Here is a 230,686-nt window from a genome sequence, read left to right as displayed (position 1 = left end):
CCAGCACGCGCTCGGGCGCGACGCCCGCCGTGGCCGCCAGCTCCTCGGCCGCCGCCGTCACCGCCTCCGCCTTGCGCGACGTGATGGTCACCGACGCGCCGCGCGTCAGCAGCTCCAGCGCGATGCCGTGCCCGATGCCCCGACTGGCGCCCGTGACCAGGGCCGCCCTGCCCGTGAAGTCCGAAGTCATACCGCGCAATGTATGCCGGTGGACACACAGTGCTAATCCCGTGGCGCGCACCCCGTAGACTGGGCACGTGGTCATCCTCATCGAGTAGGTCCCGCGCCAGCCGCGCCGTTGACCTCGCATGACCACACACCGGAGTAAAAGTTGATCACCGCAACCGATCTCGAGTTGCGCGCGGGTTCGCGCATCCTGCTGTCCGACGCCACCCTCCGCGTCCAGCCCGGCGACCGCATCGGCCTCGTCGGCCGCAACGGCGCCGGCAAGACCACGTCCCTGCGCGTCCTCGCGGGCGAGGGCCAGCCGTACGCGGGCGACGTCCGCCGCACCGGCGAGCTCGGCTACCTGCCCCAGGACCCGCGCGAGGGCGACCTGTCCGTGATCGCCAAGGACCGCGTGCTGTCCGCGCGAGGTCTGGACCAGCTGCTCCGCGACATGGAGAAGATGCAGTCCACGATGGCCGAGCTGGTCGACGACGCCGAGCTCCAGGCCGCCGTGCGCAAGTACGGCCGCCTCGAAGAGCGGTTCGCCGCCCTCGGCGGGTACGCGGCCGAGAGCGAAGCCGCCCGCATCTGCGCCAACCTCGGCTTGGCCGACCGCGTGCTCGCCCAGCCGCTGCGCACCCTGTCCGGTGGTCAGCGCCGCCGCGTCGAGCTGGCCCGCATCCTGTTCGCCGCCTCCGAGGGCGGCGTCGGCGCGAAGTCCAGCACGATCCTGCTGATCGACGAGCCGACGAACCACCTCGACGCCGACTCGATCGCGTGGCTGCGCGGGTTCCTCAAGTCCCACGAGGGCGGCCTGGTCGTGATCAGCCACGACGTCGAGCTGCTCGACGACGTCGTCAACAAGGTGTGGTTCCTCGACGCGACGCGCGGCGAGGTCGACATCTACAACATGGGCTGGAAGAAGTACCTCGAAGCGCGGGCCGCCGATGAGAAGCGCCGCCGCCGCGAGCGCGCCAACGCGGAGAAGAAGGCCGGCGCGCTCATGGCGCAGGCGGACAAGATGCGCGCGAAGGCCACCAAGGCGGTCGCCGCGCAGAACATGGCCCGCCGCGCCGAGAAGCTGCTGTCCGGCCTGGAGGAGACCCGCCAGGCGGACAAGGTCGCCAAGATCCGCTTCCCGCAGCCCGCGCCGTGCGGCAAGACCCCGCTGACCGCGGAGGGCCTGAGCAAGTCGTACGGCTCGCTGGAGGTCTTCACCGGCGTCGACCTGGCCATCGACCGCGGGTCGCGCGTGGTCATCCTCGGGCTGAACGGCGCCGGCAAGACCACGTTGCTGCGGCTCATCGGCTCGATGGAGCGCCCGGACAGCGGCGAGGTCATCGCAGGTCACGGCCTCAAGCTCGGGTACTTCGCCCAGGAGCACGAGACGCTCGACCACGAGGCCACCGTGTGGGAGAACACCCGCCACGCCGCGCCCGACGTGCCCGAGCAGCAGCTGCGGTCCCTGCTGGGCACGTTCCTGTTCAGCGGCGAGCAGCTCGACCAGCCCGCCGGCACCCTGTCCGGCGGTGAGAAGACCCGGTTGGCGCTGGCCGGCCTGGTGTCCAGCGCGGCGAACGTGCTGCTGCTCGACGAGCCGACCAACAACCTCGACCCGGCCAGCCGCGAGCAGGTGCTCGACGCGCTGCGCCGCTACGAGGGCGCCGTCGTCCTGGTCACGCACGACCCCGGTGCGGTGGAAGCGCTTGAGCCCGAGCGGGTGATCCTGCTGCCCGACGGGACGGAAGATCACTGGTCGCAGGAGTACCTGGAACTCGTGCAGTTGGCCTGAGGCAACGGTTTCCGGCCCTTCTCACCCGAACGTGAGCACTGATCGACTCTGCGTGATCAAACGACCGCTCGCAGATCATTTCGCTTGATCACCTGGCGTTCTTGGTCTCCGTGTTCGATCATTGCGACGACAGGGGCTTTCGAAGGCCCGACCTGCTGTCTACGGAAGGCGGGACAAGGTGGCTGACCTGAAGAAGGGCGCCCGGATCACCGGCGCCACGCGGGACAAGCTGGCCGCTGACCTGAAGAAGAAGTACGAAAAGGGCGCGAGCATCCGGGCGTTGGCCGAGTCCACCGGACGCTCCTACGGCTTCGTGCACCGGGTGCTCAGCGAGTCCGGTGTGCAGCTGCGCGGTCGCGGTGGCGCCACCCGCACGAAGAAGAAGTAAGCTACCCTCCGGTAACCACAGGGCGTCGAGGAGAGACGACGCCTGACGAAACCCGGAGGTTCACGCATGTCGGCACCGACCACCATCGACGCCGACCTGCTGGAACGCGGAGGCGTGCGGCTCGTCGTCGACGGGGCGCGCGCGACTGTCACGCTCGACCGTCCCGACGTGCTCAACGCACAGACGCCGTCGACCTGGGTGGCGTTGCGGACGATCGGTGAGCAGCTGGGCCCGGACGTCCGCGTCGTGGTCGTCCGGGGTTCCGGTCGCGCCTTCTCCGCAGGGCTCGACCGGCGCATGTTCACGGGCGCCCCGGTGGAGGGCGAACCGGGTCTGCCGGAGATCACGCGACGGGGACCCGAAGCAGGCGCCGCGCTGATCGCGGAGTTCCAAGAGGGCTTCCGCTGGCTGCGCGACCCGGCTCGGGTGACGATCGCCGCAGTGCGCGGGCACGCGATCGGCGCGGGCTTCCAACTCGCCCTCGCGTGCGACTTCCGCGTGGCCGCCGACGACGTCAAGTTCTGCATGGCCGAGACCTCGCTCGGCCTGGTGCCCGACCTGGGCGGCACGTTGCCCCTGGTGCGCCTGGTCGGGTACTCGCGCGCGGCCGAGATCTGCGTGACGGGGCGGCGGGTCGGCGCGGAGGAGGCGCTGCGGATCGGCCTGGCGAACTCCGTCGTGCCCGCGGACGAGCTGGACTCGGCGGTCGACGCCCTGGTCGCCCAGGTGCTCCAGCCGTTGCCGGGCGCGGTGCGGGAAACGCTGGCGCTGCTCGCTTCGGCGGCGGACGGCGCTTCGGAGGAGGCGCAGCTGCGTGCCGAACGCGAAGCCCAACTCCGCCGCCTGGCAGAGCTGAACGCCCTGGTCAACGGCCAGTCCTGATCTCGGTGCCGAACACGATCGGGTGATTATGGCCCGACAATGTACGGAAACACTGTTACCGCCCCTCGGTTGAACAGGACCGAGCGCCGAAACCACCCCACCTGCCCAGCCGCCCCCACCCGCACCAGTTAGCCCGCCAACCCCGAACTCCGGCCGGCCCACGAACCCCGCCCGGCACGCGCGTCCCGACTGGCCCGCCCGCCCTCCTGGCCCACCCGCCCCGGGTGGTGGCGGCTCCGGTGGCGTGGAATCCCGCGGGAGCGTGTGGGGAACGTGCGCGATCGGGAACGTCGGGGGAGCCGCCGGCGTTACCGTCTGTCGTGGACGGTTCCTGGGGATTGATGCGCAGCGCGATGCGGGCGTCGGGCGCACCTGCGGCGGTGCGGCGGGGCACGTTCCGCCGCGTGCTGGGGTTCGCCGGCCCGCACCGGGCGAAGCTGGTCGTGTTCCTGCTGCTCACCGTGGTGTCCGCGGTGCTCGCGGTCAGCACGCCGGTGCTCGCGGGGCGGGTGGTGGATGCGATCGTCGGCGGGCGGGACGTGTCCGTCGTCGTGTGGCTGGCCGTCGTGATCGCGGGGATCGCGGTGGTGGACGCCGGGCTCGGGTTGGTCGAGCGGTGGCAGTCGGCGCGGATCGGGGAGGGGCTGATCCACGACCTGCGGGTGGCGGTGTACGGGCACGTGCAGCGCATGCCGATCGCGTTCTTCACCCGGACGCGGACGGGTGCACTGGTCAGCCGGTTGAACAACGACGTGATCGGCGCGCAGCGGGCGTTCACGTCGACGCTGTCCGGGGTCGTCACGAACGTCATCCAGTTGGGGCTCTCGCTCGGCGTGATGTTCACCCTTTCGTGGCAGGTGACGGCGTTGGCGCTCGTGCTGCTGCCCGCGTTCGTCATCCCGGCGCGGCGCATGGGCAGTCGGATGGCGGATTTGCAGCGCGAGGCGTCCACGCTGAACGCGGGCATGACCACCCAGATGACCGAGCGGTTCTCCGCGCCCGGCGCGACGCTGGTGAAGCTGTTCGGCCGACCCGACGCGGAGACCGCCGAGTTCGGCGAACGGGCCGCGCGCGTCCGCGACATCGGCGTCCGCACGGCGATGGCCACCCGCTGGTTCATGACCGGCCTGACCCTGGTCTCCGCCCTGGCGCAAGCCCTGGTCTACGGTCTGGGTGGCTACCTCGCGCTGACCGGCCACCTCGCCGCGGGCACCGTCGTCTCGCTCGCCCTCCTGCTGACCCGCCTCTACTCGCCGCTCACCGCCCTGGCCAACGCGCGGGTCGACGTGATGACCGCCCTCGTCTCGTTCGAACGCGTGTTCGAAGTGCTCGACCTGAAGCCGATGATCGCCGAACCGGACGCCGCGCGCCGCGTCCCCGACGGGCCGGTGTCGGTCGAGTTCGACGACGTCCGGTTCGCCTACCCCGCGGCCGACAAGGTCTCACTGGCCTCACTGGAATCAGTGGCCACATTGGACACGCGCGGCGGCGAGGAGGTGTTGCACGGCATCAGGTTCCGCGCCGAACCCGGTCAGCTCGTGGCGCTCGTCGGGTCGTCCGGCGCGGGCAAGTCGACCATCGCCACGCTCGTGCCGCGGCTCTACGACGTCGACTCCGGCGCGGTGCGGCTGTCCGGTGTGGACGTCCGCGAGCTGGCGTTCGACTCGCTGCGCCACACCGTCGGCGTCGTCACCCAGGACGGTCACCTGTTCCACGACACGATCCGCGCGAACCTGAGCTACCCCCGACCCGACGCGACCGACGACGAGCTGTGGGACGCGCTGCGCCGCGCCCGCCTGGACCACCTCGTCGCGTCATTGCCCGACGGCCTCGACACGGTGGTGGGGGAGCGCGGCTACCGGCTCTCCGGCGGCGAGCGCCAGCGGCTCACCATCGCCCGCCTGCTGCTGGCCCGGCCGCGCGTGGTCATCCTGGACGAGGCGACCGCGCACCTGGACTCCGAGTCGGAGGCGGCGGTGCAGGTCGCGCTGACCGAGGCGCTGCGCGGCCGGACCGCGCTGGTGATCGCGCACCGGCTGTCCACGATCCGCGCCGCCGACCAGATCCTGGTCGTGGAGGACGGGCGCGTCGTCGAACGCGGCACGCACACCGAACTGCTGGCCGCCGACGGGCGCTACGCCGAGCTGTACCGCACGCAGTTCGACGACGCGCCCGCCGAGGCGGACCCCGACTACAGCGCGCCGAGGAACGTGCCGGTGGCCGCCACCGCGACCTTGGACGAGCCGCCGTTCACCACCAGCACGGAGAACGCCAGGTCGCCCCGGTAGCCGACGAACCAGCCGTGCGACCGCGTGCCGTCACCGAACTGGGCGGTGCCGGTCTTGCCGCGCACCGCGCCGTACCGGGCCAGCTCCCGCGCCGTGCCGCCGGTGACGACCTCGCCCATCATCGACCGCAACGCCCCCGCGACCCCGCCGGGCAGCGGCGCCGGCGGCGCGCCCTCGGTCGGCAGCTCGCGGATCAGCCGCGGCACCGGCGTGCGGCCGTTCGCGACCGTGGCCGCGACCAGCGCCATGCCGAACGGCGTCGCCTGCATCTGCCCCTGCCCGATGCCCGCCTCGACCCGCGCGGGCACGGAGTCGGCGGGCGGGATCTTGCCGGTGTTCGTGGTGATGCCCGCGACGGTGAAGTCCGACGCCAGCCCGAAGTAGGCGGCGGCCTCCGGCAGCGCCGTCGGGGACATGGTCGCCGCCAACTGGCTGAAGCTCGTGTTGCACGACGCCGCGAACGCCCGGTGCAGCGGCACGGTGCCCAGCTCGAACGAGTCGTCGTTGGTGATCTGCCGGGTGCCGATGGTCGCCTTGCCGGGGCACGGCACCGGCGTGTCGGCCGTGGCCAGGCCGCCGGTCAGCGCGGCGGTCGCGGTGACGATCTTGAACGTGGACCCCGGCTCGTAGCGGCCGTAGAGCGCGAGCGGGTCGTGGCCCGCGGTCGCGTTCTGCGCCACCGCCAGGATCTCGCCGGTCGACGGCTGGATCGCGACCAGCATCGCCGCCTCCCCGGCCACCTGGTCGACCGCGGCCTGGGCGGCGGCCTGCGTCTTCGGGTCCAGCGTGACCGTCATCGACTGCACGGCCTGCGCCTTCTGCTCCTGCAGCACGGTGACCGGCGCGCCGGCCTGGTCGACGATCGCGACCTGCCAGCCGGGCGTGCCGTTCAACGAACCGACGGCCTGTCGCACCGAACCCATCACCACGGGGGCGAAGTCGGGCGGCACGGGTCGGCCCGTGCGGTCGAACAGCGCACCTTCGGCGGACGTCGTGGTGTAGGCCAGGCTCTGGCCCTCGCCGAGCTGCGGGTGCAGCAGAGCGGGTGACCAGTGCACGCGCCACTGGTCGTCCACGAGCCTCAGCTCGACCTTGGTGGCGTACTTGAGCGGCACGCCGCCCGGCAACGTCCACGTGACGTCGGCGTCGACCCCGGCGGTCGTGACACCCTCGGTGACCTGTGGCAACCGGCCGAGCTGCGCGTGGAACGACGCGCCGGGCATGCCCTGCCGGGTCCGGGCGAGCACCGCGCCCGCCACGCCCGACGCGTCGGTGACCGCGGCCGCCTGTCCCGCCTGGCCGGACATCACCGCGGTGAAGAACTGCTGGGCGACGACGCCGGGAGCCACCCGTTCGGGTTTCTTCTCGGCTTCCGACCCGCCGCCCGACCACAGCACCACCGCGCCCGCGACGATCACCGCCGTCGCCGTGATTCCCCCTGCGGCCAGCACTCGGCGCTTCGCTCTCTTGTTCACGAAAAACCCCCTCGTCGCCCGACATTAACGCGGACGTGTGGAGGATTCGTGAACGTTGCTCAGCCCAGCTGGGGCACCCGCGTCTGGTACTTGCGCAGCAGGTCGGCGTTCGCCGCGTCGCCGCCCTCGACGTTCGCGCTGCGCCACAGCGGCAGCGCCACGCCGGCTTCGGCGGCCTTGTCGAACAGGCGCACCATGAGCAGGTTCCACAGGAACGCGGTCGCGATCGTGGACACGGCGGCGGTGACCGGCTCGGCGAGCGGGTAGGTCGCGTCACCGGGCGGGACCAGGTTGTCCAGCACGACGGTGGCGTTCTCGGCGAGGGTCGTGCCCGCTCGGCGCGGTGCGAGCGCGCTCGCCGCGACCGACGTCACCGCGACCACGGGGCAGCCGGCGTCCGCAGCGAGCATGGCCAGTTCGACCGGGTAGGGGTTCACGCCCGAGGTGGAGAAGACGAACAGCACGTCGTGCGCGGCCAGGCCCGCTTCGTTCAGGACTTCGGCGGCGAGGCCGGAGCGGCGTTCGGCGGACGTGCTGCTGACCGCGCCGTGCATGGGCAGCAGTTCAGGGTGATAGATGGGGCGGACGCAGGCCAGGCCGCCGGCGCGGTAGAACGTCTCGGCGACCGCGGCCAGGGAATGGCCCGCGCCCGCGGTGAGCACCATGCCGTCCGCGCGGACGCTCGCGAGCACCAGCTCGGCCACGTCGTCCAGCGCGGCCGCGTTCTGCTGCTCCACCCTGGTCAGGTGGTTGCGCACGACGTCGCCGTAGTCGGTGTCGGTCACGGGCTCGGTCGTCATGCGGTCCTCCGGTGGTCTATACCATACGGTGCAGGTGCCCAAGTCCTACCGGATCGTCCCATCACCCGCCAGAGTGTTGACGAGTGAACATGATCGGTGTTCAGATGAACGCCATGGATGTGTCGTGGCGTCACGAGAAGATCCTCCACCGCCTGCGGGGTGGCGAGCGGGTGTCCGTCGGCAGCCTGGCGGAGCTGGTGGGTGCTTCGGAGATGACGGTGCGGCGCGACCTGGACGCGTTGGAGCGCGAAGGGCTGCTGCGGCGCGTGCGCGGTGCGGCGGTGAGCATGTTGACGGGGGAGGAGACGCCTTACGCGGCGCGGGCGCGGCAGCGGCTGGAGGCGAAGCGGCGGATCGGGGCCGCTGTCGCTTCGCTGCTCGACGACGGTGAGACGGTCGTGCTCGACGGCGGCAGCACCACGGTCGAGGTGGCGCGGCGGCTGACCGATCGGCGGCTGACCGTGCTGCCGTTGTCGTTGCACTCGGCGGACGCGCTGCGGGGGGCCGAGCAGGTGCGGATGGTGCTGCCGGGCGGCGACATCCGGCCCGGTGAGCTGGCGTTCGTGGGGCCGCTGACCGAGCACGCGTTCCGCGTGATGCGGTTCGACACGATGGTGCTCGGCAGCTGCGGGTTGAGCGCGCGCAACGGGGTGTCCGCGCACGACCTGGCCGAGGGGGCGGTGAAGAAGGCGGCCGTGGAGGCGTCGGCGCGGGTGATCGCGGCGATCGACAGCTCGAAGTTCGGGCGGACGGCGTTCGGCCGGGTGTGCCCGGTGGACGAGATCGACGTGCTGGTCACCGATTCCGACGCGCCGGAGGAGGAGTTGAGCCGGATCCGCGAGGCGGGGGTGGAGGTCCGGCTGGTCTGACACCGGGGGCGCGCGGTCGCCGGCGGTGGGCCGCTACGGCTGCCGAGGGTCGGCCGGGGGGCGCCTGGCTTGCGCGGGGCGGCTGGGGTCGCGTGGCTGCTGTGTTAGTTGCGCTGGTTCCGTTGAGCGGTTCTGCGGACGCGGTGCGTGATCCGGCGTCGCTGGCCGGCAACGCCGGATCACCGTCGACGGAGTGACCAGCTCGAGGAAGCCCTGCGACACGGCCCAGGCCCGCTCCACCTCGCAGCGGTCTTCGGACTCTCCCACGCCACGGCCGTCCGCTACGCCGAGGCAGCCCGCCGGACCCTCGCCGGCGAGGAGGCTCAAGATGCCGCCCACGACGACAGGGAACGGTCGTCACCGCAGCGGCAGACCAGCAACGAGCACGTCAGCGGCGAAGGCGCTGTTCCTCGCCGGCAGTCAGAGTGACCCTCCAACCGTCGTACTCAGCACCCGCGTCCTCGGCGATCCGTTCCGTCCGACGCTCGACACCGCCGGCCTCGGTCGCCGTCAACGGGCACGTGGTGAACGCCGCGACATGCCAGTACCCGTCGCCGGTCACCTCCTCGTCCACGACGACATCGGTGATCCCCAGGTCGTTCAGGGCGCGCACGACGGCCTCTGGATGACGTCCCGGAGACGAGAAGAAATGCGTCACGGAGACCGGCATCGACAGGTCCCGACCAGCTTGTTCGGCCCGTGCCCGCTCTCGGGACAAGTGGTCGGCCCCTCGCTCTGCACCCACGAGCAGAGCCTAGCCAAAGCCTCAGGAGTTCATCATCACCACGATGAGCCCTCAGAAGCGCTGGACTTCCGGCAGTCGGGGAGGCAGGTGGGGTGGTTTCGGCGCTCGGTCCTGTTTCAACCGAGGGACGGTAACAGTGTTTCCGTACATCTTCGGGTCATGATCACCCGATAGTGTCAGGAGTTCACTGCATCACCGCAGGTCAGCGGCCGAGGTAGCGGGGATCGACTGGGGGTAGTGGCTTCTCCGGGAGGTTGGCGTGGGCCTTCATCATGAAGTCGAACCAGGTGCGCGCGGGCAGGGTACCGCCGTAGATGTCACCTTCACCGCACAAGCGGGGTGGGCCGGCGTTGACGCAGATCCCGCTGGGTGACGTGCTGTCGTTGAACACCTGCACGGCACCGGCGTAGTCCGCGGTCGCGCCGATGAACGCGGCGGACTTGTACTCCTCCGTCGTCCCCGTCTTCCCCAGCGCCGGCCGGGTCCAGCCGAACTGCTTGGCAGCCGCCGCGGCCGTTCCCCGTTCCTGGTCGTCCTCGCTCATCCCCACCGCCAGGGCGTTCGCCAGCGGCTCCTCGACGACCTGCTCGCACGGCGCGTCGCGGTAGCCCACGTCCTTGCCGTGCCGGTCGGTGACCTTCACGATCGGCGACGGCGGGCACCACACGCCGCCCGACATCAGCGTCGCGGCGACGTTCGCCAGCTCCAGCGTGCTGGTCGGGGCGGGCCCCAGGGTGAACGACGCGTTGCCCGACCCCTTGTAGAACTCCGACTGCGTCACCCGCAGTTCCTTCTGCTTGGACTTCGGGTCCGGCGGCACGCCCGCGATGTTGGTCGTCATCGTCTCCCGCATCCCCAGCCGGTGCGCCATGTCGACCACGGCGTCCAAGCCCACCCGCTCCTCCAGGATGACGAACGCGGTGTTCGGCGAGGTCGCCAACGCCTGCTTCAACGTCATCCGCGGCGGGTAGCTGCCGTCGTGGTTGCGCAGGCAGTACCAGTAGGTGAACGGCTCGCCGGTGCCCGGGCACCCCGGCGCGCCACCGCGGAACACCCGCGACGAGTACGACCCGGGCGACTCGATCACGCTCTCGATCCCCAGCCCGCCCTTCTCCAACGCCGCCGCGGCCGTGAACACCTTGTAGACCGACCCCGCGCCGAACTTGTTCTCCACCGCGCTCGGCAGGTCGAACTGGGTCTGGAACTCCTCCTTCTTGAGCCCGTAGTCCCGGTTGGCCACCAGCGCCACGACCTCGTGCCGCTCCTTGCCCGGCCGCACGACCGCCGCCGTGTTCGCGATGCCCGGCGTCGTCTTCGGCACCTGCGCCTCGGCCGCCTGCTTGGCGTGCTGCGTGAGCGTGCGGTCCAAAGTGGTCTGTATGGTGTAGCCGCCGATCTTCAGCTCGTTCAGCGAGTAGCCGTTGCGGGTCAGGTGGTTGATCACGAACGAGCAGTAGAACCCGAACTCCACACCGGACCCGACGCAGCCGGTCGACAGTGGACGGACGGGCGTGGCCAGCCCCAGCGGCGCGCGCTTGTGCACCTCGGCCTGCTCGCGGGACAGCTTGGCGTTCTCGGTCATCAGGTCGATGACCATGTTCCGCCGCTCGATCGCCTTGTCCGGCCGGGCCTCCGGGTCCAGGAACGTCGGGCTGTTGACCATCCCGGCGAGCATCGCGGCCTGCGGCACGGTCAACTTGTCCGGCGTGGTGTTGAAGTACGCCTGGGACGCCGCCGCGATGCCGTAGATCGTGCCGCCGAACGGCACCACGTCCAGGTACCGCGACAGGATCTCGTCCTTGCTGAGCTGCGTCTCCACGTGCATCGCGATGCGCGCCTCGCGCAGCTTGCGGGCGATCGTCTGCTCCTGCGCCTCCTTCTGCCCGCCGACGTCCTCCCGCTCCAGCACGTGCACCAGGTGGTTCTTCACGTACTGCTGCGTGATCGTGGACGCGCCCTGCGTGGTGCCGCCCTCCGACTGGTTGCGCAGCGCGGCCCGCAGCGTGGCCAGCCAGTCGACGCCCTTGTGCTCGTAGAACCGCCGGTCCTCGGTGGACACCAGCGCGTCCTTCATGACCTGCGCGACCTTGTCCGGCGGCGTGAGCACGCGGTACTGGTCGTAGACGTAGGCGAACGGGACGCCGTCCTTGTCGGTGATCGTCGTCATCAGCGGCGGCGGCGTCTCCAGCATGCTGACGGTGGTGGCGGCGACCTGGTCGCTCATCCGGTTGGACACGAGGCCGGCCGCGCCGACGACGGGGACGACCATCCCGGCGAGCAGCAACCCGGCCACCATGCAGAGGCCGATCAGTTTCGCGAGGGCGGCGGTGCGCATGACTCAGGAGTTGCGCTCGGACGGGCGGCGGAAACACCGATCACCGGGGTTCACTGCAAGGTACGGACAATGGCGCCCCGATGTTTACCCCGGCATTGTTCACCCGTTCGTGGACAATTCTACGCAGCGTCGGAGCGGTTGAAGGCGGCGCTCGCGAGATCCGCCGCGTGCCGCATCGCGGCGGCGTGCAGCGCGGTCAACGACAGCGCGTCGGCCTGCGCCGCCGGATCGCCCTCCGCGGCGGCCTCCAGCCGCGACTCGGCGGTCACGTAGACGACGCACTCGGCGGCCACGCTCAACCGCCGCGCGAGGAACGCCACGGCCCTCATCAGCCGCTCCGCCTCGGCCTCGGTGATCGGCACGACCCGCGGCGGGTCGGCGTCGACCTCCTCGTCGACGTCCTGCCGGCTGGCCCGGCACGCCAGCCCGCGGTCCCAGAGGCCGGCTGCCTCGTGCAGTGACTCGATGAACGGCTCCCAGTCCACTGGGGGCGAGGTCATGGTCATGGTTCTCACCTTCCGTGCGTCGTGCTCATCGGGTGAGTGCCCCGTAAGTGTCGCTTCATGCCGGCATTTCTTAGGGCCCGAGGAAATGATCGTCACCCACGCGCACCGGCTGGTCACGTGGGGTGCCGCGAAAGACGGCTTTTGTCATTCGTTCAGGTGGAAACGGCTTCTTCAGGTTGTCCGGGCACGAGCGGTGGTAGCCGTTCGGCAGAAGTCACGGCTGCGAGTCGGTGCGAGCCGCCGCGGGTCGTCGAGCCCAGCACGGCTCCGCCCAGGCGGGGAAGGGGAGGAAGTCCAATGCCGGCGCGATCCCACAGGTGGTTGTCCCGCGCGGCGGCGTCGGCGGTGGTGCTCGCCTGCCTCGCCGCCCCGCACGTGCCGGCGACCGCGACCCAGATGGCGCCGGCCGGGCCGGCTCCCGAGGCGCAGGCCGACCACGCGGCCGGCTCGCAGATCGCCAAGCACGAGGGCGCGCACCCGGTCGCCGCCTCCGAGCTGGTGCTGACCGGCCCGACCGTCCCCGGCATGGACGTGAGCAGCCACCAGGGCGACGTCGACTGGCCGCACTGGTGGAACCAGGGCATGCGGTTCGCCTACGTGAAGGCCACCGAGGGCACCGGGTACGTCAACCCCAAGTACAACCAGCAGTACGACGGCTCGTACCAGGTGGGCATGGTCCGGGGCGCCTACCACTTCGCGCTGCCCGACCGGTCCGACGGCGCGACGCAGGCCAACTACTTCGTGGACCGCGGCGGCGCCTGGAGCGCGGACGGCCGCACGCTGCCCGGCGCGCTGGACGTCGAGTACAACCCGTACGGCGACGACAAGTGCTACGGCCTGACGCCCGAGGCGATGGTGGCCTGGGTGCGCCAGTTCGCCGAGACCTACCAGGCCCGCACCGGGCGCTGGCCGATGATCTACACGTCCACCTCGTGGTGGGACATGTGCACGGGCCGACTCGGTGACTTCACCGCGACGAACCCGCTGTGGGTGGCCCGCTACGCCGAGAGCGTCGGCCCGCTGCCGCACCGCTGGTCGGCGCACTCGATCTGGCAGCACACGTCGACCCCGATCGACCAGAACCTCTTCAACGGCACCATGGACGACCTCGTGGCGCTGGCCCGGGGCTGAGTCGTCCGGAACGGCGGCAGCCATGCACAACGACAAGTCCCACGGCAGGCCCTTCCCCGTGCGGTTGCGCGGCTACGACCGGCGCGAGGTGGACGAGGAACTGGCCCGCACGCGGTGGGAGCTGGCCCGCCTGCGGGAGGAGCTGGAGGTGCTGCGCACGGACCGGGACGGCGCCGCGGCCACCGCCGACGACCTGATGCGCGAGCTGGAGGATGCGCGCAGCGAGCTGGCCGAGTACCGGGTGCTGCACGCGGGCTACTCGAAGGACAACGCGGTGTCCGGCTGCATCCGCTACCTGATGCACGTGGCCAGGCAGAAGGCGGACGCGTTCGAGACCGACGCCCGGGAGCGCAGCGAGCAGATGCTCAAGCGGGCCGAGGAGGTGGCGCGGCAGCAGGCCGTGCTGCTCGACGAGACCGAGCAGGAGACGCAGCGGCGGCTCGCGGAGGCCGAGCAGCGGGCCCGCCGGATCGTGGCGCAGGCGACGGCGGAGGCGAGCGCGCTGCTGGGCGGCCAGGTGGACGGCCAGGACCGCTGGACCCCGGACACCGAGCCGCCGTCGCCGGCCGTGCCGATGCCGCGGATCATCTCCGGACCGCTGCCGGTGGTGCAGCCGGACGCCGAGGAGCAGCGGCCCACGTCGGCTTGAAGGGGGCAGTACGCCACCTCGGCGCACGACCCGTCACGCGTGGCGCCGTCCACGTCGATCACCACCCGGCCCGGCCGGACGTGCCCCGTCACGCACGCCCGGCAGGGCCGCGGCGCACCCCGCCGGCGCCGCGACCACCGCCACCCCGGGCAAGAGCCTCATGCCGCCCGACAGCGCGCGCGTCACGTGGGCAGGTCTCGCGGATGATCCACGTCGTCGCCGTCCGCCACGTCGCCGCACGGCACGTCGAGCGTGCTGTGCCGGCGCAGGTAGTCGCGCGCACCGGCGTCGCCCACCGCCGACTCGACCACGCCCGACCAGTGCTCCGCGCCGATCAGCACGGGGTGGCCGGGCGCGCCGTCGTACGAGGCGCGGGCCAGCGCCGTCGGTGACGCCAGCGCCCGCAGGCGCTCGACCGCCGCCACCGTCACGCCCGGCGTGTCCACCGGCAGCACGACGACCGCGCCGACGTCCGCGCCGACCTCCGCGCCGGTCAGCGCGGCCAGGCCCGCGCGCAGCGACGAGCCCATGCCGGTGGCCCAGTCGGGGTTCTCCACCACGACGCAGCCCTCCAGCACCGCCCGCGCGCGCACCGACGACGCCGCGGCGCCGAGCACCACGACGACCGGCGCGCACCCCCCGTCGCGCAGCACCGCCGCGGCCCGGTCGACCCACAGCCCGCCACCGCGCGACACCAGCGCCTTGGGCCCGCCGAAGCGCCGCCCGGCGCCCGCGGCCAGCAGCAACCCCGCGACCCGCATGGGGTCACACTAGGGCCCGGTGCCCCTTCAACTCCTCCCGGTTCGCCACCGCCAGCTTGCGGTAGACCCTGGTCAGGTGCTGTTCCACCGTGCTCACGGTGATGTGCAGCCGCATCGCGATCGCCCGGTTGCTGTGGCCACACGCGGCGAGGGTCGCGACCCTGCGCTCCGAGTAGGTCAACTCCGTCATACGCGAGAACACGTGCGCCGGCGCGGTAGCGGTTCAATCAGGACGACAGGTGCTCCAGGATCAGCGCCGTCAATGCCTCCGGCGCCTCCTCCGGCACCCAGTGCGACACGTCCTCCAGCATCTCGAACCGGTACGGGCCGGTGACCCAGTCGCCGGTGCTCAACGCCGCCGTCGACCCGAACGCCACGTCCTCGGTGCTCCACACGTACAGCGTCGGCACGGACACCTTCCCGGCCCTGCCGCCCGGACGCCCGGCGCGGTACCAGTTCAGGGCCGCGGTCAGCGCGCCCGGCTCGGACAGCCGCCGCACGTACTCGTCCACCCGGCTCGGCGGTACCCGCCACTCGAACATCTGCCGCAGCGCCGCGCCGCCGTCGTCCAGCATCCGCTTCTCGGTGTTGCTGTTGCGCCACTCGGTCATGTAGCCCGACCGCAGGTGCTGGTCCTCGTCGGTGCGCAGGGCCTCGGCCAACGCCCCGGGGTGCGGCGTGGACACCACCACGAGCTTGCGCAGCCGGTCGGGGTGCTCGGCCGCGGTCCACCAGGCCACCGCGCCGCCCCAGTCGTGGCCGACCAGGTCGAACCGCGACCAGCCGAACGAGTCCGCGACCGCCAGCACGTCACCGACCAGCGCCTCGACGCCGTAGTCGGCGGCGCGCTCCGGTCGCGCGCCCGGCGAGTAGCCGCGCTGGTCGAACGCCACCGCCCGGAACCCCTCGCGGCCCAGCACCGCCACCTGGTGCTCCCACTCGACGGCGGCCTCGGGGAAGCCGTGCAGCAGCAGCACCGGCCTGCCGTCCTCGGGGCCCGCCGCGATCGCGTCGAAGTCGCCCTCGTCGGTCCGCACGCTCAGCTGTTCGATCACGGCGATCTTCAGTCCCCTCACTCGACCGGTCCAGGCGTTGCGGTGGGCATTCTCGCGCGCCGGCACGGGCCGGAACCGCGCCGGGGGAGGTGCCGCGGCCCGGCTCGGCTCGGGGGACCCGTCCCGGGCGGTTCTCCGCGGCTTACTCCGAAGCGGGCTCCCGGGTGGGCTGTTCGGGTGGCCATCAGTGCACCGAGGCGAGGTAGTGGACGGCCCTCGCTGGGCCGATCGGCTCATCCGCCATCACCTCCGAGTGCCGTTGCGACCACGCTGCGTCGGATCGTGGTCAGCTTTGGCTTGTCCCGTATCAGGAGCACCGCTGCGCGCTCCTCATCAATGAGCCGGGATGGGCCGGAGGATTGACGAGCGTGAGGAGGTCGCCGGATGGTGCAGCACGCATCCGTGCGAGCTGACGTCGAGGTGGGGGTCGGCGCGGTTCGCGACGGCGCCGACGTGCCCGGTCGTCCCGAGGTGAGGCTGGTCGTGGGCGGGGGCCCGCGCCCGGTGACCGCCCAGTGGCTGGCCGAGGCCGAGCTGACCGAACTGGTCGACGAGGCGCTGCTGGGCGACCCGCGCGCGACCGGTCAGCTCCTGGCGCGCATCCAACCGCTGGTGCTGCGGTACTGCCGCGCGCGGGTCGGGTCGAGGGAGCGCACCCTCGTCTCGGCCGAGGACATCGCCCAGGAGGTGTGCCTGGCCGTGGTGTCGGCCCTGGGCACCTACCACTACGAGCCCGGCTCGTTCCTGGCGTTCGTGTACGGCATCGCCGCGCACAAGGTCGCCGACGCGCGAAGACGCGCGGTGCGCAGCCGGTCCGAGGTCGTGCCCGAACTGCCCGACACGCCGACCCTGGAGGCCGGGCCCGAGCAGCGGGCCATGACCGGGGAGATGATCGGCCACGTGACGCAGCTGCTCCAGAAGCTGCCGGAGCGGCAGCGCGAGATCCTGGTGCTCAGGGTCGCGGTGGGGCTGTCGGCGGAGGAGACGGCGGCGGCCGTCGGCTCGACCGCGGGCGCGGTGCGGGTCGCGCAGCACCGTGCGCTCGCCCGAATGCGCGAGCTCTTCGCGGCTGTCGACGGCTGACCCGGCCTGGCATCGTGGGGACATGGCCGCCACGCCTCCGCTCGTGCCACCGCCCGTGCCGTCGGACCCGGCGCAGCCCGCCGCACCGGTGTTCGACGTGCTGCTGTCGGGGACCGTGTTCCTGGACATCATCTTCACCGGCCTGCCCCGGCCGCCCGCCCCGGGCACCGAGGTGTGGGCCGAGGGCCTCGGCTCGTGCCCCGGCGGGATCGCGAACCTCGCCGTGGCGCTGAGCAGGCTGCAACTGCGGACCGCGCTGTCGGCCGCGTTCGGCGAGGACGTCTACGGCGACTTCTGCTGGGAGGTGCTGGCCGAGCAGGAGGGCGTCGACCTCAGCTACTGCCGCCGGTTCTACGGCTGGCACTCCCCGGTGACCGTGTCCATGGCGATGGACCGCGACCGGTCGATGGTGACGCACGGCCACCGGCCGCCGGTGTCGGCCGACGAGATCCTGAACCCGCCGCCGCGCACGCGGGCGTGCTTCGTGCACGTGGGCCCGGAGGACGAGCGGTGGGTGGCGCAGGCGAAGGACGAGGGCGCGCTGCTGTTCGCCGACATCGGGTGGGACCGCACCGAGCTGTGGGCGCCCGAACTGCTGAGGCGGCTGGAGCAGTTCGACGTGTTCCTGCCCAACGACGCCGAGGCGCAGCGGTACACCCGGTCCGACACGCCCGAGCGCGCTGCGGTGGCGTTGGCCGAGCACGTGCCCGTGGTGGTGGTGACGCGTGGTGGTGGTGGCGCGGTGGCGGTCGACTCGGCCACCGGCGAGATGGTGGACGTGCCGGGGCTGAACGTCGCGCCGCTGGACTCGACCGGCGCGGGTGACGTGTTCGGCGCGGGTTTCGTGCTGGGGACGTTGTCGGGGTGGCCCCTGGCGCACCGGGTGCGGTTCGCGAACCTGTGCGCCGCGCTGTCGGTCCAGCACTTCGGCGGGTCGCTGTCGGCGCCGGGGTGGGTGGACATCGCTACGTGGTGGCGGACGGTGTCACGGCGGCCGGACGACGACCTGAAGGGGTACGCGTTCCTGGAGGACGTGCTGCCGGAGCGCACGGGGGCGGAGGTCCGGCGGGCCAGCGCGACGATCCGGTTGCGCGCCTCCCGCTGACCCCGCGATCCGCCGGGCGTCGGCCGTGATCACCCGATCGTGATCTTGCCGGCGGCGAACACCTGTTCGATCATGGATGGGTCGCGGGTCGACCGTCCAGGTGGCCGGCGCCGCCGCCGGCCGGGCGTGAGGCTGATCACCCCGGCGTGCCTGGCGGGCTGCGCCGTCCGGCCGAACGGGGTTTGACCACGCTCTCGATCGGGCAGGAGTAACTTCGACAACCGTCGTCGGAGATCGCGCCGAAAACTTCTGCTCGCCGGGGAGCAACCCGCGACGGTCTTCGTGCGACTTAGTCAGTGGGGGTTCCCGCGGGTTTCGGAAGGGGTTGCTGGTTCAGTGTTCGCCGCGCGCGCGACAGGTCTGGTCAAGTTGGTGGGGTTGTGCCTGATGGCGGGCGTGCTCGTCGCGGCGGTGCTGTTCCCGGTGGTCGGCGGCCTCGGCCTGGCGTCCAACCGGGCCGCGGACACCGTGGACCAGACCTCCGGTGAGTTGACCAAGGCCGAGCTGCCGCTCGTGACGACGGTGCTGGACATGCACGGCCAGCCGATCGCCTACCTCTACGACCAGTACCGGGTGCCGGTGCCGTCGGAGGGCATCGCGGACACCATGAAGGCCGCGATCATCGCGATCGAGGACAAGCGGTTCTTCGAGCACAAGGGCGTGGACTGGCAGGGCATCGCCCGTGCCGCGGCCAAGGCGGGCGTCGACGGCGAGACCTCCCAGGGCGCCTCGACGCTGACCCAGCAGTACGTGAAGAACTACCTCGCGTTCGTGGTCGGCAAGGGCTCCGAGGAGGCTTACGAGAAGGCCACCGAGGTGACGCTCGGCCGCAAGATCAGCGAGGCGCGGATCGCCACCCAGCTCGAGCAGAAGATGAGCAAGGACGAGATCCTCACCGCCTACCTCAACGTCGTCCCCTTCGGCAACGGCGCGTTCGGCGTCGGCGCGGCGGCCCGCACCTACTTCGACACCACGCCCGACAAGCTGACCGTGCCGCAGGCCGCGATGCTGGCCGGCCTGGTCAACGAGCCGAGCAGGCTGAACCCGGGCTCCGACGTCGACGCCGCGATCAAGCGCCGCAACACCGTGATCGACCGGATGCGCGACAACGGCGCGTTCGGCCCCGACCCGAAGGTCGCCGAGGAGAAGGCCGCCGAGTACAAGGCCACCGACATCGGCGTCGTGCCCGACCTGAAGCTGCTGCCCAACGGCTGCGTCGGCGCGGGCGACGGCCCGGTCTACGGCTTCTTCTGCCGCTACCTGGTCGACTACCTGGAGAAGGCGGGCCTGCCGACCGAGGAGCTGCTGCGCGGCGGGTACACGATCACCACCACGATGGACCCGGTCGCCACCCGCGCGGCCAAGGAAGCCGCGATGCAGCAAGTGCCCAAGACCCAGCCGGGCGTCGCCAACGCGATGGCCGTGGTGCAGCCGGGCTCGGACAAGCACCGGGTGCGCGCGCTGGCCGCCAACCGCGACTTCGGCAACAACGCCGACGCCGGGCAGAGCGCCTACTCGATCCCCGCCGAGGTGACCAAGTTCGGCGCGGGCTCGATCTACAAGGTGTTCACCGCCGCGTCGGCGCTGGAGCGCGGCGTCACCGGCATCGACAAGCAGATCGACGTGCCGAAGACCTACACCTCGAAGGTCTACAAGGACGGCAGCAAGCCCTACACGGTCCGCAACGCGGCCGACTACAAGGAGAAGATGACGCTGACCGAGGCGATGGCCCAGTCGCCGAACACCGCGTTCATCATCCTGGAGGAGAAGGCCGGGCTGAACAACGTGGTCGACATGGCCTACCGGCTCGGGCTGCGCGAGTCGATGCAGGGCGTCGACTGGAAGGGCGACCCGCTCAAGGCCGACGGCTCCAACGGCCCGTCGCAGGGCGACGTCTACAAGCGGGACAACAGCGGCTCGTTCACCCTCGGCGCGGGCCCGACCAGCGTGCTGGAGCTGGCCAACGTCGCGGCGACCATCGTCAGCGGCGGCAAGTGGTGCCCGCCGACGCCGGTGGAGAAGATCGTGGACCGCAACGGCCAGCCCGTGCAGCTGAAGGAAGCGCCGTGCGACCAGGCCGTCGCGCCCGAGGTGGCGAACGCGCTGGCCACCTCGATGAGCGCGGACACCAAGCCCGGCGGCACGGCGGCGCAGGCGGCGTCGAACGCGGGGTGGAACCGGCCGATGGTCGGCAAGACCGGCACCACCGAGAACCACTGGTCGGTGGCGTTCCTGGGGGCCACTCCGCTGTTCGCCGGGGCGGTCATGACGTTCACCGATGGGGTGGCACCCCAGGTGATCTGCAACAGCACCCCGCCGAGGCTGTGCGGCACGAACGACGCCGGCGGCGTTTTCGGTGGTCAGGTGGCTGCGCCGACGTGGTTCAACGCCATGAAGGTGATCCACGAGGGCCAGCCGCCAGCCGACCTGCCGCCGGTCGAGCCGCGCTACCGGTAGTCGACCTTCGTCACGGGTTACGTCACGCCTCAAGATGCCCCTGACCTGGGCTTTTATAACGGTCACAAGCGGAACTGAGAAGTACTTGAACACGTAGTGTGACGATCAGTGGGTTATCTCACCAAAAAGCACCAGTGCCGGTGCTAAGGCTTGCCTCCTGTTGTTACATCGGGTTACGGTCCCCGCCGCATGTCACGGTTCGGTCACCATAGGGACACGGCGTCGCTCCCCGAAAGCGCCGCCAGCCTGGATCCCCCGCCAGGTGTCCCTGTGGCCGGGCCGTGCTCCCCGATGCAGGAAGGCACTACCTTGGCACGGCACACGAAGGCCGACGGGCGACGCGCGTTCATCGCGCCCCGCACCCCGTTCCGCAACCGCTCCCATCGCGCGGAGTGCGACCGCAAGCCCGTCAGCGGCCGCGTCGCCGCCGCGGTGGTCGCGGCCGGCGCCCTCGCCACCGGCGTGGGCGCCGCCGGCGGGTTCGACGCCGGCGACACGACGTTCCTCCCCGTGGGCGCCGGCTCCGACCTGGCGGCCGCGCTCGTCCACAGCTCCGCGCCCCGCGCGACCGAGGTCCGCACGGTGCACGCCGTCGAGCCCGCGTTCGAGGCCGCGAAGCTGATGCGCTCCGAAGGGCTGCTCGTCCGGCAGCACGTGGACCAGGCGATCCGCCACGCGTCCGAGGGCTACACCGCCCGGCAGGCCGAGCTGAAGCGGCAGGCCGACGCCGCGGCGGCCGAGCAGGCCCGCGTCGACGCCGAGAACGCGCGCATCGCCGCCGAGCAGGCCCGGATCGCCGAGCAGAAGGCCGCCGAGGAGGCCGCGCGGCGCCCGAAGGCCGTCAAGCCCGCCGAGGGCCAGTTCACCTCCGGCTTCGGCGCCCGGTGGGGCACCACCCACTACGGCGTCGACATCGCCAATGCCATCGGCACCCCGATCCTGTCCGCGATGGACGGCGTCGTGGTCGAGGCGGGCCCGGCGTCCGGCTTCGGCCTGTGGGTCCGGGTGCAGCACAACGACGGCACGATCACGATCTACGGCCACGTCAACGAGACGCTCGTGTCGGCGGGTCAGCAGGTCCACGCGGGCCAGCAGATCGCCACCATGGGCAACCGCGGCCAGTCGACTGGGCCGCACCTGCACTTCGAGGTGTGGCTCAACGGCTCGCAGAAGATCGACCCCATCGGCTGGCTGGGCGAGCGGGGCATCTCCCTCTGACCTGACCGCCGATTCCCCCGTTCTGCCCCGCCGGGCGCACTCCGGCGGGGCAGAACGGCATTTCGGAGGGGGTCGCACACCCCGGTTACCCCGGTCGCGAGCGGTTCACACGTGCCGGTCGGGTTTTCGCAGCGGGCATACCGACTGGTCGGTACCTGAGGTACGGTGGCCGCGGACACCTTCAGGGAGGCGATCGTGGCTCGTTGGGGAATCACCCTGCCGCTGACCGGCGTGCCGGTGCTCGACCACCGCGCGCTGGTGGCCGAACTGGCCGACCTGGGCTACACCGACGTGTGGTCCGCCGAGACCGCGGGCACCGACGCCTTCACGCCGCTGGCGCTGGCCGCCCAGTGGTCCGACCGCGTCCGCCTGGGCACCGCCATCACCCCCGTCTACACCCGCGGCCCCGCGACGCTGGCCATGACCGCGGCCACGCTGGCCGAGGTGTCGGGTGGGCGGTTCGTGCTGGGCATCGGGTCGTCCTCGCCCGTGATCGTCGAGCGGTGGAACGGCGTGCCGTTCCACGAGCCGTTCAAGCGCACCCGCGACACGCTGCGGTTCCTCAAGGCCGCGCTGGCGGGCGAGAAGGTGTCCGAGGAGTACGAGACGTTCACCGTGCGCGGCTTCAAGCTGGAACGCGCGCCCGAGCACCGCGTGCCGATCATGCTCGCCGCGCTGCGCCCCGGCATGCTGCGGCTGGCCGGGCGCGAGGCGGACGGCGCCATCACCAACTGGCTCGGCGCCGACGACGTGCCCAAGGTCCGCGCCGAGATGGACGGCGGCGAGCTGGCCGCGCGGATCTTCGTGTGCCCGACCGAGGACGCCGCCGCGGCCCGCGCGCTGGGGCGGATGCTGATCAGCACGTACCTCACCGTGCCCGCGTACGCGGCGTTCCACGACTGGCTGGGCCGCGGCGAGGCGCTGCGGCCGATGCACGAGGCGTGGGCGGCGGGGGACCGGCGCGGCGCCGGCGCGCTCATCCCCGACGAGGTGGTGGACGCGCTGATCGTGCACGGCAGCGTCGACGAGTGCCGCGCGCACGTCGCGAAGTACGCCGCGAACGGCGTCGACACGCCCGTGATGGCCGTCCTGCCCACCGGCGCGGACCAGCTCGACCTGGTGCGCGCGCTGGCGCCAGGGGCCTGACGGTGGCGCGGCGCACCGGGGCGACGCCCGAGCGGATCGTGGGCGCGGCCGTGCGGTTGTTCGCCGCGAAGGGGTTCGACGCGACGACGGTGCAGGAGGTCGTCGAGGCCGCCTCGGTCACCAAGGGCGCGCTCTACCACTACTTCGGCTCCAAGGACGACCTGCTGTTCGAGATCTACCGGTCGCTGATCGGGCGGCAGATGGCCGACCTCGACCGGATCGTGGCGGCCGGGGAGGACGCGGCCACGACGGTGCGGCGGATCGTGGTGAGCCTGGTCGAGACGACCGCGGAGAGCGTGGACGAGACCGCGGTGTTCGTGCGCGAGATGCACCGGCTGGACGCCGACCGGATGGCCAGCTTCCGGGCCGAGCGGCGGCGCTACCACGAGACGTTCCGCTCGGTGGTCGAGCAGGCGCAGCGCGACGGCGAGTTCAGCTCCGCGGTGCCCGCCGACACGGCGGTCCTGATCGCGCTGGGCGTGGTGAACCAGCTGCCCACCTGGTACCGGCCGGAGGGGCCCAAGTCGCCCGGCCGGCTCGGCAACGAGATCGCCGACTTCGTCCTGGCCGCGCTGCGGCCCGCGTGACGCGTCGGGCGGGCCGCCGGTCGGGGGGACGGGTCAGGCCGTGCGGCCGGCCCGTTCGCGCAGCGCGGTCAGCGCCTTGTCGGCGTGGGCGTTCATGGCGAACTCGGATTTGATGACTTCGATCACGGTCCGGTCGGTGTCGATGACGAACGTGTGCCGCTTCACCGGCAGCGGCCCGAACCGCCGCTTCACGCCGAACGCCGCGGCCACCTCGCCGTCGCCGTCGGACAGCAGCGGGTAGTCGAAGGCGTGCTTGGTCGCGAACTCGTTCTGCCGCGCCACGGGGTCCGGGCTGATCCCCACCCGCTGCGCCCCGACCTCGGCGAACTCGGCCGCGAGGTCGCGGAAGTGGCAGCTCTCCGCGGTGCACCCGGCGGTCATCGCGGCGGGGTAGAAGAACAGCACGACGGGGCCCGCGGCGAGCAGGTCGGACAGGGCGCGCGGTGCGCCGTCCTGGTCGGGCAGGGTGAAGTCGGGTGCCTGGTCGCCGGCCTTCATGGCAGTCCTCTCCGCAGGGTGTCGATCACGTCTCGCAGGGTGCTCGCGACGGGGCAACCGTACGTTTCTCGCTAATCTCGTACCAGGCCGGGAGGTGTGAGTTGACGAGCATGTCCGACGTCGCGCGGGCCGCCGGGGTGTCCGCGGCGACGGTGTCGCGGGCGCTGCGCGGCGAGCCCGGCGTGTCCGAGGCGACCCGCCGGTACGTGACCGAGGTCGCCAAGCGCATGCGGTACGCGATCGCCCGCGACGCGTCCAGCCTGGCCGGCGGGCGGCGGTACGCGGTCGCCGTGCTGACCGCCGACGTGGGCCGGGGCGACCTGCTCGCGGGCGCGGAGGGCGCGCTGCGGCAGGCCGGGTACGACGTGCTGCTCTACGTGCTGCGCGACGCCGACGCGCGCAGGCGGTTCTTCGACGACCTGCCGCTGGCCCGGCGGGTCGACGGCGTGCTGGCGCTCGCGGTCAACCTCACCGACGCCGAGCAGGCCGCCCTCGACGGGCTGGACGTGCCCGTGGTCGCGGTGTGGGACGACGACCTGCGCGCGGCGCTGCGCCTGGCCGTGGGCCACCTCACCGGGCTGGAGCACCGGGACGTGGCGCTGGTGCTCGCGGGTGACATCGACGAGTCCTACGACGAGGTGCTGGTCGCCGAGGGCCTGCCGGTCCGTCCGGAGTGGACGCTGTGGTCGTCCTCGACGGTGGCGGGCGGCGAGCAGGTGGTGGACGCGCTGCTCGACGGCGAGCGCCTGCCGTCCGCGGTGATCAGCACGAGCGGCGAGGTGGCGCTGGGCGTGTTCCTGCGGCTGCGCCGCGACGGGCGCGACGTGCCCGGCGACGTGTCGATCGTCAGCCTGGAGGGCACCGACCTGGCCCGCGCCGTGGGCATGACCGCGGTGGAGGGCGCGTGGCGGGAGCGCGGCGAGCACGCCGTGGACGTCCTGCTGGCCCGGCTGCGCGGCGAGGAGACCGAGGCCGAGCCCCCGTCGGTGCAGCTCGTGGTGCGCGAGTCGACCGGCCGGCGGACCGCCCGCTGAAACTCGGAGGTTTGAACTCACTCGGCTGGGTTATTAACCCCAGGCAACATCCTGCAACCTTCGGGTGACCACTGGTCACCGGCCTGGATTCTCACCGACGGGGAAGGCGAAGCTGTCCGACGTGGACGACGAGCTCGCGGCACTGGCCGAGGCCCACGGCGTGGCCACCCACTACGAGGACGCGAACCAACGCCGAGCGGACGTCGACCCCGATGTGGTCGTGGCGGTGCTCGCGCAGCTGGACGTGGACGCCTCGACGCCGGAGGCGGTGCGCCGCGCCCTCGCCGCGCCGAAGCGACCACCGGGCACGATCGTGCTGCGCGAGGGCGACGTGCTGGAGGAGACCGGCACCGTCGACCTGGAGGACGGCGGCCGGGTCGAGGTGCCCGCCGCGCTGCCGCCGGGCTACCACCGGCTCGGCGCGCGGACCGTGATCGTGGCGCCGCGCAAGCTCGCGCCCGTGCCCCGGGCCTGGGGGTGGATGCTCCAGCTCTACGCCATGCGCTCGGCCGAGTCGTGGGGCATGGGCGACTACGCCGACCTCGCGACCCTGGCCCGGCGCAGCGCCGCCGAGCTGGGCGCGGGCGTGCTGCTGGTCAACCCCGTGCAGGCGATCAGCCCCACCCTGCCGGTGGAGCGCTCGCCCTACTCGCCGTCGAGCCGCCGCTTCGCCAACCCGCTCTACCTGCGCGTCTCCGACGTCCCGGCCTACCGCGAGGTCGACGCGGCCACCCGCGCGGAGATCGACGCGCTGCGCCCGGCCGACGACACCGACCTGATCGACTACGACGCCGTGTGGACGGCCAAGGCGAAGGCGCTGGAACTGCTCTGGCGGCACGTCGAGCACCGCGCGCCCGAGGGCGAGCTGCTGGACTTCGCCCGGTTCTGCGCGCTGGCCGAGGCGCACGGCCCGGACTGGCGCGAGTGGCCGGCCGAGCAGCGCGACCCGGCCACGGCCACCGCCGACCCCGAGCGGGTCGCGTTCCACGCGTGGTTGCAGGAGCTGTGCGAGCAGCAGCTGACCGCCGCGCGCCGGGCCGCGCACGACGCCGGCATGCCGGTGGGCGTCGTGCACGACCTGCCGGTGGGCGTGCACCCCGGCGGCGCGGACACGTGGGCGGTGCGCGACGCGTTCGCCGCGGACGTCACGGTCGGCGCGCCGCCGGACGCGTTCAGCCGCCTCGGCCAGGACTGGGGGCTGCCGCCGTGGCGGCCCGACCGGCTCGCCGAGCAGGGCTACGAGCCGTTCCGGGCGGTGGTGCGCAGCGTGCTGCGGCACGCCGACGGCATCCGCATCGACCACGTGGCGGGCCTGTGGCGGCTGTGGTGGATCCCGCCGGGCGAGCCGCCCCAGCGGGGCACCTACGTGCACTACGACCCGGACGCGATGCTGGCCGTGCTGACGCTGGAGGCGCACCGGGCGGGCGCGGTCGTCGTCGGCGAGGACCTGGGCACGGTCGAGCCGAAGGTCACCGAGGCGCTGCACGAGCACGGCATGCTCAGCTCGGCGGTGCTGTGGTTCCAGCGCGAGTACGACCTGCCCGACCACCCGCTGATCCCGCCGGAGAAGTGGACCGCGTCGGCCATGGCCAGCATCTCCACCCACGACCTGCCGACGGTGGCCGGTTTCCTGGCCGCCGAACACGTTCGGGTGCGAGCCGACCTGGGCCAGTTCGACGGGCCGGTGGACGCGGAGTACCGATCGGTCGAGCGTGAGCGCGACGAGTTGCTCGAACTCCTCAAGCAGGAAGGCGTCCCTGCCGATGATGTGGTTACCGCGTTCCACGCCCTGCTCGCGAAAGCGCGGTCCGTGCTCGTGCTGACCTCGCCGCAGGACGCGTTGGGCGAAGTGCGCCAGCCCAACCTGCCCGGCACCACCGACCAGTACCCGAACTGGCGCATCCCGCTGCCCGTCGCGCTCGCCGACCTGTTCGACGACCCGCGCGTGCGGCGGGTGGCGGCGGCGCTGGCGGGCGACCGCACGCCCGGAGCCGACGGGATCGGTGCGCGGTGAAGCGAAACGCGCACGTCACAGCGCGCGGCCCGGCCGCGGAGTATCGTCAACCAGTCACCCGCGCCAAGGTTGGAGGTGGCAGTCACCCGTGAACACCGACTTGGTGTCCCGCACCGGGCTCGTGCCCGAGCAGATGATTCCCCAGAGCAGTCCGGTGGACGCCCTGGAGACGACCGTCGAGAGGGTCTTGGTGGCCGTGCGGCCGTCGAACCTGGCCGACCCCCTCGCCGGAGCCCGCCACGCCGAAGAGTCCCTCAGGGACGCCCTGAGGCGCACCGACGTCGGCGCGGACCACGCGCTGGCCCAAGCGGTGGCCTGTGCCGAGGCCGCCTGCGAACACCTGCGCTACTGCGAGCTCCAGGAGGCGCGGCTGCTGCTGGTCGCCGCGCGCGGGCAGCTCGCCAGGTCGCACGCCGGCAGATCCTGACCTACAACGGTAGGGGTCGATTCGTTCCCGCTCGTCCGGAGGAAAAACCCTGTGCGGCCCTGGCCCGGAACTCCCTACCCGCTCGGTGCCACCTACGACGGTGTGGGCACCAACTTCACCCTCTTCTCGGAGGTCGCGGACTACGTCGAGCTGTGCCTGTTCGACGACGACGGGACCGAGACGCGCGTGCGGCTGCCGGAGGTGGACGGCTTCGTCCACCACGGCTACCTGCTCGGCGTCGGTCCCGGTCAGAAGTACGGCTACCGCGTGCACGGCCCGCACGACCCGGAGCACGGCCTGCGGTGCAACCCCAACAAGCTCCTGATCGACCCGTACGCCAAGGCGATCACCGGTGACGTGGACTGGGACGAGTCGCTGTTCGGGTACCGGTTCGGCGACCCGGACGCGCGCAACGACCTCGACTCGGCCGGGCACGTGCCGCTGTCGGTGGTGGTCAACCCGTTCTTCGACTGGGCGAACGACCGCCCGCCGAACATCCCGTACAACGAGTCGGTCGTCTACGAGGCCCACGTGCGCGGGCTGACCATGCAGCACCCCGAGGTGCCGGAGCGGTTGCGCGGCACGTACGCGGGCCTGGCGCACCCGGCGGTCATCGACCACCTCAAGGGACTCGGCGTCACCGCGCTCGAGCTGATGCCGGTGCACCACTTCATCACCGATCACGGACTGCAGGAAAAGGGCCTCCGGAACTACTGGGGCTACAACACGATCGGGTTCTTCGCACCGCACTCCGGTTACGCTGCGATGCCGGAGCAGGCCAACCAGGTGCAGGAGTTCAAGGGCATGGTGCGCGCCCTGCACGAGGCGGGCATCGAGGTCATCCTGGACGTGGTCTACAACCACACCGCGGAGGGCAACCACCTGGGGCCCACGCTGTCCATGCGCGGCATCGACAACCAGGCGTACTACCGGCTGGTCGACGACGAGCCGAAGTTCTACATGGACTACACCGGCACCGGGAACTCGCTGAACGTGCGCAGCCCGCACACGTTGCAGCTGATCATGGACTCGCTGCGGTACTGGGTGACCGAGATGCGGGTCGACGGGTTCCGGTTCGACCTGGCCGCCACGCTGGCCCGCGAGTTCTACGACGTGGACCGGCTGTCGACGTTCTTCGACCTGGTGCAGCAGGACCCGGTGGTCTCGCAGGTGAAGCTGATCGCCGAGCCGTGGGACGTCGGGCCGGGCGGCTACCAGGTCGGCAACTTCCCGCCGCTGTGGACCGAGTGGAACGGCAAGTACCGCGACACGGTGCGCGACTTCTGGCGCGGCGAGCCCGCCACGCTGGGCGAGTTCGCGTCCCGCATCACCGGCTCGTCGGACCTCTACCAGGACGACGGCCGCCGCCCGTACGCGTCGATCAACTTCGTCACCGCGCACGACGGGTTCACGCTCAACGACCTGGTGTCCTACAACGACAAGCACAACCTGGCCAACGGCGAGGACGGCCGGGACGGCGCGGACGACAACCGGTCGTGGAACTGCGGCGTCGAGGGGCCGACCGACGACCCCGAGGTCAACGACCTGCGCGCCCGGCAGCGGCGCAACCTGCTGGCCACGGCCCTGCTGTCGCAGGGCGTGCCGATGCTGCTGCACGGCGACGAGCTGGGCCGCACGCAGCAGGGCAACAACAACGCCTACTGCCAGGACAACGAGCTGTCCTGGGTGGACTGGACGCTGGCGGAGAAGAACCACGACCTGCTGGAGTTCACCTCGGCGCTGACCGCGTTCCGCCGGCAGCACCCCGTGCTGCGCCGGCGCCGGTTCTTCCAGGGCAAGCCGATCCGCAAGGGCGACGAGCTCCGCGACATCGCCTGGTTCACGCCTTCGGGTGAAGAAATGACGGAGCAGAACTGGGGCGACGACTTCGGCCGCTGCGTCGTGGTGTTCCTCAACGGCGAAGGCATCCCCGACCTCGACCCGCGGGGCATGCGGGTGCTGGACGACTCGTTCCTGCTCGCGTTCAACGCCCACCACGAGGACATCGAGGTCACCCTGCCGGAGGAGGGCTACGGTCTCCAGTGGACGGTCGTGATCGACACCGCGACCGGTGAGGTGACAGCGCCCGACCGGGGCGAGGTGGTGCCCGCGGGCGGCACGCTCACGCTGGTCGCGCGGTCCCTGGTCGTGCTGCAACGGCTGGAGCAGGAGTGAGCGCGCACGGCGGGCCGCCCTCGTCCACCTACCGCGTCCAGTTCACGCCCGACTTCACGTTCGCCGACGCCGAAGCCGTGGTCGACTACCTGGACGCGCTGGGCGTCGGCGCGCTGTACGCCTCGCCCGTGCTGGAGGCCGTGCCCGGCTCCACCCACGGCTACGACGTGGTCGACCCGACCCGCGCCCGCGAGGAGCTGGGCGGCGAGTCGGGCCGGGTCGCGCTGCACAAGGCGCTCAAGCGGGCCGGGCTCGGGTTCGTGCTCGACATCGTGCCCAACCACATGGCCGTCGACCACGACGACGTCAACAAGTGGTGGTGGGACGTCCTGCGGAACGGGCGCGGGTCGCGGTACGCGAAGTACTTCGACATCGACTGGGACTCCGGGCCGCTGCTGCTGCCGTTCGCGGGTGACGAGGCGTCCGAGGAGGAGCACGAGCACTACCGGCTGGTGTTCTGGCGGCGCGGCAACACCGAGCTGAACTACCGGCGGTTCTTCGACATCACCACCCTGGCGGCGGTGCGGGTCGAGGACCCCGAGGTGTTCGACGCCACGCACGGCGAGGTGCTGCGGTGGGTCGAGGCGGGCGAGGTGACCGGCCTGCGGGTCGACCACCCCGACGGCCTGGCCGACCCCGGCGGGTACGTGCGGCGGCTGCGCGAGCGGTCCGGCGTGTGGCTCGTGGTGGAGAAGATCCTCGGCGCGGACGAGCGGCTGCCCGCGAGCTGGCCGGTCGACGGCACCACCGGCTACGACGCGCTGCGCGAGGTGTGCGGCCTGTTCGTGGACCCGGCGGGCGAGGCCGCGTTCACCGCGCTGGCCGACGAGCTCGGCGTGCCCACCGACTTCGCCGCGGTCGAGCACGAGTGCCGCGAGCTGGTCACCCGCACGATCCTGCGCGCGGAGGTCCGCCGGATCGCGGCGCTGGTGCGTGACGCCGACCCGGCGGAGGCCGAGCGGGCCGTCGCCGAGGTCATGGTCAACTTCCCCGTCTACCGCTCCTACCTGCCCGAAGGGCTGGACGCGTGGACGGCGGCGGTGACCGCGGCGACGTCGCCCGCGGTGCGGGCGCTGGACCGGCAGGTGCGGGCCGAGCCGCAGGGCGAGCTGGCCACGCGCATCCAGCAGACGTCCGGCATGGTCGTCGCCAAGGGCACCGAGGACACCGCGTTCTACCGGTTCTCGCGGTTCGCGGCGCTCAACGAGGTCGGCGGCGCGCCCGACCGGTTCGGCGTGCCGCCGACCGAGTTCCACGGGCGCGCGGCGCTGCGCGAGGCGGGGTCGCCCGCGGCGATGACGGCGCTGTCGACGCACGACACGAAGCGGTCGGAGGACGTGCGGGCGCGGCTCGCGGTGCTGGCCGAGCTGCCGGAGGAGTTCGGCGAGCTCGTGCGCCGGTGGACCGCCGCGCACCCGATCGACGAGCCGTCGCTGAACCTGCTGGCCTGGCAGTCGCTGGTCGGCGCCTGGCCCATCACCGCCGAGCGGATGGGCGCCTACCTGGACAAGGCGGCCAAGGAGTCGAAGGTCCGCACCACGTGGGTCGACCACGACGAGGAGTTCGAGGCGGCCGTCGCGGCGTGGCCGGAGCAGGTGCTGGGCGGTCCGGTGGCGGCCGAGGTGGCGTCGTTCGTGGACCGGATCGTCGCGCCGGGCTGGTCCAACGCGCTGGGGCAGAAGCTGGTGCAGCTCACCGCGCCCGGCGTGCCCGACGTCTACCAGGGCACCGAGCTGTGGGACCTGTCCCTGGTCGACCCGGACAACCGCCGGCCCGTGGACTACGAGGTGCGCCGACGGCTGCTGGCGCGGATCGAGGACGGCTGGCTGCCCGACGTGGACGACTCGGGCGCGGCCAAGCTGCTCGTCGTGCAGCGCGCGCTGCGGCTGCGCAGGGAACGGCCCGAGCTGTTCCGCGGCTACCGGCCGCTGGAGGCGTCCGGACCGGCCGCACCGCACGTAGTGGCGTTCGAGCGGACCGGGCTGGTCGCGGTGGCCACCCGGCTTCCGGTGGGATTGGCGAACGCGGGCGGCTGGGGCGACGCGGTGCTGCCGCTGCCGCCGGGGGAGTGGACCGACGTGCTCACCTCCCGCCCGGCCACCCCGCGGCTGGCGGACCTGCTGGACCGCTACCCGGTGGCGCTGCTGGTCGCCGGCTGAGCAGGCGGACGGACTGGGTCGGCTCTGCCGACGGACGGACTGGGTCGGCTGAGCCGACGGACGGACTGGGTCGGCTGAGCCGACGGACGTACTGAGGAGAACTGTGAGTTTCTCGGTGTGGGCGCCCGCGCACGAACGCGTCCGGGTGCGGGTCGACGGCCGCGACCACGCGATGACGGCGGGCGACGGCGGGTGGTGGCACTGCGACGCCACCGGCGTCGACTACGGGTTCCTGCTGGGCGACTCCGACGACGTGCTGCCCGACCCCCGGTCGCGGTGGCAGCCGAACGGCGTGCACGAGGCGTCCCGCGCCTACGACCACGCGGCGTTCACCTGGACCGACCAGTCGTGGACCGGGCGCGCGCTGCCCGGCGCGGTCGTCTACGAGCTGCACATCGGCACGTTCACGCCCGCCGGCACGTTCGACGGCGCGGTCGAGCGGCTGGACCACCTGGTCGACCTCGGCGTCACGCACGTCGAGGTGCTGCCGGTGAACTCGTTCGACGGCACGGCGGGCTGGGGCTACGACGGCGTGCTGTGGGGCGCGGTGCACGAGCCGTACGGCGGCCCGGACGGGTTCAAGCGGTTCGTGGACGCCTGCCACGCGCGCGGGCTGGCCGTGGTGTTGGACGTGGTCTACAACCACCTCGGGCCGTCCGGCGCGTACCTCGACCGGTTCGGGCCCTACTTCGCGGGCAGCAACGACTGGGGACCGGGCCTGAACCTCGACGGCGAGGGCTCCGACGAGGTCCGCCGGTACGTGATCGACAACGCGCTGGGCTGGCTGCGGGACTTCCACGTCGACGGGCTGCGGCTCGACGCCGTGCACGCCCTCGTGGACCGCAGCGCGCTGCACGTGCTGGAACAGCTCGCCGTCGAGGTGGAGGCGCTGTCGGCCGCCGTGCGCAGGCCGTTGACGCTGATCGCCGAGTCGGACCTGAACGACGCCAGGCTCGTCACCGCGCGGGAAGGCGGCGGCTACGGCCTGCACGCCCAGTGGGACGACGACCTGCACCACGCGCTGCACGTGGCGTTGAGCGGCGAGACGTTCGGCTACTACCCGGACTTCGAGGGCGCGCTGGGCCGGACGTTGCGGGAGGTGTTCTTCCACGCGGGCACCTGGTCGTCGTTCCGCGGTCGCAGCCACGGCCGGCCGGTGGACCGCGACCGCCTGCCCGGCCACCGGTTCCTGGCCTACCTCCAGAACCACGACCAGGTCGGCAACCGCGCCACCGGCGACCGGCTGTCGGCGACGGTGTCGTGGCGGCGGCAGGCGGTGGGCGCGGCGATCGTGCTCTGCTCCCCGTACACGCCGATGATCTTCATGGGCGAGGAGTGGGCGGCGAGCACGCCGTGGCAGTTCTTCGCGTCGTTCCCGGACCCGGAGCTGGCCGAGGCGGTGCGCACGGGGCGGCGGCGCGAGTTCGGCCGGCACGGGTGGGGCGAGTCCGAGGTGCCCGACCCGATCGACCCGGAGACCGTGCGGCGGTCGACGCTGCGCTGGGACGAGGTGTCCGAGCCCGGCCACCGGGAGCTGCTCGACCTCTACCGGGCGTTGATCGCGCTGCGCCGCACCCGGCCGGAGCTCGCGGATCCGCGGCTGGACCGGTTCGTGGTGCGCGAGGAGGACCGGGTGCTCGTGCTGCACCGGGGCTCGCTGCGGGTGGTGTGCAACCTCGGGGACGACACCGAGGTGCGGCTCGACGTCGAGGCGGGCGAGGTGCTGCTCGCGTCGGCGGAGGTGAAGGTGGACGGGCAGGCGGTGCACCTGCCCGCCGATTCCTTCGCGATCGTCGACCGCGCGGTGGTCACACCCCCGGGTCGGGGGTGAGCCAACCCACCTCGCTGAGCTTCTCGGCCAACAGCCGACCGGCCGACTCGACCTGGTCAGCCAGCTGTCTTCGCACCTCGGGCCGGTCCTCGCCGGAGTGCTGCGCCGCCTCGTAGGCCGCGACCAGCCGGCGTGCCGCGTTGACCACCTCGATCCCCGGCCACTCGGCGACGGGTGGGGGTCCGCCGTCCGGTTCGGGGGAGGTGTTGACGGCGCGCACCGCCTGCCGCGGCCCGAGCTCGGTGGAGAGGTCGAGCAGCTTCAGCGCGATCGTGTGCAGCTTCACGTTGTGGTGCTGTGACATCCGCACGAGGAGCTGGAAGCCCTCCTGGGGCGTGCAGCCCTGCACGGCGGATATCAGGCCGGTGGCCTGCCCGATCACGGTGCGCGTCTGCACCGCTTTGCGCAGTCCCACGATCTCGGCCTCAAGGCTGGCGATCCGCGCGGTCAGCGAATCGTGCCCGTTGTCCCCGACCACGGTCGGGCTCCTCTCTCGCACGTCGGTACCGGTCAGCCAGGCCAGCAGTGCGAGAGCGTGGAGGCACGCGGGTGCCAGCACCGGCAAGCCCACAGCTCTCGCTGACCCTGGTGCCCTTTCGGGTGCCGGGTGGCTTGCGGCTGGCTTTTCAACCGCGTAGACGATCACCGTAGTAGAGGACGGGCGGTCCGGCGCAACTGGAGCCGGTTTCAGCGTGGCGGGAGCACGCAGAACTCGTTGCCCGCCGGGTCCGCGCACACCACCCACGGCAGGGCCGGGTCGGCGTCGACCACCCGGGCGCCCAGGCCGGTCAGCCGTTCCACCTCGGCGTCCCGGTCGCCGTCGGACGCGAGGTCGAGGTGCAGCCGGTTCTTCACCGACTTGGGCTCGGCCACGGGTTGTAGCAGCAGCATCGGGCCGTCGCCTGCCAGCTCGGTGTACTCCACCCCTTTGGGATCGGTCCAGCGGCGCGCCACGTGCCGCCCGAGGGCCGCGCACCAGAACTCCTCCACGGCCTTGACCTGGTCGGACGGGCAGTCGACGGCGATGGCGAGGATGCGTGAGGTCATGCCGTCGTAGTTTCCCCGACCGGGCGACGGGTACCCGTCGGACGGCAACGAGACCCGACGAGAGGAACGGTCATGGGGACCGACGACAAGGTCAGCAACAAGGCCGAGGAGCTCAAGGGCAAGGCGAAGGAAGCCGTCGGCGACGCCACCGACAACGAGCAGTGGCAGGCCGAGGGCCGCGCCGACCAGGCCAAGGGCTCGCTCAAGCAGGCAGGGGAGAAGGTCAAGGACGCCTTCCGTGGCGACGACCGCTAGCAGGACCGCCGGCGCCGCCGAGTTCGTGCCCGAGGGCGCGGACCTGGCGGCGCTCCGCCGTGCGGCCACCGGCTGCCGCGGCTGCGAGCTGTACAAGCCGGCCACCCAGACCGTGTTCGGGTCGGGGCCGGAGGACGCCAGGCTGGTGCTCGTCGGCGAGCAGCCCGGTGACGTGGAGGACCGGCAGGGCGAGCCGTTCGTCGGGCCCGCCGGCCGGTTGCTGGACAAGGCGCTGGACGAGGCCGACCTGGCCCGTGAGGGCGTCTACCTGACCAACGCGGTCAAGCACTTCAAGTTCGTGCCCGCCGAGCGCGGAAAGCGGCGCATCCACAAGACGCCGTCCCGCGGCGAGGTCGTGGCCTGCCTGCCGTGGCTGGACGCCGAGCTGGCGCGCATCCGGCCCGCCCTGGTGGTGTGCCTGGGCGCGACCGCCGCGAAGGCCGTGCTGGGGCCGTCGTTCAAGGTCACCGAACGCCGGGGCCGGGTGGAGCGCGTCGAGGACTACGACGTGATCGCGACCGTGCACCCTTCCGCGGTGCTCCGCGCTCCCGACCGTGATGAGGCTTACCGGGGGTTCCTCGCCGACCTGCGGGCCGTGCGGGCCCACCTGGCCGGCTCGTAGCACGTGAAACGGCCCCCTGACCACTTCCCGCACCAGGTGCGGGCCGAGCTGGACTGGGCTCGGGGCCACGGGGGCCGGGTGGCTGCCTGGGATTCGCCCAGACCACCTGGGAAAGGTCGGTCCTAGCGGACAGCCACCTCACGACGAGTCCTATAGCTATTCAACTTCGGACCACCTCCTTCCTCGTGTACCACGAACCTATGCGAGCTCCGGCGGGCCTCGCAACGGAAATACCGGTTCGGTCCAGCGGGGTGGTCCGGTCCACCGCCACGGCCGATTCCCGCCGGACGGGAATGCGGTGCGGCGGCACGATCGTGGCATGAACTTCGACGGCAAGGTCGCCCTGGTCACGGGCGGTAGCAGGGGTATCGGTGCGGCGATCGCGGTGCGGTTGGCGGAGTTGGGGGCGGATGTCGCGATCACGTACCGGAACGAGCCCGGGGACGTGGTGGACCGGGTGAAGGCGCTCGGGCGGCGGGTGGTGGCCGTGCGGGCGGACAGCGGTGACGCGGAGGCGGTGGTGGCGGCGGTCGAGGAGGCCGTGGCCGTGCTGGGGCGGTTGGACGTGCTGGTGAACAACGCGGGCGAGTTCATCGTCGGTCCCGTGGAGGAGCTGGGGGTGGCGGAGTTCGACCGGACGTTCGCCGTGAACGTGCGGGCGGCGTTCCTGGCGGTGAAGGCGGCGCTGCCGCACCTCGGGCCGGGTGGCCGGGTGATCGGCATCGGCAGCAACGTGTCCCAGCGGGCGGTGTTCCCCGGGTTCTCGCTGTACGCGGCGTCGAAGGCGGCGCTGGTGGGGATGACGAAGGCGTTGGCGCGCGAGCTGGGGCCGCGGGGGATCACGGTGAACCTGGTGCACCCCGGTGCGACGGACACCGCCTTGAACCCGGCGGACGGCGCGGGGGCGGACGTGGTGCGCGGGTTCACCGCCTTGGGGCGGTACGCGGAGCCGGCGGAGATCGCGGCGGCGGTGGCGTTCCTGGCGTCCGACGAGGCCCGTTACGTGACGGGCGCGCAGCTCCACGCCGACGGCGGCTTCACCGCCTGACCCCACCCTCACGAGAGTCGAACGCTCAGGTCCCGTGAGTCGAACACTCAGGACCCCCGAGTTCCACACCCGGGTGTGGAACTCGGGGGTCCCGAACGTGGGACACGCGGGCGCTGAGCGTTCGACTCGCGCGGTGGGTCAGCTCGCGTTCACGTCGATGCAGGCGTAGAACGCGTTCGAGGTGTCACCGATGTTCCAGATGGCGAGCACCGTCTGGCGGCCGGTGGCGCCCAGGTTCACCGTGTGCGACACGGTGGCCGGGGGTTGCTGCATGCCGCCGTCGAAGAAGCCGACCCGCCTGCCGCCCACGTAGTACTCGTAGTTCGCGGTGCGGTGCCGGGCGGTGAAGGTCCAGTTGAACGTGACGGTCTGGCCGGTGCTCGCGACCTTCCAGCCCTTGGTGTTGTCGTTCAACTCGGCGAACCGGGCGACGCCACCGTTGCAGCTGCGCAGGCCCTTGGGACCTTCGACGCTCTGCGGCTCGTACTTGATGTCGCCGCACGGCACCAGGCCGCGGGCGCACTGCGCCTGCCTGCTGGCGGGCGACGAGACGTACCCGTGCGCGAACGCGGGTGCCGAGGGCAGGGCGACCGTCACGAGCGGCGCGACGAGCACGCCTGCCGCCACCGCGGCGATCCTTCGGCGGAGTGACATGGGGACTCCTCTGATCGGATGGGCGGAAACGCTTGTGGCGAACGCCAACCCGAGTGCGCTGGGTGGAGCGTTCACCCAAACGCGGCGGCAGGTCTAGACCATACTCTCTGTGATTGCCCCGTGACAACCATCAACCTCCGATGGCCCTCGGTGGCCTGTTCTGCCCGGACGAAGCTGGCGGTGTTCGGGGTCGGTTGAACGGACACGGGCGGTTGGTCATCCGTTCTGGGGGCGCACGTGCCGGCGGGTGTGGGAAAATGACCTTGATGGCCCACGGACACAGCGCGCGGATCGACGCGGCGAGCCTCCCGGTGGAGTTCGTGGCGTTGATCGAGCGCCTCGGGCCGGGGGAAGAGCTGGTCGTCACGCGGGACGGTCGGGCGATCGCGACGATCTCGGGCACGGGGGACGCCGTCGTCGCGGACGAGGTGTCCGGGCGGCCGGCGGTGGACTACGGCGACGTGACGGTGGTGGCGACCGCGATGAAGCTGTCCGCGTCGGCGCGGGCGGCGTTGTCCGCGGAACTCGGTCCGGACTACATCGTGCTCGACATGCACGCCGCGCCGACGACGGCGGACGTGCTGCTGGTGCCGCCGGGCAGCCCGCAGTTGATCGGAGCCCTCCGGGACCTGTACCCCGGGGCGCGGGTGGTCGTCGCGGAGATCGAGGACCGGGAGCTGGGCATCAGCTACCGCGGCCCGGTCCGGCGCATGCTGGAAGCGGGCGCGGAGACCTACCTGATGTCGTCCACGATCCCCGTGCTGGCCAAGCAGCTCGACCAGGCCGTCACGCAACGGCCGCAGCTCGGTGACGGCGCCGCGGCGCGGCTGGGGATCGACGCCGGGACCGAGTCGAGCGCTCCCCGGTAGCCCCGTACGAGAGTCCCCGGTCCACGTCGTCGACGGCACCCTCCGGTCAGCGGGTGGCGGTTCCCGGCCGGAGCACCCGCTCGACGTGCGCGCGCAGCTCGTCCGAGCCGAGCACGGTGGTCAACGGCGAGGTGGCGATGGCGGTCGACCGCTCGTCCGCGCTCTCGGCGATGGCGTCCGCCGTGCGCCCGCTGCCGCGCAGCACGACCAGCGGCCGGTTGCGCCCCAGGCTGTGCTCGGCGTCGTCGAACGTGATCGGGCCGCCGTTCACCAGCACGGTCAGCGACGGCTCTGACCCGGCGACCACGTCCGCCACGTCGGCCAGCCACGGCGACTCGTCACCCCACGCGGCACCGGGCACGAGCACCAGGTGGGTGTGGTTCGGCTCGAACTCGTCCAGGTCCACCGCCACCTCGGCAGCCACCCCGACCAGCGGGAACGTCCCGCCTGCCGCCGCCCGCGCCCGCCCGACGGCCCGCATCACGCCGACGTCCGTGCCACCGTCGACCACCACCGCGCCGCACGCGTCCAGCATCGGCACCAGGTCGCTCAGCACCGGCACCAGCGCGTCGAGGTCGCCGCCCGCCATCCCGCCCGCGCCGCCGACCAGCACCAGCACCGGCCGCCCGACCGGCAGCCCGGCCGCGGTCAACCCGGCCTTCGACGTGACCCGAACCCTGTCCACGATCGGCGACCGTACCCGCGCACGGCCCGTGCCACCGCGCTTCCGCAGCGTGGTCGGCGGGGTCCGGGGGCCGTTCGTCGTAGACCCGGTGGCCGTCGGGCGGATTATCCGTTCGGCCACTCCCGGACATGTGCGTGTTCGTGCATGATGGAATCGGGCGGTATCGGGGAGGCGGCCGGTATGACCGTGGAAACACCAGAAGAACTGTCCTCGGACTTGGTGGACCTCGCTTCGACGTCGTTGTCCGAGATGAGAACTCTGCGCGACACCGTGCTCGACCAGGCCGTTCACCGCACGCTCGACCAGTTCCGGCTGGGTCGCTTCGGTGATTCGGTGCAGGAGCAGGCTTCGTGAACCAGGTCGGGCTGAGCACTCACCGCTTACCCCGATTCGTGTTCGACGAGATCTGCGCGGGACCGGTCTCCGCGGCCGGAATGGCAATTTTGCGGAGAACGCAGTACAGCGTCCGCAAGCTCCGCTTGCGCGCATTCCTGGAGGCGGCTTCCCGGGTCGTGGACCGGCTCGGTCCGTTCGCGGACCTCGACGGGGCGTGGACGTTGCTGTCCGAAGTGGAGCGGGTCGCGCCGGACGTCGTCGAGGACGTGCTGATGCACCACTCGGTGGGCGTCTGGCTGAGCCGCGCCCTGCGCCAGGTGGTGGGCACGGCCGGTGACGCGACCCCGCTGTGGTCGGAGGTCGGCTGGTTCCACGCCGTCGCCGCCGCCGCGGCCGTCCGGAGTGGACGACCGTGCGCGGTCACCGTGCCGGTGGTGCACGGCGCCGTGACGCTGCCGACGGTCGGCGCGTACCGGTTGGTGGGCCGGTTCCCGGTCGGTCAGGCCCGCGTGGTCAACTCGGCGGCCGGCACGGTGGTCGAGGTGCCCGGTGCCGTGCGGTGGCAACCCGTCCGGCGGCACCGCAGCTCGGCCCGCGGCCACACCGTCGAGGTGGTGGTGGACGACCTGGGCCCGTACCGCGAGTTCGGCGGGCCCGTGCCACCCGACCCGCTCGGGGACGCCGAGTGGGACGAGTGGCTCAAGTACCTGGACGAGGCGTGGGAGCTGCTGACCGCGTGGCACCCCGGCGCGGCGGAGGAGCTGTCGGCGGGGCTGTCGACCGTCGTGCCGCTGGACGCGCGCCGGGCCGTGTTCGCGGCGTCCTCGTCGGCGGCGTTCGGCGCGATCGCCCTGTCGCCCAAGCGGTCCGCGACGGAGTTCGGCGAAGCGCTCGTGCACGAGTTGCAGCACTCCAAGGTCAACGCGCTGCTGGACCTGGTCGACCTGCACACCTCCGACGGCGCGCCGCGCCACTACGCGCCGTGGCGGGACGACCCCCGTCCGGTGGAAGGGCTGCTGCACGGCGTGTACGCGTTCGTCAGCGTGGTGGAGTACTGGCACGCCCAGCGCGGCCTCGTGCCCCCGGACCTGGTCCGGCGCGCCGAGTTCGCGCTCGCCTACCGGGCCCGGCAGGTCGGGCTCGCCGTGGACGGCGTGCGCGGGTTGGTCGACCTCACCGACCTGGGGCGCGAGTTCGTCGCGGCGGTGGCCGTGCGGCTCGCGGCGTGCGGCCCGGTGGACGTGCCGCCCGAGGTGGCGGAGGCGGCCGAGGACATCACCGCCGAGCACGCGTCCACGTGGCGGCTGCGGCACGTCCGCCCGGATGCCCGCGCGGTCGGGGACGCGGTCGCGGCGTGGCTGGACGGCGGTCCGTTCGACGGCCGCACGCGCGGCCGGGGCACGGTCGTGCCCGCGGCGGGCTCGGGCGAGTCGCTGCTCGCGGCGCTGCTCAAGCTGCGGGTGCTGGACCCGCGCGAGTTCGACCGGGCGCGGCACCGCGACGGGCCGGACTTCGCCTACCTGCGAGGCGCGCGGGAGGCCGCCGCCGAGGGGTATGCCGCGCGGGTGCGGGCCATGCCGCACGACGTGGCCGCGTGGGCGGGCTTGGGCCTCTCCTTGCGCTCGGACGTGCTGCGGCGTGCGCCCGAGCTGGTGCGCGCGGTGCACCGCGGCGTGGCCGTGCGGACCGGCGTGGCACCGTCACCGGTGGACCTGGCGACCTGGTTCGACCGCGCCGCCCGCCCCGGCTGAGCCGGCGGGTGGTCACCCGACCCACAGCCAGGCGAGGTCGCTGTAGTTCCTCACGTCCACGTGCCGCCGCAGGAACGCGGGGTCGCGCGGGTCGACTTCCGCGAGCTTGTACATCGTGTCGGAGATCAGGACCACCAGGTCGGCGTCCTCGTTGTCGGTCACCGCGTCGCGTAACGCGGGGCAGTCGATCAAGCGCCCCAGCGTGACCGCGGGCTCTCCGACGAATCCCAGCCCGGTCGGGGCGACGGAACCCGCCGTGACCGACACGCGGAGCCTTAATCGGTCCGGTGAGTTTCTGTTGTTCGTGCGCAGCAGCTCTCGCCAGGCTTCCAGGAGCAGCGGCAGGACACGCACCATGTCCACCTCCGCACCGAGGAACGTCATGACACTATCTCCGCCAGGCTGTGAGTCGACGGTGGCGCGGTTGAGGTCGAGGCAGTCGATGACGGCGTCGACGAGGTCGAGCAGCCGGTGCTGCGCCTCCAGGCGCTTGGTCCCGGAACGAGTGCCGTACTGGACTATGTCGACCAGAAACCCCATACGCACGGACATGGCGGGCATCGGCCTCTTCCCGACGAGCATCACGTGCACCGCGTGCCGCACCACGGCCTGCTGTTCGAGTGACAGGCGGTTCTTGAGCACGGTTTGCACGAGGCGGTGCAGTTGCAGCGTGTTGCCGCGCCGGTCGATCTTCGCCAGGCTGTAGCGGCTGATCTGGCCGATCGCCCGGCCGAGGAGGATGGGGTCGGCGAGCGCGGTGGCGAGGGGCTCCGGCACCTCGGCACCGCTCGCGTCCTCGAACAGCCGCAGCGGGATCGGTTCCAGACCGAGGAACGCGCACAGCTGGAGCAGTTGGAGGGCAGCCGGGTGGTGCTCCTCGAGGTCGTTGAAGGCCACGTTCCACGCGGCGGCGACCGAGAGCTGGTCGTCCGAGGTGCCGGCCTCCAGCAACTCGACCCGGTTCTGCTCCAGCAGTCGCAGGTACTGCGACACCTGCATGAGGGTCTGGGCGTGCCACGCGGCGGCTTGTTCGACGGCCAGCGGGAGGTCGCCGAGGGCTTCGGCGAGGGCGTCGGCTTCGGCGTCGTCCAGGTCGCCCGCGCGGCGGTGCAGCAGCTCGATGCTCTCCGCGCGGGTGAACACGTCGACGTCGACCAGTCGGGCGAAGCCGGCCCACTCGGAGTTGCGGGAGGTGACGACGATGTGGCCGTTGCCCGCGGGGAAGTACCGGCGCACGTCCTGCGGGCGGTCGGCGTTGTCGAACACCAGGATCCACCGGCGGTAGGGCGCGCCCCGGCGCAACGCGTCGACCACGGCGGGCACAGCGCGGTCGGCGGTCCCCGCACCCGCCACGCCCAGCCGTTCGGCCAGCTCCACGAACGCCCGGTCGACCGACTCGGGGTGCGACGCCGGGATCCACCACACCACCTCGTACTCCGAGGCGTGCCGGTGGACGTACTCGGCCACGGTGTGCGACTTGCCGACCCCGCTCATGCCGCGCAGCGCCACCGGGAGCACGGGGTTCGCACCCACCGGGCCCAGCCACAGGCGCAACTGCCCGAAGACGTCCTCGCGGTCGACGGAGTGCGCATTGCGGGCCGGTACCTGACCCCACACTTGAGGCGGTTGACCGAGATCGTCCACGGGTGTGTCTCCATTCGCGCGGATCACGCCTCCCGGACCGCCGGGTGGGGCTCGTCCTCCGGATCGGGCTTCGGCACGTCCGACACCGGTCGGGAACCGCGCGACGCCAGGTCCTGGGCGCGCGCCTACCAGCCCAGGGCGGCGGTTCGCCCTGGACGTCGGTGTCGGGGGGCCGGTGACCGGGTTGGCCGGTCACCGGCGGGTGGTCAGAACTGCATGGTGTCGGTGTCGCAGTCGGCTCGGACGTACTGGGTGGCCGCGATCGTGCCGGGGTGCTCGTCGCCGAGGACCTTGCGGTACCCGGTCACCGTCCGGGCGTGCAGCACCGCCGCCGCGTTCTCGTCGCCGAGCTCGGCCAGGTCCAGCGACAGGTTCACCGCGATCGCCAGGGTCGACGGGTGGTCGGCGCCGAGCACCCGGGTGGACCGCTCGAGGGTGTCCTCGTCCAACGCCCTGGCCTCGGCGTGGTTGCCCGCCGCGGCCAGGTCGCTGGCCAGGTTCGTCGACGCCACCAGGGTGAAGGGGTGGTCCACGTCGAAGACACCGGTCAACGACGCGCGCAGCTCCCGGTCGAGGGCCAGCGCCGCGTCGATCTCGCCCCGCGCCCGGTGCGTCACCGCCAGGGCGATCCCGGTGACCAGGGTGTACGGGTGGTTGCGGCCCACGATCCGCTGGAACGTCTCGTGGCTGCGCCGGGCGAGTTCCACCGACCGGTCCAGCTCGCCGAGGTGGCGCAGGTCGAGGGCGAGGTTCATCCGCGCCGTCGTGGTGTCGATGTGCTCGTCGCCGTGCCGCTTGCGGTAGCGCTTGAGGACGTCCTCGATCACGTCGCGGGCGCGCGTGTGCTCGCCCGCCTTGCGCAGCGCGACCGCCAGGCTCCGCGCCGCGCCGATCACCTGCGGGTGGTCGTCGCCGAACAGCTCCCGCTGCACCGCCAGCGACTCGTCCTGCCGCCGCGCGGCCTCGGCGTAGTGCCCGAGCTCCCGCATGTCCATGGAGACGCTGTTGTGCGAGGCGAAGGTGAGCGGGTGGTCGGCGCCCAGCACCGCTTCCCGCTTGCGCAGCACGTCCCGGTCGATCTCGTGCGCCTTGGCGTAGTCGCCCATCAGCCGGAACGAGCTGGCCAGGTTGTTGCCGTAGGCCAGGGTCAGCGGGTCGTCCTCGCCCAGGATCTCCACGGCGCGGTCGTAGACGCGTTGCCGGGTCAGCAGTTCCTCGCCGAAGACGCCCTGGGCGCGTTGGTCGAGGGCGAGGGTGTCGAGCATGTTCAGCATGCCCTCGTGGTCGTCGCCGATGACCTCGCGGAACAGCTCGTAGGTGCGCTGGTTGAGGGCGCGGGCTTCTTCGATGCGGCCCAGGCGGCGCAGGGAGATGCCGTAGCGGCGGGTGATCTCCAGCGTGTCGAACTCCCTTTCGCCCAACGACCTGCGCCACGACTCCGAGGCTTGGCCGGCCAGGTCGCGGGCGCCGCCGAAGTCGCCGGAGTTGAGCAGGTAGCGGACCAGGTTCAGCACCAGGACGCGGACCCACTTGTCCTGGCAGTCGACGACCCGGGACACCAGGGCGTGCGGCAGGAGTTCGGCGTAGCGGGGCCAGTTGGTGGAGGCGTCGGGGTCGCCCGGGTCGCCCTTGGTCAGCAGCACGTGCACCGCGTGCCGCATCAGCTCCTGCTCGTCGGGGTTCAGCCGGTTCTTCAGCACGGTCTGGACGAGGCGGTGCAGTTGCAGGGCGTTGTTGCGGTGATCGATCTTGGCGAGGCTGTAGCGGCTGATCTCGCGGATCGCCCGGCTGAGCTTGATCGGGTCGTTGAGCGCCTCGCGCAGCGCGTCCGGCACGGCCAGGTCGCGCACGCCGCGGAACAGCTTCTGGGAGATCGGTTCGGGGCCGAAGAACGCGCAGACGTGCAGGAACTGGAACGCCGCCCGGTGGTGGTTCTTGAGGCGGTTGAGCGGGACGTTCCACGCCGCCGCCACCGGGAGCTGGTCCTCGCTGGACGTGCCCGCTTCCAGCAGCTCGGTGCGGTTCTGCTCCAGCAGTTGCAGGTACTCCGAGACCTGCATGCCGGTCTGGGCGCGCCACGCGGCGGCCTGCTCCACGGCCAGCGGGAGGTCGCCGAGGGCTTCGGCGAGGGCGTCGGCTTCGGCGTCGTCCAGGTCGCCCGCGCGGCGGTGCAGCAGCTCGATGCTCTCCGCGCGGGTGAAGAGGTCGACCGCGACGGGTCGGGCGAAGCCACCCCACTCGGAGTTGCGCGAGGTGACGACGATGTGGCCGTTTCCCGCGGGGAAGTACTGGCGCACGTCCTGCGGCCGGTCGGCGTTGTCGAACACCAGGATCCACCGGCGGTAGGGCTCGCCGAGGCGCAGCGCCTCCAGCACGGCGGGCACCGCGGTCTCGGCCGACCCCGAGGCGGCGACGCCGATCTTCTTGGCCAGCTCCACGAAACCGGCCTTGATCTGGGCGGGTTGCTCCGCCGAGATCCACCACACCACCTCGTACTCCGAGGCGTGCCGGTGGATGTACTCGACCACGGTCTGCGACTTGCCGACACCGCCCATGCCGTGCAGCGCCTCGGGCAGCACGGCCGTCGGCCCCGCCTCGCCGAGCCGCAGGCGCAGCTGCTCCAGGAGGTCGTCGCGGCCGACGAAGTCCGGGTTGCGCAACGGCACGTGACCCCACACCTGCGGCTGTGTGGAACCGGGCTGCCGCTCGCCGGTGAACAGGGGGCTACCGGGAGCGTTCACGTCTTCTCCTTCACGCGGCAGCGACCCGACCACTGGCGCCGGAGGTCGGGTGTCGATGTTCGTCACAGAGTCGTTCTCCTGGTTCGTGCCGTTCGCGGACCCGTCGGGCGGAAGGCGGGTCCGGTCACCCAGGCCGAGCACCCGTCTGATGCGCTGCGACCTGCGGGCGTAGGGGCCGGAGAGCGCGCGGAAGACCGCTTCCTGGACCTTCAGGTACGGCACGTTCTCCGGGGACGGTTCCGGTTCCGCGGTGCCGTCGGGTTCGTCGAGCGCGAGCCGGAAGTTGCGCAGCGCCTCGTTGTCGTCACCCGCGTACTCGTCGAGCACGCGCGCGACCCGGGCGGTGTCCGAGCGCCGCGACGTGGCCAGCAGCTCCTCCCGCACACCGGCGTCGAAGTCGTAGGCCACCGCGTCGGTCGCGCCGTCCGCGTCGGGCAGCCGCGTCATCAGCCCGCCGAGCATCACCTCGGCCAGCGCCGAGAGGTCCGAGCCGGGCAGCAGCACGCGCTGCACCAGGCCCATCAGCTTCGGGTTCAGCGGTGTGGCGGCCAGCAGGCCCGCGAGCTGGAACCCGTCCACCGACGCGTAGGTGCGGAACTTCAGCACCCGCTCGGCCGCGGTCGGCGGCTCGTCGTCGTCCTCGCGCGCCGGCGGTGCGGCGACCTGCGGCGTCACGATCGCCGCGGTCGTCTCCACCCACTCCGAGCCCGGCGCGGTGATCAGCCTGGCCCACGCCGCCATCCACTCGGCGGACAGCCCGAGCACCGGCACGGCCGTCCCGCCGCGCTCGGCCGTGCCGTCGAAGCGCAGCCGCCGGTTCGGCGCGCCCGGCCCGGGCGCGGACAGGCGCATCCGCCGGGTCGGCAGGCCGCCCCACGACCACAGCCGCTGCGCCAGCGTCTGCACCACCGCGACCGGCATCGACCGGCCCCACGCGTGCAGCACGTGCCCGACCGCGCCGCTGTGCCAGGCGCGGCCGATGGTGTCGGTGAGCACCAGCACGATCCGGTTGCCGGTCGGCTCGACCAGGTACCGCCACGCGTGCTCCGCACCGCCCTCGGACCGCAGCGTCACGTCCCGCGCGGCGGTGGGCGAGCTGTCCAGCTCGTAGACCCGCACGTCGCGGAACGCGCCCTGCCGCTCCAGCAGCACCCGGAACTCGCGCACGGTCTGCCGCCACAGCTCGGCCGCCACCGCCGTGTCGACCACCAGCGCCACCTCGAACCGCCGCCACGGCGCGGCCCGCCACTCGGGCAGCCACAGCCCGTCCCGGGCGGCCCGCACCGCGGTGGCCTCCTCGTCCAGCGCCTTGAGCCGGGGCGACGGCTGGCGGCGCGCCAGCGGTCGCAGCGCCCGGCTGATGCCCCGGCGCTCGGGCAGCGCGGGCACGGTCGGCCACGCGGACACCGCGCTGACCGTGCCGCCCACCGCGAGCACCGGGTCGACCCGCGCCAGCGTCGTCGGCGTCTGCGTCCACCGCTCGATGCGCGCCTGGTCGTGCTCCACCTCGCCGGCGGGGTCCGGGGCGGGCGGCGGGGTGTCGTCGCGGGGTGGTGCCTCGGCGGGCGGTGGTGGAACGGGTGGTTCGTCGGCCCGCGGCGGCGGGTCGTCGGTTCCGGCGGTCGGTTCCGGCGCGGGTCGGCGCAGCGCGCCGGCGAGCCACAGCGAGTCCCGGACCTCGCGCAGGGTCAGGTCCGCCGTGCGCAGCACCTCCACCCGGCCGTCGGTCGCGTCGAGGTGCTGGAGCAGCACCTCACCGGCCGGCGGCTCGGCCCGCGATCCGGTCATCCGGCCTCCGCGGACAACGGGTGCCAGATCGCCTTGAGCAGCTCCGACCACTCCTCGTCGGGCTGGTAGGCCCCCGACGTGGCCAGGTGCACGGCGTTGAGCAGCTGGTCGGCCGACACCGTGCCGACGTCGGCGCGGTGGGCCAGGAAGTCGGCGATGAGCCGCGCCACGTCCACGCCGTGCGCGTCGCCGAAGTGCACCGCCACCATCTCGCCCAGCTGCTCCTGGCCGGGCTGCCGCACGTGCAGCCGCAGGCAGCGGCGCAGGAACGCGGGCGGGAACTCGCGCTCGCCGTTGCTGGTGATGATCACGATCGGGAACTCGCGGCAGCGCACGACGCCGTGGCGCACGGTCGCGGTGTGCCCCCGGTCGGCGGTCAGCACCTCGACCTCGTCGCGGTGCTTGGCGTACCGGACCAGCTCGGGGATCTCGTACTCGCCTTCCTCGAACACGTTGAGCAGGTCGTTGGGCAGGTCGATGTCGCCCTTGTCCAGTTCGTCGATCAGCAGCACGCGCGGGAGGTCGTAGGGCAGCAGCGCGGTGCCCAGCGGCCCGAGGTGGATGTAGTCGCCGATCCCGGAGTCCGGGTCGTGCGCGCCCGCCGCCTGCACCCGGGCGATCGCGTCGTACAGGTACAGACCGTCCTTGAGCGCGGTGCGGCTGGTGATCGGCCAGCGCAGCACCGGTCCCAGCCCCAGCTCCCGCGCGATCAGGTAGGCCAGGGACGACTTGCCCGTGCCCGGCGCGCCGGTGACCAGCAGCGGGCGGCGCAGCCGGATCGCGGCGTCGACCATCGCGACCTCGTTGGGGTGCGGTGTCCGCCGGACCGCGCGCACGCCGCCCACCCGGCGGTCGCCCTCGCCGCCGTCGTCGGTGGGCCGGGAGGTGTTGCCGCGGCCGGTGAACGTCCGCCAGGGCGGTGGCGGCGGCAGGTCCGCGACCGGTGTCCGCGCGACCTCGCCCGTGCCGCGGTAGACGGTGCCGGAGTGGTGCTCGCCGGAGTGGACCTGGCCGTCGTTCATCCGACCGCAACCCCTTCCCGGGGCGGACCCGGTTGGCTGGGCACGACGATCCGCTCCGGGTCGTCGTACAGGATCGTCAGCGCCTCGCCGACGTGGCGGCGCGTGCCTTCCTTGTACGCCGTGTTCCGGGCCAGGCGCACGCGCTCCAACAGGTGCAACTCGTCCTCGCCGTGCAGCACCGAGTCGACCACGTCGGAGAACTCGGGCGTGCCGCAGTCGTGCCGGTGCCACACCATCAGCGGCACGCCCGCCTTCACCCCGGCGGCGACCTCGTCACGGCCCGCGTTCTCCGGCCTCGGCGGCGCGGACAGCACCAGCGAGACGAGGCCGCGTTCGGTGGTGAACTGCGTCAGCAGCTCGCGCAGGCCCTGGTCGGTGCCGTTCGACGCCCGGCACGTCGAGGTGCGCGAGAGGCCGGTGGCGCGACCGAGCTGCCCGGTCAGCTCCGCCCACCGCTGCCGCCACTCCCGGTGGTACTTGCGGGTGGTCATCCGCTCCAGGCTGCGGACCACCACGGGGTAGCGGCAGCCCATCGGCTGGGCGAGGTCGGCGTCGTTCTCCCACGGCCACTGGTCGACGTCGAGGTTGATGTTCTCGTAGTCGAGCACGAACTCGACCCGGATGTCCGGGCTGTACTGCGCCCAGTCGTCCTCGACCTTCTCGACCAGCGCGGCGACGTGCCTCTTCACCTCGGCCAGCGTGCCGACCGCGTCCTCGTCGTGCAGCGGCGACCACGGGGTGGGTCCGCCGAGCTGCCGCCACGAGGACACCCGGTACTTCTCGCCGGTCGGCCCCTCGCCGCGTATTTGCAGCACCAGGTAGGCGGGCGAGCCGGGGGCGGGGGTGAGCGGCTGCGCGGTCTCCGGCCGCAGGCTGTCCCGGACCGCGGTCAGCTCGGCCAGCAGGCCCATCGACACGGCCTGCGCCTCGTTCCACCGGTGCAGCTCGATCGCCAGCTCGGTGCGCACGCGCGCGGCGATGTGCTCGACGAACACCAGCGGCCGCGGCACGCCGTCCGGGCCGGCGTTGAGCGTCTCCAGCACCCGGAACACCTCGGCGTACGTGGTGGGGCCGTAGAGGCTCGGAGCCGTCGGGCCGGCCACCACGCGGTAGATGTCCGCGATGTCGGGCACGACCACGCCAGCCAGCAATGTGAACAGCCTTGCTCGATCGGATGTCGGGAAGAGGTCCAACGGCGTCAGTTCCGCGACGACGCGGCGCAATTCAACCATCGCGCGCGTGTCGTGGTCGATGCGGGATACGATACGGACCAGTGCTGATAGGCGTTCCGGACTGCGCTGGCAGACCTCGGCGAGGTTGAACAGATGACCGATCGCGGTCTGGTGCTCCTCGACCAGGAGAGTTTCCCGCAATTCTGCGGACATCATCCGGATGACGAGGTTGCGGCCCGCGCGGTCGGACAGGCTCGGGACGCGCGCCAGCACGTCGACCAGGGGCATGAGCAATCCCCGGCCGCCGTTGTCGTCCGCATGGACCATCGGTGGTCCCCCGTTCGAGCGGTCGGCGCGCAGTGTTCCAACCCCTTCCGGTTCCGCCCTATTCCGGGTCAGTTCCGGATTGAACGCTACTGGCCGAGGTCCGATTGAGCGCGCAATAGTGCGGTGATTCGCCACATTGGTGTGGAACCCTCACCTTCTACCACGCGCAAAGCGTCGCGGAGCGCATTCAGCCCACCCTCGTGTTCGAGGCACGTCAGCAGCAGTGCGCTCACGTGCAGCGCGGCGGTGGGGTGGTGCGGCACGGCGCCGGCGAGGGCCGGCGGCAGGAGGTCGAGCACGAGCCGGCGGGACTCCTCCCGCTGCAACGACGGCACCGCCATCAGCGCGTGGAACAGCGCGTCGGTGTCCGGCACGCGGGCGTCCAGCAGCCAGACCGGTTCCGGCACGTCAGGCACTCGCACCACCAGGTGACGCTCGGGTTCCGCGATCGGGCGAACGCCGGTGCAACCGTCCGTGACGGCGATCGTGACCGGACGGGTGGTGGCCACGTGCGCGGACCGCAGTTCGTCCGAGCGGAGCACGGCGAGGGCGGTGGCGATCCCGCCGAGGGCGACGGCCACCCGCAGGCGGAGCGGTGTCGCGGACGCGTGCGCGGCTTCGGTGAGCCGCACCGCGAACCGCTCCGACGGCGGGCGGGTGAGGAGCACGGCGTCGTGGCCCGGCGCGGCGCGCGCGGGCCCGTCGAGCGCGGCCAGGACCAGCCGCCGGCCGTGGTCGAGGTCGGCGGCCCGGTCGGTGGCGAACGCGACGACGGCGTGCCCGGATGTCAAGCCGCTACAGCTCCAGCCCGGTCAGCACCAGGACGCGCGCCTCGGTCAGGTCCTCCATCGCCGCACGCACCCCCTCGCGGCCCGTCCCGGACTCCTTCACCCCGCCGTACGGCATCTGGTCGGCCCGGAAGCTCGGCACGTCGCCCACGATCACCCCGCCGACGGCCAGCCGCTTGGCGGCCCGGAACGCCACCCGGACGTCGTGCGTGAACAGGCCCGCCTGCAACCCGAACCGCGAGGCGTTCACCCGGTCGAACGCCTCGTCCACCGAGGGCACGCGGTCCAGCACCACCACCGGCCCGAACACCTCCTCGTCCACCACCTTGCACGCCGGCGGCACGTCGGCCAGCACCGTCGGCTCGTAGGTCGCGCCCGACCGGCGGCCACCGGTCAGCACCCGCGCGCCCGCCGCCACCGCCTCGTCCACCCACGCCTCGACCCGGCGCGCGGCGGCCTCGTTGATCATCGGGCCGACGTCGGTGGCCGGGTCGGTCGGGTCGCCCGTGCCGAGCTTGCGCACGTGCGACACCACGGCTTCGGCCAACGCCGGGTACACGTCCTGGTGCGCGTACACGCGTTGCACCGAGATGCACGACTGCCCGCCCTGGTACATCGAGAACGTGGCGATCCGCTGCGCCGCCCAGTCCAGGTCCGTCCAATCCGGACAGACGACGGCCGCCGCGTTGCCGCCCAGCTCCAGCACGACGTGCTTGCGCGGCACGCGCTCCAGGATCGAGTAGCCCACCGGGCCGGAACCGGTGAACGACACCACCGGCAGCCGGGGGTCCTCGGCCAGCGCGCCCGCCACCTCGTTGGGCACCGGCAGCACCGACCACGACCCGGCGGGCAGGTCGGTCTCGGCCAGCAGCTCGCCCAGCAGCAGCGCGACCAGCGGCGTCGCCGGCGCGGGCTTGACCACGATCGGCGCGCCCACCGCCAGGGCGGGCGCGACCTTGTGCGCCACCAGGTTCAACGGGAAGTTGAACGGCGCGATGCCCAGCACGGGGCCGCGCGGCGCCCGCCGCACCAGCGCCAGCCTGCCGCTCGCCGCCGGGTCGGTGTCCAGCCGCTGGAGCTCGCCGGAGAACCGGCGCGCTTCCTCGGCGGCCCAGCGGAACGTCGAGACCGCGCGGGTGACCTCGATCCGCGACCACTTCACCGGCTTGCCCGACTCGGCGGTGATCAGCGCGGCCACCTCGTCCGCGCGTTCGGCGAGCCGGCGCGACACGTGGTCCAGCGCGGCGGCCCTCGCGTGCGCGGGCAGGGCGGCGAACTCGTCCGCCACGGCGTGCGCGGCGGCGACGGCCCGCTCCACGTCCTCGGCGGTCGCGTTCGACGTCACGCCGGCGAGCGCGCCGTCGTGCGGTGTGCGGATCTCGACCAGGTCATCGCTCGTCGCGGGCTCGCCCGCGACCCAGTGCGGCGTCGTCACCGAATGGCTCCTTCAAGCACGTCCAGGCCCTCGGCCAGCAGCTCGTCCGGGATGACGAGCGGTGGCAGCAGGCGGATCACGTTCCCACGGGTACCGCAGGTCAGCACGACGACGCCGGCGGCGTGGCACGAGGCCGCGACCCGGGCCGCCTCGTCGGCGGAGGCCAGCTCGACGGCCAGCATCGCACCGCGCCCGCGCACCTCGACCACCTCGGCGGAGGTCAGGGCGCGCAGGCGCGCCAGTACGGTCGCCTCGATGCGCCGGGCGGCGGCGTTGAGGTCCAGCTCGCGCATGGTGTCGACGGCGGCCAGGGCGGCGGCGCAGGCGATCGGGTTGCCGCCGTACGTGCCGCCCAACCCGCCCGCGTGCACGGCGTCCACCACGTCCGCGCGCCCGGTCACGGCGGCCAGCGGGAGGCCGCCCGCGATGCCCTTCGCCGTCACGACCAGGTCCGGCACGACACCCTCGTGGTCGCACGCGAACCAGTCGCCCGTGCGGCAGAAGCCGGTCTGGACCTCGTCGGCGACCAGCAGCACGCCGTGCGACCGGCACCAGTCGGCGAGCGCGGGCAGGAACCCCGGCGCGGGCACGACGAAGCCGCCCTCGCCCTGGATCGGCTCGACCACCACGCACGCGATGTCGTCCGGCCGGTCGATCGCGGCGACGGCGCGCCGGGCCGCTTCCTCGCCGGTCAGGCCGTCGTGCAGCGGGTAGGAGCCGGGGACGCGGTGCACCTCGGGCGTGAACGGGCCGAAGCCGTGCTTGTAGGGCAAGTCCTTGGCGGTCATCGCCAGGGTGAGGTTCGTGCGGCCGTGGTAGGCGTGGTCGAGCACCACGACGCCCGGCCGGCCGGTGGCGTGCCGGGCGATCTTCACCGCGTTCTCCACCGCCTCCGCGCCCGAGTTGAGCAGCACCGACCGCTTGGCGTGCCCGCCGGGTGCCAGCTCGGCCAGCCGTTCGCACACCTCCACGTAGCCCTCGTACGGCGTGACCATGAAGCAGGTGTGGCTGAACCGGTCGACTTGCTCGCGCACGGCCCGCGCGACGGCGGGGGCGGGGTTGCCGACGCCGGTCACCGCGATGCCGGAGCCCAGGTCGATCAACCGGTTGCCGTCGACGTCGACCAGCACCCCCGGCTCGGCGTGGTCGACGAACACCGGGAGCACCGAGCCGACGCCTGCCGCGACCGCGCCCTTGCGCCGCTCGGCCAGCTCGCGTGACCGGGGTCCGGGGATCTCCGTGCGCAGTCGGGCCATGGGTCCAGCATCGACCGGCGCGGCGGCGGGCGACAGTGTCCACGGTGGCGAGCCAGTGGCGGTGGACTGTACACAGTGTCCATGGCGTTGACGGTCGGGCGGTTGGCCCGCGAGGTCGGACTGGACGTGCGCGTGGACGCGGGGCTCGACCGGGTGGTGGCGTGGGTGCACAGCACCGAGCTGGCCGACCCGACGCCGTTCCTGGAGGGCGGCGAGCTGCTGCTGACCACGGGCATCGCGCTCGGACCGCACCGCGAGTACGTGCGGCGCCTGGTGGCGGCGGGCGCGGTGGGGCTCGGGTTCGGCACCGGGCTGAGCCACGACCGCGTGCCCGACGACCTGGTCGAGGCCGCGCGGGACGCCGGGCTGGCGTTGCTGGAGGTGCCGCGGGCCACGCCGTTCATCGCGATCACCAAGGCCGTGTCGCGGGCCGTCGCGGCGGACGAGTACGCGGCGCTGGCGCGGGCGGGCGCGGCGCAGCGGTCGCTGACCCGGGCCGCGGTCGGCGACGGTCCGCCGGGCGTGGTCCGGCGGTTGGCCCGGCTCATCGACGGCGCGGCGGCGCTGCTCGACCCCCACGGCACGCCGGTGCACGTGGTCGGCTCGCTGCCCGACCTCGCCGGGCACGTGCGGCGGCTCGCGTCGTCCGGCGGGCCGGCGGGCGCGGCGTGGCCGGACGGGGAGCGGCACGTGGCCATGCAGGTCCTCGGTCGGCGCGGCTTCCTCGCCGTCGCGGCGCGCGGGCCCCTGGACGCGGGCGTGGTCAACGCCGCCGCGTCGCTGCTCACCGTGGCGCTGGCCAGGTCGGACGAGGTCGACGCGGTGCGGCGGGAGCTGCGGGGGGCGCGGTTCCGGCTGGCGCTGGCGGGCGTGCCGGTGGAGGGGGTGCCGGAGGGGTCATTCCGGGTGTTCGTGCTGCGCGAGCCCGCCGAACCGGACGGGTTCTGGGCGGAGGTGGACGGGCGGGTGGTCGTGCTGGCCCGAGCGGTGGACGTGCCCGCGCACGCGTCCAGTCCCGTGGACGCGGGCAGCGTCGCCCGCGGCTACCGGGAGGCGCTGCGGGCGTGCGAGGCGGGCGTGCCCACGTTCGAGGAGGTCGCCGGGTCCGGTCTGCTGGCACCGGACGCGGCGCGGTTCGCCGCCGCCCTGCTCGCGCCGCTGGACGACGTGCTGCGCGAGACGCTGCGGGAGTGGCTGGCGTGCCACGGGCAGGCCGACCCGGCCGCCGCCCGGCTGGGCGTGCACCGGCACACCGTGCGCAACCGGCTCCAGCGGGTGGAGCGGCTGCTGGGTCGTTCGCTGGAACCCGCAGGCGTGCGCGCCGAGCTCTGGCTGGCGCTGCACGCCTGACCGTACGCTGGGCGCACACCGCCGCAGACCGCTCCTCCCGAGGGGGATCTCTTGGCGCGCTCCCGATTGCTCGCTCACGCGGGCGGTGTCCTCACCGTCACCGCGCTCCTGCTCGCCGCCGTGTTCACCAGCCCGGCGAGCGCCTGCATCTGCAACCCCGGCAACGAGGCGTTGCGCTACCAGCAGGCCACCTACGTGTTCTCAGGCGTGGTGGTCCACGAGAAGGTCGAGGAGACCGCGTACCGGTACACGGTCGCGGTCGACACCGAGTACAAGGGCGATGTGCCGCGCCGGGTCTACGTGCTGACCCAGCGGAACAACTCGTGCGGCCTCAAGCTCACCGTGGGCGAGGCGTACCTCGTGTTCGCCAAGGGCGACGCGTCCGACCGCCGCGTGGAGACCGACCAGTGCAGCGGCATCCGGCCGGCCTCGGGCGGCCCGCCGACGACCACGGGCCCGGCGGTCACCACCACGACGACCGCGCCACCCACGACACCCTGCGCGACGGCGACGCCGTGACTTCGCGTCGGAGACCACCCGGCCGGGTGGTCTCCGACGCGGCACGGTGACCGTACGCTGAGTTGACACCGCCGCTGACCACTCCTTACGTACCCGAGGGGGATCTTGTGGCGCGTTTTCGCTTCTTAGCCCACGCGGCCGGTGTCGTCACCGTCGCCGCCGCCCTGCTCACCGCCGTCCTCACCACTCCCGCCAGCGCGTGCAGCTGCCTGCCCAGCACGGAGGGGCAGCGCTTCCACCAGGCGAGCCACGTCTTCGCCGGGGTCGTGCTCGGCGAGACGCTGGAGGCGGGCGACCCGGCCTCGCGCTACGACGACAAGTACCGGTACGCCGTCGCCGTGGGCCGCCAGTACAAGGGCAACGTGCCCGCGCAAGTCGACGTGATGACGTCCACCGTCGGCTCGCTGTGCGGGATCAGGCTCGCCGTCGGCGTGGAGTACGTCGTGTTCGCGCACGGCGACTCGGCCGACGGCCGGGTGGAGTCGCACCTGTGCAGCGGCACCCGGCCCGCCTCGGCCGGCCCGCCGGTGACGACCCTGCCCTCCAGCAGCACCACGACCCCACCGACGACCACCTGCGCGACCGCCACGCCGTAACGGCACGGGTGGCGGTTTTCACCAGGCCGTACGCCGGAGATCACTCGACCGGGTGGTCTTCGGCGTGCGGCTCGCCGGCCCGTCACCCTCCGCCCACCCGATTCTCGTAGTCTTCGTCCGGCGTCGGAGCAGCTTCGGCATCCTGAAGAAAAGGGTGGTTTGTGAGGGGCGGACAGCGGGTAGGCCGACGCGGAACGACGAACGGGGTGGCTGGCCCCACCCCGGGACCGGTACCTTCCGGCGTCCGGGCCGACGTCGTCGACACAGCGGAGGTTCAACCGGATGTGGGACGGTGACCTGACCGGGGAAGTCGTCGACGGCAGGTACGCCCTGGGCAGCCTGTACGGCTCGGGCGGCATGGCCGAGGTGTACCGCGCGGTGGACACGCGGCTGGACCGCGAGGTCGCGATCAAGTTCTTCCTGGGGCAAGCGTCCGGCGAGGACCGGATCCGGCTCGACCGCGAGGCGCAGGTGCTCGGCGAGCTGCGGTGCCCCGGCCTGGTCGAGGTGTACGGCACCGGCAGCTTCCGCGGCCGGCCCTACTTCGTGATGCAGGCCGTCGAGGGCGGCACGCTGCGCCGCCGGATGCGCGGCGCGATGTCGCCCGAGGTGGTGGCCGCGATCGGGGCGCAGGTCGCCGGCGTGCTGGCCTACGTGCACGCCAACGACGTGGTGCACCGGGACGTGAAGCCGTCCAACATCCTGCTCGACACGGCCGGGCGGCGCGCCTACCTGGCCGACTTCGGTCTGGCGTTGCAGGGCCAGGTCACCCGCGTGACCAAGTCCGGGATCCTGGTCGGCACGGCCGGCTACCTCGCGCCCGAGCAGGTGCGCGGCGGCGACGTGCTGCCGGCCGCCGACGTGTACGCGCTGGGCCTGGTGCTGCTGGAGTGCCTGACCGGGCGGCCCGAGTACCCGGGCGGCGACACCGAGGCGGCGCTGTCGCGGCTGCACCGGGAGCCGCGCATCCCGGCCAACCTGCCCGCGCCGTGGACCGACGTGCTGACCGCGATGACCGCGTCCGACCCGGCCAAGCGGCCGTCGGCGCTGGAGTGCGAGCGGCTGCTCGCGCAGGCGCAGCGGGCGAGCGCGGGCCTGGCGCCGCTGGTCGACGTGGCGGTGGTGGACCGGGTCGCGGAGGACGAGCCCGAGCCGAAGACCGGCAACCGGGCGTTGCTGGTGGGTGCGGCGGCCGCGGCGGCGGTGCTGGCCATGCTCGGTGTGCTGCTGCTGGGCGACCAGAGCGCGCCGGAGCCGGGTGACCGCGCCGGTCGGCCGACGACCAGCGGCGTGCCGGAGCCGATCGCCGAGGAGGCGAACAACACCGGTGTGGCCGTGCCGGGGAACAACCCGTCCACGGTGACCGTGGTGCAGGGTGCCTCGCAGGACGCCCCGCCGGCCGGGAGCACCGGGAGCACCGGCGGCACCACGACGGTCGACGCGACCTCCACCACGCCCGCGCCGACGACCACCAAGGCCACCCGCGAGACCCAGGTGCGCCTGCCGACGAACACTCCGGTCGTGATCGCCCCCAACCCGGGCCCGCCCACGGTGACGGGGCCGCCGTCGAAGGAACGCGGCGGCGCGGCCCGGGGCTGACCCGCGTGCCGCCGCCGGGAGGCGGAGGTTCGGGGGAGACAGGTGCAGGCGCGGGTGGGAGAGGACCGCCTGCGACAGGGCCGGGCGTGGCGGGCAGGGCGGGTCGAGTGGTGCGGGCCGAGCGGTGCGGGCCAGGCCGGGGCCGTGGCCTGACCCGCGTGGCCGGTCAGCGCAGGGCGGGGAGCAGTTCTCCCTTGGCGAAGTCCAGGAACTCCCGCTGGTGGTCGCCGCCGATCTGCACCAGCGCCAGGTCGGTGAAGCCCGCTTCGCGGAACTTCGCCACCGCCTCCACCACCGGGCCGACGTCCGGGCCGCACGGGATCTTCTCGGCCACGTCCTCGGGGCGCACGAACTGCGTCGCGCCCGCGAACCCGGCCGTGCCGGGCAGCTCCGAGTTGACCTTCCAGCCGCCCGCGAACCAGCGGAACTGCTCGTGGGCGCGTTCGACGGCCGCGTCGCGGTCCGGATCCCAGCAGATCGGCAGCTGGCCGATCTTCCGCGACCGCCCGCCCTGGAAGACGTCCCACTCCTGGCTCAGCGCCGGGTCCGGCTCGGTCGCCACCATCGCGTCGGCCAGCGGTGCGAACGTGCGCACCGACTGCCCGCCCGACACCGCGACCGCGATCGGCACGCGCTGCTCGGGCAGGTCCCACAGCTTCGCCGAGTCGACCCGGAAGTGCTGGCCGGAGTAGTTGACGTACCCACCGTCGAACAGCTGCGAGATGATCTCCACGGCCTCGCGCAGCAGCTCGTGCCGCACGTTCACCGGCGGCCAGCCGCGGCCGACGACGTGCTCGTTCAGGTTCTCGCCCGCGCCGATGCCCAACGTGAACCGGTTGCCCGACAGCAGCTGCACGGTCGCCGCCTTCTGCGCCACCACCGCCGGGTGGTAGCGCACGGTCGGGCAGGTCACGTAGGTCATCAGCTCGACCCGCTCGGTGGCCTGCGTGACCGCGCCCAGCACGCTCCACGCGTACGGCGCGTGCCCCTGCTCGTCCAGCCACGGCGAGTAGTGGTCGCTCATCACCTCGAAGTCGAACCCGGCCTGCTCGGCCAGCCCCGCGTGCTCGACCAGCTCGCGCGGCCCGGCCTGCTCGGTCATGAGGGTGTACCCGATCCGCACGATTCCTCCTACGCCATCGGCAGGTCGGTGAGGTCCGCCCGCAACTCGTCGAGTCCTTCGTAGACTGCCGACGCCCCGGCCTCCCGCAACTCGGCCTCGCCGAAACCACCCGTGCGAAGGCACACCACCGGCAACCCGGCGCGCGCGGCGGCGGCGCAGTCCCACACCGAGTCGCCGATCACCACGGCCCGGCCGTTGCCGTCGACCCGCTTCAGCGCCACCTCGATCAGGTCCGGCGCGGGCTTGCTGTCCTCGACGTCGTCCGACGAGGTGGACGTGAGGCCGACCGCGTCGATCAGCTTCAGGTAGTGGTCCACGTGGTGGCGCTTGCCCGAACTGGCCAGCACGACGGTGAAGTCCTGCTCCAGCGCGGTGGCGACGAGGCGGTGCGCGCCCTCCAGCGGCCTGATCTCGGCCAGCATCGGCTCGAACGCCACCTCCCACGCCTTGCGCAGGTCGTCACCGTGCCGGCGTTCCACGTGCTCGCCCGCGACGGCGGCGACGAGCTTGTCGCCGCCCATCCCGATGGCCCGGTGCAGCCGCCAGGTGGGCACGGTGAGGTCGAAGCGGCGGAACGCGCGGTACCAGGCGACCGCGTGGTGGTAGTTGGTGTCCACCAGCGTCCCGTCGACGTCCAGGACGAGCGTGTTGGTCATGCGGCCTGGTTAGCCAGACCTCATCACGCGCAAACCGGCCGACCGCGCGAAGCGGGCCAGCGCCCGTTCCAGGTCCGGGTGCTGGTCGGAGGTCGTGCCGAGCGGCCACACCAGCAGCCAACCGTCGTCGCCGGCGGGCCGGATCCTCGCCTTGGTGCGCACGCGCAGACCGTAGGCGTCGTCCGCGACGCGCCGGATCTCCAGCCGGCCCACCTCGCGGGCGGTGAACTCGTGCGACCAACCGTGCCACGACACCACCAGCCGGTGCGGCTCGACGCGCAGCCGGTTCGGCCGCCACGGCACGCCGCGCACGTGCCAGTGCACCGCCGCGACGCTCGTGAGGAAGACCAACGGGGACACCCACAGCGGGACGAACAGCCGGGCCACGGTGCTCAGCGCCAGGAGCGCGGCCAACGCCGCCGAGCCGGTGATCGTCAGCACGGCCCACGTCGGCGACACCGCGTTGGCCTGCCGGAACAGCACCTCGCTGCCCCGGACCGGCACGGTGGTCGGCGCGCGTCGCGGCGCGGGCGCCACCGTGGCCAGCCGGTCGCGCAGCCGCACGTGCCGGAACTGGTAGACGCCGCCGACCCGGCGCAGCACGCCCGCCCGGTGCGCCTCGCGCAGGAACTCCATCGCCGCCCACGGCAGGCGTCCGGTCAGCGCCAGGCCGACCCTGGTCACCGCCCACCGGCCGGACGCGTTGACCAGCAGCGCCACCGCGCCGCACCCGGCCCACGAGCCGACCATGAACACCGCGCCCAGCAGCAGTTGCACCACGACCGGCTTGCCCGCGTGCAGCGTCGGCAGGTACATCAGCGAGCCGACCTGCGGCGCGACGAACAGCAGCGCCGCGTGCACCGCCTTGCGGTCACCGCGCAGCAGCTCGTCCGGGTCGACGGCGCGGTCCGCGTCGACCGGTGACATCAGCACCGACTTGCCCAGGCCGAGCAGCACCGCCAGCGGCAGCAGGAACCACCCGAAGCCGTCGCCCGCGGACGCCAGCGGCAGGCCGATCAACGCCGTGCCGCCGACCAGGCCAGCCGCGGCGAGCGCCGCCCGGCGCGGTCGGTGCCGTGCTTCCTGGACCAGCGCGCGGACGCGCCTGCGCCACGCCAAGCTGCCCGCCCTGCCCGTGGGGTCGCGGCCGTCGGCGGTCAGCGGACCCGAGGTGAACTCCACGAGCAGCCACACGACCGCGCCGATCGGGAAGCCCAGGGCGGTCGCGATCCAGCCCACCCGGGCCGGGTCGGTGAAGTGCAGGTCCGCGAGCAGCATGGCCGTCAGCACCACACCGCCGACCAGCGAGGCCAGCGCGAGGAACGCGACCCGCGCCGGGCGGGCCCGGCCCAGCCGCCACCAGGCGATGTCCTGCTCGCGGCGTTCGGTCAGGTGGTCGGCCAGGAACCGCAGGTACCGGGTGGCCCGGTCGACGTCCCACCGGCCGCAGTGCTCCTCGTCGAACGCGGCCGGGATCAGCCCGTCCAGCAGGTGCGCCTCGACCGCGGCGCGATCGGGCAGGCGGAGCAGCTCGGCGGGGTCGGCGGCGGGGGAGCGGTAGACGCGGCGGGCCAGCCACACCGCCAGCGGCGTGGACAGTGCGGCGGCCAGGTCGCCCTCGGGCCGGCCCTCCAGCTCGTCCACCACCGGCCGCCACGCCGGCAACCGGTCCGGTGTGACGGCCGTGCGCAGGTGCGCGACCACGGCGGGCGCGGTGAGCGGGGCCGCGCGCAGCACCGCCGCCGACCGCAGCACCCCGCCGCCGGCGACGGCCGTCGCGTACTCCGCGGCCCGGCACGTGACGATCACCTCGCCGAAGCCCTTGTGCACCGCCGCCAGCGCCGGGCCGCGCACCGGCGCGGGCAGTTCGTCCAACCCGTCCAGCACCGGCAGCACCCGCCGGTCGCGCACCAGCCGCTCGACCGCGGCCCGGCCGTGCGTGACGTGCAGACCGGGGTACTCCTCGGTGATCCGGCGCAGCAGCCACTCGGCGGGCCGCTCGCGGACCGGGTCCCACGACGCCGCCGACAGCAGCACCGGGACCGTCTGGCCCGCGCGCAGCCCTACCAGCAGTTGCTGCGCCAGCAGCATGGCGAACGTGGTCTTGCCCGACCCCGGCTCGCCCAGCACCACCAGCCTGCCGCGGGGCAGCGCGCGGAACGCCTCGGCCAGCCGGACCAGGTCGTCACCCTCGGGCACGGGGCCGCCGACGTTCTCCGGGTGGTCGGCGTCCGCGCGGCCCGCCCGCCACCACACCGGCAGCGGCGCGGGGTCGAACAGGTCCCGAGCGGCCGACTCGTCGCGCCACTGGGCCAGCACCAGCCCGGCCAGTTCCGCCGCCGCCAGGTCGACCGGCCCGGCCGCGGGCGGCAGGTGGACGTGCACGTCGCCGTGCACGTCCCGGGCCTGCAGCACGAACCAGGCTTGGCCGTCGAAGCTGTTGCGCATCCGACGGCGCGGGTCAGCCGCGGGCGGGAACGGAGTCCAGGAACTCCTCGATCAGCCGGACCCACTCGGTCGGCGCCTCGACGGCGGGGGAGTGGCCGCTGTCCAGCTCCTCCCACCGCGCGCCCGGGATGAGGTCGGCCAGCTCGCGCGTGGTGCCCGCCGCGATCAGCCGGTCGTGCTTCGCGCCGATCACCAGCGTCGGCACGTCCAGCGACGGCAGCTCGGCGCGCAGGTCGATGCGCTGCACCAGGTCCACCTGCTCGGGTGTGCCCGCCGGGATGGTGAGCGCGATCAGCTCCAGGAAGCCCTCGGTCTGCTCGGCGGTCATCCGCCGCAGGAACGGCTCGCCCAGCGCGATGGACATGAGGAAGCGGGCCAGCTCGGCGCGGTCGCCGTCGACCAGCCGCCGCCACTGCCGCATCCGCTCCCGGGTCTCGTCGTCGATGCGGGCGAACCCGGCGGTGAGCACCAGGGCCGTCACCCGCTCCGGGTGCCGCTGCGCCGCGCGCACCGCGACCGCGCAGCCCATCGAGTAGCCGACGACCGCGAACCGCTCCTCGCCCTCGGCCGCCGCCACCAGCCGATCGGCCAAGTCGTCGAGCTCCAGGGGACCGGTCGCGCGCGGGGTCGTGCCGGAGCCGGGGAAGTCGACCGCGTGCACCTTGCGGTTGCGCGACAGCCGCGGGATGAGCGGGCTGAAGTTGGCGCGGACCGTGCCACCGGCCCCGTGGGCGAGCAGAAGTGCGGGAGTCACGCGCCCGATTCTGCCGGTCCGGGGCGGTGCGCCGCCGCTGTTTCCGGGTTGTGGTGGATCACGGTGACCGGCGGTTGAGATGTGCTGCGAGGTGTGCGTGGGGTGCGGCGTCAGCCGACGTAGACGCGGATCGACGTGCCGTCGTCGCGGGTGTGCACGCGGACCAGGTCGCACAGCAGGTTCACCAGCATCACGCCGTACCCGCCGTGCGGGTTCACGCCCGGGTTGCGCCTGCCCACCATGGGGTTCGCGAGCCGTCCCGCGTCACGCACCTCGCACACCACCGCGCCGCCCTCGCGCCACAGCAGCAGCGTGCCGGAACCACCGCCGTGCACGACGCTGTTGGTGGTCAGCTCGTTGACCGCGAGCACCAGGTCCTCCACCTGGTCGGCGGTCAGGCCCGCGTCGGTGGCGAAACCGGCCACCAGCCGGCGGGTCGTGCCCAGGCCGTCCAGGTCGAACCGGCGGGTCAGCGCGTCCGGCGGCGGCGCGGGCAGCGGCCGGTTGAACTCCTCGGCGACCAGGAACGGCTCGCGGTAGCCGGTGCTCGGCCTGCGCCGCAGACCTTCGACCACGACCGGGTGCGTGCTCTCCGCGTCCCGCACGGCCTCCGGCGTGAGGTGCGCCGTGTCGTACGGGCACAGGATCCAGGCGGGCCGGTCCTCGAACGCGGTGTTGATCAGCGCCTCGTGCTGCACGCACGCCGGGTACTCGAGTTCGGTGCGCTCCGGCCACACCGGCTCGCCGACGATCCGCACCCGGCCGGTGGCGGCGTTGGTGTCGGTGAACGCGGCCAGCACGCCCGGGATGATCCGGCCCGGGTTGCGCCCGGCGCGCCGCATGTCCAGGAACTCGACCTGCTCGGCCTGCCCGCCCAGCGCGCGGCGCAGCAGGTCGATGCCGCGCGCGGGCACGGCCACCAGCACCGGCTCACCCGCGGCCAGGCCCTCGCGCACGAACGGCACGGTCCCCGCGAGGTACTGGTCGTCATCGCGGTAGAGCAGTGCCTCGTGCACGAAGTCGACCACCTTGGGGAACCTCCGAACGGGTAGCTGACGGGGAGGTCTGCCCGTCCAGTATCGCGCCCTGACACCGTCACGGGAGCGGCCTGCGCAGGCAGACGCGTGTCGCCGGGTCCAGACCGCGTGCGGTCTCACCCGCGACGACGGCCGCCAGACCTGGCGAGAGGTCCGCCACCTCGTGGAACCCCAGCCGTCGATAATAGGGCCCGTTCCAGGGGATGTCGCGGAACGTGGTCAAGGTCAACGCGTCGAGCCCGCGCGTCGCGGCCCAGCGCCCGACGTGGTCGAGCAGCGCCGCCCCGATCCCGCGCCGGGCGTGGTCGGGGTGCACGCAGATCTGCTCGACGTGCGCCGCGCCGTCGACCTCCTCCACCGCGACCCAGGCCACCGGGTGCGGGTCGACGGCCACCCAGACGCGCAGGTGGGCGAGGGCGTCCAGCGGCAGCGGGTCGTCGTCGGCGATCTCCGGCATGCCGAAGTCGCGGAACGGCTCGCCCGAGGCGCGTTCGATCGGGGGCAGCAGCGGCAGCTCGTCGGGCCGGGCGGTGCGGATCTCCACCGCCGCATGATCAGCCGGCGGTGAGGTTCTGCTCAACCTCGTGGGCGAGGGCTTCCAGCATGCGCGACGGCAGCTGCTCGTCGGGGCAGCCGTCCACGCGCAGCTCGGCGACGCTGCCCGCGGCGCCGGCCAGGGAGACCCGCAGCTCCCCGCGGCAGCCGCGGTCGGCGAGCGGTGACCAGGTCAGGAGCAGCTGGTCGTAGTCGGCGGCCAGGCTCACCTGGTGCGGCCCGTCGTGCGCGCGCAGGATCAGCACGTCGTCCGAGCGGCCGACCACCTGGTAGGGGTCGGGCAGCCACGAGGCCAGGCGCGCCGGGTCCGCGGCGGCGTTGAAGACCAGGTCGGGCAGGGCGGGGACGTCTCGTCTCGCGTGGATGGTCACGGCGTCACGGTTACCCCGTTCGAGCAACCGCACACGGGGTAACCAGCGGGCATGACGGCAGCACAGGAACCGGAACCGCGGGACGAGCAGGTCGACGCGGTCGACCCGGACGAGGTGGCGGAGGAAGCGCCGATCGACCCGACGCCGCAGGAGGTGGACGAGTACCGGGCGTTGATCGGGGACGAGGTGCCGGAGAACGGGGACGCGGTCGAGGGCAGGGGTGCGGCCGAAGGCGTGGGAGCGGTGAGCCGCGGGCGCCGGGGGCCGGAGATCCCGGAGTTCTGAGCCGCCGGCCGTTCCGCGCCGCGAGCCGCGGGACCCCTCAGCCCGAACCCGGTTCGGTCATCCCGCGCATGGCCCTGGCCTTCACCGGGTCGGGCAGGACCCGGCCGGCGACGGCCTGGGCCTTGCGCAGCGAACCGGCCACCACGTGGTCGTCGCCCGCCATCAGCGCCTTGAACCCCTCCCGCGCGACGTCCGCCGGGTCGTCCTTCGGCCCGGTCGCCACCTTGGTGTCGGTCATGCCCGCCCGGCGGAAGAAGTCGGTGTCCGTCGGTCCCGGCATCAGCGCCGTCACGGTGACCCCGCTGTCGCGCAGCTCCTCCCGCAACGCCTGCGAGAACGACGCCAGGAACGCCTTCGACGCCGCGTAGACCGAGTGGAACGGGCCCGGCGCGGTCGCCGCCACCGACGACGTGAACAGCACCCGCCCGGCGCCGCGCTCCACCATCGCGGGCACCAGCCGCTTGGCCAGGTGCACCGCCGAGGAGATGTTGAGGTCCACCACCCGCAGGTGGCTGCGCAGGTCGCTGTCGTCGACGAAGTCGCCGCCGACGCCGACCCCGGCGTTGACCGCCAGCGCGTCCACCGGCCGGCCCACGCCCTCGACCACCGCGACCAGGTCCTCGTTGCCCTCGAACGTGGCCAGGTCCGCCCGCACCGGGTCGACCCGCGCCCCGCCCGCGGCCAGCTCCCGCGCCACGTCGTGCACCACGTCGTTCTCCGCCGCCACGACCAGGTCGAACCCGTGCTCGACGAACACCTTCGCCAGTTCGAGCCCGATCCCGCTGGACGCGCCGGTCACCACCGCCAGGGGCCGCTGCGAAGCACTCATGGCCGTGAACTACCCGGAACCGGATCACCCAATCCGGTTTCACCCGATGCGCCTTTGGGCACTCCTTGCGGTACCTCTCCTCGCGAATGGCGGTGACGTATGTCCAGACGACCCGGTCAGGTCGGTGTGCTCGACGTCGGCTGCTTCAGCGCGCACCTCGTCGTCGTCTCGGGCTCCCCGCTCCACCCGGTCGTCTCGCACAAGACCCGCCTCCGCCTCGACCAGGCGCTCGACCGGCGCAACCGACTCCGCCCGGAAGGCGTCGAGCAGGTTGTGACCGCTGTCCGCACCGCGCATCGCATCGCCGAACGCGCCGGCGTGTCCGGCTTCGTGCCGTTCGCGACCTCCGTCATCCGCGACGCGCCGAACGCCGACGAGGTCATCGCCGAGGTGGCCCGCCGCACCGGCACCCAGCTGCGCGTGCTGCCCGGCAAGGAGGAAGCCCGGCTGGCCTACCGGGCGGCGCGGCACTGGTTCGGCTGGCACGTCGGCCCGCTGCTGGTGCTCGACGTCGGCGGCGGCACGGTGGAGCTCGCGGCCGGGGAGGACGTGGAGCCGTCGTTCACGCGGTCGCTGCCGTTCGGCGCGCGGACCACGACCCGGCGGCTCGGGCTGCACCGGACCCCGACCCGCGACCACCGCGGCCTGGCCCGTGAGCAGGTGCTGGTGCACGACCGCGTGGTGGAGGCGCTGGCGGGCACGTCCGTCGCCGACCACCGGGCCGTCGGCTGCTCGAAGGTGTTCCAGCAGCTGGCGCGGCTGGCCGGGGCGCGACCGCAGCACGAGGGGCCGTTCGTGCCGCGCACGCTGCGCCTGGCCGACCTGCGCGGCTGGATACCCCGCCTGGCCCGGATGCCCGCGCCCCGGCGCGCCCGGTTGCCCGGCATCTCCCGGCACCGCGCGGAGCAGTCGTTGGCGGGTGCCCTGGTGGCGGAGGCGTTGATGGTGGCGACCGGGCACGACGAGGTGGAGATATGCCCGTGGTCGACCAGGGAGGGGTTGCTGCTCTCCCTGATCGGGACGGGCGATGACGACGAGTACTGCCGGGTGGCGTGAAGGGATCGGGATGCTGGCGCTGTCGGTCGAAGCCCACCGGACGGGGTGCGCGGTGGTCGTGGCGACCGGGGAGTTGGACCTGGCGGGAGCGCGCCGGGTGCTGGACCGGATGGACCGCCTGGTGAGCGAGGGGCGTGACCGGATCGTGCTCGACATGTCCGGGGTGGCGTTCTGCGGCGCGCAGGCGATGAGCGCGTTGGTGCGGACGCGGGCGCGGGCGCAGCGGGCCGGTGGGTGGTTGCGGTTGGCGGCCGTGCCGCCGCACGTGCGGCGGGTGTTCGAGCGGACGGACCTGGACCGGTTGTTCCCCCGGTACCCGGATGTGGCGTCGGCGGCGTCGGGGCGGGCGGTGCCGAGCGGGGAGCAGCAGCGTGCTGCGGCTGCCGGGGCGGTCGGGGACGCGGGTTCGGGCGCGGGCATGGGCGGGGCGTCGAGCAGGGGTGAGGGCGCGGGTGCGGGGAGTGCGGGGGCGCGGGGCGCGGGCGGCGGGAGTGCGGGTGCGGCGGATGGGGTGAGAACGGTGTCGCCGGGTCGGCGGGTGTCGCGTCGCGGGTCGGGTGGTGCGGCGGCCCCTGCTGTTTCGGGTGGTGATCGCGGGGTAGTCGAGGAGCCACCGTCACAGGCGAGGTGATTCCCGATGAGTGCGACCACGCGGGTGCCGCACCCGGTCCGCGGTGCGGCGATGGCGGTCGCGGTCGTTTTCCTGCTGGTGGGTGTGCTCGGGTTCGTGCCCGGGATCACCGCCCACCTCGACCGGATCGCGTTCGCCGGGCCCGGGTCCGGCGCGCACCTGCTCGGCGTGTTCCACGTGTCCGTGCTGCACAACCTGGTGCACCTGCTGTTCGGCGCGGCCGGCCTGGCGATGGCGCGCACGGCGTCGACCGCGCGGGCGTTCCTGATCGGCGGCGGCGCGGTGTACCTGGTGCTGTGGCTGTACGGGCTGGTGGTGGACAAGGCCGGCCCGGCGAACTTCGTGCCGGTCAACACAGCCGACGACTGGCTGCACCTCGGCCTCGGCGTCGGCATGATCGGGCTCGGCCTCGCGCTCAAGGGCAACCCCCATGCCCGCAGTGCCTGACCTCGTCGAGGCCGCCTTCCGCGCGCTGGCCGGCGCGCGGGACGCCAAGGCTTTCCACCCGCGCGGCCGGTGGTTCGAGGGCGAGCTGACCACGACGTTCGACCCGGCGTTGCCGCTGCCGGTCGGCGAGGTGGAGGTGTGCGGCCGGCTGTCCAAGGGCGTCGGGACGCCGGGCGGGCTACCCGACGTGCTCGGGCTGGCGTTCCGGCTGCCGGGGCCGTGGGACGTTCTGCTGTCCACGTCCAGGTCACGGGTGCTGCCGTGGCCCGCGCGGACGTGGACCAGCGGCCGGTACGGCAGCATCACCCCGTTCCGCTGGCGCGACCGGCTGGTGTGGCTGGCCGCCGTCCCGGACGCGCGTCGGACGCGGTCGGCGGCGTTGGCCGACCTGCCCGCCGAACTGGGGTTCACGCTGGAGGTCGGGCCGCCGTGGCGGCCGGTCGGGCGGCTGGTGACCCGTCCGCTGGACGTCGACCGGGACCTGCCCGCGCTCGACCCGGTGCTGAACCGGCCGGAGGGCCTGGAACTGGCCCCGGCGGTGCTGGCGCGGGCGCGGGAGAGGGCCTATCGGGGTAGTCGACGCGGCCGATCGCCCGATCCGGTGACTGCTCCGGACGCATGGTCGGCCGTTGCACCGGGTAGTCGAAAGCCGTGATGAAGCCGTCGCTCTCCGGAACCGTGCGCGTCGCTCGTCACCGGAAGGCCGGTCCCGCGTGGCCGCCTGTCGTCGTCAACACCCCTGCTGGGCGGCCCAGTGGAACGGAGAACGACCGATGCGACACGATCGCTCGACCCGCCGGCGGGTCGTCACGGCCTGCCTGGCGACGACTGCCTTGATGGTGGGCGGAGCCGGTTACGGTCACGGAGCGGGATGGCGGGCCGAAGGCGACATCCTCGGCGTGGGGCAGCCGGGAGCGGTGGAGGGCAGCTACCTCGTCGCGCTGCGGGAGGACACGGTCAGCCTGGAGCAGACACCCGCCGTCGCCGCGGCGCTGGCCGAGCGGTACGGCGGGGAGGTCAAGCTGACCTACACGGCGGTGCTGCGCGGCTTCGCGGCGGCCATGAGCGAGGAGCACGCGCGCGAGCTGGCCGCCGACCCGGCGGTGCGGTACGTCGAGCAGGACGGCGTCGCGCAGGCCACCGACACGCAGGAGAACCCGACCTGGGGCCTGGACCGGGTGGACCAGAAGAACCTGCCGCTGGACAAGAAATACGACTACAAGGCCACCGGCGCGGGCGTGACGGCGTACGTGGTCGACACGGGGCTGCACAAGGAGCACCCGGACTTCGGCGGTCGGGCCGCCGACGGGCACGACTTCATCGACAACGACGAGGTCGCGCAGGACTGCCACGGCCACGGCACGCACGTCGCGGGCACCATCGGCTCGACCACGTACGGCCTGGCCAAGGGCGTGAAGCTGGTCGGCGTGCGGGTGCTCAACTGCCAGGGTTCCGGGCAGTGGTCGCAGATCGTCGGAGGTCTGGACTGGGTCGCCAAGAACGCGGCCAAGCCGGCGGTGGCGAACATGAGCCTGGGCGGCTCGGCCAACACGACGGTGGACGACGCGGTCAAGAAGCTGGTCGCGGCGGGCGTGACGGTGGCGGTGGCGTCCGGCAACGACAACCGGGACGCGTGCAACACCTCGCCCGCCCGCACCCCCGAGGCGATCACGGTCAACGCGACCGACAACACGGACAACCGGGCGTCGTTCTCGAACTTCGGGCGCTGCACGGACATCTTCGCGCCCGGTGCGGGGATCACGTCGACGTGGAACAACGGTGGTGAGCGCACGCTCAACGGGACGTCGATGGCGGCGCCGCACGTGGCCGGGGCGGCGGCGCTGTACCTGAGCGCGAAGCCGACTGGTGGGGCTGGTGCCGAGGCGGCCACGCCGGCGGACGTGGCGAAGGCGTTGACGGAGAACGCGACGCCGGACGTGGTGACGAACGCCGGGGCGAACACGCCGAACAAGTTGCTGTACACCGGGTTCATCGGCAGCGGCAACCCGAACCCGCCGGCGTGCGCCGGTGGTTCGAACGGTGACGACGTGGCGATCCCGGATGCCGGTGAGGCGGTGACGTCGGAGATCGTGGTGTCCGATTGCGACGGTCAGGGGACGGCGGCGACGTCGGTGAAGGTCGACATCGTGCACCCGTACACGGCGGACCTGGCGGTGGACCTGATCGGGCCGAGCGGCGCGGTGTTCGTGCTGCGGGCGTCGGGTGGCGACAGCTCGTCGGACGGGATCCACGAGACGTTCAAGGTGGACACGTCCAAGGAGAAGAAGAACGGGTCGTGGAAGTTGCGGGTGAAGGACGTGTACACGTACGACACCGGGAAGGTGGATGCGTGGTCGATCGCCTTCTGAGGTCGAGCGGCGCGGGGTTGAGAGCGGCGCGGTGGGTGTGAGCGGCTCGGTGGTCGAGTCCGGCTCGATTTGACATGGGATCGGGTGCTTCAGGCTGGTCGAAGCCATGTCAAATCGAGCCTTGTGGGTCGGTTCCGGGTCCGTGGTGGGTCGGTCGGCACGTGTGGGGTCGTTGAATGGGGGTGGTGCCGGAACAGGACAAGGGCCGCTTCCGGACGGCTCGGCGCTGGGCCGTTTGCGGTATACCGATTTGGTGCGATTCGGGGTGTTGGGGCCGGTGGTGGCGTGGCGTGGAGGGGACGCCGTGCCGGTTGGCGGCGTGCGGGAGCGGTACGTGTTGGGGGTGTTGTTGCTCGATGCGGATCGGGTGGTGGCGGCGGAGAGGTTGATCGGGGAGTTGTGGGTGCGGCCGCCCAGGTCGGCGCGGGCGCAGTTGCACAACCTGGTCAGCCGGTTGCGGGGGAGGTTGGGGGAGGGGGTGATCGTGACCCGGCCGACCGGTTATCAGTTGTCGACGCGGGACGTCGAGGTGGACCTGGTGGAGTTCCGGGCGTTGGCCGAGCAGGGGCGGCGGGCGGCGGCCGGTGGGGAGCACGGGGCGGCGGAGGTGGCGTTCGACGCGGCGTTGGGGTTGTGGCGGGGGCCGGCGTTGGCGGACGTGGAGGACGAGTGGGCGGGGTCGGTGCGGGCCGTGCTGCACGAGGAGCGGTTGGCGGCGCAGGAGGGGCGGTTGGCGGCGCGGTTGGCGTTGGAGCGGTACGACGAGGTGTTGGTGGACGTGGCTCCGCTGATCGAGGAGCACCCGTACCGGGAGCGCCTGTACGAGGCGCGGATGGTGGCGTTGGTCGGGGTGGGGCGGCAGGCCGAGGCGTTGGAGGTGTACCGGCAGGCGTACCGGAGGTTGGACGAGGACCTCGGTGTGGCGCCGGGGGTGGCGTTGCGGGAGTTGGAGCAGCGGGTCCTGCGGGGTGAGGTGCGGGCGGGGCGGCGGTCGGTGCCGATGGTGGTGCCCCGGCAGTTGCCGCCGGAGATGGCGGTGTTGGCGGGGCGGGGGAAGGTGCACGCGGAGGTCGTGGCGGGGTTGCGGGCGGAGGACGGGCCCGGGTTGGCGGTGCTGGTGGGGCCCGGTGGGGTGGGCAAGACGGCGTTGGCGGTGTCGGTGGCGCACCACTTGGCGGAGCGCTTCCCCGACGGGCAGTTGTTCGCCACGTTGCGCGGGTCGCACCGGGACCAGACCGATCCGCACGTGGTGGTGGGGCGGTTCCTCCGGGCCCTCGGTGCGGAGGTGCCGGAGGACCCGGAGGAGCGGGTCGCCCTGTACCGCAGCACGGTGGCGGATCGGGCGGTGCTGGTCGTGTTGGACGACGCGGCGGCCGAGGCGCAGGTGAGGACGCTGTTACCCGGTGGCTCGTCGTGCGCGACGGTGGTCACGTCGCGTCGTCAGCTCGGTGCGCTGGTCGGCGCGGCGCGGTGGACGTTGCCGGCGTTGTCGGCGGAGGACTCGGTGGAGTTGTTGGCGCGCATCGCCGGGGCGGAGCGGGTGGCGGCGGAGCCCGAGGCGGCGAGCGGGGTCGTGGCGTTGTGCGGGAACCTGCCGCTGGCCGTGTGCGTGGCGGCCGGGCGGCTCGCGGTGCACTCGACGTGGCGGATCGCGGAGTTCCGGGACCGGCTGGCGGAGGAGCGGCGGCGGCTGGACGAGCTGTCGTTGGGCGACCTGGACGTGCGGGCGGTCATCGCGGCCAGCTACCGGTTGCTCGACCCGCCGGCCCGGGTGTTGTTGCGCCGGCTCGGGTTGTCGGCGACGCCCGAGTGGCCGGCCTGGGTGGCCGGGGCGCTGCTCGGCGGCGGCGCGCGGGTGGACCGGCTGCTGGAGACGCTGGCCGACGTGCACCTGGTCGAGGTGCTCGGTCGGGACCGGGTGGGGCAGGAGCGGTTCCGGTTGCACGGTTTGGTGCACGACTTCGCGGCGGAGCGCGCGGCGGCCGAGGAGCCGCCGGAGGAGCGCGAGGCGGCGGTGGGGCGGGTGCTGGCCGGGTGGCTCGGTCGGGCCGGGGTGGCCGACGAACGGGTCGGGCACGGGATGCAGAACGCGGTCGGGCTCGACCTGCCGCTCGCGCCGGACGACGTGGCCGGGCCGATCGCGGCGGCGCCGCGGGAGTGGTTCGAGGTCGAGGCGACGGCGTTGACGGCGTGCGTCGAGCAGGCGTGCCGGTTGGGGCTGGCCGAGGTCGCGGGCGGGTTGGCGTTGCGCATGACCGGGTTCCTCGCCGTGCGCACGTACGACGTGGAGCGGGAACGGATATTGCGGGCCGCGGTGGCGTGCACCCGTGCGCACGGCGTGGACCGGCAGACCGTGCGGTTGCTGCTGAGCCTGTTCGGGTTGGCCGCGCAGCGGTCGCGGTTCGAGGAGCTGCCCGCGCTGGCGGCGGAGGGCCTGGCGCTGGCGCGCGGGCTCGGCGACCGGGTCGTGGTGGTGGGCGCGCTGGGCAACGCCGGGTGGGCGGCGCAGGCCCTGGGGCGGTTGGCGGAGGCCGCGCGGTGGTTCGAGGAGGGCGTCGACGCCTGCGACGAGGACACGCCGCCGCCGTTGGCGCGGTGGTTGGCGCTGTCGCTGGCCCGCACCCGGCACGAGGCCGGGTTCTCCGCGCAGGCCGTGCCGGTGGTCGAGCGGCTGCTGGCGTCGGCGGACGGGGAGGAGCGGAACCGGGCGCAACTGCTCGCGTTGAGCGCCGACGTGCTGCTGGAGGTCGGCCGGACCGAGGACGCGGAGCGGTTGCTGACCGAAGCGGGTGAGCTGGTGCGGGACCTCGGTGACGAGCTCGGGGTGGCCCGGGTCGGGCACGACCTGGCCCGGGTGTGGCTGCGCCGGGGTGAACGGGAGCGGGCCGCGGAACGGCTCGGGCGCGTGCTGCGGGTGCACGAGGAGCTGGGTGTGCCGGACGAGCTCGCGCGGACGCTCGGCACGGTGGGCGAGGTGGAGTCGGCTCGTGGCCGGCCCGCGGTCGAGGTGCTGCGCCGATCGTTGGCGATCTGGCGGGAGGTGGGGGCCCGGCTGGACGTGGCACGGGCGTTGGCGCGCCTGGCCTTGGCCGACCCGGGCGGCGCGGAGGGGTACCGGCGGGAGTGCGCCGCGATCCTGGACGAGCTGGGGTTGGACGAGCGGGCGTTGCGGATGTCGTCGGGATAGTGGCCGGATAGCGGTGGTCGGAACAGTTCCCGTCACCAGGCCCGCAGGGGGCGGGATGGGGGGTCGCGGTGAAGAGGGTGGATCCCGGCCAACGGCTGAGCCGTCAGTCCAGCGGGCGTCGTCCGGCGAACCCGAGGTCGGTCCGGTGGTACCAGTCGAGGCCCTGGTCGCCTTCGAGCCAGCACAGGAGCACGGGCACGCCGTCGAGGTCGGACGGGAAGTCGACCAGCAGGGGCGCGAAGCCCTTCAGCTCGGCGCCGGTCGACTGCACGGTGGTCATCAGGTCGTCCAGCCGGGCCTGCGCGGCCTTGAGCTCGGGCAGGCCGCCGAGGTCGGTGGGCTCGCCACCGCCGAGCGACGCGGCCAGTTCGGCGGCGTCGGCCCGGACCTCGACGATCTCGGTGAGCACCGGCAGGAGCCGGGCCAGTTCCTCCCGCGCCTCGGGCACGCTGAACACTGTCACCCCTGGTCCGCCGTGGCTGCGTTACCCGAACAGGGTACCCGCGGCCACGGCGGACGGGGCTCACCTCAGCGCAGCGGCGGGTTCGCCAGCTCCGCCAGTTCCAGGGCCTGCTCCGGCCACCAGCGGCCGGCGGCCGGGCCGCCCTGGCACTCGCCGTCGGACTCACCGGGGCGCTTGATCCACAGGAACGCGTCCACCAGCGGGATGCCGGTGTTCGCGGTGGGCCGCTCGCCGAGGCCGCGGCCCGGCGGGTTGCACCAGTCGGTCTCGCCCTCGCCCGGGGCGTAGTGGCCCCGGCCGTTGCGGCTGGTGTCCAGCACGAAGTGCGTCATCTTCGGCTTGTGCACCGGCATCGCGTCCAGCTCCTCGACGGCCGGGCAGGTGGCCGCGCCCCGCTCGGTGCGCAGGTGGATGCACTTGGACACGCGCGTGCCGTACTGGACCAGGTCCTGAGTGAGGCGGTAGTTCGAGGTGTTGAGCGCGAAGCCGTCCGCCCGCGTGACACCGCCCTGGATCAGGCGGTTGACGATGCCCAGCTGCTGGCGCGGCTCGCCGTAGCCCGCGTCGTAGTCGTTGAGCGGCTGCCACGCCGAGTGCCCGGCGTCGAGGTAGACGCGGGTGTGCTTGCCGCGCTTGAGCGCGTCGACGGCGTGGTTGATCTCGCGGAACCGCTGCGGCACCAGCTCGGCGTCCGGGCCGATCGTGCACCACGGTTCGCTGGTCAGCAGGGCCAGGCCGTCCGGCTCGACCACGACGACGGCCTTCTCGTCACCGATGCCCTCGGCAAAGGCGTCGATCCACTCCTTGTACTCCTGCTCGCTGCGCGCGCCGCCCGCCGACCACTGCGAGCAGTCCCGGTAGGGCACGAAGTACGCCACGAGCACCGGCACCTGGTCCTTGGCCCGCGCGGCTCGCACCACGTCGCGCACGTTCTGCCGCACCTGCTCGGCGCCCGCCGTGGTGAACCAGATGGCGGTCGGCTGCGCGGCCACGGCCTCCATCAGCTCGGCGTCGGCCACCCGGCCCTCGGACCGCCACTGGCGGGCCTGCCGCGCGGCGTTGCCGTCGGGTTCGACGTAGAACGACGTGCCCTTGGGCAGGTGCGGCGGTCCCGAGGCGGCCACGATCCCCTCCGCTCCGGCGCCACCGACGCCGATCAACGCGCACACCGCGGTCGCCGCCAGGGTCAGGCCGACCCGCCGTCGTCTCGCTCGCTTGTCCACTCGACTGCTCCTTCTGCCTGGGAGCGCTCCCAATGGGTGGCAAGCATGCGGGGTTGCGAGCTGCATCACAACCCCCGCCCCCGCGTGCGGACACCTTTTCGAGACCTGGTCGTGACCTTCGACCCGGACGGGTGCTTCCAGTTGTGGCGGCCGACGGGGCCGTCTACCCCTGGAGCGGTGATCACCACCGTCGTGGCCGCGGTCGGCGCGCTGGCCCTGGGGCTGTTCTTCAACTGGTACCTGAAGCGGCGCCGCCACCTCGAACCCGGCGAGCCGATCACGAACCGGGACCTGACCAGCCCGATGGAGACGCTGGCCGTGCTGCTGCTGGCCTTCGTGCTGGTGGTGGCGGCCGAGTCCTACGGCACGGCGGACGAGGCGGCGCGGGCCGAGGCGGGGGTGGTCGACCACTTCTTCGAGGTCTCCGAGTTCGCGCCGGAGCCCGTCGCGCGGGCGTTGCAGGGTGCCACGGTCTGCTACGCCCGCGCCGTGCGGGCCTACGAGTGGCCGCGCATGGAGGAGGGCCGCGGCACCTCGCCCGAGCCCAGCGTCTGGAGCACCCGGTTCCGCGCGGTGTTCAAGCAGCTCGGCGCGGCCGACCCGCTGTTCGAGACGCTGGTGAACGCGGACGAGCGGCGGGCCGAGGCGCGCAGCGAGCGGGTGGCGCAGTCGGTGCCGGCGATCCCGGAGGTCCTCTACTGGTTCATGGTCGTCACGCTCGCGGTCACGGTGATGGCGTTCGGGTTCAACCTGCCCGCGCGGAACCGCAAGGTCGAGGTCGCCACGCTGGTCGTGCTCACCGGCCTGTTCACCCTCTGCCTGCTGCTCATCCGGGACGTCGACCGGCCGTTCACGGGCGTGATCAGCGTGTCGTCCGAGGCGATGCGCGCCACCGAGGTCGACATCACCGAGGACTACGCCGACCTGTACGACCCGGACACGCTCCCGTGCGACGAGACCGGGGCCGTGCGCGCGGCGTCGTGAGGGTGCGGCGACATGATGGCGGTGGTCAGGGTGACGACCCGATGCCGGCCATGCCTCGGCGCACGGCGCGCAGGTCGTCCGACCGGGTGCGGGCACGGCTGCTGGAGGTGGCCGGGCCGGACCTGTACCGCCGCAACCCGTCCCGGCTCACCCGGGTGCGGACCGACGCGCCACCGCGCGAGGTGCGTGCCCCGGCGGCAGATGTCGGTCGGCGTTCGGCGAGCTCGGCCGGACCGCCCACCGGCTGGTGGCCGAGCTGTTCCGGTGGTGGGGCGAGCCGGGCCGCTGCGGATGCTCCGAGGTCGTGCACCGGCTGCACGACGACGCGGTGCACGCCCACGCCGCCGTCCTCGACCTGGAGGCCGGGGCGGAGCCGGTCAACGAGTCGAAGCGCGCGCGGATGTGGGGTGAAGCCGCGCGGGCGTGGGGCTTCACCCTGGAGCACGAGGACTTCTGGTCGCACGTCGACCACCGCGTGCGTGCCCTGGCGGACCGCTCGCTCGACGAATCCACTGTGGACGTTCTGCGGCAGGCGTTCGCCCGCGCGTTGCTGGGACCCCAGGTCGCGCTCGCCGCCGCCCGCGCCGACGCCGCGCTGACCGGCCTGATCGGCGAGTGGCGGCTCGACGCCGACGTCCTGGCCGACGCCCGCACCGTCGCCGCCCAACCGCTGGTCGACCGGGTGAAGGCGTTGATCGCCGAGTTCGCCGAGCTGGTCGAGGCGCGGCGATTCGGCGTGGCGGCCCGCCGCGCCCCCGGCGAGCTGGTGGACGCCCTGCGGGAGCTGGACCGGGCGTTGCCGCACCGGACCAACCCGCGCACGGCCCGGCTGCGCGAGCAGGCGGCCGTGGTGCTGAACAACTGCGCGCCGGCCATGATGGACCAGCGCAAGCCCGACCGGCTGCGGATCAGGGCGTTGCTCGCCGAAGCCGAACGGCTGGCGGTGGACGAGCGGACCCGGCGGGCCGTGCGCGTCAACTTCGAGTCGTTCGAGGACGGTTCGGCGCACGTGCGGCTGGACGGGGTCGGCGAGCTGCTGGCCTCGGGCCACTGCCTGACCGTGGCCAGGCTCCTGGGACGTGGTGGCCGAACGCCGGGCGGGCGGGGTGCTGGTGACGTTCGGCGAAGGGCTCTTCGCCCCGGACTCGGCCGAACCGACCCCGCGCGGGCGGCAGGTGCTCGAACGGTGGGCCGCGGTGCTCGCCGGTCGGGACGTGCGGGTCACCGTCCTCGGCCACACCGCGGTCGTGCCCGGCGGGCCCGCGGCCGGTGGCTCGCCGGTGGCCCTGGCCCGCGCGAGCGCGGCGGCGCAGGTGCTGGCGGCGGCCGGCGGACTGCCGTTGACCGCCTTCACGCTCGGCAGCGCGGACCAGTCCGACCTGCCGCACCCGGCCGACCCGGACCGCAACCGCACGGTCACCCTGCTGGTGGCGGGCTGACCCCGGCGGCGCGCAGCAGGGCCAGGCCGAGGTGCAGGTCCTGCAACGCGATGCCGGAGCTGTCGAACACCGTCACCTCGTCGGCCGACGACCGGCCGGCCGCGCGGCCCGCGAGCACGTCGCCCAGCGCGGTCGGCCGGGCGTCCGGCACGTGCTGGAACTCGCCGATCACCACCGACTGCGCGGGCCAGTCGCAGAACAGCCGCGCGGACTCGAGCAGCGCCACGGGCAGCTCCTGCTTGCCCTTGGCGTCCGAACCCATGCTCGCCACGTGCGTGCCCGGCCGCACCCATCCCGCCTCGAACAGCGGGGCCCGTGCGGTGGTCGCCGTGACGATGACGTCGGCCGACCGGCACGCCCGTTCGGGTCCGGTGAGCACCGCCGGCAGGCCCTCCGCCGCCAGGTCGGCCACGAACCGCGCGCCCCGCTCGGCGTCCCGCGCCACCACGTGCACGACGGACAGCTCGCGGACCCGCGCCAGCGCCACGCACTCGTGCCACGCCTGCGGTCCCGTGCCGAAGACCGCCAACGACCGCGCGTCCGGCCGGGCCAGCACGTCGGCGGCGACCGCGTCGGCCGCGGCGGTGCGGAAGGCGTTGGCGTACCCCGCCTCGACCACCGCCCCGATCCGGCCCTCGGCCTGGTCGAACAGCAGGATCACCGAGTTGTGGCGCGGCAGGCCGCGCTCGGTGTTGCCCGGCCAGTAGCTGCCGATCTTCACCCCGGCCGCGCCCGCCGCCGCGCCCGACTTGACCGTGAACCGGTTGGCGGGCGACGACCCGTGCCCCACCACGGCCGGGAACAGCGCACCGCCGTCCGCCGCCTCCAGCAACGCCGACCGCGCGGCGTCGTAAGCCAGGTCCCGCGTCACCAGCGCGCGGGTCTCCTCCTCCGACAGGAAGATCACCAGCCGTTCACCCGCTTCCACGTCGTGCCCGCGGCGCCCGCGAGGCGGTAGGTGTCGTGCTGCGCGGCCGTGGCGCAGGCGTGGTTGGGCAGCACGCGGACCTGCGTGCCGACCGGCAGGTCGGGCAACGGGTGCGCGCTGCCCGGCCGCATGCCCAGCGTGCCGTGCTCCTGGCTGGCGTCGGTCATGAGCAGGTCGGGGAACGGCGGGCCGTCCAGGGGCGCGACGAGGCCGTAGCCCTGGTCCACCGGCTGGCGGGACGTGCCGCGGTCGCGCGAGGTGGCCATCCAGCCGCCGTCGGTCATGACCCTGCCCGGCCGGTGGCCGATCACCGTGACCACCACGGACAGCGCGAGGTCGTCCACCGAGCACACGCCGATGCCCGCCATCACCAGGTCGAAGAACACGAAGTTGTCCGCCCGGACCTCCGTGACGCCGGTCAGGTCGGCCGCGGCGTGCGCGGTGGGGGTCGAGCCGGTGCTCACGACCGGGCACGCGAACCCGGCCGCCCGCAGGTCTTCCGCCACCCGCACGGCGGCGGTCCGTTCCGCCTCCGCGGCCCGCACCAGGGCGTCTTCGGTGTAGCAGAAGTACGACTCGCCCGCGTGGGTCAGCACGCCGCGCAGCTCCGCGCCGTCGAGCGCGGCGGCGATCGCCGCGACGTCGGGCGAACCGGGCAGCACGCCGCCGCGGTGCCCGTCGCAGTCGACCTCGATCAGCGCCGGGACGGCGATGCCGGACGCGGCCGACGCCTCGGCGACCGCGCGGGCCTGCGCGACGTTGTCCAGCAGCACCACCAGATCCACGCCGCGCCGCCGCAGCGCGAGCACCCGGTCCAGCTTGGCCGGCGCGATGCCGACCGCGTACACGATGTCGGTGAACCCCTCGTCGGCGAACGCCTCGGCCTCGCGCAGCGTCGACACGGTGATCGGCCCCGTGCCGCCGTCGAACACCATTCGGGCCACGTCGACCGACTTGGCCGTCTTCACGTGCGGGCGCAGGGGGGTGCCGTGCGCGTCGAGGTGGGCGCGCAGGCGGTCGACGTTGCGCCGCACCTTCGCCTCGTCCACCAGCAGGTAGGGGGTCATCGCTCCTCGTCGGTGGGTCGGGTGCGGCACGCGGCCAGGTCGGCGTAGAGGGAGGCGCGCGAGATGCCGAGCCGTGCCGCGACCTTCGGGGCCGCGCCGCGCAGGTGGAACACCCCGCGTTCGTCGAGGGCGCGCAGCAGGCGCAGGCGTTCGGGCTTGGCCAACCCCGTCACCGGCTTGGCCAGGGCCGGTTCCTCGGCGCGCACGACGGCGTCGACCACCTCTTCGACGTCGTCGGTGAACGTGGTCGTGGTGGGTGTGGCGTCACCACCGGCCAGGTCCGCGAGCAGGTCGCCGACCTGCCGCAGCGCCGTCACGTCGAGGTTCACGCACAGCGCGCCGAACACGTCGCCGTTCTCGTCGCGCAGCGGCAGCGTGGACGACTTGACCAGCCGGCCGTCCGGCGTGCGGGTCAGATAGTTCAGTTCGTCCGCGGCGGAGTTGCCCCGGGCGAGCACGGCCAGTCCGATCTCGCTCATCGCGCCGCCGACGCGCCGCCCGGTCACCTCCCCGGCCACCGCGACCACCGAGTGGTCCGGCTGCCGGTAGTCGTGCAGCACCACCTCGCACGACCGCCCGAACGTCGCGGCCAACCCGGGCACCACGGCCTTGAGCGCCCCGAGGATCGCGTCCGCTGTCATGCCCGCAGTCTAGACACAACGTCTGACTACTGGACAATCCGTCCAGTCAGCAGCAGTGGTCGCCGCGCCAGGCTTCGCGGCCCTCCTTGACCGCCACCGCGGCGATGACCAGCGCGGCCAGCGGGTCGGCCCACCACCAGCCCACGGTGCTGTTGAGCACCAGGCCGACCAGCAGCACGGCGGACAGGTACGTGCACAGCAGCGTCTGCTTGGAGTCGGCGACGGCGCTGGTCGAGCCCAGCTCGCGGCCCGCCCGGCGCTGCGCCCGGGACAGCACGGGCATCACGACCAGCGAGACGGCGGCCAGGACGATGCCGACCGTCGAGTGGTCGGCGGCCTGCGCACCCGCCAGCGCGCGCACCGACTCGACCGTCACGTAGAGCGCCAGCGCGAAGAACGACAGCGCGATCACGCGCAGCGCGACCCGTTCCCTGGCCTCGTGGTCCTTCGCGGAGAACTGCCAGGCGACGGCGGTGGCCGAGGCGACCTCCACCACCGAGTCCAGCCCGAAGCCGATCAACGCGGTGGACGACGCGATCGTGCCGGCGCTGATCGCGATCACCGCCTCGACCACGTTGTAGGCGATCGTGGCGGCCACCAGCAGCCGGACCCGCCGGGTGAGCGCACCGCGCCGGTCCGCCGTGAGGACCGGCTTGCCCTCCGCGGCGCAGCAGCCGTCGGCGCAAGCCGTCACCGCGCACCCACCACGTCGTCCGCGCAGTCCCGGGTCGGGTCGACCGCGAGGACCACGTCGAGCAGCTCGCCGATGGCCCGCGCCAGGTGCGGGTCGGCGATGTCGTACCGCACCTGGCGGCCCTCGTAGGTGGCCACGACGAGGCCGCAGCCGCGCAGGCACGACAGGTGGTTGGACGCGTTGGACCTGGTCAGCCCCAACCGGTCGGCCAGCAGCGCCGGGTAGCCGGGGCCGTCGAGCAGCGCGACCAGGATGCGGCACCGGGTCGGGTCGGCCAGCGCCCGGCCGAGCCGGGCCAGCGCGGTCTCGCGCGTCTCACACGTCAGCACCCGGCGAACTATACAGCCTCGGCTGTATCTTCGAGCGCGGGCGCGGTGCGCTGGGCCGGGATCTCGTCCCACGGCGCGTGCAGCAACGGGTTCGCCTCGGCCAGCAGCTCCCGCGCGCCGCGCAACCCGGCCGCGATGCGGTCCCGCCGGGCGCGCAGGTCGTCCACCCGCCGCTGCGCCTCGACCACGATCCGCCGCGCGTGCTCCTCGGCGTCGCGGACCAGCCGGTCGGCCCGCGCCCGCGCCGCAGCCTCCTCGGCGGCCACCGCCTCCAGCGACTCGGCCCGGCGCGCGGCCATCGCCAGCTCGAAGTCGACCCGCACCTCCTCGCGCAACGCCGCCGCCCGCTCGTCCAGCTCGCGCCGCCGCTGCTCGGCCTCCCGCGTCGTCGCCAGCAGCCGCTCACCCGCCTCGCGCATCACCTCCCGGTGCTCCGCCTCGGCCTGCCGCCGCTGGGCGTCGAGTTCGGCGACGAGCCGCTCCGACCGCTCGCGCACCCGGGCCGCGGCGCGTTCCGCGGTGGCCCACCGGTGCTCGGCGACGGCCCGCGCCCGGTCGGTGATCTCGGCCGCCTCCTCGTGCGCCAGCTCCGCCATCCGCCGCAGGCGCTCGGTCAGCGCGGCCGGGTCGATCGGCGTGCGGGAGATCCGGTCGACGTGCTCGCGCAGCACGCGGATCTCCGCGCGGGCGGTCTCCAGCTGGCGGGCCAGGTCGTCGGCGCGCGCCTCGGCGGCGTCCCGGTCGACCGCCAGCACCCGGAGCTCGCCCTCCACGCCCTCGACGTAGCGCCGCACCTGGCCGCGGTCGTAGCCGCGCCACACCACGTCGAAGTCCGCCCGCAACGGCACCAGGTCACCGTCCACTGCCACCACAGCACTCTCCCGTGATCGACGTCATGTTCGCCGCGGCGGATGTTGCGCACCGCCCACGATCTTTGTTAGCACTCCCAGTCGAAGAGTGCCAAGCAGGTGCCTGCTGGATCGGAGGTCGACTTGAGCAGTTCTCCTTCCGCCGCAACGCTCCCGCGCCAAGCCGTCCGCGACCGGTTGCGCGTCGCGCTCGTGGCGCCGCCCTACTTCGACGTGCCGCCCAAGGCTTACGGCGGCGTGGAGGCCGTCGTCGCCGACCTCGCCGACTCGCTCGTCGCCCGCGGTCACTCGGTGACCCTGCTGGGCGCGGGGGAGCCCGGCACCAAGGCCGAGTTCGTCCCCGTCTGGGACCGCGCCGTCCCCGAACGCCTCGGCGAACCGTTCCCGGAAGTCGTGCACGCCGCCGCGGTCCGCCGCGCGGTCGAGCGGCTCGCGTCCACGCAGGGCTTGGACGTCGTGCACGACCACACCCTCGCCGGTCCGCTCAACGCGCCCGCGTTCGCCGCGATGGGCCTGCCGACCGTGGCCACCGTGCACGGTCCCGTCGACACCGACATGCGCCGCTACTACCGGGAGCTCGGCGACGACGTCGGCCTCGTCGCGATCAGCGACCGGCAGCGCGAGCTCGCGCCCGAGCTGAACTGGGTCGGCACCGTGCACAACGCGCTGCGCCTGGCCGACTGGCCGTTCCGCGCGCGCAAGGAGGACTACGCGCTGTTCCTCGGCCGCTTCCACCCCGACAAGGCGCCGCACCTGGCGCTGGAGGCCGCGCACGCCGCCGGCGTGCCGCTCGTGCTGGCGGGCAAGTGCGCCGAGCCGATCGAGAAGGAGTACTTCGAGGCCGAGGTCCGGCCGCGGCTGACCGGGCGGGACCACGTCTTCGGCGTCGCCGACGCGGCCGAAAAGCGCAAGCTGCTGTCCGCCGCCCGGTGTCTTCTGTTCCCGATCCGTTGGGAAGAGCCGTTCGGCATGGTGATGATCGAGGCGATGGCCTGCGGCACGCCGGTGGTGGCGCTGCGCGCGGGCGCGGTGCCGGAGGTGGTGGTGGACGGCGTGACCGGGTTGGTGCGGGACGACCCCGAGGAGCTGGTGGCCGCGCTGCACGACGTGCGCGACCTGGACCCCGCCGCCTGCCGGGCGCACGTCGCCGCGCACTTCGACGTCGACGGCCTCGGCGCGGGCTACGAAGCCGCCTACCGCGGGGCGCTCGCGGACGGCTCGCTCACCGCGCTGCGCCGCGACTACGCCGCCCTGGACTCCGCGCTCGACCGCGTGTACCGGCGCAACGTCGACGGCGGACCCGCCCTGCACGCCTCCGGGGACCGCGCGTGACGGCCGACCTGCCACCCGAGCCGTTCAACGCGGGCGAACCGGCGTTCACCGGCGACGTCGGCGGCACCACGACGTTGGTCGAGGGCAGCACGTTCTGCCTCTCGACCGGCACCGGCGACATCGAGCCGGGCACGCCGCACGGGCTGTTCTTCCGCGACGCGCGCGTGCTGTCGCGGTGGCAGCTGAGGCTGGACGGCCGCACCGCGCACCCGCTGTCGGTGTCGCACCCGGAGGCGTTCGCGGCGCGGTTCGTGCTGCGCCGCCCGCCCGCCGCCGGCCTGGCCGACAGCACCCTGCTGCTGGTGCGGGAACGGCTGGTCGGCGACGGGATGCGGGAGACGATCACGGTCGACAACCTCGGCCGCGAGGCCACCGCCGTGCGGCTGGAGCTGCACGTCGACGCCGACTTCGCCGACCTGTTCGCGGTCAAGGAGGGCCGGGCCGCGCACAGCGGTTCCGACGCCGTCGCCGCCGGACCGGAACTCGTGCTGCGCGACCGCAAGGACGGCTCGCGCGGGGTGTCGGTCACCGCCGGCGCCGAGCCCGTCGTGGTGCCGGGCGGGTTGAGCTGGCACGTGGTCGTGCCCGCGGGCGGCCGGTGGTCCACCGAGGTGGTCGTGCAGCCGACCGTGGCCGGGCGGCCCGTGCAGCCGCAGTTCCACCGCGGCGAGCGGATCGAGGCCAGCGGGCCCGCGCGCAAGATCCGGGCGTGGCGCGCGGCCAGCACCCTGGTCACGGCGAGCGACCCGGTGCTGACCGGCGTGCTGCGGCGCACCGAGAGCGACCTGGGCGCGCTCCAGATCCACGACCCGGCGCGGGACGGCCGGCCGTTCGTCGCGGCGGGCGCGCCCTGGTTCATGACCCTGTTCGGCCGCGACAGCCTGCTGACCGCGTGGATGGCGCTGCCGCTGGACGTCGGCCTGGCCCTGGGCACGTTGCAGACCCTCGCCGAGACCCAGGGCAAGGTCGTCGACCCGCTCACCGAGGAGGAACCGGGCCGCGTGCTGCACGAGCTGCGGCTCGGCCCGGACAGCACGGCGGTGCTGGGCGGCAACCACTACTACGGCACGGTCGACGCCACGCCGCTGTTCGTGATGCTGCTGGCCGAGTGCTGGAAGTGGGGTGCGGACCCGGCCGTGGTGCGCTCGCTGCTGCCCGCCGCCGACGCCGCGCTGGCGTGGGTCGACCGGTACGGGGACCGCGACGGCGACGGGTTCGTGGAGTACCGCCGCGCCACCGACCGCGGCCTGGCCAACCAGGGCTGGAAGGACAGCTTCGACGGCATCAACGACGCGTCCGGCCGGCAGGCCGTGCCGACCATCGCGCTGTGCGAGGTCCAGGGGTACGTGTACGCGGCGCTGCTGGCACGCGCGGAGCTGGCGGAGGGGTTCGGCGACGAGGCATTGGCGGCCCGCCTGCGCGCCCGCGCCGAGGAGCTGCGGCAGCGGTTCGCCGAGGCGTTCTGGCTGCCGGAGCAGGGCTGGTACGCGGTCGCGCTGGACGGGCGCAAGCAGCCGGTGGACGCGCTGACCAGCAACACCGCCCACTGCCTGTGGACCGGGATCGCCACCGACGAGCACGCCGCCGCGCTGATCCGGCGGCTGGCCGAGCCGGACATGGACACGGGTTACGGCCTGCGCACGCTCGCGTCCTCGATGGGCGCGTACAACCCGATGAGCTACCACAACGGGTCGGTGTGGCCGCACGACACGGCCATCGCCGTGGCCGGGCTGCTGCGCTACGCCCACCTGCCCGGCGCGGTCGACCTGGCGCACCGCCTGGCGGACGGCCTGCTCGACGCCGCCGCCGCGTTCGGCGGTCGCCTGCCCGAGCTGTACTGCGGCTTCGCCCGCGACGACTTCAGCCCGCCGGTGCCGTACCCGACGTCGTGCTCGCCGCAGGCGTGGGCCAGCGCCTCGCCGCTGCTGCTGGTCCGGGCGTGCCTCGGGCTGGAGCCGGACGTGCCGCGCAAGACCCTGACCACCACACCCCACCTGCCGCCGCGGTGGGGCGAGCTGACCCTGACCGACCTGCGGCTCGGCGACGAGACCGCGCACATCAGCGCCACCGGCGAGAAGGTCGCGGTGTCCGGCTTGTCGGCCGACTGGGCCACCCGGGGGTGACGCGCGTCCGTCCGCCGGCCGGGCCGCGACCGTGCCCGGCCGGCGGACGCCGTGACCCGGTGGTCAGCCGACCGGACCGCTCGCCCCGGCGCCGTCGCACGCGCCGAGCCTGCCCCGCGGTTCGGCGATCTCGGCGCGTGCGGCGGCCGGCGTGTCCTCCAGCTCCAGAACACCTGGTGAACGTGGCCTGGGGAGTGGACGACGTGCGTGACGTCCGGAGCGACACCGGCTTCGCCGAGGTGGTCCTGGCGGACCGGGCGTGGTTCCACGCCGAGTTCGAGGCGACCCGCCGGGTCGAGCCGCGCGAGCGGCCCCTCCGCCGCGCCGGGTCGACGGCGGCTGTGCGTCCCCTGACGGTCCGCTCGACGAGGAGGTGACCCGGTGACGGGGGTGCCGACCCGTTCGGCGAGGTGGCCCGCCCACCGTTCTCCCGGGCGGGGTGATGCCCCGGCGTGCGTCTCGCGACGCGATCGGGCGGCCATCGCGGGTTTGAGCCCCCGGTGGTGTGTGAATCCACTTGCGAACGTCGTATCCGTCCGCCCGCTGCGACGCTTGGTCGCAGCGGGCGTCGTCCTGCCCGCGCCGTTGTGGAGGATCACCCTGATGAGCCTGGAGAAGCCGTGGAACGACGTGGCCGACCAGCAGCAGCCCGTCGAGCCCGAGCCCGACGCCGGGGTCGTTGACGAGGAGGCCGCCGTGGGCCGGGCGCAACCCGCCCCGGCGCCGCCGGAGGTGCCCGAGGCCGACCCGGCGGACGTCGCCGACCAGAACCGCGTCGTGCCGCTGCCCGACGACGGCCCGGACGACACCTGGTAGGTCAGGGAGCCAGGGCGGTGATCGCGTCGACCAGCCGCACGCCGTCCAGCAACACGCGGTCGTTGTGGTCGGCCCCCGCCACCTCCACGGTGGACGCGCCCGCCGCGGCGGCCACCGCGCGGCTCTGCTCGGGCGGCACGATCGAGTCCGCCGAGCCGTAGACGACGGTGACCGGCGCGTCGACCCGCGCCACGTGCCGCTCGGTGGCGAACTCGTCCAGCAGCAGCCACCGCACCGGCAGGAACGGGTAGTGGCGCGCGCCGACCGCGGCCAGGTCGGTGAACGGCGACCGCAGCACGAGCCCGGCGGGCGGGTGCGCGACCGCCAGCTCCGCCGCCACCGCCGCGCCCAGGCTCTCGCCGAAGTAGAGCAGCCGCTCCGGCGGCACCCCGGCCTCGCCGACCAGGAACTCCCGGGCCGCGCGCACGTCCAGCGCCAGCCCGGCCTCGGTCGGGTCGCCGGGGTTGCCGCCGTAGCCCCGGTAGTCGACCAGCAGCACCGACAGCCCGCGCGCGGTGAGCGCACGGGCGAGCGGCACGCGCAGGTGGCGGTTCCCGGCGTTGCCGGGCGCGACCAGCACGGTCGCCCGCGCCGAGGCCACCGGGAAGTGCCAGGCCGCCAACCGCAGCCCGTCACCGGTGGTCAGGGTGACGTCACGGCCGCCGGGCAGCACGTCGCCCGCGACCGGCAGCGGCCCGCCGGTCGGCAGGAACACCAGTTTGCGCTGGAACGCGAACGCGCCGCCGAACACCACGGCCACCATGATGACGATCGCCACCGGCACCCGCTTGCGCACCCGGTCACCCCGTGGTGGTGCTGGTCGTCGTCGCCGTGGTCGACGACGTGGTCGGGTCCGGGCGTTGCGTGAGCGTGGGCGTGGGCACCGGGTTCGCGGTGGACGTGACCAGCGGCTGGGGCTCGTCCTGCGTGGTCACGCCACAGGCGCTGACCAGCGCGTACAGGACGAGCAGCACGACCGCGACCCTCATCGCTCCGCCTCCGGCAGCTCCACCACGAACCGCGCCCCGCCGCCCGGCCGGTCCTCCACCCGCACCGTGCCGCCGTGCCGCTGCACGTGCTGCGCGACCAGCGCCAACCCGAGCCCGCTGCCGGTGTCCGCGCCGCGCCGGCCCGCCCGCGCGCCCCGGTCGAACCGGTCGAAGATCCGGTCGCGCAGCTCCGGCGGCACGCCCGGCCCGGCGTCGTCCACCTCGACCCGCGCCTTGCCCTCGTGCGAGTGCACCCCGACGCGCACCACGCCGCCCGCGTGCCGTTCGGCGTTGTCCAGCAGGTTGTCGACGGCCCGGTCCAGCCGGCGGCGGTCGCCGAGCACCTGCGGCGGCGGTGAGCCGGCGTCCACCGGCACCGGGCCGCCCGGCCGGGCCGCGACCACGTTGGCCACCAGGTCGGCCAGGTCGATCGTCTCCAGCGTCGGGTCCTCGGCCTGCTGGTCGGCCCGCGAGATCTCCAGCAGGTCCACCACCATCCGCGCGAACCGGTCCACTTCGGACGTCAGCAGGTCCAGCGCCCGGCCCGCCGTGCCGGGCACCTCCACCCGCCGCCGGCGCAGCACCTCGGCGGCGTTGACCATGGTCGTCAGCGGCGACCGCAGCTCGTGGCTGACGTCGCCCGCGAACCGGGCGTCCCGCCGCACCCGCTGCTCCAGCGCCTCGGCGGTGGCGTTGAACGTGGTGGCCAGGGAGGTGAGGTCCGGGTCGGTCTGGGTGGGCAGCCGGGCCCGCAGGTCGCCGCCCGCGATCCGGGACGCGGCCTCGGTCAGCTCGGTGAGCGGTCGCAGCGCCCGCCGCCCGGCCCACGACCCCAGCGCCACCCCCAGCAGCCCGCTGACCACCGTGACGGCCACCAGCAGGGCGCTGAGGAACCGGAACGTGCGGTCCAGCTGGACGAGCGGTGCGAGCTCCACGTACGCCCCGTCGGTCGACTCGATGGGCAGCGTCACGGCCAGCACCGGGATGCCGTCGACCACCAGCCGCTGGGCCGCGGGCGTGCCCTGCCGCCCCAGGTCGACCAGCCGGCGCGGCAGCACCCGCGCGTCCACCTGCCTGCCGCTGGTCAGCACCTGCCCGTCGTGGAACAGCAGCACGGTCGAGTCGGGCCCGGTGGTCAGCCCGGTCAGCAACCCGGTCAGCCCGTCGGAGCCGCTGCTCAGGGCGGCGTCGACCAGCCGGACGTTGACCTCGGCCTGGCGCACCGCGCTCTGCTCGCGCTGGCGCAGCATGTAGCCGGAGGTGAGGTTCCAGATCGCCACGGCGACCGCGCTGGTCAGCAGCACCGAGCCGAGCCCCATGGCCAGCGCGACGCGCCACCGCAACGAGAACCTCGGCACCACCCCACCCCACCACACCGACGTGCCCGCCACCGACCGGCCCCCGGGTCGCGCCCGATCGCGAGGGTTCGGCGCGAGCATTTCCGCACCTCACGGCACCCGCACCCGACCAGGGTGCCAGGCGCTCGTCCGCTGTGCCGGCCAGTAAGCCGACACCGGCTCCGCGGCCGCCGTCCCCGGCGACCGCGATGCGACGGACGACACGACCCTCCGCAGGGCCGCGTCGACCCGCCGCCGATACAGTACGGGGGTAGGGTGCCCAAGCGCGTGACGCCGGTCACCGGGGTCGGCCGCCGAGTTGACTCAGGTACCCCCTGGGGGTATGAATGTCCCTGACGGACACGCACCGAGTGGCCGAAGGGAGTCCGGGGATGCGGGGTTACACCTCCGACAAGGACGCCGTCCTCAAGCGCCTGCGCCGGGTCGAGGGGCAGGTCCGCGGGTTGCAGCGGATGGTGGAGGACGACGAGTACTGCATCGACGTCCTGACCCAGATCGCGGCGGCGACCAAGGCGCTCCAGGCGGTCTCCCTCGGCCTGCTCGACGAGCACCTGAAGCACTGCGTGGCCGACGCGCTCGCCGAGGGCGGCGAGGGCGCGGACGCCAAGGTCCGCGAGGCGAGCGAAGCCATCGCCCGCCTGGTGCGGTCCTGATCCGACCTGTACCGATCGACACGACGACAACCGGGAGCACCCCATGGCCGAGTCCACCTTCACCGTCACCGGCATGACCTGCGGCCACTGCGTGGCGTCCGTGACCGAGGAGGTCACCAAGATCGACGGCGTGACCGGCGTGGACGTCGACCTCCCGACCGGCGCGGTCAAGGTGACCAGCACCGCCCCGGTCGCCGAGGCGGACGTGCGCGCGGCCGTCGAAGAGGCGGGTTACGCGCTCGCCGGCTGACCCGCGTGGCCGGTGGGTAACCCGTGGGGGTGCCCACCACGACCCGATCCACCACGGCACAGCAGCCGACCGGGAGCCCGCCGATCGCGGGCTCCACCAGTCTCGAGGACTGACCAATGAACACAGCAGCGAAGCTCTCCGCCTACGGTGCGGTACTCGCCCTGGTCGCCGGTGGCGCCTGGGCGGCCGGTAGCGCTGTCGGTCCCTTCGCCGTCGAAGCCGCGCCGAGCGGCCACGACGGCACGCCCGGTGCTGAGGGCACCGGCCACGGGGACGACCACAGCGGCACCGTCGCGGAGACCGCGCAGGACCAGCCCGCCGGGCTGGCGTCGTCCAGGGGCGGTTACACCCTCGCGCCCACCGACACGACGCTGACCGCGGGAACCGACTCCTTCTCCTTCCGCGTCCTGGGGCCCGACGGCGCGGCGGTCACCGCGTTCGACGTCGAGCACGACAAGCGGATGCACCTCATCGCGATCCGGCGCGACACCTCCGGCTTCCGGCACGTCCACCCCGAGATGGCCCCGGACGGCACGTGGACCGTGCCGCTGGACGTCCCCGAGGCGGGCTCCTACCGCGTCTTCGCCGACTTCAAGCCGACCGGTGGCGAGGCGACCACGCTCGGTGTCGACGTGCACGCGGCGGGTGCCTACGAGCCCCGCGCGTACGCGCCGTCCCGGGTGGCCGAGGTCGACGGCTACCAGGTGCGCCTGGACGGCGACCTCGTGCCCGGCCGGGCCTCGCCCGTGCGGCTGACCGTCACCAAGGACGGCGCGCCGGTCACCGACCTGGAGCCCTACCTGGCGGCGTACGGTCACCTGGTGGCGTTGCGCGAAGGCGACCTGGCCTACCTGCACGTGCACCCCGAGGGCGCGCCCGGTGACGGGAAGACGCCCGCCGGCCCGGAGATCGCGTTCGTGGCCGAGGTGCCGACGGCCGGCGGCTACCGGCTGTTCCTGGACTTCCAGCACGACGGCGTCGTGCGCACGGCCGAGTTCACGGTGGACACCGTGGGCGCGAGCGCCCACGGTGAAGAGGAGGAGCACGGTCATGGCTGACGCGCAGATCGAGCTGGCGATCACCGGCATGACCTGCGCCTCGTGCGCGGCCCGGATCGAGCGCAAGCTGAACAAGCTCGACGGCGTGACGGCGACGGTGAACTACGCGACCGAGAAGGCACGCGTCACGTTCCCGGCCGACGTCGACCCGCAGATCCTGGTCGAGCAGGTCGAGGCCGCCGGCTACCAGGCCGCGCTGCCCGTCGTGGAGACCGAGCGGGTCGAGGCGGCCGAGGAGGACCCGACGGCGGCGCTGCGGCAGCGGCTGGTCGTGTCCGCCGTGCTGGCCGTGCCGGTCATCGCGCTGGCGATGGTGCCGGTGCTCCAGTTCACCTACTGGCAGTGGATCTCGCTGACGCTGGCGGCCCCGGTGCTGGTGTGGGGCGCGTGGCCGTTCCACCGGGCGGCGTGGACGAACCTGCGCCACGGCGCGGCCACCATGGACACGCTGATCTCGATGGGCACGATCGCGGCGTTCGCGTGGTCGCTGTACGCGCTGCTGTTCGGCACGGCGGGCGCACCCGGCATGACGCACCCGTTCGAGCTGACCATCTCCCGCACCGACGGCGCGGGCGCGATCTACCTCGAAGTCGCGGCCGGCGTGACGACGTTCATCCTCGCGGGCCGCTACTTCGAGGCGCGGTCCAAGCGGCGGGCGGGCGCGGCGCTGCGGGCGTTGCTGGAGCTGGGCGCGAAGGACGTCGCCGTGCTGCGCGACGGTCGGGAGACCCGGATCCCCATCGGAGAACTCCAGGTGGGCGACCGGTTCGTGGTGCGGCCGGGCGAGAAGATCGCCACCGACGGCGTGGTGGCCGAGGGCAGCTCGGCGGTCGACGCGAGCATGCTGACCGGCGAGTCGGTGCCGGTCGAGGTCGGTCCCGGTGACGCGGTGGTCGGCGCGACGGTCAACGCGGGCGGTCGGCTCGTGGTCCGCGCGACGCGGGTCGGCGGCGACACCCAGCTGGCGCAGATGGCCAAGCTGGTCGAGGACGCCCAGAACGGCAAGGCCGAGGCGCAGCGCCTGGCCGACCGGATCTCGGCGGTCTTCGTCCCGGTCGTGATCGCGCTCGCGGTGGGCACGCTGGCGTTCTGGCTCGGCGCGGGCGGCGGCGCGTCGGCGGCGTTCACGGCGGCGGTCGCGGTGCTGATCATCGCCTGCCCGTGCGCCCTGGGGCTGGCGACGCCGACGGCGCTGCTGGTCGGCACGGGGCGCGGCGCGCAGCTCGGCATCCTGATCAAGGGGCCGGAGGTGCTGGAGTCGACCCGGCGGGTGGACACGGTGGTGCTGGACAAGACCGGCACCGTCACCACCGGGCGGATGAGCCTGGTGTCGGTGCACGTCGCCGACGGGGTGGACGAGGACGAGGTGCTGCGCTTGGCAGGCGCCCTGGAGCACGCCTCCGAGCACCCGATCGCCCAGGCCATCGCGGCCGGTGCGGCCGAGCGCGTCGGCGACCTGCCCGCGGTCGAGGGGTTCCAGAACCTCGAAGGGCTGGGTGTGCAGGGCGTCGTCGACGGGCACGCGCTGATCGTCGGCCGGGAGCGGCTGCTGGCCGAGTGGAGCGTGCACCTGGACGGTCCGCTGGCCGAGGCCAAGCGTGCCGCCGAGGACGAGGGGCGCACGGCCGTCCTGGTCGCGTGGGACGGCGAGGCGCGGGCGGTGCTGGTCGTCGCGGACACCGTGAAGCCGACGTCGGTCGAGGCGGTGCGGCAGCTGCGCGCGCTCGGGCTGACGCCCGTGCTGCTGACCGGCGACAACGAGGCGGCGGCCCGCGCGGTGGCGGCGGAGGTCGGCATCACCGAGGTCATCGCCGAGGTGCTGCCGAAGGACAAGGTGGACGTCGTCGCCCGGCTCCAGGGCGAGGGCAAGGTGGTGGCCATGGTCGGTGACGGCGTGAACGACGCCGCCGCGCTCGCCAAGGCCGACCTCGGGCTGGCCATGGGCACCGGCACGGACGCGGCGATCGAGGCCAGTGACCTGACGCTCGTGCGGGGCGACCTGCGTGCGGCGGCGGACGCGATCCGGTTGTCGCGGCGCACGTTGGCCACCATCAAGGGCAACTTGTTCTGGGCGTTCGCGTACAACGTCGCGGCGTTGCCGCTGGCGGCGGCCGGGCTGCTCAACCCGATGATCGCGGGTGCGGCGATGGCGTTCTCGTCGGTCTTCGTGGTGTCGAACAGCCTGCGGCTGCGGGGTTTCCGCAGCACGGCCACCGCGCAGGCGCACGCGGGCCGTCCGTCGGAGTCCACTCAGGACAAGGTGCCTGTCCGCGTCTGACGACCCCGCTCGCGTGGCCCGGAACCGACCGGTTCCGGGCCACAGCGCTGTCCTGAGCGTTGAACTCGGGGGTCCTGAGCGTAGGACTCTCGGGTCCTGAGCGTAGGACTCTCGGGTCCTGAGCGTTCGACTCTCGGGGCCTGAGCGTTCGACTCTCGGGTGCTCAGCGTTCGGCTCACGGGATGAGGGCGGTGGTGGACTCGCGGACGACCAGGCGGCACGGTTGGCGGATCACGCCGGACGGGCGGCGGCCGTCCAGGGCGTCGAACAGGTACCGCGCCGCCGTCGTGCCCAGCCGTTCCAGGTCGAGGTCCACGGTGGTCAGCGGCGGGCGGCAGTCGGCGGCGAACTCCTCCCAGTTGTCGTAGCCGACGATCGCCACGTCCTCCGGTATCCGCTTGCCCAGGTGGGACAACGTGTCCGCGACACCGGTCGCGATCTGGTCGTTGCCGCAGAACACCGCGTCCACCCCGGGATCGGTGGCCAGCAGCATCCGGGCCGCGTGCCTGCCCCAGCGCTGCGACCACTCGCCGTACAGCGGCGCGCCGCCCGCCGGCTCCAGCCCGTGCTCGGCCAGCACCCGGTGCAGCGCCGTCACGCGGTCGCGCGCGGCGCGGTAGGTCTGCGGGCCGGTGATGTGGCCGATCCGCTTGCGGTGCAACGACACCAGGTGCTCGACGGCCAGCCGCGCGCCGCCCTCGTCGTCCGCGATCACGGACAGGTCGCCGGGATCGCTGGACTCGCAGTAGACGTAGACGACCGGCACCGGGATGTCCCGGGTCAGCGAGGGCCGGATGTCGTTGTCGTCGCCCAGGATGATGAACCCGTCGACCTGCCGGGCGAGCAGCGTGCTGATGTAGTGCCGGCGCCGGATCGCGTCACCGCGCGCGTCGCACAGCAGCACCGACATCTGCTCGTTGGCCAACGCGTTCTCCACGCCCAGCAGGATCGGGATGGCGAACCGGCCGCCCAGCTCGTCGGTGAGCAGCCCGATGGTGCGGGTGCGCCCGGAGATCAGGCCGCGGGCCAGGGCGTTGGGCTGGAACGACAGCTCCGCGGCGGCGCGCAGCACGCGCTCGCGGGTGGCGGGCGCGACCTCGTCCCGGGCGTTGATCGCCTTGGACGCGGTGGAGATCGAGACGCCGGCCAGCCGCGCCACGTCGCTGAGGGTCACCGCGTCGGACCGCCGTCTGCCCACCGAAAGCCTTTCGAAAAGTTTGTCGAACGCCGAATCGATTGTAGGTCCTCGTCACGACCGTAATCACCCTATGGTCGAGGGGTCACGAGGGCGATTGCCGAAAACGTTTTCGACTGCCACAGTGCTGGACGAGGCAAGCGGACCGCGGGAGGTTGGGATGACAGTGACGTCGCCGGACACCACTGCCGTCGGGGGTCGTCCCGTCGTCCCGTCGCGGGGCAGGCTGCGCCCGCTCGGGCAGGACGAGGTGCGCATCACCGGCGGTTTCTGGCGGACCCGCCAGGACGTCAACGCCACCGGCACCATCCCGCACGCCCGGTCGTGGATGGACCGGCTGGGCTGGACGGGCACCTTCACCGCGCCGGACGCGGCCTCGGCCTCGCGCCGCGGCCGGGAGTTCACCGACTCGGAGGTCTACAAGCTGCTGGAGGCCATGTCCTGGGAGGTCGGCCGCGGCGTGGGTGCGCCCGAGGAGCTGGAGGCGCAGATCGCGGAGCTGACGGCCGCGATCGCCGCGGCGCAGGCCCCGGACGGCTACCTGCACACCGCGTTCGGCCGCGCGGGCCAACCGGACCGGTACAGCGACATGCTGTGGGGTCACGAGCTCTACTGCACCGGTCACCTGCTGCAAGCCGCGGTCGCCCGCGCCCGCACGGGCGGCGGTGACGCGGACCCGCTGCTGGCGGTGGCCCGCCGTGCCGCCGACCACGTGTGCGAGGCGTTCGGGCCGGACGGCACGCCCGGCGTGTGCGGCCACCCGGAGATCGAGCTGGGCCTGGTGGAGCTGGCCCGCCTGACGGGGGAGCAGCGCTACCTGGACCAGGCCGCCCTGTTCGTGGCGCGGCGCGGCCACCGCACGCTGCCGCGCCACCACTTCGGCTGGTCGTACTTCAGCGACGACACGCCGGTGCGGGAGTCCGCCGTGCTGCACGGGCACGCGGTCCGCGCCCTCTACCTGGCCGCCGGCGCGGTGGACGTCGCCGTGGAGACCGGGGACGACGAGCTGCTGCGGACCGTCGCGGCGCAGTTCGACCGCACGTGGGCGCGGCGCACGTACCTCACCGGCGGCATGGGTTCCCGGCACGCCGACGAGGCGTTCGGCGACGACTTCGTGCTGCCCGCCGACCGCGCGTACTCCGAGACGTGCGCCGGGGTGGCCGCGATCATGCTGGCCTGGCGGCTGCTGCTGGCCACCGGTGACGGGCGCTACGACGAGGTGATCGAGCGCATCCTCTACAACGTCGTGGCGACCGCGATCGGCGACGACGGCCGGTCGTTCTTCTACGCGCACACCCTGCACCAGCGCACACCCACCGCCGCGCTGCCCACCGACGAGGAGCAGCTCGGGTTCGGCGGCGGTCCGCGCGCGCCGTGGTTCGAGGTGTCGTGCTGCCTGGCCAACTCGGCCCGCCTGCTGGCCGGCCTCTCGTGCTACCTCGTCACGGCCGACGACACCGGCCTGCGCGTGCACCAGTACGTCGACTCCGAGGTCTCCACCCGCCTGGCCGACGGCCGCGAGGTGGGGTTGCAGGTGCGCAGCGGCCTGCCCGACCAGGGCGGCGTGACCGTGCGGGTGACCCGCACCGACGACCAGCCGTGGTCGATCACGCTGCGCGTGCCGCAGTGGGCGGCGGGCGCGGAACTGGTCACCACCCACGGGCGCCGCACGGTGCCGGTGGGCGACATCGTGGTGTACCGGACGTTCGCGGTCGGTGAGGAGATCCGGCTGGAGCTGCCCGTGCGGCCCCGGTTCACCGCGCCGGACTCGAGGATCGACGCCACGCGCGGCTGCGTGGCCGTCGAACGCGGGCCGCTGGTGTACTGCGCCGAGTCCGCGGACGGCGCCGACCTCGACTCGGTGCGCGTGGACCGGGCCGTGCCGCCGGTCGACGGGGACGCGGGCGTGGAGGTCCGCGCCCGGTTCGCCGCGCCCGGTCCGGACGGCTGGCCCTACGGGCCGCCGGAGGAGGCCACCGCCGCCACCGGGGAGGCCACCGCGCTGACCCTCGTGCCGTACCACCGCTGGGCCCGCGGCGGCCCGTCGACCATGCGGGTCTGGCTACCGACCGCCTGACCCCACCCCGACCGTGCTCAAAGGAGAGACCGGTGAGAACCAGAGGGCTTCGCGTTGCCTCCGCCCTGGCGGCGGGTGTGCTGGTGCTGGCGGCCTGCGGCGGACAGGAGCCGGAGGGCGCCGCCGGCGCGGACGACGGCGCGGTGCTGACGCTGTGGACCCGTGCCGCGACCGAGTCGGTGTCCAAAGCCTACGCCGACGCCTACAACGCCACCCACCGCAACAAGGTGGAGGTGACCGCCTACCCGAACGAGGAGTACCCGGCCAAGCTCGCGTCGGCGGCGGGCGCGAAGTCGCTGCCGGACCTGTTCGCGGCCGACGTGGTGTTCGCGCCCCAGTACGCCTCCCAGGGGCTGTGGGCCGACGTCACGGACCGGCTGGCCGCGTTGCCGGTGAAGGACCGGCTCGCGCCGTCGCACCTCCGGGCGGGCACGTGGGAAGGCGCGAACTTCGCGTTGCCGCACACGATCGACCTGTCTGTGCTGCTCTACAACAAGGACCTGTACGCCAAGGCGGGCCTGGACCCGGAACGGCCGCCGCGCACGCTGCGCGAGTTCGCCGACCACGCCCGCGCGGTCGACCGGCTCGGCGGTGACGTCAACGGCACGTACTTCGGCGGCAACTGCGGCGGCTGCGTCGAGTTCACGCTGTGGCCGTCGGTGTGGGCCGCGAACGGCGACGTGCTCGACCCGGAGGGCGAGGAGGCGCGGGTCGACTCGCCGGAGATGGCCGACGTGTTCGCCCTCTACCGGGCCCTGTACGAGGAGGGCGTGGCCGCGCCCGCGTCGAAGGACGAAGCCGGCCCGACCTGGCTGGGCGCGTTGCAGAGCGGCAACGTCGGCATCGCGCCCGCGCCGTCGGTGTGGCTGGACGCGCTGGAGCGGGAGGGGCTGGAGCTGGGCGTGGCCCCGATCAGCGGCCTGACCGGCGGCGAGTCCACGTTCGTCGGCGGTGACGCGCTCGGCGTCGGCGCGACCACGGAGAAGGCCGAGCAGGCGTGGGACTTCCTGTCCTGGACCACGTCGGACGAGGCGCAGGTCGAGGTCATCGCGAAGAACAAGGGCGTGCCGACCCGCACGGACCTGGCGGACAACAAGTACTCGTCGGCCGACCCGCGCACGGTGCTGGTCAACGGTCTGGTGGCCAAGGGTCGCACGCCGTACGCCCGCAACTTCAACGTCTCGTTCAACGACCCGCAGAGCCCGTGGCTGCAAACCGTGCGCGGCGCGTTGTTCGGTGACGCGGGCCGGGCGCTGGCCGACGGCAACACCGCCATCACCAAGTCGCTCCAGCAGGGCTGAGCAGCCACCGGAGGCTCGGATGTCCACGACCACGACGTCAACCCCGAGAACGACGTCAGCACCGGCCACGCGGACGGACCCGCCACGCCGCGGGTCACCGGCGGCACGCGGCGGACGGCGGTTGCGCGCGCTCGTCGGGGCCGCGTACGCCGCGCCGACGGCCGTGATGGTGGGCCTGTTCTTTCTGGTGCCGCTCGGGCTCGTGGCGTGGATGTCGCTGCACCGCTGGCCGTTGCTGGGCAAGGCGAAGTTCAACGCCCCGGCCAACTACAGCGGCATCGCCGAGGACGAGCTGCTGCGCTCGGCGGCCTGGTTCACGGTCAAGTACACGGTAATCATCACGGCGCTGCTGTTCGTGGTGGCGTTCGGGCTCGCGCTGCTGGTGCAGCACCGGCGTCCGGGCGTCGGGTTCTTCCGCACCGCGTTCTTCCTGCCGATGGCGGTCGGGTTCGCCAGCGCGTCCCTGCTGTTCCTGGGCCTGCTCAGCGACGAGATCGGGCCGGTGACCGACGTGCTGTCGTGGCTCGGCCTGGTCGACGGGCACGTGTCGTGGACCAGCGGCAGCCCGGAATCCGCGCTGGGGTCCGCGGTGCTGCTGGTGCTGTGGCGGTTCGCCGGGTTCACCATGCTGATCCTGCTGACCGGGCTGCACGCGATCCCGCCGGACGTCTACGAGGCCGCGCGGGTGGACGGCGCGACCCGGTGGCAGACGTTCCGGCGCATCACGGTGCCGTTGATGCGGCCGACGATCGCGCTGGTGCTCACCCTGATGACGACCGGGTCGCTGCTGGCGTTCGACCAGTTCTGGATCCTCACCCGCGGCGGGCCGGACAACAGCACCACCTCGCTGGTGATGGTGATCTACCGGGAGGCGTTCATCCGGCTCGACCTCGGCTCGGCGGCGGGCATCTCGGTGGTGCTGCTGGTGGTGCTGCTGGTCTTCAACGCCATCCAGTTCCGCGTGCTGCGCCGGAGGTCGTCGTGAAGCCGCCGTCGGTCAAGGACGGGCCGAGCGGCCGGTGGGGCTACTGGGTCACCGGCACGGCGTTGGCGATCCTGTTCCTGTTCCCGCTGGTGTGGGCCGGGTTCGCGTCCGTGCGCACGGACACCGGGTTCGGGTTGGAGAACTACGACCGGCTGTTCACCTCGGACAACGGCGTGCGGCTGGAGCACGTGCTCAACAGCGTGGTCGTCAGCGGGCTCACGGTGGCCGGCACGCTGGTCATCGCCACGCTGGGCGGTTACGCGTTCGGCCGGTTCCGGTTCCCGGGCCGCGACGTGCTGTTCCTGCTCACGCTGGCGATCCTGATGGTGCCGTACGCGACGATCCTCATCGCCCTGTACGTGCTGCTGGGTTGGCTCGGGCTGGAGGACTCGCTGGTGGGGCTGAGCCTGGTGCTCATCACGTTCCAGCTGCCGTTCTCGGTGTTCATGATGCGCAACTCGTTCGAGGCGGTGCCGATCGAGCTGGAGGAGTCGGCCCGGGTCGACGGCTGCACCAGCGTCGGCACCCTGCTGCGGATCATGCTGCCCGCCGTGCGGCCGGGCCTGGTCACCGTGGGCCTGTTCGCGTTCCTGACCTCGTGGAGCGAGTTCTTCGCGCCGCTGATCCTGCTCAACTCGACCGACAAGTTCACCACCACCCTCGCCGTGGTCAACCTGCGCACCGCGAGCCACGGGTCGATCGACTACGCCGCGCTGGAAGCGGGGGTGGTGTTCATGGCAGTGCCCTGCCTCGTGCTCTTCGCCGCCATGCAACGCAGCTACGTCCGCGGGTTCACCTCAGGGGCCGTCAAGGGCTGAACCCGCGGGTCCGACGCTGCTTCGTCCGGCAATCGGAAGGAAGATCGTCGTGTCACGACCATGGATGAGAACGCTGATCGGCGGGGTGGCGCTCGCGCTGGCGTTGAGCGGCGCGGGTGTCGCCCAGGCCGGCCCGGCCCAGGGCGGGCAGGCCCAGGAGGGGCAGGCGCGGGACGTGGCGGCCGCCGCGAACCCGGCGACCTGGAGCCCGCCGTCCAACCTGGTCACCCCGCTCAACCAGGTGTGGTCGCACCAGGAGAGCACCTACGGCGACCTGTACGGGTTCCGCAACTACGGCTGGGACCAGGTCTTCGTCAACGGCGGCTACCTGAACTTCTGCGTGCGGTGGGACTCGTCGGCGCCGGTGAGCGCGTCGCTGCGGGACCGCATCCACGCCAAGCTCGCCGAGCAGTACGCGAAGTGGACGGACCTCGTGGTGGGCCACAACAACTGGCCCTACGCGCAGGTCCCGATCAAGGTCGTCGGCTGGGCGGTGCGCGACCGCAGCACGTTGCAGTGGACGGACAACTCGGTCGACATCTACGTCAACAACATCCGGGAGAACGCGCCGCAGTGCGCCGAGCCTTGCGGCCGGTTCTTCGTCCGGGACGGCCAGTACCGCAACTGCCCCGGCGGCGTGGCCCGGCACTACGACCAGTCGCTGTGGCTGACCGCCGGCATGGGCGGCGGCGCGGGCGGTGACTGGGGTCAGCGCATCGGCAGCGAGTACTTCGTCAACAACCTCGGTTCACCCAACGTGCACATCCTGCTGCACGAGATCGGCCACACGTTCGGCCTGGACGACTTCTACGACTGGACGCCGTCCGGTGTGGGCGGCTTCCTCATGAAGGCGGGCAGCGCCTCCACGATCACGGAGTTCGACGCCTGGATGTTCCGCGACTGGTGGCGGCACCTGAAGAGCCGCTACGGCCGCTGATCGACCACCGGCCCCACCGCCGGCCGCGCCGTCGGCGGTGGGGCCGGTGCCCCCTGCCACGGAAGGTGACGCGCATGTCCCTGCCCACCCCCAGCCGTCGTGCGGTGCTGCGCGCGGGCGCGGTCGTCGCCTCGGCCACCGCACTGCCCGCGCTGACCGCCGGCGCCGCCACCGCCGACCCGGTGAGCGTCACCGCGAGAGCGGACACGGGCGTCTCGGCGCACGCGTTCCCGCTCGGCGCGGTGACGCTGCTGGCCGGACCGTTCCAGTCCAACACCTCGCGCACGCACGCCTACCTGGAGTTCCTCGACGCGGACCGGTTGCTGCACACGTTCCGGCTCAACGTCGGCCTGCCGTCGTCGGCCGCCGCGTGCGGCGGGTGGGAGTCGCCCACCACCGAGCTGCGCGGCCACTCCACCGGCCACGTGCTGTCCGCGCTCGCCCAGGCGTTCGCGAGCACCGGCGACACCGCGTTCCGGGCGAAGGGCGACTACCTGGTCGCGCAGCTCGCCGCCTGCCAGGACCGGGCCGGGGCGGCCGGGTTCAACACCGGCTACCTGTCCGCGTTCCCGGAGAGCTTCATCGACCGGGTGGAGGCCCGCCAGCAGGTCTGGGCGCCCTACTACACGCTGCACAAGATCATGGCGGGGTTGCTGGACGCGCACCTGCTCACGGGCAACGCCCAGGCGTTGACCGTGCTGACCCGCATGGCGGCGTGGGTGTCCTGGCGCAACGGCCGGCTGACCCTGGCCCAGCGGCAGGCCATGCTGAAGACCGAGTTCGGCGGCATGAACGAGGTGCTGACCAACCTGTACCAGGTCACCGGCGATCCGGCGCACCTCACCGCCGCCCAGTACTTCGACCACGCGGAGGTCTTCGACCCGCTGGCCGCCAACACCGACGCGCTCAACGGCTACCACGCCAACACGCAGATCCCGAAGGCGCTCGGCGCGATCCGCGAGTACCACGCCACCGGCCTGACCCGGTACCGCGACATCGCGACCAACTTCTGGCACATCGTGGTCGGCTCGCACACCTACGCGATCGGCGGCAACTCGAACGGCGAGTACTTCAAGGCGCCGGGCCGCATCGCGTCGGAGCTGTCGGACCACACCTGCGAGTGCTGCAACAGCTACAACATGCTTAAGCTGACCCGCCAGCTGTTCCGCACCGACCCGCGGGCGCACTACTTCGACTTCCACGAGAAGGCGCTCTACAACCACCTGCTCGGCGGGCAGAACCCGTCGTCGGCGCACGGGCACCACAGCTACTACGTGCCGCTGCGGCCCGGCGGCCGGCGCAGCTACAGCAACGACTACCACGACTTCACCTGCTGCCACGGCACCGGGATGGAGACCAACACCAAGCACGGCGACAGCATCTACTTCCACTCCGGCACCACCCTGTACGTGAACCTGTTCATCGCCTCGGTGCTCACCTGGCCGGGCCGGGGGATCACCGTGCGGCAGGACACCGGGTTCCCCGAGTCGGCCGCCACCCGGCTGACCGTCACCGGGTCCGGGCCGATCGACCTGCGCGTGCGCATCCCGTCCTGGGCGGCGGGCGCGCAACTCAGGCTGAACGGCGTGGTGCAGGACGTGGCGGCGGTGCCGGGCACGTACGCGCGCCTGGACCGGACGTGGAGCAGCGGTGACGTGGTGGACCTCGGCCTGCCGATGGCGCTGACCCGGGAGGCCGCGCCGGACGACCCGACCGTGCAGGCGGTCAAGCACGGCCCGATCGTGCTGGCGGGCGGGTACGGCACGACGGACCTGACGTCGATGCCGACGCTCCAGCCCGCGACCCTGAAGGCGACGACGACCCCGTTGCGGTACACGGCGACGGCGAGCACGGGCCAGGTGACGCTGCTGCCGTTCTACCAGGCGCACGGGCAGCGCTACACGGTCTACTGGAAGGTCGGCGACACGCCCGCGCCGCCGCCGTTCATCGCGCACTACCCGTTCGACGAGGCCGCGGGCTCGGTCGCGGCGGACGCCACCGGCAACGGCCGGACCGCGACGCTCGCGGGCGGCGCGCGGTGGACCACGGGGCGCACCGGCTCGGCGGTCGACCTCGGCGGCTCGGGCGAGCACGTGCTGCTGCCGTCCGGCCTGCTGGCGGGCGCCACGGCGTTCAGCGTGGCCACGTGGGTGTGGCTGGGCTCGGTGACCACGTGGGCGCGGGTGTTCGACTTCGGCGCGGGCACCACCACCTACCTGTTCCTGACCCCGCGCAGCTCCGCGGGCGGGGTCCGGTTCGCCATCACGACCGGCGGGGCGGGTGCCGAGCAGCGCCTCGACACCGCGTCGCCGCTGCCCGCGGGCGTGTGGACGCACGTCGCGGTGACGCAGGCCGGCAACCTCGGCGTGCTCTACGTCAACGGGGTGGAGGCGGCCCGCAACACGGCGCTGACCGTGCGGCCGTCCGCGCTCGGCAGCACCACGCAGAACTGGATCGGGCGCTCGCAGTACGCGGGCGACCCCTACCTGGACGGCGCCGTGGACGGCTTCCGCGTCCACGGCCGCGCCCTCACCGCCGCCGAAGTGGCCGACCTGCACGCGACCGGCCGCTAGCCCCCACATCCCCCACCCTGAGGACTCACCCATGCGCACCCGACATCGGGCGGTGAGGCTGGGCGCGGCGGTCGCGCTCGCCGCCTCCGCCGCCGTCAGCCCGGCCGCGTTCGCGGCCAACCCGATCGTGACGAGCTACTACACCGCCGACCCCGCGCCCCTGGTCGTCGGCAACACCATGTACATCTACGCGGGCCGTGACGAAGCGCCCGCGGGCACGAACAACTTCGTCATGCGCGAGTGGCGGGTGCTGTCCTCGACGGACGCCGCCACGTGGACCGACCACGGCGCGAAGGCGAACATCGGCACGTTCGCGTGGGCGGGCGCGGACGCGTGGGCGAGCGAGGTGGAGCCGCGCAACGGCAAGTACTACTGGTACACCTCGGTCAACGGCAACGGCGCGGGCTGGATGGACATCGGCGTCGCGGTCGGCGACAGCCCGCTCGGCCCGTTCCGCGACGCCAAGGGCGGGCCGCTGGTCAGCGACAGCACGCCCAACTCGTCGGGGTTGAACATCGACCCGACGGTGTTCACCGACGACGACGGCCGGTCCTACCTGTACTGGGGTGGCTACTGGGGCGCGCGGGCGGCGAAGCTCAAGCCGAACATGATCGAGCTGGACGGCCCGGTGGTCACGCCGCAGGGCTTGGCGAACTTCTGGGAAGCGCCCTGGATGTTCAAGCGCAACGGCCTGTACTACCTGATGTACGCGGCCAACGACACCAACGGCTGCGTGACGGACTCGAACTACGCCTGCCAGCGCTACGCCACCGCCACCAGCCCGCTGGGGCCGTGGACGCACCGCGGCGTCGTGCTCGACCGGGTCTCCTCGACCACCAACCACGCGGGCGTGGTGGAGTTCAACGGCCAGTGGTACATCGTCTACCACAACGCCGACGCGCCCGGCGGCGGCAACTTCCGCCGGTCCGTGGCGGTGGACCTGCTGCACTTCAACGCCGACGGCACGATGCGCAAGGTCACCCAGACCACGACCGGCCCGCCGCCCAACCCCGGCGGCGGCAGCGGCACGAACCTCGCCCCGTCGGCGACCGCGTCCACCTCGCACGTCTCGGCGTGGGAGTCGTTGGCGGCGCTGAACAACGGCGGCACGCCCGCGAACTCCGCGGACCGCTCGAACCTCGCCTACGGCAACTGGCCCGAGCGCGGCACGCAGTGGGTCGAGTACCAGTGGCCGACGGCCAAGTCGGTCGACCGCGTGGCCACGTACTGGTTCGACGACGACCAGGGCATCGACCTGCCCGCGTCGTGCGTGGTGCAGTACTGGAACGGCAGCGCGTACGTCGACGTGCCCGGCCAGTCGGCGTGCGGCGTCGCCGGGAACGCGTTCAACACCACCACGTTCACCGCCGTGAGCACCACGCGGCTGCGGTTGTCGATCACCTCGAAGCCCGACTTCTCCACGGGGGTGTTGGAATGGCAAGCCTTCCAGGCGTGACCCGGCGGTTGGCGGCCGCGGTGGTGCTCGCCGCGCTGCTCGTGCCCGTGCCGAGCGCTTCGGCCGCGCAGACGATCGGTTACCCGACGTTCAACGGCCCTTCGGTGCCCGCGCCGCCGGTCGGCTACAGCACCGGCAGCACCATGCGCGCCATCTACGACGCGGAGAGCGGCGGCACGGACTTCTGGGTGGACCGCCTGCTCGCGCGTCCGGGCAACGACCCCGCCGGGCCGTGGCTGATGACCCGGGGTCGCGGGCTGTTCATGTACACCCACGACCCGGCGGTCGTCGGCTTCGGCGGCAACGCCGCGTACTGGGACAACATCAGCAGCCAGAACGCGTACGCCGTCACCGTGGGCTCGGGGGCGTTGACCGAGCAGGTGTCGAGCCGCCGGCAGGCGCCGAGCCACTGGAAGGGCGTCTACACCGGCGCGGGCGTGCGGGTCGAGGTGGCGAAGTTCATCACGCACAACAACGTCGCCGTCACCAACCTGACCGTCACCAACACCGGCTCGGCGTCGGCGACCCTGCCGCTGCGCGTCACGTCCCCGTACGCGACCGCGGTCAGCGGCGCGGAGCTGACCGGGTCGCGGCAGGTGAAGAACAACCTGACCACCATCCGGCCGAGGCTGTCCGGCGACGGGTTCACCGCGGCGAGCGGCGCGCTGACCCGGTCGCTCACGCTGGGCGCGGGCCAGTCGGCCACCACCAAGGTCGTGATGGGCTTCGTCACCGACGAGATCCCCGAGTCGCTGACCGAGTACAACGCCTACCGCGGCCACTCGCCGTCGGTCGCGTTCGCCACCCACGTGCGCGACTACAACCGGTGGTGGGCCGACAACATCCCCTACATCGACGTGCCCGACCCGGCGATCAAGAAGAACGTCTACTACCGGTGGTGGCTGATGCGCTTCAACCACCTGGACGTGGACATCCCGGGCCAGGACTTCCAGTTCCCGGTCTCGATCGAGGGCGTCACCGGCTACAACAACGCGATCGCGCTGACCCAGCCGATGCACATCGACGACCTGAAGTACCTGCGCGACCCGGTGTACTCCTACGGGCCGTGGCTGTCGGTCGGCCAGTCGTCCAAGGGCGGCCGGTTCATGGACAACCCGGGCGACCCGGAGAACTGGTCGAACTCCTACACCCAGTACATCTCCGAGGCGGCGTGGCGCAGCTACCAGATCCACGGCGGCCAGCCCGCCGTCGCGGGGAACCTGGCCAAGTACGCCGAAGGTGACGTCAAGGGCCAACTGGCGACGTTCGACACCAACAACAACGGCGTGATCGAGTACGACTGGGGCGCGATGACCGGCAACGACGCCGACGCGGTGTCGTTCGACTGGCGCGCGGGCAACCTCGACCGGGCGGAGACGGCGTACGTGTGGAGCGGTGCGATGGCCGCGCAGCAGGCGTACGCGGTGATCGGTGACACGGCCAAGGCGAACGAGATGCAAACGCTTGCCGACCGCATCCGCACCGGCGTGGTGAACACCCTGTGGAACCCGTCCCGGCAGCTGCTGGAGCACAAGCACGTGGCCACGAACACGCACGTGCCGTGGAAGGAGATCAACAACTACTACCCGTTCTCGGTCGGCCTGATGCCGAGCACCGACCAGTACAAGCAGGCGCTGCGGCTGTTCGCGGACCCGGCCGAGTACCCGGTGTTCCCGTTCTACACGGCCAACCAGCGTGACAAGGCCGAGGCCGCGCAGGCGGGTCACCCCGGGTCGAACAACTTCTCCACGATCAACTCGACCGTGCAGTTCCGGCTGTACTCGTCGGTGCTGCGCAACTACCCGAACCAGTGGATGACCGCCGAGGACTACAAGAAGCTGCTCTACTGGAACGCCTGGGCGCAGTACATCGGCGGCAACACGCAGTGGCCCGACGCCAACGAGTTCTGGGCGAACTGGAACGCGGGCTCGAAGACCATCGACTACCGCTCGTGGATCCACCACAACATCCTCGGCAGCAGCAACTGGACCGTGATCGAGGACGTCGCCGGGCTGCGGCCGCGCACCGACACCCGCGTGGAGCTGTCGCCGATCGCCATCGGCTGGTCGCACTTCGCGGTGAACAACCTGCGCTACCGCAACATGGACCTCAGCGTGGTGTGGGACGACCCGGCCGACGGCGTCACCCGCTACAACGGCGTGCCGCAGGGGTACTCGGTCTACTTGAACGGCACCCGCGCCTTCACCGTCGACCGGCTCACCCGCGTGCTCTACAACCCGGCCAACGGCGAGGTCACGTTCCCGTCCGGCGCGGGCACGGTGACCTACAGCGCGGCCGTGAGCGGGTTGCAGGCGCCGCAGAACGTGGCGCACGGCAGCGCGCGGATGGTGGACATGTTCGCCAAGGCGGGCGTGGACCTCACCTCGACCGCGCCGAACCTGGCGCAGGGCGCGGCCGTCACCGCGTCCTACACCGCGTCCGGCACGTCGGTCGGCGCGGCGGTCGACGGGTTCCCGATCAACGAGCCGCTCTGGGGCACCTCGGGGTCGCCCAACGCCTCGGACTGGTACGAGATCGACTTCCGGCAGCAGCGCACGGTGGACGAGGCGCGGCTGTACTTCCGCGACGACCGGGCGGGCAACCGCTACCGCGCGCCGTCGTCGTACGCGATCCAGTACTGGAACGGCTCGTCCTGGGTGAACGCGGCGGCGCAGTCCAAGACGCCGACCACGCCGAAGGCCAACTACAACCGGGTCCGGTTCACGCCGGTGTCCACGCAGCGGTTGCGGGTGCAGGTGACGCACGCGTCCGGGTTCAAGACCGGGTTGACCGAGGTGAAGGTGCACAGCCGGGGTGGCGGTGGCGAGCCGCCGCCGGCGAACCTGGCCGCGAGCGCCACGCCGTCGGCGTCCTACACCTCGCCGTGGGAGTCGGTGGCTGCGATCAACGACGGCATCGACCCGCCGTCGTCCGACGACGCGGTGAACCCGCGGTGGGGCACCTGGCCGAACACCGGTGAGCAGTGGGCCGAGCTGACGTGGGCGTCGGCGCAGTCGGTGCGGTCGGCGCGGGTGTACTTCTTCGACGACGACGGGGGAGTGCGCGTGCCGGCGTCGTGGAAGCTCCAGCACTGGAACGGCTCGGCCTACGTCGACGTGCCGGGTGCGAGCGGCTACCCGGTCGCGCCGGACGCCTACCAGGAGGTGACGTTCACGCCGGTGAGCACGACCCGGTTGCGGGTGGTGCTGCAGAGCGGCGCGGGGTCGGTCGGCTTGTTGGAGGTCAAGGCGTTCGGGTGAGGCGGAACGCCGAACGGGGACCGGCCGTGCGGGCCGGTCCCCCGTTCGCGCGCGACGGTGTCAGCAGCCGCCGCAGTTGTAGTAAGTGACGTCCCAGTGGTTGCTCTCGAGGTAGTAGACGTTCCCCGAGCCGGACTGCCACTTGTTGCCGCCGATGTAGGTGAAGGTGCCGCGGATGTAGTTGCCGAGGCAGGTGGAGAGGCTGTAGTCGAGCTTGTAGCCGTTCCAGTGGCTGTAGGTGCCGCTGGCGTGGCCGGTCTCGGTGCCGCCGGTGATGTTGAGGGCGCAGCCGGTGGCCCGCTTGAGGGTCTCGGCGCCCTGGACCGTGGTCAGGTTGATCTGCTCGAACGACGTGCAGGTGGAGTTGTAGCGGTCGCTGCACCCGCCGCTGGACGACCAGGTGATGCCCGCGGTGCGGAAGCGGGACGCGGCCTGCGAGTGGGTCAGCTTCGTGACCAGCGCGGTGACCGGGGTGTCGGCGGCGGGGGCGAAGACGGTGTCCTCGGCGGGCTGGGCAGGTGCGGCGGAGGCCGCGGTCGCGCCGGTGATGGTGAGCAGTGCCGTGGCGGCGGCCACGACGGCGGCGCGGAATCGACCGGTACGCATGGGGGACTGTCCTTTCGACGGACACCCCTCGTCGCCCTGGGGGACCGGGTCGGCGCAGGGGTGTTGCAGGGGTCGTCGGACAGCAGCCTAGGGGCCGGCAACTTACCGCACAGCAGCCAAGTGGGAGATTTTCCGACTACGTCGATCATGGTATGGCCGACCGGCCCGTGTCGGGATTGTCCGAATCCTTCCTTGCCGGTTCCCGGCAACCAAGCCGTCGGGGAGCGGCCGGGAAGCGACGTTGTCCGGCGAGGTCGCCGGGACCATCATTGGTGCAGGTCAGGAGAGGTCCGACGGGGGTCGGAGAGGGGCCTGGCCGGGGGGATGCGGGGGACGGGGGATCAGGGGGGAAGTCGGGGGAAACAGGGGGAACGGGGAAGCGGTTCACGCCCGTCGGGGAGCGGGAACCGGTCGGCGCGCCGACGCACGGGCAGCACTACGGCCGTGCTTCGGTGCGCCGACCTGTCCGTCCGGCCACTCCCGGTGCGGCGGGAAATCGGCCGGCGCGATCCGGGTGTCCGCTCTACGGTGTCCGACGACGGGTGATCGAGCCTTTGAGGAGGAGTGGGATGCGGCGAGTCGACGGTGTCTTCCGTTCCGGTGCCCCTTCCCACACCCGCGAGGACCGCCATCACCACCCGAACCCTCAACCTGGGCGTGCTCGCGCACGTCGACGCCGGTAAGACCAGCCTCACCGAGCGGCTGCTGTTCGAGCACGGGACGATCCCGCGGCTGGGCAGCGTCGACGGCGGTGACACGCAGACCGACAGCGGCGAGCTGGAACGCCGCCGCGGCATCACGATCCGCTCCGCCGTCGCGTGGTTCACCGTCGGCGACCTCCAGGTGAACCTGGTGGACACGCCGGGGCACCCGGACTTCATCGCCGAGGTGGAACGCGCCCTGTCCGTGCTCGACGGCGCGGTGCTGGTGCTCTCGGCGGTCGAGGGCGTGCAGGCGCAGACGACAGTGCTGATGAGGTCGTTGCGGCGGCTGCGGCTGCCCACGCTCGTCTTCGTCAACAAGGTCGACCGCGTCGGCGCGCGGTACGACGACCTGCTGGCCGAGATCCGCCGCAGGCTCACGCCCGCCGTCGTGCCGATGGCGCGGGTCGACCGGCTCGGCACCCGGGAGGCGGGGGTGGTGGCCCGGTCGTTCGCCGACCGGTCGTTCGCGGCGGAGGTGGCGGAGGTGGTGGCCGAGCACGACCTCTCGCTGCTGGCCCGGGTGGTCGACGGCGAGGTGCCCGACGACGTCGCCGGGCCGTTGCGCGACCAGACGTGCCGCGGCCTGGTGCACCCGGTGTACTTCGGCTCGGCGATGTCGGGCGCGGGGACGGCCGAGCTGACCGACGGGGTGCGGAGGTTCCTCGCGCCACGCCCGGTGGTGTCGGACGAGCCGCGCGGCACGGTCTTCGCGGTCGAGCGCACCGGCCAGGGCGAGAAGGTCGCCTACCTGCGGATGTTCTCCGGCGCGGTGCGCGGTCGGCAGCGGTTGGCGTTCCGGCGGCGCGGGGCTTCGGGCGCGGTGGAGGAGTACCGGGGGCGCGTGGCCGGGCTGGAGGTCGTCGGTCGGGGTTCCGGCCCGTTGACCGCCGGGGACATCGGCCGGGTGCGCGGTCTGCCGCAGGTGCGCGTGGGCGACCGGTTGGGCGCGGACGACGACGGGCCGGGGGTGCGCTTCTCGCCGCCGATCCTGGAGTCCGTCGTCCGGCCGGCGGAGCCGGGCCGCGAGGTCGAGCTGCACGCCGCGCTCACCCGGCTGGCCGACGAGGACCCGTTGATCCGGACCCGGGCGGCCGGTGGCGGTGCGACGTCCGTGCTGCTCTACGGGGCCGTGCAGCGGGAGGTGATCGCCGAGCGGTTGTCCCGCGAGTTCGGCGTCGCGGCGGTGTTCGAGCAGGCCAGGCCGGTGTACTTCGAGCGGCCGGTGGGGCGTGGCGAGGCCGTGCACGAGTTCCGCCCGCGCGGGCCGAACGACTTCTGGCAGACCGTCGGCGTGCGCGTCGAGCCGTTGCCGCCGGGCACCGGGAACGAGGTCACCCGGGAAGCGCAGTTGGGGCTGCTGCCCAGGGCCTACCACCGCGCCATCGAGGAGGCGGTGGCGACGACGCTCCAGCAGGGCCTGCACGGGTGGGAGGTGACCGACTGCGCGGTGACCATCACGCGGGTCGGCTACCAGGCGCCGAACACCGTCGCCGCCGACTTCCGCCACCTCACGCCCGTGGTGCTGCTGCGGGCGTTGCGCGACGCGGGCAGCGCCGTGCACGAACCGGGGTACCGGGTCGAGGTGGAGGTGCCGGACGACGCGCTGAGCGCGGTGACCGGTCTGCTGGTCTCGCTGGGCGCCGACCTGCGGCCCGCGGTGGAGTCCGGTCCGGGGTGGCTGGTGCCCGGCGACATCCCCGCCCGCTCGCTGCACGACCTGGCCGCCGCCCTGCCCGGCCTGACCCGCGGCGAGGGGAGCGTCTGGCACGAACCGGGCCCGGCCCGCCGCGTGCGGGGACCGGCGCCGACCCGGCCGAGGACGGACGGCAACCCGCTGGACCACGACGAGTACCTGCGGTTCCTGTCGAACCGGAACCTGGCCGTCCCGTGACCGGCTAGGTGGGGAACATCGAGCCCGCGAACGCCCGCACCATCGCCTCCGGGTCGCGGTCGGCGTGGGACAGCGCGCCGGTGTTCCACAGCGTCGCGAAGCCGTGCACGAGCGACCAGGCGGCGACCGAGGTCAGCTCGGGGTCGGGCCGGTCGGCGACGCCGCCCGCCAGCGCCGCCCAAGCCCGGTCCCGCGCCCGGACCAGCGCCGGGTCGTCGTCGTGGAGGAGGTCGGGCCGGAACATCACCTCGAAGTGGGCCCGGTGGTCGACCGCGAAGCGCACGTAGGCGGCGCCGAGCTCGACGATGTCGCCGCCCGTCGCCACGGTCGCGTCCAGCGCGTCGGCCAGCAGGTCGAAGCCCTCGGCGGCGAGCGCGGTGAGCACGCCGGCCTTGTCCTTGAAGTGGTGCACCGGCCCGGCGTGCGACACGCCGACCCGTCGGGCCAGGTCGCGCAGGCCGACACCGGCCGGTCCGTGCTCGGTGATCGCGTCCACGGCCGCGTCCAGGACGGCGCGGCGGAGATCGCCGTGGTGGTAGGGGCGTCGGGGGGTCACCGCGGCAGCGTACCGCGATCTAGTCATTGACAAGTTCGCGGGTCGGAGTGCATCTTTTCACTGTCAAGTTCATGTTGTCGAAGGAGTGCCCGTGGCGCCGCTCGTGATCCTCGTCCTCGTCACCCTCGCGTTGGCGGGCCTGCGCGCCGCCGGCGTCACCCGCCTCCCGGCGTGGCCGTTCGCCCTCCAGTGCGGGGTCGCGGCGATGTTCGTGGCGACCGGGACGGCGCACTTCGTCGGCATGCGGGAGGAGCTGATCGCGATGGTGCCGCCCGCCGTCCCGGCACCCGGGCTGGTGGTCACGGTGACCGGCCTGCTCGAACTCGCGGGCGCGGCGGGCGTGCTGTGGCGTCGGACCGCGCCGTGGGCGGCGGCCGGGCTCACCGCGATGCTGATCGGCATGTTCCCGGCCAACGTCTACGCCGCCGAACAGGGCATCTCACCCTCGTTCGGCGACGCGTTGCTGCCGCGCACGATCATGCAGGTCGTGTTCCTCGCGGCCACGGTGACGATCGTGGTGCACTTCGCGCGAGCCCGGTCCTCGCGGGCAGCGGTGGACGCGGTGGGCTGACCGCGTCAGCGGAGGAGCGACCGCGCGCCGTCACCGACCGCGTCGACACGTTGCCGCCACGCCGTCCCCGCCGTGCCGCGCGCGGCGTTACGCCCTCCGCGCGCGGGGTAACCCACGGTAGGTGTCGTGACGCGACGAGGAGGGACCCGCGTGAACGCGCAGCTCGGGGACCACGAACCGGACCCGCCGGACCCGCCGGACCCGTCGGCGCCGGATCCCGTCCCGCGCCGGCCGCAACCGCCCGGCCCCGACCCGGTGCCGCCCAGGCCGCTGCCGCCGCCGACGCCGCCGACGGCCGGCCGCTGATCCGTCGTGGGCATCGGCGGGCTCACCTGGGCGCTCACCATCGGCCTGGTCGTCGTGCTGCTGGTGGTGGACCTGGTGCTGGCCGGGGTGCGCCCGCACCGCGTGAAGATCGGCGAGGCGACCGCGTGGTCGGTGGGCTACGTGCTGATCGCCCTGCTGTTCGGCGTGTGGTTCACGCTGTCGCACGGCAGCCAGGCGGGCGTCGAGTACTTCGTCGGCTACCTGGTGGAGAAGAGCCTGTCGGTCGACAACCTGTTCGTGTTCGTGATCATCATGTCCACGTTCGCCGTGCCGGAGGCGCACCAGCACAAGGTGCTGACGTTCGGCATCGCGCTGGCGCTGGCGCTGCGCGGGGTGTTCATCGCGGTGGGCGCGACGCTGCTGGCGCTGTTCTCGTTCGTGTTCCTGGTGTTCGGGCTGCTGCTGCTCTACACGGCCGTGCAGCTGTACCGGCACCGCGACGAGGACCCGGACGTCGAGGACAACGTCGTGGTCAAGACCGCGCGGCGGGTGCTGCCGATCGCCGACGACTACGACGACGGGAAGCTGTTCACCCGGTCCGACGGTCGGCGGGTCGCCACACCGCTGTTCGTGGTGCTGCTCGCGATCGGCAGCATCGACGTGCTGTTCGCCCTGGACTCGATCCCGGCGGTCTTCGGCATCACGTCCGAGCCCTACGTCGTGTTCGCCGCCAACGCGTTCGCGCTGCTCGGGCTGCGAGCGCTGTTCTTCCTGGTCAAGGGGCTGCTGGACCGGCTGGTGTACTTGTCGACGGGCCTGGCGCTGATCCTGGCGTTCATCGGGGTCAAGCTGATCCTGCACTGGGCGCACGAGTCCCTGGACCCCCGCGTGCCGGAGGTCCCGACGCTGGTGAGCCTCGCCGTCATCGCGGTCGTGCTGGCCGTCGTCACGGTCGCCAGCCTCGCCAAGACCCGCCGCGACCCCTCCGTGAAGGCCCGCCCCGGCTCCCTCCGCGCCCGCCGCCGCGCCGAGGCCCGCGACCACCCCTGACCGCGTGGACGCGCACGGGGATCAGCGGGCGAGGAGGGCGCGCAGGGCCTGCACGACCTCGCCGGGCGCCTCCTCGGCCATGAAGTGGCCGCACGACACGGTCCGGTGCTCCAGGTCCGGCGCCCACGCCCGCCACCGGGCGGCGGCGTCGAAGCCCAGCGCCGAGCCCCAGTCCTGCTGGAGCACGGTCACCGGCATGCGCAGCCGGTTCCCCGCGTCGCGGTCGGCCAGGTCGTCCGCCACGTCCACCGTCGCGGACGCCCGGTAGTCCGCGACGATCGACGGCACGGCCTCGCGCGACGCCTTCAGGTACGCCGCGCGCACGTCGGCCGGGATGGACGCCGGGTCGTTGGTCCACACGTCGAGGAAGTGGCCGAAGAACGCGTCCGCCGAAGCCCCGATCATCGCCTCCGGCAGGCCGGGCGCCTGGGCCATCAGGTACAGGTGGAAGCCGACGGCCGCGGTGACGCCGTGCATCACGTCCCACATGTCCAGCGTCGGCAGCACGTCCAGCGACGCCAGGTGGGTGACCGCGTCCGGGTGGTCCAGCCCGGCGCGGATCGCCACCAGCGCGCCCCGGTCGTGCCCCGCCAGCGCGAACCGGTCGTGCCCGAGCGCGCGGGCCAGGGCGACGACGTCGGCGGCCATCGTGCGCTTGGCGTAGGTCCGGCCGTCGTCGGCCGGCTTGTCGCTGTCGCCGTACCCGCGCAGGTCGGGGCAGATGACGGTGTGGTCGGCGGCCAGGTCGGCGGCGACGTGCCGCCACATCAGGTGCGTCTGCGGGAAGCCGTGCAGCAGCACCACGGGGCTGCCCGAGCCGCCCACGGCGACGTTGAGCGCCACACCGTCGGCGACGGTGACGCGCTGCTGCGTGAACGAGGTGATCATGTCCTGCTCCGGGGGGTGTCGGCGGCGTTGCGTGACCCACCCTCGGCCACCCCGATCAGCGTTCGATCAGCAACCGCTCACCGCCCGCGAGGTGGCCCCGGACCAGGTCGGATACGTTGTCGGCGATGGTGAGCTTCAGGGTGCTGGGCCCGGTCGAGGCCGTGAACGAACGCGGGCCTACCGACCTCAAGGGTCCGCGGCACCGGGCCGTGCTGGCCCGGCTGCTGGTCGCCGGTGGACGCGTGGTTCCGGTCACCCGGCTCGTGGACGACCTCTGGGACGGTGACGCGCCCGACGGGGCCGTCGGCGCGGTCCAGACGTTCGTGGGCGCGCTGCGCAAGGCCCTCGAACCGGACCGCCCGCCCCGCACGCCCTCGCGGCTGCTGGTGACCGTGCCCCCGGGGTACGCGCTGCGGGCGGAGGACGTCGACGCCCGGCGGTTCGAGGCCGCGGTCGCCGAGTCGGCCCGGCTGCTGGCCGCCGATCGCGCCGGGGACGCGAGAGCGCTGCTGGACGAAGCGCTCGAACTGTGGCGCGGCCCGGCCTACGTCGAGTTCGCCGACCGGCCGTGGGCGCACGGCGAGGCCGCCCGGCTGGACGAGGTGCGGCTGCTGGCCGTCGAACGGCGGGCCGAGGCGGCGTTGGCGCTGGGCGACGCGGCGGCCGCGGTGCCGGACCTGCGGGCGCACGTCGCCGCGCACCCGTTGCGCGAGGACGGCCGCCGCCTGCTCGCCCTGGCCCTCTACCGCACCGGCCGCCAGGGCGAGGCGCTGGCCGTGCTGCGCCAGTCCCGCGAGGTGCTGCGCGCGGAGCTCGGCGTCGACCCCGGTCACGCTTTGCGGCAGCTCGAAGCCGACATCCTCACCCACTCGCCGACCCTCGTCCCGCAGCACCGGCACCAGCAGCCGCCGCCACCGGTCCGGTCCACCACCCAGTTCATCGGCCGCGCCGACGAACTGGCCGAGCTGGAGGAAGCGGCCCGGACGGGTCGTCGCCTCGCGTTGATCTCCGGCACCGCCGGAGCGGGCAAGACCGCGCTGGCCCACGAGCTCACCGGACGGCTCGCCGCCGCGGGCTGGACGACCGCCTGGGGCGACTGCGCCGAAGACGCCCCCGCCGCCTGGCCGTGGACGCGGATCGCCGACACCCTCGCCGCCGCGGGCCACCCGCCCCCGGCTCCGCTCGACGACCGGTTCCGGTGGCACCGCGCGCTCGGCGCGCACCTGGCCCGGATCCCGCACCCCGTCCTGCTCGTCCTCGACGACGTCCACTGGGCCGACGAGGACACGCTCGCCCTGGTGACGGCCCTGGCCGCCGGCCACGACGCCGGACACCTCCTGATCGTCGCCACCTACCGCTCCACCGAGATCCCCGCCGCCCTGACCGCCGCGCTGGGCCGCGCCGCCCGCACCGAGCCGACCCGCGTCTACCTGGGCGGCCTGACCGAACCGCAGGTGCGGGACCTGGTCGAGGCCACCACCGACCGCACGCCGACCGACGCCGACGTCCGCGCGATCCACGCCCGCAGCTGCGGCAACCCGTTCTTCGTCCGCGAGCTGACCCGCCTGTGGGAGACCGACCCGGCCCTGCGCACCGTGCCCGCGGGCGTCCGCGACGTCCTGCGCCACCGCCTCGACCGGCTCACCACGACCGCGCGGACCCACCTGCGCCAGGCGTCGGTGCTCGGCCGGGACGTCGACCTGGACGTGCTGATCCCGCTGGCCGGCGACGAGGACGCGGTGCTGGACTCGGTGGATTCAGCGCTGCTCGCCGGTTTCCTGGTCGAACCGGACGCCGAACGGCTGCGGTTCGCGCACGCGCTCGTCCACGAGACCCTGTACGACGACATCCCGCACGCCCGCCGAGCCCGGTGGCACGCGACGGCCGCCGACGTGATCGAACGGCTGCGGCCCGACGACGTGGAAGCCGTCGCGCACCACCTCCTGCGCGCCGGCACCCGGGCCGCCCCCGACCGCACCGCCCGCTACACCCGTGCCGCCGCCGAACGGGCCGAACGCCGCTTCGCACCGCACCAGGCCGCCGCGATGTGGCGGGAAACCGCGGCACGGTCACCCCACGACCCGGAAGCCGTGGCCGGCCTGGTCCGGGCACTGGCCGTGACCGGCGAGCTGGAACAAGCGCGCCGGCACCGCGCGGAAGCGGTCACCGGGGCGGGCGGCGACCCGGTGCTGACCGCCCGCACGGTCGGCGCCTTCGACGTGCCCGCCCTCTGGACCACCAACGACGACGAAGCCCTGTCCGCCCGCCTCGCCGCCGCCGCCGAACGCGCGCTCGACGCCCTCCCGCCCGGCCACGAAGCCGAACGCGCACGCCTGCTGATCACCATCGCCATGGAACGCCGGGCCGACACCGGGCCACGCGGCCGTGCCGCGGCACGGGAAGCCGAGGCCATCGCCCGCGAGCTGGACGACCCGTCGTTGCTGGCACTGGCGCTCAACGGCCGGTTCCTGCACACGTGCGACCGGGCCGGCCTGGCACCCGAGCGGGCCCGCATCGGCGCGGAACTGCTCGACCTCGCCACCCGGCACGGCCTGGTGCCGTTCGAGGTGCTCGCCCACCTGATCCTCGGCCAGGCCCGCGCCGCGCTCGCCGACCTGACCACCGCCGACCACCACGCCGCCGCGGCCGAAGCCCTCGCCGAACGCCACGACCTGCCGCTGGTCGGCGTGTTCACCACCTGGTACCGGGCCCTGCGCCTGGCCGTGACCGGACGGCGGGACGAAGCCCGCGCCGCCTACCGCGCCGCCGCGTCCCGGCTCACCGGCGCCGGGATGCCGGGCGTGGAACGCGGCATCCTGCCACTGGCCCTGATGAGCCTCGGCGACGCGCCGGACGTCGACTACGGCCCGTACGAGCCGTGGGCGCGCCCGATCGTCCTGCTCTCCCAGGGGAAGCGCGCCGAAGCCCTCGCGGCGGACATCCCCGACTCGCCGCACGACCTGCTGTTCGAAGCCCGCACGTGCCTGCACGCCGCGATCGCCGTCGAAGCCGGCGACCTGCCGACCGCGCAACGCCTCTACACCGCACTGCTCCCGGCGGCCGGGGAACTGGCCGGCGCGGGCAGCGGCCTGGTCGCGTTCGGTCCCACCGCACACCACCTGGGCCTCCTCGCCGCCGCGCTCGGCCGTCCCGAACAAGCGGCCGAACACCACCGCCAGGCCCAGGAACTGTCCGCTCTCCTCGACGCTCCACAGTGGACCGGGTGGGACTTCACCTAGTGGTCATCCCAGGGTGCCGGTGGGTGATCACCCCGATCCCGCCCGCACGCGCCCGGCCGTAGGTTCGCGCCGTGACTGGACAACGCTTCCTCGTGCCGGCCCTGATCGCCGGCGCGACCCTCGCCGCCGCCGTCCCCGCGTCGGCCGCCGTGACGTTCGAACTCCCCGCACCCACCGGCCCGCACCGCGTCGGCACCACCGACCTGCACCTGGTCGACCACACCCGCCCCGACCCCTGGCGACCCGACACCGCCCGGCAGCTGATGGTCACCATCCGGTACCCGGCCAAGCCGAGCCCGGCCGACGAAGCACCGTTCATGCCGCCCGCCGTCGCCGAAGCGGTCGCCGCGAGCGACGCCCGCGCCCTGCGCCTCGACCCGGCCGACCTGGACTACGGCTTCCCCACCCACTCCGTCCCCGACGCGCCCGCCGTCCCCGGCCGACGGCCCGTCGTGCTCTACTCACCCGGCCGCGGCAACCCCCGAGCCCTCGGCACCGGCCTCATGGAGCAGTTGGCGAGCAAGGGGTACGTCGTCGTCGCGATCGACCACACCCACGAACCGCTCGCCGTGCAGTTCCCCGACGGCCGGGTCGCACCGCGCGCCATCCCGCCGATCACCACCGACGTCTCCAAGCGGATGATGGCGACCCGCGCGCAGGACACCGGTTTCGTCCTCGACCAACTGGAAGTCCTGGCCGCGGGCGGCAACCCGGACGCGGCCCGCCGCGACCTGCCCCCGGGCCTCGCGCGGTCGCTCGACCTGTCCCGGGTCGGCATGGTCGGGCACTCGGCGGGCGGCTTCACCACCGGCGAGGCCATGCTGGCCGACCGGCGGATCGACGCGGGCGCGAACCTCGACGGCAGCATGGCCTACAACCAGTCCACCGGCGACTTCGGCCGCGTCGCCGACGAAGGGCTCGACCGACCGTTCCTGCTGATGAGCGCAGGTGACCACAGCGCGGCGTCCGACCTGTCGTGGCAGCGGTTCCTGGCCAACCACCGCTCCTGGGTCCGGCAACTGCACCTGCCCGAAGGCGAGCACTCGTCGTTCACCGACCACCAGTCGCTCGTGCCGCACCTGGGCCTCGACCCGGCCGTCACCGCGCCCGTCGTCGGCACCGTCGACCCGGCCCGCAGCACCGCCGCCCAACGCGCCTACCTGACCGCGTTCTTCGACCAGCACCTGCGCCACCGGCCGCGGCACCTGCTCGACGGACCGTCCGACCGGCACCCCGACGTGCGCTTCCTCGGCTGAGCCGTCACCCCCGCCCGCCGGCCCTCGACCCGACCGGGCGCAGGGCGGGGACCAGCGCGAGCGCGGGGACCAGCAGCAGCGGCACGACGAGCAGGGCGCGCAGGACGCCGACGTGGTCACCGAGGAAACCGACCGCGGGCGGCCCGGCCAGGAACGCGGTGTACCCGATGACCGCGACGACACCGACCCGCGCGGCCGCGCGTTCCTCCTCGTCGGCCGCGGCGCTCATGCCGACCGGGAAGCCGAGCGCCGTGCCCAACCCCCACAACGCCACCCCGCCCACCGCCACCACCGGCTCACCGGACAACACCGCCAGGGCCGTTCCGGCGATGGCCAGCAGCATCGAGCCGACCAGCACCGGCAGGCGTCCCCACCGGTCGAGCGCGACCGTGCCCACCACCCGACCGGCCGTCATCGACGTCACGAACACCCCGAACACCACCGCCCCCGCCGCCGCGCCGAACCCGTAGCCGTCCACGAACGCCACCGCGACCCAGTCGTTCGCCGTCCCCTCGGTGAACGCCAGCACCAGCACCAGCAACCCGATCAGCAGCGTCCGCGGTTCACGCCAGGCGGCCAGCACGCCGCTCTTCGCCGCACTGCTCGTGCCGTGGCGGAACGAGCGCGCGGCGACGAGCGTGCCGCCCACCGCGACGACCGCGACGCCCGCCAGGTGCGCGGCCACCGGCAACCGGACCGCGGTCACCACCGCCGCCACCCCGGCCGCCACCACCGTGCCCAGGCTCCAGACCGCGTGGAAGCGCGGCATGACCGTGCGGCCGAGGAGGCGCTCGACGGCGGCGGCTTCGACGTTCATCGCGACGTTGCACGTGCCGGAGCCGTAGCCGAGGAGGAACAGGCCGATCGCGGTCGCGGTGACCGACGGCCAGATCCCGACCGCCGTGCCCACCACCGCCAGTCCCGCGGCCACGCCCATCGTCGCCGCGCAGGCCGTTCGGCGAGCACCGAGCCGGTGCGTCACCTCGCCGGCCGTGAGCATCGCCAGCACCGCGCCCGCCGACATGGCCAGCAGGAGGAGCCCCAGTGCGCCCGCGTCGAGCCCGAGCGCGTCCTTGGCGGCGGGGACGCGGGCGAACCACGACGCCACCGCCACCCCGTTGAGCCCGAACGTCACCGCGACCCCGATGGTCCCCGTCCGCATGCGCCTCACACCTCCGCGTCACCGGTGACGTCGTGACGCGACCTCACCACCGACCTCGACCCCATACGTGGAAGCGCTTCCACCACAAGCCCGGAACCTCCCGATCCGGGACCGGAGCCGGCAGACTCACCACCGTGGTCGAACCCCGCCGTGACGCGACCCTGGCCGACGTCGCCCGCCGCGCCGGCGTCTCCCTCGCCACCGCGTCCCGCGCCCTGACCTCCCGCGGCCCCGCCGCACCCTCCACACGGGACAAAGTCGCCGCCGCCGCCCGCGCCCTGGGCTACCAGCCCAACCCCGCCGCCCGTGCCCTGGCCACCCGCAGCGGCACCCGCGTCGCCGTCGCCGTCGCCGGCCACACCGCCCACGTCCTGAACGACCCCTACGCAGCTCGCGTCACCGCCGCCACCGCCACCGCCGCCGCGTCGCGCGAGGTCGGCGTGTCCCTGCACTGGCTGCCCCTGCACGATCCGGCCGAACTGGCCCGCCTGACCGAGAACCGAGACATCAGCGGCATCATCGTGGTCAACCCGACCCCGGCCGTCCTGGCCACCGTCCCCCGCACCGCCCGCCACCGGGTCGCCGCGATCGGCGTCGGCTCCCGCGACGTGCCGTCCTTCGACGTGGACAACGCCACCGGCACCACCAACGTCCTCCACCACCTGCTCACCGCCGGCCGCCGCCGCATCGCCATGATCACCGGCCCCGAGTGGCTCCCCTGCACCCACCGAGCCCTGACCGCCTACCACCGCGCGACCACCGAAGCCGGCATCCCACCACGCCACGTCCCCGGCGACTTCACCGCCACCCGGGGCGACGCCGCCGCCACCCACATCATCACCCGCTGGCCGGACACCGACGCGATCTTCGCGCTGGGCGACCTCTCGGCCCTGGGCGCCTTGGACGCCCTCCGCCGCACCGGCGTCCAGGTCCCCGGCGACGTCGCCGTAGCCGGCTTCGACGACATCACCTTCGCCGCCCTCAGCCACCCCACCCTCACCACGACCACCAACCCGGTCGAAGCCATCGCAACCGGCGCCACCACCACCATCCTCGACCGCCGCCCAACGGCCCCGCTGACCTTCTTCCCCTCCACGCTCGTGCTGCGGGACAGCGCCTGACCGGCCGCCGGTCGAAGTTCCGCCCGGCGGCCGATCCGGGTGACGGCCAACCTCCGTCCGGCGCCCACGCCGAGGGCCGGCCAAGTCCACGTGACCAGGCCGCGTGCCGACCGGTCGTGAGCGATGACCGTCTCGGCACGTGTGGTCACGGACGCGAGTGGCGGACGGCCTTCGCGTCATGGGTGGCTGTCGAGCGGTCGAAGGCTGTCACGTGGTGGACGGCTGCCGGCCGGACGAGGGCTGCCCGGTGATCGGCTCGGCAGCGCCTTGCCCCGGCTCGACGCTCAACTCCCGCTCGACGCTCAACCACGACTCGGGACTTCACCCCCGCTCGACGCCCGGCGGGGCTCGACCCTGGCCCGACGGTCGGTGCGGCTCCGTGCTCGGGCCCAGCATGCTCGGGCGCAGCGCTTGCCCGGGCTTCACGCATGGGTCCGGGTCGGTGTTCGGGCGGCTGTGCGGGGAGGGCTTGGAGGGCGAGGGATTCGGAGGGCGGGGGCTGGGAGGGCGGGGGCTGGGAGGGCGGGGGCGGGGGGCGGGGGCGAGGGGCGGTGGTTTGGCGGTCGGGGTGGGTGTCGGCCCTCGCAGTTGTGGGGGAGTGGAGGAGGGAGGGTAGGGCGGGGGTTGGTTGCCGGCCTCGTTGTTTCAACCGACGTTCGACGGCGATGATAACGGCGTTTTGCGGAATGGCTCCCTTCAAGTTCACCCATTGGTGGCACCGGAGATCGAACAGTTAGTGCAGGTCAGCGAAGGGATGTTAGCGGGAGATCGGGGTTTCGGCGAATGTGTGGTGACGGCGGTCGATGGCGACGGCGGCCATCAGGACGCACCCGGCCATCGGCAGCAGGAGCGGCGGGAGTTGCCAGGTCACGATCAGCATCACGGCAAGGGACATGACCAAGAGCAGAGAGCCCGCGAAGTCCCGTGTTGCCCGGCGCGCACCCTCGCGCACCACCGAAGCCCAGCGCATCCCGGGCGACCACGAAGCAGCAGCACGAAGGACCACGACCGCCAGCGCGACCGCCGCCACCGAGCACACCACGGCCACGTACCCGCCACCCGCCACCCGCGTCCGCAGGAACACCACGTCCACCACCAGCACGGCGAACCCGGCGACCACACCCACAGACACGACCCACCCGCCCGGCAACGCCGCGCGCACCCGCCCGAAGAACGCCCGCACCGACGTGGTCTCCCCGTCGACGTGAGCCTTGATGTGCGCGCACCCGGCCGCCAGAGCCGGCACCAGGGTCACCACCGGCAGGGCCGCCAGCAGCACCAGCAGCCCCGCCATCAGGCACTCGCCGAACAACGCGAAGCGCTTCATCCCCTCGACCCCGGACTTCACCCCTTCAACCCCGACGTCGACACGCCCTCCACCAGGAACCGCTGGAAGAACAGGAAGAACAGGATCACCGGCACCAGCGCCAGCATCGACATCGCCATCAACGCCCCGAAGTCCGACCCCGATGTCTCGTCGATGAACAACTGCAGCGCCAACGGCAAGGGGTACTTGTCCGGCGTGCTCAGGTAGATCAACGGCCCGAAGAAGTCGTTCCAGCTCCAGATGAACGTGAAGATCGCCGTCGTGATCAGCGCCGGCCGGCACAGCGGCAGGATGATGTGCCAGAACACCGTCCAGTGCCCGGCCCCGTCGATCTTGGCCGACTCGTCCAGCTCCCGCGGCAGCTGCCGGATGAACTGCACGATCAGGAACACGAAGAACGCCTCCGACGCCAGGAACTTGCCCGCCAGCAGCGGCACGTAGGTGTCGACCAGGTCCAGGTTCTGGAACACCACGTACTGCGGGATGATCAGCACGTGGAACGGCAGCAGCAGCGTCGCGATCATGATCGCGAACAGCACCGTCCGACCGCGGAACCGCAGGCGGGCGAACGCGTAGGCCGCCAGCGCCGACGACGCGACCGTGCCCACCACCGACAGCACCGCCAGCACGGTTGAGTTCCAGAAGAACCGGCCCACGCCGACGCCGACCACGCCCTCGAACACCCGCTCGTAGTTCGCGAGCGTCGGCGCGGTCGGCAGCAGTTGCAGGCTGCCCACGATCCCCTCGGACGGCTTGAACGTCGCCGCCGCCACCCACACGATCGGGTACAGCACGATCGCGAGCAGCGCCAGCACGCCCACGTGCCAGAGCACCCTGGTCAACGGCCGCTTCATCGTTTGTCCCCCGAGTCCCCGGAGTAGAAGACCCACCCCCGTGCGGTGCGGAACAGGAACACGGTGACCAGGCCGACGCCCAGCAGCAGCATCCACGCCATCGCCGACGCGTAGCCCATCCGGTAGTCGCCGAAGCCCCGGTCGAACAGGTAGATCGTGTAGAACAACGTGCTGCCCGCGGGCTGCCCGTTCGGCCCGCCCACCACGTACGCCGACGTGAACACCTGGAACGCGTTGATCGTCTCCAGCAGCAGGTTGAAGAACAGCACCGGCGAGATCATCGGCAGCGTGATCGACCAGAACCGCCGCGCCCGGCTCGCGCCGTCGACCTCCGCCGCCTCGTACAGCTCCCGCGGCACCTGCTTCAGCCCCGCCAGGAAGATCACCATCGGCGCGCCGAGCTGCCACGTGGCCAGCAGCACCAGCATCATCAGCGAGAAGTCGGGGTTGCCCGCCCAGCCGCCGGTGTCGATGCCGAACCGCAGCAGCAGCTGGTCGACCACCGAGTCGTCGCTGAACATCATCTTCCACACGATCGCGACGCCGACGCTGCCGCCGATGAGCGACGGCCCGTAGAACGCCGCCCGGTAGAAGCCCTGGCCCGCCCGCTTGCTGTTGAGCAGCATCGCCACGCCCAGCGCGGCGACCAGCTTGATCGGCACGGCCAGCGCCACGTAGATCGCCGTCACCTGGACCGACCGCAGCCACCGCGCGTCGGTGAACATCCGCTGGTAGTTCTCCAGGCCGATCCACGTCGGCGTGTTGAACAGGTCGTAGTCGGTGAACGAGAGGTACAGCGAGGTCGCCATCGGCCCGAGGGTCAGCAGGACGATCCCGATGATCCACGGCGACAGGAACAGGTAGCCCGCCAGGCCGTCACCGGGCAGGCGGGCCCGCTTGCGCGGACCCGGCCCCCCGTCGACGGCGACGTCGGCGCGCCGGTCCGGCGCGATCGTCGCCCGGCTCACGACCCGAGGGTCTCTTCGGCCTCGGTGAAGAACTGCTCGACCGCCTCGTCCACGGAGATGCGGCCGTACTGCAGTTCCTCGGTGATCCGGATGAACGCCTGCTCCAACGTGCCGGCGCCCTTCGGCGGCGCGGGAGGCGTCTTGCCGAACTCGTCCTTCAGCTCGTCCTCGTACGCCGCCACGGCGGCCAGCGGCCCTTCGAGCTGCGCCGCGGCGCGCTGCGCGTTCGTCGGCGGCAGGCCCCGGTTCGCGCCGAAGATCTTGCCGACCTCCGGGTCGTTGACCATGAACGACACCAGCTTGGCCGCCGCCGCCGGGTGCTCGGTCTTCTGCGACACGCTCAGCAGCATCGACGGCTTGAGGTACTGCCCGGAGGTGCCCGACTTGTCGGTCGGCACCGGCCCCAGCTTCAGACCCGGGTTGCCCTTGGCGTAGCGGGCCATGAAGTTGTCCCACCCGAGGTCGCCCGCGACCAGGTTCTGCTCGAGCGCGTGCGCGGGCTTGATCTGCACGCCCTTCTCGATCGGCAGCACGGTCTTGGCGTCCGCCAGGTCCTTGCCCTCCTGCATGAACTCCTTCAGCCGCGCCTTGTCGAAGCCGAGCTCGCCGTCCTCGGTGTAGAGCAGCTTGCCCTCCTGGCGCAGCTGGAGCTCCAGGTTGTAGTAGCTGCCGACGTAGTTGCCGCCGCCGGACACCCCGGTCTTCTCCGCGATCGTCTTGACGGCGTCGCGGTAGTCGTCCCAGGTCCAGCCCTCCTTCGGCTCCTCGACGCCGGCCTGCGCGAACAGCGCGGGGCTGTAGATGTAGCCCCAGGTGTTGCCGCCGGTGGGCACGCCGTACAGCTTGCCGTCGATCTCGCCCGCGCCCTTGAGGCCGGTGAGCAGGTCCCCGAGTTCGAGGTTCTTGCCCTCCTGCTTCTTCAGGTCGTAGAGCGCGTTGCGGTCGGCGTACTCGCGGATGTAGGCGAAGTCCATCTGGAGCACGTCGGGCGCGTTGCCGCCCGCCGTCTCGGTGGCCATCTTCTGCCAGTACGCCTCGAACTCCTGGAAGCTCGGCGTGACCTTGATGTCCGGGTTCTTGCTCTGGAACAGGTCGATCGCCTTCTGCATCAACTCGGCGCGCTCGGCGTTCCCCCACCACGAGAACCGCAGCGTGGCGGGACCGGCCTGGGTCTCGTCGCCGCCGCCACCGCCGCTGCCGCACGCGACAGCCAGCAGCGCGACCAGGGACGTCGCCAAGACTCTGAAACGTTTCAGGGCACCCATTCGGTTCCTCCGGTCTCGACCGCGCCGTGACGGACGCGCGGTGCAGAGGGGAAAGCGCTTTCCGGGAGGCTACGAGCAGGGTGCGCCAACGTCAATGCCCACTTTGGCGGCCGTGCGGCCGCTGGTCGGCCGCCGTCCCCGCCCACCGCTGCTCGCGGTGGGCGGGGACGGGGCGCCGGTCGTCGCTCAACGCACGTACGGCCAGCCCGCGGAGTCGAACGCGAGCAGGTTGATGCCCAATCGGGACGCACCGTCATCACCGTAGTAGTGGTAGACCAGGATGTCGCTGTCCACGTCCGAGAACACGTCCTGGTGGCCCGGACCGTGGATGCTGCCCTGGCCCGCCAGGATCTCGGTGCCGCCGCCGGAGGTCATCGCCGTGCCGTTGCGGTCGACGTAAGGGCCGGTGACGCTGGTGGAGCGGCCCACCATGACGCGGTAGGTGCTCGCGGCGCCCTGGCAGCAGCGGTCGAACGAGACGAACAGGTAGTAGTAGTTGCCGCGCTTGACGATGTTCGGTGCCTCGATGGCGCCGCCGTTGCGGCCGGCGATGGAGCGGATCGTGGAGTCCGAGCGCAGGCCGGTGGACGGGTTGAGCGCGATCATCTTGATGCCGGACCAGAACGAGCCGAAGCTCAGCCACCAGCGGCCCTGGTCGTCCACGACGAGGTCGGGGTCGATGGCGTTGAAGTTGTCGCTGGTGCGCGACTCGATGACCAGGCCCCGGTTGGTCCACGTGCCGGAGTTGCCGCTGGAGCTGGTGGCCAGGAAGATCGCCGACCGGTTGGAGCCGAACGTGGAGGCCGAGTAGTACATGTAGTACTGGCCGTTGCGGTAGGAGATGTCCGGCGCCCACAGGTTGCGGCTGCCGTTGGTGTACGTGGTGGTCCAGGAGGCGCCGTTGGGGAAGGCCGCGCCCGCGTTGCGGAACGCGGTGCGGTCGGTGGAGGTCTTCAGGCCGATGCCGTCCGCGGTGTGCGCGACCAGGTAACTGCCGTCCGGTCGCTTGACGACGCTGGGGTCGTGCACCCGGATGTCGCCGGTGACGACGCCCGGTCCCGGGTAGGCCGACGCCTGGGGCGCGGCGACCACGGACACGCCGGTCATGGCCAGCGCGGCGAAAAGGGTGGCGAGAGCGCGTTTCCTCGATGCAGCCACGGTTTCCTCGTTGATCTCTCGGTGGACGGGACGCGGCGGCGTGGGTGTCCTGAGTGGACCGGCGGCGGAGCGGGGAGCGGAGGCTTCGGCGTCGCGACCCGGCAGCGGACGCGCTGCGGGGACCCGTGCTTCGCCTCCTTGCGAGCAGGATTCGTGACGCGCCTCCGGTCCTGGGCCGAGGGGCCGGACTGGGAGCGCGCCTCGGCACCGTAGCGCAGGCGCGCGGAATCGGGCAAGACCTGCCTGTTATCGCTAACAGGCAGGCCGGGAACCTGGAACGACGATGGCTGTTAGCGCTCACAGCCCACCTGGTCAGCTCAGGACGCGCCCGAGGAAGCCTCGGATGTAGCCCGTGATGGTGTCGAGCCGGTCCTCCAGCGCGAAGTGGCCCGCGTCGAGCAGGTGGATCTCCGCGTCGGGCAGGTCGCGCCGGTAGGCCAGCGCGCCGTCCGGGCCGAAGATCTCGTCGTGCCGCCCCCACACCGCGAGCAGCGGCACGCGCGTCTCCCGGAAGTACCGCTGGAACTCCGGGTAGGCGTCGAGGTTGTTGCGGTAGTCGCGGAACAGGGCCAGTTGCACCTCGGCGTTGCCGGGCCGGTCGAGCAGGGCCTGGTCGTGAGCCCACGTGTCCGGGCTGATCCGGCTCGGGTCCTCGACGCCGTGGGTGTACTGCCAGCGCGTCGCGTCCGGGGTGAGCAGGGCGCGCACCGCGGGTTCGGTGTCGGGACCGGGGTCGGTCGCGTAGGCGAACAGCGGCTCCCAGAACGGTGTGAAGCCTTCGGTGTAGGCGTTGCCGGACTGCGTGATGATCGCCGTGACGCGCTCGGGGTGGCGTGACGCGATCTTGAGGCCGATGGGTGCGCCGTAGTCCTGGATGTACAGCGCGTGCCGCCGCACGCCGAGGTGGTCCAGCAGTCCGAGCGTGATGTCGGTGAGCGCGTCGAACGTGTAGTCGAACTCGTCCACCGACGGCGCGGCGCTGTGGCCGAAGCCGACGTGGTCCGGCGCGATCACGCGGTAGCGGTCGGCGAGCCGGGGGATCAGCTCGCGGAACATGTGCGAGCTGGTGGGAAAACCGTGCAGCAGCACCAGGGCGGGGGCGTCGGCGTGGCCCGCCTCCCGGTAGAAGACGCGCTGCCCGCGGATGTCGGCGTACCGGTACGAGGTCATCGACTGCTCCTGACTCGAAGTATCTAACCTTTAAAAGCGACATGACCAGTTAGGTGGCGGGCACAGGTAAGCAGGCCGCGTGTTAACCTGTCAAGCGACTCTCAACGGTTAGACGTGGAGGTGGGCGGTGCTCGGTGCCGATGACGCCGTGACCGGCGCGTTGCTGGCCCGGGGTTTCCCCAGGCGCCCCCTGGCCGACCAGCCCCTGGGCATCGACCTGCTGAACACCCGGTGGATCACCGCCGGCGTCGCCTACGACCTGCTCGACCACGACGACCTGACCGCGGCCTGGCTCGTCGACCGGGAGCTGCCCGCGGCCCGACCCGTGCCGCGGCAGCCGTTGCGCGAGGCCCGCGCCGCGGTGGCCGCCGTGATCGCGGACCCGGCCGACCACACCGCCCTGAACGCCCTGCTGGACCACGGGCGCGTGCGGCTGGCGGTCGACGAGCGCGGCCGGGTCGAGCACGACGACGTCCCCGACCCGGGGTGGCGCGCGGCCTGGGCGTGCCTGCGGGACTTCACGGCCCTGCGCGAGGCGACCCCGGACCGCCTGCGCAAGTGCGCGAACCCGGAGTGCGTCCTGCACTTCCAGGACGTCTCGCGCACGGGCCGGCGGCTGTGGTGCTCGATGACCGCCTGCGGCAACCGCCTCAAGGCCCGCCGGCACCACAGCCGGGTCCGCGCCACCCCCTGACCGCACGCGTCAACCGGCGGCCGACGGGGTATGGCAGAACCATGACGCACCAGGAACCGCTGGACCTCGGCGCGACCGAGCTGTCGGCCGCCGAGGAGGAGCGCATCAGGCGCGAGCACGACCTCGACCGGCCGGAGGTGTTCGACCGGCGCAACGACGTCGACCGCCGCGCGCGGACCAGGGCGAACCTGCTGCCCGAGGAGCAGGGGACGGGCAGCGCCGACCCCGAGGCGCAGGCGCGCGAGGTGTTGCGCGACTCCGACGTGCGCACGGAGGTCCCGGAGTCCGCGCCGGACACCATGGCGGAACGGCGTGAGTCCGGAACCTGAGCAAAGTGCTCACTCGGTGCGCACTTTCGCACCGCACCATGGGGACGTGGACGACACCACGGACACCCCGGTCCTCGACCTCGCCGACGCCGCCGAGTGGGAGTCGTGGCTGGCCGACCACCACGGCGAAGGCGGCGGTGTCTGGCTCAAGATCGCCAAGAAGGGCTCGGGGAAGACCTCGGTCACCCTCGCGGAAGCCCTCGACGTCGCCCTGTGCTCCGGGTGGATCGACAGTCACCGCAAGGGCCTCGACGCCGACCACTACCTCCAGCGGTACTCGCCGCGCCGGCCGGGCGGGTCGTGGTCGCGGGTGAACGTCGAGAAGGCAGAGGCGCTGATCGCCGCCGGGCGGATGCGCGCCGCCGGCTTCGCCGCCATCGAGGCCGCCAGGGCCGACGGCCGCTGGGACGCGGCCTACGAGCGGCAGCGCGACGCCACCGTGCCGCCCGACCTGGCCGAGACCCTGGCGGGTGACGACCGCGCGCGGGCCCGGTTCGAGCGGCTGGACCGGACGGGGCGGTACGCGCTGCTCCTGCGGCTGATGAAGGCCCGGACTCCCGCCGCGCGCGCCGCCCGGCTGAGCCGGATGATCGCCGACCTGGCGAGCTGAGACACCGGTCGGGTGGACGCCGGATGCGCGGACGGGGGAGAGGCGCGTCCACGCATCCGGCAAGCTCTGGGGGCGGTGTGCCGGAGAAAGTAGCGCATTGTTATCGCTAACACCAGGGCCGCTCGATGATTTCCCCGCACGTCCGGCCGGTTCCCGGAGCGGCGGTGGGGTGGAACTCGGTTCCGCCCGGAAACGGCCTCCCATCGTCTCGCAACTGGGTATTGAGGCGGGCCGACCTGCGCTGTTAGCGTTAACAGTCGCCGCATACCCCGATGCCACGATGGAGTGGAACCGATGGACAGTGCCGTTCCCCGGTGGATACCCCGCAGGTTGGCGGTGGTCGCGGTGGCCGCCGTGACCGCGCTCGCGGGCCTGGTGGTGACCCCGGCCGCGCAGGCTTCACCCGCCGTGCAGTACACGAACCCGCTGGCGAACCAGCGGGCGGACCCGCACATCTTCAAGCACACCGACGGCTACTACTACTTCACCGCGACCGCGCCGGAGTACGACCGGATCGTGCTGCGCCGCGCCACCACGATCCAGGGCCTGGCGAGCGCCGCGGAGTCGGTGATCTGGCGCAAGCACTCGTCGGGGGAGATGGGCGCGCACATCTGGGCGCCGGAGATCCACTTCATCGACGGCAAGTGGTACGTCTACTTCGCCGCCGGGCGGACCGACGACATCTGGCGGATCCGCCCGTACGTGCTGGAGAACAGCAGCGCCAACCCGCTCACCGGCACGTGGACCGAGCGGGGCAAGGTCAACGTGCCGTGGGACAGCTTCTCCCTGGACATGTCGACCTTCGTGGTCAACGGGGTGAGGTACCTGACCTGGGCGCAGGCCGAGCCGGGCATCGCCACGAACTCCAACCTCTACCTCGCCCGCATGGGCTCCACCCCGTGGAGCATCACGGGCACGGTCGCCAGGTTGACGGTGCCGACGTCGGCGTGGGAGACGCGCGGCGGCGTGAAGGTCGCCGAGGGGCCGACGGTGATCCAGCGCAACGGCCGGGTCTTCCTCACCTACTCGGCCAGCGCCACCGACGCGAACTACTGCCTCGGCATGCTGACCGCGTCGGCGTCGGCCGACCTGCTCAACCCGTCGTCGTGGACCAAGAGCGCGAACCCGGTGTTCGAGAGCAACGCCGCCACCGGCCAGTACGGGCCGGGGCACAACTCGTTCACCGTCTCCGAGGACGGCCAGAGCGACATCCTCGTCTACCACGACCGCAACTACCGCGACATCTCCGGCGACCCGCTGCGCGACCCGAACCGGCGCACCCGCGTGCAGAAGGTCTACTGGAACGCCGACGGCACGCCGAACCTCGGCATCCCGGTCGCCGACGGCGTCACGCCCGTGCGGCTCAAGTCGTACAACTACCCGGACCGGTTCATCCGGCACTGGGAGTACCGCGGCCGCGTCGAGGCGAACGTCGCCCCGCTGGCGGACTCGCAGTTCCGCGTCGTCACGGGACTGAACGGCAGCGGCACGGTGTCGTTGGAGTCGACCAACTTCCCGGGCTACTACCTGCGGCACCGCAACTACGAGCTGTGGGTGGAGCGCAACGACGGCAGCGCGACGTTCCGCGCCGACGCGTCGTTCTTCCGGCGCGCCGGCCTGGCGTCCGGCTCCGGCGTGTCGTTCGAGTCCACCAACTTCCCCGGCCAGTACATCCGCCACAACGGAACCTACGTCAACCTCACCACCACACCCGATTCCGTCGCACGAGCCGACGCCACGTTCATCCTGGAGTGACCCCAGTGCTGCGCTACCCCCTGATCCACCCGCCGCTGCTGCACGCCCTGGCCGTGGCGGGCCACGGGTCGAAGGTCCTGATCGCGGACTCCAACTACGCGCACCGGACCAACGTCCACCACCGGGCCGAGGTGATCCACCTCAACCTGCGCCCCGGCCTCGTCACCGTCGACGAGGTGCTGGAGCCGGTGTTGTCGGCGATCCCGGTGGAGGCCGTGCACACCATGCGGCCGGACGACCTGGGCACGCCGGAGGTGTGGGCGGACTACGAGCGCCTGCTCGGCCCCGACCTGCCGCTGCAACCGCTGGCGCGCCAGGACTTCTACGCGGCCTGCCGCGCACCGGAACTGGCGGTGTGCGTGGCCACCGGCGACGGCCGGCTCTACGCGAACGTGCTGCTGACCGTCGGTTTCGTCGCCTGAACCCCGGTCTCCGACCCGCGCGTGCCGGCGTGCGCGCGGGTCGGAGACCGGACCTGGCGGCACGCCTCCGGCGTGGACAGCCAGGCCGCGGTCAGGCCCGTCTTCCCCGCTACCGCAAGGCGGAGCAGACCTCGGCTCGCGCGGTCGTCGGGCCACTGTGCCGACCTCGCGTCACCGCAGCGGGCCGTGCAGGATCGCGGCGCAGCCGTCCGGGTCCACGGCGACGCAACGCCGCTCGTGCGGTCCCGCGGTGATCTCGCCGACCACGAACCCGAGCGCCTCGGCGCGGGACCGGGCCTCGTCCAGGTCGGGCACCTTCACCAGCACCGCCGGGCCGTCGTGCACGCGGTCCGCGCCGGACAGGGCCAGCCGCCCGCCCGCCACGTCGAACTGCGCCCAGCGGTCGCCGTCGACGAACGTCGGCGCCACGCCGAGCAGCGCCGACCACCGCTCGACCGCGCCGGCGAGGTCGTCTGTCGGGACAACGGGGGCGATGCGCTCAGCAGTCACGCGATCGACGCTAACGACGCCTCGTGCGGCGGTCAACGATCCGACCGCCGCACGAGGCGGATTCAGTAAGGACGAACAAGGTCCCGCACTGTCCACAAAGGATTGTACCGGCTCCGGCTCGCCGAGGTCGGTCGATGCCGGGCACGGTCACGTCGTCGTCCGCGGGCGGCTCGGGGTCCCGCCACTCCTCGGCCCGGCTCGGGCGGTTGCCGCGCAACGTGCCCTCCAGAACGCGTGGAGTACCCGTGCGCGTTCGGCGCAACCACCACCGCCCCGGGACGCCGTCACCCAGCGGCACGGGTTCACCCGATCGACCCAGCATGAAGGTCGCTGAACACGGGTACTTCCCACTCGAACAGCCCGGCAAACGGAAAGGTGGCGTCGTGGTCGAGCGGTTGACAGTCCGACGCCGGGACCCCGGCGCGGACCCCGGGCCGGGCGCGGACCCGGTGCCGGAGATGGACGTGTGGTGGGACCGGATCGGCCGCAACCTCGGCCAGGACTGGGACCTGGCGACAGCGGACGAGCGGCCCGTGCTGGTCGACGTCGCGGTGACCGAGCAAGCCTACTTCTTCGCCACGCTGATCGAGGACGTGCGCCCGCGCGACGTGCGGGTGGAGGTGCGCGACCTGGACCTGCGGCCCGACGGCACGCCGATCCGGCGCGACCGGGTCGGGATCACCGTGCGCCCGGCCGACTCCCCGTGCACTTACTACTACTGCGTGACCGTGCCCGCCGCGGTGGACGTCGAGCGGATCGACGCGTGGCTGTCGGACGGCATGGTGGTCGTGCGCGTGCCGACCCGGTAGGCGAGGGGCGTCAGCCGGACCAGGCGGCGAGGCCGGAGCGGGACGGCGTCGCACCGGGGAAGGCGGCCGACAGGGTCTCCGCGTACCGGCGCGCCTCGGGCGTCGTGAGGTCCGGCGGGGCGAGCCACGGCGCGGGGTGGTGTCGCGCGCCCGGTGGCGGGGTTCCGCCCAGCACGAAGACTTCCGGCGACCCGGGTGTGACCGCGTAGCCGAGCCGCTCGGCCTCCGCGCGCACGACCCGCACCGCCTCGGCCGCGCGTCGCGAGTCGTCCGCCACGACCGAGAACGGCCCCCCGATCGCCGCGACCTCGGCGCGCAGCGCCGCCGCGTCGGCCCCGCCCAGCGCGGGCCACGGCAGGTCGCCGCGCCGGCCGGCCAGCTTCGCCGCCAGCACCGCCGACGCGTAGTCCGGCCCTTCCGGCCCGCGGACGTCCGGCCCGGTCCACGCCACGTCGCCGGTGTCCACCGGGATGGTGGTGCGCGAGCCGTCCCGTTCCAGCCACAGGTCGCCGCGGCCCTCGGCCAGCCACACCAACGCCCACCGGCCGGTCGCGCCGGCACGCGGCACGGCGGGCACGAGCGCGTTCGGCGCGTTGCCCACCGACAGCGGGACGTCGGTGGTGTGCACGACGTTCCAACCGGGCATGTGCGGCACCACGAGCAAATCCACCGCGCCGCCGGCCAGCGCCACGCGGGTCAGCAGCGGGTCGCCCGCGGCCGGGGTGGTGAGCTGCCCGGCGATGGTGACCTGGCCCAGGCCCGCCAGGAGGGTCACCCCCAGCGCGGCCCCGACGACGCGCACCAGCGCGGTCGGCGGGCACAACGCCAGCCACGACACCCCGACGAACGCCGCCATCAACGCGATGTAGGCGAACGACGACGGCGGCCCGGAGAACCACGCGCCGGCGGCCCCCGTCGCGAGGACGGCGACCGCCACCACGACCGCGGCCGGCACCGGTCGCTCGCGGCGCAGCGCCGGCGGCACGGCCAGCAGGCCGATCAACGCCACCGCGGCGAGCGGCGGCATCCACGTCGCCTCCGCGATGAGCAGCACCACGACACCGCCGATCCCGGCCGCCCCGGTGACCACCCGGCGCGTCACCGCACCCGACGCGGCGGGCGCGCACGGCCGGACCAGCGCCCAGCCCGCCGCCACCGTCACCGCGCCGAGCAGGATCAGCCGGAGGAGGGTGAAGCCGAGCGGCAGGCCGACGGCGCCGTGGTTGTGCACGGGTTCAGGCCGGCGCGCCGACCGCGCACGTGCAGTGCATCTCCGCGCGCTCCTGCGCCGTCGGGCGCATGTGCAGCACCATCGCGACGACCATCGGGATGAACACCACCGAGTTGTAGAACAGGTGCAGCTCCACCCGCGGGATGATCAGCTGGATGATGCTCGTCGGCGCCGGCTTGCCGAGCAGGTTCGTCCCCGCCGACGCCTGGATGATCAGCAGCAGGTGCTCGACGTGGTGCCAGAACTGGAGGCCGAGCGCGATCGTCCACCACGTCTTCGACCGGCCGACGAACCCCTTGCGCAGGGCGAAGAGGAACACGAGCATGACCAGCGCGTACCCGTAGTGCATGACCTCGGACGTGACCAACCACGGGAACCACAGGCCCAACACGCCCTTGGCCTGGGGCACCGGCCAGCCCAGGGCGTAGATCTGCACCGCCTGGGTGATGTGCTCGGCCCAGTGCGCGAGGACGATCAACGTGAACGCGAAGAGGGCCGGCTTGTGCCGAACGGTGTTGAGCGGTCCGCCCACCGAGTGGGTGTGCGCATGAGTGTCGACCATGCTTCCTCCTGCTGCGCCGGCCTCGTTCGGGTCGAATTCCCGTGACCGGCGACGATATCGGGTTTCAGGCGCGCCGAGTACGCCGCGGTGCGGAGAACGCAATGATGGAGAAGGGGACTCGTCCACGTGTCGGCACGGTGTCCGCCGTCGATGCCCGCGCGGGCGTCCGCACGGTCGACCGTAGCGCGTTCCGATGTGTTCTTCCTCTTCCCGCTTGCGGTCGCGGAACGCCGTCCGATTGCCGTCTTGGTCGGAAAGGAAAAGACCGCAATCCGGGATAAGCGGACACCGGGACCGGTGTGCTATGGGTGTGTGGAAAAGCTGATCAAGAAAATGTGATCACGCGGCAGCACGCCGAGTGCGGCCCCGAACGGGATCCCGTAGCGACGCGCGGCGCTACGCCACCGGCTCGGGGAAGGGGAACAACGTCAGGAAGCGCAGCGCCACGGCTTCGTCGCCGGCCACCACCAGGTCCCCGGCGGCGAGGACCTCCTCCTTGGTGCGCCGACCGCAGATGACTCCGTGCAGCGTCACCGTGTCGGTGTGGATCACCACGTCCGGCCGGTCGACCACCTCCCGCGCCAACCGCAGGCCCGCCGGGGTCACGGTGGCGCGGAACCCGTCCTCGCCCAGGCTCACCACCACGTCGGCCGCCAGCCCGGCGGCCCGCTCCGGGTCGTACAGCGAGCGCAGGGCCAGCATCATCGAGTCGACGCTGATCGGGCCCTCGCCGAGGGCTCCCGGCGCCTGCGCGCCCCACCGGCCCAGCGCGGTGACGACCGGTTCGAGCCCGTGGCCCCACGGGGTCAGCTCGTACACCCACGCGGCGGCGGGCGGGGGGATCCGCCGGCGGCGCAGGACGCCCGCCGCGTCCAGCTCGCGCAGGCGCTGCGACAGCACGTTGGGGCTCGCACCGGGCAGCCCGGTGCGCAGGTCGGTGAACCGCTTCGGGCCGAACAGCAGCTCGCGGACGACGAGCAGCGCCCAGCGCTCGCCGACGAGGTCGAGGGCGTGGGCCGCGGCGCACGCGTCGTCGTACCTCCGCCTGGTCGTCACGACGCCAGTCTAGGTTCGCACTCGAATACGGATTTCACACTGGTTGGTTGCTTGTTAGGACCAAGCCCCGGTAGCTTGGGAGGTCGAACGCGGACCGAGATCCGGGGGGTGCCGGTGACCGCGACCTGTCGGGTAACGCCGCCGCGCACCACCGCGGGGGCCGTGCTCCGTGCCGAAGCCGCGCTCCGACTCCCCGGCGGGACCCCCAGCCCGCTCGAGCGGAACGCGCAGGCGGCCCGCCCGTCCTCCGCGGACTGAGCGACCGCCTCCCCGCGCGGGTGGGCCGACACCGGCCCACCCGCGCGGCTCGACCGCACCCGACGGGCTCTCGCCCCGCCGGGCGCGTCGTGCTGCCCGGTCCACATCGGACCGTGCGTCTGTCGCCCGCTCGCCCGCCGTCGTGCCCGGGGTGCTGTCCGGTCCGGCGTGGCGGACGTGCGCTCGATGTGCCTTGCCGCGCCACGACCTCCGACGTGCTCCCGTCCGGAGTGGGCGGACGCCGGCCGGGCGCGCGGGGCCGTCCGCCATTCTTCGCGCAATTGGTCGGACGCGGTCGTCGGGCCGGGGGCCGGGGGTGTCGGAATAGCGGTCGCCGGTGGTGCGGCGGGTTGATCCGGTGTCCCGGGCGGCGGTCGACGGGACATCGTCGTGATTGCCGTAAACCGGCGGAAAACGGACTCGGGGCGCGGGTCGATAAGCCGGCCCCGGTCCCGGCGTTCCCGCGTACCCGGCCCGTACCTGCGCCGACTTGCCCGGGGTGCGGTCACCGTCGATATCACCCGAAAGGCGCATCAATAACGTCCTCGGGTGACCGAATATGTGTTCAACGGTCGTCGGAAATGGCGACCGCGCACCGCGCGCAAGATCACCGGAAGGAGGTGGGCGTGATCATGGGATGTGTGTACTGAGGTCATCTGCGCTCCTTGCGCAGGTTGTTGCGCCCTGGTAGCTTGCGAAAATCGGGTGTACTGGGGTCACTGGAGGTTTCACTGGGGGCCGCGGCGCGACGTCGCGCCGGTTTCATCGCCGCTCGATGGTCCGGCCGGCGTGCCGGTCGGCGGGTTGGAGCTTTCTTCATCTGCGAATGGGGGTCGTAGTGGAGGACGTAATAGAACGGGCGGTAGGCCGGGTCATCGACTTCATGCACGAGAATCTCGGTGAACAGTTCACGATAGATGACATGGCTCGGACAGCCATGTACAGCAAGTTCCACTTCTCGCGAGCTTTTCAACGGGTTACCGGTGTGTCACCGGGTCGATTCCTGGCCGCCATCCGGCTACAAGAGGCCAAACGGTTGCTCGTGTGCACCTCGTTGGCGGTGACGGACATCAGCCACCGGGTCGGGTACACGAGCGTCGGCACGTTCAGCTCGAGGTTCCGCAGCAGCGTCGGCGTCTCGCCGACGGCGTACCGGCAACTGGGGGGACTGACCCCGCCGATCCCGGTGGCCCGGCGGAGTTCCGACCTGCGCACGTCCACCGTGCAGGGTGAGATCTACGCACCTCTGGGGGGTGCGCCCGGCATCATCTTCCTGGGCCTGTTCCCGGACCGGATCCCGCAGGGGGAACCGGTCCGCTGCTCCATGCTCCACCGGCCCGGACCGTACGTGCTCACCAACGTGCCGCCCGGCACGTGGCACCTGCTGGCCCACTCCGTGGCACTGGGGCGGGAGTCGATGCTCGGCAGGGGACCGTTCGCGCAGGACCAGGAGCTCAACGTGGCGGCGTTCGGCCCGGTGCCGGTGCGGGCGGGCGCGCAGGTCAAGGACATCGACCTGAGCCTGCGCCCGATCGGCACGCTGGACCCGCCGGTCCTGCTCGCGCTGCCGTACATCCGCACCGTGGCACTGGACGCCGGCGCGGCCAGCTGACCGCGGGGCACCGCATCGAGGACCCGCCGTCCTGGCCGGACGAGCAGCGCCCGCGACGTGATCGCCGAGGAACGTCGCAGGCTGCCGATGGTCAAGGTGGAGAAGGACTACACCTTCGAGGGGCCCGGCGGCAGTCGGCTCATGCTGCTGGACCTGTTCGAGGGCCGCCGCCAGCTCATCGTCCGCCACTACATGTTCAGCCCGGGGCCAAGGAGGGCTGCATCGGCTGCTCGATGCAGGCCGACAGCGTCGGCGAGCTCGCGCACATGTGGGCCCGCGACACCACGTTCGTGATGATCTCGCGCGCGCCGGTGGCGGACTTCGAGCCGTTCAAGCAGCGCATGGGCTGGACCATCCCGTGGTACTCGTCGTTCGGCAGCGACTTCAACCACGACTACGAGGTCTCCACCGAGATGGGCGAGTCGCCGGGGGTCAGCGCGTTCTACCGCGAGGGCGACGCCGTCATCTTCACCTACTCGATCTTCGACCGCGGCGGGGGACATCTTCAAGAGCTTCTACAACTACCTCGACATCACCCACCTCGGTCGGCAGGGGGACCAGCTCGACCACCCGTGGGACTGGTGGCGCTTCAAGGACGGCTACGACGCCGAGGACTCGCACGGGCCGGGCGACAACTGGTGGAACGGCACCAGGTACCAGCAGGCGTAGCCGCGGGCGGCCGGGCCGACCCGATCGACGTCTTGTGAGCGCGGGGGCAGGGCCGGCACACGGCTCGGCGCCCGCGCTGGCGTCGTACCCGCCCCTCGGGGGCGAGACGTTCTTCGCACTCCACGACGACGATGAGGAGCACGACCGATACCGGGAACGAGCTGGGCACGGGTCACGGACGACGTCGCTTGCCGCACCGTCCGGGAGAACTTCGCGGCGCTGCCGGCCGAGCCGGCCGCGGGTGCGGATGTCCGCGTCCCGAGTTGTCGTGAGTGGACGGTGCGCGACCTCGTGGCGCGCGTGGTGGACAACGTGGTGACCGCACTGCGCCAGGCGTCCGTCGCACCGCCGGAGGTCCCGGCCGCCGACGCGTCGCCCGTGCACGGCCTGCCGCCGGTCCGGTGCTGTGCGACGGCGGGGAGTGGTCTGCGGCACGGGCGCGCCCGTGGTGACGCGCGCCGCGCCGCGGCACGACGTCCACCGGGCACTGGTCGGGCGTCGCAGCTCCGCGCAGATCACCGCGCTGGACTGGAGCGACGCCCCGGGGCGCCGGCTGCCCGCGTTCACCCGGGGCCCGTTCGCCCCGCCCGCCGCGCCGGGCGACGTGTCAGCGCGGGCCGGCGACCGCCTCGGCCGGCTCCGGGTCGGCCTCGACCTCGCGCCGCCTGCGCCTGCGGGAGGCCGTCATCGAGGTCGACACCGACCGGGGGTCGTCGCCGACGCCGAGCAGCAGGCTGTTCAGGATCGTGTCGTAGCAGCGGTCGGCGTCGACCGGGTCGACCAGGTAGCCGCCGAGTTCGAGGTTGACCAGGCCGTGCGTGGCGATCCACATCTCGTGCGCGATCAGGATCGGGTCGTCCCGGCGGAACCGGCCCGCCTCGATGCAGCGGGTGGCGCAGTCCTCGACCGTGAGCAGCGTGTACCGGCCGTACTGGCGGTCCTCCTCGGTGAGCGAGAACCCGGCCAGCGACTGGCCTCCGAACATCACCGCGTACAGGTGCGAGTTCGCCTTGGCGTTCTGCCGGTAGGCGTAGCCGAGCACCGCCATGTCCGCGACCGGGTCGTCGGTCCGGCGCACCTTCGCGAACTGGCGCTCCAGCCGGGCGAAGCCCTCGTGCACCATCTCCCGGACCAGGCCGCTCATGCTGCCGAAGTGCGTGTAGACGGCCATCGTCGACGTGCCGGCCTCGGCCGCGATCTTCCTGGTGGACAGCGCCTCGGCGCCGTGCTCGGCCAGGAGCCTCGCGGCGATGTCGACCAGCGAGGCACGGGTTTCGGGATCCAGCTTGCGTGGACTCACCTTGACAGTGTTGCACAACGGCGTTATTCGTTGTGTAACGTCGTTATGCTACGGGCGTGGCAATCGTGTGACGCGCGTACCCCGATCGGGGTCGCCGGCCACGTGGACGCGCCCGTCGGCGCGCTTGGACCCGCCCTCGGATCGCCCGGAGCGGCGGAGTCGCCACTTGCGGGTGGCAGGGGTCTCGGGGGCCTGTCCGTGCTGACGGGCTTGGCGACTGGGCGGGCGCGCGGTCGCCGGAGCGGCACGGCGTGTGCGCCCTCGCCTCTCGCGGTGACGCAGCGCAGCGGTGGCGCGCGGTCGTCGAACCCTCGCTCCCCGGACCGTTCGGCGTGCCGAACCGACGCGCTGTCGGATCTTGTGCATCGCGTGTTCGGATCGACCGAAAACCTTGGCAGCAAAGCGGACCAGCCCCCGGGAAGTCCACTTCGGACTGCTCGCTCACGGGTGGTCGCGTCAGTGGGGCGAGGCAGCGGTCGGGGGATTGCCGCTGCCTCGCCCGTGGTGGAGCGGACGACTCAGTTCGCCGACTTCTCCTCCACCACCGCGGGCGCCACCGGGGAGCCGGCCTGGGGTACCGGCTCCGCGGTGGGCTTGAGGACGCGAATCAGCCCGGTGGCCGCGGGGAGGGCCGGGCGGGTGATCGACGATGGGGGCGCGGGGTGGGCGGAGCCGCCGGCGACCGCCTGGCCGCCGATGCGCGCGTCTGCACTCATTCCACCCTTCCCGATTTCGGCGTGGAGCCGGATTTCCTGGCTTCGGCGCGCCGGGGTCCGCCGCACGTGCGCCCGCGAAACCGGTCGACTGGTCGCGCAAATGCAAGGGAACCATCCCTACCGGCTTGTCGGCAACACTAAAGCAGGCTCAACGGGCGGGCAAGGGTGGTGCTCGCGCGGTCGTCCCGCGGCGAATGGACGAAGTGGTGGGCGGTGGTCGCATCGCGCCGGGTAGTCGGCTCGACGACGCCCGCCGGCCGGTCGAATCGGGTCGGCGCCGAGCCTGCGGGATCCCGATGCGGGAGGCGGATCGCGCACTCCGGTTTTCGCCGGGTCCGTTCCGGTCAGGCTGATGGGGTAATGGTCCCGGCCGTTCCGCTCGAATCGCGCGGGACCGGGCACGGTGTGCGGCGTCCGGGAATATCCGTTGCGCATTACAGGTGAACGGCCGGTTGGTCGGGCGTCGACGCGGTCGCCGCGCGTGGTGGTCACGCCTCGCTATGGGGCGGAACCGGCCGGTCGTGAGACGGTGGCGGGTGTGCCGACGGGTGGTGCCGGGTGCAGGGTGGAGTGACGGCGGCATGACCGCGATCGACCTGCGGGCACGGTCTACGGGAGTCGGACGGGACGCCCCTGCGGCGATCGAGGTACTCGGCGTGCGGGCGCGTCGCGGCATACCCGCCACACCGCACGCTTGGTCGCCCACCGTGGTGGGCGGTGGGCCACCTCGGCGATCGGGTGCCGTCCGGCTGACCTGCGCGGCCGTACCGGTTGCCCGCAACGGCTGCTGGCCGTCTCACAAAGTGCGGTACTGGTTCGCAGGTAATCACCCATGGCCCGACGCCCTGATAACGTCCTTCTCGCTGCGGAGTTATGGGGGCTCCGCACAAAGGCCATCCGGGGTGGTGAAGATCGGCACACCGGGTAGTGACCGCCGTATTCACGAAAAAGCGAGTTGATAGGTTCGCGCCGCGCCGTCGCGGCTTTCCTCCGGACCGCGACCAGCCGGTATGACTATGTCCGGCCGCGGTGGCGCCGTGCCGCGAACCCGTCCGACCGCGGTTCAGGCCGAAAGGAACGACCGTGCACGATGCCGTCCAGCGCGCCATCACCATGATGCGTGCGAACTACTATGAACCGCTCACGTTGCGCGATGTCGCGGGCGCCGCACTGGTCAGTCCCTTCCACTTCTCCCGCTTGTTCCACGCGGCGGTGGGCGTGCCGCCGGGCCGGTACCTGACCGCGGTCCGGTTGTTCGAGGCGGAACGGTTGCTGCTGACCACGTGGATGAACGTCGCCGACATCGTCGCCACCATCGGGTACAGCAGCGTGGGCACGTTCACCGCCAGGTTCACCCGCGCGGTGGGCCTCTCGCCGACGCAGTACCGCAACCCGGAGACCAGCGGCCTGCTGGCGGCCGTCGCGCTGCCCGACTTCGACAACCCGCTGGAGACCGGCACGCGCTGCCGGGGTTCGCGGTCGACCGGCTGGGCTCGTCCCTGCTCGCGCCCCGCCACCGGTGTCGGGGGCGGGACCGAGGGAACGGCGGCGGCACCCGGCGTTCTCTGCTGGGTCGGGTTACGCGTCGGCGTTCCTCCTCTCGCACGTTGCTCTTCGCGTTCCCGATCGCCGGTCAGTCCGGTGTGGACGGATGTGGAACGACGCCGGGACCACCGCATCCCGCAGTGGTCCCGGCGTCGTGGTGGCGCGGGTCAGGCGCCCAGCGCGGCCTCGGCCAGCCTGGTGCCCTCGACGCGCGCGGCGATCTTGGCGAACGCCGTGTCGCGCGAGGTGGACGTGTCGTCGGCGAACGGGGCGAACCCGCAGTCGTCGCACGTGCCCAGCTGCCCGACCGGGATGAACTCCGCCGCTTCCAGCACCCGGTCGCGCACCTCCTCGGCCGACTCGACCCGCGGGTCGATCGGGTCGGTCACGCCGACGAAGACGCGCGCGTCGGCGGGCAGGTGCTCGGCGATGATCCCGAGCACCCGGCGGCGGTCGGGCTCACTGGCCAGCTGCACGTAGAACCGGCCGGCCTTGATCCGGAACAGCTCGGGCAGCAGGTCGGCGTAGTCGACGTCCGCGCTGTGCGTGGAGTCCTGGTCGCCGCCGGGGCACGTGTGCACGCCGATCCTGGTCCGGTCCTCGGCGGAGAACCGCTCCAGCACCGCGTTGTTCAGCGCCACGAAGTCGCGCAGCAGCCCGCCCGACGGGTCGAGCTTGAGCGACAGCCGCCCCTCGGTGAAGTCGAGCTGCACCACCGCCGCGCCCGCGTCCAGGCACGCCCGGACGTCGGCCTCGGTCTCGTCGACGAGGTCGGCGGTGAACTGCTCCCGCGAGTAGCCGTCGATGCCGCCCGCCGGGTAGAGCAGGCTCAGCGCCGACGGCGCGATGACGGGCTGCTTCACCGGCAGCGACGTGAGCCGCTGCGTGGCGCGCAGCAGGTCGGCCGCGTGCGCGGCGTAGCGGAACGGCCCGCTGGTCAGCACGGGCAGCTCCCGGGTGTGCCCGTCGGCGAACGGCACCACCGCGCCGCCCGCCGCCAGGTCCGGTATGCCCGCCACCGGGTAGGTCAGGAAGCTCGGTTTGTCCTGCTCGCCGTCGGTGATCACCGGCGAGCCGGTCGCCTCGAACAGGCTGACCGTGTCCGCCAGCGCCTTGGCGGTCAGCTCCCGCAGTTCGGCGGCGTCGATGCGCCCCGCCGCGTGGTCCTGGAAGCCCTGGATGAGCTCCGCGGGACGCGGCACGCTGCCGATCGGTTCGGTCGGAATGCCCATGGTTGTCGTCCGTTCCCCTCGACGCGATCAGGTCCACGGAGCCGTCGGGTACCACGGGATGATCTCCCGGCGGGCCGGCAGCCTGATGTCCCAGTACAGGAAGGTGAAGACGCCGGCGATGATCAGCGCGACCGCCGTGACGGCGGCGATCCGGCCCGGTTTGGCCGAGAGCCACCGCTGCAAACGGCCGCCGGTGAAGTACGCCGGCACGAGGAACAGTAGGGCCATGATGACGATGTTGCCGACCGACTGGAGGGTGAACGCCGCTGCGCCGTACAGGGGGTTGTGGCTCTCCGCCGCGTCACGGAACATCTGCCGGAACAGCCCGAACGGGCGACCGATCAGAAACCGCCGATGAGCACGCCCATGAACACCACCGGGGCGTTCGGGAAGCGCTGGGAGACCTTGCGGAACGGGTCGCGCACCAGGCCGAGGGCGGCCAGGCCCAGGTAGACCACGACCAGGCCGATGACGCCGAACACGATCAACGACTGGACGCTGCGGCCGCTCAGCGTGCCCGGCGCGGTGGCGGCGGTGGAGAACTGCGGCATCCGGGTGCCGACGATCCCGACCAGCACCCCGTACAGCGCCGACACCGGGATCATGCCGGCGGCCGGCCACCCGACCGGCTTGAGCGTGGCGACGAGCTTCGCCCAGCGCGTCCCGGCGGAGCCGAGCATCGGGGCGACGGCGCCGAACGCGGCGATGTTGCACGCGGTGAACGTGCCCGCGACGCCGCTGACGAACGCGAACGCGATGCCCGCCGCGATGCCCTGGATCGGGGTCTCCCTGGCGTCGTGGCCGAGCAGCGTGTTGGCCACGTTGTCGCCGATCACCGAGGAGTTCGTCTGCCTCGCCTCGGGGCTGAGCCCGCTCGACGCGCTGCGCGCGGGCGTGCCCGAGGCCGAGCGCTACGGCGCGGCGATCGGCGCGGAGCTGTGCGCGATCGTCGCGGAGCTCCTGCCGGGACAGCGGTTGGTGATGCGGCTGCTCGACCTCCGGTCGGACGACGCCGCGCAGATCACCAACGACGTGGACGTCGACCACGAGTCGAACCCGGAACTCGGCCTGCACGGCGCGCGGTGGCTGCTGCACGAGCCGTTCTACCCGCACGCGTTCCGGGCTCTGCGCGCGCACGTGCGGGAGAGCCTGGGCCCGGACGCGGCCCGCCTGAGCTTCGCGGTGCCGTTCATCAACGACCAGGACGAGTTCCTGCGCCTGCGGGTCCGGCTCGACCTGCCCGACGACGTGCCGCTGTCGGTGTTCGTGGAGACCCCGGCCGCGGTCCACTCGGCGGCGGAGTTCTTCGCCGCGGGCGCGAGCGAGATCTTCGTGGGCACGAAGGACCTGACCCAGTTCTACCTGGCGGCGGACCGGGGCAACCACCGGGTCGCCTCGTCGTACCAGACGCGGCACCCGGCGGTCATGTCCGGCCTGCGCCAGTCCGTGGAGGCGGGCCGCCGGGCCGGTGTCCCGGTGCACGTGTTCGCGCTGGGCGGGGACGTGGGCTACTACTTCAAGCACCTGCCGGCGGACCGGTTCATGATGTGCACCGCCGAGCTGCGCCAACTCGCCCGGGACGCCCACGAAGCACGGTGACGCGACGGCACGCCCGCGGCGCCGCGCTGTCACCACGCCGCAGCACGACCGCGCACGCGCCGGTCGGCCGCTGCCCCGGAGTGGCCTCCGACGTCGACCCCCGGGTCGGAGGCCACTCCCTCGGCGACTCAGCCGAGCGGCTCGTCCTTGTCCCGCAACGCGTCCAGCGCGGACGCGTACATGCGCGACTTGATGGTGCCCAGAGTCGGCCCGGCCTTGCCGGCCTGCGCGGCGGCGATGTCGACGGCGGTCGACCGGAGGGCGTCCTCGTCCGCGGCCCGGTCCACGATGCCGGCGGCGAGGGCGTCGTGGCCGCCGTAGCGGCGGGCGGTCGTCATGGCCTCGTGCGCGGTCCGCGGCGCCAGCCGCGCCTGGATCAACGCCGACATGCCCGGTGTGAACGGGATGCCGATCTCGGCCTCGGGCAGGCACCAGAACCCGCGGTCGGCGCGCATCACGCGGAAGTCGTGCGCCAGCGACAGCATCGCGCCGGCGGCGAACGCGTGCCCCTGGAGCGCGGCCACGGTGATCACCGGCAGCGACAGCACCCGGGCGAACAGCCCGTGCACCGACACGACGTAGTCGCGGTGGTGCTCGCCGTGGGCCATCAGCCAGTCGAGGTCCAGGCCGTTGGAGAAGAACTTGCCGGTGGCGGTGGTGACCAGGGCGCGGGCGCCCTCGGCGCGCTCCACCTCGCCGAGCGCGGCGTCGACCGAGGCGATCCAGTCGGGGTGGAACCGGTTCTCGGTGTCCCCGATGTCGAGGATGAACACGTCGTCCTGGCGGTCGAGCGTCGGCATGGGAGTTCCTCCGGGGTCCGGACAAGGGGGCTACCAGCCGGTAACTTAATGCCCGGGCGGGGCCGACGTCACCCTTCTCTATCATCGCGCGGGTGACCGCCTACGACGATCTTGACGCGTTCGAGCACCTGGACACCTCCGCCCTCCCGCCGCGCCAGCAGCACATCCTGGCGGCGATCCGCGACTGGGTGGTCCGGCACGGGTACTCGCCGAGCACGCGCGAGATCGGCGACGCGGTCGGCCTGCGGTCGTCGTCCTCGGTGTCCAAGCACCTGGCGGCGCTGGAGGAGAAGGGCTTCCTGCGCCGCGGCACGACGGTGTCGCGACCGATCGACGTGCGCCTGTTCCTGCACGAGCCGTCCGCGCGGCGGTCCGGCGAGGACTCGGTGCCCGTGCCCGTCGTCGGCCACATCGCCGCCGGCGCGCCCATCGCGGCCGAGGAGCACGTGGACGACGTGCTGGAACTGCCCCGCGGCCTGACCGGCCGCGGCACCGTCTTCGGCCTGCGGGTGCGCGGTGACTCGATGGTGGACGCGGCGATCTGCGACGGCGACATCGTCGTGGTGCGGCAGCAGCACGAGGCGCACTCGGGTCAGATCGTCGCCGCCATGATCGACGGCGAGGCGACCGTCAAGGTCTACAACCGCCGCAACGGGCACGTCCGGCTGGAGCCGCGCAACCCGGCCTACGACGTCATCGACGGGGACCGGGCCGTCGTGCTGGGTGTCGTCGTGTCGGTGCTGCGCAGCGTCTGAAACCCCGCCTTACGGCGATCGGCGGACACCTCGCGTCACCGTCTCTCATCCGAATGGACTAATGCCGTAGGTAGTCGAGTGGATGCAGACTGGGTCCAATCGAGATGGTGCGCGAGCCGCGGCGTCGCCGCGGGCGGAGGTCGTCGATGGTCGGGATCGAGGCGGACGGCCCGGAGGACCGAGGTCTGCGGCAGTACCTGCGGCTGATCGCCCGCCGGCTGGGCATCGACCTGGAGTCGTGCTGGTACGAGTGCGCGCCCGACGCCACCGCCTACATCGCCCTGGACCAGCGGGTGCCGCGCCACCCGGACAACGACCTGGCGCTGGTCTGGGACGAGCACACGGGCTGGTGCGCCGGGATCGAGGTGGGCCGGGGCGCGGACCTCGTCCCGCTGACCTACCTGGGTCCGCCGGTGCTGCCGTCACCCGAGGCGGTCACGGTGTTCGTCTCGGAGCTGGTCGCGGGCCGTCGCGCCGACCGCCCCGTGCCGCCCGCCATGCCCGCCGAGGACCACCTGGCCGACCTGCTGGTCCAGTACGCCGATCGCGCGCCCGCGAAGGTGCTCTGACCGGTCAGTCGCCGGGGCCGCGCAGGGTCAGCAGCACCCGCAGCACGTGCTCGACCGCGGACGGGAACGCCGCACCCCGCAGCTCACCGCGCGTGGCGAGGTTGCGCGAGGCGAAGTCGAGCATCTGCTCGTGCCCCACCCGGCGGACCACCAGCGCGGCGATCTCCTCCAGGTCCAGGCCCGGGTTGTCCAGCCGGGTCAGGGCGAACTCGACCACGAGCTCCTCGTCCGTCACGGCCTCTCCTCCCGACCCCGTCGAGCGTAGTCGAGCGGGTCCGGTCCGCTCGGCCGTCGACCGGCCTTCGGGGGACCGCCGCGTCTTCGGCAAGTCGCCTTGCGGGCGCGCCGACTCGGCTAGCCTCTGCCGCCGTGGACCAGGTCGGCAACCGCTACACCCCGTTGGAACGGCTCGGCAGCGGCGCGATGGGCGTGGTGTGGCGCGCGCACGACGAGCTGCTGCACCGGGACGTCGCCATCAAGCAGCTGCTGCTGCCCGGCCTGGACGCGGCCGAGGTGGACGAGGCGTGCCGGCGGGCGCTGCGCGAGGCCCGCATCGCCGCGCGCCTGCAACACCCGAACGCGGTCGGCGTGTTCGACGTGGTGGTCGAGGACGGCAAGCCGTGCCTGGTGATGGAGTACCTGCCCTCGCGCAGCCTGGCGGCCGTCCTGGCCGAACGCGGCCCGCTGCCGCCCGTCGAGGCCGCCCGGATCGGCGGTCACGTCGCCGCCGCGCTGGCCGCCGCCCACCGGGCGGGCGTCGTGCACCGCGACATCAAGCCGGGCAACGTGCTGATCGCCGCGGACGGCACGGTGAAGATCACGGACTTCGGGATCTCCCGCGCGGTCGGCGACGTGACCGTCACCCGGACCGGGATGCTGGCGGGCACCCTGGCCTACCTCGCGCCGGAACTGGCCCGGGGCGCGGACCCGACCCCGGCGGCCGACGTGTTCTCGCTCGGGGCGACCCTCTACGCCCTGGTGGAGGGCCGGCCACCGTTCGGCGCGGGTGACAACGACCTGGGCATGCTGCACCGGATCGCCGGCGGCCGGATCGTCCCACCGACGAGGACCGGCCCCCTGACCCCGCTGCTGACCAGGCTGCTGGCCAACGACCCCGCCGCCCGCCCCACGGCCGACCAGGCGAGCCGCGACCTGACCGCCCTCACCGGCACCACCCCGCCGCCGACCAGGGCCGTGCCGGGGACCGGCCGGCCGGGTGCCGCCCCGCCACCCACCAGGGCCTGGCCCGGTCCCGAGCGGTCCGCTCCCGTTTCCGCGCCCACCTCCGCACCCACCTCCGCACCCACCTCCGCGCCCATCTCTGCGCCCATCTCTGCGCCCACGGCCGCGCCGTCCACCCGCGCCCATCCGCCCACCTCCCCGCCACCCGCCTCCGACTCGCACCGACGACGCTGGTCGGTGCCCGTCCTCGCGGCCGTCGCGGTGGTCGCCGTCGCGGTCACCGTGGTGATCGCGTCGTTCAGCGGCGACGACCGGAAAGCCGCGTCCTCACCCACGTCCGAGACGAGCCCGACCGCCGCCGAGCCGTCCGCCACCGCGCCCGAGACCTACCCGACGACGTCGGACGCGCCCACCACCGAACCCTCCGCCGAGCCGACGACGACGGCCGCGACGACGAAGCTCCCCGACACCGCCACCGTCGCCGCCTTCGTCCGCGACCACTTCGCCGACCTCCCGCACGACCCCGCCGCGGCACGGGAGAACTGGGCCCCGGAGAGCCGCCCCTCGGAGTGGGAGGACGACCAGTTCTGGGACGCCTACGAGGAGGTCACGGTGCAGGGCGAACCGGAGGTGGCCGCGAACGGCGCCACGTTCACCGCCCACCTGACCCTCGAACTCGCGCCCGAGGACGGCGATCCGGTCACCGAGAGCTACCGGATGGTCGTCGTGGCGCGGGACGGGCGCCTGCTCGTCGTCGACCTGGCCCGGTCCTGAACCGTCACGAGGACCACCAGGAGAACTCACGCCCGGACCGGTCGCGCACGGCGTCCAGCGCCTCCTCGCGGGTGCGGTGCAGCCGCAGCAGGTCCTCGGTCTCGGTCACCCGGATCGGCCGCGCGACCGAGCGCCTGCCCGCCACCACCGCGAACTCCGCGCCCACGACGTCGGCCCGCTGCCGCGCCTCCACCAGCACGGCGATGCCCATCGACCCGAAGAACCCCACGTCGCCCAGGTCGACCACGAGCGCGGACGCGCGGCCGTTCAGGCAGGTGAACAGCGCTTCCCGCACGTCGCGGAACGTGTCGACGTCGAAGTCGCCGTGCACGGCGGCGACCACCACGCCGTCCTCACCGACCTCGCGGACCGTCACCGACGGCTGATCGACATCCCCGTGCACGCCGCTCCCTCACCCCGATCCGGCCGCATCACCGCCTCCCACCATTACCCGTTCGACGCCTCGGCGACACCGCCAACGCGCGGACGTGCCGGCGGCGCGAGGTGTGGGCGCGCACGAGCGGGGGTAACCGTGGGTCACGACATCGAGGAGGAGTTCACCTGATGGCACTCACCGTCGACCTGGCCAAGGTGCTGGACAAGAAGTACGAGGACGGCACGCTGTCCGACGTGCTGGACGCGCCGGTCGCGGCCCTGTCCGGGGTCAGCGAAGCCGACGCCGAGGCGCTGAAGACCGCGTTCGGCATCAAGACCGTCCGCGACCTCGGCCGCAACAAGTACTTCCGCACCGCCGCCGCCCTGCTCGACCTGAACGACGCTTCCTGACGACGCGGAGCACCGGCCGCCACCCCCGCGGGTGGCGGCCTTTCGGGTTTTCAGCGCCCGTGCACCAGGTCGGGCCGCAGGGCCGCGCCCAGCGCGAGGGCGAGCCACCCCAGCTCGAACCCCCGGCCGCGCTGCTCCTCGGTCATCCGGTGCCGCCCGCCGTGGTCGTTCAGCGACCACCCGGCGCGGCTGGACTCGGTGAGCCAGGCGCGGACGTGCCGGCCGAGCGGGCTGTCGGGGGCGACGACGACGTGCTCGCCGCGTTCGGCCGCCGCCAGCGCGTCGGCGAGCCCCGGCGTGCCGGTCAGGCCGTGCCGGTCGGTGAGCCGCCGCACTTCGGCCACGGCGTCGACGGGTTCGTCCAGACCCGGCCGCGACGCCGGCTGCTTGGGTCCTTCGCTGAACCAGCGCTCGATGTGCGCGCTGGTCAACGGGCCGGTCAGCGCGTCGAAGGTGGGCAGCACCCCGGTGATGTGCTCCACGAGCAGCAGGCAGCGGGCGGTGGTGTTGTCGAAGTTGCCGTCGTCGTCCTCGGTGAAGCCGACTTCGAGCATCCGGGGGAGCAGGAGGTCGGGGTCCTCGCCGTCGCGCGTGGCCGGGAACGTCGGGTCGAACTCGGTGATCAGCCGCCCGTCGACCGCGTAGCCGAACGACGGGGAGGCGTAGTCGTGCCGCAGCACGGACACCGCCTCGGTGCCGCGGGACAGCGCCTCGACCAGGTGCGAGCCCTCGAAACCGCTCGGCTCGAACACGACGGTCCACGCGCCGAGCGACAGGGCCGAGGCCACGGTGGGGTAACCGTGGTCGAAGTCGTGCAGTTCCCCGATGTCCTGCGCGGTCCGGGTCGCGACGGTGTCGGGCAGCGCGCCCATCCGCCGCAACGCCTCGGCCTCGTCCACGCCCTTGATGAAGGTGAGGCAGAAGACCTCGTCGAGCTCCTGCTCGTCACCCGGGTCCCCGTCCGCCCACGCCAAGTCCTCGATCGTGCTCACGTCGTCCCCCTCGAAGCCACAACGGAGCGGGCGAGCCTAGCAGCGGAAGATCACCGAACCGGGTGGAGTTCGTTCCCGCCGCCGGCGGGCCGGTGCGGTTCGTGCCCGGCTTGCTCCGCGGGCCGCCGGAACCGGCGACCGCCGCTGTCCGTCCGAAGTGGACGGAAGCGTGCCGGCTGGACGGACAGGGGATCGCAGTGGTGACGACGACTTGGCGGGGCCGTGGCCTGGAGTCGTTCGACCGGATCGGCTTCTCCTCGCCGGCTGCCGCGGCCGTGCTGGTCGGCTATCGCGCGATCGTGCCGGCCGACATCGTCCAGTGCCACACCCCCGCGCCGGGGCAGGCCGACAGGCCCCTGGCCGACATCCCGTTCGAAGCCCTGCCCGTGGTCGACCGGATCCAGGGACGCCTGAACGACCTGATGCGCGCCAAGGCCGCCGAGCACGACGCCACCTTCGTCGACCTGACGCCGTCACCGGCGACAACACCGCCTGCGACGGCGCCGAGCACGGCATCGGCGGCCTGTTCGAGCGGTCGGAGGTCAACTTCCTCGACCAGCGCTGCCCTGGTACCTGCACCCCAACACCCGCGGTCGGGACATCCAGGCCCACCACGTGGCCACCGCCATCCGGCAGGTCCTCGGCGGCTGACCCACTGCCCGACGCCGGACGGGAGCGCCTACCCGCTGCCCAGGCAGACGAACGGGCGGCGCAGCGGGTCGACCGCGATGGCGTCGGCCAGGGCCACGGCCGGTCGCGCGCCGGCGGCCAGGCGGCGGTGGTAGTCGTCCATCGCGGCGGCGCACGCCTGGTCGCCGACCCGGCTCAGCGGCGCGACCACCATCTGCGAGCCGCTGGCCAGCAGGGCGCTGGCGAACCCCAGCGGCTCGTCGCCGGGGCGGATCCGGTTCAGGGCGAGTTCGCACGCGGCCAGCACGACCTGCCGCGGCGGGTGCGCGAGACGGGCCATCTCGTGCGCGTAGACCGGGCCGTCGGTCAGCTCCAGCCGGGAGAACAGGGCGTTCTCCGGCTCGTGCACGCCGTGCGCGGCCAAGTGCGCGATCTCCGCGCCGTCCAACGCCTTGAGCACGTCGTCGACCGAGGCCCGCTCGTCCGACAGCAGCGCGGCGGTGGCGTAGTGCGCGCCCAGCTTGTCGATCTCGCCCACCGCGGCGGGCAGCCCCGGGCCGCGCACCAGCACGGTCCGGCCCGCGGGCGCGCTGCGGGCCCGGTCCGCGGCCAGCCACGCGGTCGCGGACGGCGCCACGACGGTGGGTCGGCCCCGCAACGTCGGCAGCACGCCCCACGGCACCGCGTACAGCGCGCCGGTCGGCACGACCACCAGTTCACGCTCGCCGACCACCTCGGCCAGCGGCCGGATCAGCTGCGCGTCGAGCCGGTCCGCCTGCTTGCGCGCCGACGCCTCCATGACCTGCGCCAACGGCGCCGGCAGGTGGTCGGGGGCGAGCGCGTTGAGGTCCGCGTTCAGCATCCGGGCGCTCTCCGCGGCCTGCTCGGCCGACCCGAGCCGGGCCAGCCGCACGTCGGAGCCCACCACGACCACCGCGACCAGGGAGTCACCGGACGAGGCGAAGCTGACCAGGGCCCGCTCGCCCAGCCGTGCCATCACGTCGGTCAGCTCGGCGACCGGCCGCGACCTGCCCCACCGGCCGGTGTGCCAGCCGAGCCGGTTGGCCTCGCGCAGCCGCTCGGCCCGGCGGGCGCGCAGCGCGGTGGTCGAGTGGCCGTCGTGCTCGGCCTGGTGGATCGACTGCGTGAGGCTGCGCACCTCGGCGATCCGCTCGGCCAGCTCGGGGTCGTCGACGTGGCTCAACGGCTCGTAGCGGTAGGTCTGGGCCCGCGTGCGCTCCAGCCAGGAGAACAGCCGGCGCGCGTTGCCGCCCTCCAGCACCAGCCGCACGGCCAGTTCGGCCAGCTCACGGCCGTGCAGCGCGGTGCCCGACAGCAGCTCCAGGCCGCCCATCCGGTCGCGCACGTGGTCCAGGTCGGTCAGCCCGCCCCGGATCTCGGCGAGCGCGGCGCCCCGCCGGCCGCGGGCCACGGCGAGCTCGGCGCGGCACAGCCGGCGCAGCATCCGGTAGTCGATGGGCGTGAGCTTGCCCGGCCGGGGCACCCGGTCGAGGATGTCCCGCGCCGCGTCGACGTCGCCGCGCCGGATCTCCAGCCGCGCCGCGAGCATCCGCGCGAGCGCCGCCTGCTCGGCCAGCCGGGGCACGGGCAGCGTGTCGGCGAAGTCCAGCGCCCGCTGGGGCAGCGACCGGGACACCCGCCCCGACCGCAGCGCCAGCCGGGTGTCCACGCGCAGCCCGATGATCGTGGCGTTCGCGACGCAGGTCTCGCAGCCCCAGCGCCGCATCCGCTGCCGTGCCGAGGAGGCCATGGTGCGGGCCGGTTCGAGGTCGTCGGTCATGTACGCGGCGACGGCCCGGTACAGCTCCACGTCGGCCAGGTCGCGGGTGATGCTGTGCTCGGCGCGCATCACCGGCAGCAGCGCGTCGAGCTGGTCACCGGCCTCGTCGGCGAGTCCGGCGGCCATCAACGCCTGTGCCCGGTTCAACCCGAGCAGCGCGGGCACGTCGAGGCCCTGCGCCCGGTACGACCGCTCGATGAGCTCGTAGCGCCGCAGCGCCGCCGGGACGTCGCCCACCCGCAGGTCCAACAGCCCGACCGCGTGGTTGGCGTCGGCCGCCCGTTCCAGCAACCCGTGCTCGGTCGCCAGCGCGACGGCCTTGGTGAGGTCCTGCCGCGCCTGGCGCACGAACCCCAGCCGGGTGTGCGCCGTCCCCCTGCTCCGCAGCGACTTCGCGATCATGTCGGCCAGGGGTGCCGTGAGCTCGCCGATCGCGAGGCGCCGGTCGTAGTGGGCGAGCGCGGAGTCGAAGGCGGTGATGGCATCCTCGATCAGGCCGCCGTTGAGCATCAGCAGACCGCGGTTGTGCTCGACACCGCCGGTCAGCTCCTCCCGCACGAGCGGGTCGGCCACGTCGTCGATCAGCCGCCGGACGCCCGCCAGCCCGTCCAACCCCGCGGCGGGTCCGGCGGTCTCCGCCGCCAGCGCCGACAGCGTCGAGGACAACCGGATCCGCGTGACGAGCCAGTCGGACCGGGTGTCCGGATCACCGGGGTCCACCGCGTCCGCCAGGCTCTGCCCACGGCGGAGCAACTTCACCGCATCGTGGTGCCGTCCGGCGCACGACGCGTCGACTCCACGACGGTGCAGTTCACGCGCTTCACGGATGACCAGGGCTTCGTCACGAGTAGCGGTTACCGGCACCTATCTATGACATCACAGAACGCCACACGACAACGCCCGCCGGCCGGGTAACCGGCCGGCGGGCGTTATCACCGTTGACAGGTCAGAACGCGGGCGTCACGCCGACGTCTTCGTCACGCAGCCGCCACCCGAGCACAGCGGGGACAGCTCGCCGTCCTCGTGGGTGTGCTCGTGGTGCGTGTGGTCGTGCTGGTGTTCCTGCCCGTCCTGCTCGGTTTCCGGCACGACCGGCGTCACGACGGCGACCTGCTCGACGCTCTCGTCCGCGAAGTCGGTCTTGGTCTCGGTGGGCGTAGACAAAACGATCTCCCTCCCCTGGGATCTGTCTCGGCCTGACAAGCGACTCAGGCGATTGCTCTGAGTCAGGTTCGGCGGGCCCCTCGTACCGCTCGAACAGGGCAATAGTGGCACAACGGCGTAACGACGGAGAGGGAATTTCGCACATCCGGTAGGCGACGCACTCCTGCCGTGCGTAAACCACCCCAACTATCACCCATTCAGGTAATGCGTGGTCAGGGTTGTTCGGGCGTGCTCGCGAGGCCCGCCGGCCACTCGGTCTCGGCGTCGAGGTGCGCCCGCAGCACGTCCAGGCAGCGGTCCTTGGCCGGCCCGACGCGGCCCCGTCCCGGCGTGAGCGCGTCGGCGACCGGGTGGTACTCCGGGCGGCCCGCCAGCACGGTCAGGCGCAGCAGCTCCTGGCACTTCTGCGACAGCCGGCCGAACGCCCGCCACAGCCGCCGGTCGCGCTCGTCGAGCAGCGTGGCGTCCTCGGGCAGGCCGTGCTCGCTCACCAGCTCCGCCGGCGCGTCGGTCACCGCCGCCGCACGGCGGTCCGGCGTCCAGCTCCGCTGCGCCTCGCGGCACGTCGCGGCGACGAGCCACCCGGCCAGCGCCCCCGGGTCCTCCAACCGGCCGAGGTGCCGCAGCAGCGCGAGCCACACCGTCTGCACCACGCCCTCCGCCGTCTCGCGGTCCAACCCGTGCCCGCGCGCGACGTGCCACACCAGCGGCGTGAAGTCGGCGATCAGCGCGTCCAGGGCCGCGCGGTCACCGGCCCGCGCGGCGGTCATGCGGGCGGTGTGCCGCTCCGACGGCTCCCAGTGCGGTTCCCGGTCCAGTGCCACCACTCCCTCTCGGCCACCCGCTACACCACCACGACCACGCGGCAAATCACCCGCAGTAATGCGGCCGACATGCGAAAACCCCGCCGTCGTGGTCGAGGGCGGGGCTCGTGGCGCGTGCCGCGGACCTACGGCTCGGTGGGCTTGTAGCAGTCCTCGAAGCCGTCCGGCTTGGGCTGGTCGCCCGCGAACACGGCGACGACGTCCTGCTGCTTGAGGTTCTCCGGGTAGCCGGGCCAGTCGGGCTCCTGCCCGTTGACGTGCAGCTCGTCCAGCCAGTAGCCGGCCTGCCCGGACACCTTCGCGAACTCCAGGTCGCAGCCCTTGACCCGGACCGTCACCTCGAAGACCTTCTGCGAGGACTTGATCGTCCGCTTGCCGATCTTCTTGCTCTTCTTCTCGGACTCGCTGCGCGGCTCGCCCACCGAGGTGAAGCCGGCCGCCTTCAGCTCGGCGACGAACTCGTCCTCCTTGCTGGAGCAAGCGATCAGGGATGCGCCCAACCCCAGGACCAACAGCACGGACGCGACCTTCGTGTTCATGGCGCACAGCAAACCCGGACGGCCGATCCGCCGCGTGCACCCACCCCAACCGTTATCGCGCTGTGACGTGCGCCGGCGCGCAACCGCGGGCCCCGCCGGCGCGTCAGAGTCCCCGTGCAGACCCCCGTACCGCCGCTCGTGCTGGCCGCCGCCGTCCTCGCCCTGGTCACGGGCTGTTCCACCACCGTGTCCGGGTCGAGCTCCGGCACCGGACCGGTGACCACGACCACGACGACCGCGACCGCTCGTGAGCGGACGTCCGAGCCGACCCGGACGTCCCAGCCGACCCCCGTGCCGCTGCCGACGATCGACGAGGCCGCGCCCGCCCAGTACTGCCACGACGCGTTCCCCGGCGCGCTGGGCAAGCCGATGCTGGCCGTCGTCGTGGAGACCCCGTCCGGCCGCCTCACGTGCGACCAGGCCGCCGGCGTCCTGGTCGACTACTACGCCGAGCGCCGCGACCCCACCCCGGGACGCCCGCCGCTGGTGGTCGGCACGATGACGTGCAACCAGGTCCCCGAACCAGCCCTGCCGCAGGTCGTGTGCGCCGACGAGGACAACCTCGTCTACTCGATGTGGCCGCAGACCTGACGCCGGGGGATCAGAACCGGCCGAACAGCCAGTGACCGGGGTGACCGGGCCGGGGGTCGAGGCAGAACTCCCTGATGGCGCGGACGACCTCGGCCGTCTCGACCGTGCCGCGGTGGTCCGCGTCGAGGTCGTCGAACAAGGCGCGGGCGTCGTCGTCGGGCACGCCGCACCGGGTCGTCAGGGTCAGCAGCTCGTCCCGCTCCACCACACCCGTCCCGTTCGCGTCCACCAGGGCCAGCACGGCCGCCGCCAGCGGTCGCAGGGTCCGGTCGAATTCGATGTGCGTGGCGCGGGCCGCCCACGCCAGGAACTCGGCCTTGTCGACCCGGCCGTCGTCGTCGGTGTCGGACTCCGCGGCCAGCGCGCGCCACAACGCCCGGTAACCGGCGCGGACGGCCATCGCGGCGGCCGAGCGCGGCGGGTGGCCGAACGACTGGACCAGGCGCAGCGCGAAGACCTCGTAGTCGTCCCGGCGCAGGTAGCCGTCACCGGTCGCGTCCAGCAGGTCGAAGCGCGGCGCCGGCGCGACCGGGACGACGCGGTGCCCGGTGACCGCGCCCGCCCACTCCGCCGCGTCGGGGTGCGCCGCGGTGAGCACCGAGCCGTGGTCGGCCTCCGGGTACGTCGCCAGGTGCACGGTGCTGCCCGCCGCCGCGATGTCGTCGGCGAAGTCGTGGATCACCGCGGGCGGCACGACCTCGTCGGCGCCGCCCGCCGCCAGGAACACCGGCCGGTCCAGCCTCGTCACCGGCACGCGGCACTCGTCCAGCACCCGGGCCACGTGGTCGTGCCGCGTCAGGTCGGTCATGCCGGTCTCGTCGTTGGTGATCGCCCTCGTCGCGCGGAACATCTCCACCAGCGACACCCGTTCGGCCAGGTCGACCAGGGACGTGCCCCGGTCGGTGAGGAAACCGGGGGAGAAGTCCGGGTACCGGGTGCGCATGCCCGCCAGCACGATCGGCACGAACGGGCAGACGGCCGCCGCCGCGTCGCTGGTCCGGGTGGCGATCACGCGCACCAGGTGCACCGGCGGCGCGAGCGCGAGCGTGCCGAGGAAGTCCAGCTCCGGCGCGTACCCGGTGGCGATCAGCGAGGTGAACAGCGCGGCGTGGCCGCCCTGGGAGAAACCCGCGACGAGCCAGCGGTCCGACAGCGGGTGGGGAAGCCCGCGGGCGGCGCGGACGATGTCCACCACGTCGTCGGCCACCGCCTCGCCGTGGAAGTACGGGTGCGGGCCCGGCGTGGCCAGACCTTCGTAGTCGGTGGCCGCGACCGCGTAGCCGGCCGCGAGCCACGCCGCGATGTGCGACCGCTCCAGCCGGAGCAGCCCGGTGCGCGACGGCGCGGTGCGGTCGGACAGCCCCGTCGTGCCGTGGGCGTAGCTGATGACGGGCCAGCCGCCGGGCGGGGGAGTGCCGTCGGGCACGAACACCGACCCGGTGACGAGCCGGCCGCGCCCGTCGTACCCCACGCCCTGGTAGAACACCCGGTAGGCGGCCAGCGCGTGGTCCGGCCGCAACCGCGCCGCGAGCGGGCGGGCGCGCAGCAGCGTGCCGGGGCGTCTGACGGGGCCGGGGGCGGTGGAGGAGGTCACGACACCAGGACGCTAGCCCTCTCCGCCTTACCCGATGGGGTGAACCTCGGTCAGGCGTCCACGTCGAGGCGGTACCCGGCGCCGCGCACGGTCAGCACGAGCGCCGGGTCGTCCGGGTTCTCCTCGACCTTGCGGCGCAACCGGCGGATGTGCACGTCCAGCAGCCGCGTGTCGCCGAAGTAGTCGTAACCCCACACCCGTTGCAGCAGCTGCTCGCGGGTGACGATCCGACCGCCCGCCGACGCCAGCTCCACCAGCAGCCGGAACTCCGTCCGGGTCAGGTGCACCTCGACACCGGCCCGGTGCACCGTGCCGACGTCCGGCCGGATCTCCAGCTGCCCCACCGACAGCACCTCGTCCTGCCGCCCGCCACCGCGCCGCCGCAGCAGCGCCCGGATCCGGGCCGCCAGCACGCTGGCCACCAGCGGTTTGGTCACGTAGTCGTCCGCGCCCGCCTCCAGCCCGGCGATCACGTCGGCGGCGTCGGCGCGGGCGGTGACGATGATGATCGGCAGGTCGCCGCGCGCACGCAGCGTCCGGCAGACCTCCAGGCCGTCCACCCCGGGCAGCATGAGGTCCAGCAGCACCACGTCGGGTTCGGTGACGGCGAGCAGCTCCAGGGCGTCCTCGCCGGACACGGCGTCGGTGACGGCGAAACCCTCGTCGCCCAACGCCAGGCCGAGGGCCTGCCTGATGTGCTCGTCGTCCTCGACCAGCAGAACCGAGAAGTCCATGACGACCCGATCCTGCCGCACGCCGGCGGCCCCCGCCGGGATCGCAAGCTGAACGCAAGGTTCACCGGTTCGCGGCGTGCTCCCCCGCCAGCTCCTCGGCGACCTGGTCCCCGCCCGCCTGCCGCCACTGCGCCACCACGTCCCGCCACGCCGACGGCGGCTTGCGGCCGAACGTGATCGCCGCGACCCCGTCACCGAGGATCTGGTTGAGCTGCGCGCCCTTGCCCGCCTCCGCGGCGGAGCGCAACCCGGTCGCGGGGTTGCGCACGCTGCGCGGCAGCGTCGCCTTCTGCCACTCGTGCACGGCGCGGGCCGCGTCGGGGTGGCCGGGCAGGTAGAGCACGGCCGGCGCGGCGCCGAGGTACTTGGTGGGCAGCAGCGAGTTGTTCTCCTGGCTGTAGAGGTCGGTGGTCCTGATGCCGTTCCCGTCCTTGGTGAAGTGCTCGCCCTCCACGCCGAAGTTCGCCAGCTCGTACTCCTCGGTGCCGAACGGCGCGCTGAAGTAGTCGCAGATCCGCAGCAGCAGCTTGATCCGCGCCGGGTCGGCCTTCTTGAACGTGACGTAGCCGAACACGCCCGGCCCCTGCCACGGCGTGGCCTGCGGTCCGTACGGCCGACCGAGGTCCAGCGCGAACCGGCCGTTGACCTTGTTCAGGGTGGACAGGCTCACCGAGCCGAAACCGTCGCTGATCGACGCCACCGTGCCGTTGTGGAAGTGGCTCTGCACGTCCGTCGAGCTGGCGGTCAGGCTGTCGGGGTAGTGCGCGCCCGCCTCCACCAGCTTCCGCATCACCTCCAGCGCCTGCTCGAACTGCGGCGTCGCGATCGCGGGCGTGAACGCGCCGTCCCGCACCGACCAGCCGTTCGGCGTGCCCGTCGACCCGGCGTGGTAGGTGATCGCGCCCAGCCCGTTGAACAGGGTCTTGAACCAGCCGACCCCCCACTTCCGGTCGCCGGTCAGCTCCGCCATCGCGGCCAGGTACTGCTCGGTCGTCCAGTCCTTCGGCACGCCCGCCGCGTCCAGCGCCGAGCGGTTGACGAACAGGCTGTTGCCCGGCATCGGCCGCTCCAGCGGGATGCCGTGGATCTTCCCGCCGATGCGCCCCATGCCCCGCCACGCGTACGCCGGGAGGTTGGCCAGGTTGGGGAACTCCTTGACCGCGTCACCCCCGACGAACCCGGACAGGTCGGCGCACCGCGCCTGCACGAACTCCGCCGCGTGCGGCAGCGCCAGGTTCGAGAACATGATCATGTCCGGCAGGTCGTCGCCCGACGCCATCAACGTCGCCATCTTCTGCCCGTACTCCGGATCCGGCACCACGGTCACCTTCAGGTTGACGCCCAGCGCCCGGTTGACCGCCTGCCAGTACCGGTTCTCGCCGACCGGCTTCGGCGGCGCGCCGTACGACACCACCATCACGGTGACGTCCGAACCGTCCCCCACCGGGTTGTGCACCGACTTCACCACCGTGTCCGGGTAGTGCAGGAACAACGGCTGCACCCCCGAGTCGTCACCGGGCTCGTCCGGCGTCGGACCGGCGAACGGCACGTAGGTCGGCCAGGGCGCGAGGTCCTTGCCCGCGTTGGAGACACCGCCCCCGCCGCCACCGGCGCCGCACGCCGACGACAACGAGGGGACGGTCAGGCCGAGCGCGCCGACGCCCGCCAGCCGCAGCAGGGAACGGCGGTCGATGCGGTGGTCCATGACGGGGTTCCTCTCCCGGCGACGCGCCGAAAGGAGTGGTTGCGGTGGAGGGGCTTCAGGCTTTCAAGGCCCCGGTGACGACGCCCTTGACGAAGTAGCGCTGGAGGAACGGGTACACGCACACGATCGGCAGCGTCGCCAGCATCACGACCGCCATCTGCACGGACTGCGGTGACGTCGTGGCCAGCTCGCCCGACGTCTCGGCCAGCGACGCGCCACCCGTGACGTACTGGCGCAGCACCGTGCCGATCGGCCACTTGGTCTGGTCGTTGAAGTAGATGATCGCCTCGAAGAAGCGGTTCCAGTACGCGACCGCGTAGAACAACCCGACCACCGCGATCACCGCCTTCGACAGCGGCAGCACCACCTGGCGCAGGATGCCCAGCTCACCCGCGCCGTCGATGCGCGCCGCGTCGATCAGCTCGGCCGGGATCGACTGGAAGAACCCGCGCATCACGACCAGGTTGAACACGTTGACCAGGAACGGCAGGATCAGCGCCGCGTACCGGTCGAACAACCCCGTGCCCTGCACCACCAGGAACAGCGGCACCATCCCCGGCGGGAACAAGAACGTGAACAGCACCAGCAGCAGCATGGGCTTGCCGCCGTAGACCTTCGGCCGGCTCAACGTGTACGCCAGACCGATCGTGCACACCAGGCTCAACGCCGTGCCGACGACCGTCACGCCCGCGCTCACCAGCAGCGCCCGGCTGATGATCCCGCCCCGCAGGATCTCGGTGTACGCGCTGGACGAGAACTCGTCCGGCCACACCACCCAGCCGCCGTTGGCGATCACGTTCTGCGGACTGGCCAGGCTGGTCGCCAGGACCGTCCACAGCGGGAACACCACCAGCGCCACCACCACCGTCAACGCCACGGCCTTCGCCACGCGCACCGCGGGGGTCGGCCGGCCCATCCACGCCGGCGCCGTCGACCTGCTCATCCCTTGTACACCCCCTGCTCGCCCAGCCGGTGCGCCACCTTGTTGGCCGCGTAGATCAGCACCACGCCGACCACGCCCTTGAACAACCCGACCGCCGCCGCGTAGCCGAAGTCACCGTTCGCGAAGCCGGTGAAGTAGACGAACGTCTCCAGCACCTCGCCGGTCTCCGGACCCACCGACTGGCGCTGGAGGAAGAACTGCTCGAACCCGATCGACAGGAACTCGCCCAGCCGCAGCACCAGCAGCAGCACGACCACCGGCCGGATCGCGGGCAGCGTCACGTGCCACAACCGCCGCCACCAGCCCGCGCCGTCCAACGCCGCCGCCTCGTACTGCTGCTCGTCCACCTGGGACAGCGCGGCCAGGAAGATGATCGTGGCCCAGCCGCACTCCTTCCACACCAGCTGCGCCACCACCAGCGGCCCGTACAGGTCCGGGTTGCCGATGACCGACACACCGCCCACGCCCAAGGTCGACAGCCAGCCGTTCACCACGCCCGCGCCACCCAGCATCTGCTGGAACAGCGCCACCACGATCACCCACGACAGGAAGTGCGGCAGGTACACCACGCTCTGCACGAACCGCCGCACCGTGTCGCCCACGATGCTGTTGAGCAGCAGGGCCAGCGCGAGCGGCGCGGGGAAGAAGAACACCAGTTGCAGCACGGCGATCACCACCGTGTTCCGCACGGCGTTCCAGAACAGCGGGTCGGTGACCATGCGCTCGAAGTGCGCGAGCCCCACCCACCGGCTGCCCGACATGCCCAGGAACGGCACGTACTCCTGGAAGGCCAGCACGTTGCCGAACAACGCGCCGTAGTGGAAGACCAGGAAGTACGCCAGACCCGGCGCCGCGACCAGCAGCAGCACCCGGTCCGCCCGCACGCGGCGCAGCCGGCCGAGGCGGACCTCCCGCCGGGGGAGCGCTTTCCGCACCGGGGGACCGGCGCTGTCGCGGACCCGCGTCATGTTCACGTCGAACGCCTCTCTCGCGGTGTCCAGCCGAAACAGAACGGTCACGAAGATAAAACGGTTACACGAGTTCGTCAACGGCTTGCGCTTGCGGCTCTGGGCGGTGTATTCGCCTGTAGCCGGCGTGTCTTGGGGCGGCACGGCGGACGTTGTGAGCGGCAGGGGTTGTGCGTAGAGTGACGGTCGAGTGCAAACGTTTACATAGTCCTTCCGGCCTCTGATAGGAGCCCACTCCGTGCCACGGCGACCTGTCGCGGTCTTCGCCCTCGCCCCCTGGGCGTTCGCCGACGTCTTCCCGCCCGACGTCGTCACCCGGCTGCGGCAGTGGGTCGACGTCGACCCGACAACGACCTTCACCTCGTTCGACGGCCCGGCCGCCGCCGCGGCGCTGGCCGAGGCCGACATCCTGCTCACCGGCTGGGGCTGCCCGCGCGTCGACGCCGACCTGCTGGCCGCCGCGCCGAGGCTGCGCGCCGTCGTGCACGCCGCCGGCACCGTCAAGACCCGCCTCGACCCGGTCGTCTTCGAACGCGGCCTCGTCGTGTCCTCCGCCGCCCGGGTCAACGCCGTCCCGGTCGCCGACTACACCATGGCCATGCTGGTCCTGGGCACCAAGCGGGCGTTCAGCCGCGCCCACCGGTACGCGACCGCCGCCGAGGGCGCGCCCCGCGACTGGCTGTCCGGCGACGGCACCGGCCTGCACCACTGCACCGTCGGCGTCATCGGCGCCTCCCGCATCGGCCGCCTCGTGCTCGACCGGCTGCGCGCGTTCGACGTCGAAGTCCTGCTGCACGACCCCCACGTGACCCGCGCCGAAGCCACCCGCCTCGGCGCCGAACCGGTCGGCGTGGACGAGCTGTGCCGCCGCAGCGACGTCGTCACCGTCCACGCACCCGCCCTGCCCGAGACGCGCCACATGCTCGACGCCCGCCGACTCGACCTGCTGCCCGACGGCGCACTGCTCATCAACACCGCCCGCGGCTCGTTGATCGACACGGAAGCCCTGACCAGCGCCTGCGCCACCGGCCGCGTCTCCGCCATCCTCGACGTCACCGAACCCGAACCGCTGCCGGCCGGGCACCCGCTCTTCAGCCTGCCCAACGTGCTCATCACCCCCCACCTGGCCGGTGCCCAGGGGCGGGAGCTGCGCCGGCTCGGCGAGTTCGCCGTGGCCGAGGTGATCCGGTACCTCAGGGGAACACCGCTGCTCGGCCGGGTGGAACCCGAACGCCTGCCCTACATCGCGTGACCGAGCGGTGCCACGATCCCGTCGCCGACAGGTTGTCCGCGGCCTCCAAGATTTCGCCGCCGACGAAAGGAGCTGTGCGCCGATGAGCTGGCGTTTCGCGGTGAGCACTCTGGGCGCTCCCGGCGCACCCCTGCGCGACACCGCCCACCTCGCAGCCGCGCACGGCTGCGAAGGCTTGGAGATCCGCGTGCACCCGTCCGAGGAAGTGCACGTCGGAATGCCCGCCGCACAGGCCGCGCGGGCACGTGAGCAGGTCGCCGACGCCGGCCTGGAAATCGCGTGCCTGGCGGGGTACACGAAGGTGTGCGGCCCGGGGCCGGTGGTCGACGAACTGCGCGCCCTGCTCGACCTGGCCGTCCTCCTCGACGCCCCCGCCATCCGCGTCTTCCCCGGCGGCCACCACCCCGGCAGCGACCACCCCGGCAGCGACCACACCGATGGCGACGGCCAGGCCCTCGACCACATCGCCACCATCCTCCCCGACCTGCGTGCCACCGGCGTCCGGCTCCTGATCGAAACCCACGACTCCCACCCCACCGGCGAAGCCGCCTCACGCCTGGCGCAACCCCTCGCCTCGCCGAACCACGTAGCCGTGCTGTGGGACGCGGTGCACCCCTGGCGCGCCGGCGAACCACCGGCAACAACCCGTGCAGCCCTGGGGGAGTACCTGGCCTACTTCCAGCTCAAGGACGTCGCCACCAACGCCCACACCCCGGTCCTGCCGGGCGACGGCGACGTCCCATTGGCCGAATGCGCCCAACTGCTGGCAAACTGGTCCGGCTGGGTGTCCCTGGAATGGGAACGCGCTTGGTACCCCACGATCCCCCCACTTCCCATCCCCCTCCGCGCCGCCGCCGACTGGTACACCCACTGGCAACCACCAACCGAATCCCAACCACCATCCCCGCAGCTCAACGCCCCGACCTGATTCACTATCGGGTGAATCTCCCCGGACCACTAAAAAATATCGCCGTTACCAATCCCCTGAAACGTCGGTAGAAACAACAAGGGCCGCCCTCGACCGCCACCCCACCCCCCCCGCCCTCACCGCCACCCCCACTGCCGCGCCTCACTCGAACCCACCCGCCGCCCCTTCCTCGAGGAACTCGGCGACGCACCCCGCAAGCCGCTCCAACAACGCCTCAGCGTCCGCCAGGCAACGACCCACATCGGGCTCGAGCTGACTGAGCGCGAACACACCCCCGAACCCCGCCGCCACCACCTCACCCCGATCGAGCACACAACTCCCAGCCACCGCCACCACCTCCACCCCCGCCTCACGAGCCACCGCCACCACCCCCACCGGTGCCTTGCCCCGCAACGTCTGCCGATCCAGTCGGCCCTCCCCGGTCACCACCAGCCGCGCACCGGTCAACCGCTCCGCCAGCCCGGTCAGCTCCAGCACCAGCTCGATCCCCCGCCGCACCCGCGCCCCGAGCGCCAACAACGCGAACCCCGCCCCGCCGGCCGCACCCGCACCGGGCCGTGCCGCGGCATCGGGATCCAGCAGCCCCGCCCACCGCGCCAGGTCGGTGTCCAAGGCGGCGACGAGCGGGCCGTCCGCACCCTTCTGCGGCCCGTACACCGCCGCCGCGCCGTGCGGGCCGAGGAGCGGGTTGTCCACGTCGCACGCCACGACCAGCTCCACCTCGCCCAGCCGCGGGTGCAGGTCGGTTCGGTCGATCGAGTGAACGGCGTGCAGCGGGGACGTGGTGGCGTCGAGCGGGACGCCGTGCGCGTCCAGCAGCCGTGCGCCCAGCGCCACCAGCAGGCCGGTGCCGCCGTCCGTGGTCGCGCTGCCGCCCAGCCCGACGACGACCGTGTGGTGGCCCGCGTCCAGCGCCGCGGCGATCACGCGGCCCGTGCCGAGCGTCGACGCCGCCGCCGCGCGGTCCGGTGTCGCGGGCACGTCCGCGACCAAGTCGAGCCCGGACGCCTCGGCCAGCTCCACGACCGCGACACCCTCACGGGAGGCGTACCGGGCTGTCACGGGGCGGCCCAGGGGATCGGTCGTCGGCACCGGCACTGCGGTGAACCCGGCGGTGAGCAGGGCGTCCACGGTGCCCTCGCCCCCGTCGGCGACGGGGTGCTCGTGCGCGACGACCCCGTGGCGGCGCAGTCCCCGCGCAACGGCGGCTGTGGCGCGTCGGGCGGACAGCGAGCCCTTGAACGAGTCCAGTGCCACGACGACGTGGTCGGGTTCAGTCACGGCTGCCAATGGAAAGCGCTTTCCGTAGGCGAGTCAAGCTCGCGGGCGAACCTTGACGACCCGGCCGGCACCCGGAATACTGCGCGGAAAGCGCTTTCCGGTCCCGACCCGGACCTGGACCGATCCCGACCGCGACCCGACCGCACCCCTGATCGCACCTGGAGGTCTGCCGGTGACGACCGCGTTGTCCGTGCGCCACGACATCGGATCCGCGCTGACGCTGTCAGCCGGCGACGTCGACCTGGCCCGCTACGTCTACGTCCCCGACACTCCGCGGCTGGAGTCGCCCAAGCCCTACCTCCACCCCGTCCGCACCCGCGCCGGCCGGGTGGTGAGCCTCTTCCGCCCCCACGACCACGTCTGGCACAAAGGGCTCGCCTGGTCGCTGCCCAACGTCGGCGACGAGAACTTCTGGGGCGGCCCGACCTACGTCCACGGCCGGTCCTACGTCCAGCTGGACAACAACGGCACCCAGCACCACCGGCACGTGCGAGACGTCGGCGTGAACGACGATCACGCCTGGTTCACCCACGAGTTGGACTGGATCACCCAATCCGGCCACACCGTGATCACCGAACGTCGGACCATCACCGCCACCCTGCTGTCCGCCGACGCCTGGGCCCTGACCTTCGACACCACCATGATCAACACCTCCGGCCACGAGATCGCGTTCGGCTCGCCGACCACCCGCGGCCGGGAGAACGCGGGCTACGGCGGCCTGTTCTGGCGCGGCCCCCGCTCGTTCACCGGCGGGGACGTCGTCACCCCCGACGGCGTCGGCGGCGACGAGGTGCGCGGCCGGCGGGCCGAGTGGATGGCCTTCGCGGGCCGGCACGACGGCGACGCGGCGCAGTCGGTGGTCCTGCTGCTCGACCACGACGCCAACCCGCACCACCCGCCGCGGTGGTTCGCCCGGACCGTCGAGTTCGCCTGCCTCAACCCGGCCCCGTTCTTCAGCGAGGAACTCGTCCTCCCGGACGGGGGCACCGTGCGCTTCCGCTACGGCGCCGCCGTGGCCGACGGCACCGCGGAGGACGCGAACGCCCTGGCCGACGCCGTGCGCGAGGTGCTGCGCCGGTGAGCACGTTCCCGGGCGGCACGTCGCTGTCGTTCCTGGACGTTTACGACGACGCCGCACCCGACGGCGTCGTGGGCGGCAGCCCGCACCTGCACCTGGCGTCGACCGAGTGCTACGTGGTCGTGGGCGGCGAGGGCGAGCTGCACACGGTGACCCTCGACGGCTGCCGCGAGATCCCGCTCCGCCCCGGTTCGGTGGTGTGGTTCACCCCGGGCACCCTCCACCGCGCGGTCAACCACGGCGGCCTGCGCGTGGTCGTGCTGATGGCCAACGCCGGCCTGCCCGAGGCCGGTGACGCGGTGATGACGTTCCCGCGCGACGTCGTCGCCGACCCGGACCGCTACCGCGCCGCCGCGACCCTGCCGCCCCGCGCGACGGAAGCCGAACGCGCCGCCGACGCTCGCCGACGCCGTGACCTGGCCGTCGAGGGCTTCCTGCCCCTCCTCGACGCGCTCCGCGACGGCGACGCGGCCCCGCTGCGCGAGTTCCACGCCGCGGCGGCAGCCCTGGTCCGGGAGCGCGCCGGGACGTGGGCGTCGATCGTGCGCGCCGGCCCGCTCGACCAGGCCGAGGCCACCCTCGCGCTCACCGGCGACCTCTCCCTGGGCCTGGCCCCGCACCTCGAACGCGCCGCCGTGTTCCACTCTCCCGCACGACGGGCGTTCGGCATGTGCGGCCGGCTGAGCCCGGTCGACGTCGCCCGCACCGAAGCAGACGAGGAGCACCCATCGTGACCACCCGCACCTGCGCGATCGTCGGCACGGGCGCGATCGCCGGCGCCCACGCCGAGGCGATCGCCGCGCTGCCGGGCCGCGCGCGCCTCGTCGGCGTCGTGGACGTCCAGCCCGACCGGGCGGCGGAGTTCGCCGCGAGGTGGGACGTGCCCACCTACCCGACCGTGGCCGACCTGCTCGACGCCCAGCGGCCCGACCTGGTCCACCTGTGCACGCCGCCCGGCACCCACCTGCCGCTCGCGCTGGAGTGCCTGGCGGCCGGCGCGTCGCCCGTGGTGGAGAAGCCGCCGGTGCTGTCGCTGGCCGAGTTCGACCGGCTGCGCGCGGCGGAGGCCGACGCGGGCGTACCCGTGGCCACCGTGTTCCAGCACCGGTTCGGCTCCGGCGCCGTGCGGCTGCGCCGGCTGCTGGCCGAGGGCGTGCTGGGCCGACCGCTCGTCGCGTCCGCGCACACGTTGTGGTTCCGCGACGACGACTACTTCGCCGTGCCGTGGCGAGGCCGCTGGGACGTCGAAGGGGGCGGCCCGACCATGGGGCACGGCATCCACCAGTTCGACCTGCTGCTGTCGGTCCTCGGCCCGTGGTCCAGCGTCACCGCGATCGCCGAGCGCCAAGCCCGCCCGACCGACACCGAGGACGTCTCGGCCGCGCTCGTGCGCTTCCGGTCCGGCGCGGTCGCCACCGTGGTCAACTCCCTGGTGTCACCGCGCCAGACCAGCCAGCTGCGCTTCGACTTCGAGCACGCCACGGTCGACCTGGAACACCTCTACGGCTACACGAACGCCAACTGGTCGTTGACCGCCGGACCCGAGGTCACGTCGGCGTGGGACGGCGACCCGACCGACGTGCCCAGCGGCCACACCGCCCAGCTGACCGCTGTGCTGGACGCCCTGGACAAGGGCGAGGCCCCTCCGGTCTCCACCGCCGACACCAGGGTGACCATGGAGTTCGTCGCGGCCGTCTACGCCTCCTCGTTCACCGGCCGCACGGTCGCCCAGGGCGAGATCGCCGAAGGTGACCCGTTCTACGCGAGCATGGAGGGCACCGGCGCGCCCTGGCCGCGCCGATCGGCCCGGTAAACGGAGCGACAACGGGCGCGTGCGGGCAATACCGTCCGCCGCATGCGCGCACAACCCTCCCTGACGTGGCGGCCGCTGACCCGTGACGACGCCAAGGTGTCGGCCGACCTCCTCAACGCCATGGAGGCCGCGGACCGGATCGGCGAGCACTACACCGAGGAGGACACCCTCCAGGAGCTGATCGACCCCTACGCGGACCTGGAGCGCGCGAGCCTCGCGGCCTTCGACGGAGACGTGCTGGTCGGCTTCGTGAAGGTCCGCCACAAGCCGGTCGCGGACGAGGTCCACCGGGTCTTCCTCGACGGCGGGGTCCACCCCGACCACCGGCGCCGGGGCCTGGGCACCGCGCTCGTGGCGGCCGGGGTGGCGGCGGCGAAGGTCGTGCACGAGCTGCACCACCCGACGTCGAAGCTGGTGGTCGACGTGCACAAGGCCGAGCACATCGCCGGGGTCGCCGAGCTCCTGCGCTCGCGCGGCTTCGAGGCGGTCCGCTACTACGAGTACCTGGAGCACCCGCTCGGCGACGCGATCCCCGACGCGGCGATCCCCGGCGGGCTGCGGGTCGAGCCGTGGTCGGCGGAGAACGACGAGGAGTTCCGGTCGGTCCGCAACGAGTCGTACCTGGACCACTGGGGCGCGACGCCGATGCCCGCGGACGCCTGGCAGAACAAGATCACCAACCAGACGTTCCGGCCCGAGGTCAGCTTCCTGCTCCGGGACGCGGCGACCGGGACCGCGGTCGGCGTGCTGGTGACCTTGTCCTGGGACGCCGACACGGCCGCGACCGGTGTCCGTGACGCCCGGTTCATGCTCATCGGAACGCTCCGGCCGTACCGGGGGCGCGGTGTCGCGGGCGCGCTGGTCGCGCACGCCCTGCGCGCCGCCGCCGAGCAGGGCTACGACCGCGCCTGCGCGAGCGTGGACTCGGCGAGCCCGTTCGGGGCGTCCGGGCTGTTCGACCGGGCCGGCTTCACGCCGAAGACGCGGCACGTGCGCTGGGCGCTGGAACCCGACGCGCCCACGTCACCGCTCGCTGCCCCGAGGTGACGTCCGCCGCCGTGCCCACCGCCATCCCGACGACGACGGCCGTGAGATCCCGAGCTCCCCGCCGACATCGGGTCGACGCTGTGGTTCGGGTGCGGGCACCCCGACTGGTCCGAGGTCGCCCGGGGCTCGAAGCTGGGCGTTCTGGTGGCAGACCGACCCCTGGCAGCTCACCTGCCGCGACTGCGACCGCGGCGAGCTGCACCCCGCGGGCTGGGAGTTCGGCCGGCAGGGTGCGCTGAACATCTTCACGTGCCCCCGCGACAGCACCCACCCGTTCAAGCTCCAGATCGACTGACGACCTCAGCTCCCGTCCGCTGCGGGTGACGGGGCGTAGCGGGCGGCCAGCGCGGTGGCGCGGGCGTGCAGGGAGTCGCGCAGCCACGGTGGGGCGAGGGCTTCCGCGCCCGGGGCGAGCTGCCACAGCGCCCACTCGGCGTGGCGCGGGTCCTGGAACGTCACCTCCACCCGCAGCTGGCCGTCCGCGTCGGTCTCCTCGGAGAGCACGGCCACCGCCTTGGCGACCAGGTCCTCCCTCCGCGCCGGGTGCACCCGCACCAGCACGGCGACCTGGTCGCCGCCGGCCCGGAACCGCGTGCCGCGCTCCTGCCAGGCCCGGTCCAGGTCGACCCGGTCCGGTCGCTGCGCCGGTTCGGCGAGCTCCTCGGCGGCCACCACCCGGGACAGCCGGTACGTGCGGTCCTCGCCGGACCGCGTGGCCAGCAGGTAGCCCTGGTCCCGCACGGTCACCAGACCGATCGGGTCCACCGTGCGCCACCGCGCCCGCTGCCCCTCGGCCGCGTAGTGGATGCGCAGCTTGTGCCCGGCGAACACCGCGCGCCGGATCTCGCCCACCACTGCGTCGGGCACCTCCTCCGCCACCACCCGGCGCGAGAGGAGGTCGGTTTCCGGGTCGATGAGCAGCCGCTCGGCCACGCCGACGGCGGCGCTGCGGTGGCCCTCCGGCAGCGCGTCGACCACCTTGAGCATCGCCGAGGCGAGCGCCGACCCGAGGCCGAACGCCTGCGCGCCGCGCCGCGACCCGGCGACCAGCAGGGCGAGCGCCTCGTCGTGGTTCAGCCCGGTCAGCTCGGTGCGGAACCCGGGCAGCAGCGAGAACCCGCCGTGCCGGCCGCGTTCGGCGTAGACCGGGACGCCCGCCGCGGACAGCGCCTCGACGTCCCGCAGCACGGTCCGGGTGGACACCTCCAGCTCGCGCGCCAGCGCGGCGGCCGACAGCCGACCGTGCCGGCGCAGCAGCAGCACCAGCGAGACCAACCGATCGGCGCGCACGCGGAAAAGCTAGCGGAATACACGACACAGGATGTCGTGATTCGTTGCGAGGCTTCCGGCACGACGTCACCGATCAGCGGCACCGGGCCGCGGGACGTCGATGATCCGAATGGAGCTGAAGTGGCTGTGGAGCGCACGGCGGTCAACCCGTGGACGTGGTCGGTGGACCTGGGCTACCACCAGGGCGAACTCGTCTCCGGGCACACCCGGACCCTGTACGTCGCCGGGCAGACCGCGATGAGCGGTGACGGCGAGCCCCTGCACGACGGTGACATGGCGGCGCAGGTGGCGCTGAGCCTGGACAACGTGGAGGCGGTGCTCGGCGAGGCCGGCATGTCCCTGCGCGACCTCGTCCGGCTCACCGTCTACACCACCGACGTGGACCTGCTCTTCCGGCACTACGGCGTGCTGGCGTCGCGGTTGGGGGCCGCCGGGGCGGCACCGGCCACCACGATGCTCGGCGTGACGCGGCTGGCGCTGCCGAGCCTGCTGGTCGAGCTCGAAGGCACCGCCGTCGCCTGACGCCCGCGCCGCTCGTGCCGGACGGACCGGCACGAGCGGCACGCGGTCGGGGACCGCGTGAGCACTCCTCCGATCGGCGGAACACTCGGCACTCCCCGCACCGCGTCATCTGTCCTTTGTGGATGATCGGGACCGCCTCGGCCGCGTTCCGGCCGCCCGCGCCGCGGATCGGCTCCGGTGAATGTTCGGCGCGGAGGTAAACAGATGGGACGCGGCCGGAGTCTTCAAGCAGTGATGGGTGACTACGAGGACTTCGTGCGGCAGCGACTGCCGCGGTTGCTGCGCTACGCGACGATGCTCACCGGTGAGCGCGAGCTGGCGGCCGACCTGGTGCAGGACGTGCTGGTCAAGCTGTACCGGCGCTGGTCGCGGATCCGGAACGCCGACCACCCGGACCGCTACGTCCTGCGCATGGTCACCAACGGCTACCTGTCCTGGCGGCACAGCACGTCGGCGCGCCTGATCGCCACCGCCGACCTGCCCGACGAGGCGCGGCCGGACGACTTCGCCGCCGACCACGCGTTGCGCGAGGACCTGTGGCAGCGCCTGGCGGGCCTGCCCCGCCGCCAGCGGGCCGTGCTGGTGCTCCGCTACTACGAGCAGCTCGACGACGTGGAGATCGCCGACCTGCTCGACTGCGCCCGCGCCACCGTGCGGGCGCACGCCCACCGGGCACTGACGACACTGCGGAACGGCCTGACCGTGGAGCAGTTGGCCGAGGCCAGGGAGAGCTGATGGACCGCGAGTTGACCGACGTCGAGAAGCTGATCGCGGACACCTTCGCCGCGCACGAGCACGTCGCACCCGACGGGGACGCGGTGCTCGCCGCCGCACGGGCGCGCATCGACCGCAGGCGTGCCGTGCCGAGCCGGCCGTTCGCGGTCGCCGCCGGCGTGGTGGCGCTGACCCTCGTCGCGGTCACCGCCGTGGCGGTGCACCGGCCCGCCCCCTCCGACCCCGCGCAGGACGCCGCGGCCCTGTCCGGTGCGGTGACCCCGACCCCGACCGAGCCGACCGTCGCGGACCTGCCGATGCCGTTCTCCCTCGGCTGGCTGCCACCGGGTTCGGTCGAGCACGTGGCGCGGCGGATCAACATCGGTGCCGCCGCGGAAGCCCTGGACAAGCCGTTGTACGGCGGCGAGTACATGCTCACCGTCACCACCGGGGACCAGGTGCTCCTCGTCGACGTCCAGCAGTTCCGGATGACCGAGGTGGACCGGGCCGCGTTCAAGTCCGGCCAGGGCAGCCCGGTCACGGTCAACGAGCGGCCCGGTGTCGAGAGCACGTCACCCGACAGCGGTTACGAGCTGTACCTGGCGCACCCCGAGGGCGGGTCCATGTACGTGCACGTGTCCAACCGGCACGGCAGCACGGTGGCCGCGGCGCAGCTCGCCGACATCGGCCGGCGGATCGCGCAACACCTCCGCTTCCCCGGCACCGCGACCGTCACCCCCGCGTTCGGGCTGGGCGACCTGCCGAACGGCCTGCGGGTGTGCGCGTTCGCGGTCGAGGGGGCGTCCTCGACCCGGGCGGAGCCCACCACGAGCTACTCCGTGGGCACCTGCGCCACGACCATTCCGCCGGTCACCGTCAGCACCGCCGCCGCGGACGCGCCGACCGGCGTGGCCGGCGAGCCCGTGCAGGGCCGCGCGACGCGTCACGCCGAGGACGACGGCTACCACAGGCTGTGGGTCCTCGACGCGGTCGCCGGCACCCCGGTGAGCATCGCCGGCCGCGTGCCGCTGACCGACCTGTACGACATCGCGCACCGTCTCGTCCTGCCCCGCTGAAGCACCGCGGCGCGGACCTCTCGGAACGGAAACGAGCCAACGTGATCGGAGGACATGTGGTGGGCCGAAGGAGATGGTGGCGAGGCGGGGCCGCGGCCGTGCTGGCCGCGAGCGCGGTCGTGGCGGTGGGCCCGGGGGCGCTCGCCCAACCGGACGCCCGCGCCGGCCGGGGCGAGCCGGTCTCGGTCACGCTGGTCAGCGGCGACCGGGTCGAGCTGTGGGGGAGCGGCCCGTCGGCCCCGCTGCGGATCGAGCCCGCGCCGCGCGCGCACTCCGTGCCGTTCCAGGACTACTGGCAGGACGGCGACCGCTACGTCGTGCCCGGTGACGCGGCCCCGCTGGTGGGCGACGGCGTGCTGGACCGCGAGCTGTTCAACGTCACCGGGCTGGTCCGCCAGCGCTACGACGACGCGCGCACCGCGGCGGTGCCGTTGCTGGTCGAGTACGCCGACGGCGTCCGCGCCCGGACCTCGGCGCCCACCGGCGCGACGGTGCGCCGCGAGCTGCCCGAGCTCAACCTGACCGCGGTGGACCAGACCAAGGACCACGCGACCGACTTCTACCGCGGGCTGACCGGCACGCACACCGCCCGCGGCGCCGGCGGTGTGCGCAAGGTCTGGCTGAACAAGCGGGTCCGGGCCGCGCTCGACCAGAGCGTGCCCCAGGTCGGCGCGCCGACGGCCTGGCAGCGCGGGCTGACCGGGGCCGGGGTGCGGGTCGCCGTGCTGGACACCGGCATCGACACCGACCACCCCGACCTCGCCGGCAAGACCGCCGTCAGCCAGGACTTCACCGGGAGCGGCGGCGTCGAGGACGGGCACGGGCACGGCACGCACGTCGCGTCGATCATCACCGGGACGGGCGCCGCCTCGGGCGGGCAGTACCGGGGAGTGGCGCCGGACGTCACCCTGGCGGTGGGCAAGGTGCTCGACGACAGCGGCTGGGGCACCGACGACAGCGTGCTCGCCGGCATGCGGTGGGCCGCCGCCGAGTCCGGCGCGAAGGTCGTCAACCTGAGCCTGGGCGGTGGGCCCACCGACGGCGCGGACCCGATGTCGGTCGCGGTGAACACGCTCAGCCGCCAGTACGGGACGCTGTTCGTGATCGCCGCCGGCAACTCCGGGGCGGACCGCGCGGTGAGCTCACCGGGGGCCGCGGACGACGCGCTCACCGTCGGCAGCGTGTCCAAGCGCGACGAGCCGAGCCCGTTCTCCAGCCGCGGCCCGCGGCTCGGCGACGGGGCGGCCAAGCCGGAGATCAGCGCGCCGGGCGGCGGCATCGTCGCGGCCCGACCGGCCGGCGTGCCGCCTCTGGGCGACCCGGTCGGCGACGGCTACCAGCGGCTCGACGGCACCTCGATGGCCGCCCCGCACGTGGCCGCCGCGGCGGCGGTCCTGGCCCAGCAGCACCCCGACTGGACCGGGTCCACGCTCAAGTCCGCCCTGGTCAGCAGCGCGCAGGAGCTGCCGGGGGCCGGTGTGTTCCGGGTCGGCGCGGGCCGACTCGACCTGGCCCGCGCGACCGCGACCCCCGTCGTCGCCACCGCCGCCGTCTCGGTGTACCTGCCCTGGCCGAACAGCGGGTCGCGGGAGCGCCGGACGATCACCTGGACCAACACCGGCCCCACGCCGATCACGCTGTCCGCACGCGTCGACCTGGTCGACGAGAAGGGCCAACCGGCCCCCGCCGGGCTGACCGCCCTCTCCGCCGACAGCGTCACGGTGCCGGCCGGCGGCAGCGCGCCGGTCGAGCTGACCGTCACCGGGCAGGAAGGCCGGTCCGGGACCTACTCCGGGGTGCTCGTCGCGAGCGACCCCACCGGCACGACCCGCACCCGCACCGCGATCTCGGTGTACCAGCAGGAGCAGCGGCACTCGTTCACCCCGACCGTGCTGGACCGCGCCGGCGCCGAACCGGAGCGCAACGGCCGGTCGGTGGTGCACGTCTTCGACCTGGAGACCGGTGACGCCCACGTCACCTTCTCCGGCACCGCCGTCACCCTGCCCCGCGGCCGGTACGCCGTGCACGCCTCGGTCACCACGACCGAGCCGGGCGGCGAGACGTCGCACACGGTGGTCAGCCACCCCGAGCTGACCCTCGACCGGGACGTCACGCAGGTGTTCGACGCCCGCTTGGGCCACCCGGTCACCGCCGAGCCGGACAACCCGGCCGCGCGCGGCGGGACGCACGCCCTCTACGCCACCTCCCGGTTCGCGGACTGCGACTGCCTGTTCTCGCTCGTCCAGGAAGGTGACGCGCGGTTCGAGCCGATGTACGCGGCGACCCTGCCGGGCACGTCCTCGGACACCTTCTCGCTCGGCCACGCCCGCCGCGCCACCGAACCGGCCCTGGAGATGGTGGCCGACGACGGACAGCCGTTCGACGTGAACCTCCAGCTGCTGTACGGCACGCCGCCGACCGGGCAGACGACGCTCACCGCCGTCTACGGTGCTTCCGGCACCCCGGAGGACCTCGCCGGCATCGACGCCGCCGGCAAACTCGTGGTGATCGAGTTCGACCCCGCGATCGGCCGTGACGAGTGGCTGCGCCGCGGCGTCGCCATCGCCCGAGCGGGCGGCGAGCTGGGCCTGATCCGGTTCCTGGAGCAAGGATCCGGACCTCCGGCCCCACCGCCGGGCGGCCCGGTCGAGGGCGAGCCGGTGCCCGCCTTCTACGGCAGCGACAACCCCACCGTGGACCGGCTGGTCGAGCTGGTCAAGCGCGGCGAGACCCCGGTGCGCTACGCCGGCCGGGAGACCACCGACCTGCGCTACGAGCTGGTCCACGGGGTCCAACGGCAGGTCACCGCGCCGCTCACCTACCGGCCGCGCACCCAGGACCTGGCCACCATGCGTGCCGCCTACCACGACAACGCGCCGACCGCGGCCGGCTTCGCCGCGTTCGGCGAGCTGTTCGGCCGCACCATCGGCACCGGGTGGCTCGCGCGCACCGCGTCCCGGCAGGAACGGGTGGAGTACTTCACCCCGACCAAGTGGGACCTGCTCTGGAGCACCGGCCCGGACGTCCTGTCCGACTCCGCGACGCTCACCGCCGGCCGACCGCCGACCCGGATCGCGTGGAACAAGGCCGTCACCGGCCCGTCCCTGCGCGGCACCACGGTGAACTCCGTGCTCGAAGAAGCCCACCCCTGGTCGTGGCGCCACGACGGGAGGATCAGCGTCAAGCTCCCCCTGTACGGCGACGGCAACGGCCGCCCACGCCAGGTCGACCCGTTCCGCGACGCCACGGGTTCCATCACCGTCCACCGCGACGGCCAGGCGCTGGGCGAGGTCGGGGTGACCGAGGTCGCCGAGTACCCGGTCCCGGACCGGGAATCCACCTACCGGGTCGTCGCCGACGCCCACCAGTCCGGCCCGACCTGGACGCTGTCCACAGTGGTCACCGCCGACTGGACCTTCCGCTCCTCCGCGGCGGGCGACGGCAAGGCACTGCCGATGCTGACCACCCGCTTCGCACCCCCGGTCGACCTCCACAACCGCGCCCCCGCCAACCGCCCGTTCACCTTCCCCGCCCACGTGGAACGCCAGGACGGCCCGGCCCGGATCACCTCGCTGTCGGTGGAGGTCTCCTACGACGACGGCACGACCTGGCAACCGGCCCGCACCACCCGCGACCGCGACCACTGGACCGTCACCGTGCGGCACCCCAGCACCGGCTACGCCTCCCTCCGCTCCCACGCCACCGACTCGGACGGCAACCGCCTGACCCAAACCATCATCCGCGCCTACCAACTCCACTGACCAAGCCGTGACGCGACGAGCCGCCTGTGCGACCACAGGCGGCTCGTCGACCCGCCTGCCGTCAAGGCGCGGTGAGCTTCGTGACGTCGGGGGCGAAGACCGTCATCCAGTGCGGGCACAGCCGGTAGAAGACCACGTCCTCGTCCCAGTCGAAGGCGTCCTCGCCGTAGACGTCCTTGAAGTGCGCGAGCAGGTCCGGCCAGTCCGCGGCCGGCTCGCCGTCGACGGGGTTGAGCACCTCCACCGTGCCGTGCGTGAACACACCCAACTCCTCACCGCGCATGTGCGCGACGCTCGCGGCGGGCCGGGCGGCGAGGTGACGTGCCTTCCCGGCTTCGCGCGCCGTGCCGAAGTGCCACTTGCCGTGCAGGAGGTGTCCGTCCACACCGCTGATCCGCGGCTCGCCCTTCGCCGTCACGGTCGACAGGGCCGGCGTGCACGTCCCCGTCAGGACCCGGGTGAGCTGCTCTGCGGTCATCGTGCGCCCGTCGACGATCGACCGGAGGTGAGCGGTGGAACGGGACAGGGAAGCGTCGAGCAGGGCCTGGAGTTCGTCGAGTTCCTCCGACGTCGCACGCATAAGAGCTCCTCACGCAGCGATCTTGCCTCCGGGACCCGCGGCGGTGGCGCCCGAGCCGGGGATGGGCCTTGCCCACGATCATCGACCGGTTCCCGCACCCGCGGGCCGCTGTCGCGGACGTTCGAGCACTGCCGTCCCCGCGCCTTCACTCTCGCACAGCACGCGGTAAGTCCGGCCTCGAGATCGAGGACTTGGCTTCCTATCCGCGCTTTCCCGGCTCTCGTAGGTCGGCGTCGGTCGTTGCCGGACCTCCTGCGCAGGAAGGTCCGGGGTCTTGGTGGGCAAGCGGATCGTGAAGGTCGAGCCGTGGCCGGGCGTGCTCACCGCGGTGAGCGTTCCGGTGTGGGCTTCGACGAGGTGTTTCGCGATGGCGAGTCCGAGGCCGCTGCCGCCGGTGGCGCGGCTGCGGGACGGGTCGGCGCGGTAGAAGCGGTCGAAGACGTGCGGCAGGTGCTCCGCGGCGATGCCCGATCCGGTGTCGGTCACGGCGAACTCCACCGTCTCCGCGTGCTCCCGTACCGCGACCACCACGGTTCCGCCGGCCGGGGTGTGCCGGATCGCGTTGGACACGAGGTTGCCCAACGCCTGGCGCAGCCGAGTGGGGTCGGCGAGCACGGCCACGGCCTCGGTCGCCGCGACCCGCAGGTCCACCCCGGCGGTCTCCGCCCGCGCGCGGTGCGCGGCGACGGCCTGCTCGGCGAGGTCGGCCGCCTGCCGTTCCTCCGGGTGGACGCGCAGCATGTCCGCGTCGGCGAGCGCCAGGTCGTGCAGGTCGGTGACGAGGCGTTCGAGCAGGTCCTGCTCCTCCAGCAGCGACCCGACGAGCGCCGGGTCGAGCGGGAGGACCCCGTCCTGCACGGCTTCCAGGTGGCTGCGGACGTTCGCGAGCGGGGTGCGCAGCTCGTGGGTCACGTCGCCGACGAGCGTCTTGCGCTGCCGGTCGGTGCTCGCGATCGCGTCGGCCATCGTGTTGAAAGCGGTGGCCAAGCGGCCGACCTCGTCGTTCCCGCGTACCGGGACGCGGGTCGCGCGGTCGCCGTTCGCCATGCGCCGGGCCGCGGCGGTCAAGGCGCGGATCGGGCGCACCAGCCTGCGCCCGGCCGGCACGGTGACCGCCGCGGCGACGAGCAGAACGGCCGCCGCCGTCGCCGCGGTCCGCCACCGGCCCTCCGGTGAGAACGGGTCGAACCGGTCGCTCTCGCCGAGGTACAGGTCCGCGGGCGCGGCCACGTACGGCTCTTTCGCCGCGGCCCGCGCGGTTCCCAGGCAGTCGATCCACTGGCGGCGAGCGCCGTGCCGCGGGCGCAGTGCTCGTGCCCCGGTCGAGTCGGTCGTGATCTCGTAGGCCAGGCCGTGCCCGGTCAGGCACGGAACGGCCAGGTCGACGACCCGTTCGCCGAGCCCTCGGGCCGCCGCCGACGGTGCGGACAACGCGGTGGGCACACACGGGTCCGGCGGCAGGTCGGCACCCTCCCGCCCGGTGACGTGGTGGCGGCGCGGGGACGTGCGTTCCCGCGCGGTGCGCCGCACGCAGTCGAGCGCCTCCCCGGCGTAGACCTGCCGCTGCCGCCGTTCCTCCTCGGTGAGCCGCCAGATGTAGAAGCCGATGTCCACGCCGAGCGCCGGCTCCCGCACCACCACGTTCGGCATCACCCCGCCCGCGCCGAGTGCCGGTCGGGTCGCGTCGACCGTCGCGGCCGGGGTCGGCGGCAGGCCGGTGGTACCGCGCCCGAGCAGCGCGGCCGAGTCGACGAACGGCTCACCACCGGGCCTGGCAAGCGCTATCCGGCGGCCGGTCCGGTCCGCGAGCTCCCGCACCAGCACCTCGACACCGCCCCAGTCGCGGTGCTCGTCGGCGTAGGTGTACAGCTGGGCGAGGATGTCGCTGTCGGTCGACAGCAGCGACGTGTCGGCGGCCGGCCCGTCCCGCAGCCGGGTGCCCCCGCCGGAGGTGGCGAGTACCGCGGTCGCACCCACCGCGAGCGCGGCGATCCCGAGTGAGAGCCCGACCAGCCTCGGCAGGAGGCTATGGCGCATCGTCGGTCTCTTCCCGGGGCGGTTCGGCGAGCTTGTAGCCGACGCCGTAGACGGTCAGCAGGTACCTCGGACGGGTGGGGACCGGTTCGATCTTGCGGCGCAGGTTCATCACGTGCATGTCGATCGTGCGGCTGGTGACGTCCCGGCCGAACCCGCCGACCCGCTCCAGCAGCAGCGGTCGCGTGAACGCCCGCCCCGGCGAGGCCGCGAGGCAGGCCAGGATGGTGAACTCGGCCGGCGTGGTGCCCACCGGCCGACCGCGGACGCGGACCTCGTGGCGGGCGAGGTCGACGACCAGTTCGCCGATCCGGTAGCGCTCCTGCTCGGCACGCGTGGCGCCCGTGGCGCGGGCGGCGCGGCGCAGCACCGCGGCCACCCTGGCGACGAGCTCCCGCGGCCGGAACGGCTTGGTGAGGTAGTCGTCGGCGCCGAGTGCGAGACCGAGCACCAGATCGTCCTCACCCGCCCGCGCGGTGAGCATCACGATCGGGACGTCCCGGTCCGACCGCAGTGATCGGCACACGTCCAGACCGTCCACTTCCGGCAGCATGACGTCGAGCAGCAGCAGGTCCGGCGCACGGCGTCGAACGTGGTCGAGCGCGGCCCGGCCGTCGTGCACGACGGTGGCCTCGTGCCCCTCGCTCTCGAGGTAGCGGCGGATCAGCTCCGCCTGCTTGCGATCGTCCTCGGCGACCAGGATGCGTGCCGGCATGTCGGGGAGTCTCGCGCACGAACCTGTGAACCGGCCATGAAAACCGGAGCCGAGGTCCGGTCCTGACAAGATCCTGACCGGCGACCGGCACGCTCCGGGCCCATGACGACACACCACGCACCGGGGTCCGACAACACCGAGACCTCGACCCGGCCGTCGCGCCGGACCATGCTCGCCGCGCTCGGGATCGGCTCGATCGCCGCCGGCGGGATGGTGGCGGCCACCGGATCCGCGCAGGCCGTCACCGACCCGGCGCAGGCCGACGCCGGCTCCGACCGGATCCCCGACACCCTCCGGCCGGGTGGCGAGTTCGACCGGTACCTCACCCGGCTCGCCGAGCAGGACGCGTTCTCCGGCACCGTGCTGCTGACGCACCGGGACAGGACCGTCCTCTCCCGCTCCCACCGGATGGCCGACCGGGCGCGGGGCATCCCCAACGACGCCGACACGGTCTTCGCCCTCGGTTCGATCACCAAGCTCATCACCGCGACGGCCGTCCACCAGCTCGCGGAGAGCGGCCGGCTCGCCTACGGCGCGACCCTGGGCACGTACCTGACGGGCTTCCTGCCCGAAGTCGCCGGATCCGTCACCATCCACCAGCTCCTCACGCACACCTCGGGTCTCGGCCGTCCGGCGATCAACCCGCCGCGGCCACCCGGGCAGGAGCAGTGGACGACCCTGGACGAGATCTTCGCCGGCACCGTCGACTACATCCGCGGCCTGCCGCTGAACTTCACCCCGGGCACGAGGAGCGCGTACAGCAATGACGGCTACTACGTGCTCGCCGCGATCGTGGCCCAGCTGTCCGGGCAGAGCTTCTACGACTACGTCCGCGAGCACGTGTTCACCCCTGCGGGCATGTCCACCGCCGGGTTCCGCACCGCGGCCCAGTGGCGCGAGGACCGCCGTATCGCCCATCCCTACGACATGCTCGGCGGCAGCGGGTGGACCGACGTGATCGACCTGTTCGACGCCGGCCTTCTCGGCAATCCCGCCGGTGGCGCGTTCGCCGGCGCCCCGGACGTGGCGCGCTTCGCGAGTGCGTTCCAGCGCAACAGGTTCCACTCGGCGGCGTACACGCACCTCGCGGCGAGCCCGAAGTGGCCCTTGGCGCCGGACAACTCGTTCTTCGAGGGGTACGGGCCCAGCGTGCGTCACATGAACGGCCTCCGGATCAACGGCCACAACGGCGGTGCCAGGGGTGTGTCCACCAACGTGGACTGGTTCCCCGACTCCGGCTGGACCGCGGTGGTGCTCGCGAACTACGGCGAGAGCGCGGTAGCCGTGGTCCGCAAGGCACGCGAACTGATCACCGCCCCACGCTGACCGGCGCGACAGGGGTTCCCCGTCCTCACGGCCCGACGAGGGGACGGGGACCCCGACCTGACGACAGGTTCCGGTCAACGGCACCTCGGGACGGAGCGGTCATGTGCTTGTCGGGGTCAGGGCCGGTGCTGACCCGTCACCCGCCGGCCTCGTTCACGGCTCACAGGGCGTTGTCCCGTTCCATCCTCTCCAGGTGCTCCTGTTGCAGGACCCCCATGCGCAAAGCGTCGCGATAACGTCCCGCGGCGAAGAACTCCTCACGCAGGACGCCCTCGTCCTGGAAACCGACCTTCCGGTACACGTGGATCGCTTTTTCATTCGCCACGTCCACGATGAGGTAGATCTTGTGCAGGTTCAGCACCGCGAACGCGTAGTCCAGCGCCTTCTTCGTGGCGATGGCGGCCAAGCCGCGCCCCTGGTGCCGCGGTGCGATGATGATCTGGAACTCGGCCGTGCGGTGCACGTCGACGATGCCGACCAGCTCGACCAACCCGGCCGGCTCGCCGTCGACGTCGACGATGAAGCGGCGTTCGCGCTCGTCGTGGATGTGGCGGTCGTAGATGTCGCGCAATTCCACCAGCGCCTCGAAGGGCTCGTCGAACCAGTACGACATGATCTGGTCGTCGTTGAAGAGCTGGTGCACGAAAGGCAGGTCGTCGCGTTCCAGCGCACGGAGCCGACAAGAGAGCCCTGACATGGCGTGACCTTAACGCGCCACCACAGCGCGTGCCGCGCGAGCACGAGAGGTTCGCGCGACCGGGGTCCTCGGCAAAGCCCGGCCGCGCGGCCACTTCCGCGCCGGTTGCGGGTGGCCGCACGGCCTCGCCGACCACTGCCCGGTCGGCTTCAGGGTTGGAGGCGGCGGTCGAACCAGGCACGGGTGCGGCGCAGGACGTCGAGTTGGTGGTTGCGTTCCTGGATCGAGTGGCCCTCCCGGGGGTAGATCACGAACTCGTGCTCGACGCCGAAGTGGCGCAGCGCCCGGTGGAAGTAGACGGCCTGGCCGAGGGGGACGTTGCTGTCCTGGGCGCCGTGCAGGATGAGCACCGGGGTGCGGATGCGGCCGGCGAAGGAGATCGGGCTGACCGCGTCGTGCGGGTGCGGGCCGATCCCCTCCCACCCGGTGCTGCCGCCGAGGGCGGCCTCGAACTGGCCGTTCTCGCCGGTCGCGGCGAGCATCCCCCAGTCGACGACACCGGCGTTGACCAGCGCGGCGCGGAACCGCCCGGTCTGCCCGATCGCCCAGGCGGCCATGAACCCGCCGTGGCTCCCGCCGGCGATGCCCAGCCGATCGGGGTCGGCGATGCCCTCGGCCGCGAGCAGGTCGATGCCGGTCAGGATGTCGGTCCACTCCTCCCTGCCGACCCTGCCCGCGACGGCGGCGGCGAACTCGTGACCACGGCCCTGGCCTCCGCGCGGGTTGGGCAGGAACACCGCGTACCCGGCGGTGGCCAACCACTGCGCGCTGGGGAACCAGAACAACTGGAGGCGATCCGCGTAACGGTCGTAGGGGCCTCCGTGCACGATCGTGACGAGGGGGAACGGGCCGTCCGAAGCGGATTTCCCCACGGGCAGCACGAGCAGACCGTCCAGGTCGAGGCCGTCGGCGGCGCGGTAGGCCAGCGGTCGCTGGGTGCCGAATGTGATGCCGTCCAGTTCGGGACGGGTATCGGTGATCCGCCGCAGCGGCCCGGTCGGTGGTCCGACGTGAACGTTCGTGGGGTGGTAACGGGTGCCGGTCAGCGCGGCGATCGTCGTGCCCGCAGGGGTGGTGGTGAGGGCGTCGAGGCGGCCGGGGTGCCGCGACAGCGGCGTGGGACCGTCGGGGTCGAGCCGGGCCAGGGTCGTGTTCAGGCCGTCGGCGAACACCACCAGCGGGGCGGCGTCGGTCTGGCACAGCTCGGTGGGGCACATCGGGAGGTCGGCGGTGCGGTTGCGCCGGACGCGGCTGCCCACGGCCAGGTCGAACACCGCGGTGCCGGCTTGGAGGACCGGTGGCGTGAGGGCGACGTAACCGAGGTGCCACCCGTCTTCGGCAGGCCACCAGGCCAGGGAGCGCGCGTCGGCCTCGACCGGTCCGAGGTCCTCCGCGGTCCCCGTCGCGGGGTCGAACAGGTGCAGTCGACCGGTGCGAGGGCCGTGGTCCAGGTCGGCGTCCGCCCGGGTGAGGACGGCGAGCGGGCCGCCGTCGGGTCGTTGCCGCAGTTCCACCACGTGCCGGTCGTCGAACACGCTCGGGGTGGTGACCTGGCCGGTGCGCAGGTCGAGCAGGCGCAGCCGGGCACGCGAGGCGCGCTCACCGACGACAACGGCGTCGTCGCGGTCCGAGGCGCGGCGCGTGTCCTGCTCGGTGGGCTCGTCCTCGGCGAGCAGCGCGACCAGGTCGGGATCGGCGAGCGGCAGGTGGTCGGCGATGCCGGCGCGCCAACCGGTCAACGCGGTCACCACGCCGTCGGCGGGTGTGAGCCGGTGCACCTGCGGAGTGCCACGCTCCCCGCGGTCGGACAGGAAGTACAGCGAGCGCGAGTCCGCGGACCAGCGGGGTCGGGACTCCGTCGCGGTGTCGGCTGTCACCCGACGCCACACACCGTCGCCTTCGATGTCGGCGAGCCGGAGCGCGGTGTCGAGGTGGTCGCCGATTCGGCTGGTGGGGGCGAGGACGTAGCAGAGCAGGTGCCCGTTCGGAGCGAGAGCCGGGGACCGCGGGACGCGACCATCGACCACGAGTTCGGCGGTCAGACCTGTCATGCGATCAGTGTGCCGACGTCGCCGGCGCACCACCCGGACGAGTCGTCGCGGTCGGCGCGCTCGGACGAAGCGCCCAGCCGACCTCACGGTGCAGCACCCCAACGCGCCCCACGTGGCGTGCACGTCGGCGTGCAGGGCGGGGCGCGGCACACGGAACTGTGATGTGGGTCACCACGATTCCGGGTTGACGTTGGTGTGTGCTCCAACCCTTACCTTCGCCCCTGCTGTCGGACTGTTCGGGGTCGCGCCGGTGACGGCCGCGGGTCGAGACGCAGAGGGGAACGTATGTCCACCAAGGCGAGGAGTGGTCAGCGGGAAGCCGGTCGCGGGTCCGGCTTGTCCCTGTTGACGGTGTGCCTGACGGTCGTGCTGTTCCCGTTGGCCATCACCGGTTCGTCGGTCGCGCTGCCCGCGATCAACGGCGAGTTCCACAACTCGCTGGCGGCCGGGCAGTGGGTGGTCAACGGCTACAACCTGACCTACGCGGCGTTCATGCTGGCGACCGGGTCGCTGGCCGACCTGCTGGGCCGGCGCAGGATGTTCCGCGTCGGTGTGTCGCTGTTCGTGCTCGGTTCGCTGGTCTCCACGATCGCACCGGGGATCCTGCTGCTCGACCTGGCGCGCGTGGTGGCCGGCATCGGCGCCGCTGCCGCCACGACCAGCGGCAGCGCCATCCTGGCCGACACGTTCGAGGAAGGCCCGGCGCGGGCCAAGGCGTTCGGCGTGTTCGGCACCGCGGTCGGCCTCGGCCTGGTGTTCGGTCCCAGCGTGTCCGGTGTGCTGATCAGTTCGTTCGGGTGGCGTTCGGTGTTCCTGCTGCCCACGATCGTGGGCATCGTCGTGCTGCTGCTGACCCGCGTGCTGCGCGAGTCGCGCAACCCGCAGGCGAACCGGGTCGACTGGGCGGGCACGATCACGTTCACGCTCGCCCTCCTGCTGCTGATCTTCAGCCTCATCCAGGGGCCGCAGTGGGGCTGGGGCGATCCCGTCGTCATCGCCACCCTCGTCGGCACCGCGGTGGCGCTGATCGCGTTCGTGGTCGTGGAGCGCCGCCAGGAGCAGCCCATGTTCGACCTGGCCCTGCTCAGGCAGCCGAAGTTCCTGGGCGTGTCGCTGGCGACGATCCCGGTCGTGTTCGGCTTCGCACCACTGGTGATCTACCTGCCGTCCTACCTCGCCTCCGTCGACGGCTTGGCGGCTGCGCAGATCGGTGCGGTGATGCTCATGCTGACCGTGCTGGCGCTGGTGTTCCCCGGCGTTGCCGGCATGGCGGTGAAGTGGGTTCCGGCGTGGGTCCAGATCACCTTGACGGCGGCACTGGCGGCGATCGGCCTGGCGTGGCTGACCGTGATCGAGCCGGGCATCGGCTACCTGAACCTCCTGGGCCCGCTGGCCTTGATCGGCATCGCGGTGGGCATCTCGTTCGGCCTGCTGGACGGGGCCGCGGTCAGCAGCGTCGAGGCCACCCGCGCCGGCATGGCGGCGGGCATGTTCAACACCGTGCGCCTGACCGGCGAGACCATCTCGATCGCGGTGGCGGGTGCGCTGCTCGTCAGCTTCACCCAGAACGCGGTCAGCGAGCGCGCGGCCCGGTTCGGTCCGTACTCCGACGACCCCAACGGCCTGGCCAACGCCCTCAACCAGGGCGACCTCGCCCGTGCGGCCGAGACGATCCCCGAGGACCAGCGCGAGGCGTTCACGAGGGCGGCGGGCGAAGCCTTCGCCTCCGGCCTGCACGGTCTGCTCTGGACGATGGCCGCCCTGTGCGCGGTCGTCTTCGTCGTGATCGCCTTACTGCTGCGCGAACGCCGCTCGGCCGCCTCGAAGGTCGACGCGAACGCGTCGCGCTGACCTCACTCGATCACGGATGTTCGCCCTTCGGCACTTCCGAGGGGCGAACATCCGCGCGTTCACGGCACGCCGGGTCGAGGTGTCCCGGGACTCGCCCGTTCGGTGACTCGGATACCCGCTCGACGAACGCGGCACGGTCGGCGACGTCAACGAACCCGCTCGGCAGCGCGGGCATCGCCGATGAAGCGCTGGGCCGCTTCAGGCAGTGCGACGGGCGATGAGCCGGTCGCCGCCGGGACTCCTGATCCGCACGTGGCGACGGCCTGTCCGGGACCTGGCCGCGGTCCGCCGGCCCTGTCGGGCGTCTTCCACCGCCGCGTGCCGCTGCCGGTCGGCCGGACGGCGGCAGGAGTCGCCCGATGGGCGGACCGGTTCCCGGGTCCGACGTGATCTCGCCCGGTCGTTTCCCCGGAAATGCGACCCGTCCGCCCGGACGGGCTTTTGAGGCTGTCCGCGGCCAACCCCTCATGGACCGTGCTGCCCACCTGTCCTGTTGCTGCCACATGCCTTCCCGGCCGGGGCGTCGATGGTCTGATTTGGGAGATGCGTCGATCCGGTACCTCGGCTCCGCATGCGCGCTCAGGCATCTGCGACTCGTCCGCGACGGTCGTCAGCACGTCCTGCGCGTGGATCCTGCTGCCCGCCGGCGGGACAAGTGAGGTGATTCAGGGGTACCGGGAGCGCAGCGCGAGGGAGCCGGTTCACCGCCGTGCCGCATACCGGACTTTCGTCCGGCGAGTCCTGGATATGCAGGTCAAACCGCTGTCGTGCGCGTGGCGGGTGTTGTGGCGGTACTGATCCCGTGTTGCGGCACGGCGCGGCACTCGACCCTGTAAAGTCCCCAAACGGGTGAAAGGGGGGTTCGTGGGAGAACTGCACGGTCCGGTGGTGGATTAATGACCCCGTGTTCCTTTGCGCCACTTCGAACGGTGTGGTTAACATGGTCGGTATCAGAGGAATGATCGACACGTCGCCTACCTTTGAGGATACTGCCGGGGGGCTAAAGTAGATGGGCTTGAAGATCAACTTGTCATCGACCGGGGTGGCGCATTTAACCGCTGTTGAAAAGGTCGATTCCGTTTCGATCGACTCGGTGACGGTCACCGATTCGCCGCGATTGGCTGGTTTGAACACCGACCACGTGCGCGCGCTGGCAGATGCCGAGGGGGCGCTGCTTCCGATCGTCGTGCACCGGGAAACGATGCGTGTGGTCGACGGGGCGCACCGGCTGGCGGCCGCGCGGCTGCGTGGCCAGCAGGAAATCGAGGTCGTCTTCGTGTCCGGCTCCGAATGCGACTTGTTCGTCCTCTCGGTGCAAGCGAACATCGGGCACGGCCTGACGTTGACGCTGGCGGAGAGGAAGGCCGCCGCGAACCGCATCCTGATCTCGCACCCGCACTGGTCCGATCGTAAGATCGCCATGGTCACGGGTATGTCACCGAGTACTGTCGGCTCTCTCCGGAACCGTTCGAGTGTCGAACTCGGACACTCGAACAAGAGGCGGGGCCTGGACGGTGTCGAACGGCCGCAGAGCACCGCCGAGAGCCGCAGTCGAGCGTATGCATTGCTCACCGAACGGCCGAATGCGTCGGTGCGGGAGATCGCCGCCATAGTAGGACTTGCGCCGTCGACCGTCCACGACGTTCGACAGCGCATGCGCGACGGCAGGGCGCCGGTGCCGACCGGTCAACGTGGAGCCGCCGAGCCGGTGCGACGCCTCCACGTCGCGGGTGGCCGTGCCGATCGGTCGGCCGAGGACGGCGCCGGCATCTCCGTCGCGACGTTGAGCGTCGACCCCGCCCTGCGGCACAGCGACCTCGGCCGGCTCCTGTTGCGGCTGCTCAGCACTCAAACGCTGCTCGAGCAGCGGTTGACCGAGTTGACGGCCATCGTGCCCCGGCACCTGGTGGGCTCGGTGGCGACCCTCGCCCGGAGAACGGGCGACACCTGGTACTCCTTCTCCGACCAGGTCGGGCTCGTCGACCGACGTTCCCGCGGATGAGCGAGGCGGAGTTCGGCGCGGACGAGCGGTCGTGCAGGTGCGTCCGACCGGTCGTGCGTTCGAGTTCAGCGGGGTCGTCCCGGACGCGATCGGGCTTACGCTGAATCGCGTGGACGAATCACAACCGATGCCTACGGGGAAGCGTCATGTCTGAGCATCGTTCGTTGCGCGAGGCGCTCGGCAGGTTCGTCACCGGTGTGACGGTAGTGACCGCGGCCTCGGAACAAGGGCCCGTGGGGCTGACGGTGAACTCGTTCACCTCGGTCTCCCTCGACCCGGCGCTGGTTCTCTTCTGCCTTCGTCGTGACTCGAGGGTCGGAGATGTCTTCGAGAGCGCCGCGTCTTTCGCCGTCAACATCCTCGGAGAGCATCAGGAGTCCGTCTCCAAACGGTTCTCCGGTCCTGTCGAGGAGCGCACCGAGGGCGTGGCACTCGACTTCGGGGTCACCGGTGCGCCGCTGCTCGCCGACGCTCTGGCCTACCTCGACTGCGACCTCCACCGGCGGATCGACGCCGGGGACCATGTGATCATCATCGGCTGGGTCCGCGATTTCGAGATCAGGCGTGCCGAGGCTCGCCCGCTGGCCTTCTACGGTGGGCGGTACGCCGTTCTCGGTCGGTAGTCGTCGATCCGGGCGAGGTGACGGGCATCGGCCCGTGTGTGCTGCTGCTTGACAGTGGGAATCCCATTCGGCAGGGTGGGCCGCGCGATCCTGCTGATCCGGGTCTGTTCGACTGACGGAGTTGGACACTCGAACAGGGAAAAGGTCCACACCGAGTACCGGAATGCCGGTGCCCGGTGTGGGCTTTTTCGTTGCGACTGACGTTTCCGGCATTTCTTCCGATGTCGCCGGGTGCTGTGTTAGAAAAATCCGGTGACGCTATTGGAATTTCCTGAGGATTGGCAATCGGCGTTGGTCGTCGTGGCGCACCCGGATGACGTCGAATATCCTGGTGCCGCACCGATCGCGCGGTGGACCGAGCAGGGGAAGAAAGTCTCCTACTTGCTCGCCAGTCGCGGTGAAGCCGGTCTGGACAGCATGTCTCCCGAAGAATGCATGGAGCTCCGCATGGCGGAGCAGGTCGCGGCCGCGGCCGAGGTCGGCGTCACCGACGTCGAGTTCCTCGACTACCCGGACGGGTTGATCGAATATAGTGTCGGCTTGCGTCGGCACATCGCTCACGCGATTCGCCGGCACCGGCCGGAACTGGTTCTGATCGGCAACCCCCGTGAGATGAACGGAAACGGGATGCTCAACATGGCCGACCACCGGGCGGTCGGCCAAGCGGCGATCGACGCGGTGCGCGACGCGGCGAACCGGTGGATCTTCCGGGAGCTCCCGGAAGCACCGTGGTCGGGGGTGCGCTACACGGCCCTGCACGGTTCGCCGAACGTCACGCACGCCGTCGAGGTGACCGAGTCGTTCGAGGCGGGCGTGCGCTCGCTGCTGGCCCACCGCGTCTACCTGGAAGTGCTCGGCACCGCACCGGAGGCCGCCGAGGCGATGCTGCGCGAGTTCACCGACATGCACGCGTCCCGCTTCGGCGGCCGACCGTGCGTTCCGCTGGAAATGCTCTGACCTCTTACCTCTTACCCGAACAGGAGAAACCCATGAGCACAGTCGAAAACCTCTACGCGACGTCCTGGGAGCTGCGCACGTCGATCACCATCGACGCGCCCACCGACCGGGTGTACGGCATGGTCAGCGACATCACCCGGATGGGCGAGTGGTCGCCCGAGTGCGTCGGCGGTACCTGGATCGCCGGCACCCCCGGCGCGGTGGGTGCCCGGTTCCACGGCTTCAACAGCGAGGGTCCGGCGGTGTGGAGCAGCGAGTGCGAGGTCTTGACGGCCGAGGAACCGCGGACGTTCGGGTTCAGCGTCCTCCGCTTCACCAAGGGACGGCCGTCCGAGGACTCGGAGTGGGTGGGCGGCCTGAAGCCGGGTGACGTGACCTGGACGTTCCACCTCGAGGAGACCCCCACCGGGTGCGTGCTCACGCAGGTGCACAGCATGGGGTACGTCAACCCGTTCTTCCAGGAGATCTTGGAGGAGGCGGACGAGAGCGAGCGCGCCGCTCGCGTGCAGGCACGCAAGGAGCACCTCCAGCACTCGATGGAGTCGACCCTCCAGCAGGTCAAGGTCGCGGCCGAGAAGCAGGGATGAGCACCGGGGCGGGTTCCGGCACGCGTCGGACCGCCACCGGGGAGCGGGCAGGCGGTCCGGGCGCCGGACTGCCGCCCGCACCCCGGACCGCACGCGCGTTCCGACGACCACGGGGGTGAGTGATGAGGATCGGGATTGTGGGAGGCGGTGCGTCCGCCGTGTGCGTCATCGACGCGCTCGCCCGCTCGGCGTGCCGCTCGGGGACGGTGACGGTGTTCGAGCCCTCGTCACAGCTGTGGCGAGGGCGGGCGTACCAGAAGGACGACGAGGTGATCCTCGTCAACTCCCCCGCGGAGGACATGTCGGTGCGGCAGAGCGACACCGGCCACTTCGAGCGGTGGCTGGAGAACCGCCACGGACCGACCGGCGGACCTGTGCCGGAGTTCACCTCGCGGGCCGTGTTCGGCGAGTACTTGGCGCAGACCGCGTACGAGGGCATCGCGCGGCTGCTCGAACGCAACTGGCAGGTCGAGGTCGTGCGCGAGGGGGTGACCGGCGCGCACCGCTCGGGCGACCAAGTCTCCCTGCACACCGATGACGGCTCCCGCAAACCGTTCGACTACGTGATCCTGGCGGTCGGTGGCGGCAAGCCCAAGGACTCCTGCGGCCTGTCGGGCACTCCGAACTTCATCGGGGAGCCCTACCCGCTCGCCACGACGATCACGGGAATCGACCCGGACGACGACGTCGCCGTCATCGGCACCGGGCTGACCGCGGTGGACGCGGTGGTGGCGTTGGAATCCCGGGGCCACCGCGGGCGGATCTCGATGCTGTCCCGGCTCGGGGTGCTGCCGGCGGTCCGCCAGCGCCCGATCGCCCACGAGTTGCGCCACTTCGTCCCGCACCGGATTCACGACATGGCACGTGAGCACGGCGGGCTCGACCTGAACCGCCTGGCGGAGCTGCTGCGCCGCGAGCTGGCCGAGGTGGGCTCGGACCTCGACGAGGTCTGGGACGAGATCACCCGCGTCGGCCAGGAGCCCGCGGCCGTGCGGCTGCGCCGACAGCTGAGCGAAGTGGCCTCCATCCGGACCGGCATGCGGGTCATGCAGAAGGCCGTCCACGTCTCAGGACCGGACCTGTGGCCGCTGCTGCCGGAGCACGTCCGCAAGGACATGCTGGGGCCGTACTACCGGACGCTGATGAGCCTGTGCTGCCCGATGCCACCCCGCAGCGCGGAGACCCTGCTGCGGCTGATGGGGTCCGGTCAGCTCCAGGTGCTCAGCGGTGTCCAACAGGTGTACCCCGTGGCAGGCGGCGGCTTCCAGGTCATGACCCGCGACCGCGAGCTGACGGCGCACCACGTGGTCAACGGGGTGAGCGCGCCTGCTCACCGCATCCCGCTCGGAGCGCGAAAGCTCGTCGACGCGCTGTGCGACGAAGGGCTCGCCGTGCTCCACCGCGACGGCGGGCTGTGCGTCCGGACCTCGAACAGCCGGTTGACCGGAGCGGACGACGACGGCCCGAAGGTCTACGCCATCGGGGACATCGCGGGCGGCACGTTCTTCTTCACGTTCGGCATCCCGTCCCTGGTGGACCGGTGCCACGACATCGTCACCGACATCTTCGCCGAGGACCAGCACGCCCGCGCGGCGCGCACCGACCGGAAGGTCCCGGTCGCGAGCTCCTGAACCACCGATCACCCAGAAGGGACACGCAGTGCTCCACGACACCGACGTGCCGACCGCCCACCTGGCGGACACCGACACCGGCCTGCCCATCCCGGGTCCACCCGTCTTCACCTCCGTCGCCGACGAGCGCCGCCACCGCAAGCAGCGGCTCGCCGCCGCCATCCGACTGTTCGGCAAGAACGGCTTCGGCGAGGGGATATCCGGGCACATCTCCGTGCGCGACCCCGAAGACCTCGACCTGTTCTGGGTCAACCCGTTCGGCGTCTCGTTCAACCGCGTGCGGGTCGCAGACCTGATCTGCGTCGACGACAAGGGCGTCGTGGTCGCGGGCAAGCACGCCGTCAACCCCAGCGCGTTCGCGATCCACTCGCAGATCCACCGGCTGTGCCCGAACGCCGAAGGGGTGGCCCACGGGCACACCACGTCCAGCCGAGCTCTGGGCACCCTGGGGCTGCTCCTCGAACCCATCGACCAGGAGTCCGCGGCGTTCCACCGCAACCAGGTGCTCTACGAGGCGTACGACGGACCGGCGGTCAGCGTCGAGCAGGGCCGGGACATCGCCACCAGGTTGGGGGACAAGGCGGCCATCCTGCTGCGGCACCACGGTTTGATCACCGTCGGTGGTTCCCTGGAGGAGGCCATCCACTGGTTCTTCACCTACGACAGCTGCGCGCAGGTCCAACTCCTGGCCCGTTCGGCGGGGTCGATGCGGGTGATGACCGAGGACCAGGCGCAGTTGGCGCGGGCCGGTTTCGGCGACGCTCAGCTCGCCTGGTTCAGCTTCCAGCTGCTGTGGGACGAGATCGTCCACGAGCAGCCCGACCTGCTCGACGAATGACCACCCGGCGAGCGCACGCCCACGAGGGAGAGCAGGCCGTGCGGCAGCGCGTGGGCGCGGTACGCAGACCGCCTGTGTTCGGACCCGAGCTGAACCAGGGCTTCGCCGACTTCATCCGCGCGCAGCGGATGCTGGTGATCGGCGCGGCGGACGACGACGGCCACCTGTGGGCGACCGCCGTCACCGGGCCTGCGGGCTTCGCGGACCCGGTGGACGAGACGACCGTCGTCCTGTCGGGCGAGCCGGCCGCCGGTGACCCCCTCCGCGGCGCCTTCGCGGTGGAACGGGACTGCGGGACACTGGCCTTGGACCCGGTGACCGGCCGCCGCGTCAGGGCCAACGGCACGCTGCGGGACCACGGCGGTCGGCTGGTGCTGCGCACCGAGCAGGTCCTGCGCAACTGCACCAAGTACATCCAGAAGCGGGAACCCGTCGGTGACGCCGACCCCGCCGAACCGGTCGCCACCACCGGCGACGCGCTCTCCGCGCGCCAGCAGGACTGGATCGCCGGTGCCGACACGTTCTTCATCGCCAGCCGGTCTCCCGCGCACGGCGCCGATGTGAGCCACCGAGGTGGACGGCCCGGATTCGTCGCCGTCAGCGGCAGCCGGCGGCTGAGCTGGCCCGACTACCGCGGCAACTCGTTCTTCATGACCTTGGGGAACCTCGAGCTGGACCCCGCCTGCGGGCTGCTCTTCCTGGACTGGCAACGCGGTCGTACTCTCCACCTCACCGGACGCGCCCTGGTCGACTGGGAAGACGCGTCCGCTCCGGGTGCCGAGCGCACCATCCACTTCGACGTGACGCGCGTTGTCGAGATCGGCGGCGCCACGGCGCTGCGCTGGAAGTTCGTCGAGCACTCCCCGTTCAACCCCGACCAGGACAAGGACGGCACACCATGACCACGACCGAATCAAGGCAACAGATCGAGGTGCCCAACACGGCGGAGGACATCCTCGCCGCGGTGCGGGCGCTCGCGCCGAAGCTGCGCGAGAGGTCGGTGGAGATCGAGCAGAACCGGCGACTGCCCGCGGACGTCGTCGAGATGCTGCGCTCCGCCGGCGTGTTCCGCATGGGCTTCGCCAAGGAGTTCGGTGGTCCCGACCTGACGTCGGTCGAGCAGACCAGGGTGCTGGAGGCGCTGTCCTACGGCGACACCTCGGCCGGCTGGTGCGGCATGATCGGCATGGACAGCGGCCTCTACTCCGCCTACCTGTCCGAGTCGGCGGTGCGTGAGATGTTCCCGACGCCGGACATGATCACCGGTGGTCTGATCAACCCGAACGGCCGCGCGGACCGGGTGCCCGGCGGCTACCGCCTGACCGGTCACTGGAACCTCGGCAGCGGCATCACGCACGCCGACTGGGTGTCGGCCGGCGCGTTCACCTACACCGACGGCGTGCAGGACCTCACGGCCGGGGGCAACCCGAACTGGCGGATCATGCTGGTGCGTCCCAGCGAGGTCGAGCTGATCGACACCTGGCACAGCACCGGCCTGGCCGGTAGTGGCAGCCTCGACTACCGGATCACGGACGTGTTCGTGCCGGAGGAGCACACGTTCAGCTTCGGCACGCCGCTGAGCCGGTCGGGTCCGCTGTCGGCGCCGGACGGCCTGATGCGCAAGATGCCCGGCGTTCCGCTGGGCGCCGCGCGCGCCGCGCTCGACTACGTCCGCGAGATCGCCCGCGACAAGGTCAACCGGATGACCGGGCAGGCGTGGGCGGACGACTACCGCGTCCAGTTCACCCTCGGGCAGTGCGAGATGGACTTCATCACCATGCGGCACGCGGTGTACGCCAGCGTCGAGCACAAGTGGGAGCGCCTGGAAGCGGGGGTCGCCTACACCGACCTCGACCCGGAGGAGCGGGTCGCCACGGTGCTGCTGGCGCTCAACGCCTTCCGCGGCGCGTTGTCGATCGTCCGCAGGCTCTACGACCTGCTCGCCACGACCTCGATCTACAAGCCCTCGCCGATGGACCGGTGGCTCAGGGACCTGAACACGATGTGCCAGCACGTCATGGCGCAGGACGTGATCGTGCAGTCGGCGGGGGCCTACCTGCTCGGCGGCACGCCGCAGTTCCCCTTCGCCGTCGGCATCACCGAGTAGTCGTGACCGCGCTCGGAGAAGCAGTGGTCCCCGACACGGCCGCGAAGATCCTGGCCGCGGTCGAGGCGATCGCACCGCGCTTGCGGGCGCGGTCGGCGGGTATCGAGGCGAACCGGCGGCTCCCCGACGACGTCGTGGAGCTGGTGCGCGGCGCCGGTGTGTTCCGGATGGCCTTCGGCCCGGAGTTCGGTGGTCCGGGGCTCACCGCGGTCGAGCAGACGCGAGTCCTGGAAGCCTTGTCCTACGGCGACACGTCCGTCGGCTGGTGCGCGATGGTCGGCATCGACAGCGGGTTGTTCGCCAACTACCTGTCGGAGTCCGCGGTGCGGGAGATGTACCCGAGGCTGGACATGAGCGCGGCGGGCATGCTCGCCCCGCTCGGCCGGGCGGACCGGGTGCCGGGCGGCTACCGACTGGCGGGCCGGTGGAGCTTCGGCAGCGGCATCACGCACGCCGACTGGGTGTTCGCGGGCGCTCACACCTGGACGGACGGGGCGAAGGACCTCAGCGCGTCGGGCAAGCCGAACTGGCGGATCATGATGGTCCGCCCGGTCGACGTCGAGCTGATCGACACCTGGCACACCACCGGTCTGGCCGGCACCGGCAGCCTCGACTACCGGATCACGGACGTGTTCGTCCCGGAGGAGCACACCTTCAGCTTCCGCCGACCGCGCGTGACCGGTGGACCGCTGTCCACCCCGGACCTGCAGATGCGCAAGATGCCGGGTGTCCCGCTGGGGACGGCGCGGGCAGTGCTGGATCACGTGCGCGCCGTCGTGGTCGACGAAGTGGACCGGGTCACCGGTCGACCGCTGGCGCACGACCACCGGGTGCAGCGGGTGATCGGGGAGTGCGAGATGGACTTCCTGGCCGCCAGGCACGCCGTCTACGCGAGCCTCGCCCACCGGTGGCGCCGCCTGGAATCCGGGGTGGCCCTGGAGGACTTCACACCCCGTGAGCGGGTGGGGACGATGCTCACCCGGCTCCAGGCGTTCCGCGTCGCCCGGTCCGTCGGGCGCAGGCTGCACGACCTGCTCGCCACCACCTCGGCACAACCCTCACCGGCGGTGGACCGGTGGGTGCGCGACCTGGACGCGATGTGCCAGCACTTCATGGCCCAGGACCAGATCATCCAGTCCGCGGGCGCCCACCTGCTCGGCGGCACGCCGCAGAACCCGCTGGTCCTCGGCATTCTCGACTAGGGGAGACCACATGACCATCATCGAGGCGGTCCAGGGCCCGCTGCACTCCCGCTCCGGTCCCGAAACCTTCTGGAGCACCACCAACGTCGGTGAGGCGTTCCCCGGCGTCGTCACCCCGCTGGGGTGGTCGCTGTGCGGCCCGTCCGTCGAAGTCGGCATCCGCGACTGCTACGCCCGGGTGGGCGCCCTGCCCAGGCGGGAGGTCCGCGTGCCGGACCGGGTCGAGGACCGGCTGATCTCGGTGTTCTACGGCCGGGGTGCGCTGAACGTGAACTTCTTCTGCCGCATGGGCGCGAACCTCCCCGGCAGCGCGCCGGACGCCATCGCCCGCCAGTTCCTCGGCGGTCTGCCCGAGGGCATCCCGGCGCGCAGCACGGTGCGGCGCCTGCCGGTGGTCGCGGTGAAGATGCCCTACACCCAGGCCGTCGTGCGGCGGGACGTCCTGCGCCGCACCGCGCCGGTCAAGCAGTGGTGGCAGCGGTGGACGACCCGGCTGGACGGGCTGGACCTCGAGGGTTCCCGCCACGCGCTCGTCGACGCCCGGGCTGTGTTCGACGAGATGATCCGGGTCCAGGCGGCGGGCCTGTTCATCGCCGTCCAGTCGACCTACGACCGGTTGCTCGCGCTGATCGACCGGGTCGGCCTGACGACCGAGCAGACCAACGCGCTGGTCGCGGGGCAAGGGTCGCACGTCGAGACGGCTCTGATCTCCGACCTGTGGGCGTTGGGCCGGGACCGGATCGACCTCGGCGCGTTCCTCGCCGAACACGGTTTCCACGGTCCGCTGGAGGGCGAGGTGTCGAGCCGGGTGTGGAGGGAGGACCCCGAGCCGGTGCTGCGCCTGGTCGAGCAGTACCGCTCGCTGCCGGACTCGGCCGACCCCGCGGTCCGCATCGCGGAACGGGCCGCCGCCCGGCGCGACGCCGAACGCGCGCTGATCGGCTCCCTGCCGAGGTCCCGCCGCGCGGCGGCCAGGTTCGTGCTCAGGCTGGCGGTCTCGCGCATCCCGCTGCGCGGTGTCGCCAAAGCCGCCTTCCTCCAGGCGCTCGACGTGGCCAGGGGCGCGGCCCGGCGCATGGGCGTCCTGCTGGCGGAGCAGGGGGTGGTGGACGACCCGGAGGACGTCTTCTACCTCACCGCCGACGAGCTGATCGGCGACTGGCCCGGTGACGCCCGCGATCTGGTCGCCGATCGCCGGGCGCAGCGCACGGCGTTCGAGACCACCTCGCTGCCGGCGCACTGGCAGGGCAACCCGGTCCCGGTCACCGCCTCGGACCCGACGTCCACCGACCGCACCGCGGTCCGCGGCATCGGTGCGAGCGGCGGCGTCGTCGAGGGTGTCGTCCGCGTGGTGCGCGACCCGGCGTTCGTCGACGTCGAACCGGGTGAGGTGCTGGTCTGCGAGACCACGGACCCCGGCTGGGCGTCGGTCCTGTACCTGTCCTCCGCGCTCGTGGTGGACGTCGGCGGCCTGCTCAGCCACGCCGCCGTCGTCGCCCGGGAAGTCGGTGTCCCCTGCGTCATCGGTACCGGCGACGGCACGAGAGCCCTCACCACCGGTGACCGCGTCCGCGTGGACGGCAACGCCGGCACCGTCGAAATCCTCGACAAGGCCGAAGCCGGGAGGACCGCGTGAACCAGACCGCGAGCGGAAGGGCCGTGCCGGCGCGCCCGGTCCCCAACACCGCCGGGGAGATCCTCGCCGCCGCGCGCGCCATCGTGCCCGAGCTGCGGGCGCGGGCGGTGGAGATCGAGGCGAACAGGGGACTGCCCGACGACGTCGTGGAACTGCTGCGCGGCACCGGGGTCTTCCGCATGGGGTTCCCCGCGGCACTCGGTGGACCCGAGCTGTCGTCGGTCGAGCAGATCGAGGTGATCGAGGTCCTGTCGTACGGGGACACCTCGGCGGGCTGGTGCGCCATGATCGGCATGGACGCCGGTCTGTACGCGCTGTCCGAGCAGGCCGCCCGGGAGATGTTCCCCTCCCCGGACGTGATCGCGGCGGGGATGTTGCCGCCGGTCGGCCGCGCGGACCGGGTGCCCGGCGGGTACCGGGTGAGCGGGCGCTGGAGCTTCGCCAGCGGCATCGCCCACGCCGATTGGGTGTCGGCGGGCGCGTTCGTGCACACCGACGGGGAACGGGAGACGACCGAGTCGGGCAAGCCGCGGTGGCGGATCATGATGGTGCCGCCGGACGAGGTCGAGCTGATCGACAACTGGCACGCCACCGGCTTGGCGGGCAGCGGCAGCGCGGACTACGTCATCAAGGACGTGTTCGTGCCCGAGAGCCGGACGTTCAGCCTTGGTGAACCCACCCGGTCCGGCCCGCTGTCCGCGCCCGACTCGCTGATGCGCAAGATGCCCGCGGTCGCGCTCGGCGCCGCGCGGGCCGCGCTCGACCACGTCCGGGACGTCGCCCGCACGAGGGTGCACCCGATGACCGGACAGCGGTGGGCGGACGACTACCGCGTCCAGTTCGCGGTGGGCCGGTGCGAGATGGAGCTCCAGGCCGCACGGCACGCCGTGCACGCCAGTCTCGCCCAACGGTGGGACCGCTTGCTGGGTGGTGGCACGCTCGACGACCTCACGCCGGACGAGCGGGTCGCGACGACGCTCACGAGGTACAACGCCATGCGGGGCGCCCGTGACGTCGTCCGCAGGCTCTACGACCTGCTCGCCACCGCGTCGATCTACCGACCGTCGCCCATGGACAGGTGGCTGCGGGACCTCGAAACCATGTGCCAGCACGTCATGGCGCAGGACGTCGTCGTGCAGTCGGCGGGTGCGTACCTGCTCGGCGGCAAGCCGAGGTTCCCCCTGGCCCTGGGCATCGTGAACTAACGGACTGGAGTGCAAGACATGGGAGTGCGCAGCACCGCCGAGGCGGACGGCCGCGAGTTCTACACACGGCACAGCCCGCTGACCGACCCCGGTGACCTCTCGCACCTGCTCGACGGGCTGCCCCGCGACGTGGCGACCCTGGTCACCGTCGTGCGGGGCGTGCTCGTGCACCGCGACGAGCCGCCGTGGCGGTTCGGTTTCGAGTTGTCCGAGGAGCGCTACCGGCAGAGCGGGACACGCAGGCTGCGGGACATCCTGGCCGTGCTGGGCGACCTGCGCGAGCGGCCGGTGGTCGAGCGCTTCCCCTCGACGTGCCGCGACTTCTGCGTCCTGCTGTGCGCGTTGCTGCGGCACGCGGGCGTGCCGGCCCGACCGCGGGCGGGCTTCGGCAACTACTTCCCGCGCTGCGGCGCCCCCGCGTTGTACGACGACCACTGGGTGGTCGAGTACTGGGACGACGAACGCGGCTGGTTGCTCGCCGACGCGGAACTGGCGCGCCCGGAGGACCGCGAGGCGTACCAGGTCGAGTTCGACGCCGTGGACGTCCCCCGCGACCGGTTCCTGGTGGCCGGGCGGGCTTGGCTGGCCGGGCGGTCCGGCGAGATCGATCCCGGCATCTTCACGATCAGCGGCATCGAGCTCTCCGGGCTGCCCGCGATCCAGGGCACGGTGGTGCGCGACCTCGGACTGCTCAACCTGGTCGAGGCGCTCCCGTGGGACAACTGGGGAGTCATGACGAGGCCGTTCACCGGGCTCGGCTACGCGGAGTTGGCCCTGCTCGACCAGGTGGCCGAGGTCGGTGCGAAGGGCGGTCCGGTCGACGAGGCCACGGCCCTGTACTGGACGCACGTGGAGCTGCAGGCCGACGACCTGGTGGCGAAGGGGCTGAACTGAGGGCGGGCCTGGAGGGGCGGACGAGGGCGCGGCTCACCGCCGTCCCTCAGCCGCCGAGCCCGCCGAACAGGTCGTTCGCGCAGTCGTTCGGGTCGCCGGCTGCCAGCACGAAGTGCTCGACGTCGAGCACCGGTTGGGCCACGAGGTTGGACAGCGCGTACCCGGCCGGCCGTGCGCCGTCGCCCCACACCGCCACCTGCGTGGCGTGCGCGCCCAGCGCCCGGATCTTCGCGGAGAGGTGTTCCCGCACGTCGACGGCGGTGGTGACGACCTCGTCCGGCACGGTCGGCAGGTCGTCGACCGCCGCCGGCGGGAAGGGCAGGCTCCCGGCGTCCACGAGCCCGCGGAGACCCGCCTCGACCGGACCGCGTGGGAACACGGTGTGGAACACCCGCCGCACCGCGGGCACCCTCGCGACCGCGTCCATCGTCACCTGGTGCGCGCGGACGTGGTCCGGGTGCCCGTAGCCGCCGTCGTCCGCGTAGGTCACGACGACCTGCGGCTCGACCTCGCGCAGCACCACTTCGAGCGCGGCCACCTGGGCTTCCCGATCGCCGGTGGCGAACGAGCGGGGGTGGGCGTCCGGCGGCGGTGCGGCCAGACCGGGTCGCACCCACACCATCCCCGAGTCGCGCCACCGGCCGACACCGCCGAGGAACCGCTGGTCGACCGCACCCAGCGCCGCGCACGCCGAACGCAGCTCGTGGTACCGGTAGCCGCCCAACTGGTCCGCCTGGTCTGCCGCCAGGCCCCGCAGGTGCTCCGGGATCACCTCGCCCTGTTCACCGAGCGTGCAGGTCACCAAGGTGACCTGCACGTCGCGCGCCGCATAACGGGCGATCGTGCCGCCCGTGGTGAGCGTTTCGTCATCGGGATGGGCGTGCACGAGCAATAAGCGCTTTGGCGCGGTCAGTGTCACCGGTTCAGACTAATCCCGCTCATGGCGGTACGGAGGGTGTCGAACAGCCGGAGTGGCTTCGCCGACGGTCTTCGGCTAGCTTGGGTCGGGACCTGATTCCCGGGGGTGGGGACTCCCGGGGTCGTCGACTTCGGTGGGGGATTGTTTTTCGGTGTCACGGCGTGTGGTGTCAACAATGCTGGAGAACGAATCCGACGGATCGTGCGGAGCGCTTTCGCGCGTCCGGCGCGCCGACTCGTCCGCGTGCGCCCGAAGGAGTTCGTGATGCGGCTCGCCCCTTACCGTCGCGTACTGGAAGTCCCCGGTATCAAGGGTGTTCTGGTCCTCAGCCTGGCCCTGAAGGTGCCGATCGCGGCGATCCCCGTGGTGCTCTCCCTGCACGTGGTGCAGCAACTCGGCCTGGGGTTCGCCCAGGGCGGCCTGGTGGTCGGGTTGTGGACGATCGGCGTTGCCGTCGGTGCCCCGTTCCAAGGACGCTTCCTCGACCGCCGCGGCATCCGTCCGGTTTTTTCGGTGGTGACCGTCGCGCAAGTCCTTTTCTGGGCTTTCGCCGCGTTTCTGCCCTTTCCGGCCCTGGTTGCCGCCGCGTTCGCGTCGGGATTCCTGCTGGTGTCGGGCTCGACCGTGGCGCGGTTGGCGATCAGTGCCATGATTCCCGAGGAATCGAGCCACACGGCGTTCGCCATCGAGTCGATGATGACGAACATCGCCTATCTCGTCGGGCCGGCCGTCGGCGTTCTCCTGGCGACCCAGGTCTCCACGCCGTTCGCGATCTTCTGCCTGGGCGCGGTGCTCGTGCTGGGCTGCGCTTTCCTCGTGCTGACCGATCCGCCGCTGGGCGGAGGACCGGATCGCAGCGCGGCCGGCGTGCGGCCGGCGGCCGGCGTGCGGCCGGCGGCCGGTGCCCTGGTCGCGGTCCTCGCGTGCGCGGCCGCCGCGGGGGCGGTCGCCTCCGGCAGCGAGATCGCGATCGTGGCCATCCTGCGGTCGGTCGACCAGACGGCGTGGGCGGGTCTGGTGATGACCGTGTGCGCGGCGTGCTCACTCGTCGGGGGCCTGCTGTACGGCAGCCGCGAGAAGGGCCTGCCCGCGACCGGGCTGCTGGCCGTGCTCGGTGTCGCCATGATGCCCATCGGGTTGGTGGCCGACTGGCGCTGGATGATGATCGCGGTGGTGCCCGCCACGCTGCTGGTCGCGCCGACGTTCGCGGCGGTCGCGGCGGCCGCCGGCAGGATCGCGCCCCCCGGTGCGCGCGCCTGGGTGATGAGCCTGTTCGGCTCGATGATGACGGCGGGTGTCGCCGCGGGTTCGCCACTGGCCGGAGCGGTGTTCGACAACGGCGGTGGACCGGCGAGCTTCCTCGCGGTGGGCGGCGTCGGCCTGGTGGCGGCAGCGGCTGCCTGGCCGGTGCTGCGCGCCTCCTCACGACCCGACGCCGACGCGGTGGCCACGAAAGTCCAAGACGAGAGATGAGGGTGACATGTCAGCATCGCGCCGAGTCGTCGTAGTCGATTCCTACGCGCCGACCAAGGCACTGCCGGACCAGTTCCTCAAGGCGGGAGCGGAGCTGGTCCGGGTGCAGACGACGCCGGAAACGCCACTGGTCTACCGAGGCGAGTTCACGCTGAACGACTACGTGGACAACTTCGTCCACGACGGTGACACGGCCCGCCTGGCGGAGAAGTTGGCCGGCTACGACCCGGTGGCGGTCGTTCCCGCCGGCGAGACGGGCGTGGAACTGGCCGACGAGCTCAGTTCCAGGCTGGGCGTGCTCACCAACGGCGTAGAGCTGAGCCCGGCGCGGCGTGACAAGTACGCCATGATCGAGACGATCCGGAGGGCGGGACTCGCGGCCGCCCGGCAGATCCAGCCCGCGTCGGAGCAGGAACTCGTCGAGTGGCACCGGGCGGCGGGCGGGCGGATCGTCGTCAAACCGCTGCGCGGCGCGGGTGGCAGCGGGGTGCACTTCTGCGACACCCCCGAGGAATCGGCAGCGGCGTACCGCGAGCTCATCGGTGCCGTGAACCTGCTGTCCGCGCGCAACACCGCGGTGGTGGCACAGGAGTACCTGCGGGGAACCGAGTACATGGTCAACACGGTGAGCCGCGACGGTAGGCACCACGTGACCGACATCCTGCGCACCACCCGGATCGCGGCGAACGGCATGATCGACCTCTGTGACGGGCTGCGCCTGGTGCGCCGCCGGGGCGAGGTCCAGGACCAGCTCGCGGAGTACGCGGCGCGCGTCCTCGACGCCCTGGGCATCCAGCACGGCCCTGGGCACCTGGAGATCAAGATCACCGCCGCCGGGCCGGTCCTGGTGGAGATGGGCGCGCGCATCTGCGGCGGCAACCTGCCCCAGTACGTGCAGACGGCGATCGGCGAGTCCCAGTTGGACTGGACGGTGGACGCCTACCTGGACCCGGAGAAGTTCCACTCCCGCGCCGGCGGCGATTACCCCGCGGGCAGGCACTTCGCTGCGGTCGCGTTGATCTCACCCGTGGAGGGCGTCCTGCGCGGCTACCGCCACATGGGGCGCATCGAGCAGTTGGAGAGCTTCAACGACCTGCGCGTCTTCGTGCGGCCCGGCGACCGGATCATGCCGACGGTGGACGACATGGGCGCTCCCGCCCTGGTCACCCTGATGCACGACGACGAGGAGACCGTGCTCAGGGACACCGGCACGATCCACTACCTCGACGGAGAGGGCTTCTACGAGCTCGCGGAAGCCTGAGCGCCGACCTGTCGTGAACAGGGGGGAAGCCATGACGAACACCATCGGGGAACGAGCCGTCCTCCACGGCGGACCGCTGTCGGAACTCCCGGTGCCGACGCTCGCCGACGCGCTGCTGCGCGCCGCACGGCTGGACGACGCGGGACGGATCGTCCACTTGGACGGTGGTGCCCCGCAGGAGCGCAGCTACGCGGACCTGTGGCACGACGCGGCCAGGGTCCTCACCGGCCTGCGTGGGGCGGGAGTCCGGCCGGGGGACCGGGTCGTCCTGCGGGTCGACGGAGAACCGGACCTGCTGACCGCCTTCTGGGCCTGCCAGCTCGGCGGGTTCGTCCCCGCGCCGGTGACCGCCCACCCGCCTGCGGGCAGCGCTCTGTCGGCGGACGAACTGCTGTCCGCCGTGTGGCACCTGCTCGACGAGCCCTGGGTGATCGCGTCAGGCCGGCCCGGGGGAGCGGGTGTGCCGGCGGCCCGCTGGCTGGGTGAGGTGGGTGACCTCCGTGCGGAGGACCCCGTGGTGGAGATCCGCACGGCGGCCGTCGACGACCTGGCCGCACTTCTGCTCACCTCGGGGAGCACGGGTCTGCCCAAGGCTGTGGCGCTGACCCACCGCAACGTGCTCAGCCGGGCGCACGCCACCGCCCTCGTCCGCGGGCTGTCGCGGCGCAACCGCACGTTCAACTGGATGCCGCTGGACCACGTGGGGGGTCTGGTCATGTTCCACGTCAGGGACGTCGTGCTCGGGTGCCACCAGGTGCACGCCACGACGCGGTGGGTGCTCGACGATCCGCTGCGCTGGCTGGACGCCGTCGATGAGCACCGCTGCGACACGACGTGGGCGCCGAACTTCGCCTTCGGACTCGTCGTCGACCGCGCCGACGCGATCGAACGGCGGTCGTGGGACCTGCGCCGCCTCGGATACGTCATGAACGGCGGCGAGCCGGTGAAGCCCCGAGTGGCCCGGCGGTTCCTGGAGCTGCTCGCGCCGTTCGGGTTGCCGTCGACCGCGATGCACCCGGGCTGGGGCATGTCGGAGACCTCCGCCGGTGTGGTCGACCGGGTCTTCTCACCGCTGGACGGCTCCGACGACGACCGCTTCGTGCCCGTCGGCGCCCCGCACCCCGGTGTGTCGCTGCGCGTCGTGGGCGCCGACGGGCATGTGCTGGGGGAAGGGGAGACGGGAAGGCTGCACGTCTCCGGGGCGCCGGTCACCGCCGGGTACTACGGCGACGACCGGCAGAACCTCCAGTCGTTCACCGATGACGGCTGGTTCAAGACCGGCGACCTGGCGTTCATCTCCGACGGAGAGCTGACCGTCACAGGACGGGTCGACGACCTCATCGAGGTCGGGGACACCACCTGCTACGGCCACGAGATCGAGGCCGCCGTCGAGGAGTTGCCGTTCGTGGAGCCGTCCTACACGGTCGCGTTCGGCATCGGTGGAGCGCTGGAGGTCGCCTTCCACCCCCGGTCCGGGAAGTCGTCGGACGCGGAGCACTGGCGAATCGTCCAGCACGTCTCGCAGCGGTTCGGAGTGGCGGTGGGCAGGGTCCACCCCGTACCCAAGGACGCCGTGCCGAAGACGGGCATCGGCAAGCTGAAGCGGGCGCAACTGATCGCGGCGATCGCCCGGTCCGCAACGGAACACCGGGGGTTCGGCAATGCTTGACGAGATCCGAGTCCTGCAAGCCCTCCGGCTCAAGGGGATGCCGACCGCGAGCGACGTCGTCGACGCGGTCGGGAGCGACGGCGAGCCGATCCTGCGTGAACTCGTGAGGCAGGGGCGGTGCACGGAGAACGGTGGTCGCCACAAGCTCACCACCGCCGGGCGCGACCGCCTGGCCCTGCTGCTCGCCGAGGAGCGGTCGGGCGTCGACCAGCGGGCGCTGGCCGACTTGTACGAGCGCTTCGACGCGCACAACACGCTGGTCAAGACGGTCGTGACCGAGTGGCAGCTCAAGGGCGGCAGCGTCCTGAACGACCACGGCGATCCCGACTACGACCAGGCGGTCGTGGCACGGCTGGGCGAGGTGCACCGCGGCTTCGAACCGTTGCTGGCGCGGATAGTCGCTGTGGCGCCCCGGCTGGCGCCCTACCCCGGCCGGCTCTCGAGGGCGTTGGCGAGGGTCGGGGCCGGTGACCACAGTTGGTTCGCCAAGCCGTTGGTCGACAGCTACCACACCGTCTGGTTCGAACTGCACGAAGACCTGATCACCCTTCTCGGCCGCACCCGCGAGGCCGAAGCCGCTGCCGGGCGGGCGGGGTGACCAGCGTCGCGCTGCTGGACGGGTGCACCGGCCTCGATCAGGAGCTGTTGGGCGGCAAAGCCTTCGGCATCGAGCGGATGCACGCGCTCGGGTTGCCGGTTCCTCCCGCCTTCGTGCTGACCACCGAGGTGTCCCGGCGGTTCCGCGGCGAGGTGCCCCAGGACGTGTGGGAGTCGGTCCCCGGGCTGGTGCGGGAACTGGAACGTGCGACGGGGCGGACGTTCGGCCGAGGTCCGCGTCCGTTGCTGCTCTCGGTGCGCTCCGGTGCGGCGGTGAGCATGCCGGGGATGATGGACACGGTGCTCAACCTGGGTGTGACCGGGGATGTGGTGCGGGCGCTCGGCGAGACCGGTGGCGTGGAACACGCCGACGACGTCCGCCGGCGGTTCACCGAGCAGTTCGCCGGGATCGTCGGCACCCCTGCGCCCGACGATCCGTGGCAGCAGTTGCGGGCGGCCGTCGGTGCGGTGTTCAGCTCATGGCACTCGCCGCGCGCCGTCGCTTACCGGAAGGCACGTGGCATCCCGGACGATGGGGGCACGGCCGTGGTCGTGCAGGCGATGGTCTTCGGCAACCTGGACGACCGCTCCGGCACCGGCGTGCTGTTCACCCGCGATCCGCTGACCGGTGCGCCCGAGCCGTACGGCGAGTGGCTGGCACGTGGCCAGGGCGAGGACGTGGTGTCCGGTCGCGTCGACGCGGCGACCCTCGGCGAGCTGGCCGACGCCCTGCCCGAGGTGCACGGGGAACTCCTGGCGGCCGCCGCGGTGCTGGAGAAGGCCGGCCAGGACGTGCAGGACATCGAGTTCACCGTCGAGGCGGGCAGGTTGTGGCTCCTCCAGACCCGTACCGCGAAGCGAACGCCGGAGGCGGCGGTGCGGCACGCGGTGGCGTTGGCCCTCGAAGGCGTGATCAGCCGCGTCGAGGCGGTGCGCCGGGTGACGCCCGACCAACTCGGAGCTCTGCGGCGACCCCGGGTCGATCCCGCGCACGCGGCTTCGGCGCCGGTCTTGGCCCGAGGCAAGCCCGCTGCGCCGGGCATCGGTGTCGGGGTGGTCGTGGTCGACGCGGACGAGGCCGAGCAGCGGGAGGGGGATGTGGTGCTGGCACGCCCGACCACCGACCCCCGCGACGTGCCCGCCATGTCGATGGCCGCCGCGGTGGTGACCGAGCACGGCGGTTCGACGTCGCACGCCGCAGTGGTGTGCCGCGAGCTGGCCGTGCCCTGTGTCGTCGGGTGCGGTTCCGTCACCGCGCTCGCCGGGCGCGTGGTCACCGTCGACGGCTTCACCGGCACCGTCTACGCCGGCGCGCTGCCGGTGAGCGTCACCTCGCCGGACGACCCCGACCTCGCCTTGTTGGCCGAATGGGCGCGGGCAGTGAGCTGACCAAGTCCGATCCCGCGGCGCGCAGCACGTGCCATTCGAGCGCGAACACCGTCCGATAGTGTTTTCTCGCCGGCTGGGGGCGGCCGGGAATTCATCGTGTGATTTACGTGAGGGGAGCACGACAATGCGGTATGACGTGACCATCATCGGGGGCGGTGTGGCGGGGTTGAGCGCCGCACTGGTGCTGTCCCGGGTCGGCCGCCGGGTGGTTGTGGTCGACGCCGGTCAGCCCCGCAACGCGCCGGCGGACCACCTGCACGGTTTCCTGTCCCGGGACGGGATGTCTCCTCTGGAGCTGCTCCGGGCCGGGCGCGACGAGGTCGCCGGGTACGGCGGCGAGCTCGTCGAGGACCTGGTCGAGGTGGTCGAGCGGGGCTCGGGAGCGGAGTTCGAGGTGCGATTGGCGGGCGGACGCGCGTTGACCACGCGTGCGGTCGTGGTCGCGACGGGTCTGCACGACGAGCTGCCCGACGTGGCCGGGGTGCGCGAGCTCTGGGGCTCTGACGTCCTGCACTGCCCGTACTGCCACGGGCACGAGGTCCGCGACAAGGCGATCGGCGTGCTCGGTGGTGACAACCGACCGTTCACCCTGCACCAGACTTCGTTGGTGCGCTTGTGGTCCCCCGACGTCGTGTTCTTCCCCCACCGGATCACCTTGACCGACGAGGAGCACGAACGCTTCGCCGCGCGCGGGATCCGCGTCGTCGAGGGCGAGGTGTCGCGGGTGGTCGAGAAGGACGGTCGGGTTTCCGGCGTCGAGCTCGCCGACGGCCGCTTGGAGCCGCGGACCGCGGTGTTCGTCGGACCGCGCTTCTTCCCGCGCGACGAGCTGCTCAAGGGGCTGGGCTGTGACGTCGAGGACGGTTGGGTGGTGGTCGACGGAGTGGGCCGCACCAGCGTTCCCGGGGTGTTCGCCGCAGGCAACGTGGTGTCGGAGAGCGCCCAGCTGGCCAACGCCGTGGGTGCCGGGTCGTCCGCGGGCATCGCGGTGAACCACCACCTGCTGGCCGCTGAGACGGCGCAGGCCGTGGCGGCGTACCGCGCGGCGCGGTAGGCGGGTGCACGGCGAAGGAGACCTCGCTGGTTCCGCACTCCGAGGTCTCTTTCGCCGTTCTCCCCTCAGGTGGTCGAGGTCGACGCGGACTTCCGGCGGGACACCGCGTACAACAGGATGATCAGCAGCAGGAACGGGAAGCCGACCAGCCACGCACTGCGGAACATCGGCACGAACGCCATCGTCACGACCATCGCCGCCACCGCGAGGGCAGCGACTCCGTTGGTCCACGGAGCGCCGGGAAGCCGGATGCGGCCGGCGGGCCTGCCACCGCGGACGAACTTCGCGTGGGTCACCAGGATCACCACCCACGTGCCCAGCCCGCCGAACGACGCGATGCCCATCAGCTGGGTGAACGCGGACTCGGGCGCCACCACGGAGACGGTGGCCGCCACGACCATGCCGAGGGTTCCCATGAGCACCGCGTTGGTCGGCACCCCGCGCCGGGACAACCGCGTGGTCCACGCCGGCGCCTGCCGGTCGCGCCCCAGCGAGTGCAGCGTCCGGCTGGCCATGAACATCGTGGTGTTGAGCGCGGACAGCGCGGCGGTCAGCACGACGAAGTTCATCAGTCCGGCCGCCGTCGGCATGCCGAACCAGGAGAACAGCGTCACGAACGGGCTCGTGCCCAGGTCACCGCCCGTGGCGTTGACCGACAGGATCACGACCATGCTGAACACGTAGAACAACGCCAGCCGCACGATCGTCCACCGCGCCGCCTTCGGCAGGTCGCGTCCCGGGTCCTTCGACTCCGCGGAGCTGAGCGACAGGCTCTCCACACCGCCGTAGCTGAACATCACCACGATCATCGCTGTCCACAGCCCGGCGAACCCCTGTGGCAGCAGGGAATCCGCGCCGGTCCAAGCCGACAGGCCGGGAGCGGGCCGGTCCGGGAGCCCGGTGGTCAGGTAGACGACCCCGAGCACCAGGAACACCACGATCGCCGTCACCTTGATCATGGTCGCCCAGTACTCGACACCGCCGAACACCGAGACGGAGACCAGGTGGACGGCCGTCACGACCACCGCGCACGCGACCACCGGCAGCCACAAGGGAACGTCCGGCCACCAGTAGCGGACGTAGATGGCGACGGCCACCGTCTCGACCCCCATGGCCAAGGAGACGGCGGCCCAGAACATCCACCTGGTGCTGAACCCGACGAGAGGTCCGAGGTAGCGGTGAGCCAGCTGTCCGAAGCCGTTGGCATCGGGGTGGGCGACGGCCATCTCGGCGCTCGCGTAGACCATGGTGAGCGTGATCAACGCACCGATGACGTAGGCGATGATGACCGCGGGCCCCGCCAGGGACACAGCCAGCCCGGCGCCGAGGAACAACCCCGTTCCGATGGATCCGCCCAAGGTCAACATGCTGATCTGCCGGGAGCTGAGCCCCCGCCGCAGTTTCGATGACGTTCCGGGAGCGGACGCGACGTCAGTCTCGCTCATGTGCCCCCCACACTTTCGAGTGAATATCGACGAGGGGGCAACGTAGCAGCGGGGAAAGCACCCGAAAACGTGTTCGCCGAACGTCGATTGCGCTGTGCGGCAACGTTTGAGCGCATCGGCGACCGGGTGCGTGGAAGGGCTCCAGTTCTCCGACGTGACAGTCGGCGGGCAACCCTCCGCTGCCGGTACTCGACGAGTTCCCGCCGCGATCCGCCTGGGCGCTCGGCCTCGTCCACGAGCGAGGTGGTGCTGCTCAAGCCGAACCACGGGTTCCTGGAACCGATGATCGTCCAGGGGCCTTCTCGCACGTCTTGCGCGCAGCGCCGACGGCCGCCGACCTCGAGGTTGGCCGCTTCGTCCGACGCGGGCCCCGTCTCGACGGTGCCGACAGGTACGCCTGGCGGGCTGCTCGGGCGAAGGCGGTAGGGGCGCGACGCCTCGCGGGATCCCGCTTCGAACGGTCCGCGTCGGCGTCAGGTGTTCGGCGCGATCGTCATCAGCGGACAGCCGTCGACCTGCGGGCACTTGACCAGTTGCGGACAACCGCAGGCGAGCGTCGAGTTCAGCGTGTCCAGCCAGGCTTGGCGTTCTTCGATCTCGCGCTGGATGCAGGCGCGGCGTCGCGCTGCGATCTCCTGCCACGAACCGCCCGACTCCTCCGCCTCGTCCAGCAGGGAGGCGATTTCCGTGAGGCTGAAACCGATGTTCTGGCACGTGCGGATCATGGACAAGCGGTCGAGCACATCCTGCGGGTAGTGCCTTTTACCGCGGATCTTCGGTCCTTCTTCGATCAGGCCGACCCGTTCGTAATAGCGCAGTGCTGATGACGCAACGCCCGACAGTTTCGCCACTTGGTCGATCGGCAGCAAGTCTCCTGTCATGATCGTCCCCCCGGTCGGTCGGCTCCGGCAGTGCCTGCCGTGCGGCTCGGCAGCATCGATCTGTCGGTACGAGATGCATCTTGAACGGTGCGCGAGCGGACCGGAAGTGGGCCGTTCCGCTGGTGGAGTGGGTCGACGTATGGCGTGCGGAACATTCCACCCACAACTTGTGACGTAGGTCATATGGTTCGAGGTCTTGGGGTCGGCTTCGCGCCAACGCTCAAGTTTCGCTACAGCTATAACACCGTGCCGCGCGCTGTCGATCATGTTCGCGACTTGCTCGTCGAAAGGTGCGGTTTTCCGAAGCTGTGAACGGGCGGCATCGGTCCGTCGGCTGTCGGCCTCGGTAGGCGGTGCCGGGCGACACCTGTGGGACCTTCGGGCGTGGACAACGACCCGTCTTTTCTGCATCGCGGGCCGGGAAGGCCGGGGCGAGCGCGTCGAGACTGGTCGTCATGCCTGTGCCGTGACCATTCCCGCGTGGCCGGAAATCGGGCCGCGCGGCGATGTGCGAACGGTCTGGTCGCCGGCGTGCCGAAGTGGGTTGAACCCTGTCGTCCTTCTGCGTCTCTCGCCCCGTTGAAGCGACTATCCTCGGATTTCTCCTGCTGATGCGTCGGCGATGCCCGCCGGGGTTCCGAAGACGTCGAGGAACAGGTCTGCCGCCTCCTCGGGCGTGTGCGCCTCGAAGATGAGTCCACCTGCCGTGAGGTGGAGGGTGAAGTCGAAGAACGCGCAGCAACGCTGCTCGGCCGACGCCAGTTCCGCCGCCCGACCCGCCCGTGAGCTCGGGAGTCGCCACCGGAGCCCGTTGGCGATGCCCTCGGGTCGGAACCCTTCGAGCAGGTCGCGCCACTCGGCGGTCCGCTCCGCCTGCTCATCGCCCGTCAAGGTGCAGGCGATCGGCACGTCCGACGCCGGCTGGATGTCCAGCAGGCGTGCCGAGGGCATGGCCACCGGTGGGCTGAACCGGGATGCCCCATCCGGACGCCCGTGTGGCTCGGTCGACTGCTGTGCCGGTCGGCTCACCGCATCGGTCATGGATCCAAGGTAAACCTTGGAGGAGGCTCCAAGGCACACCTCATACACCTGATCGGGTGACCTCTTTCGCGCCTTGCCGCTTGGTGGACTGCGGCGCCAATCCCCACGGGTTCCCGCGCGCTGCCATCGGCCGCGGACGACGAAGGCCGCGGGTCCACCCGGTGTCGGGGACCCGCGGCCTTCGTCGAGCCGGTTCGTCTAGTCGATGCGGGCGGTGATGGCCAGGCGGTTGAACGCGTTGATCACGGCGACCACCCAGACGACCTGCTGCGTGAGGGTCGGGCCGAGATCGGCGATGGCGGCGTCGAGGACCTCTTCGTCCACGTGCGTGTCGGAGACCAGGGTGACCGACTCCGCCAAGGCGAAGATCGTGCGTTCCCGGTCGGTGAACGCGACGTTGGTCTTCCAGTCGGCGACGTTGTCCACGCGGTCCTGCGTTTCCCCCGCGTGCAGGGCCTTCTCGATGTGCGTGCGCACGCAGTAGGTGCACCCGTTGATCTGGGAGCAGCGGAGCTTGATCAGCTCCACCAGACCGAGGGGGAGTTCGGCGTCGTCGTCGACGGCCTTGGACAGCGTGCTCATCGCGGCGTAGCCGGGGCCTGCGAACGGGTCGAGCTTGGGCATCGTCTCTCCATCGTGGGGGAATGGGGATGGCGGCGGTGTCACCCGGGTGGGGGAGCCCGGTGACACCGCCGCCAAGTGGCAGTCAGGCGCAGCTGCCTCGGTCAGTCGCCGGAGCGTCGCCCGAACTCGACCTGCTCGACCTGCTTGCCGGACGAGGAACCGCAACCGCAGTCGTCGCCGCAGCCGCCGCCGGAGGCCACGGGCTGCTCCAGCGGGACGATCTTCGGTGTCGTGACCTTGGGGGCCTCGACCTGAGGTGCCTCTGCCTTGGTGCCGCAGCCGCAGTCGTCGCCGCAGCCGCCGCCGGCGGTCACCGACTCGACGACCGGCAGTGCGAACGCGGTCTTCGGCAGCGTCGCCGAGTGCTCGACCCTCGCCTTCGTCGGAGCTGTCACGGTCGTCCTCTGCTTTCCGCCCTTGCCGCCACGCAGCAGCCGCAGGCCGTTGGCGATGATCACGAGGGCGAACGCCTCGTTGATCAGCACACCTTGGGTCAGGGTGAACGCGCCGATCAGCGCCGCGACCACCAGGGCCGCGATGACGACCAGCGACATGGCGACGTTCTGCGCGATGACCCGGTTCGCCCGCCTCGCCAGCCGCACGGTGTACGGCAGCTTGGTCAGGTCGTCGGACATCAGGGCGACGTCGGCGGTCTCCATGGCCACGTCCGTGCCCGCCGCGCCCATGACCACCGCGACGTTGGACGTCGCGAGGGCCGGTGCGTCGTTGACGCCGTCGCCGACCATCGCGACGGTGCCGTGCTCGTCGCGCATGGCGGTGATGGCGGCGCTCTTGTCGGCGGGCATCAGCTCGGCCCGGACGCTCTCGATGCCGAGCTGGTCGGCGATCGACCGGGCGACGCGCTCCCGGTCGCCGGTGAGCATCGTGGTGTGCGCGACGCCGAGCGAGCGCAGCTCGGTGATGGCGGCCTTGGCCTCGGGGCGGAGCTCGTCGGCCACGCCCAGCAGGCCGATCAGGGCGCCGTCCGCGGTCACCGCGACCGGGGTGGCGCCGGCCTGCTCGATCTCGGCCAGCGCGGCGGCGGCCGAGGCGTCCTTGCTGTAGTCGGCGACCCGGCCGACCGCGATCCGGCGACCGTCGACGGTGGCCTCGGCGCCCTTGCCGGCCACGATCGACACGTCGGCCGCGGGCCGGATGTCGATGCCGCGGTCCCGGGCGGCGTGCACGACCGCCTCGGCGATCGGGTGGGTCGCGGCGGCTTCGACCGCGGCGGCCAGGCGCAGCAGCTCGTCGTCGTCGTCGCCGTCCAGCGTGTGCACGGCCACGAGGGCCGGCCGGCCCCGGGTCAGGGTGCCGGTCTTGTCGAACGCGACCGCCTTGAGCCGCCCGAGTTCCTCCAGGTAGGCGCCGCCCTTGATGAGCACGCCGTCACGTGCGGCGCGGGCCACCGCGGACACCACGCTCACGGGTACGGACAGGACCAGCGCGCAGGAGCAGGACACGATCAGCACGACCAGGGCCCGGTAGAACGCGTCGGTGAAGGACAGGCCGAACACCAGCGGCCCGAGGACCACCATGAGGACCGCGACGCCGATCATCGCCGGCGTGTAGATCGCGCCGAACCTGTCGGCGAACCGCTGCGCCCGACCGCGGTTCTGCTGCGCCTCCTCGACCTCGCGGATGACGCGGGCGAGGACGGTGTCCTGGTACTGCTTGGTCACCTTGACGCGCAGGGCTCCGTCACCGTTGAGGGTGCCGCCGTAGACGGCCTCGCCGGGCACGACCTCGACCGGCATGGACTCGCCCGTGATGGCCGAGGTGTCGACCCAGGAGGCGCCCTGGGTGACTTCGCCGTCGGTGGGCAGCCGGGCACCGGGGCGCACCAGCACCAGGTCGTCGACCGCCAGGTCCTCGACCGGCACCGTCTCGACGGCTCCGCCGAAGGTGAACCGCTCCGCCCGGCGCGGCGCCAGGTCCATCAGCTTCTGGATGGACTTGCGCGCCCGGTCGGCGACGAACGACTCCAGGATGATGCCCAGGGAGAAGATCACCACCACGCAGGCGGCCTCGACGAACTTGCCGAGGGGGATCGCTCCGATGACCGCCACGACGAGCAGCACGTTGATCGTGAACCGCTTGTTGCGCAGCATCATCAGGGCGTTGCGCCCCGGGTAGACGATGCCGAAGGCGATGGAGATGATCCCCAGGGTGTTGGCCAACGTGGTGGCCTCGGGCGCGCGCCGGGTCACGATGTCGGCACCGACCATGAACAACGCGGCGATGCCCAACAGGATCATCTCGGGACGCAGCCACCAGCGCGACTTCTTCTGCGGCGCCTCGTCCACGACCGCCGGCTTCTCCGGTTCGAGGGTCAGCCCGGAGGCGGCGGCGGTGCGCAGGAGCACGGTGTCGCTGAGCGTCTTCGGCGCCTGGATCGCGAGCACGCCGGACGCGGAGAGCATCTTGACGTCGCGCACGCCCTCGACCCGGCGCAACGGCGTGAGGTCGCTGGCGCACTCGACGCAGCCCGCGAGGACGCGGTACCGCCGCACCTCCAGGCCCGCTTCCGCCGGAGCGTCCGCCCCGTTGGTTAAGGGTTGTGTGGTCACTGCAGGTCACCCGCCTGTTCGCATAGGGAAGACCACCTAGCGCAACCGACGGTAGAGGTTGGACCGCACTCCAAGGTCAAGCCCTGTTCCCGCCGCTTGACTTGAAGCCGAGTTCAACTTCGAGACTAGCCGCTGCCACCGCGTGAGGAGGAGATCGGTGACTTACGTGATCGCGGAACCCTGCGTCGACGTGATGGACAAGGCGTGCATCGAGGAGTGCCCCGTCGACTGCATCTACGAAGGCGACCGCATGCTCTACATCCACCCCGACGAGTGCGTCGACTGCGGTGCGTGCGAGCCGGTCTGCCCGGTCGAGGCCATCTACTACGAGGACGACGTGCCCGAGCAGTGGGCGCACTACACCAAGGCCAACGCCGACTTCTTCGCGGAGCTGGGGTCGCCCGGGGGCGCCTCGAAGGTCGGCAAGGTCTCGGCCGATCCGCAGGTGATCAGGGACCTGCCCCCGCAGGGCGACCCGGCCTGATCGACCGCACCGGCACGACCGGCAGCCCACCCCGGCGGCACCTTCGACGCGCACCCGGAAGACGAGGGGACACCATGACCACCACCGATCCCATGCCGCCCATCCTCGGTGAACTGGCACGCACGGAGATCCGGGTCCGGCTCGTCGGGAACAACGAGCTCGAGGTCAGCGCGCCGCGCGGGGCGCTGACCGCTCACCTGCGCGACCGCATCGTCGCCGAGAAGCCGGCGATCATCCGCTGGCTGTCCGGATCGGCGCGCGCCGCGCACGCCCTGCCGCAGGTCGTGCCGGACCCGGCGGCGGCCGACGAGCCGTTCCCCTTGTCCGATCTGCAGACCTCGTTCCTCGTGGGCTCCGCCGAGGGGTTGGAGTACCACGTCCGGCCCCACCAGTACATGGAGTTCGACCTGGTTGACCTGGACGTGCGGCGGTTCGTCGACGCGGTGAACCGCAACCTGCTGCGGCAGCGGGACAACCTCGTCGCGGTCACCGAGGACATGCGACTCCGTCGCATCCCCGAGTTCGTCCCGCTGGAGCCGGTGGTGCACGACTTCCGGGGCCTGCCCGCGGACCAGGCGCGGCGTGAACTGCTGCGGATCCGTGAAGGGGTCCGCCGCCGGCAACTGCCGCTCGACCGGTGGCCGTGGCTGGACATCCGGATCAGCCTGCACGGCGAGCGGGACGCCCGCATCCACTACAACAACAACAACTTCTTCAGCGACGGCATGGGCACCAGCCGCTTCCTGGACGCGGTGTTCGGGCTCTACCGGGACCCGGGACTCGTGCTGCCCGAGCTGGAGATCAGCTTCCGGGACTGCGTCGTCACGCTCTCCGAGATCGAGCGGTCACCCCTCGGGCAGGAGTCCGAGAAGTACTGGCGGGACCGCATCCCGGAGTGGCCCGACGCGCCGTCCATCCCGCTGGCGACCGGCGCGCAGGCCCAGGGCAGGTCCGAGCTCAACCGCCGCGAGCTCGTGCTGTCCGCCGAGCAGTGGACCGCGCTCAAGCGGCGTGCCCGGGCGCACGGCCTGACCGACAGCAACGTGATGTACGCGGCCTACGCCGAGGTCGTCGCCACCTGGAGCGGTGCCAAGCACTTCCTGCTCAACAACATGGTCACGCACCGCCTGCCGCTGCACCCGCAGATCGGCGAGATCATGGGCAACTTCGCCTCCCTGTACCCGCTGGAGGTCGACTGGCGGGGCGACGAGCCCTTCGAGGTCAAAGCGCGGAAGCTGCGCGCCCGGGTGTTGCAGGACATGCAGCACACGCACTGGAGCGGGGTGAAGGTGCTCCAAGCGCTCAACCAGCACCGCCGCACCCCCGGCCGGGCCGCGTGCCCGTTCGTCATCAGCAGCGGCCTGTTCATGGGCAAGTTCGACCGGCCCAGCTACTCGACCCTCGAAACACCGCAGGTGCTGCTCGACTGCCAGTTCTGGGAGCAGGACGACGGCACGATGTGGATCGCCTGGGACGTCATCGAGTCGATGTTCCCCGACGGGGTGGTCGACGCCATGCTCGACGCGTTCCACCGGCTCGTCGTCGGTCTGGCGAGCGACGACACGTGGTGGCGGCGCACCGCCTTCGACCTCGTCCCCGACAGCGACCTGGCCGCGCGCCGCGCCCTCAACGAGCTGCCGCACCACGTGCCCGACGGCCTGCTGCACGACGCGCTGGCGGAGCGCGCCGTCGACTCGGCCGACCGGGTCGCCGTGCGGACCCCGACCACCACCGTGACCTACGGCGAGTTGCACGAGCAGAGCGCGCACGTGGCGGCTTCCCTGCGCAACGCGGGCATGACCCCCGGGCAGCTCGTGCCGGTCGTGCTGCCGAAGGGGTGTCGGCAGTCGGCCGCGGTGCTGGGCGTCCTGTCGGCGGGCGGCGCCTACGTCCCCATCGACCCCGAGTGGCCGGCCGACCGGATCGCGCACCTGGTCAAGGCGACCGAAGCCGAGCACGTCGTGACCGTCGACGTCCTGCGCGACCGGGTCGCCGGCATGGGAGACGTGACCGTGCACGTGGTCGGGGAGGAGGTCGCCGACTTCCCGGCCGAGCCGGCAGCCCGGCGGGACCCGCTGGACCTCGCCTACGTCATCTACACCTCCGGTTCCACCGGCACGCCCAAGGGCGCCGCCCTCGACCACCGCGGACCGCTGAACACCGTCGTCGACATCAACGACCGGTTCGGCATCGGCGCGGCGGACGTCGTCTTCGGCATCTCCTCGCTGTGCTTCGACCTGTCCGTCTACGACGTGTTCGGCACCGTCGCGGCCGGCGCGACCCTCGTGCTGCCCGATCCGTCCGAACTGCACGACCCCCGCGCCTGGGTGTCCACCATCCGGTCGGCCGGCGTCACCGTGTGGAACTCGGTCCCGGCGCTGATGCAGCTCGCCGTCGAAGAGGCCGAGGCCACGGGTCTGGACATGCCGTCGTTGAGGGTGATCATGCTCAGCGGCGACTGGATCCCCGTCGACCTCCCCGACCGCATCCGCCGGGTCGCGCCGAACGCCCGCGTCATCAGCCTGGGCGGCGCGACGGAGGCGTCGATCTGGTCGATCCACCACCCCGTTGACGAGGTCGACCCGGCCTGGACCAGCATTCCCTACGGCAAGCCCCTGGGCGGCCAGACCTGGCACGTGCTGGACGAGACCGGCGCCGACGCGCCCACGTGGGTGCCCGGTCACCTGCACATCGGCGGTGTCGGAGTGGCCGTCGGCTACTTCAACGACGAAGAGCGCACCAACGCCGCGTTCGTCACCCACCCGCGGACCGGTGAGAGGCTCTACCGGACCGGCGACCTGGGCCGCTACCTGCCCGACGGCACGATCGAGTTCCTCGGCCGCGCCGACTTCCAGGTCAAGATCCAGGGCTTCCGGGTGGAGCCGGGCGAGATCGAGCACGTCCTCACGCAGCACCCGGCCGTGTCCAGGGCGTTGGTCGCCGTCCGCGACACCGTCGCCGGCCGCCAGCTCGTCGGCTTCGCCGCCGCGTCCGGGGTCGACGGCCGGCAGGTGCGGGAGTTCCTCGCCGAGCGGCTGCCCAGGTACATGGTGCCCGCCACCGTGACGGTCCTCGACCGGCTGCCCCTGACCTCCAACGGCAAGGTGGACCGACGCGCGCTCGATGCGCTCGCCCCCGTCGACGGCGAGCCCGCGAGGGAGTACGTCGCGCCGCGCACCGACCTCGAAACCGACGTGGCCGCCATCTGGGCGTCGGTGCTGGAGTTGCCGCGGGTCGGCGTGTTCGACGACTTCTTCGAGCTCGGCGGTCAGTCCTTCGCGGGCCTCCGGGTGATCAGCCAGATCTCCCGGCAGCTCGGCAAGCGCCTGTCGCTGGGCGCGTTGCTCTCCGGGCGCACCGTCGCGGCGCTGTGCGAGCACCTGAGCCGGGCGCGAGCGTGGTCGACGCTGGTCCCGCTGCGCGAGAACCCCGGCGCGCCCAAGGTCTTCCTGGTGCACCCGGCCGGCGGCAGCGTGCTGGCCTACCGGCCGCTGGCCGAGTCGGTCGACGCCGACTGGTACGCCTTGCAGGCACCCGGACCGGACTCGGGCCAGGAGGTGCCCACCGAGGTCGAGGACTTCGCCGTCCGCTACGTCGAGGAGGTTCGCCGCGTGCAGCCGCACGGGCCGTACGTCCTCGGCGGCTGGTCGTCCGGCGCGGTGATCGCGGCCCACGTCGCGCACAAGCTGGAACTGGGTGGCGACCGCGTGAGCCGCCTGTTCGTGTTCGACTCACCCGCGCCGATGCCGGCGCCGGAGGTCGACCCGGTGTCGATGCTGCTGTGGTTCCTCGAAGACCTCGACATGGGTTTCCTCGCCGACGACGCGACCGCGGACGAACGCGCCGCGCTGCTCGCCGCCGCCGAACCCGATCGCCTGGGTGCGGGCCTGGAGCTGCTCGAACGCCGAACGGGCCGCTCGGTGGCGGTCGACGAGGCGCACCTGCGCAACACGTACGCGGTGTTCACGGGGGTCGTGCACGCCTGCCGACGCCACAAGCCCGCCGTCATCGGCGCCGACGTGCTGGTCGTCCGGGCCGCCGACGGCGCGGTGAGCGAGTTCGCCGACCACCCGCACGCGGCGGACGCCGACTGGGGGTGGCGCACGCTCACCACGGGCACCGCGACCGGGGTCGCCCTGCCGGGCACCCACTACACGCTGCTGACCGACCGGCACGTCACCCCCGTCGCGGACGCCGTGCGCGACCACCTCGAACCAGTGCTGGAGGCACGATCGTGAGTCGCGACTTCCCCCTGCTCGTCGACGTGCTGCGCGACCACGCCGTCGCACGGGCCGACGACATCGCCCTGATCGTGCTCGCCGACGGCGAGACCGAGCACACCCGGCTCACCTACGCCGAGCTCGACGCCCGCGTGCGCGACCTCGCCGCCCGCATGCAGCACGAGGGGCTGGCCGGCGAGCGGGTGATCATCCTGCTGCCCACCAGCGCCGAGTACGTCGTCAGCGTCCTGGCCTGCCTCTACGCGGGTGCCGTGCCCGTGCCGCTCAACCCGCCCACCAAGAGCACGCACCGCGAGCGCGTCGACCACGTCGTGGAGGACTGCCGACCCGCACTGGCGATCGTCGCCTCCACCGACGGGCCGATGGCGCACCTCCCGGAGGAGTACGGCTGCGGTCTGTGGTCCGTCGACGACATCGCCGACCGCACCGGCCACGACTGGACCCCGCCGACGACCCGCCCGCAGGACGTGGCCTACCTCCAGTACACCTCCGGATCCACCAGTCGGCCCCGCGGCGTGGTGGTCACCCACGACAACATCGTCTACCAGCCGGCGCTGTTCAGCACCGGTCTCGGCATGGACTCGCGGGAAGTCGTCGTCACGTGGCTGCCGCTCTTCCACGACTTCGGCCTGATCGCCGGGCTGTTCATGCCGCTGCTGCTGGGCGCCACCACGGTGATGATCCCGCCGCCGGTGTTCGTGCAGCGACCGCTGCGCTGGCTCGCCGCCGTCGGCAAGTACCGCGCGACGGTGTCGTTCAGCCCGAACTTCCCCCTGGACCTGTGCTGCGAGCGCATCACCGAAGAGGAGAAGGCGACGCTGGACCTGAGCACCTGGCGGGTGCTCGCGCTGGGCGCCGAACCGATCCGCGCCGACACCGTCGACCGGTTCGCCGAGGAGTTCGCCTCCTGCGGCTTCCGGCCCGACTCGTTCCGCACGGCCTACGGCATGGCGGAGTCGACGCTGGCGGTCGCCACGCACCCGCCCCGCAACGGGCTCAGGGTCGTCGAGGTCGACGTCGAGGGCTTCGCGCACGGGCGGATCGACGTCGTGCCCGCCGGCACGCCCGGACCACGGCGCCAGCGCCTGCTCAGCAACGGCCCGTCCCTCGGCGACACCCGGGTGGTCGTGGTGGACCCCGAGACCCGCGAGCCCCTGCCGGAAGGCCGCGAGGGTGAGATCTGGTTGAGTGGGCGCACGGTCGCGGCCGGCTACTGGAACCGCCCGGAGGACACCGCCGAGACCTTCGGCGCCCACCTGGCCGACGGCACCGGCCCGTACCTGCGCAGCGGTGACCTCGGCACGCTGATCGACCGCGAGGTCTACATCACCAGCCGCCGCAAGGACCTGATCATCATCCGCGGGCGCAACCACCACCCGCAGGACATCGAGCTGACGATGACCGACGCCCACCCGGCGCTCAACCGCGGGCTCGGTGTGGCGTTCTCGGTGGACGTCGACGGCGAGGAGCGCCTGGTCGTCGTCCAGGAGCTCAAGCGCACCGAACGGGGCAAGCACGACCTGGCCGAAGTCGCGCGGAAGGTGCGCGGGGCCGTCGCCGAAGAGCACGACGTGGCCATCGACACCGTCGTGTTCATCCGGCCCGCGTCGCTGCCCGTGACCACCAGCGGCAAGGTCCGCAGGCAGTTCACCAAGCAGGCGTACCTGCGCGGGGAGCTCAAGGTCGAGCACGTCTCCGGCCCGGTGACCGCCCGCACGCCCACCGCGGCCGTCGAGGCCCACGACACGGCGTCCGTCGTCGAGTGGCTGCGCGCCCGCGTTGCCGCCCGGACCGGTCTCACGCCCGCCGACGTCCCGGTGGACGCGACGTTCGGCGGTCTGGGCCTGGACTCGGCCCAAGCCCTGGGCCTCAGCGGCGACCTCGCCGCGTGGCTCGGCCGACCCGTCGACCCCGCCACCCTCTACGGCAACCCGACGATCCTCCGCTTGGCCGTCGCCCTCACCACCGGCGCCGGGACGCCGGCGGTCGTCGAACCGCCCGCGCCGACCGAACCGGTCGCCGTGGTCGGCATGGCGTGCGCGTTCCCCGGCGCGGACTCGGTCGAGGGGTACTGGTCGTTGCTGGTCGAGGGACGCGACGCGGTGACCGAGGTGCCGGCCGACCGCTGGTCGACCGACTCGTGGTATCGGGAGGGCACACCGACCCCGGGCCACAGCACCACCAAGTGGGGAGGGTTCCTGCCCGACGTCGGCGGGTTCGACGCGCGGTTCTTCGGCATCTCCGCCGAGGAGGCCGCGGCGATGGACCCGCAGCAGCGACTGCTGCTCACGACCACGTGGCGGGCGCTCGAAGACGCCGGTGTCCCGGCCGACGCGGTCGCGGGCTCCGCCGTCGGCGTCTTCGTCGGCATCAGCACCACCGACTACGGCCGGCTCATGGTCCGCGACCACGTCGAGCCGGGCCCCTACACCGGCACCGGGACGTCGTCGAGCGTCGCGGCCGGGCGCATCTCCTACTTCCTCGACCTCACCGGGCCGAGCGCGTCGATCGACACGGCGTGCTCCTCCTCGCTGGTAGCGGTGCACACCGCGTGCGAGAGCCTGCGACGGGGTGAGTGCGACACCGCGATCGTCGGTGGCGTCAACCTGCTGCTCGACCCGGATCTCGTGGTGGCGTTCTCCCAAGCCGGGATGATGTCGCCGACCGGGAGCTGCAAGACCTTCGACGCCTCGGCCGACGGGTACGTGCGCGGTGAGGGCTGCGGCGTGGTCGTGCTCAAGCGCCAGGCCGACGCCGAACGCGACCAGGACCGGGTCCGGGCGCTGGTCGTGGGCTCGGCGGTCAACCAGGACGGTCGCAGCAACACCCTCACCGCGCCCAACGCACGGGCACAGCAGGCGGTCATGCGGCGCGCGCTGACCGACTCCGGCCTGGCTCCGGGCGACGTCGGCTACGTCGAGGCCCACGGCACCGGCACGAGCCTCGGCGACCCCGTCGAGCTGGCCGGCATCGCCGCCGTCTACGGCGCACCTGACGCGAAGGGCCCGCTCTGGGTGGGTTCGGCGAAGACCAACCTCGGCCACCTGGAAGCCGCCGCCGGCGTCGCGGGCCTGCTCAAGGCGATCCTGGCGGTCGAGCACGGCCTCGTGCCGGCCCACCTGCACTTCGACCGGCTCAACCCGCACATCACGCTGGACGGCACCCGGTGCCGCATCCCGACCCGACCGCAGCCGTGGTCGGACGAGCAGGGCCCTCGCGTGGCCGCGGTCAGCTCGTTCGGGTTCAGCGGCACCAATGCGCACGTGATCGTCCGCCAGGCGCCGCGACCCCACCGCCCGACGGATGACGACCCGAGCGCCTGGCGGATGCTGCCGCTGTACGCCAAGAGCGCCCGCGCGCTCGCCGACCTGACCGACGCCGCGGTCGACGTGCTGGACCGGGCCGATCGCGGCGCGGACTTCGCCGCGTTGTGCCGCGTCGCCCACCGCCGCACCCGCTTCCCGCACCGCGCGGTCGTCGTCGCGCGCACGGCGGGGGAGGCGTCCGAAGCACTGCGCGAGCACCGGTCCGGGACACCGTCCGCCTTCGTCCTCACCGGCACCGCGCCCGACACCGGACCGGGACCGCTCGCCTGGTTGTTCCCCGGCCAGGGGTTCGCGCGCACCGGCATGGCCCGACCGCTGTACCGGCGCCATGAGGTCTTCCGCGACGCCCTCGCGGAAGTCGACGCGATCGCGCGGGACGACCTCGGTGTCTCCCTGTTGCCCACGCTCGCGGGCGTGGAAGGCGAACTGGTCGACCTGGCTCAGACCCGTTACGGGCAACCCGCCATGTTCGCCACCCAGTACGCCGTCGCGCGGCTGTGGCGGGAGCTCGGCGTCGAACCCGACTACCTCATCGGTCACAGCCTGGGCGAGTTGACCGCCGCGGCGATCTCCGGCGTGCTCACCCTGGAAGACGCCACCGGTCTCGTCCTGCTGCGCGCGCGCCTCATGCAGCAGACTCCGCCCGGCGCCATGTACGCCGTGCGCACACAGCACGTCGAGGAACTGCTGGGCGAGCTCCAGGACGGTGACGTCGCCGTCGCGGCGTTGAACAGCCCGGAGGACGTCACCATCTCCGGCCCGGAAGAGGCCGCGGAGGAGTGCGCGGCACGCTGGGTCCGACGCGGTGCCAAGGTGACCAGGTTGAACGTCAACCGGGCGTTCCACTCGCCGCTCATGGACCCCGTGCTCGACGCCTTCGCCGACCGGGCGCGGCACGTCCGCCACCACGAACCCCGCATCCCGGTCGTCTCGACGCTCGACGGCGAGCTGCTGCCCGCCTCCGGGTCGACCGGCGCCCACTGGGTCGACCAGGTGCGCCGCCCGGTCCGGTTCGCGGAGGGCCTGAAGACCCTCGGCCGCCTCGGCGTCCGGCACTTCGCCGAGATGAGCCCCGAACCCGTGCTGTCCCCGCTCGGGCCGCGCAGCGTGCCCGACGCGACCTGGCTGACCAGTGGCCACCGACAGGACGACGACGATCGGCGACTGGTGCTGTCCCTCGCCGCCTGGCACAGCTCCGGCGGCACGGTCGCAGCCCCGCCCGCCGACGGCCCTGCCGACCCGGCCGCACTGCCGGGTCACCCCCTGCGGGCCGACCGCCACTGGTACACCCCGGGCGTGGTCGGGAAGCGCCGCGCGCCCGGTCACCCCCTGCTCGGTCATCGCGTCGACATCGCCGGCGCGCCCAGCGAGTGGTTCTCGTCCGAATTCGGCGCGACCCGGCCGTGGTTCGTCGAGCAGCACCGGATCGGCGGGACCGCCCTGCTGCCGGGCGCGGCGATGATCGAGTGGATCACGGCCGCGACGAAGGCCGTGCTCGGCGGGGACGCGTGGACCATCGACGACGTCCGGTTCACCAGCGCACTGGCCCTCGAACCCGGTCGAACGGCAGCCGTGCAGGCAGTCGTCGACCCGGCCGGGGGAGCGGTCGACTGCTACGCCCGCACCGGTGGCGACGACCGCTGGACGCCCAGGGCGCGATCCGGCGCCGGGCGCCGTGGTGCCGCCGCGCCCGAAGCAGGCCGTTCCGCGGAGCAACTGGCGTGGGAGTTGGTCCGGCAGGACCCCGACGCGCTGTACTCGCGTTTCGCCGCGGCGGGTATGGCCTACGGGCCCGCGTTCCGCGGAGTCCGGCAGCTGTGGCTCGGGCATGACGAGGCCGTGGGGCGGATCAGCGTGGACACCGGGCGTCCGGAAGACGGGTCCTACACGCTGCACCCGGTGGTGCTCGACGCCTGTCTGCACGTCGCCGCCGCCTTCATCCCCGACCTGCCCAGCCCTCTGGTGCCCGTCGCGGTCGACCAGGTCGTGGTGCACGCCGCGCTGCCCGGCGACCTGTGGTCCCACGCCCGGTCCCGTGGCGTGCGGGACTCCGGCGAGCACGTCGTCGACGTGCGGCTGACCTCCACCACCGGCACCGTCCTCGCCGAACTGCGCGGGCTCGTCCTGCGCCCTCTCGGCACCGCGATCCACGCACCGCTGCGCCAGTACACGGTGGACTGGGTGCGGGCGGAGACGCCGGATCCCGCGCGTCCCGGTGGGGATTGGCTGCTCGTCGGGCCCGACGCGGACACCACCCGGGACTGGGAGGAGCGCCTGCGTGCCAAGGGCATCTCCGCGTCCGGGTACGCAGGACGCGATGTGCCCGGCGACGTCACCGGCATAGTGGTCATCGGGGCGACACCGAGCGGCGACGACCTGGCCGGGTTCGAGGAGTCCGCGCGGCGCGCCGTCCTGCCGCTCCGGGAGCTGCTGCCGGCCCTGGCCGCCCGTCGCCCGACGATCGCCCTGTGCACCGAGCACGCGGCCGGCACGCCCGGTGACGTGCCGCGCGTGGCGCGTGCCGCACTCGCCGGCGTCGCCGCCGCCCTGACCGCGGAGTACCCCGACCTGCCGGTGGTCCACGTCGACCACGACGGGAACGCGGAGCCGTCCGACGTGGTGACCCGGGCCGTCGGACTCGGCGGATCGGGCAGGCTCGTGCTGCGCGACGGCGAGTGGCGGCAAGCCCGGTTGCGCGCCGCCGAGCCGGACTCCGTCGACTTCACGCCCCGCGCGGACGGCACGTTCATGATCACCGGCGGCTGGGGCGCGCTCGGCCGCGTCACCGCCCGGCACCTGGTCGAGCGCGGCGCGCGGCACATCGCGCTGGTGGGCAGGCACCGGCCCGAACCGGACCCCGAGTGGGTCGTGGAACTCCGCGAGCGGGCCGAGGTCGTGCTGCTGACCGCCGACGTCACCGACGAGAGCGACCTGCGCGACGCGCTGGCCAGGATCTCCGAGAACATGCCGCCGCTGTGCGGCGTCGTCCACGCCGCGGGCACCACCGACGACGGGGCCTTCGCCGACCTCGACTGGTCCCGGTTCGAGCACGTCCTGGCCGCCAAGGCGCGCGGGGCCTGGAACCTGCACCGACTCACGCGCGGCCGGCAGCTGGACCTGTTCGTGGTGTTCTCGTCCCTCGCCTCGCTGATCGGGTCCGCCGGGCAGGCGAACTACGTCGTGGCCAACGCCTTCCTCGACGCCTTGACGGACGTGCGGCGGGCCCAGGGGATGCGCGGCACCAGCGTCAACTGGGGACCGTGGTCGGACGGTGGCCTCGCGACCGGCGAAGGGCTGGCCGACAAGCTCGCCCGCGGCGGCCTGCACGGCATCGGCGACGACGAAGGGGCGTCCGTGCTGTCGGCGGTGCTCGCGGGCGGCCACACCCGGCTCGGCGTGGCCAAGGTCGACTGGGACCGCTACGTCGCCGTCAACGGCGGATCCGCCGTCAACACGCTGCTCGCGGACCTCACCCGGAGCGCCGTTCAGGCGGCGCCGACGGCACCGGACGTGAACGAGCTGGTCCTCACCGACCCCGAGGGGGCGGAAGCGCGGGTGACCGACCTCCTGCTCCGGGAAACGTCGGTGCTGCTGGGGCTGAGCGCGGTCGACCGGGAGGAGCTGCGGGCGAGGTTCGCGGACACCAAGCTGACCAACCTCGGCCTGGACTCCCTCATGGGCGTCCGGTTGCGGGACCGGCTGCTCACCGGCCTGTCGGTCGCGCTGCCCGGCGAGGCGCTCTTCGACGGCAGCACCGTCCGGGACATCGTGAAGGACCTGTGCAAGCAGATCGCCGTGAAAGCGGTCGTGCGTGCGGAGGACGTGCCCGGGTCCGACGACCTGGAGGTCGTCCGGTTGTGATCGGCTAACGGTGGCCGGTGTCCACGAGGGAGTCCCCCGCGGTCGACGGGGGTTCGGCCTCGTGGGCATCGGCTGCCGGCCGATCGGGACCGAACATGATCACCAGCACGCCGACCAGGCAGATCCCGACACCGATCAGGTCCCAGCGGTCCGGGCGGAACCTGTCCACGACCACGCCCCAGATCAGCGCGCCGATGATGAACACGCCACCGTAGGCGGCGAGGACCCGGCCGAAGTTCGAGTCCGGTTGCAGCGCGGCCACGAAACCGTAGAAGCCGAGGACCACCACACCGCCCGCCAACCACAGCAGGCCGCGGTGCTCCCGCAGACCCTGCCAGATCAACCACGTGCCGCCGATCTCGGCGAGCGCGGCCAGCGCGAACAGGACCACGGTCTTGATGGGCATGGGGCCATGATAGGTCACGCTGAAGTAATGCTCGGCCACGCCCAGTATTCGAGATGCGGAACGTGAGGTGGGTCATGCTCCGATTAGGCGTCGAAGTTCACTCGTTCGCACCAGTTGCTGATGGGTAATGCGCTGAGGACGAGCTGGTCCGGCCATGGTCGGGCAGGTGAAGTCATTCCCTTTGCCGCACGTCCGGGCATTGCGGTCGAGGCCGCGCTGTCGGTCGGAGAAATCGATCGGACAATGAAAAGGTTCGGCTTCGCGCTTTCGCGCGGTCGTCCCGAGAGGTGGCAGGGAGTAGGATCGGGACATGGAATCTGCGCACATGACGGTTGCGGGCTTGTCCCGGCGCACCGGGGTTCCGAGCGACAGCATTCGGTATTACGAACGCGTCGGCCTGCTGCCGAAACCGCCGCGCACCGACGCCGGCTACCGCCGGTACGACGAGGACGCCGTCGACCGGCTCCGGTTCATCCAGGGGGCGCAGCGCCTCGGGCTCCGGCTGCGTGAGATCAACGAGCTGCTGTCGATCCGCGACACCGGGACCTGCCCCTGCGGTGACGCGGCGGTGCTGCTGCGCGATCGCATGGAAGAGATCGACAACGAGATGAAGCGCCTCCAGGCGCTGAAGAGCGAACTCTCCGCGATGGTCCGTCAGCTCCCCAGCACCGACTGCCCGAATCCCGAACCGGGTGTGTGGCGACCTCCGGTCCGAGTCGCGGGCTGATCCGAACACGCGTCAGGGGGCTCCGACCGAACCAGGTCGGAGCCCCCTGACGTGGTCAGTTCGAGCCGCCGGCGCGCACCGCCGCCCTGGCCCGCGACTTGCGGGTGAAGTACGAGATCGGGATCACCGACAGGGTCACGCCCAGGCCGACGATGATGACGTCGACACCCCATTGGAGACCGCCGAACACGAGCAGCACGGTGTTGAACACGAACAGCGCCACGGCCACGCCGACGAAAGCCCTCCCGAGGTGGAAGCCCTCGTCGTCGTCGCGCCGGAAGCGGCGCAGCGTCAGGTAGGCGATCGGCAGCAGGACGAACACCACCAGGTAGCCGAAGGTCGCCGCGGCCACCACGCTCACCACCCGGGTGCCGAAGACCACGAGCATGATGACGATCACCACCGCGTCGAACGCGATGGACCCGACCGGCGCGCCCCGCTTGTTCGTCCTGCCGAACACCTTCGGGAGGTGGCCGTCCTGCGCCATCTGGTGGATGGTCCGGGACGACCCGATGATGAAGATCTCGGCGCCCAGCACGAGGACCGCCGCCAGGCCGAGCCCGACGGTGTACTCGCCGGCCGGGCCGAGGGTGATCCCGCCGATCTCGGCGAAGACCGTGAACGGGTCGCGTTGCAACCCCTCCACGCCGACGACGCCGAACATGGAGATCGGCACGAGCGTGAAGGCGGCGATCGCGATGCCCGCGGAGATCGACATGACGCGCTTCATGTACCGCTCGGGCCGCTTGATCTCCGCGCACACCGTCGACGCCATCTCCGCCGCGTAGGCTGCCCACGTCGCGATGAACATCCACTTCAACACGATGCCGGCCACACCCCACCCGCCTGTCGGCGCGTCCTCGGGGAGCGCGGTGGGCAGGACCCGGGCCACGTCGAAGGACTCCGGGTGGAACACCGGCGTCAGAACCACAATGGACACCACACCGAGGGCGACCACCGCCAGCGCCGCGTTGACCATCGTGGACAAGCGCAGACCGAGCGCGGTGACGAAGTAGAGGGCGACGCCGATGACGACGGCCAGGAGGATGACGTTGCCGCTCGGCCAGAACAGCGACTTGAGGTAGGTCGCGGCGAGGATCAGGTTGACCGCGATGCCGGGGGTCCAGGCGAACCAGTACGCCCAGGAGGACAGCGCTCCCAGCGTCGGTGACCCCTTGGTGGTGGCGCGGTAGGCGAACTGCGCCGTGCCGCCGGCGCGCCCGGTGAACCGGGACGCCAGCTCGGCGATCAGCAGGCACTGCAGGGCGCCGACGACCGCCGTGCCGATCCAGACCCAGATGGAGGCGTTGCCGATCTCCGCGGCCATCTCGGCCATGGACACCGCGATCATGAGGGACGCTCCGACGGCGACCAGGATCGACGTCCACCAGGACGCCGTCACCGGCAGCTTGCTCCGGCCGGGGAACACCGCTTCGTCGACGCCGGTTCCCCCTCGGGGCCGTTCGATGGTCGTGCGGCCGGATAACGAACCTTCGTGTGCACGGGACACGGGACCTCCTCGTGGGCGGGCGCGATGGCAGGCCGATCGACGGCCACAGCAACCCCGGATGTCCCACATGCCTGGAACGTCGTCACCTCGTGCGCACGGCGTGGACGTCCACAGTGGCCGGAACCCGCGACTGGTCCGGTCGAGTAGCGAACCTAGGGCGAACCCCCGCTCGCCGCAACGTTGTGGCGCAAGACTCACTTATTCGGCGGCACCTGTAATAGTTCTGTGGCCGAAAAGCGTCGATCGCGACACGGCGTTGCTCCACCAGGGTGATCGCCGGCGCGCCTTCGGTCGCGAATGGGCCCGTGCGGCGGGGGTTGACTTGAAGCCGGGTTCAACTACGAGACTACGACCAGCAAGCGATCCCGGATGATCACGCAACGACTCGACCGGTCTCCCGCCGCGACCGGGAACCGGCACAGCCTCAGGTGGAGGGTGCTGCGGGACGCCCGCAGGAACCCCCACCGGCGGACCACATCGGACAACTCCGTTCGTGACACCGAACGGACGCGAACGCGCGCGCCCGGCTACCGGGGGAGCGCGCCTCGTCGACAGCTTGGAGGGCAGGCGGGCCATGGCAAACCTTCTGAAGAAGGCTTATGACGCCACGTGGGGGAAGTACGTCTTCGCCGGGATGTACGACAAGTTCCTGGCGAAGGTGGAGGGTTACGGCCTGTCGGAGAAGCGTGCGGAGTTCCTCAAGCCCGCGTACGGCCGGACCATCGAGCTGGGCACCGGCACGGGGCTGAACCTGCCGCACTACCCGGACACCGTCGACGAGTTGATCCTGACCGAGCCGTACCCGCACATGGTGGCCAAGCTCGAGGAGAAGACCCGCAACGACCCGCGGCGCATCCAGCTCGTCGTGGCGGGCGCGGAGAAGCTGCCCTACCCCGACGGCTACTTCGACACGGTGGCGGCGGCGATGATCCTGTGCACCGTGCCCGACCCGCAACCCGCGCTGCGGGAGATCGAGCGCGTGCTGAAGCCGGGTGGGCAGTACCTGTTCCTGGAGCACGTCCGCAACAAGGACCCGCGGGTGGCCCGGAAGCAGGACATCATCCAGAAGGGGTGGTACTGGTTCGGCAACGAGTGCCACTGCAACCGCCCGACGGTGCAGACGTTGCAGAACTCGTCGCTGGAGATCGCCGACATCCAGGAGACGAAGATGCCCGGTGCGTGGGAGTTCATCGAGGCCATGGTGATCGGCCGTGCGGTGCGCCCGGCCAACCCGGGCGCCAAGCCGCTGACCGTGTCGGCCGCCGCCAACGGCCACGCGCACGCGGACGCGGACTGCGACTGCTGAGCCGACCCGCACCGCGGCGGGCCGTCCCACGGGGCGGCCCGCCGCACCGCACCCCAGACCTCCGGCCGAGGACGCGTCGAGGCACCGTGGCGAAGATCCGCATCACCAGGCTCGCCGAGATCACCGGCTTCACCCCGGCCACGATCCGGTTCTACGAGAACACGGGACTGCTCCCCGCCGCGTCCCGGACGTCCAGCGGCCATCGCGTCTACCACGACCGCGATGTCGACCGACTGCGGTTCATCGCCCGCGGCAAGCACATGGGCCTGGCGCTCGACGAGATCCGCGACCTGATCCACAGCTGCGGCGACGACCCCGGCGCAGCGGACCTCGACCGGGTGCTGGGGACTCTCCGCACCAGGATCGCCGAGGTCAACGAGCGGGTCGCGGAGCTGTCCGCGTTCTCCGCGCAGCTCGTGGGCAGCCTGTGGGCGGTCCGGTCACACCGCGCACCGGACGCCGCGTCCGTCGAACCGGGGTGCCGGGAGCACTGGGCCCGGGTGCTGTCGCACCCCCACACCCGCAGCCACGGCGACGCCCTGATCACCTTCACGTTCCCGAGCAGTCCGGCGCTGGTCCCCGTCCTCACCGACCTCGTGGCGCACGAGGTCGGGTGCGGCCCGTCGGCGGCGATCCTGTTGCGCTGCACGGGTCACGTCGCCGTGCTGGAAGTGGCCGCCGCGGACGCGACCCGCCGACTGATCTCCGACCTGTCGGAGGAGTCGACACGGGGTGAGGGTGATCACCCGGAGGAGTCGGGTCGACCCGGTCGAGGAACGGCCGGGTGACCGGTCGGGGGCGAGGTCGGCTTCGGCAGCTCGACCTCGCCCCCGACTTCGTCGCTAGTAGCGGTAGTGCTCGGGCTTGTACGGGCCCTCGACGTCGACGTCGATGTACTCGGCCTGGTCCTTGGTCAGCTTGGTGAGCTTGCCGCCCAGCGCTTCCAGGTGGATGCGGGCGACCTT

Annotated in this window: 196 protein-coding genes and 7 pseudogenes (1 of these 203 cut by a window edge); 114 read left to right on the top strand and 89 right to left on the bottom strand. The window is 72.5% G+C overall.

Annotated elements, in window-relative coordinates:
• Window positions 1-190, bottom strand: a pseudogene (locus ACIQMJ_RS32575) (SDR family oxidoreductase) (it extends 585 nt beyond the left edge of the window).
• 141 nt (window positions 191-331) lie between these two features.
• Between ACIQMJ_RS32575 and ACIQMJ_RS32570 the strand changes: the two are divergent.
• From ACIQMJ_RS32570 to ACIQMJ_RS32555, 4 genes are all read left to right on the top strand, one after another.
• Complete coding sequence (locus ACIQMJ_RS32570; RefSeq protein WP_499764826.1) at window positions 332-1,960, top strand: ABC-F family ATP-binding cassette domain-containing protein; 1,629 nt, start codon at window positions 332-334, stop codon at window positions 1,958-1,960.
• 178 nt (window positions 1,961-2,138) lie between these two features.
• The gene (locus ACIQMJ_RS32565; RefSeq protein ID WP_015103570.1) at window positions 2,139-2,348 is read left to right on the top strand and encodes a helix-turn-helix domain-containing protein; all 210 of its coding nucleotides are present in this window, start codon (window positions 2,139-2,141) and stop codon (window positions 2,346-2,348) included.
• A gap of 66 nt (window positions 2,349-2,414) precedes the next feature.
• Entirely contained in the window at window positions 2,415-3,230 is an 816-nt protein-coding gene (locus ACIQMJ_RS32560) for an enoyl-CoA hydratase/isomerase family protein (RefSeq protein WP_499764825.1), read from the top strand.
• Window positions 3,231-3,550: 320 nt separating this feature from the next.
• The gene (locus ACIQMJ_RS32555; RefSeq protein WP_499764824.1) at window positions 3,551-5,518 is read left to right on the top strand and encodes an ABC transporter ATP-binding protein; all 1,968 of its coding nucleotides are present in this window, start codon (window positions 3,551-3,553) and stop codon (window positions 5,516-5,518) included.
• On the opposite strand, the gene ACIQMJ_RS32550 is transcribed toward ACIQMJ_RS32555, so the two are convergent.
• Together ACIQMJ_RS32550 and ACIQMJ_RS32545 are read right to left on the bottom strand one after the other, a co-directional pair.
• Window positions 5,422-6,993, bottom strand: a complete 1,572-nt coding sequence (locus tag ACIQMJ_RS32550; protein WP_499764823.1) for a penicillin-binding transpeptidase domain-containing protein — start codon at window positions 6,991-6,993, stop codon at window positions 5,422-5,424. The genes ACIQMJ_RS32555 and ACIQMJ_RS32550 overlap by 97 nt on opposite strands.
• Before the next feature lie 59 nt (window positions 6,994-7,052).
• Entirely contained in the window at window positions 7,053-7,793 is a 741-nt protein-coding gene (locus ACIQMJ_RS32545) for an SIS domain-containing protein (protein WP_499764822.1), read from the bottom strand.
• Between the two features lie 104 nt (window positions 7,794-7,897).
• On the opposite strand from ACIQMJ_RS32545, the gene ACIQMJ_RS32540 reads away from it, so the two are divergent.
• Window positions 7,898-8,662: a DeoR/GlpR family DNA-binding transcription regulator gene (locus ACIQMJ_RS32540; RefSeq protein ID WP_499764821.1), complete on the top strand. Its 765-nt coding sequence runs from the start codon at window positions 7,898-7,900 to the stop codon at window positions 8,660-8,662.
• Window positions 8,663-9,050: 388 nt separating this feature from the next.
• Here the strand turns inward: ACIQMJ_RS32540 and ACIQMJ_RS32535 are convergent, their stop codons facing one another.
• The 3 genes from ACIQMJ_RS32535 to ACIQMJ_RS32525 form a co-directional block, all read right to left on the bottom strand.
• Window positions 9,051-9,407, bottom strand: coding sequence for a ribonuclease E inhibitor RraB (locus ACIQMJ_RS32535; protein WP_499764820.1), 357 nt, complete (start codon window positions 9,405-9,407; stop codon window positions 9,051-9,053).
• 202 nt (window positions 9,408-9,609) lie between these two features.
• The gene (locus ACIQMJ_RS32530) at window positions 9,610-11,742 is read right to left on the bottom strand and encodes a transglycosylase domain-containing protein (RefSeq protein WP_499764819.1); all 2,133 of its coding nucleotides are present in this window, start codon (window positions 11,740-11,742) and stop codon (window positions 9,610-9,612) included.
• Between the two features lie 119 nt (window positions 11,743-11,861).
• Complete coding sequence (locus ACIQMJ_RS32525) at window positions 11,862-12,248, bottom strand: hypothetical protein (RefSeq protein WP_499764818.1); 387 nt, start codon at window positions 12,246-12,248, stop codon at window positions 11,862-11,864.
• Window positions 12,249-12,545: 297 nt separating this feature from the next.
• On the opposite strand from ACIQMJ_RS32525, the gene ACIQMJ_RS32520 reads away from it, so the two are divergent.
• Window positions 12,546-13,379, top strand: coding sequence for a lysozyme (locus tag ACIQMJ_RS32520; protein ID WP_499764817.1), 834 nt, complete (start codon window positions 12,546-12,548; stop codon window positions 13,377-13,379).
• 22 nt (window positions 13,380-13,401) lie between these two features.
• A complete protein-coding gene (locus tag ACIQMJ_RS32515) occupies window positions 13,402-14,028 on the top strand; it encodes a DivIVA domain-containing protein (RefSeq protein WP_499764816.1) in 627 nt (208 codons plus the stop codon).
• Window positions 14,029-14,210: 182 nt separating this feature from the next.
• On the opposite strand, the gene ACIQMJ_RS32510 is transcribed toward ACIQMJ_RS32515, so the two are convergent.
• From ACIQMJ_RS32510 to ACIQMJ_RS32500, 3 genes are read right to left on the bottom strand one after another with little or no spacing between them, the layout of a single operon-like run.
• The gene (locus tag ACIQMJ_RS32510; RefSeq protein WP_499764815.1) at window positions 14,211-14,789 is read right to left on the bottom strand and encodes a nucleotidyltransferase family protein; all 579 of its coding nucleotides are present in this window, start codon (window positions 14,787-14,789) and stop codon (window positions 14,211-14,213) included.
• Between the two features lie 4 nt (window positions 14,790-14,793).
• Window positions 14,794-14,979, bottom strand: coding sequence for a helix-turn-helix domain-containing protein (locus ACIQMJ_RS32505; RefSeq protein ID WP_499764814.1), 186 nt, complete (start codon window positions 14,977-14,979; stop codon window positions 14,794-14,796).
• Between the two features lie 37 nt (window positions 14,980-15,016).
• Window positions 15,017-15,844, bottom strand: a complete 828-nt coding sequence (locus ACIQMJ_RS32500; protein WP_499764841.1) for an alpha/beta fold hydrolase — start codon at window positions 15,842-15,844, stop codon at window positions 15,017-15,019.
• A 384-nt stretch (window positions 15,845-16,228) separates the two neighbouring features.
• On the opposite strand from ACIQMJ_RS32500, the gene shbA reads away from it, so the two are divergent.
• The 6 genes from shbA (at window position 16,229) to ACIQMJ_RS32470 (ending at window position 23,440) form a co-directional block, all read left to right on the top strand.
• Window positions 16,229-16,927 carry an RNA polymerase sigma factor ShbA gene (gene shbA / locus ACIQMJ_RS32495; RefSeq protein ID WP_499764813.1) on the top strand — a complete coding sequence of 233 codons (699 nt, stop codon included), beginning with the start codon at window positions 16,229-16,231 and terminating at the stop codon, window positions 16,925-16,927.
• A gap of 22 nt (window positions 16,928-16,949) precedes the next feature.
• A complete protein-coding gene (locus tag ACIQMJ_RS32490) occupies window positions 16,950-18,032 on the top strand; it encodes a PfkB family carbohydrate kinase (protein WP_499764812.1) in 1,083 nt (360 codons plus the stop codon).
• Window positions 18,033-18,368: 336 nt separating this feature from the next.
• A complete protein-coding gene (locus tag ACIQMJ_RS32485; RefSeq protein WP_499764811.1) occupies window positions 18,369-20,489 on the top strand; it encodes a transglycosylase domain-containing protein in 2,121 nt (706 codons plus the stop codon).
• Window positions 20,490-20,798: 309 nt separating this feature from the next.
• Entirely contained in the window at window positions 20,799-21,707 is a 909-nt protein-coding gene (locus ACIQMJ_RS32480; RefSeq protein ID WP_499764810.1) for a M23 family metallopeptidase, read from the top strand.
• Between the two features lie 195 nt (window positions 21,708-21,902).
• Window positions 21,903-22,853, top strand: coding sequence for an LLM class F420-dependent oxidoreductase (locus ACIQMJ_RS32475; protein WP_499764809.1), 951 nt, complete (start codon window positions 21,903-21,905; stop codon window positions 22,851-22,853).
• A 2-nt stretch (window positions 22,854-22,855) separates the two neighbouring features.
• Window positions 22,856-23,440 carry a TetR/AcrR family transcriptional regulator gene (locus tag ACIQMJ_RS32470; RefSeq protein ID WP_499764808.1) on the top strand — a complete coding sequence of 195 codons (585 nt, stop codon included), beginning with the start codon at window positions 22,856-22,858 and terminating at the stop codon, window positions 23,438-23,440.
• 33 nt (window positions 23,441-23,473) lie between these two features.
• On the opposite strand, the gene ACIQMJ_RS32465 is transcribed toward ACIQMJ_RS32470, so the two are convergent.
• Window positions 23,474-23,938 (bottom strand): peroxiredoxin, encoded by a 465-nt coding sequence (locus ACIQMJ_RS32465; protein ID WP_499764807.1) that lies wholly within the window; start codon window positions 23,936-23,938, stop codon window positions 23,474-23,476.
• 110 nt (window positions 23,939-24,048) lie between these two features.
• On the opposite strand from ACIQMJ_RS32465, the gene ACIQMJ_RS32460 reads away from it, so the two are divergent.
• The 6 genes from ACIQMJ_RS32460 to treZ all read left to right on the top strand — a co-directional run bounded on the left by ACIQMJ_RS32460 (window position 24,049) and on the right by treZ (window position 33,578).
• On the top strand, window positions 24,049-24,972 hold the full coding sequence (locus ACIQMJ_RS32460) for a LacI family DNA-binding transcriptional regulator (RefSeq protein WP_499764806.1): 924 nt from the start codon (window positions 24,049-24,051) through the stop codon (window positions 24,970-24,972).
• Window positions 24,973-25,093: 121 nt separating this feature from the next.
• The gene (gene malQ / locus ACIQMJ_RS32455; RefSeq protein ID WP_499764805.1) at window positions 25,094-26,986 is read left to right on the top strand and encodes a 4-alpha-glucanotransferase; all 1,893 of its coding nucleotides are present in this window, start codon (window positions 25,094-25,096) and stop codon (window positions 26,984-26,986) included.
• Window positions 26,987-27,074: 88 nt separating this feature from the next.
• A complete protein-coding gene (locus ACIQMJ_RS32450) occupies window positions 27,075-27,413 on the top strand; it encodes a hypothetical protein (RefSeq protein WP_499764804.1) in 339 nt (112 codons plus the stop codon).
• Window positions 27,414-27,464: 51 nt separating this feature from the next.
• Window positions 27,465-29,588: a glycogen debranching protein GlgX gene (glgX, locus tag ACIQMJ_RS32445; protein WP_499764803.1), complete on the top strand. Its 2,124-nt coding sequence runs from the start codon at window positions 27,465-27,467 to the stop codon at window positions 29,586-29,588.
• Window positions 29,585-31,747 carry a malto-oligosyltrehalose synthase gene (gene treY, locus ACIQMJ_RS32440; protein ID WP_499764802.1) on the top strand — a complete coding sequence of 721 codons (2,163 nt, stop codon included), beginning with the start codon at window positions 29,585-29,587 and terminating at the stop codon, window positions 31,745-31,747. The genes glgX and treY overlap by 4 nt, the downstream gene beginning before the upstream one ends.
• A gap of 103 nt (window positions 31,748-31,850) precedes the next feature.
• Window positions 31,851-33,578: a malto-oligosyltrehalose trehalohydrolase gene (treZ, locus tag ACIQMJ_RS32435; protein ID WP_499764801.1), complete on the top strand. Its 1,728-nt coding sequence runs from the start codon at window positions 31,851-31,853 to the stop codon at window positions 33,576-33,578.
• Here the strand turns inward: treZ and ACIQMJ_RS32430 are convergent.
• Window positions 33,556-34,056: an ANTAR domain-containing protein gene (locus ACIQMJ_RS32430; protein ID WP_499764800.1), complete on the bottom strand. Its 501-nt coding sequence runs from the start codon at window positions 34,054-34,056 to the stop codon at window positions 33,556-33,558. The genes treZ and ACIQMJ_RS32430 overlap by 23 nt on opposite strands.
• A 209-nt stretch (window positions 34,057-34,265) precedes the next feature.
• A complete protein-coding gene (locus ACIQMJ_RS32425) occupies window positions 34,266-34,625 on the bottom strand; it encodes a VOC family protein (RefSeq protein WP_499764799.1) in 360 nt (119 codons plus the stop codon).
• Between the two features lie 72 nt (window positions 34,626-34,697).
• On the opposite strand from ACIQMJ_RS32425, the gene ACIQMJ_RS32420 reads away from it, so the two are divergent.
• The 3 genes from ACIQMJ_RS32420 to ACIQMJ_RS32410 all read left to right on the top strand — a co-directional run bounded on the left by ACIQMJ_RS32420 (window position 34,698) and on the right by ACIQMJ_RS32410 (window position 36,550).
• Window positions 34,698-34,880 (top strand): CsbD family protein, encoded by a 183-nt coding sequence (locus tag ACIQMJ_RS32420; RefSeq protein WP_498716054.1) that lies wholly within the window; start codon window positions 34,698-34,700, stop codon window positions 34,878-34,880.
• Complete coding sequence (locus ACIQMJ_RS32415; RefSeq protein WP_499764798.1) at window positions 34,864-35,502, top strand: UdgX family uracil-DNA binding protein; 639 nt, start codon at window positions 34,864-34,866, stop codon at window positions 35,500-35,502. The genes ACIQMJ_RS32420 and ACIQMJ_RS32415 overlap by 17 nt, the downstream gene beginning before the upstream one ends.
• 319 nt (window positions 35,503-35,821) lie before the next feature.
• Window positions 35,822-36,550 (top strand): SDR family NAD(P)-dependent oxidoreductase, encoded by a 729-nt coding sequence (locus ACIQMJ_RS32410; protein ID WP_499764797.1) that lies wholly within the window; start codon window positions 35,822-35,824, stop codon window positions 36,548-36,550.
• Between the two features lie 138 nt (window positions 36,551-36,688).
• Here the strand turns inward: ACIQMJ_RS32410 and ACIQMJ_RS32405 are convergent, their stop codons facing one another.
• The gene (locus ACIQMJ_RS32405; RefSeq protein ID WP_499764796.1) at window positions 36,689-37,204 is read right to left on the bottom strand and encodes a lytic polysaccharide monooxygenase auxiliary activity family 9 protein; all 516 of its coding nucleotides are present in this window, start codon (window positions 37,202-37,204) and stop codon (window positions 36,689-36,691) included.
• A 266-nt stretch (window positions 37,205-37,470) separates the two neighbouring features.
• On the opposite strand from ACIQMJ_RS32405, the gene ACIQMJ_RS32400 reads away from it, so the two are divergent.
• Entirely contained in the window at window positions 37,471-38,073 is a 603-nt protein-coding gene (locus tag ACIQMJ_RS32400) for a hypothetical protein (protein WP_499764795.1), read from the top strand.
• A 46-nt stretch (window positions 38,074-38,119) separates the two neighbouring features.
• Here the strand turns inward: ACIQMJ_RS32400 and ACIQMJ_RS32395 are convergent, their stop codons facing one another.
• A complete protein-coding gene (locus ACIQMJ_RS32395; RefSeq protein ID WP_499764794.1) occupies window positions 38,120-38,758 on the bottom strand; it encodes a hypothetical protein in 639 nt (212 codons plus the stop codon).
• 180 nt (window positions 38,759-38,938) lie between these two features.
• On the opposite strand from ACIQMJ_RS32395, the gene ACIQMJ_RS32390 reads away from it, so the two are divergent.
• Complete coding sequence (locus tag ACIQMJ_RS32390; protein WP_387494570.1) at window positions 38,939-39,112, top strand: FxSxx-COOH-like cyclophane-containing RiPP peptide; 174 nt, start codon at window positions 38,939-38,941, stop codon at window positions 39,110-39,112.
• An 89-nt stretch (window positions 39,113-39,201) separates the two neighbouring features.
• Window positions 39,202-40,845, top strand: a complete 1,644-nt coding sequence (locus ACIQMJ_RS32385; protein WP_499764793.1) for an HEXXH motif domain-containing protein — start codon at window positions 39,202-39,204, stop codon at window positions 40,843-40,845.
• Window positions 40,846-40,857: 12 nt separating this feature from the next.
• Here ACIQMJ_RS32385 and fxsT (ACIQMJ_RS32380) read toward each other — a convergent pair whose 3' ends face one another.
• From fxsT (ACIQMJ_RS32380) to gabT, 7 genes are all read right to left on the bottom strand, one after another.
• On the bottom strand, window positions 40,858-42,489 hold the full coding sequence (gene fxsT, locus ACIQMJ_RS32380) for an FxSxx-COOH system tetratricopeptide repeat protein (RefSeq protein ID WP_499764792.1): 1,632 nt from the start codon (window positions 42,487-42,489) through the stop codon (window positions 40,858-40,860).
• Window positions 42,490-42,695: 206 nt separating this feature from the next.
• Window positions 42,696-47,018: an FxSxx-COOH system tetratricopeptide repeat protein gene (fxsT, locus tag ACIQMJ_RS32375; RefSeq protein WP_499764791.1), complete on the bottom strand. Its 4,323-nt coding sequence runs from the start codon at window positions 47,016-47,018 to the stop codon at window positions 42,696-42,698.
• Window positions 47,015-48,040 carry an AAA family ATPase gene (locus ACIQMJ_RS32370; RefSeq protein WP_499764790.1) on the bottom strand — a complete coding sequence of 342 codons (1,026 nt, stop codon included), beginning with the start codon at window positions 48,038-48,040 and terminating at the stop codon, window positions 47,015-47,017. The genes fxsT (ACIQMJ_RS32375) and ACIQMJ_RS32370 overlap by 4 nt, the downstream gene beginning before the upstream one ends.
• Window positions 48,037-49,539, bottom strand: a complete 1,503-nt coding sequence (locus ACIQMJ_RS32365; RefSeq protein WP_499764789.1) for a VMAP-C domain-containing protein — start codon at window positions 49,537-49,539, stop codon at window positions 48,037-48,039. Before ACIQMJ_RS32365 ends, ACIQMJ_RS32370 begins: the two co-directional genes overlap by 4 nt.
• Before the next feature lie 86 nt (window positions 49,540-49,625).
• Window positions 49,626-50,330: an effector-associated domain 2-containing protein gene (locus ACIQMJ_RS32360; protein WP_499764788.1), complete on the bottom strand. Its 705-nt coding sequence runs from the start codon at window positions 50,328-50,330 to the stop codon at window positions 49,626-49,628.
• A 4-nt stretch (window positions 50,331-50,334) separates the two neighbouring features.
• The gene (locus ACIQMJ_RS32355) at window positions 50,335-51,762 is read right to left on the bottom strand and encodes an aldehyde dehydrogenase family protein (RefSeq protein ID WP_499764787.1); all 1,428 of its coding nucleotides are present in this window, start codon (window positions 51,760-51,762) and stop codon (window positions 50,335-50,337) included.
• Window positions 51,759-53,018, bottom strand: coding sequence for a 4-aminobutyrate--2-oxoglutarate transaminase (gabT, locus tag ACIQMJ_RS32350; protein WP_499764786.1), 1,260 nt, complete (start codon window positions 53,016-53,018; stop codon window positions 51,759-51,761). The genes ACIQMJ_RS32355 and gabT overlap by 4 nt, the downstream gene beginning before the upstream one ends.
• A gap of 81 nt (window positions 53,019-53,099) precedes the next feature.
• Between gabT and ACIQMJ_RS32345 the strand changes: the two genes are divergently transcribed.
• From ACIQMJ_RS32345 to ACIQMJ_RS32330, 4 genes are all read left to right on the top strand, one after another.
• Entirely contained in the window at window positions 53,100-54,368 is a 1,269-nt protein-coding gene (locus ACIQMJ_RS32345; RefSeq protein WP_499764785.1) for a PucR family transcriptional regulator ligand-binding domain-containing protein, read from the top strand.
• A gap of 51 nt (window positions 54,369-54,419) precedes the next feature.
• The gene (locus ACIQMJ_RS32340) at window positions 54,420-54,887 is read left to right on the top strand and encodes a hypothetical protein (protein ID WP_499764784.1); all 468 of its coding nucleotides are present in this window, start codon (window positions 54,420-54,422) and stop codon (window positions 54,885-54,887) included.
• Between the two features lie 107 nt (window positions 54,888-54,994).
• Entirely contained in the window at window positions 54,995-55,483 is a 489-nt protein-coding gene (locus ACIQMJ_RS32335) for a hypothetical protein (RefSeq protein ID WP_499764783.1), read from the top strand.
• A 282-nt stretch (window positions 55,484-55,765) separates the two neighbouring features.
• A complete protein-coding gene (locus tag ACIQMJ_RS32330) occupies window positions 55,766-57,082 on the top strand; it encodes a serine/threonine-protein kinase (protein ID WP_499764782.1) in 1,317 nt (438 codons plus the stop codon).
• A gap of 166 nt (window positions 57,083-57,248) precedes the next feature.
• Here the strand turns inward: ACIQMJ_RS32330 and ACIQMJ_RS32325 are convergent, their stop codons facing one another.
• The 7 genes from ACIQMJ_RS32325 to ACIQMJ_RS32295 form a co-directional block, all read right to left on the bottom strand.
• The gene (locus tag ACIQMJ_RS32325) at window positions 57,249-58,205 is read right to left on the bottom strand and encodes an LLM class F420-dependent oxidoreductase (protein WP_499764781.1); all 957 of its coding nucleotides are present in this window, start codon (window positions 58,203-58,205) and stop codon (window positions 57,249-57,251) included.
• 8 nt (window positions 58,206-58,213) lie between these two features.
• Window positions 58,214-58,861: an HAD family hydrolase gene (locus ACIQMJ_RS32320; RefSeq protein WP_499764780.1), complete on the bottom strand. Its 648-nt coding sequence runs from the start codon at window positions 58,859-58,861 to the stop codon at window positions 58,214-58,216.
• 9 nt (window positions 58,862-58,870) lie between these two features.
• Complete coding sequence (locus tag ACIQMJ_RS32315) at window positions 58,871-61,309, bottom strand: NACHT domain-containing protein (protein WP_499764779.1); 2,439 nt, start codon at window positions 61,307-61,309, stop codon at window positions 58,871-58,873.
• A 13-nt stretch (window positions 61,310-61,322) separates the two neighbouring features.
• Window positions 61,323-62,063 (bottom strand): alpha/beta fold hydrolase, encoded by a 741-nt coding sequence (locus ACIQMJ_RS32310; protein WP_499764778.1) that lies wholly within the window; start codon window positions 62,061-62,063, stop codon window positions 61,323-61,325.
• 110 nt (window positions 62,064-62,173) lie between these two features.
• Window positions 62,174-63,091, bottom strand: a complete 918-nt coding sequence (locus ACIQMJ_RS32305) for an anti-sigma factor RsbA family regulatory protein (protein ID WP_499764777.1) — start codon at window positions 63,089-63,091, stop codon at window positions 62,174-62,176.
• Window positions 63,092-63,158: 67 nt separating this feature from the next.
• Window positions 63,159-63,644: a GNAT family N-acetyltransferase gene (locus tag ACIQMJ_RS32300; RefSeq protein WP_499764776.1), complete on the bottom strand. Its 486-nt coding sequence runs from the start codon at window positions 63,642-63,644 to the stop codon at window positions 63,159-63,161.
• Between the two features lie 10 nt (window positions 63,645-63,654).
• Window positions 63,655-64,026 (bottom strand): SRPBCC family protein, encoded by a 372-nt coding sequence (locus ACIQMJ_RS32295; protein ID WP_499764775.1) that lies wholly within the window; start codon window positions 64,024-64,026, stop codon window positions 63,655-63,657.
• A 51-nt stretch (window positions 64,027-64,077) separates the two neighbouring features.
• On the opposite strand from ACIQMJ_RS32295, the gene ACIQMJ_RS32290 reads away from it, so the two are divergent.
• Window positions 64,078-64,311, top strand: a complete 234-nt coding sequence (locus ACIQMJ_RS32290; RefSeq protein ID WP_499764774.1) for a hypothetical protein — start codon at window positions 64,078-64,080, stop codon at window positions 64,309-64,311.
• 37 nt (window positions 64,312-64,348) lie between these two features.
• Here ACIQMJ_RS32290 and ACIQMJ_RS32285 read toward each other — a convergent pair whose 3' ends face one another.
• On the bottom strand, window positions 64,349-65,140 hold the full coding sequence (locus tag ACIQMJ_RS32285; RefSeq protein ID WP_499764773.1) for an SDR family NAD(P)-dependent oxidoreductase: 792 nt from the start codon (window positions 65,138-65,140) through the stop codon (window positions 64,349-64,351).
• A 99-nt stretch (window positions 65,141-65,239) separates the two neighbouring features.
• Between ACIQMJ_RS32285 and ACIQMJ_RS32280 the strand changes: the two genes are divergently transcribed.
• The 6 genes from ACIQMJ_RS32280 (at window position 65,240) to ACIQMJ_RS32255 (ending at window position 72,830) form a co-directional block, all read left to right on the top strand.
• Window positions 65,240-66,196: a Ppx/GppA phosphatase family protein gene (locus tag ACIQMJ_RS32280; protein WP_499764772.1), complete on the top strand. Its 957-nt coding sequence runs from the start codon at window positions 65,240-65,242 to the stop codon at window positions 66,194-66,196.
• Window positions 66,168-66,827 carry an STAS domain-containing protein gene (locus ACIQMJ_RS32275; protein WP_499764771.1) on the top strand — a complete coding sequence of 220 codons (660 nt, stop codon included), beginning with the start codon at window positions 66,168-66,170 and terminating at the stop codon, window positions 66,825-66,827. The genes ACIQMJ_RS32280 and ACIQMJ_RS32275 overlap by 29 nt, the downstream gene beginning before the upstream one ends.
• Before the next feature lie 6 nt (window positions 66,828-66,833).
• Complete coding sequence (locus ACIQMJ_RS32270; RefSeq protein ID WP_499764770.1) at window positions 66,834-67,274, top strand: DUF4383 domain-containing protein; 441 nt, start codon at window positions 66,834-66,836, stop codon at window positions 67,272-67,274.
• On the top strand, window positions 67,258-67,929 hold the full coding sequence (locus ACIQMJ_RS32265; RefSeq protein ID WP_499764769.1) for a hypothetical protein: 672 nt from the start codon (window positions 67,258-67,260) through the stop codon (window positions 67,927-67,929). Before ACIQMJ_RS32270 ends, ACIQMJ_RS32265 begins: the two co-directional genes overlap by 17 nt.
• A gap of 118 nt (window positions 67,930-68,047) precedes the next feature.
• Entirely contained in the window at window positions 68,048-69,643 is a 1,596-nt protein-coding gene (locus ACIQMJ_RS32260; RefSeq protein ID WP_499764768.1) for a S8 family serine peptidase, read from the top strand.
• A 253-nt stretch (window positions 69,644-69,896) separates the two neighbouring features.
• Entirely contained in the window at window positions 69,897-72,830 is a 2,934-nt protein-coding gene (locus ACIQMJ_RS32255; RefSeq protein WP_499764767.1) for an AfsR/SARP family transcriptional regulator, read from the top strand.
• A gap of 103 nt (window positions 72,831-72,933) precedes the next feature.
• On the opposite strand, the gene ACIQMJ_RS32250 is transcribed toward ACIQMJ_RS32255, so the two are convergent.
• Both ACIQMJ_RS32250 and ACIQMJ_RS32245 read right to left on the bottom strand, forming a co-directional pair.
• Window positions 72,934-73,293: a DUF2203 domain-containing protein gene (locus tag ACIQMJ_RS32250; protein WP_499764766.1), complete on the bottom strand. Its 360-nt coding sequence runs from the start codon at window positions 73,291-73,293 to the stop codon at window positions 72,934-72,936.
• A gap of 65 nt (window positions 73,294-73,358) precedes the next feature.
• Window positions 73,359-74,516, bottom strand: a complete 1,158-nt coding sequence (locus tag ACIQMJ_RS32245; protein ID WP_499764765.1) for a glycoside hydrolase family 6 protein — start codon at window positions 74,514-74,516, stop codon at window positions 73,359-73,361.
• A gap of 177 nt (window positions 74,517-74,693) precedes the next feature.
• Here ACIQMJ_RS32245 and ACIQMJ_RS32240 point away from each other — a divergent pair, with 177 nt between their 5' ends.
• A complete protein-coding gene (locus ACIQMJ_RS32240; RefSeq protein WP_499764764.1) occupies window positions 74,694-75,500 on the top strand; it encodes a bestrophin-like domain in 807 nt (268 codons plus the stop codon).
• 25 nt (window positions 75,501-75,525) lie between these two features.
• Here ACIQMJ_RS32240 and ACIQMJ_RS32235 read toward each other — a convergent pair whose 3' ends face one another.
• The gene (locus ACIQMJ_RS32235) at window positions 75,526-76,305 is read right to left on the bottom strand and encodes a hypothetical protein (RefSeq protein ID WP_499764763.1); all 780 of its coding nucleotides are present in this window, start codon (window positions 76,303-76,305) and stop codon (window positions 75,526-75,528) included.
• Between the two features lie 274 nt (window positions 76,306-76,579).
• Here ACIQMJ_RS32235 and ACIQMJ_RS32230 point away from each other — a divergent pair, with 274 nt between their 5' ends.
• Window positions 76,580-76,939, top strand: a complete 360-nt coding sequence (locus ACIQMJ_RS32230) for a hypothetical protein (protein ID WP_499764762.1) — start codon at window positions 76,580-76,582, stop codon at window positions 76,937-76,939.
• On the opposite strand, the gene ACIQMJ_RS32225 is transcribed toward ACIQMJ_RS32230, so the two are convergent.
• The 6 genes from ACIQMJ_RS32225 to ACIQMJ_RS32200 are packed head-to-tail and all read right to left on the bottom strand — an operon-like array spanning window position 76,917 to window position 81,467.
• A complete protein-coding gene (locus ACIQMJ_RS32225) occupies window positions 76,917-77,846 on the bottom strand; it encodes an ornithine cyclodeaminase family protein (protein ID WP_499764761.1) in 930 nt (309 codons plus the stop codon). The genes ACIQMJ_RS32230 and ACIQMJ_RS32225 overlap by 23 nt on opposite strands.
• The gene (locus ACIQMJ_RS32220; protein ID WP_499764760.1) at window positions 77,843-78,934 is read right to left on the bottom strand and encodes an alanine racemase; all 1,092 of its coding nucleotides are present in this window, start codon (window positions 78,932-78,934) and stop codon (window positions 77,843-77,845) included. Before ACIQMJ_RS32220 ends, ACIQMJ_RS32225 begins: the two co-directional genes overlap by 4 nt.
• Window positions 78,931-79,575 carry a helix-turn-helix transcriptional regulator gene (locus tag ACIQMJ_RS32215; protein WP_499764759.1) on the bottom strand — a complete coding sequence of 215 codons (645 nt, stop codon included), beginning with the start codon at window positions 79,573-79,575 and terminating at the stop codon, window positions 78,931-78,933. The genes ACIQMJ_RS32220 and ACIQMJ_RS32215 overlap by 4 nt, the downstream gene beginning before the upstream one ends.
• Before the next feature lie 46 nt (window positions 79,576-79,621).
• Entirely contained in the window at window positions 79,622-80,269 is a 648-nt protein-coding gene (locus ACIQMJ_RS32210; RefSeq protein WP_499764758.1) for a cation efflux transmembrane domain-containing protein, read from the bottom strand.
• Window positions 80,266-80,598 (bottom strand): Cd(II)/Pb(II)-sensing metalloregulatory transcriptional regulator CmtR, encoded by a 333-nt coding sequence (cmtR, locus tag ACIQMJ_RS32205; RefSeq protein ID WP_499764757.1) that lies wholly within the window; start codon window positions 80,596-80,598, stop codon window positions 80,266-80,268. The genes ACIQMJ_RS32210 and cmtR overlap by 4 nt, the downstream gene beginning before the upstream one ends.
• An 8-nt stretch (window positions 80,599-80,606) precedes the next feature.
• Window positions 80,607-81,467 carry a hypothetical protein gene (locus ACIQMJ_RS32200; RefSeq protein WP_499764756.1) on the bottom strand — a complete coding sequence of 287 codons (861 nt, stop codon included), beginning with the start codon at window positions 81,465-81,467 and terminating at the stop codon, window positions 80,607-80,609.
• A 123-nt stretch (window positions 81,468-81,590) separates the two neighbouring features.
• On the opposite strand from ACIQMJ_RS32200, the gene ACIQMJ_RS32195 reads away from it, so the two are divergent.
• The 4 genes from ACIQMJ_RS32195 to ACIQMJ_RS32180 all read left to right on the top strand — a co-directional run bounded on the left by ACIQMJ_RS32195 (window position 81,591) and on the right by ACIQMJ_RS32180 (window position 85,738).
• Window positions 81,591-82,799: a glycosyltransferase family 4 protein gene (locus ACIQMJ_RS32195; protein ID WP_499764755.1), complete on the top strand. Its 1,209-nt coding sequence runs from the start codon at window positions 81,591-81,593 to the stop codon at window positions 82,797-82,799.
• A gap of 8 nt (window positions 82,800-82,807) precedes the next feature.
• Window positions 82,808-84,922, top strand: a complete 2,115-nt coding sequence (locus tag ACIQMJ_RS32190; protein WP_499764840.1) for an amylo-alpha-1,6-glucosidase — start codon at window positions 82,808-82,810, stop codon at window positions 84,920-84,922.
• Window positions 84,923-85,125: 203 nt separating this feature from the next.
• Window positions 85,126-85,299 (top strand): hypothetical protein, encoded by a 174-nt coding sequence (locus ACIQMJ_RS32185; protein ID WP_499764754.1) that lies wholly within the window; start codon window positions 85,126-85,128, stop codon window positions 85,297-85,299.
• Between the two features lie 226 nt (window positions 85,300-85,525).
• Window positions 85,526-85,738, top strand: coding sequence for an Rv3202a family protein (locus tag ACIQMJ_RS32180; RefSeq protein ID WP_499764753.1), 213 nt, complete (start codon window positions 85,526-85,528; stop codon window positions 85,736-85,738).
• 1 nt (window position 85,739) lies between these two features.
• On the opposite strand, the gene ACIQMJ_RS32175 is transcribed toward ACIQMJ_RS32180, so the two are convergent.
• From ACIQMJ_RS32175 to ACIQMJ_RS32165, 3 genes are read right to left on the bottom strand one after another with little or no spacing between them, the layout of a single operon-like run.
• The gene (locus ACIQMJ_RS32175) at window positions 85,740-86,534 is read right to left on the bottom strand and encodes an alpha/beta hydrolase (protein WP_499764752.1); all 795 of its coding nucleotides are present in this window, start codon (window positions 86,532-86,534) and stop codon (window positions 85,740-85,742) included.
• Window positions 86,535-86,538: 4 nt separating this feature from the next.
• Window positions 86,539-86,727, bottom strand: coding sequence for a hypothetical protein (locus ACIQMJ_RS32170; protein ID WP_499764751.1), 189 nt, complete (start codon window positions 86,725-86,727; stop codon window positions 86,539-86,541).
• Window positions 86,724-88,085, bottom strand: a complete 1,362-nt coding sequence (locus ACIQMJ_RS32165) for a HAMP domain-containing sensor histidine kinase (RefSeq protein ID WP_499764750.1) — start codon at window positions 88,083-88,085, stop codon at window positions 86,724-86,726. Before ACIQMJ_RS32165 ends, ACIQMJ_RS32170 begins: the two co-directional genes overlap by 4 nt.
• A gap of 371 nt (window positions 88,086-88,456) precedes the next feature.
• Between ACIQMJ_RS32165 and ACIQMJ_RS32160 the strand changes: the two genes are divergently transcribed.
• From ACIQMJ_RS32160 to ACIQMJ_RS32145, 4 genes are all read left to right on the top strand, one after another.
• On the top strand, window positions 88,457-88,738 hold the full coding sequence (locus tag ACIQMJ_RS32160; RefSeq protein ID WP_499764749.1) for a metal-sensitive transcriptional regulator: 282 nt from the start codon (window positions 88,457-88,459) through the stop codon (window positions 88,736-88,738).
• Window positions 88,739-88,781: 43 nt separating this feature from the next.
• A complete protein-coding gene (locus ACIQMJ_RS32155) occupies window positions 88,782-88,988 on the top strand; it encodes a heavy-metal-associated domain-containing protein (protein ID WP_499764748.1) in 207 nt (68 codons plus the stop codon).
• Window positions 88,989-89,104: 116 nt separating this feature from the next.
• Complete coding sequence (locus ACIQMJ_RS32150) at window positions 89,105-90,046, top strand: DUF8832 domain-containing protein (protein ID WP_499764747.1); 942 nt, start codon at window positions 89,105-89,107, stop codon at window positions 90,044-90,046.
• Entirely contained in the window at window positions 90,039-92,324 is a 2,286-nt protein-coding gene (locus ACIQMJ_RS32145; protein ID WP_499764746.1) for a heavy metal translocating P-type ATPase, read from the top strand. Before ACIQMJ_RS32150 ends, ACIQMJ_RS32145 begins: the two co-directional genes overlap by 8 nt.
• Before the next feature lie 175 nt (window positions 92,325-92,499).
• Here the strand turns inward: ACIQMJ_RS32145 and ACIQMJ_RS32140 are convergent, their stop codons facing one another.
• Complete coding sequence (locus ACIQMJ_RS32140) at window positions 92,500-93,498, bottom strand: LacI family DNA-binding transcriptional regulator (RefSeq protein WP_499764745.1); 999 nt, start codon at window positions 93,496-93,498, stop codon at window positions 92,500-92,502.
• 181 nt (window positions 93,499-93,679) lie between these two features.
• Here ACIQMJ_RS32140 and ACIQMJ_RS32135 point away from each other — a divergent pair, with 181 nt between their 5' ends.
• The 8 genes from ACIQMJ_RS32135 (at window position 93,680) to ACIQMJ_RS32100 (ending at window position 106,926) form a co-directional block, all read left to right on the top strand.
• Window positions 93,680-95,596 carry a glycoside hydrolase family 127 protein gene (locus ACIQMJ_RS32135; RefSeq protein ID WP_499764744.1) on the top strand — a complete coding sequence of 639 codons (1,917 nt, stop codon included), beginning with the start codon at window positions 93,680-93,682 and terminating at the stop codon, window positions 95,594-95,596.
• A gap of 32 nt (window positions 95,597-95,628) precedes the next feature.
• The gene (locus tag ACIQMJ_RS32130; RefSeq protein WP_499764743.1) at window positions 95,629-96,897 is read left to right on the top strand and encodes an ABC transporter substrate-binding protein; all 1,269 of its coding nucleotides are present in this window, start codon (window positions 95,629-95,631) and stop codon (window positions 96,895-96,897) included.
• A 121-nt stretch (window positions 96,898-97,018) separates the two neighbouring features.
• Complete coding sequence (locus ACIQMJ_RS32125; protein ID WP_499764742.1) at window positions 97,019-97,882, top strand: carbohydrate ABC transporter permease; 864 nt, start codon at window positions 97,019-97,021, stop codon at window positions 97,880-97,882.
• Complete coding sequence (locus tag ACIQMJ_RS32120; RefSeq protein WP_499764741.1) at window positions 97,879-98,700, top strand: carbohydrate ABC transporter permease; 822 nt, start codon at window positions 97,879-97,881, stop codon at window positions 98,698-98,700. The genes ACIQMJ_RS32125 and ACIQMJ_RS32120 overlap by 4 nt, the downstream gene beginning before the upstream one ends.
• 64 nt (window positions 98,701-98,764) lie before the next feature.
• Entirely contained in the window at window positions 98,765-99,637 is an 873-nt protein-coding gene (locus ACIQMJ_RS32115; RefSeq protein WP_499764740.1) for a hypothetical protein, read from the top strand.
• 74 nt (window positions 99,638-99,711) lie between these two features.
• Complete coding sequence (locus tag ACIQMJ_RS32110) at window positions 99,712-102,210, top strand: glycoside hydrolase family 127 protein (RefSeq protein ID WP_499764739.1); 2,499 nt, start codon at window positions 99,712-99,714, stop codon at window positions 102,208-102,210.
• 31 nt (window positions 102,211-102,241) lie between these two features.
• Window positions 102,242-103,666: a glycoside hydrolase family 43 protein gene (locus ACIQMJ_RS32105; protein WP_499764738.1), complete on the top strand. Its 1,425-nt coding sequence runs from the start codon at window positions 102,242-102,244 to the stop codon at window positions 103,664-103,666.
• Window positions 103,645-106,926 carry a discoidin domain-containing protein gene (locus ACIQMJ_RS32100; protein ID WP_499764737.1) on the top strand — a complete coding sequence of 1,094 codons (3,282 nt, stop codon included), beginning with the start codon at window positions 103,645-103,647 and terminating at the stop codon, window positions 106,924-106,926. Before ACIQMJ_RS32105 ends, ACIQMJ_RS32100 begins: the two co-directional genes overlap by 22 nt.
• Window positions 106,927-106,986: 60 nt before the next feature.
• Here ACIQMJ_RS32100 and ACIQMJ_RS32095 read toward each other — a convergent pair whose 3' ends face one another.
• A complete protein-coding gene (locus ACIQMJ_RS32095; protein ID WP_499764736.1) occupies window positions 106,987-107,532 on the bottom strand; it encodes a hypothetical protein in 546 nt (181 codons plus the stop codon).
• A 600-nt stretch (window positions 107,533-108,132) separates the two neighbouring features.
• On the opposite strand from ACIQMJ_RS32095, the gene ACIQMJ_RS32090 reads away from it, so the two are divergent.
• Window positions 108,133-110,127 (top strand): GTP-binding protein, encoded by a 1,995-nt coding sequence (locus ACIQMJ_RS32090; RefSeq protein WP_499764735.1) that lies wholly within the window; start codon window positions 108,133-108,135, stop codon window positions 110,125-110,127.
• A 4-nt stretch (window positions 110,128-110,131) separates the two neighbouring features.
• Here ACIQMJ_RS32090 and ACIQMJ_RS32085 read toward each other — a convergent pair whose 3' ends face one another.
• Window positions 110,132-110,683 (bottom strand): TetR/AcrR family transcriptional regulator, encoded by a 552-nt coding sequence (locus ACIQMJ_RS32085; protein ID WP_499764734.1) that lies wholly within the window; start codon window positions 110,681-110,683, stop codon window positions 110,132-110,134.
• Window positions 110,684-110,774: 91 nt separating this feature from the next.
• Here ACIQMJ_RS32085 and ACIQMJ_RS32080 point away from each other — a divergent pair, with 91 nt between their 5' ends.
• The 3 genes from ACIQMJ_RS32080 to ACIQMJ_RS32070 all read left to right on the top strand — a co-directional run bounded on the left by ACIQMJ_RS32080 (window position 110,775) and on the right by ACIQMJ_RS32070 (window position 112,571).
• Entirely contained in the window at window positions 110,775-111,254 is a 480-nt protein-coding gene (locus ACIQMJ_RS32080) for a DoxX family protein (RefSeq protein WP_499764733.1), read from the top strand.
• Window positions 111,255-111,404: 150 nt separating this feature from the next.
• The gene (locus ACIQMJ_RS32075) at window positions 111,405-111,560 is read left to right on the top strand and encodes a hypothetical protein (protein WP_499764732.1); all 156 of its coding nucleotides are present in this window, start codon (window positions 111,405-111,407) and stop codon (window positions 111,558-111,560) included.
• A 6-nt stretch (window positions 111,561-111,566) separates the two neighbouring features.
• Complete coding sequence (locus ACIQMJ_RS32070; RefSeq protein WP_499764731.1) at window positions 111,567-112,571, top strand: TerC/Alx family metal homeostasis membrane protein; 1,005 nt, start codon at window positions 111,567-111,569, stop codon at window positions 112,569-112,571.
• 21 nt (window positions 112,572-112,592) lie between these two features.
• Here ACIQMJ_RS32070 and ACIQMJ_RS32065 read toward each other — a convergent pair whose 3' ends face one another.
• Window positions 112,593-113,459 carry an alpha/beta fold hydrolase gene (locus tag ACIQMJ_RS32065; protein ID WP_499764730.1) on the bottom strand — a complete coding sequence of 289 codons (867 nt, stop codon included), beginning with the start codon at window positions 113,457-113,459 and terminating at the stop codon, window positions 112,593-112,595.
• A 125-nt stretch (window positions 113,460-113,584) separates the two neighbouring features.
• Here ACIQMJ_RS32065 and ACIQMJ_RS32060 point away from each other — a divergent pair, with 125 nt between their 5' ends.
• Together ACIQMJ_RS32060 and ACIQMJ_RS32055 are read left to right on the top strand one after the other, a co-directional pair.
• Window positions 113,585-116,698, top strand: a complete 3,114-nt coding sequence (locus tag ACIQMJ_RS32060; protein ID WP_499764729.1) for an ATP-binding protein — start codon at window positions 113,585-113,587, stop codon at window positions 116,696-116,698.
• 71 nt (window positions 116,699-116,769) lie between these two features.
• Complete coding sequence (locus ACIQMJ_RS32055; RefSeq protein WP_499764728.1) at window positions 116,770-117,954, top strand: alpha/beta hydrolase family protein; 1,185 nt, start codon at window positions 116,770-116,772, stop codon at window positions 117,952-117,954.
• 4 nt (window positions 117,955-117,958) lie between these two features.
• Here the strand turns inward: ACIQMJ_RS32055 and ACIQMJ_RS32050 are convergent, their stop codons facing one another.
• Window positions 117,959-119,116, bottom strand: a complete 1,158-nt coding sequence (locus ACIQMJ_RS32050) for an MFS transporter (RefSeq protein WP_499764727.1) — start codon at window positions 119,114-119,116, stop codon at window positions 117,959-117,961.
• A gap of 134 nt (window positions 119,117-119,250) precedes the next feature.
• Between ACIQMJ_RS32050 and ACIQMJ_RS32045 the strand changes: the two genes are divergently transcribed.
• A complete protein-coding gene (locus tag ACIQMJ_RS32045) occupies window positions 119,251-120,237 on the top strand; it encodes a LacI family DNA-binding transcriptional regulator (RefSeq protein WP_499764726.1) in 987 nt (328 codons plus the stop codon).
• A 757-nt stretch (window positions 120,238-120,994) separates the two neighbouring features.
• Here the strand turns inward: ACIQMJ_RS32045 and ACIQMJ_RS32040 are convergent.
• The 6 genes from ACIQMJ_RS32040 to ACIQMJ_RS32015 all read right to left on the bottom strand — a co-directional run bounded on the left by ACIQMJ_RS32040 (window position 120,995) and on the right by ACIQMJ_RS32015 (window position 126,979).
• Window positions 120,995-121,585 (bottom strand): hypothetical protein, encoded by a 591-nt coding sequence (locus ACIQMJ_RS32040; protein ID WP_499764725.1) that lies wholly within the window; start codon window positions 121,583-121,585, stop codon window positions 120,995-120,997.
• On the bottom strand, window positions 121,582-122,418 hold the full coding sequence (locus ACIQMJ_RS32035) for a carbohydrate ABC transporter permease (protein WP_499764724.1): 837 nt from the start codon (window positions 122,416-122,418) through the stop codon (window positions 121,582-121,584). Before ACIQMJ_RS32035 ends, ACIQMJ_RS32040 begins: the two co-directional genes overlap by 4 nt.
• The gene (locus tag ACIQMJ_RS32030; protein ID WP_499764723.1) at window positions 122,415-123,386 is read right to left on the bottom strand and encodes a carbohydrate ABC transporter permease; all 972 of its coding nucleotides are present in this window, start codon (window positions 123,384-123,386) and stop codon (window positions 122,415-122,417) included. The genes ACIQMJ_RS32035 and ACIQMJ_RS32030 overlap by 4 nt, the downstream gene beginning before the upstream one ends.
• Window positions 123,383-124,624: an ABC transporter substrate-binding protein gene (locus ACIQMJ_RS32025; protein WP_499764722.1), complete on the bottom strand. Its 1,242-nt coding sequence runs from the start codon at window positions 124,622-124,624 to the stop codon at window positions 123,383-123,385. The genes ACIQMJ_RS32030 and ACIQMJ_RS32025 overlap by 4 nt, the downstream gene beginning before the upstream one ends.
• Window positions 124,625-124,837: 213 nt before the next feature.
• Entirely contained in the window at window positions 124,838-125,809 is a 972-nt protein-coding gene (locus ACIQMJ_RS32020) for an arabinan endo-1,5-alpha-L-arabinosidase (RefSeq protein WP_499764721.1), read from the bottom strand.
• Window positions 125,810-126,121: 312 nt separating this feature from the next.
• Window positions 126,122-126,979: an alpha/beta fold hydrolase gene (locus tag ACIQMJ_RS32015; RefSeq protein WP_499764720.1), complete on the bottom strand. Its 858-nt coding sequence runs from the start codon at window positions 126,977-126,979 to the stop codon at window positions 126,122-126,124.
• Window positions 126,980-127,106: 127 nt separating this feature from the next.
• Between ACIQMJ_RS32015 and ACIQMJ_RS32010 the strand changes: the two genes are divergently transcribed.
• The 5 genes from ACIQMJ_RS32010 (at window position 127,107) to ACIQMJ_RS31990 (ending at window position 130,789) form a co-directional block, all read left to right on the top strand.
• Window positions 127,107-127,673 (top strand): CGNR zinc finger domain-containing protein, encoded by a 567-nt coding sequence (locus ACIQMJ_RS32010; protein ID WP_499764719.1) that lies wholly within the window; start codon window positions 127,107-127,109, stop codon window positions 127,671-127,673.
• A gap of 41 nt (window positions 127,674-127,714) precedes the next feature.
• Window positions 127,715-128,002, top strand: coding sequence for a hypothetical protein (locus tag ACIQMJ_RS32005; protein WP_499764718.1), 288 nt, complete (start codon window positions 127,715-127,717; stop codon window positions 128,000-128,002).
• 46 nt (window positions 128,003-128,048) lie between these two features.
• Window positions 128,049-128,612 carry a YdeI/OmpD-associated family protein gene (locus ACIQMJ_RS32000; RefSeq protein WP_499764717.1) on the top strand — a complete coding sequence of 188 codons (564 nt, stop codon included), beginning with the start codon at window positions 128,049-128,051 and terminating at the stop codon, window positions 128,610-128,612.
• A 294-nt stretch (window positions 128,613-128,906) separates the two neighbouring features.
• Window positions 128,907-130,367 (top strand): family 43 glycosylhydrolase, encoded by a 1,461-nt coding sequence (locus ACIQMJ_RS31995; RefSeq protein WP_499764716.1) that lies wholly within the window; start codon window positions 128,907-128,909, stop codon window positions 130,365-130,367.
• A gap of 5 nt (window positions 130,368-130,372) precedes the next feature.
• On the top strand, window positions 130,373-130,789 hold the full coding sequence (locus ACIQMJ_RS31990) for an RbsD/FucU family protein (protein ID WP_499764715.1): 417 nt from the start codon (window positions 130,373-130,375) through the stop codon (window positions 130,787-130,789).
• A gap of 171 nt (window positions 130,790-130,960) precedes the next feature.
• On the opposite strand, the gene ACIQMJ_RS31985 is transcribed toward ACIQMJ_RS31990, so the two are convergent.
• Window positions 130,961-131,299 carry a VOC family protein gene (locus tag ACIQMJ_RS31985; protein WP_499764714.1) on the bottom strand — a complete coding sequence of 113 codons (339 nt, stop codon included), beginning with the start codon at window positions 131,297-131,299 and terminating at the stop codon, window positions 130,961-130,963.
• 383 nt (window positions 131,300-131,682) lie between these two features.
• Between ACIQMJ_RS31985 and ACIQMJ_RS31980 the strand changes: the two genes are divergently transcribed.
• Entirely contained in the window at window positions 131,683-132,108 is a 426-nt protein-coding gene (locus ACIQMJ_RS31980) for a hypothetical protein (RefSeq protein ID WP_499764713.1), read from the top strand.
• Between the two features lie 10 nt (window positions 132,109-132,118).
• Here the strand turns inward: ACIQMJ_RS31980 and ACIQMJ_RS31975 are convergent, their stop codons facing one another.
• The 3 genes from ACIQMJ_RS31975 to ACIQMJ_RS31965 all read right to left on the bottom strand — a co-directional run bounded on the left by ACIQMJ_RS31975 (window position 132,119) and on the right by ACIQMJ_RS31965 (window position 134,957).
• Entirely contained in the window at window positions 132,119-133,339 is a 1,221-nt protein-coding gene (locus ACIQMJ_RS31975; protein ID WP_499764712.1) for a DUF6239 family natural product biosynthesis protein, read from the bottom strand.
• Between the two features lie 4 nt (window positions 133,340-133,343).
• Window positions 133,344-133,901 (bottom strand): hypothetical protein, encoded by a 558-nt coding sequence (locus ACIQMJ_RS31970; RefSeq protein WP_499764711.1) that lies wholly within the window; start codon window positions 133,899-133,901, stop codon window positions 133,344-133,346.
• Between the two features lie 396 nt (window positions 133,902-134,297).
• Entirely contained in the window at window positions 134,298-134,957 is a 660-nt protein-coding gene (locus tag ACIQMJ_RS31965) for a winged helix-turn-helix transcriptional regulator (protein ID WP_499764710.1), read from the bottom strand.
• A gap of 1,096 nt (window positions 134,958-136,053) precedes the next feature.
• On the opposite strand from ACIQMJ_RS31965, the gene ACIQMJ_RS31960 reads away from it, so the two are divergent.
• Complete coding sequence (locus ACIQMJ_RS31960; RefSeq protein ID WP_499764839.1) at window positions 136,054-136,827, top strand: helix-turn-helix domain-containing protein; 774 nt, start codon at window positions 136,054-136,056, stop codon at window positions 136,825-136,827.
• An 87-nt stretch (window positions 136,828-136,914) separates the two neighbouring features.
• A pseudogene (locus tag ACIQMJ_RS31955) lies at window positions 136,915-137,534 on the top strand (DUF899 family protein).
• A gap of 569 nt (window positions 137,535-138,103) precedes the next feature.
• Here ACIQMJ_RS31955 and ACIQMJ_RS31950 read toward each other — a convergent pair.
• Both ACIQMJ_RS31950 and ACIQMJ_RS31945 read right to left on the bottom strand, forming a co-directional pair.
• Complete coding sequence (locus ACIQMJ_RS31950; protein ID WP_499764709.1) at window positions 138,104-138,796, bottom strand: TetR/AcrR family transcriptional regulator; 693 nt, start codon at window positions 138,794-138,796, stop codon at window positions 138,104-138,106.
• Between the two features lie 518 nt (window positions 138,797-139,314).
• Entirely contained in the window at window positions 139,315-139,512 is a 198-nt protein-coding gene (locus ACIQMJ_RS31945) for a hypothetical protein (protein ID WP_499764708.1), read from the bottom strand.
• Window positions 139,513-140,625: 1,113 nt separating this feature from the next.
• Here ACIQMJ_RS31945 and ACIQMJ_RS31940 point away from each other — a divergent pair.
• A pseudogene (locus ACIQMJ_RS31940) lies at window positions 140,626-140,856 on the top strand (helix-turn-helix transcriptional regulator); the annotation flags it as partial.
• A 368-nt stretch (window positions 140,857-141,224) separates the two neighbouring features.
• On the opposite strand, the gene ACIQMJ_RS31935 reads toward ACIQMJ_RS31940, so the two are convergent.
• Together ACIQMJ_RS31935 and ACIQMJ_RS31930 are read right to left on the bottom strand one after the other, a co-directional pair.
• Window positions 141,225-142,289 carry a cobalamin-independent methionine synthase II family protein gene (locus ACIQMJ_RS31935; RefSeq protein WP_499764707.1) on the bottom strand — a complete coding sequence of 355 codons (1,065 nt, stop codon included), beginning with the start codon at window positions 142,287-142,289 and terminating at the stop codon, window positions 141,225-141,227.
• Between the two features lie 27 nt (window positions 142,290-142,316).
• A pseudogene (locus tag ACIQMJ_RS31930) lies at window positions 142,317-143,128 on the bottom strand (hypothetical protein); the annotation flags it as partial.
• On the opposite strand from ACIQMJ_RS31930, the gene ACIQMJ_RS31925 reads away from it, so the two are divergent.
• Entirely contained in the window at window positions 143,046-143,888 is an 843-nt protein-coding gene (locus ACIQMJ_RS31925; RefSeq protein WP_499764706.1) for a putative PEP-binding protein, read from the top strand. The pseudogene ACIQMJ_RS31930 and the gene ACIQMJ_RS31925 sit on opposite strands and share 83 nt — an antisense overlap.
• Before the next feature lie 128 nt (window positions 143,889-144,016).
• On the opposite strand, the gene ACIQMJ_RS31920 is transcribed toward ACIQMJ_RS31925, so the two are convergent.
• Window positions 144,017-144,688: an enoyl-CoA hydratase-related protein gene (locus ACIQMJ_RS31920; RefSeq protein WP_499764705.1), complete on the bottom strand. Its 672-nt coding sequence runs from the start codon at window positions 144,686-144,688 to the stop codon at window positions 144,017-144,019.
• Between the two features lie 92 nt (window positions 144,689-144,780).
• Here ACIQMJ_RS31920 and lexA point away from each other — a divergent pair, with 92 nt between their 5' ends.
• Both lexA and ACIQMJ_RS31910 read left to right on the top strand, forming a co-directional pair.
• Window positions 144,781-145,443, top strand: a complete 663-nt coding sequence (lexA, locus tag ACIQMJ_RS31915; RefSeq protein WP_499764704.1) for a transcriptional repressor LexA — start codon at window positions 144,781-144,783, stop codon at window positions 145,441-145,443.
• 146 nt (window positions 145,444-145,589) lie between these two features.
• Entirely contained in the window at window positions 145,590-146,012 is a 423-nt protein-coding gene (locus ACIQMJ_RS31910) for a DUF6292 family protein (protein ID WP_499764703.1), read from the top strand.
• Between the two features lie 4 nt (window positions 146,013-146,016).
• Here the strand turns inward: ACIQMJ_RS31910 and ACIQMJ_RS31905 are convergent, their stop codons facing one another.
• On the bottom strand, window positions 146,017-146,247 hold the full coding sequence (locus ACIQMJ_RS31905; protein ID WP_499764702.1) for a hypothetical protein: 231 nt from the start codon (window positions 146,245-146,247) through the stop codon (window positions 146,017-146,019).
• 134 nt (window positions 146,248-146,381) lie between these two features.
• Here ACIQMJ_RS31905 and ACIQMJ_RS31900 point away from each other — a divergent pair, with 134 nt between their 5' ends.
• A complete protein-coding gene (locus ACIQMJ_RS31900) occupies window positions 146,382-147,968 on the top strand; it encodes a serine/threonine-protein kinase (protein WP_499764701.1) in 1,587 nt (528 codons plus the stop codon).
• A gap of 4 nt (window positions 147,969-147,972) precedes the next feature.
• Here the strand turns inward: ACIQMJ_RS31900 and ACIQMJ_RS31895 are convergent, their stop codons facing one another.
• Window positions 147,973-148,371 (bottom strand): STAS domain-containing protein, encoded by a 399-nt coding sequence (locus tag ACIQMJ_RS31895; RefSeq protein WP_499764700.1) that lies wholly within the window; start codon window positions 148,369-148,371, stop codon window positions 147,973-147,975.
• 161 nt (window positions 148,372-148,532) lie between these two features.
• Between ACIQMJ_RS31895 and ACIQMJ_RS31890 the strand changes: the two genes are divergently transcribed.
• Window positions 148,533-148,754 carry a hypothetical protein gene (locus ACIQMJ_RS31890; protein WP_499764699.1) on the top strand — a complete coding sequence of 74 codons (222 nt, stop codon included), beginning with the start codon at window positions 148,533-148,535 and terminating at the stop codon, window positions 148,752-148,754.
• Window positions 148,755-148,804: 50 nt separating this feature from the next.
• On the opposite strand, the gene ACIQMJ_RS31885 is transcribed toward ACIQMJ_RS31890, so the two are convergent.
• The 5 genes from ACIQMJ_RS31885 to ACIQMJ_RS31865 all read right to left on the bottom strand — a co-directional run bounded on the left by ACIQMJ_RS31885 (window position 148,805) and on the right by ACIQMJ_RS31865 (window position 154,704).
• Window positions 148,805-149,746: a DUF6461 domain-containing protein gene (locus ACIQMJ_RS31885; RefSeq protein ID WP_499764698.1), complete on the bottom strand. Its 942-nt coding sequence runs from the start codon at window positions 149,744-149,746 to the stop codon at window positions 148,805-148,807.
• A gap of 679 nt (window positions 149,747-150,425) precedes the next feature.
• The gene (locus tag ACIQMJ_RS31880; protein ID WP_499764697.1) at window positions 150,426-153,041 is read right to left on the bottom strand and encodes a CHAT domain-containing protein; all 2,616 of its coding nucleotides are present in this window, start codon (window positions 153,039-153,041) and stop codon (window positions 150,426-150,428) included.
• 96 nt (window positions 153,042-153,137) lie between these two features.
• A complete protein-coding gene (locus tag ACIQMJ_RS31875) occupies window positions 153,138-153,341 on the bottom strand; it encodes a hypothetical protein (protein ID WP_499764696.1) in 204 nt (67 codons plus the stop codon).
• A gap of 212 nt (window positions 153,342-153,553) precedes the next feature.
• Entirely contained in the window at window positions 153,554-154,111 is a 558-nt protein-coding gene (locus tag ACIQMJ_RS31870; RefSeq protein WP_499764838.1) for an RNA polymerase sigma factor, read from the bottom strand.
• Between the two features lie 179 nt (window positions 154,112-154,290).
• Window positions 154,291-154,704: a hypothetical protein gene (locus ACIQMJ_RS31865; RefSeq protein ID WP_499764695.1), complete on the bottom strand. Its 414-nt coding sequence runs from the start codon at window positions 154,702-154,704 to the stop codon at window positions 154,291-154,293.
• A gap of 114 nt (window positions 154,705-154,818) precedes the next feature.
• Here ACIQMJ_RS31865 and ACIQMJ_RS31860 point away from each other — a divergent pair, with 114 nt between their 5' ends.
• Complete coding sequence (locus ACIQMJ_RS31860; RefSeq protein ID WP_499764694.1) at window positions 154,819-155,295, top strand: hypothetical protein; 477 nt, start codon at window positions 154,819-154,821, stop codon at window positions 155,293-155,295.
• Window positions 155,296-155,305: 10 nt separating this feature from the next.
• On the opposite strand, the gene ACIQMJ_RS31855 is transcribed toward ACIQMJ_RS31860, so the two are convergent.
• The 5 genes from ACIQMJ_RS31855 to ACIQMJ_RS31835 all read right to left on the bottom strand — a co-directional run bounded on the left by ACIQMJ_RS31855 (window position 155,306) and on the right by ACIQMJ_RS31835 (window position 161,290).
• Window positions 155,306-156,889: a lipase family protein gene (locus tag ACIQMJ_RS31855; protein ID WP_499764693.1), complete on the bottom strand. Its 1,584-nt coding sequence runs from the start codon at window positions 156,887-156,889 to the stop codon at window positions 155,306-155,308.
• A gap of 50 nt (window positions 156,890-156,939) precedes the next feature.
• Complete coding sequence (locus ACIQMJ_RS31850) at window positions 156,940-157,623, bottom strand: response regulator (RefSeq protein WP_499764692.1); 684 nt, start codon at window positions 157,621-157,623, stop codon at window positions 156,940-156,942.
• A gap of 61 nt (window positions 157,624-157,684) precedes the next feature.
• The gene (locus tag ACIQMJ_RS31845) at window positions 157,685-159,328 is read right to left on the bottom strand and encodes an extracellular solute-binding protein (protein WP_499764691.1); all 1,644 of its coding nucleotides are present in this window, start codon (window positions 159,326-159,328) and stop codon (window positions 157,685-157,687) included.
• A 55-nt stretch (window positions 159,329-159,383) separates the two neighbouring features.
• Complete coding sequence (locus ACIQMJ_RS31840) at window positions 159,384-160,271, bottom strand: carbohydrate ABC transporter permease (protein ID WP_499764690.1); 888 nt, start codon at window positions 160,269-160,271, stop codon at window positions 159,384-159,386.
• A complete protein-coding gene (locus tag ACIQMJ_RS31835; RefSeq protein ID WP_499764689.1) occupies window positions 160,268-161,290 on the bottom strand; it encodes an ABC transporter permease in 1,023 nt (340 codons plus the stop codon). The genes ACIQMJ_RS31840 and ACIQMJ_RS31835 overlap by 4 nt, the downstream gene beginning before the upstream one ends.
• A gap of 187 nt (window positions 161,291-161,477) precedes the next feature.
• Here ACIQMJ_RS31835 and ACIQMJ_RS31830 point away from each other — a divergent pair, with 187 nt between their 5' ends.
• Both ACIQMJ_RS31830 and ACIQMJ_RS31825 read left to right on the top strand, forming a co-directional pair.
• Window positions 161,478-162,491 (top strand): hydroxyacid dehydrogenase, encoded by a 1,014-nt coding sequence (locus ACIQMJ_RS31830; RefSeq protein WP_499764688.1) that lies wholly within the window; start codon window positions 161,478-161,480, stop codon window positions 162,489-162,491.
• 82 nt (window positions 162,492-162,573) lie between these two features.
• A complete protein-coding gene (locus ACIQMJ_RS31825; RefSeq protein WP_499764687.1) occupies window positions 162,574-163,419 on the top strand; it encodes a sugar phosphate isomerase/epimerase family protein in 846 nt (281 codons plus the stop codon).
• Between the two features lie 141 nt (window positions 163,420-163,560).
• Here ACIQMJ_RS31825 and ACIQMJ_RS31820 read toward each other — a convergent pair whose 3' ends face one another.
• Window positions 163,561-164,700, bottom strand: coding sequence for a glycerate kinase (locus ACIQMJ_RS31820; protein ID WP_499764686.1), 1,140 nt, complete (start codon window positions 164,698-164,700; stop codon window positions 163,561-163,563).
• A 172-nt stretch (window positions 164,701-164,872) separates the two neighbouring features.
• Here ACIQMJ_RS31820 and ACIQMJ_RS31815 point away from each other — a divergent pair, with 172 nt between their 5' ends.
• The 4 genes from ACIQMJ_RS31815 to ACIQMJ_RS31800 are packed head-to-tail and all read left to right on the top strand — an operon-like array spanning window position 164,873 to window position 168,638.
• Window positions 164,873-165,781 carry a DUF6807 domain-containing protein gene (locus ACIQMJ_RS31815; protein WP_499764685.1) on the top strand — a complete coding sequence of 303 codons (909 nt, stop codon included), beginning with the start codon at window positions 164,873-164,875 and terminating at the stop codon, window positions 165,779-165,781.
• Window positions 165,778-166,512 (top strand): cupin domain-containing protein, encoded by a 735-nt coding sequence (locus ACIQMJ_RS31810; protein ID WP_499764684.1) that lies wholly within the window; start codon window positions 165,778-165,780, stop codon window positions 166,510-166,512. Before ACIQMJ_RS31815 ends, ACIQMJ_RS31810 begins: the two co-directional genes overlap by 4 nt.
• Window positions 166,509-167,591: a Gfo/Idh/MocA family protein gene (locus ACIQMJ_RS31805; protein ID WP_499764683.1), complete on the top strand. Its 1,083-nt coding sequence runs from the start codon at window positions 166,509-166,511 to the stop codon at window positions 167,589-167,591. Before ACIQMJ_RS31810 ends, ACIQMJ_RS31805 begins: the two co-directional genes overlap by 4 nt.
• Window positions 167,592-167,633: 42 nt before the next feature.
• Window positions 167,634-168,638 carry a GNAT family N-acetyltransferase gene (locus ACIQMJ_RS31800; RefSeq protein WP_499764682.1) on the top strand — a complete coding sequence of 335 codons (1,005 nt, stop codon included), beginning with the start codon at window positions 167,634-167,636 and terminating at the stop codon, window positions 168,636-168,638.
• A gap of 300 nt (window positions 168,639-168,938) precedes the next feature.
• On the opposite strand, the gene ACIQMJ_RS31795 is transcribed toward ACIQMJ_RS31800, so the two are convergent.
• Window positions 168,939-169,928, bottom strand: a complete 990-nt coding sequence (locus ACIQMJ_RS31795) for a helix-turn-helix transcriptional regulator (RefSeq protein WP_499764681.1) — start codon at window positions 169,926-169,928, stop codon at window positions 168,939-168,941.
• Window positions 169,929-170,054: 126 nt separating this feature from the next.
• Between ACIQMJ_RS31795 and ACIQMJ_RS31790 the strand changes: the two genes are divergently transcribed.
• The 4 genes from ACIQMJ_RS31790 (at window position 170,055) to ACIQMJ_RS31775 (ending at window position 176,001) form a co-directional block, all read left to right on the top strand.
• Window positions 170,055-170,450, top strand: coding sequence for a RidA family protein (locus ACIQMJ_RS31790; RefSeq protein ID WP_499764837.1), 396 nt, complete (start codon window positions 170,055-170,057; stop codon window positions 170,448-170,450).
• Between the two features lie 234 nt (window positions 170,451-170,684).
• Window positions 170,685-171,185: a SigE family RNA polymerase sigma factor gene (locus tag ACIQMJ_RS31785; RefSeq protein ID WP_499764680.1), complete on the top strand. Its 501-nt coding sequence runs from the start codon at window positions 170,685-170,687 to the stop codon at window positions 171,183-171,185.
• On the top strand, window positions 171,185-172,240 hold the full coding sequence (locus tag ACIQMJ_RS31780) for a hypothetical protein (RefSeq protein ID WP_499764679.1): 1,056 nt from the start codon (window positions 171,185-171,187) through the stop codon (window positions 172,238-172,240). The genes ACIQMJ_RS31785 and ACIQMJ_RS31780 overlap by 1 nt, the downstream gene beginning before the upstream one ends.
• A gap of 59 nt (window positions 172,241-172,299) precedes the next feature.
• Window positions 172,300-176,001 carry a S8 family serine peptidase gene (locus ACIQMJ_RS31775; protein ID WP_499764678.1) on the top strand — a complete coding sequence of 1,234 codons (3,702 nt, stop codon included), beginning with the start codon at window positions 172,300-172,302 and terminating at the stop codon, window positions 175,999-176,001.
• A gap of 61 nt (window positions 176,002-176,062) precedes the next feature.
• Here ACIQMJ_RS31775 and ACIQMJ_RS31770 read toward each other — a convergent pair whose 3' ends face one another.
• The 3 genes from ACIQMJ_RS31770 to ACIQMJ_RS31760 form a co-directional block, all read right to left on the bottom strand.
• The gene (locus tag ACIQMJ_RS31770; RefSeq protein WP_499764677.1) at window positions 176,063-176,581 is read right to left on the bottom strand and encodes a pyridoxamine 5'-phosphate oxidase family protein; all 519 of its coding nucleotides are present in this window, start codon (window positions 176,579-176,581) and stop codon (window positions 176,063-176,065) included.
• Between the two features lie 78 nt (window positions 176,582-176,659).
• Window positions 176,660-178,618 carry a sensor histidine kinase gene (locus ACIQMJ_RS31765; RefSeq protein WP_499764676.1) on the bottom strand — a complete coding sequence of 653 codons (1,959 nt, stop codon included), beginning with the start codon at window positions 178,616-178,618 and terminating at the stop codon, window positions 176,660-176,662.
• Window positions 178,608-179,330 carry a response regulator gene (locus tag ACIQMJ_RS31760; RefSeq protein WP_499764675.1) on the bottom strand — a complete coding sequence of 241 codons (723 nt, stop codon included), beginning with the start codon at window positions 179,328-179,330 and terminating at the stop codon, window positions 178,608-178,610. The genes ACIQMJ_RS31765 and ACIQMJ_RS31760 overlap by 11 nt, the downstream gene beginning before the upstream one ends.
• 102 nt (window positions 179,331-179,432) lie before the next feature.
• On the opposite strand from ACIQMJ_RS31760, the gene ACIQMJ_RS31755 reads away from it, so the two are divergent.
• Window positions 179,433-180,656, top strand: coding sequence for a serine hydrolase domain-containing protein (locus tag ACIQMJ_RS31755; protein ID WP_499764674.1), 1,224 nt, complete (start codon window positions 179,433-179,435; stop codon window positions 180,654-180,656).
• 160 nt (window positions 180,657-180,816) lie between these two features.
• Here ACIQMJ_RS31755 and speG read toward each other — a convergent pair whose 3' ends face one another.
• Complete coding sequence (gene speG / locus ACIQMJ_RS31750) at window positions 180,817-181,353, bottom strand: spermidine N1-acetyltransferase (RefSeq protein WP_499764673.1); 537 nt, start codon at window positions 181,351-181,353, stop codon at window positions 180,817-180,819.
• A gap of 149 nt (window positions 181,354-181,502) precedes the next feature.
• Window positions 181,503-183,404 (bottom strand): prolyl oligopeptidase family serine peptidase, encoded by a 1,902-nt coding sequence (locus ACIQMJ_RS31745; protein ID WP_499764672.1) that lies wholly within the window; start codon window positions 183,402-183,404, stop codon window positions 181,503-181,505.
• 285 nt (window positions 183,405-183,689) lie between these two features.
• Here ACIQMJ_RS31745 and ACIQMJ_RS31740 point away from each other — a divergent pair, with 285 nt between their 5' ends.
• The 13 genes from ACIQMJ_RS31740 (at window position 183,690) to ACIQMJ_RS31680 (ending at window position 198,937) form a co-directional block, all read left to right on the top strand.
• On the top strand, window positions 183,690-185,255 hold the full coding sequence (locus tag ACIQMJ_RS31740) for an MFS transporter (RefSeq protein ID WP_499764671.1): 1,566 nt from the start codon (window positions 183,690-183,692) through the stop codon (window positions 185,253-185,255).
• A 1,015-nt stretch (window positions 185,256-186,270) separates the two neighbouring features.
• Window positions 186,271-187,257, top strand: coding sequence for a ParB/RepB/Spo0J family partition protein (locus ACIQMJ_RS31735; protein WP_499764670.1), 987 nt, complete (start codon window positions 186,271-186,273; stop codon window positions 187,255-187,257).
• A 146-nt stretch (window positions 187,258-187,403) separates the two neighbouring features.
• The gene (locus tag ACIQMJ_RS31730; protein WP_499764669.1) at window positions 187,404-187,880 is read left to right on the top strand and encodes a flavin reductase family protein; all 477 of its coding nucleotides are present in this window, start codon (window positions 187,404-187,406) and stop codon (window positions 187,878-187,880) included.
• A gap of 252 nt (window positions 187,881-188,132) precedes the next feature.
• The gene (locus ACIQMJ_RS31725) at window positions 188,133-188,837 is read left to right on the top strand and encodes a PIG-L deacetylase family protein (protein ID WP_499764668.1); all 705 of its coding nucleotides are present in this window, start codon (window positions 188,133-188,135) and stop codon (window positions 188,835-188,837) included.
• Window positions 188,838-188,869: 32 nt separating this feature from the next.
• Window positions 188,870-189,424 (top strand): SRPBCC family protein, encoded by a 555-nt coding sequence (locus ACIQMJ_RS31720; RefSeq protein ID WP_499764667.1) that lies wholly within the window; start codon window positions 188,870-188,872, stop codon window positions 189,422-189,424.
• A gap of 122 nt (window positions 189,425-189,546) precedes the next feature.
• Window positions 189,547-191,055: an FAD/NAD(P)-binding protein gene (locus tag ACIQMJ_RS31715; protein WP_499764666.1), complete on the top strand. Its 1,509-nt coding sequence runs from the start codon at window positions 189,547-189,549 to the stop codon at window positions 191,053-191,055.
• Window positions 191,056-191,083: 28 nt separating this feature from the next.
• The gene (locus ACIQMJ_RS31710; RefSeq protein ID WP_499764665.1) at window positions 191,084-191,893 is read left to right on the top strand and encodes a class II aldolase/adducin family protein; all 810 of its coding nucleotides are present in this window, start codon (window positions 191,084-191,086) and stop codon (window positions 191,891-191,893) included.
• Complete coding sequence (locus ACIQMJ_RS31705) at window positions 191,890-192,795, top strand: pyridoxamine 5'-phosphate oxidase family protein (protein WP_499764664.1); 906 nt, start codon at window positions 191,890-191,892, stop codon at window positions 192,793-192,795. Before ACIQMJ_RS31710 ends, ACIQMJ_RS31705 begins: the two co-directional genes overlap by 4 nt.
• Window positions 192,792-194,000, top strand: a complete 1,209-nt coding sequence (locus ACIQMJ_RS31700; RefSeq protein WP_499764663.1) for an acyl-CoA dehydrogenase family protein — start codon at window positions 192,792-192,794, stop codon at window positions 193,998-194,000. Before ACIQMJ_RS31705 ends, ACIQMJ_RS31700 begins: the two co-directional genes overlap by 4 nt.
• 2 nt (window positions 194,001-194,002) lie before the next feature.
• Window positions 194,003-195,202 (top strand): acyl-CoA dehydrogenase family protein, encoded by a 1,200-nt coding sequence (locus tag ACIQMJ_RS31695; RefSeq protein ID WP_499764662.1) that lies wholly within the window; start codon window positions 194,003-194,005, stop codon window positions 195,200-195,202.
• Window positions 195,203-195,212: 10 nt separating this feature from the next.
• Complete coding sequence (locus ACIQMJ_RS31690; protein WP_499764661.1) at window positions 195,213-196,838, top strand: PEP-utilizing enzyme; 1,626 nt, start codon at window positions 195,213-195,215, stop codon at window positions 196,836-196,838.
• Entirely contained in the window at window positions 196,835-198,043 is a 1,209-nt protein-coding gene (locus tag ACIQMJ_RS31685; RefSeq protein ID WP_499764660.1) for an acyl-CoA dehydrogenase family protein, read from the top strand. Before ACIQMJ_RS31690 ends, ACIQMJ_RS31685 begins: the two co-directional genes overlap by 4 nt.
• A gap of 18 nt (window positions 198,044-198,061) precedes the next feature.
• On the top strand, window positions 198,062-198,937 hold the full coding sequence (locus tag ACIQMJ_RS31680) for a transglutaminase-like domain-containing protein (protein WP_499764659.1): 876 nt from the start codon (window positions 198,062-198,064) through the stop codon (window positions 198,935-198,937).
• Window positions 198,938-198,983: 46 nt separating this feature from the next.
• Here the strand turns inward: ACIQMJ_RS31680 and mshB are convergent, their stop codons facing one another.
• Window positions 198,984-199,856, bottom strand: coding sequence for an N-acetyl-1-D-myo-inositol-2-amino-2-deoxy-alpha-D-glucopyranoside deacetylase (mshB, locus tag ACIQMJ_RS31675; RefSeq protein WP_499764658.1), 873 nt, complete (start codon window positions 199,854-199,856; stop codon window positions 198,984-198,986).
• A 243-nt stretch (window positions 199,857-200,099) separates the two neighbouring features.
• Here mshB and ACIQMJ_RS31670 point away from each other — a divergent pair, with 243 nt between their 5' ends.
• The 6 genes from ACIQMJ_RS31670 (at window position 200,100) to ACIQMJ_RS31645 (ending at window position 207,299) form a co-directional block, all read left to right on the top strand.
• Window positions 200,100-201,329 (top strand): MFS transporter, encoded by a 1,230-nt coding sequence (locus ACIQMJ_RS31670; protein WP_499764657.1) that lies wholly within the window; start codon window positions 200,100-200,102, stop codon window positions 201,327-201,329.
• A gap of 7 nt (window positions 201,330-201,336) precedes the next feature.
• A complete protein-coding gene (locus ACIQMJ_RS31665) occupies window positions 201,337-202,590 on the top strand; it encodes an ATP-grasp domain-containing protein (RefSeq protein WP_499764656.1) in 1,254 nt (417 codons plus the stop codon).
• 31 nt (window positions 202,591-202,621) lie between these two features.
• Entirely contained in the window at window positions 202,622-204,259 is a 1,638-nt protein-coding gene (locus tag ACIQMJ_RS31660; RefSeq protein WP_499764655.1) for an AMP-binding protein, read from the top strand.
• A complete protein-coding gene (locus ACIQMJ_RS31655; protein ID WP_499764654.1) occupies window positions 204,252-204,857 on the top strand; it encodes a hypothetical protein in 606 nt (201 codons plus the stop codon). Before ACIQMJ_RS31660 ends, ACIQMJ_RS31655 begins: the two co-directional genes overlap by 8 nt.
• Entirely contained in the window at window positions 204,854-206,245 is a 1,392-nt protein-coding gene (locus ACIQMJ_RS31650; RefSeq protein WP_499764653.1) for a pyruvate, phosphate dikinase, read from the top strand. Before ACIQMJ_RS31655 ends, ACIQMJ_RS31650 begins: the two co-directional genes overlap by 4 nt.
• A gap of 124 nt (window positions 206,246-206,369) precedes the next feature.
• On the top strand, window positions 206,370-207,299 hold the full coding sequence (locus ACIQMJ_RS31645; protein ID WP_499764652.1) for an NAD(P)/FAD-dependent oxidoreductase: 930 nt from the start codon (window positions 206,370-206,372) through the stop codon (window positions 207,297-207,299).
• Between the two features lie 65 nt (window positions 207,300-207,364).
• Here ACIQMJ_RS31645 and ACIQMJ_RS31640 read toward each other — a convergent pair whose 3' ends face one another.
• The 5 genes from ACIQMJ_RS31640 to ACIQMJ_RS31620 form a co-directional block, all read right to left on the bottom strand.
• Window positions 207,365-208,744 carry an amino acid permease gene (locus ACIQMJ_RS31640; protein WP_499764651.1) on the bottom strand — a complete coding sequence of 460 codons (1,380 nt, stop codon included), beginning with the start codon at window positions 208,742-208,744 and terminating at the stop codon, window positions 207,365-207,367.
• A gap of 473 nt (window positions 208,745-209,217) precedes the next feature.
• Window positions 209,218-209,613 (bottom strand): helix-turn-helix domain-containing protein, encoded by a 396-nt coding sequence (locus ACIQMJ_RS31635; protein ID WP_499764650.1) that lies wholly within the window; start codon window positions 209,611-209,613, stop codon window positions 209,218-209,220.
• 600 nt (window positions 209,614-210,213) lie between these two features.
• Window positions 210,214-210,666, bottom strand: a complete 453-nt coding sequence (locus tag ACIQMJ_RS31630) for a hypothetical protein (protein ID WP_499764649.1) — start codon at window positions 210,664-210,666, stop codon at window positions 210,214-210,216.
• Between the two features lie 198 nt (window positions 210,667-210,864).
• Window positions 210,865-211,290, bottom strand: coding sequence for a carboxymuconolactone decarboxylase family protein (locus tag ACIQMJ_RS31625; protein ID WP_499764648.1), 426 nt, complete (start codon window positions 211,288-211,290; stop codon window positions 210,865-210,867).
• 101 nt (window positions 211,291-211,391) lie between these two features.
• Entirely contained in the window at window positions 211,392-213,860 is a 2,469-nt protein-coding gene (locus ACIQMJ_RS31620) for a heavy metal translocating P-type ATPase (RefSeq protein WP_499764647.1), read from the bottom strand.
• A gap of 157 nt (window positions 213,861-214,017) precedes the next feature.
• Between ACIQMJ_RS31620 and fdxA the strand changes: the two genes are divergently transcribed.
• From fdxA to ACIQMJ_RS31595, 5 genes and pseudogenes are all read left to right on the top strand, one after another.
• A complete protein-coding gene (gene fdxA / locus ACIQMJ_RS31615; RefSeq protein WP_141982665.1) occupies window positions 214,018-214,344 on the top strand; it encodes a ferredoxin in 327 nt (108 codons plus the stop codon).
• A 74-nt stretch (window positions 214,345-214,418) separates the two neighbouring features.
• Window positions 214,419-215,606: pseudogene (locus ACIQMJ_RS31610) on the top strand (condensation domain-containing protein); the annotation flags it as partial.
• Window positions 215,604-217,245: pseudogene (locus tag ACIQMJ_RS31605) on the top strand (amino acid adenylation domain-containing protein); the annotation flags it as partial. The pseudogenes ACIQMJ_RS31610 and ACIQMJ_RS31605, both read left to right, overlap by 3 nt.
• Window positions 217,221-218,582 carry a thioesterase II family protein gene (locus ACIQMJ_RS31600; RefSeq protein ID WP_499764836.1) on the top strand — a complete coding sequence of 454 codons (1,362 nt, stop codon included), beginning with the start codon at window positions 217,221-217,223 and terminating at the stop codon, window positions 218,580-218,582. The pseudogene ACIQMJ_RS31605 and the gene ACIQMJ_RS31600, both read left to right, overlap by 25 nt.
• Window positions 218,579-225,772 (top strand): type I polyketide synthase, encoded by a 7,194-nt coding sequence (locus tag ACIQMJ_RS31595; RefSeq protein ID WP_499764646.1) that lies wholly within the window; start codon window positions 218,579-218,581, stop codon window positions 225,770-225,772. The genes ACIQMJ_RS31600 and ACIQMJ_RS31595 overlap by 4 nt, the downstream gene beginning before the upstream one ends.
• 85 nt (window positions 225,773-225,857) lie before the next feature.
• Here ACIQMJ_RS31595 and ACIQMJ_RS31590 read toward each other — a convergent pair.
• Window positions 225,858-226,178: pseudogene (locus tag ACIQMJ_RS31590) on the bottom strand (YnfA family protein); the annotation flags it as partial.
• 310 nt (window positions 226,179-226,488) lie between these two features.
• Here ACIQMJ_RS31590 and ACIQMJ_RS31585 point away from each other — a divergent pair.
• Window positions 226,489-226,905, top strand: coding sequence for a heavy metal-responsive transcriptional regulator (locus ACIQMJ_RS31585; protein WP_499764645.1), 417 nt, complete (start codon window positions 226,489-226,491; stop codon window positions 226,903-226,905).
• 55 nt (window positions 226,906-226,960) lie between these two features.
• Here ACIQMJ_RS31585 and ACIQMJ_RS31580 read toward each other — a convergent pair whose 3' ends face one another.
• Window positions 226,961-228,415, bottom strand: a complete 1,455-nt coding sequence (locus ACIQMJ_RS31580; protein WP_499764644.1) for an APC family permease — start codon at window positions 228,413-228,415, stop codon at window positions 226,961-226,963.
• Between the two features lie 574 nt (window positions 228,416-228,989).
• On the opposite strand from ACIQMJ_RS31580, the gene ACIQMJ_RS31575 reads away from it, so the two are divergent.
• Window positions 228,990-229,721: a class I SAM-dependent methyltransferase gene (locus ACIQMJ_RS31575; RefSeq protein ID WP_499764643.1), complete on the top strand. Its 732-nt coding sequence runs from the start codon at window positions 228,990-228,992 to the stop codon at window positions 229,719-229,721.
• 86 nt (window positions 229,722-229,807) lie between these two features.
• Complete coding sequence (locus ACIQMJ_RS31570; protein WP_499764642.1) at window positions 229,808-230,509, top strand: MerR family transcriptional regulator; 702 nt, start codon at window positions 229,808-229,810, stop codon at window positions 230,507-230,509.
• A gap of 54 nt (window positions 230,510-230,563) precedes the next feature.
• Here the strand turns inward: ACIQMJ_RS31570 and ACIQMJ_RS31565 are convergent.
• Window positions 230,564-230,686, bottom strand: a 123-nt coding sequence (locus ACIQMJ_RS31565) for an adenosylhomocysteinase (RefSeq protein ID WP_499764835.1), incomplete at its 5' end; no start/stop codon positions are given.

The sequence above is a fragment of the Actinosynnema sp. NPDC091369 genome (assembly GCF_044757065.1).
Taxonomy (GTDB): domain Bacteria; phylum Actinomycetota; class Actinomycetes; order Mycobacteriales; family Pseudonocardiaceae; genus Actinosynnema.
This window is presented reverse-complemented; position numbering and strand designations above follow the sequence as displayed.

Excerpts from the sequence above, each read along its gene's own strand:
- ACIQMJ_RS32520 (WP_499764817.1), top strand. The coding sequence starts at position 12,546 with ATGCCGGCGCGATCCCACAGGTGGTTGTCCCGCGCGGCGGCGTCGGCG.
- speG (WP_499764673.1), bottom strand. The coding sequence starts at position 181,353 with ATGTCAGGGCTCTCTTGTCGGCTCCGTGCGCTGGAACGCGACGACCTG.
- ACIQMJ_RS31665 (WP_499764656.1), top strand. The coding sequence starts at position 201,337 with ATGTCAGCATCGCGCCGAGTCGTCGTAGTCGATTCCTACGCGCCGACC.
- ACIQMJ_RS31625 (WP_499764648.1), bottom strand. The coding sequence starts at position 211,290 with ATGCCCAAGCTCGACCCGTTCGCAGGCCCCGGCTACGCCGCGATGAGC.
- ACIQMJ_RS32460 (WP_499764806.1), top strand. The coding sequence starts at position 24,049 with ATGTCCGACGTCGCGCGGGCCGCCGGGGTGTCCGCGGCGACGGTGTCG.
- ACIQMJ_RS32365 (WP_499764789.1), bottom strand. The coding sequence starts at position 49,539 with ATGGTCCATGCGGACGACAACGGCGGCCGGGGATTGCTCATGCCCCTG.
- ACIQMJ_RS32270 (WP_499764770.1), top strand. The coding sequence starts at position 66,834 with ATGAGTGCGACCACGCGGGTGCCGCACCCGGTCCGCGGTGCGGCGATG.
- ACIQMJ_RS32390 (WP_387494570.1), top strand. The coding sequence starts at position 38,939 with ATGACCGTGGAAACACCAGAAGAACTGTCCTCGGACTTGGTGGACCTC.
- ACIQMJ_RS31910 (WP_499764703.1), top strand. The coding sequence starts at position 145,590 with ATGGTCGGGATCGAGGCGGACGGCCCGGAGGACCGAGGTCTGCGGCAG.
- ACIQMJ_RS31890 (WP_499764699.1), top strand. The coding sequence starts at position 148,533 with ATGGCACTCACCGTCGACCTGGCCAAGGTGCTGGACAAGAAGTACGAG.
- ACIQMJ_RS32315 (WP_499764779.1), bottom strand. The coding sequence starts at position 61,309 with ATGCGCAACAGCTTCGACGGCCAAGCCTGGTTCGTGCTGCAGGCCCGG.
- ACIQMJ_RS32510 (WP_499764815.1), bottom strand. The coding sequence starts at position 14,789 with ATGCGGGTCGCGGGGTTGCTGCTGGCCGCGGGCGCCGGGCGGCGCTTC.
- ACIQMJ_RS31755 (WP_499764674.1), top strand. The coding sequence starts at position 179,433 with ATGACGACACACCACGCACCGGGGTCCGACAACACCGAGACCTCGACC.
- ACIQMJ_RS32420 (WP_498716054.1), top strand. The coding sequence starts at position 34,698 with ATGGGGACCGACGACAAGGTCAGCAACAAGGCCGAGGAGCTCAAGGGC.
- ACIQMJ_RS32155 (WP_499764748.1), top strand. The coding sequence starts at position 88,782 with ATGGCCGAGTCCACCTTCACCGTCACCGGCATGACCTGCGGCCACTGC.
- ACIQMJ_RS32410 (WP_499764797.1), top strand. The coding sequence starts at position 35,822 with ATGAACTTCGACGGCAAGGTCGCCCTGGTCACGGGCGGTAGCAGGGGT.
- ACIQMJ_RS31800 (WP_499764682.1), top strand. The coding sequence starts at position 167,634 with ATGCGCGCACAACCCTCCCTGACGTGGCGGCCGCTGACCCGTGACGAC.
- ACIQMJ_RS31585 (WP_499764645.1), top strand. The coding sequence starts at position 226,489 with ATGGAATCTGCGCACATGACGGTTGCGGGCTTGTCCCGGCGCACCGGG.
- ACIQMJ_RS31785 (WP_499764680.1), top strand. The coding sequence starts at position 170,685 with ATGGGTGACTACGAGGACTTCGTGCGGCAGCGACTGCCGCGGTTGCTG.
- ACIQMJ_RS32275 (WP_499764771.1), top strand. The coding sequence starts at position 66,168 with ATGACGACGAGTACTGCCGGGTGGCGTGAAGGGATCGGGATGCTGGCG.
- shbA (WP_499764813.1), top strand. The coding sequence starts at position 16,229 with ATGGTGCAGCACGCATCCGTGCGAGCTGACGTCGAGGTGGGGGTCGGC.
- ACIQMJ_RS31645 (WP_499764652.1), top strand. The coding sequence starts at position 206,370 with ATGCGGTATGACGTGACCATCATCGGGGGCGGTGTGGCGGGGTTGAGC.
- ACIQMJ_RS32525 (WP_499764818.1), bottom strand. The coding sequence starts at position 12,248 with ATGACCATGACCTCGCCCCCAGTGGACTGGGAGCCGTTCATCGAGTCA.
- ACIQMJ_RS32135 (WP_499764744.1), top strand. The coding sequence starts at position 93,680 with ATGACAGTGACGTCGCCGGACACCACTGCCGTCGGGGGTCGTCCCGTC.
- ACIQMJ_RS31705 (WP_499764664.1), top strand. The coding sequence starts at position 191,890 with ATGACCACCCGGCGAGCGCACGCCCACGAGGGAGAGCAGGCCGTGCGG.
- ACIQMJ_RS31870 (WP_499764838.1), bottom strand. The coding sequence starts at position 154,111 with ATGACCGCCGCGCGGGCCGGTGACCGCGCGGCCCTGGACGCGCTGATC.
- ACIQMJ_RS32170 (WP_499764751.1), bottom strand. The coding sequence starts at position 86,727 with ATGAGGGTCGCGGTCGTGCTGCTCGTCCTGTACGCGCTGGTCAGCGCC.
- ACIQMJ_RS31845 (WP_499764691.1), bottom strand. The coding sequence starts at position 159,328 with ATGGACCACCGCATCGACCGCCGTTCCCTGCTGCGGCTGGCGGGCGTC.
- ACIQMJ_RS32035 (WP_499764724.1), bottom strand. The coding sequence starts at position 122,418 with ATGAAGCGGCCGTTGACCAGGGTGCTCTGGCACGTGGGCGTGCTGGCG.
- ACIQMJ_RS31780 (WP_499764679.1), top strand. The coding sequence starts at position 171,185 with ATGGACCGCGAGTTGACCGACGTCGAGAAGCTGATCGCGGACACCTTC.
- ACIQMJ_RS31825 (WP_499764687.1), top strand. The coding sequence starts at position 162,574 with ATGAGCTGGCGTTTCGCGGTGAGCACTCTGGGCGCTCCCGGCGCACCC.
- ACIQMJ_RS32060 (WP_499764729.1), top strand. The coding sequence starts at position 113,585 with ATGGTGAGCTTCAGGGTGCTGGGCCCGGTCGAGGCCGTGAACGAACGC.
- ACIQMJ_RS31970 (WP_499764711.1), bottom strand. The coding sequence starts at position 133,901 with ATGGTCGACACTCATGCGCACACCCACTCGGTGGGCGGACCGCTCAAC.
- ACIQMJ_RS32145 (WP_499764746.1), top strand. The coding sequence starts at position 90,039 with ATGGCTGACGCGCAGATCGAGCTGGCGATCACCGGCATGACCTGCGCC.
- ACIQMJ_RS32285 (WP_499764773.1), bottom strand. The coding sequence starts at position 65,140 with ATGAGTGCTTCGCAGCGGCCCCTGGCGGTGGTGACCGGCGCGTCCAGC.
- ACIQMJ_RS31655 (WP_499764654.1), top strand. The coding sequence starts at position 204,252 with ATGCTTGACGAGATCCGAGTCCTGCAAGCCCTCCGGCTCAAGGGGATG.
- ACIQMJ_RS32505 (WP_499764814.1), bottom strand. The coding sequence starts at position 14,979 with ATGACGGAGTTGACCTACTCGGAGCGCAGGGTCGCGACCCTCGCCGCG.
- ACIQMJ_RS32050 (WP_499764727.1), bottom strand. The coding sequence starts at position 119,116 with ATGCGGACGGGGACCATCGGGGTCGCGGTGACGTTCGGGCTCAACGGG.
- ACIQMJ_RS32005 (WP_499764718.1), top strand. The coding sequence starts at position 127,715 with ATGACGCACCAGGAACCGCTGGACCTCGGCGCGACCGAGCTGTCGGCC.
- ACIQMJ_RS31925 (WP_499764706.1), top strand. The coding sequence starts at position 143,046 with ATGCCCGCCGCGATGCCCTGGATCGGGGTCTCCCTGGCGTCGTGGCCG.
- ACIQMJ_RS31765 (WP_499764676.1), bottom strand. The coding sequence starts at position 178,618 with ATGCGCCATAGCCTCCTGCCGAGGCTGGTCGGGCTCTCACTCGGGATC.
- ACIQMJ_RS32265 (WP_499764769.1), top strand. The coding sequence starts at position 67,258 with ATGCCCGCAGTGCCTGACCTCGTCGAGGCCGCCTTCCGCGCGCTGGCC.
- ACIQMJ_RS32320 (WP_499764780.1), bottom strand. The coding sequence starts at position 58,861 with ATGACCAACACGCTCGTCCTGGACGTCGACGGGACGCTGGTGGACACC.
- ACIQMJ_RS31740 (WP_499764671.1), top strand. The coding sequence starts at position 183,690 with ATGTCCACCAAGGCGAGGAGTGGTCAGCGGGAAGCCGGTCGCGGGTCC.
- ACIQMJ_RS32370 (WP_499764790.1), bottom strand. The coding sequence starts at position 48,040 with ATGAACGACGGCCAGGTCCACTCCGGCGAGCACCACTCCGGCACCGTC.
- ACIQMJ_RS31730 (WP_499764669.1), top strand. The coding sequence starts at position 187,404 with ATGTCTGAGCATCGTTCGTTGCGCGAGGCGCTCGGCAGGTTCGTCACC.
- ACIQMJ_RS32100 (WP_499764737.1), top strand. The coding sequence starts at position 103,645 with ATGGCAAGCCTTCCAGGCGTGACCCGGCGGTTGGCGGCCGCGGTGGTG.
- ACIQMJ_RS32560 (WP_499764825.1), top strand. The coding sequence starts at position 2,415 with ATGTCGGCACCGACCACCATCGACGCCGACCTGCTGGAACGCGGAGGC.
- ACIQMJ_RS31745 (WP_499764672.1), bottom strand. The coding sequence starts at position 183,404 with ATGACAGGTCTGACCGCCGAACTCGTGGTCGATGGTCGCGTCCCGCGG.
- ACIQMJ_RS31700 (WP_499764663.1), top strand. The coding sequence starts at position 192,792 with ATGACCACGACCGAATCAAGGCAACAGATCGAGGTGCCCAACACGGCG.
- ACIQMJ_RS32105 (WP_499764738.1), top strand. The coding sequence starts at position 102,242 with ATGCGCACCCGACATCGGGCGGTGAGGCTGGGCGCGGCGGTCGCGCTC.
- ACIQMJ_RS31945 (WP_499764708.1), bottom strand. The coding sequence starts at position 139,512 with ATGAGTGCAGACGCGCGCATCGGCGGCCAGGCGGTCGCCGGCGGCTCC.
- ACIQMJ_RS31770 (WP_499764677.1), bottom strand. The coding sequence starts at position 176,581 with ATGCGTGCGACGTCGGAGGAACTCGACGAACTCCAGGCCCTGCTCGAC.
- ACIQMJ_RS32260 (WP_499764768.1), top strand. The coding sequence starts at position 68,048 with ATGCGACACGATCGCTCGACCCGCCGGCGGGTCGTCACGGCCTGCCTG.
- ACIQMJ_RS32530 (WP_499764819.1), bottom strand. The coding sequence starts at position 11,742 with ATGCGCACCGCCGCCCTCGCGAAACTGATCGGCCTCTGCATGGTGGCC.
- ACIQMJ_RS31995 (WP_499764716.1), top strand. The coding sequence starts at position 128,907 with ATGGACAGTGCCGTTCCCCGGTGGATACCCCGCAGGTTGGCGGTGGTC.
- ACIQMJ_RS31760 (WP_499764675.1), bottom strand. The coding sequence starts at position 179,330 with ATGCCGGCACGCATCCTGGTCGCCGAGGACGATCGCAAGCAGGCGGAG.
- gabT (WP_499764786.1), bottom strand. The coding sequence starts at position 53,018 with ATGGCCCGACTGCGCACGGAGATCCCCGGACCCCGGTCACGCGAGCTG.
- ACIQMJ_RS32215 (WP_499764759.1), bottom strand. The coding sequence starts at position 79,575 with ATGACAGCGGACGCGATCCTCGGGGCGCTCAAGGCCGTGGTGCCCGGG.
- ACIQMJ_RS31720 (WP_499764667.1), top strand. The coding sequence starts at position 188,870 with ATGAGCACAGTCGAAAACCTCTACGCGACGTCCTGGGAGCTGCGCACG.
- ACIQMJ_RS31715 (WP_499764666.1), top strand. The coding sequence starts at position 189,547 with ATGAGGATCGGGATTGTGGGAGGCGGTGCGTCCGCCGTGTGCGTCATC.
- ACIQMJ_RS31920 (WP_499764705.1), bottom strand. The coding sequence starts at position 144,688 with ATGCCGACGCTCGACCGCCAGGACGACGTGTTCATCCTCGACATCGGG.
- ACIQMJ_RS32160 (WP_499764749.1), top strand. The coding sequence starts at position 88,457 with ATGCGGGGTTACACCTCCGACAAGGACGCCGTCCTCAAGCGCCTGCGC.
- ACIQMJ_RS32115 (WP_499764740.1), top strand. The coding sequence starts at position 98,765 with ATGAGAACGCTGATCGGCGGGGTGGCGCTCGCGCTGGCGTTGAGCGGC.
- ACIQMJ_RS32095 (WP_499764736.1), bottom strand. The coding sequence starts at position 107,532 with ATGCGTACCGGTCGATTCCGCGCCGCCGTCGTGGCCGCCGCCACGGCA.
- ACIQMJ_RS31840 (WP_499764690.1), bottom strand. The coding sequence starts at position 160,271 with ATGAGCAGGTCGACGGCGCCGGCGTGGATGGGCCGGCCGACCCCCGCG.
- ACIQMJ_RS32180 (WP_499764753.1), top strand. The coding sequence starts at position 85,526 with ATGAGCCTGGAGAAGCCGTGGAACGACGTGGCCGACCAGCAGCAGCCC.
- ACIQMJ_RS32330 (WP_499764782.1), top strand. The coding sequence starts at position 55,766 with ATGTGGGACGGTGACCTGACCGGGGAAGTCGTCGACGGCAGGTACGCC.
- ACIQMJ_RS32015 (WP_499764720.1), bottom strand. The coding sequence starts at position 126,979 with ATGACCTCGTACCGGTACGCCGACATCCGCGGGCAGCGCGTCTTCTAC.
- ACIQMJ_RS32345 (WP_499764785.1), top strand. The coding sequence starts at position 53,100 with ATGGCGTTGACGGTCGGGCGGTTGGCCCGCGAGGTCGGACTGGACGTG.
- ACIQMJ_RS32290 (WP_499764774.1), top strand. The coding sequence starts at position 64,078 with ATGACGGCAGCACAGGAACCGGAACCGCGGGACGAGCAGGTCGACGCG.
- ACIQMJ_RS32280 (WP_499764772.1), top strand. The coding sequence starts at position 65,240 with ATGTCCAGACGACCCGGTCAGGTCGGTGTGCTCGACGTCGGCTGCTTC.
- fxsT (WP_499764791.1), bottom strand. The coding sequence starts at position 47,018 with ATGACCGGATCGCGGGCCGAGCCGCCGGCCGGTGAGGTGCTGCTCCAG.
- ACIQMJ_RS32545 (WP_499764822.1), bottom strand. The coding sequence starts at position 7,793 with ATGACGACCGAGCCCGTGACCGACACCGACTACGGCGACGTCGTGCGC.
- ACIQMJ_RS31935 (WP_499764707.1), bottom strand. The coding sequence starts at position 142,289 with ATGGGCATTCCGACCGAACCGATCGGCAGCGTGCCGCGTCCCGCGGAG.
- ACIQMJ_RS32515 (WP_499764816.1), top strand. The coding sequence starts at position 13,402 with ATGCACAACGACAAGTCCCACGGCAGGCCCTTCCCCGTGCGGTTGCGC.
- ACIQMJ_RS31630 (WP_499764649.1), bottom strand. The coding sequence starts at position 210,666 with ATGACCGATGCGGTGAGCCGACCGGCACAGCAGTCGACCGAGCCACAC.
- ACIQMJ_RS32220 (WP_499764760.1), bottom strand. The coding sequence starts at position 78,934 with ATGACCCCCTACCTGCTGGTGGACGAGGCGAAGGTGCGGCGCAACGTC.
- ACIQMJ_RS32150 (WP_499764747.1), top strand. The coding sequence starts at position 89,105 with ATGAACACAGCAGCGAAGCTCTCCGCCTACGGTGCGGTACTCGCCCTG.
- ACIQMJ_RS31690 (WP_499764661.1), top strand. The coding sequence starts at position 195,213 with ATGACCATCATCGAGGCGGTCCAGGGCCCGCTGCACTCCCGCTCCGGT.
- ACIQMJ_RS32425 (WP_499764799.1), bottom strand. The coding sequence starts at position 34,625 with ATGACCTCACGCATCCTCGCCATCGCCGTCGACTGCCCGTCCGACCAG.
- ACIQMJ_RS32540 (WP_499764821.1), top strand. The coding sequence starts at position 7,898 with ATGAACGCCATGGATGTGTCGTGGCGTCACGAGAAGATCCTCCACCGC.
- ACIQMJ_RS32465 (WP_499764807.1), bottom strand. The coding sequence starts at position 23,938 with ATGAAGGCCGGCGACCAGGCACCCGACTTCACCCTGCCCGACCAGGAC.
- ACIQMJ_RS32400 (WP_499764795.1), top strand. The coding sequence starts at position 37,471 with ATGGCCCACGGACACAGCGCGCGGATCGACGCGGCGAGCCTCCCGGTG.
- ACIQMJ_RS31680 (WP_499764659.1), top strand. The coding sequence starts at position 198,062 with ATGGGAGTGCGCAGCACCGCCGAGGCGGACGGCCGCGAGTTCTACACA.
- ACIQMJ_RS32405 (WP_499764796.1), bottom strand. The coding sequence starts at position 37,204 with ATGTCACTCCGCCGAAGGATCGCCGCGGTGGCGGCAGGCGTGCTCGTC.
- ACIQMJ_RS32490 (WP_499764812.1), top strand. The coding sequence starts at position 16,950 with ATGGCCGCCACGCCTCCGCTCGTGCCACCGCCCGTGCCGTCGGACCCG.
- ACIQMJ_RS31660 (WP_499764655.1), top strand. The coding sequence starts at position 202,622 with ATGACGAACACCATCGGGGAACGAGCCGTCCTCCACGGCGGACCGCTG.
- ACIQMJ_RS32065 (WP_499764730.1), bottom strand. The coding sequence starts at position 113,459 with ATGATCACCTCGTTCACGCAGCAGCGCGTCACCGTCGCCGACGGTGTG.
- ACIQMJ_RS31850 (WP_499764692.1), bottom strand. The coding sequence starts at position 157,623 with ATGGACTTCTCGGTTCTGCTGGTCGAGGACGACGAGCACATCAGGCAG.
- ACIQMJ_RS31640 (WP_499764651.1), bottom strand. The coding sequence starts at position 208,744 with ATGAGCGAGACTGACGTCGCGTCCGCTCCCGGAACGTCATCGAAACTG.
- ACIQMJ_RS31865 (WP_499764695.1), bottom strand. The coding sequence starts at position 154,704 with ATGAACACGAAGGTCGCGTCCGTGCTGTTGGTCCTGGGGTTGGGCGCA.
- ACIQMJ_RS32110 (WP_499764739.1), top strand. The coding sequence starts at position 99,712 with ATGTCCCTGCCCACCCCCAGCCGTCGTGCGGTGCTGCGCGCGGGCGCG.
- ACIQMJ_RS31575 (WP_499764643.1), top strand. The coding sequence starts at position 228,990 with ATGGCAAACCTTCTGAAGAAGGCTTATGACGCCACGTGGGGGAAGTAC.